Annotated in this window: 185 protein-coding genes, 6 pseudogenes, 1 CRISPR repeat array and 1 riboswitch (2 of these 193 running past the window's edge); of the genes and pseudogenes, 62 read left to right on the top strand and 129 right to left on the bottom strand. The window is 74.6% G+C overall.

Annotated features, from left to right (window positions below; genetic code table 11):
- The 7 genes from TK50_RS09840 to TK50_RS09810 form a co-directional block, all read right to left on the bottom strand.
- On the bottom strand, positions 1-1,144 hold the 5' portion of the coding sequence (locus TK50_RS09840) for a hemolysin family protein (RefSeq protein WP_043962462.1). 245 nt of this gene lie to the left of the window's left edge; 1,144 of the gene's 1,389 nt are visible here — the first part of the coding sequence; the start codon lies at positions 1,142-1,144; its stop codon lies beyond the left edge, outside the window.
- Between the two features lie 154 nt (positions 1,145-1,298).
- Complete coding sequence (gene mnhG / locus TK50_RS09835; protein ID WP_043964198.1) at positions 1,299-1,637, bottom strand: monovalent cation/H(+) antiporter subunit G; 339 nt, start codon at positions 1,635-1,637, stop codon at positions 1,299-1,301.
- A 44-nt stretch (positions 1,638-1,681) separates the two neighbouring features.
- A complete protein-coding gene (locus TK50_RS09830; protein WP_043962461.1) occupies positions 1,682-1,945 on the bottom strand; it encodes an MrpF/PhaF family protein in 264 nt (87 codons plus the stop codon).
- Positions 1,942-2,586 carry a Na+/H+ antiporter subunit E gene (locus tag TK50_RS09825; protein WP_199485992.1) on the bottom strand — a complete coding sequence of 215 codons (645 nt, stop codon included), beginning with the start codon at positions 2,584-2,586 and terminating at the stop codon, positions 1,942-1,944. Before TK50_RS09825 ends, TK50_RS09830 begins: the two co-directional genes overlap by 4 nt.
- Positions 2,587-2,629: 43 nt before the next feature.
- The gene (locus tag TK50_RS09820; RefSeq protein WP_043962460.1) at positions 2,630-4,144 is read right to left on the bottom strand and encodes a Na+/H+ antiporter subunit D; all 1,515 of its coding nucleotides are present in this window, start codon (positions 4,142-4,144) and stop codon (positions 2,630-2,632) included.
- Positions 4,141-4,614, bottom strand: coding sequence for a Na(+)/H(+) antiporter subunit C (locus TK50_RS09815; RefSeq protein WP_043962459.1), 474 nt, complete (start codon positions 4,612-4,614; stop codon positions 4,141-4,143). Before TK50_RS09815 ends, TK50_RS09820 begins: the two co-directional genes overlap by 4 nt.
- Positions 4,611-7,454, bottom strand: a complete 2,844-nt coding sequence (locus tag TK50_RS09810) for a Na+/H+ antiporter subunit A (protein WP_043962458.1) — start codon at positions 7,452-7,454, stop codon at positions 4,611-4,613. Before TK50_RS09810 ends, TK50_RS09815 begins: the two co-directional genes overlap by 4 nt.
- Positions 7,455-7,629: 175 nt before the next feature.
- Here TK50_RS09810 and TK50_RS09805 point away from each other — a divergent pair, with 175 nt between their 5' ends.
- Positions 7,630-9,228 (top strand): DUF4139 domain-containing protein, encoded by a 1,599-nt coding sequence (locus TK50_RS09805; protein ID WP_043962457.1) that lies wholly within the window; start codon positions 7,630-7,632, stop codon positions 9,226-9,228.
- A 5-nt stretch (positions 9,229-9,233) separates the two neighbouring features.
- Here TK50_RS09805 and TK50_RS09800 read toward each other — a convergent pair whose 3' ends face one another.
- A complete protein-coding gene (locus TK50_RS09800) occupies positions 9,234-9,581 on the bottom strand; it encodes a hypothetical protein (protein ID WP_043962456.1) in 348 nt (115 codons plus the stop codon).
- A gap of 182 nt (positions 9,582-9,763) precedes the next feature.
- Here TK50_RS09800 and TK50_RS09795 point away from each other — a divergent pair, with 182 nt between their 5' ends.
- Positions 9,764-14,458 carry an ATP-dependent helicase gene (locus TK50_RS09795; protein WP_374199617.1) on the top strand — a complete coding sequence of 1,565 codons (4,695 nt, stop codon included), beginning with the start codon at positions 9,764-9,766 and terminating at the stop codon, positions 14,456-14,458.
- A 146-nt stretch (positions 14,459-14,604) separates the two neighbouring features.
- Here the strand turns inward: TK50_RS09795 and TK50_RS09790 are convergent, their stop codons facing one another.
- The gene (locus TK50_RS09790; protein ID WP_043962455.1) at positions 14,605-15,972 is read right to left on the bottom strand and encodes an RICIN domain-containing protein; all 1,368 of its coding nucleotides are present in this window, start codon (positions 15,970-15,972) and stop codon (positions 14,605-14,607) included.
- 500 nt (positions 15,973-16,472) lie between these two features.
- On the opposite strand from TK50_RS09790, the gene rox reads away from it, so the two are divergent.
- Complete coding sequence (gene rox / locus TK50_RS09785; protein ID WP_043962454.1) at positions 16,473-17,900, top strand: rifampin monooxygenase; 1,428 nt, start codon at positions 16,473-16,475, stop codon at positions 17,898-17,900.
- A gap of 117 nt (positions 17,901-18,017) precedes the next feature.
- On the opposite strand, the gene TK50_RS09780 is transcribed toward rox, so the two are convergent.
- Together TK50_RS09780 and TK50_RS09775 are read right to left on the bottom strand one after the other, a co-directional pair.
- Positions 18,018-18,920 (bottom strand): aminoglycoside phosphotransferase family protein, encoded by a 903-nt coding sequence (locus TK50_RS09780; RefSeq protein WP_199485991.1) that lies wholly within the window; start codon positions 18,918-18,920, stop codon positions 18,018-18,020.
- An 84-nt stretch (positions 18,921-19,004) separates the two neighbouring features.
- Positions 19,005-20,324, bottom strand: a complete 1,320-nt coding sequence (locus TK50_RS09775; protein ID WP_063838559.1) for an MFS transporter — start codon at positions 20,322-20,324, stop codon at positions 19,005-19,007.
- A 222-nt stretch (positions 20,325-20,546) separates the two neighbouring features.
- Between TK50_RS09775 and TK50_RS09770 the strand changes: the two genes are divergently transcribed.
- Both TK50_RS09770 and TK50_RS09765 read left to right on the top strand, forming a co-directional pair.
- The gene (locus TK50_RS09770; protein ID WP_144420201.1) at positions 20,547-20,897 is read left to right on the top strand and encodes a hypothetical protein; all 351 of its coding nucleotides are present in this window, start codon (positions 20,547-20,549) and stop codon (positions 20,895-20,897) included.
- Positions 20,894-21,250, top strand: coding sequence for a hypothetical protein (locus TK50_RS09765; RefSeq protein ID WP_043962451.1), 357 nt, complete (start codon positions 20,894-20,896; stop codon positions 21,248-21,250). Before TK50_RS09770 ends, TK50_RS09765 begins: the two co-directional genes overlap by 4 nt.
- Positions 21,251-21,279: 29 nt before the next feature.
- Here the strand turns inward: TK50_RS09765 and TK50_RS09760 are convergent, their stop codons facing one another.
- The 4 genes from TK50_RS09760 to TK50_RS09750 all read right to left on the bottom strand — a co-directional run bounded on the left by TK50_RS09760 (position 21,280) and on the right by TK50_RS09750 (position 24,740).
- Positions 21,280-22,479, bottom strand: a complete 1,200-nt coding sequence (locus TK50_RS09760) for a helix-turn-helix domain-containing protein (RefSeq protein ID WP_241773965.1) — start codon at positions 22,477-22,479, stop codon at positions 21,280-21,282.
- A complete protein-coding gene (locus TK50_RS34800; RefSeq protein ID WP_241773964.1) occupies positions 22,469-22,639 on the bottom strand; it encodes a hypothetical protein in 171 nt (56 codons plus the stop codon). The genes TK50_RS09760 and TK50_RS34800 overlap by 11 nt, the downstream gene beginning before the upstream one ends.
- 163 nt (positions 22,640-22,802) lie before the next feature.
- On the bottom strand, positions 22,803-24,002 hold the full coding sequence (locus TK50_RS09755; RefSeq protein WP_043962450.1) for a helix-turn-helix domain-containing protein: 1,200 nt from the start codon (positions 24,000-24,002) through the stop codon (positions 22,803-22,805).
- Between the two features lie 207 nt (positions 24,003-24,209).
- Positions 24,210-24,740, bottom strand: a complete 531-nt coding sequence (locus TK50_RS09750) for an RBBP9/YdeN family alpha/beta hydrolase (protein ID WP_043962449.1) — start codon at positions 24,738-24,740, stop codon at positions 24,210-24,212.
- 120 nt (positions 24,741-24,860) lie between these two features.
- On the opposite strand from TK50_RS09750, the gene TK50_RS09745 reads away from it, so the two are divergent.
- The 4 genes from TK50_RS09745 to TK50_RS09730 all read left to right on the top strand — a co-directional run bounded on the left by TK50_RS09745 (position 24,861) and on the right by TK50_RS09730 (position 30,810).
- Positions 24,861-25,643, top strand: a complete 783-nt coding sequence (locus TK50_RS09745; RefSeq protein WP_043962448.1) for an SAM hydrolase/SAM-dependent halogenase family protein — start codon at positions 24,861-24,863, stop codon at positions 25,641-25,643.
- A gap of 89 nt (positions 25,644-25,732) precedes the next feature.
- Positions 25,733-25,975 carry a CPCC family cysteine-rich protein gene (locus TK50_RS09740; protein ID WP_091277528.1) on the top strand — a complete coding sequence of 81 codons (243 nt, stop codon included), beginning with the start codon at positions 25,733-25,735 and terminating at the stop codon, positions 25,973-25,975.
- 63 nt (positions 25,976-26,038) lie between these two features.
- Positions 26,039-26,935, top strand: a complete 897-nt coding sequence (locus tag TK50_RS09735) for a zinc finger domain-containing protein (protein WP_043962447.1) — start codon at positions 26,039-26,041, stop codon at positions 26,933-26,935.
- A gap of 179 nt (positions 26,936-27,114) precedes the next feature.
- Positions 27,115-30,810 carry a multicopper oxidase domain-containing protein gene (locus tag TK50_RS09730; RefSeq protein WP_043964187.1) on the top strand — a complete coding sequence of 1,232 codons (3,696 nt, stop codon included), beginning with the start codon at positions 27,115-27,117 and terminating at the stop codon, positions 30,808-30,810.
- A gap of 7 nt (positions 30,811-30,817) precedes the next feature.
- Here the strand turns inward: TK50_RS09730 and pspM are convergent, their stop codons facing one another.
- The 7 genes from pspM to TK50_RS09695 all read right to left on the bottom strand — a co-directional run bounded on the left by pspM (position 30,818) and on the right by TK50_RS09695 (position 37,241).
- The gene (gene pspM / locus TK50_RS09725) at positions 30,818-31,651 is read right to left on the bottom strand and encodes a phage shock envelope stress response protein PspM (protein WP_043962446.1); all 834 of its coding nucleotides are present in this window, start codon (positions 31,649-31,651) and stop codon (positions 30,818-30,820) included.
- A 70-nt stretch (positions 31,652-31,721) separates the two neighbouring features.
- Entirely contained in the window at positions 31,722-32,603 is an 882-nt protein-coding gene (locus TK50_RS09720; RefSeq protein ID WP_043962445.1) for a PspA/IM30 family protein, read from the bottom strand.
- 208 nt (positions 32,604-32,811) lie between these two features.
- Positions 32,812-33,270, bottom strand: coding sequence for a helix-turn-helix domain-containing protein (locus TK50_RS09715; RefSeq protein ID WP_043962444.1), 459 nt, complete (start codon positions 33,268-33,270; stop codon positions 32,812-32,814).
- 156 nt (positions 33,271-33,426) lie between these two features.
- Positions 33,427-34,002, bottom strand: coding sequence for a CinA family protein (locus tag TK50_RS09710; protein ID WP_043962443.1), 576 nt, complete (start codon positions 34,000-34,002; stop codon positions 33,427-33,429).
- 50 nt (positions 34,003-34,052) lie between these two features.
- Complete coding sequence (pgsA, locus tag TK50_RS09705) at positions 34,053-34,655, bottom strand: CDP-diacylglycerol--glycerol-3-phosphate 3-phosphatidyltransferase (protein ID WP_043962442.1); 603 nt, start codon at positions 34,653-34,655, stop codon at positions 34,053-34,055.
- 77 nt (positions 34,656-34,732) lie between these two features.
- Positions 34,733-36,232: a 30S ribosomal protein S12 methylthiotransferase RimO gene (gene rimO / locus TK50_RS09700; protein ID WP_043962441.1), complete on the bottom strand. Its 1,500-nt coding sequence runs from the start codon at positions 36,230-36,232 to the stop codon at positions 34,733-34,735.
- An 85-nt stretch (positions 36,233-36,317) separates the two neighbouring features.
- Entirely contained in the window at positions 36,318-37,241 is a 924-nt protein-coding gene (locus TK50_RS09695; protein WP_043962440.1) for an ornithine cyclodeaminase family protein, read from the bottom strand.
- 90 nt (positions 37,242-37,331) lie between these two features.
- Positions 37,332-37,396: riboswitch (guanidine-III (ykkC-III) riboswitch) on the top strand.
- A gap of 66 nt (positions 37,397-37,462) precedes the next feature.
- On the opposite strand from TK50_RS09695, the gene TK50_RS09690 reads away from it, so the two are divergent.
- Positions 37,463-37,777, top strand: a complete 315-nt coding sequence (locus TK50_RS09690; protein ID WP_043962439.1) for a DMT family transporter — start codon at positions 37,463-37,465, stop codon at positions 37,775-37,777.
- 89 nt (positions 37,778-37,866) lie between these two features.
- Positions 37,867-38,112, top strand: coding sequence for a hypothetical protein (locus TK50_RS09685; RefSeq protein ID WP_043962438.1), 246 nt, complete (start codon positions 37,867-37,869; stop codon positions 38,110-38,112).
- Between the two features lie 521 nt (positions 38,113-38,633).
- Here TK50_RS09685 and TK50_RS09680 read toward each other — a convergent pair.
- The gene (locus tag TK50_RS09680; RefSeq protein WP_043962437.1) at positions 38,634-41,102 is read right to left on the bottom strand and encodes an FtsK/SpoIIIE family DNA translocase; all 2,469 of its coding nucleotides are present in this window, start codon (positions 41,100-41,102) and stop codon (positions 38,634-38,636) included.
- Between the two features lie 113 nt (positions 41,103-41,215).
- On the opposite strand from TK50_RS09680, the gene TK50_RS09675 reads away from it, so the two are divergent.
- Together TK50_RS09675 and TK50_RS09670 are read left to right on the top strand one after the other, a co-directional pair.
- Positions 41,216-41,695: a type III secretion system chaperone family protein gene (locus tag TK50_RS09675; protein WP_043962436.1), complete on the top strand. Its 480-nt coding sequence runs from the start codon at positions 41,216-41,218 to the stop codon at positions 41,693-41,695.
- Entirely contained in the window at positions 41,692-43,398 is a 1,707-nt protein-coding gene (locus TK50_RS09670; RefSeq protein WP_043962435.1) for a type III secretion system chaperone family protein, read from the top strand. The genes TK50_RS09675 and TK50_RS09670 overlap by 4 nt, the downstream gene beginning before the upstream one ends.
- A gap of 54 nt (positions 43,399-43,452) precedes the next feature.
- On the opposite strand, the gene TK50_RS09665 is transcribed toward TK50_RS09670, so the two are convergent.
- The 6 genes from TK50_RS09665 to TK50_RS09640 form a co-directional block, all read right to left on the bottom strand.
- Positions 43,453-44,661: a S1 family peptidase gene (locus TK50_RS09665; protein ID WP_043962434.1), complete on the bottom strand. Its 1,209-nt coding sequence runs from the start codon at positions 44,659-44,661 to the stop codon at positions 43,453-43,455.
- 221 nt (positions 44,662-44,882) lie between these two features.
- Entirely contained in the window at positions 44,883-46,571 is a 1,689-nt protein-coding gene (locus TK50_RS09660; protein ID WP_043962433.1) for a ribonuclease J, read from the bottom strand.
- Between the two features lie 57 nt (positions 46,572-46,628).
- Entirely contained in the window at positions 46,629-47,552 is a 924-nt protein-coding gene (dapA, locus tag TK50_RS09655) for a 4-hydroxy-tetrahydrodipicolinate synthase (protein WP_043962432.1), read from the bottom strand.
- 46 nt (positions 47,553-47,598) lie between these two features.
- Complete coding sequence (gene thyX / locus TK50_RS09650) at positions 47,599-48,342, bottom strand: FAD-dependent thymidylate synthase (protein WP_043964186.1); 744 nt, start codon at positions 48,340-48,342, stop codon at positions 47,599-47,601.
- A gap of 331 nt (positions 48,343-48,673) precedes the next feature.
- A complete protein-coding gene (locus TK50_RS09645; RefSeq protein WP_043962431.1) occupies positions 48,674-49,240 on the bottom strand; it encodes a DUF2752 domain-containing protein in 567 nt (188 codons plus the stop codon).
- Positions 49,237-50,466 carry a winged helix-turn-helix domain-containing protein gene (locus tag TK50_RS09640; protein WP_043962430.1) on the bottom strand — a complete coding sequence of 410 codons (1,230 nt, stop codon included), beginning with the start codon at positions 50,464-50,466 and terminating at the stop codon, positions 49,237-49,239. Before TK50_RS09640 ends, TK50_RS09645 begins: the two co-directional genes overlap by 4 nt.
- A gap of 79 nt (positions 50,467-50,545) precedes the next feature.
- Here TK50_RS09640 and TK50_RS09635 point away from each other — a divergent pair, with 79 nt between their 5' ends.
- Positions 50,546-51,097, top strand: a complete 552-nt coding sequence (locus tag TK50_RS09635) for a GNAT family N-acetyltransferase (RefSeq protein WP_043962429.1) — start codon at positions 50,546-50,548, stop codon at positions 51,095-51,097.
- On the opposite strand, the gene TK50_RS09630 is transcribed toward TK50_RS09635, so the two are convergent.
- Positions 51,019-52,263 carry a glycosyltransferase 87 family protein gene (locus tag TK50_RS09630; protein ID WP_043962428.1) on the bottom strand — a complete coding sequence of 415 codons (1,245 nt, stop codon included), beginning with the start codon at positions 52,261-52,263 and terminating at the stop codon, positions 51,019-51,021. The two genes, TK50_RS09635 and TK50_RS09630, sit on opposite strands and share 79 nt — an antisense overlap.
- A 35-nt stretch (positions 52,264-52,298) precedes the next feature.
- Here TK50_RS09630 and TK50_RS09625 point away from each other — a divergent pair, with 35 nt between their 5' ends.
- Together TK50_RS09625 and TK50_RS09620 are read left to right on the top strand one after the other, a co-directional pair.
- The gene (locus TK50_RS09625; protein ID WP_043962426.1) at positions 52,299-52,895 is read left to right on the top strand and encodes a GNAT family N-acetyltransferase; all 597 of its coding nucleotides are present in this window, start codon (positions 52,299-52,301) and stop codon (positions 52,893-52,895) included.
- Positions 52,896-52,963: 68 nt separating this feature from the next.
- The gene (locus TK50_RS09620) at positions 52,964-54,025 is read left to right on the top strand and encodes a sigma-70 family RNA polymerase sigma factor (protein WP_082106237.1); all 1,062 of its coding nucleotides are present in this window, start codon (positions 52,964-52,966) and stop codon (positions 54,023-54,025) included.
- 18 nt (positions 54,026-54,043) lie between these two features.
- Here TK50_RS09620 and TK50_RS09615 read toward each other — a convergent pair whose 3' ends face one another.
- The 4 genes from TK50_RS09615 to TK50_RS09600 all read right to left on the bottom strand — a co-directional run bounded on the left by TK50_RS09615 (position 54,044) and on the right by TK50_RS09600 (position 58,395).
- The gene (locus TK50_RS09615) at positions 54,044-54,946 is read right to left on the bottom strand and encodes a carbohydrate ABC transporter permease (RefSeq protein WP_043962425.1); all 903 of its coding nucleotides are present in this window, start codon (positions 54,944-54,946) and stop codon (positions 54,044-54,046) included.
- Between the two features lies 1 nt (position 54,947).
- Positions 54,948-56,027, bottom strand: a complete 1,080-nt coding sequence (locus TK50_RS09610) for a carbohydrate ABC transporter permease (protein ID WP_043962424.1) — start codon at positions 56,025-56,027, stop codon at positions 54,948-54,950.
- 70 nt (positions 56,028-56,097) lie between these two features.
- Positions 56,098-57,342: a sugar ABC transporter substrate-binding protein gene (locus tag TK50_RS09605; protein ID WP_043962423.1), complete on the bottom strand. Its 1,245-nt coding sequence runs from the start codon at positions 57,340-57,342 to the stop codon at positions 56,098-56,100.
- A gap of 24 nt (positions 57,343-57,366) precedes the next feature.
- Complete coding sequence (locus TK50_RS09600; RefSeq protein ID WP_043962422.1) at positions 57,367-58,395, bottom strand: LacI family DNA-binding transcriptional regulator; 1,029 nt, start codon at positions 58,393-58,395, stop codon at positions 57,367-57,369.
- 121 nt (positions 58,396-58,516) lie between these two features.
- Between TK50_RS09600 and TK50_RS09595 the strand changes: the two genes are divergently transcribed.
- Positions 58,517-60,631 carry an amylo-alpha-1,6-glucosidase gene (locus tag TK50_RS09595; protein WP_144420199.1) on the top strand — a complete coding sequence of 705 codons (2,115 nt, stop codon included), beginning with the start codon at positions 58,517-58,519 and terminating at the stop codon, positions 60,629-60,631.
- Here TK50_RS09595 and TK50_RS09590 read toward each other — a convergent pair.
- The 18 genes and pseudogenes from TK50_RS09590 to rimP form a co-directional block, all read right to left on the bottom strand.
- Positions 60,612-61,094: a GNAT family N-acetyltransferase gene (locus TK50_RS09590; RefSeq protein ID WP_043962421.1), complete on the bottom strand. Its 483-nt coding sequence runs from the start codon at positions 61,092-61,094 to the stop codon at positions 60,612-60,614. The genes TK50_RS09595 and TK50_RS09590 overlap by 20 nt on opposite strands.
- A 97-nt stretch (positions 61,095-61,191) precedes the next feature.
- Positions 61,192-61,959, bottom strand: a complete 768-nt coding sequence (dapB, locus tag TK50_RS09585; protein WP_043964180.1) for a 4-hydroxy-tetrahydrodipicolinate reductase — start codon at positions 61,957-61,959, stop codon at positions 61,192-61,194.
- A 97-nt stretch (positions 61,960-62,056) separates the two neighbouring features.
- The gene (locus tag TK50_RS09580) at positions 62,057-63,427 is read right to left on the bottom strand and encodes a M16 family metallopeptidase (protein WP_043962420.1); all 1,371 of its coding nucleotides are present in this window, start codon (positions 63,425-63,427) and stop codon (positions 62,057-62,059) included.
- 129 nt (positions 63,428-63,556) lie between these two features.
- Positions 63,557-65,938: a polyribonucleotide nucleotidyltransferase gene (locus TK50_RS09575; protein ID WP_043962419.1), complete on the bottom strand. Its 2,382-nt coding sequence runs from the start codon at positions 65,936-65,938 to the stop codon at positions 63,557-63,559.
- A 411-nt stretch (positions 65,939-66,349) separates the two neighbouring features.
- Complete coding sequence (gene rpsO, locus TK50_RS09570) at positions 66,350-66,619, bottom strand: 30S ribosomal protein S15 (protein WP_043962418.1); 270 nt, start codon at positions 66,617-66,619, stop codon at positions 66,350-66,352.
- 512 nt (positions 66,620-67,131) lie between these two features.
- On the bottom strand, positions 67,132-68,067 hold the full coding sequence (locus TK50_RS09565) for a bifunctional riboflavin kinase/FAD synthetase (protein WP_043962417.1): 936 nt from the start codon (positions 68,065-68,067) through the stop codon (positions 67,132-67,134).
- A gap of 84 nt (positions 68,068-68,151) precedes the next feature.
- Entirely contained in the window at positions 68,152-69,036 is an 885-nt protein-coding gene (gene truB, locus TK50_RS09560; protein ID WP_043962416.1) for a tRNA pseudouridine(55) synthase TruB, read from the bottom strand.
- A gap of 81 nt (positions 69,037-69,117) precedes the next feature.
- Positions 69,118-69,882: pseudogene (locus tag TK50_RS35700) on the bottom strand (MATE family efflux transporter); the annotation flags it as partial.
- A 183-nt stretch (positions 69,883-70,065) separates the two neighbouring features.
- Positions 70,066-70,629, bottom strand: a pseudogene (locus tag TK50_RS35695) (MATE family efflux transporter); the annotation flags it as partial.
- Between the two features lie 815 nt (positions 70,630-71,444).
- Positions 71,445-71,654: a DUF6186 family protein gene (locus TK50_RS09550; protein WP_176734147.1), complete on the bottom strand. Its 210-nt coding sequence runs from the start codon at positions 71,652-71,654 to the stop codon at positions 71,445-71,447.
- Complete coding sequence (locus TK50_RS09545) at positions 71,654-72,061, bottom strand: hypothetical protein (RefSeq protein ID WP_043962414.1); 408 nt, start codon at positions 72,059-72,061, stop codon at positions 71,654-71,656. The genes TK50_RS09550 and TK50_RS09545 overlap by 1 nt, the downstream gene beginning before the upstream one ends.
- Positions 72,062-72,125: 64 nt before the next feature.
- On the bottom strand, positions 72,126-73,166 hold the full coding sequence (locus TK50_RS09540; RefSeq protein ID WP_043962413.1) for a DHH family phosphoesterase: 1,041 nt from the start codon (positions 73,164-73,166) through the stop codon (positions 72,126-72,128).
- Entirely contained in the window at positions 73,163-73,666 is a 504-nt protein-coding gene (gene rbfA, locus TK50_RS09535; protein ID WP_043964178.1) for a 30S ribosome-binding factor RbfA, read from the bottom strand. The genes TK50_RS09540 and rbfA overlap by 4 nt, the downstream gene beginning before the upstream one ends.
- A 135-nt stretch (positions 73,667-73,801) precedes the next feature.
- Positions 73,802-74,095 (bottom strand): DUF503 domain-containing protein, encoded by a 294-nt coding sequence (locus TK50_RS09530; RefSeq protein ID WP_043962412.1) that lies wholly within the window; start codon positions 74,093-74,095, stop codon positions 73,802-73,804.
- A gap of 90 nt (positions 74,096-74,185) precedes the next feature.
- On the bottom strand, positions 74,186-77,209 hold the full coding sequence (infB, locus tag TK50_RS09525; RefSeq protein WP_043962411.1) for a translation initiation factor IF-2: 3,024 nt from the start codon (positions 77,207-77,209) through the stop codon (positions 74,186-74,188).
- Between the two features lie 93 nt (positions 77,210-77,302).
- A complete protein-coding gene (locus TK50_RS32875) occupies positions 77,303-77,635 on the bottom strand; it encodes a YlxR family protein (RefSeq protein WP_077936697.1) in 333 nt (110 codons plus the stop codon).
- Between the two features lie 16 nt (positions 77,636-77,651).
- Positions 77,652-78,695: a transcription termination factor NusA gene (gene nusA, locus TK50_RS09520; RefSeq protein ID WP_043962410.1), complete on the bottom strand. Its 1,044-nt coding sequence runs from the start codon at positions 78,693-78,695 to the stop codon at positions 77,652-77,654.
- The gene (rimP, locus tag TK50_RS09515; RefSeq protein WP_043962409.1) at positions 78,692-79,408 is read right to left on the bottom strand and encodes a ribosome maturation factor RimP; all 717 of its coding nucleotides are present in this window, start codon (positions 79,406-79,408) and stop codon (positions 78,692-78,694) included. Before rimP ends, nusA begins: the two co-directional genes overlap by 4 nt.
- A 173-nt stretch (positions 79,409-79,581) precedes the next feature.
- On the opposite strand from rimP, the gene TK50_RS09510 reads away from it, so the two are divergent.
- From TK50_RS09510 to TK50_RS09480, 7 genes are all read left to right on the top strand, one after another.
- A complete protein-coding gene (locus TK50_RS09510; RefSeq protein ID WP_199485990.1) occupies positions 79,582-80,088 on the top strand; it encodes a hypothetical protein in 507 nt (168 codons plus the stop codon).
- A complete protein-coding gene (locus TK50_RS09505; RefSeq protein ID WP_043962408.1) occupies positions 80,085-80,534 on the top strand; it encodes a ferritin-like domain-containing protein in 450 nt (149 codons plus the stop codon). Before TK50_RS09510 ends, TK50_RS09505 begins: the two co-directional genes overlap by 4 nt.
- A 91-nt stretch (positions 80,535-80,625) precedes the next feature.
- Positions 80,626-81,219, top strand: coding sequence for a PadR family transcriptional regulator (locus TK50_RS09500; protein ID WP_043962407.1), 594 nt, complete (start codon positions 80,626-80,628; stop codon positions 81,217-81,219).
- A complete protein-coding gene (locus TK50_RS09495; protein ID WP_082106234.1) occupies positions 81,216-82,088 on the top strand; it encodes an ABC transporter ATP-binding protein in 873 nt (290 codons plus the stop codon). Before TK50_RS09500 ends, TK50_RS09495 begins: the two co-directional genes overlap by 4 nt.
- Entirely contained in the window at positions 82,085-84,817 is a 2,733-nt protein-coding gene (locus tag TK50_RS09490) for an FtsX-like permease family protein (RefSeq protein ID WP_043962406.1), read from the top strand. The genes TK50_RS09495 and TK50_RS09490 overlap by 4 nt, the downstream gene beginning before the upstream one ends.
- Positions 84,818-84,844: 27 nt before the next feature.
- Complete coding sequence (locus TK50_RS09485; RefSeq protein ID WP_043962405.1) at positions 84,845-85,309, top strand: nitroreductase/quinone reductase family protein; 465 nt, start codon at positions 84,845-84,847, stop codon at positions 85,307-85,309.
- Positions 85,310-85,373: 64 nt separating this feature from the next.
- Positions 85,374-86,084 (top strand): hypothetical protein, encoded by a 711-nt coding sequence (locus tag TK50_RS09480; protein ID WP_043962404.1) that lies wholly within the window; start codon positions 85,374-85,376, stop codon positions 86,082-86,084.
- Between the two features lie 13 nt (positions 86,085-86,097).
- Here the strand turns inward: TK50_RS09480 and TK50_RS09475 are convergent, their stop codons facing one another.
- Together TK50_RS09475 and map are read right to left on the bottom strand one after the other, a co-directional pair.
- The gene (locus TK50_RS09475; protein WP_043962403.1) at positions 86,098-86,811 is read right to left on the bottom strand and encodes a VIT1/CCC1 transporter family protein; all 714 of its coding nucleotides are present in this window, start codon (positions 86,809-86,811) and stop codon (positions 86,098-86,100) included.
- Positions 86,808-87,665 carry a type I methionyl aminopeptidase gene (gene map / locus TK50_RS09470; protein ID WP_043962402.1) on the bottom strand — a complete coding sequence of 286 codons (858 nt, stop codon included), beginning with the start codon at positions 87,663-87,665 and terminating at the stop codon, positions 86,808-86,810. The genes TK50_RS09475 and map overlap by 4 nt, the downstream gene beginning before the upstream one ends.
- Positions 87,666-87,792: 127 nt before the next feature.
- On the opposite strand from map, the gene TK50_RS09465 reads away from it, so the two are divergent.
- Positions 87,793-88,107: an STAS domain-containing protein gene (locus TK50_RS09465; RefSeq protein WP_043964172.1), complete on the top strand. Its 315-nt coding sequence runs from the start codon at positions 87,793-87,795 to the stop codon at positions 88,105-88,107.
- Between the two features lie 77 nt (positions 88,108-88,184).
- Here TK50_RS09465 and TK50_RS09460 read toward each other — a convergent pair whose 3' ends face one another.
- The 9 genes from TK50_RS09460 to TK50_RS09420 form a co-directional block, all read right to left on the bottom strand.
- Positions 88,185-91,982, bottom strand: coding sequence for a SpoIIE family protein phosphatase (locus TK50_RS09460; RefSeq protein ID WP_043962401.1), 3,798 nt, complete (start codon positions 91,980-91,982; stop codon positions 88,185-88,187).
- 150 nt (positions 91,983-92,132) lie between these two features.
- Complete coding sequence (locus TK50_RS09455; RefSeq protein WP_043962400.1) at positions 92,133-92,681, bottom strand: pyridoxamine 5'-phosphate oxidase family protein; 549 nt, start codon at positions 92,679-92,681, stop codon at positions 92,133-92,135.
- A gap of 93 nt (positions 92,682-92,774) precedes the next feature.
- Positions 92,775-93,542, bottom strand: coding sequence for a 3-oxoacyl-ACP reductase (locus tag TK50_RS09450; RefSeq protein ID WP_043962399.1), 768 nt, complete (start codon positions 93,540-93,542; stop codon positions 92,775-92,777).
- Between the two features lies 1 nt (position 93,543).
- Positions 93,544-94,890, bottom strand: a complete 1,347-nt coding sequence (locus tag TK50_RS09445; protein WP_043962398.1) for an aldehyde dehydrogenase family protein — start codon at positions 94,888-94,890, stop codon at positions 93,544-93,546.
- Positions 94,891-95,022: 132 nt separating this feature from the next.
- Positions 95,023-96,387, bottom strand: coding sequence for a glutamine synthetase family protein (locus tag TK50_RS09440; protein ID WP_043962397.1), 1,365 nt, complete (start codon positions 96,385-96,387; stop codon positions 95,023-95,025).
- Between the two features lie 23 nt (positions 96,388-96,410).
- Entirely contained in the window at positions 96,411-98,003 is a 1,593-nt protein-coding gene (locus TK50_RS09435; RefSeq protein WP_043962395.1) for an amino acid permease, read from the bottom strand.
- 67 nt (positions 98,004-98,070) lie between these two features.
- The gene (locus TK50_RS09430) at positions 98,071-98,355 is read right to left on the bottom strand and encodes a hypothetical protein (protein ID WP_043962394.1); all 285 of its coding nucleotides are present in this window, start codon (positions 98,353-98,355) and stop codon (positions 98,071-98,073) included.
- Entirely contained in the window at positions 98,348-98,620 is a 273-nt protein-coding gene (locus tag TK50_RS09425; protein WP_043962393.1) for a hypothetical protein, read from the bottom strand. The genes TK50_RS09430 and TK50_RS09425 overlap by 8 nt, the downstream gene beginning before the upstream one ends.
- Positions 98,617-98,847 (bottom strand): hypothetical protein, encoded by a 231-nt coding sequence (locus tag TK50_RS09420; RefSeq protein ID WP_144420198.1) that lies wholly within the window; start codon positions 98,845-98,847, stop codon positions 98,617-98,619. Before TK50_RS09420 ends, TK50_RS09425 begins: the two co-directional genes overlap by 4 nt.
- Positions 98,848-99,124: 277 nt before the next feature.
- Here TK50_RS09420 and TK50_RS09415 point away from each other — a divergent pair, with 277 nt between their 5' ends.
- Positions 99,125-99,922, top strand: a complete 798-nt coding sequence (locus tag TK50_RS09415) for a helix-turn-helix domain-containing protein (RefSeq protein ID WP_043962391.1) — start codon at positions 99,125-99,127, stop codon at positions 99,920-99,922.
- The gene (locus TK50_RS09410; RefSeq protein ID WP_043962390.1) at positions 99,909-100,097 is read left to right on the top strand and encodes a DUF397 domain-containing protein; all 189 of its coding nucleotides are present in this window, start codon (positions 99,909-99,911) and stop codon (positions 100,095-100,097) included. Before TK50_RS09415 ends, TK50_RS09410 begins: the two co-directional genes overlap by 14 nt.
- A gap of 606 nt (positions 100,098-100,703) precedes the next feature.
- Positions 100,704-101,341: direct repeats of the CRISPR family, unit length 28 nt; unit sequence GGATCACCCCCGCGTGCGCGGGGAGCAG.
- A gap of 786 nt (positions 101,342-102,127) precedes the next feature.
- Here TK50_RS09410 and TK50_RS09405 read toward each other — a convergent pair.
- The 4 genes from TK50_RS09405 to pcaF all read right to left on the bottom strand — a co-directional run bounded on the left by TK50_RS09405 (position 102,128) and on the right by pcaF (position 107,155).
- Positions 102,128-102,628 carry a DUF456 domain-containing protein gene (locus TK50_RS09405; protein WP_043962389.1) on the bottom strand — a complete coding sequence of 167 codons (501 nt, stop codon included), beginning with the start codon at positions 102,626-102,628 and terminating at the stop codon, positions 102,128-102,130.
- Positions 102,625-104,829: a putative bifunctional diguanylate cyclase/phosphodiesterase gene (locus TK50_RS09400; protein WP_043964170.1), complete on the bottom strand. Its 2,205-nt coding sequence runs from the start codon at positions 104,827-104,829 to the stop codon at positions 102,625-102,627. Before TK50_RS09400 ends, TK50_RS09405 begins: the two co-directional genes overlap by 4 nt.
- A gap of 126 nt (positions 104,830-104,955) precedes the next feature.
- Positions 104,956-105,768: an SAM-dependent methyltransferase gene (locus TK50_RS09395; RefSeq protein ID WP_043964169.1), complete on the bottom strand. Its 813-nt coding sequence runs from the start codon at positions 105,766-105,768 to the stop codon at positions 104,956-104,958.
- A 181-nt stretch (positions 105,769-105,949) separates the two neighbouring features.
- Positions 105,950-107,155, bottom strand: coding sequence for a 3-oxoadipyl-CoA thiolase (gene pcaF / locus TK50_RS09390; protein ID WP_043962388.1), 1,206 nt, complete (start codon positions 107,153-107,155; stop codon positions 105,950-105,952).
- 337 nt (positions 107,156-107,492) lie between these two features.
- Between pcaF and TK50_RS09385 the strand changes: the two genes are divergently transcribed.
- Both TK50_RS09385 and TK50_RS09380 read left to right on the top strand, forming a co-directional pair.
- Complete coding sequence (locus tag TK50_RS09385) at positions 107,493-108,836, top strand: dicarboxylate/amino acid:cation symporter (protein WP_043964167.1); 1,344 nt, start codon at positions 107,493-107,495, stop codon at positions 108,834-108,836.
- Between the two features lie 21 nt (positions 108,837-108,857).
- Positions 108,858-109,925: an NADH:flavin oxidoreductase/NADH oxidase gene (locus TK50_RS09380; protein WP_043962387.1), complete on the top strand. Its 1,068-nt coding sequence runs from the start codon at positions 108,858-108,860 to the stop codon at positions 109,923-109,925.
- 59 nt (positions 109,926-109,984) lie between these two features.
- Here the strand turns inward: TK50_RS09380 and TK50_RS09375 are convergent, their stop codons facing one another.
- Positions 109,985-113,518: an ATP-binding cassette domain-containing protein gene (locus tag TK50_RS09375; protein WP_043962386.1), complete on the bottom strand. Its 3,534-nt coding sequence runs from the start codon at positions 113,516-113,518 to the stop codon at positions 109,985-109,987.
- Positions 113,519-113,649: 131 nt separating this feature from the next.
- Complete coding sequence (locus TK50_RS09370; protein ID WP_043964165.1) at positions 113,650-114,489, bottom strand: GNAT family N-acetyltransferase; 840 nt, start codon at positions 114,487-114,489, stop codon at positions 113,650-113,652.
- Positions 114,490-114,662: 173 nt separating this feature from the next.
- On the opposite strand from TK50_RS09370, the gene TK50_RS09365 reads away from it, so the two are divergent.
- On the top strand, positions 114,663-115,268 hold the full coding sequence (locus TK50_RS09365) for a PadR family transcriptional regulator (protein ID WP_043962385.1): 606 nt from the start codon (positions 114,663-114,665) through the stop codon (positions 115,266-115,268).
- Between the two features lie 74 nt (positions 115,269-115,342).
- Here the strand turns inward: TK50_RS09365 and ispG are convergent, their stop codons facing one another.
- The 6 genes from ispG to TK50_RS09335 form a co-directional block, all read right to left on the bottom strand.
- Entirely contained in the window at positions 115,343-116,515 is a 1,173-nt protein-coding gene (gene ispG / locus TK50_RS09360; protein ID WP_043962384.1) for a flavodoxin-dependent (E)-4-hydroxy-3-methylbut-2-enyl-diphosphate synthase, read from the bottom strand.
- A gap of 9 nt (positions 116,516-116,524) precedes the next feature.
- The gene (locus TK50_RS09355; protein ID WP_043962383.1) at positions 116,525-117,775 is read right to left on the bottom strand and encodes a M50 family metallopeptidase; all 1,251 of its coding nucleotides are present in this window, start codon (positions 117,773-117,775) and stop codon (positions 116,525-116,527) included.
- Positions 117,775-119,034, bottom strand: a complete 1,260-nt coding sequence (dxr, locus tag TK50_RS09350) for a 1-deoxy-D-xylulose-5-phosphate reductoisomerase (RefSeq protein WP_043962382.1) — start codon at positions 119,032-119,034, stop codon at positions 117,775-117,777. Before dxr ends, TK50_RS09355 begins: the two co-directional genes overlap by 1 nt.
- A 52-nt stretch (positions 119,035-119,086) precedes the next feature.
- Positions 119,087-119,707, bottom strand: coding sequence for a Uma2 family endonuclease (locus tag TK50_RS09345; protein ID WP_043962381.1), 621 nt, complete (start codon positions 119,705-119,707; stop codon positions 119,087-119,089).
- A 124-nt stretch (positions 119,708-119,831) separates the two neighbouring features.
- Entirely contained in the window at positions 119,832-120,239 is a 408-nt protein-coding gene (locus TK50_RS09340; RefSeq protein ID WP_144420197.1) for a hypothetical protein, read from the bottom strand.
- A 227-nt stretch (positions 120,240-120,466) separates the two neighbouring features.
- Entirely contained in the window at positions 120,467-120,892 is a 426-nt protein-coding gene (locus tag TK50_RS09335) for a GNAT family N-acetyltransferase (RefSeq protein ID WP_241773963.1), read from the bottom strand.
- 51 nt (positions 120,893-120,943) lie between these two features.
- On the opposite strand from TK50_RS09335, the gene TK50_RS09330 reads away from it, so the two are divergent.
- On the top strand, positions 120,944-121,783 hold the full coding sequence (locus tag TK50_RS09330) for a YhjD/YihY/BrkB family envelope integrity protein (RefSeq protein WP_043962379.1): 840 nt from the start codon (positions 120,944-120,946) through the stop codon (positions 121,781-121,783).
- A 56-nt stretch (positions 121,784-121,839) separates the two neighbouring features.
- Here the strand turns inward: TK50_RS09330 and TK50_RS09325 are convergent, their stop codons facing one another.
- Positions 121,840-122,019, bottom strand: a complete 180-nt coding sequence (locus TK50_RS09325) for a DUF397 domain-containing protein (RefSeq protein ID WP_043962378.1) — start codon at positions 122,017-122,019, stop codon at positions 121,840-121,842.
- A 4-nt stretch (positions 122,020-122,023) separates the two neighbouring features.
- Positions 122,024-122,905, bottom strand: a complete 882-nt coding sequence (locus tag TK50_RS09320) for a helix-turn-helix domain-containing protein (RefSeq protein ID WP_043962377.1) — start codon at positions 122,903-122,905, stop codon at positions 122,024-122,026.
- A gap of 479 nt (positions 122,906-123,384) precedes the next feature.
- Between TK50_RS09320 and TK50_RS32865 the strand changes: the two genes are divergently transcribed.
- Positions 123,385-123,654: a hypothetical protein gene (locus TK50_RS32865; protein ID WP_082106232.1), complete on the top strand. Its 270-nt coding sequence runs from the start codon at positions 123,385-123,387 to the stop codon at positions 123,652-123,654.
- A 180-nt stretch (positions 123,655-123,834) separates the two neighbouring features.
- Here the strand turns inward: TK50_RS32865 and TK50_RS33590 are convergent, their stop codons facing one another.
- Positions 123,835-124,161, bottom strand: a complete 327-nt coding sequence (locus TK50_RS33590) for a hypothetical protein (protein WP_144420196.1) — start codon at positions 124,159-124,161, stop codon at positions 123,835-123,837.
- A 134-nt stretch (positions 124,162-124,295) separates the two neighbouring features.
- Entirely contained in the window at positions 124,296-132,065 is a 7,770-nt protein-coding gene (locus TK50_RS09315; RefSeq protein ID WP_082106231.1) for a ricin-type beta-trefoil lectin domain protein, read from the bottom strand.
- A gap of 520 nt (positions 132,066-132,585) precedes the next feature.
- Between TK50_RS09315 and TK50_RS35690 the strand changes: the two are divergent.
- Positions 132,586-134,121, top strand: a pseudogene (locus TK50_RS35690) (hypothetical protein); the annotation flags it as partial.
- A gap of 1,698 nt (positions 134,122-135,819) precedes the next feature.
- Here the strand turns inward: TK50_RS35690 and TK50_RS09305 are convergent.
- Both TK50_RS09305 and TK50_RS09300 read right to left on the bottom strand, forming a co-directional pair.
- Positions 135,820-137,004, bottom strand: coding sequence for an alkaline phosphatase PhoX (locus TK50_RS09305; RefSeq protein ID WP_043962375.1), 1,185 nt, complete (start codon positions 137,002-137,004; stop codon positions 135,820-135,822).
- A 66-nt stretch (positions 137,005-137,070) separates the two neighbouring features.
- A complete protein-coding gene (locus TK50_RS09300) occupies positions 137,071-139,311 on the bottom strand; it encodes an MMPL family transporter (protein ID WP_043962374.1) in 2,241 nt (746 codons plus the stop codon).
- A gap of 110 nt (positions 139,312-139,421) precedes the next feature.
- Between TK50_RS09300 and TK50_RS09295 the strand changes: the two genes are divergently transcribed.
- Both TK50_RS09295 and TK50_RS09290 read left to right on the top strand, forming a co-directional pair.
- Entirely contained in the window at positions 139,422-140,180 is a 759-nt protein-coding gene (locus TK50_RS09295; RefSeq protein WP_043962373.1) for a TetR/AcrR family transcriptional regulator, read from the top strand.
- Positions 140,181-140,191: 11 nt separating this feature from the next.
- Positions 140,192-141,817 carry a phytoene desaturase family protein gene (locus TK50_RS09290; RefSeq protein ID WP_043962371.1) on the top strand — a complete coding sequence of 542 codons (1,626 nt, stop codon included), beginning with the start codon at positions 140,192-140,194 and terminating at the stop codon, positions 141,815-141,817.
- Between the two features lie 45 nt (positions 141,818-141,862).
- On the opposite strand, the gene TK50_RS32100 is transcribed toward TK50_RS09290, so the two are convergent.
- The 3 genes from TK50_RS32100 to TK50_RS32095 are packed head-to-tail and all read right to left on the bottom strand — an operon-like array spanning position 141,863 to position 149,087.
- Entirely contained in the window at positions 141,863-145,831 is a 3,969-nt protein-coding gene (locus TK50_RS32100) for a CHAT domain-containing protein (protein WP_052503674.1), read from the bottom strand.
- Positions 145,828-147,810, bottom strand: coding sequence for a caspase family protein (locus TK50_RS09280; protein WP_043962370.1), 1,983 nt, complete (start codon positions 147,808-147,810; stop codon positions 145,828-145,830). The genes TK50_RS32100 and TK50_RS09280 overlap by 4 nt, the downstream gene beginning before the upstream one ends.
- Positions 147,807-149,087: a hypothetical protein gene (locus tag TK50_RS32095; RefSeq protein WP_052503673.1), complete on the bottom strand. Its 1,281-nt coding sequence runs from the start codon at positions 149,085-149,087 to the stop codon at positions 147,807-147,809. Before TK50_RS32095 ends, TK50_RS09280 begins: the two co-directional genes overlap by 4 nt.
- 609 nt (positions 149,088-149,696) lie before the next feature.
- Here TK50_RS32095 and TK50_RS09270 point away from each other — a divergent pair.
- The 6 genes from TK50_RS09270 to TK50_RS32090 all read left to right on the top strand — a co-directional run bounded on the left by TK50_RS09270 (position 149,697) and on the right by TK50_RS32090 (position 155,692).
- On the top strand, positions 149,697-150,350 hold the full coding sequence (locus TK50_RS09270) for a Crp/Fnr family transcriptional regulator (protein WP_158499160.1): 654 nt from the start codon (positions 149,697-149,699) through the stop codon (positions 150,348-150,350).
- A 258-nt stretch (positions 150,351-150,608) separates the two neighbouring features.
- A complete protein-coding gene (locus TK50_RS09265) occupies positions 150,609-152,384 on the top strand; it encodes a hypothetical protein (RefSeq protein WP_043962368.1) in 1,776 nt (591 codons plus the stop codon).
- 1 nt (position 152,385) lies between these two features.
- A complete protein-coding gene (locus TK50_RS34115) occupies positions 152,386-152,550 on the top strand; it encodes a hypothetical protein (protein WP_158229388.1) in 165 nt (54 codons plus the stop codon).
- A complete protein-coding gene (locus tag TK50_RS09260; protein WP_052503672.1) occupies positions 152,547-153,110 on the top strand; it encodes a hypothetical protein in 564 nt (187 codons plus the stop codon). The genes TK50_RS34115 and TK50_RS09260 overlap by 4 nt, the downstream gene beginning before the upstream one ends.
- A 10-nt stretch (positions 153,111-153,120) precedes the next feature.
- Positions 153,121-154,686, top strand: coding sequence for an AAA family ATPase (locus TK50_RS09255; RefSeq protein ID WP_043962367.1), 1,566 nt, complete (start codon positions 153,121-153,123; stop codon positions 154,684-154,686).
- A 13-nt stretch (positions 154,687-154,699) separates the two neighbouring features.
- On the top strand, positions 154,700-155,692 hold the full coding sequence (locus tag TK50_RS32090) for a hypothetical protein (RefSeq protein WP_052503671.1): 993 nt from the start codon (positions 154,700-154,702) through the stop codon (positions 155,690-155,692).
- Positions 155,693-155,775: 83 nt separating this feature from the next.
- Here the strand turns inward: TK50_RS32090 and TK50_RS09245 are convergent, their stop codons facing one another.
- Positions 155,776-156,414: a TMEM175 family protein gene (locus TK50_RS09245; RefSeq protein ID WP_043964150.1), complete on the bottom strand. Its 639-nt coding sequence runs from the start codon at positions 156,412-156,414 to the stop codon at positions 155,776-155,778.
- 171 nt (positions 156,415-156,585) lie between these two features.
- Entirely contained in the window at positions 156,586-158,148 is a 1,563-nt protein-coding gene (locus tag TK50_RS09240) for a Rieske 2Fe-2S domain-containing protein (protein ID WP_043962366.1), read from the bottom strand.
- Between the two features lie 267 nt (positions 158,149-158,415).
- Between TK50_RS09240 and TK50_RS09235 the strand changes: the two genes are divergently transcribed.
- Complete coding sequence (locus TK50_RS09235) at positions 158,416-158,637, top strand: DUF2631 domain-containing protein (RefSeq protein ID WP_096761598.1); 222 nt, start codon at positions 158,416-158,418, stop codon at positions 158,635-158,637.
- A 106-nt stretch (positions 158,638-158,743) separates the two neighbouring features.
- Here TK50_RS09235 and TK50_RS09230 read toward each other — a convergent pair whose 3' ends face one another.
- The 8 genes and pseudogenes from TK50_RS09230 to TK50_RS35685 form a co-directional block, all read right to left on the bottom strand.
- Positions 158,744-159,937: a DivIVA domain-containing protein gene (locus TK50_RS09230; protein WP_043962363.1), complete on the bottom strand. Its 1,194-nt coding sequence runs from the start codon at positions 159,935-159,937 to the stop codon at positions 158,744-158,746.
- A gap of 31 nt (positions 159,938-159,968) precedes the next feature.
- A complete protein-coding gene (rlmN, locus tag TK50_RS09225) occupies positions 159,969-161,120 on the bottom strand; it encodes a dual-specificity RNA methyltransferase RlmN (protein ID WP_043962362.1) in 1,152 nt (383 codons plus the stop codon).
- Between the two features lie 104 nt (positions 161,121-161,224).
- Complete coding sequence (locus tag TK50_RS09220) at positions 161,225-162,544, bottom strand: phosphatidate cytidylyltransferase (protein WP_043962360.1); 1,320 nt, start codon at positions 162,542-162,544, stop codon at positions 161,225-161,227.
- Positions 162,545-162,893: 349 nt separating this feature from the next.
- Positions 162,894-163,451, bottom strand: coding sequence for a ribosome recycling factor (gene frr / locus TK50_RS09215; protein WP_043962359.1), 558 nt, complete (start codon positions 163,449-163,451; stop codon positions 162,894-162,896).
- Between the two features lie 81 nt (positions 163,452-163,532).
- The gene (pyrH, locus tag TK50_RS09210; RefSeq protein WP_043962358.1) at positions 163,533-164,300 is read right to left on the bottom strand and encodes a UMP kinase; all 768 of its coding nucleotides are present in this window, start codon (positions 164,298-164,300) and stop codon (positions 163,533-163,535) included.
- Between the two features lie 194 nt (positions 164,301-164,494).
- Positions 164,495-165,322, bottom strand: coding sequence for a translation elongation factor Ts (tsf, locus tag TK50_RS09205; protein WP_043962357.1), 828 nt, complete (start codon positions 165,320-165,322; stop codon positions 164,495-164,497).
- 153 nt (positions 165,323-165,475) lie between these two features.
- On the bottom strand, positions 165,476-166,339 hold the full coding sequence (rpsB, locus tag TK50_RS09200) for a 30S ribosomal protein S2 (protein ID WP_043962356.1): 864 nt from the start codon (positions 166,337-166,339) through the stop codon (positions 165,476-165,478).
- 250 nt (positions 166,340-166,589) lie between these two features.
- A pseudogene (locus tag TK50_RS35685) lies at positions 166,590-167,177 on the bottom strand (hypothetical protein); the annotation flags it as partial.
- Between the two features lie 1,007 nt (positions 167,178-168,184).
- Between TK50_RS35685 and TK50_RS09190 the strand changes: the two are divergent.
- The 5 genes from TK50_RS09190 to TK50_RS09170 all read left to right on the top strand — a co-directional run bounded on the left by TK50_RS09190 (position 168,185) and on the right by TK50_RS09170 (position 173,723).
- Positions 168,185-168,544, top strand: a complete 360-nt coding sequence (locus TK50_RS09190; protein ID WP_043962354.1) for a YraN family protein — start codon at positions 168,185-168,187, stop codon at positions 168,542-168,544.
- Positions 168,545-168,557: 13 nt separating this feature from the next.
- The gene (locus TK50_RS09185) at positions 168,558-170,078 is read left to right on the top strand and encodes a YifB family Mg chelatase-like AAA ATPase (RefSeq protein ID WP_043962353.1); all 1,521 of its coding nucleotides are present in this window, start codon (positions 168,558-168,560) and stop codon (positions 170,076-170,078) included.
- Positions 169,988-171,265 (top strand): DNA-processing protein DprA, encoded by a 1,278-nt coding sequence (locus TK50_RS09180; RefSeq protein WP_082106228.1) that lies wholly within the window; start codon positions 169,988-169,990, stop codon positions 171,263-171,265. Before TK50_RS09185 ends, TK50_RS09180 begins: the two co-directional genes overlap by 91 nt.
- Positions 171,266-171,461: 196 nt before the next feature.
- The gene (locus TK50_RS09175; RefSeq protein WP_144420291.1) at positions 171,462-172,445 is read left to right on the top strand and encodes a tyrosine recombinase XerC; all 984 of its coding nucleotides are present in this window, start codon (positions 171,462-171,464) and stop codon (positions 172,443-172,445) included.
- Between the two features lie 96 nt (positions 172,446-172,541).
- Positions 172,542-173,723, top strand: coding sequence for an aminotransferase class V-fold PLP-dependent enzyme (locus TK50_RS09170; protein ID WP_043962350.1), 1,182 nt, complete (start codon positions 172,542-172,544; stop codon positions 173,721-173,723).
- Positions 173,724-173,902: 179 nt separating this feature from the next.
- On the opposite strand, the gene TK50_RS09165 is transcribed toward TK50_RS09170, so the two are convergent.
- The 12 genes and pseudogenes from TK50_RS09165 to TK50_RS09110 all read right to left on the bottom strand — a co-directional run bounded on the left by TK50_RS09165 (position 173,903) and on the right by TK50_RS09110 (position 181,872).
- Positions 173,903-174,538 (bottom strand): murein hydrolase activator EnvC family protein, encoded by a 636-nt coding sequence (locus tag TK50_RS09165; protein WP_422119937.1) that lies wholly within the window; start codon positions 174,536-174,538, stop codon positions 173,903-173,905.
- Positions 174,539-174,961: 423 nt separating this feature from the next.
- A complete protein-coding gene (locus tag TK50_RS09160; RefSeq protein ID WP_007075222.1) occupies positions 174,962-175,285 on the bottom strand; it encodes a DUF2469 domain-containing protein in 324 nt (107 codons plus the stop codon).
- Positions 175,282-176,094: a ribonuclease HII gene (locus TK50_RS09155; protein ID WP_043962349.1), complete on the bottom strand. Its 813-nt coding sequence runs from the start codon at positions 176,092-176,094 to the stop codon at positions 175,282-175,284. Before TK50_RS09155 ends, TK50_RS09160 begins: the two co-directional genes overlap by 4 nt.
- Positions 176,088-176,630 carry an NUDIX hydrolase gene (locus TK50_RS09150; RefSeq protein ID WP_043964146.1) on the bottom strand — a complete coding sequence of 181 codons (543 nt, stop codon included), beginning with the start codon at positions 176,628-176,630 and terminating at the stop codon, positions 176,088-176,090. Before TK50_RS09150 ends, TK50_RS09155 begins: the two co-directional genes overlap by 7 nt.
- 71 nt (positions 176,631-176,701) lie before the next feature.
- The gene (gene lepB, locus TK50_RS09145) at positions 176,702-177,337 is read right to left on the bottom strand and encodes a signal peptidase I (RefSeq protein ID WP_043962347.1); all 636 of its coding nucleotides are present in this window, start codon (positions 177,335-177,337) and stop codon (positions 176,702-176,704) included.
- A gap of 9 nt (positions 177,338-177,346) precedes the next feature.
- Positions 177,347-178,218 (bottom strand): annotated as a pseudogene (gene lepB / locus TK50_RS09140) (signal peptidase I).
- Positions 178,219-178,411: 193 nt separating this feature from the next.
- On the bottom strand, positions 178,412-178,768 hold the full coding sequence (rplS, locus tag TK50_RS09135; RefSeq protein WP_043962345.1) for a 50S ribosomal protein L19: 357 nt from the start codon (positions 178,766-178,768) through the stop codon (positions 178,412-178,414).
- A gap of 140 nt (positions 178,769-178,908) precedes the next feature.
- On the bottom strand, positions 178,909-179,697 hold the full coding sequence (gene trmD / locus TK50_RS09130; protein WP_043962344.1) for a tRNA (guanosine(37)-N1)-methyltransferase TrmD: 789 nt from the start codon (positions 179,695-179,697) through the stop codon (positions 178,909-178,911).
- 19 nt (positions 179,698-179,716) lie between these two features.
- A complete protein-coding gene (gene rimM, locus TK50_RS09125; RefSeq protein WP_043962343.1) occupies positions 179,717-180,274 on the bottom strand; it encodes a ribosome maturation factor RimM in 558 nt (185 codons plus the stop codon).
- Positions 180,274-180,507 carry an RNA-binding protein gene (locus tag TK50_RS09120; protein WP_036374728.1) on the bottom strand — a complete coding sequence of 78 codons (234 nt, stop codon included), beginning with the start codon at positions 180,505-180,507 and terminating at the stop codon, positions 180,274-180,276. Before TK50_RS09120 ends, rimM begins: the two co-directional genes overlap by 1 nt.
- 1 nt (position 180,508) lies before the next feature.
- A complete protein-coding gene (gene rpsP, locus TK50_RS09115; protein WP_043962341.1) occupies positions 180,509-180,970 on the bottom strand; it encodes a 30S ribosomal protein S16 in 462 nt (153 codons plus the stop codon).
- Between the two features lie 254 nt (positions 180,971-181,224).
- Positions 181,225-181,872, bottom strand: a complete 648-nt coding sequence (locus TK50_RS09110) for a ribonuclease FAU-1 family protein (protein WP_043962340.1) — start codon at positions 181,870-181,872, stop codon at positions 181,225-181,227.
- 262 nt (positions 181,873-182,134) lie between these two features.
- On the opposite strand from TK50_RS09110, the gene TK50_RS09105 reads away from it, so the two are divergent.
- From TK50_RS09105 to fxsT, 6 genes are all read left to right on the top strand, one after another.
- Entirely contained in the window at positions 182,135-184,054 is a 1,920-nt protein-coding gene (locus tag TK50_RS09105; protein ID WP_043962338.1) for a VMAP-C domain-containing protein, read from the top strand.
- Between the two features lie 35 nt (positions 184,055-184,089).
- Positions 184,090-185,100, top strand: a complete 1,011-nt coding sequence (locus TK50_RS09100; RefSeq protein ID WP_043962337.1) for an AAA family ATPase — start codon at positions 184,090-184,092, stop codon at positions 185,098-185,100.
- Complete coding sequence (locus TK50_RS09095) at positions 185,100-188,489, top strand: tetratricopeptide repeat protein (RefSeq protein ID WP_043962336.1); 3,390 nt, start codon at positions 185,100-185,102, stop codon at positions 188,487-188,489. Before TK50_RS09100 ends, TK50_RS09095 begins: the two co-directional genes overlap by 1 nt.
- A gap of 156 nt (positions 188,490-188,645) precedes the next feature.
- A complete protein-coding gene (locus TK50_RS09090) occupies positions 188,646-188,882 on the top strand; it encodes a hypothetical protein (protein ID WP_043962335.1) in 237 nt (78 codons plus the stop codon).
- Entirely contained in the window at positions 188,879-190,213 is a 1,335-nt protein-coding gene (locus TK50_RS09085; protein WP_063838558.1) for an FxsB family cyclophane-forming radical SAM/SPASM peptide maturase, read from the top strand. Before TK50_RS09090 ends, TK50_RS09085 begins: the two co-directional genes overlap by 4 nt.
- The gene (gene fxsT / locus TK50_RS09080; RefSeq protein ID WP_043962334.1) at positions 190,210-193,200 is read left to right on the top strand and encodes an FxSxx-COOH system tetratricopeptide repeat protein; all 2,991 of its coding nucleotides are present in this window, start codon (positions 190,210-190,212) and stop codon (positions 193,198-193,200) included. The genes TK50_RS09085 and fxsT overlap by 4 nt, the downstream gene beginning before the upstream one ends.
- A 28-nt stretch (positions 193,201-193,228) precedes the next feature.
- Here the strand turns inward: fxsT and TK50_RS09075 are convergent, their stop codons facing one another.
- Entirely contained in the window at positions 193,229-194,803 is a 1,575-nt protein-coding gene (locus TK50_RS09075) for a chloride channel protein (RefSeq protein ID WP_052503670.1), read from the bottom strand.
- A gap of 277 nt (positions 194,804-195,080) precedes the next feature.
- A complete protein-coding gene (gene proS, locus TK50_RS09070; RefSeq protein WP_043962333.1) occupies positions 195,081-196,487 on the bottom strand; it encodes a proline--tRNA ligase in 1,407 nt (468 codons plus the stop codon).
- Between the two features lie 417 nt (positions 196,488-196,904).
- On the opposite strand from proS, the gene TK50_RS09065 reads away from it, so the two are divergent.
- Positions 196,905-197,495, top strand: a complete 591-nt coding sequence (locus TK50_RS09065) for a TetR/AcrR family transcriptional regulator (protein ID WP_043962331.1) — start codon at positions 196,905-196,907, stop codon at positions 197,493-197,495.
- Positions 197,496-197,520: 25 nt separating this feature from the next.
- Here TK50_RS09065 and TK50_RS09060 read toward each other — a convergent pair whose 3' ends face one another.
- From TK50_RS09060 to ftsY, 8 genes are all read right to left on the bottom strand, one after another.
- Positions 197,521-198,600 (bottom strand): amidohydrolase family protein, encoded by a 1,080-nt coding sequence (locus TK50_RS09060; RefSeq protein ID WP_043962330.1) that lies wholly within the window; start codon positions 198,598-198,600, stop codon positions 197,521-197,523.
- Between the two features lie 18 nt (positions 198,601-198,618).
- Positions 198,619-199,200, bottom strand: a complete 582-nt coding sequence (locus TK50_RS09055; protein ID WP_043962329.1) for a Uma2 family endonuclease — start codon at positions 199,198-199,200, stop codon at positions 198,619-198,621.
- A gap of 69 nt (positions 199,201-199,269) precedes the next feature.
- Entirely contained in the window at positions 199,270-200,826 is a 1,557-nt protein-coding gene (gene ffh / locus TK50_RS09050) for a signal recognition particle protein (protein ID WP_043962327.1), read from the bottom strand.
- Positions 200,827-201,007: 181 nt separating this feature from the next.
- Positions 201,008-203,329, bottom strand: coding sequence for a [protein-PII] uridylyltransferase (locus TK50_RS09045; RefSeq protein ID WP_043962326.1), 2,322 nt, complete (start codon positions 203,327-203,329; stop codon positions 201,008-201,010).
- A gap of 14 nt (positions 203,330-203,343) precedes the next feature.
- A complete protein-coding gene (locus tag TK50_RS09040; RefSeq protein ID WP_176734061.1) occupies positions 203,344-203,682 on the bottom strand; it encodes a P-II family nitrogen regulator in 339 nt (112 codons plus the stop codon).
- Between the two features lie 25 nt (positions 203,683-203,707).
- On the bottom strand, positions 203,708-205,117 hold the full coding sequence (locus tag TK50_RS09035; protein ID WP_043962325.1) for an ammonium transporter: 1,410 nt from the start codon (positions 205,115-205,117) through the stop codon (positions 203,708-203,710).
- Between the two features lie 182 nt (positions 205,118-205,299).
- Entirely contained in the window at positions 205,300-206,163 is an 864-nt protein-coding gene (locus TK50_RS09030; protein ID WP_178063784.1) for a phosphotransferase, read from the bottom strand.
- Between the two features lie 7 nt (positions 206,164-206,170).
- Positions 206,171-207,358, bottom strand: a complete 1,188-nt coding sequence (ftsY, locus tag TK50_RS09025; RefSeq protein WP_043962323.1) for a signal recognition particle-docking protein FtsY — start codon at positions 207,356-207,358, stop codon at positions 206,171-206,173.
- A gap of 149 nt (positions 207,359-207,507) precedes the next feature.
- On the opposite strand from ftsY, the gene TK50_RS09020 reads away from it, so the two are divergent.
- The 3 genes from TK50_RS09020 to TK50_RS09010 all read left to right on the top strand — a co-directional run bounded on the left by TK50_RS09020 (position 207,508) and on the right by TK50_RS09010 (position 210,338).
- Entirely contained in the window at positions 207,508-209,226 is a 1,719-nt protein-coding gene (locus TK50_RS09020) for an alkaline phosphatase D family protein (protein WP_043962322.1), read from the top strand.
- 26 nt (positions 209,227-209,252) lie between these two features.
- Positions 209,253-209,693, top strand: a complete 441-nt coding sequence (locus tag TK50_RS09015; protein WP_052503669.1) for a MarR family winged helix-turn-helix transcriptional regulator — start codon at positions 209,253-209,255, stop codon at positions 209,691-209,693.
- A 123-nt stretch (positions 209,694-209,816) separates the two neighbouring features.
- A complete protein-coding gene (locus TK50_RS09010; protein WP_043962321.1) occupies positions 209,817-210,338 on the top strand; it encodes a DinB family protein in 522 nt (173 codons plus the stop codon).
- Positions 210,339-210,380: 42 nt separating this feature from the next.
- Here the strand turns inward: TK50_RS09010 and TK50_RS09005 are convergent, their stop codons facing one another.
- The 3 genes from TK50_RS09005 to TK50_RS08995 form a co-directional block, all read right to left on the bottom strand.
- Entirely contained in the window at positions 210,381-211,001 is a 621-nt protein-coding gene (locus tag TK50_RS09005) for an HAD family hydrolase (protein WP_043962320.1), read from the bottom strand.
- Positions 211,001-214,669 carry a chromosome segregation protein SMC gene (gene smc, locus TK50_RS09000; protein ID WP_229404040.1) on the bottom strand — a complete coding sequence of 1,223 codons (3,669 nt, stop codon included), beginning with the start codon at positions 214,667-214,669 and terminating at the stop codon, positions 211,001-211,003. The genes TK50_RS09005 and smc overlap by 1 nt, the downstream gene beginning before the upstream one ends.
- Before the next feature lie 310 nt (positions 214,670-214,979).
- Positions 214,980-215,174 (bottom strand): hypothetical protein, encoded by a 195-nt coding sequence (locus TK50_RS08995; RefSeq protein WP_036374707.1) that lies wholly within the window; start codon positions 215,172-215,174, stop codon positions 214,980-214,982.
- A 356-nt stretch (positions 215,175-215,530) separates the two neighbouring features.
- Between TK50_RS08995 and TK50_RS08990 the strand changes: the two genes are divergently transcribed.
- Both TK50_RS08990 and TK50_RS08985 read left to right on the top strand, forming a co-directional pair.
- Positions 215,531-216,868 carry a CAP domain-containing protein gene (locus tag TK50_RS08990; protein WP_052503668.1) on the top strand — a complete coding sequence of 446 codons (1,338 nt, stop codon included), beginning with the start codon at positions 215,531-215,533 and terminating at the stop codon, positions 216,866-216,868.
- A gap of 203 nt (positions 216,869-217,071) precedes the next feature.
- Positions 217,072-217,950: an endo alpha-1,4 polygalactosaminidase gene (locus TK50_RS08985; protein WP_043962317.1), complete on the top strand. Its 879-nt coding sequence runs from the start codon at positions 217,072-217,074 to the stop codon at positions 217,948-217,950.
- A gap of 6 nt (positions 217,951-217,956) precedes the next feature.
- On the opposite strand, the gene mutM is transcribed toward TK50_RS08985, so the two are convergent.
- From mutM to rsmD, 8 genes and pseudogenes are all read right to left on the bottom strand, one after another.
- Positions 217,957-218,814: a bifunctional DNA-formamidopyrimidine glycosylase/DNA-(apurinic or apyrimidinic site) lyase gene (gene mutM / locus TK50_RS08980; RefSeq protein WP_043962316.1), complete on the bottom strand. Its 858-nt coding sequence runs from the start codon at positions 218,812-218,814 to the stop codon at positions 217,957-217,959.
- Positions 218,815-218,992: 178 nt separating this feature from the next.
- Positions 218,993-219,748 (bottom strand): annotated as a pseudogene (rnc, locus tag TK50_RS08975) (ribonuclease III); the annotation flags it as partial.
- 97 nt (positions 219,749-219,845) lie between these two features.
- Positions 219,846-220,871 (bottom strand): fatty acid synthesis plsX protein, encoded by a 1,026-nt coding sequence (locus TK50_RS08970; RefSeq protein ID WP_043964139.1) that lies wholly within the window; start codon positions 220,869-220,871, stop codon positions 219,846-219,848.
- 114 nt (positions 220,872-220,985) lie between these two features.
- Positions 220,986-221,159 (bottom strand): 50S ribosomal protein L32, encoded by a 174-nt coding sequence (rpmF, locus tag TK50_RS08965; protein WP_043962315.1) that lies wholly within the window; start codon positions 221,157-221,159, stop codon positions 220,986-220,988.
- 5 nt (positions 221,160-221,164) lie between these two features.
- Positions 221,165-221,728: a YceD family protein gene (locus TK50_RS08960; protein WP_043962314.1), complete on the bottom strand. Its 564-nt coding sequence runs from the start codon at positions 221,726-221,728 to the stop codon at positions 221,165-221,167.
- 109 nt (positions 221,729-221,837) lie between these two features.
- Positions 221,838-222,335: an SPFH domain-containing protein gene (locus tag TK50_RS08955; RefSeq protein WP_043962313.1), complete on the bottom strand. Its 498-nt coding sequence runs from the start codon at positions 222,333-222,335 to the stop codon at positions 221,838-221,840.
- Positions 222,336-222,562: 227 nt separating this feature from the next.
- Positions 222,563-223,051, bottom strand: coding sequence for a pantetheine-phosphate adenylyltransferase (gene coaD / locus TK50_RS08950; RefSeq protein WP_043962312.1), 489 nt, complete (start codon positions 223,049-223,051; stop codon positions 222,563-222,565).
- Entirely contained in the window at positions 223,048-223,611 is a 564-nt protein-coding gene (rsmD, locus tag TK50_RS08945; RefSeq protein ID WP_043962311.1) for a 16S rRNA (guanine(966)-N(2))-methyltransferase RsmD, read from the bottom strand. The genes coaD and rsmD overlap by 4 nt, the downstream gene beginning before the upstream one ends.
- Before the next feature lie 311 nt (positions 223,612-223,922).
- On the opposite strand from rsmD, the gene TK50_RS32085 reads away from it, so the two are divergent.
- On the top strand, positions 223,923-225,203 hold the full coding sequence (locus TK50_RS32085) for a hypothetical protein (RefSeq protein ID WP_052503667.1): 1,281 nt from the start codon (positions 223,923-223,925) through the stop codon (positions 225,201-225,203).
- Positions 225,204-225,952: 749 nt separating this feature from the next.
- Here the strand turns inward: TK50_RS32085 and recG are convergent.
- Both recG and TK50_RS08930 read right to left on the bottom strand, forming a co-directional pair.
- Positions 225,953-228,184: an ATP-dependent DNA helicase RecG gene (recG, locus tag TK50_RS08935; RefSeq protein WP_043962310.1), complete on the bottom strand. Its 2,232-nt coding sequence runs from the start codon at positions 228,182-228,184 to the stop codon at positions 225,953-225,955.
- Complete coding sequence (locus TK50_RS08930) at positions 228,181-229,830, bottom strand: DAK2 domain-containing protein (protein WP_043962309.1); 1,650 nt, start codon at positions 229,828-229,830, stop codon at positions 228,181-228,183. The genes recG and TK50_RS08930 overlap by 4 nt, the downstream gene beginning before the upstream one ends.
- A gap of 255 nt (positions 229,831-230,085) precedes the next feature.
- Between TK50_RS08930 and rpmB the strand changes: the two genes are divergently transcribed.
- The gene (gene rpmB, locus TK50_RS08925; RefSeq protein WP_007075181.1) at positions 230,086-230,277 is read left to right on the top strand and encodes a 50S ribosomal protein L28; all 192 of its coding nucleotides are present in this window, start codon (positions 230,086-230,088) and stop codon (positions 230,275-230,277) included.
- Positions 230,278-230,369: 92 nt separating this feature from the next.
- Positions 230,370-230,686, top strand: the start of a protein-coding gene (locus tag TK50_RS08920) for an ATP-grasp domain-containing protein (protein ID WP_043962307.1). 940 nt of this gene lie beyond the right edge of the window; 317 of the gene's 1,257 nt are visible here — the first part of the coding sequence; the start codon lies at positions 230,370-230,372; the stop codon falls past the right edge of the window.

Below are 230,686 nucleotides of genomic sequence, written 5' to 3'. Positions count from 1 at the left end.
GTGCCTCGGGCAGCTCGATGCCGGTGCTGTCGGCGACCTCGTCGATCCGCCAGCGCGCCGGCACCACCCACGACCCGTCGTCCTGCCGGGCCGGCGCCCGCTCCGGCGGGTCGTCCTCGTCGCGGATCGGGCCCACCAGCTCCTCGGCCAGGTCCTCCAGCGTGATCACGCCGGCGAAGCCGCCATACTCGTCGACCACGCAGGCGAGCTGCCGGTGCCCGGACCGCAGCCGGTCCAGCACCGTCGGCAGCGGCAACGTCTCGGGCACCAGCAACGGGGGTACGGCCACCGCGCTGACCGGGGTCGTCGCGCGCTCGGCCGGGGGCACCGCCAGCACGTCGGCGATGCCGACGACGCCGGCCAGGTCGTCGACGCCCTCGGCGCCGCGTACGGGGAACCGGGAGTGCCCGGTGTCGAGCAGCTCCACCACCCGGCTCAGCGGCTCGTGCGCCCGGACGGTGTGCACGTCGACCCGGGGCACCATGGCCTCCCCGGCGGTCAGCTCCCGGAAGTCGAGCCCCCGGTCGAGCAGGTCGGACATCTCCGCGTCGAGGTGCCCCTCCTCGCGGGACTCGGCGATGATCTGCTCCAGGTCCTCCGGGGTGGCCCCGCTGGGCAGCTCCTCGATCGGCTCGATGCCGAGCCGGCGCAGCAGCCGCACGGCGGCCTTGTCGAACAGGGTGATCACCGGCCCGGCGATCTTCAGGTAGATCAGGGTGGACCGGCTCAGCGCCCGGGCCAGCGACTCGGCGCGGGCGATGGCCAGGTTCTTCGGGGCCAGCTCCCCGAGGACCATCTGCACCACGGTCGCGATGACCAGCGCCAGCGCGACCGACAGCGGCAGGGCGACGGCCGTGGAGACCCCGGCCACGCCGAGCAGCTCGGCCAGCCCCGCGCCCAGGTACGGCTCGGCGACGTAGCCGACCAGCAGCGCGGTCACGGTGATGCCGAGCTGTGCTCCGGAGAGCATGAACGACAGCCGACCGGTGACCTCCAGGGCCCGGGCGGCGGCCTGGTCGCCGTCGTCGGCGAGCTGCCGGAGGCGGCCCCGGTCGACGGCGACGTAGCCGAACTCCTGGGCCACGAAGTAGCCGGTGGCGGCGGTGAGAACGGTGATGAGGGCAAGCCCGACGACGATCAACACGGGTCGCTCAGGGCTCCCGGGGTCGTCGGGACGGGAAGATGCCGGGCACGACCCGGCTGGCTACTGCTGCCCTCCTGGGCAGAAGAGTCGATCATGCCGCCCATTTTATCGGCGTCGGCTGAGCGCCCGCTGAAGGTGCGGGGAAGGGCCCCGGTCAAGGTGCCCTTCCCCGCCCCTCGTCGGCGAGTTCGTCGGCGTCGAGGAGGGAGCGGTCGACCCGGCCCGAGCGGTACGCCGCGCGGCCGACCATCTGGGCCGCCACCGGAGCGGTGGCCAGCTGGAAGACCGCCACCAGCACGATCATGCCGACGTCGTCGGGGGTACGCAGCCGCAGCGCCACCCCGGCGAGCAGCAGCAGCACGCCGAGCACCTGAGGCTTGGTGGCCGCGTGCATCCGGTCGAGCACGTCCGGGAAGCGCAGCACGCCGATCCCGGCGGCGAGGCTGAGCAGCCCTCCGGCGACCAGGCAGCCGGCGCCCAGCCAGTCGGCCACGACACCCCCGCTCGGCCAGCCGGGGGCGGCGACGACACCCACGTTCACGACTCCTCCCGGACGGCGAAGCGGACCAGGGCCACCGCGCCGACGAAGCCGAGCAGGGAGAGCACCACGAGCACGGGCAGGGTGGTGGCGTGCCGGTTGACCGCCGCCTCCGCCCCGACCGCACCGGCCATCGTGTTGAGCAGGACGTCGGCGGCGATCACGCGGTCCAGCAGGGACGGGCCGCGGTACATCCGGGCCAGCGCCAGCAGCGCGGTGACCGACAGGAGCACGGTGAGCACGGTGGCGAGGACGACCTTCACCGGTCGGCCCCCCTCTCGGTGGGAGGAACGGGAGCGGCGGGGGCGGCGAGGAGGCGGAGTTCGGCGGCCGAGCCGATCGCGCGGACGATCCGGGCCTCGGTGGCGAGGATCCGGTCGCGGCTGCCGGTCAGGTCCTCCGGTCCGCGTACGTCGAGCACGTGCACGTAGAGCACGCCCCGTTCCCGGTCCACCTCGACGATCAGGGTGCCGGGGACCAGCGAGATCGCCTCCGCCGTGAGCGCCAGGTTCAGGTCGGTGCGCACGCGCAGCCGTACCCCGATGATCGCGCCGCGGGGCCGGTAGCCCGGCTGCACCGCGATCCGCGCCACGTGGATGCTCGCGCTGACCAGCTCGGTGACGAACCGGCCGGCCAGTTCCAGCAGCGCCCGCAGGCGCAGCCGGCCACCGAAGGTGACCGGCGGCAAGGGGAAGAAGGACAGCACCGCCCCGCCGACGAGCAGCCCGCCGAGCAGGTTGCCCCAGGAGAACCGCCCCCAGAGCAGGCACCAGATCAGCACCATCCACGCCAGTGTCAGCAGCCGGTCCCGCCAGCGGCCGAGCCGGGCGCGCACCCGGGTCACCGGGGCGTCGGGGTCGACGACCGGCCCCCGACGCCGGTCCCCGGCGGCCCGCCCGGTCACCACGCACCCCGACCGGGACCGCCGGGACGGCCGGCCCGCCCGGTCACGGCGCGCCGCCGGGGAGGACTGCGCGCACGTACGGGGTGCGGGCGCGCAGGTCGATCGCCGCGTCGGTGGTCACCCCGAACAGCGGGCCGGCGGCCACGGTGAGCACCAGGCCCAGCGCGACCAGCGCCGTGGTGGCACCGACCATCAGGGTGGGCAGTCGGGTCGGCGGGTCGGTGGCGACCAGCTGGGGTGCCCGCCAGAACGCGATGTTCCACACCCGGGACGCGACGTAGAGGGTGAGCAGGCTGGTGGCGGTGCCGGCGGCCACCAGCACCCAGGGCAGCACGCCGCCGGTGCCGACCCCCGCCTGGAGCAGGCCCAGCTTGCCGAGGAACCCGGACAGCGGCGGAATCCCGGCGAGGTTCATCGCCGGCACGAAGAAGAGGACCCCGAGCAGCGGGGCCACCCGGGCCAGGCCGCCGAGCCGGCGCAGGTCGGTGCTGCCGGCGCGCGCCTCGACCAGCCCGGCGACCAGGAACAGGGTGGTCTGGATGGTGATGTGGTGGACCACGTAGAAGATCGCCCCGGACAGGCCGGCGACGCTGCTCAGCGCCACCCCGAAGATCATGTAACCGATGTGGCTGACCAGGGTGAACGAGAAGAGCCGCTTCATGTCCGACTGGGCGACCGCGCCGAGGATGCCGACCACCATGGTCAGCGCGGCCACCACCATCAGCAGCCCGGCGACGTCGCCGCCGGGAAACAGGAGGGTCTCGGTGCGGATGACCGCGTACACGCCGACCTTGGTGAGCAGGCCCGCGAAGACCGCGGTGACGGGGGCGGGCGCGGTCGGATAGCTGTCCGGCAGCCAGGCCGACAGCGGGAACACGGCCGCCTTGATCCCGAACGCGAGCAGCAGGGTGAGCTGCAGGGCGAGCCGTACGTCGTCGGGCAGCGCGTCGAGCCGCCCGGCGAGCTGGGCCATGTTGAGGGTGCCGGTGGCGGCGTAGACGAGGCCCACCCCGGCCAGGAAGATCATCGAGGACAGGATGCTGACCACCACGTACGTCGACCCGGTCCGGATCCGGCCCTCGGTGCCGCCGAGCGTGATCAGCACGAAGCTCGCCGCCAGCAGGATCTCGAAGCCGACGAAGAGGTTGAACAGGTCACCGGCGAGGAAGGCGTTGGTGACGCCGGCGGTGAGCACCAGGTAGGTGGGGTGGTAGATGGTGACGGGGGCGGACTCGCCGATGTCCCCCCGGCCCTGCCCGATCGAGTAGAGCAGCACGCACAGCGTCACGGCGGAGGAGACCACCAGCATCAGCGCGGCGAGCTGGTCGGCGACCAGCACGATCCCCACCGACGGGGGCCAGCCGCCGATGCTCACCACGACCGGCCCGTGCCGGTACGCCTCGACGAGCAGCACCACCGCGACCACCAGGGTGGCGGCCAGCACCGCCACGCTGACGGCGCGCTGGAGCCGGGGCCGGTTGGCCAGCAGCAGGGTGAGGGCGGCGCCCAGCAGCGGCACCACCACCGGCAGCGGCACGAGCGGCCCGTACCCCGTCACGGCGTCTCCCCCCGGTGCTGCCGGCGCAGGTGCGGCTCCGGGTCGACCTGTTCCGGGTCGCCGTCGGGGCCCTCGCCGCCGAGGTCGCGCGCGGGCAGCTCGTTGCGGGCGGCCATCTCGGCGACCTGGCGGTCCTCCAGGTCGTCCTGCACCTCGTCGTTGCCGGTGAGATACCAGCTGCGGTACGCGACGGCCAGCAGGAACGCGGTGAGCCCGAAGGTGATCACGATGGCGGTGAGGACCATCGCCTGCGGCAGCGCGTCGCTCATCCGGTCGACCGGTGCGGTGCCGACGACGGGCGCGTCCCCGGACCGGCCGCCGAGCAGGATCAGCAGGTTGACCCCGTTGCCGAGCAGGACGACGCCGAGCAGGATCCTCGTCAGGCTGCGCTCCAGCAGCAGCGTGACGCCGGTGCCGGCGAGCACCCCGACGACGACGACCAGCACCAGCGTCGCTCCGCTGCCGTTCACGGTCGCCGCCCCTGCGGGTCGACGATCAGCCCGCGTTCGGTCTTGCCGGCCGCCTCGATGTGCCGGTCGACCTCGGCGCCGAGGCTGCGCAGGATGTCCAGCACCAGGCCGACCACGATCAGGTACACCCCGATGTCGAAGAAGAGCGACGTGACGACGTAGAAGTCGCCGACGCCGGGCAGCCACAGGTCGAGCTTCGCGCTCTGGAGCACGGATCCGCCGGCGAGGAGGGCGAACGCGCCGGTGCCGACGGACACCGCCAGGCCGGCCCCGAGGACCGTGCCGGCGCCGACGGGGGCCGCCTCGGCCAGCTCGTACCGGCCGCCGGCGAGGTAGCGCACGGCCAGGGCGAGGCCGGCGACCAGGCCGCCGGAGAAGCCGCCGCCGGGGGCGTTGTGGCCGGAGAAGAGCAGGAACAGGGAGAACAGCACGATGGTGTGGAAGAGCAGCCGGGTGACCACCTCGAAGACGATGGACCGGCGGCGCTCGGCGAGGGTGGGGCCGCCGCGCAGCCACACCGGCCGCTGCGGTCCCCGCTGGGCGGATCGCTCGGGGCGGCGGGGGCGGCGCGGGCGGGGGCCGGTGCGGGAGCGCTGGAAGATGAGGCTGGCCACCCCGGTCGCGGTCACCACGAGCACCGAGATCTCGCCCATGGTGTCCCAGGCCCGGATGTCGACCAGGGTCACGTTGACCACGTTGCGGCCGTGCCCCTCGCTGACGGCGAGGCCGGGGAACGCCAGCGAGACCGGCGGCGCGGTGCGGGCGCCGACCGCGACCAGGCAGAGCCCGGCGAGGACGACCCCGACGGCGGCCCCGACGGCGCGCCGCGCCCACCGGCTGCGGCGCAGCGGGCGGGCGGAGAACCGTTCGGGCAGCCGGCGCAGCACCAGCACGAAGACCGCGATGGTCGCCGTCTCCACCAGGAACTGGGTGAGCGCCAGGTCGGGCGCGCCGTGCAGGACGAACATCATCGCGGTGCCGTAGCCGGTGACCCCGACCAGCAGCATGGCGGTGAGCCGGCGACGGGCGCCGACGGCGAGCAGCGCGGCCACCGCCGAAACCACGCCGACGACCGGTTGCAGCGGGGTGTCCCACAGCGGGACCCCCTGCCGCCACGGGCCGGCGGCGAGCATCGCCCCGCCGGGCACGACGACGAGGACCAGCAGGATCGTGCCGAGGTACAGCGGCAGGGAGCCGCGCTGGGTGGCGCTGGTGACCTCGATGGCGAGCCGGTCGAAGCGGTGGGTCAGCCACTCGTACCCCTGGGCGCCGCCCACCGGCGCGCGCACCCGGGCCAGCACGGGGGCGAGCGGGCCGCGCAGCGCAAACAGGGCCGCGCCGCCGGCGAGGGCCAGGGCGGACAGGCCGAGCGCCAGGGTCGGCCCGTGCCAGAGCGCGAGGTGCTCGGGCACCGGGCCGAAGAGTTCGGCGTACGGGCGCAGCAGCGCGCCCGCCGGGCCGGCGAGCACCCCGGCGGCCAGCCCGGCGACGGCCAGCAGGGCGGGCGGCCCGAGCATGGCGGCGGGTACGGGTTGCGGCTCGGTCCGGTCGGCGTGCGGGCGCGTGCCGAACGCCCCCCAGACGAAGCGGGCCGTGTAGGCGACGGTGAGCACCGTGCCGGCGACGAGCCCGGCGAGGACCACCGGCTGGTCGGTGAACGCGGCGAGGACGGCCTCCTTGGCGACGAAGCCGACCAGCGGGGGCAGCCCGGCCATCGAGGCGGCGGCCAGCGTCCCGACGGCGGCCAGCAGCGGGGCCCGCCGCCCGAGCCCCGACAGTTCCCGCAGGTCGCGGGTGCCGGCGCTGTGGTCGATCGCGCCGACGACGAGGAACAGGGCCGCCTTGAACAGGGCGTGCGCGAACAGCATCGCCGTGCCCGCGAGGGCGGCGGACGGGGTGCCCGCGCCGAGCGCCACGGTGAGCAGGCCGAGCTGGCTGACGGTGCCGTACGCCAGCAGCAGCTTCAGGTCGCACTGGCGCAGCGCGGCCCACCCGCCGACCAGCATGGTGAGCAGGCCGGCGGTGACCGTCACGGGCCGCCACGGGCCGGCGGTGGCCAGCACGGGGGCGAGCAGGCCGAGCAGGTAGACGCCGGCCTTCACCATCGCCGCCGCGTGCAGGTACGCGCTGACCGGCGTCGGCGCGGCCATCGCCTGCGGCAGCCAGCCGCTGAACGGCAGGACCGCCGACTTGGCCAGCGCCCCGGTCAGCACCAGCAGCACGGCGGTGACCAGGTAGCCGCCGGCCGGCAGCCCGCCCCCGGCGAGTTCCGACCAGCGGTACCCGCCGGTGTGCCGGCCGAGCATCAGGAACCCGACGAGCATCGCCAGCCCGCCGAACGTGGTCACGGTGAGCGCCTGCGCCGCCGCCCACCGGCTGGCCCGCCGCGTGGTGCTGTGCCCGATCAGCAGGTAGGAGAAGATCGTGGTCAGCTCCCAGAAGACGTAGAGCAGCAGCAGGTCGTCGGCGAGGACCAGGCCGAGCATCGCGCCGGCGAAGGCGACCAGCACGGCCGCGAACCGGGCCAGCCCGGCCGACCCGGCGGCGAAGTAGCGCGCGCAGTAGACCAGCACGAGCGCGCCGACGCCGCCGACGAGCAGGGTCATCAGCCAGGACAGGGTGGTCAGCCGCAGCGCCAGGTCCAGCCGCAGTTGCGGCACCCAGGGGTACGCCTCGACGACCGCCCCTCCGTCGCGCACGGCCGGCGCGCGGGCCACGGCCCAGCCGAACGCGGCGGCCGGCGCGAGCGCGAGGGGGTAGCAGGCGCGCGGGCCCCACCACCGGACCAGCAGCGGCGCGACGAGCGCCGCCACCAGGTGGAGGATCAGCAGTACGAGCACCCGCGCTCCCGGTCGAGGTGGCAGCAGCGCGCCCGAGGGAGACGCCTATCAGCGATCAGACGCCAGTTTCCGGCCCGATGGGCGGTTTTGCCGGAATTTTCTCGGGGCGGGTGTGGGCGGAGACCCCGTGCCGGCCCACCGGGGCCACGAGCATCGCCCGGCTATCCTCGCCGCCGTGAACGCAGTGGAGATCGAAGCACCCGTCGTCGGCGTCACCGTCTATCCGGACCGGGCCCGGGTCACCCGTCGGGGCAGCGCCCGGTTGACCGCCGGCGAGCACCGGGTACGGATCGCCCCGTTGCCGCTGGGACTGCACCGGGACTCGCTGCGGGTCGGCGGCCGGGGCGCGGCGACCGTGCTCGGCGTGGACGTGACCACGTGGCGGCAGGCGCGCAGCGCCGACGGGCAGGTCCGCGAGCTGGAGGAGCGCAGCCGGGAGCTGGCCGACGAGCTGGCCGGGGTCGACGACGCGTACGCGGTCGAGGAGCAGCGGGGGCAGTTCCTCTCCGGGCTGGCCGAGCGGGCCGGCGGCACGTACGCCCGCGCGCTCGCCGCCGGCGACGCCGAGCCGGCCGACGTGGCGGCCTTCGCCGACTCGGTGGCCGGGCAGCTCGCCGACTCCCACGGGCGGCGGCGGGAGCTGGCCCGGCGGCGGACGGAGCTGACCGAGGACCTGGCGGCGGTGCGGCGGCAACTGGAGGCGGCGCACGGCAAGCGGGAGCCGGACCGGCTGGCCGCCGAGGTGACCGTGGCGGTGGACGTCGACGACGCCGAGCTGGACCTGGAGCTGACCTACCTGGTCGACGGGGCCCGCTGGCAGCCCTCCTACGACCTGCGGCTGGTCGACGACACGGTGACCGTCACCTGGTTCGGCCTGGTCAGTCAGGACACCGGCGAGGACTGGCCGGAGTGCGTACTCCAGCTCTCGACGGCCCGGCCGGCGGCGGCGGCCGGCGTACCCGAGCTGTCGCCGTGGTATCTCGACCGGGTCCGGCCGCTGCCGCGGCCGGCCATGCCGGCGGCGAGCTTCGGTGCGGTGCCGGCGCCCGCCCCGCCCGGCGGGCCCGCGTTCGAGGTCGCCGCGGCGGGCGGGGCGGCCCGCGCGGGCGCGCCGCGCCCCAAGGTGCACGAGAGCGTGGCAACGGTCGAGCAGGGGGTCAGCGCGGCCACCTACCGGCCGTCGCGGCCGGTGGCGGTGCCGGCGGACGGCAGCGCGTACCGGGCGACGATCGCCGTGCTGGAGCTGCCGGCGCGGCTGGACCACGTGACCGTGCCGGTGCGCGCGGCCGAGGCGCACCTGCGGGCGACGGTGCGCAACACCTCGGCGCACACGCTGCTGCCCGGCCCGGCGGCGGTCTTCCACGGCGCGGACTTCGTCGCGGCCACCCGGCTGCCGACGTGGGCGCCCGGCGAGGAGACGGAGCTGGCGCTTGGCGTGGACGACCGGGTGCGGGTGGAGCGGAAGCTGGGCCGGCGCGCCGACACCCGGGCCACGCTCGGCTCGACCCGACGCCGGGACGTGGAGTATCGGATCACCGTTGCCAACCACACGCCCCGGCCGGCAACCGTGGAGGTGCGCGACCAGTTGCCGGTGTCCCGCGACGAGGCGGTGGTCGTGCGGGAGGCCACGATCGCACCGGCGCCGGCCGAGCGCACCGAGCTGGGCGAGCTGACCTGGCGGCTGCGGCTCGAACCGGGCGACAGCGGCGAGATCACCATGGGCTTCCGGGTCGAGCTGGCCAAGGGGGTGGAGCTGGCCGGCTGGCGGGAGTGACGGCGTCAGACCAGCAGGTCGCGGCGGGTCTCGACGAGCAGGTCGGGGCGGTCGAGCTGGACGACGACCTTGTTGACCACGCGCTGGGCGGCGGCGAGCGAACGCACGGAGAGCAGCCGCCCCCGGCTCTCCCGGCGCAGGACGAAGAAGTGGACGGCGGCGCGGACCTGCCCCCGGTCGGCCGCGCTGGACTGGGCGGTCTGCCGGACCAGCTCGCGCAGGCAGGCCGCGAGCCGCTCGGCGAGCTCCAACTCGGGGCCGTGCAGGCCGGCGCGGAGTGCGGCAAGATGGCTGTCGACCTTCCGGATGAGCACGTCGGTGCCCGCACCGGCAACCCGCTCCTCGACGACCATGCGCACTCCTCCACGTCTCACTTCCGCGAAGTTACTTTAGGTGTCGACGCAGAAGCAAGCAGTTAAGTAAGACTTAACGGAATAATGCCCCATTCCATCCACAAACCGGCCTTGCGGCACTTCGCGCGCGTCGACCGCCGGCACCGGTCCGGCCCAGGCGGATGTCCCACCCCCGGGGCAGGATGGAGGGCGTGGCGGAGGTGACGGCCGGTTTCGGCGCGGCGGAGGCGGCCCGGGTGCTGGCGGGATTCGGCCCGGCGACCCGGGAGTGGTTCTCGGCGGCCTTCGCCACGCCCACCCCCGCCCAGATCGGGGCCTGGCGGTCGGTGGCGGCCCGCCGCAACGCCCTGGTGGTCGCGCCCACCGGCTCCGGCAAGACCCTCGCGGCGTTCCTCTGGTCACTGGACCGGCTGGCCGCCTCGCCGCCGCCGGCCGAGCCCCGCCAGCGCTGCCGGGTGCTCTACGTCAGCCCGCTCAAGGCACTCGCCGTCGACGTGGAGCGCAACCTGCGGGCGCCCCTGGCCGGCATCCGGCAGGCCGCCACCCGGCTCGGCGTCGCCCCGCCGGAGATCACCGTCGGGATGCGCACCGGCGACACCCCCGCCGACGAGCGGCGGGCCTTCGCCCGCACCCCGCCGGACGTCCTCATCACCACCCCCGAGTCGCTGTTCCTGCTGCTCACCTCCGCGGCGCGGGATTCGCTTCGCGGGGTCGAGACGGTCATCGTCGACGAGGTGCACGCGGTCGCCGGGACGAAGCGCGGCGCGCACCTGGCGCTCTCCCTGGAACGCCTCGACGAGTTGCTGCCCGCCCCCGCCCAGCGCATCGGCCTGTCCGCCACGGTCCGGCCGATCGACGCGTGCGCCCGGTTCCTCGGCGGGGCCCGCCCGGTCGACGTGGTGCAGCCGCCCAGCGCCAAGACCATCGAGGTCAGCGTCGAGGTGCCGGTGGAGGACATGACCCGCCTCGACGAGCAGGAGCCGCCGCCCGACGACCTGGGCGGCCCCGGCCCGCGCCGGGCGTCCATCTGGCCCGCCGTCGAGGAACGGGTCTACGCGCTGGTCCGGGCGCACCGGTCGACCATCGTCTTCACCAACTCGCGGCGCAGCGCCGAGCGGCTCTGCGCCCGGCTCAACGAGCTGGCCGCCGAGGAGCTGGCCGGCACGGTGCAGGCCGACGCCGGGTCGGCCGGCCCGGGGCAGGCCGGCCCGTGGCCGACCGCCGCAGGGCCGGGCCCCGGGTCCCCGGGCGGCCCGCCCGCCCGGCCGCCGGCCGAGGTGATGGCCCAGGCGGGCGCGGCGGCCGGGGCCACCCCGGTGGTCGCCCGCGCCCACCACGGCAGCGTCTCGCGGGAGGAGCGCAAGCACATCGAGGAGGCCCTCAAGTCCGGCCAGCTCCCCGCCGTGGTGGCCACGTCCAGCCTGGAGCTGGGCATCGACATGGGCACCGTCGACCTGGTGGTGCAGATCGCCGCCCCGCCCAGCGTCGCCGCCGGCCTGCAACGCGTCGGCCGGGCCGGGCACCAGGTCGGCGCGGTCTCCCGGGGCGTGGTCTTCCCCAAGCACCGGGGCGACCTGCTCTCCTGCACCGTCGTCGCCGAGCGGATGGCCGCCGGAGCGATCGAGGAGCTGCACCACCCGCGCAACCCTCTTGACGTGCTGGCCCAGCAGATCGTCGCGATGGTGGCCCTCGAACCGTGGCGGGTCGGCGACCTGGCCGTCGTCGTCCGCCGGGCCGCGCCGTTCGCCGAGCTGCCCGACTCCGCGCTGCACGCCGTGCTGGACATGCTCTCCGGGCGTTACCCGTCGACCGCGTTCGCGGAGCTGCGGCCCCGGCTGGTCTGGGACCGCGCCGCCGACGTGCTCACCGGCCGGCCCGGCGCGCAGCGGCTCGCCGTCACCAGCGGCGGCACCATCCCCGACCGGGGCCTGTTCGGCGTCTTCCTCGCCGGGGCGGAGCGGGCCGCCCGGGTCGGCGAGCTGGACGAGGAGATGGTCTACGAGTCGCGGGTCGGCGACGTGTTCCTGCTCGGCTCGTCGTCCTGGCGGATCGAGGACATCACCCCCGACCGGGTGCTGGTCTCCCCCGCCCCGGGCCAGGCCGCCCGGATGCCGTTCTGGAAGGGCGACCAGCTCGGCCGCCCGGTGGAGCTGGGCCGGGCCATCGGCGCCCGGGTGCGGACCCTGCTGCGCCAGGGCGACGAGGCGGCGGTGGCCGCGCTGCGCGCCGGCGGGCTCGACGACTGGGCCGCCGGCAACCTGCTGGCCTACCTGCGGGAGCAGCAGGCCGCGACGCGGTCCCTGCCCGACGACCGCACGGTGCTGGTCGAGCGGTTCCGCGACGAGCTGGGCGACTGGCGGCTCGCCGTGCACAGCGTGCTCGGCGCCCGCGTCAACGGCCCGTGGGCGCTGGCCATCGGCCGCCGGCTCGCCGAGCGGTACGGCGTGGACGCCCAGGTCATGCCGTCCGACGACGGGATCGTGGTGCGGCTGCCCGACACCGCCGACTCCCCGCCCGGCGCCGACGTGGTGCTCTTCGAGCCCGACGAGATCGCCCAGCTCGTCGAGGAGTCGGTGGGCACGTCGGCGCTGTTCGCGTCCCGGTTCCGGGAGTGCGCGGCCCGGTCGCTGCTGCTGCCCCGCCGCGACCCGCGCCGCCGTCAGCCGCTGTGGCAGCAGCGCCAGCGGGCCGCCCAGCTGCTCGACGTCGCCCGCGAGTACGCCGACTTCCCGGTCACCCTGGAGGCTGCCCGGGAGTGCCTCCAGGACGTCTTCGACCAGCCGGCCCTCGCCGGGCTGATGCGCGACCTGGCCACCCGCAAGGTGCGCCTGGTCGAGGTCGAGACCGAGCGGCCGTCGCCGTTCGCCCGCTCGCTGCTGTTCGGCTACGTCGGGGCGTTCCTCTACGAGGGCGACGCGCCCCTCGCCGAGCGGCGGGCCGCCGCCCTGGCGCTGGACTCGGCGCTGCTCGGCGAGCTGCTCGGCCGGGTCGACCTGCGGGAGCTGCTCGACCCGGCGGTGCTCGCCGAGACCGACCGGCAGCTGCGCTGGCTGACCGAACAGCGCCGGCCCCGCGACGCGGAGGACGCCGTCGAGCTGCTGCGCACCGTCGGCGACCTGTCGGAGGCGGAGCTGGCCGAGCGGGGCGTGCCCGTCGACTGGCTCACCGCCCTGGCCGCGGCCCGCCGGGTGCTGCGCGTGCGCGTCGCCGGCGAGGAGCGCTGGGTCGTCGTCGAGGACGCCGCCCGGCTGCGCGACGCCCTCGGCGTGGCCCTGCCGGTCGGGGTGGCCGAGGCACACCTCGCCCCGGCGGCCGACCCGCTCGGCGACCTGGTCGCCCGGTACGCCCGCACCCACGGCCCGTTCGCCGCCGCCACCTGCGCCGCCCGGTTCGGGCTCGGCGTGGCCGTCGTCGAGCAGGAGCTGCGCCGCCTCGCCGCCGCCGGGCGGGTCGTCTCCGGCGAGTTCGCTCCCGACACCGTGGGCACCCAGTGGTGCGACGCCGAGGTGCTGCGGCTGCTGCGCCGCCGCTCCCTCGCGGCGCTGCGCCGGGAGATCGAGCCGGTGCCGCCGAGGGCACTGGCCGCGTTCCTGCCCCACTGGCAGCAGGTCGGCTCGTCGGCACGGGGGGTGGACGCCGTCGCCGCCGCCGTCGAGCAGTTGCAGGGCGCGGCCGTGCCGGCGTCCGCCCTGGAACGCCTCGTGCTGCCCGGCCGGGTCGCCGACTACTCCCCCGCCCAGCTCGACGAGCTGTGCGCCGGTGGCGAGGTGCTGTGGGCCGGGTCCGGGGCGATCTCCGGCGGCGACGGCTGGGTCACCCTCGCGTACGCCGACGCCGCGCCGCTGCTGCTCCCGCCGCCGGACGACGCGCTGGCGCGTACCCCGCTGCACGACGCCGTGCTCGACGCGCTCGGCGACGGGCAGGCGCTGTTCTTCCGGTCGCTGTCCGACCGGGTGGGCTGCACCGACGACGCGGCGCTGACCGCCGCGATCTGGGACCTGGTGTGGGCGGGGCACCTCACCAACGACACCCTCGCCCCGCTGCGGGCGGCGCTCGGCGGCGGCGGGGCGCACCGGTCCCGGCCGGCCGCGCCGCGCACCCGGTTGCGCCGGCCCGGCCGGGTGGCGCTGCCCAGCCGCAGCGGCCCGCCCACCGTGGCGGGCCGCTGGTCCCGGCTGCCGGAGCGCGACCTCGACCCGACCCGGCGGGCCGCCGCGCTCGCCGACGTGCTGCTGGAGCGGCACGGCGTCGTCACCCGGGGGGCGGTCGTCGCCGAGCAGGTGACGGGTGGCTTCGCGGCCGTCTACCCGGTGCTGTCGGCGCTGGAGGAGCGCGGGGCGGCCCGGCGGGGCTACTTCGTGGAGGGGCTGGGCGCGGCCCAGTTCGCGGTGCCCGGGGCGGTCGACCGGATCCGCGCCCTCGCCGACCCGACCGCGAGCCGCGGCGGCGGGGGTCAGGAGGCCGGGGGGCGTGGCGGGGGCCGGGGCGGGGCGCTCGTCCTCGCCGCCACCGACCCGGCCAACCCGTACGGTGCGGCGCTGCCCTGGCCCGAGCGGGCGATCGACTCCGGCGACGGGGCCGCCCCGGCGAGCGGGCATCGGGCGGGCCGCAAGGCGGGCGCGCTGGTCGTGCTGGTCGGCGGCGACCTGGTGCTCTACGTCGAGCGGGGCGGCCGGACGATCCTCTCCTTCGCCGACGCCCCCGACGCCCTCGCGGCGGCCGGCAGGGCGCTCGCCGACGCGGTGCGTACGGGCGCGCTCGGCGCGATCTCGGTGGAGCGGGCCGACGGGGAGGCCGTGTCGGCGTCCCCGCTGCGCGACGCGCTGACCGCCGCCGGTTTCCGGGCCACCCCGCGCGGCCTGCGCCTGCGCGGCTGAGACCGCTGACCGACCACCCGATCAACCGGCCGATCGGCTGGCTGAGTGGCTGAGCGGCCACAACGGACGATGCCGGCCCGGCGGATCGAGACGCCGGGCCGGCATCGCTGGTCGCCCGAGGGCCACCGGTCAGGATCGGTCGCGGGTCAGCGCAGGCTCCACTGCTGGTTCTGCTGCCCGTTGCACGACCAGAGGATGAGCCTGGTGCCGTTGGCGGTGCCCGCGGCGTTGGCGTCCAGGCAGAGCCCGGACTGGGCGTTGGTGAGGGTGCCGTTGGCGTTGACGTTCCACTGCTGGTTGGTGCCGCCGTGGCAGTCCCAGATGATCACCTGGGTGCCGTTGCTGGTGCCGGCGCCGCTGGCGTCGAGGCACTTGGTGCCGTACACCTGGAGTTGCCTGCCCGCGGTGTAGGTCCAGCTCTGGGCGGCGGCGCCGGTGCAGTCCCACAGCTGGGTCTGGGTGCCGTTGGTGGTGCTGCCGTTCGGCACGTCGACGCAGCGCCCGGACTGGCCGCCGACGACCTGCTTGCCCTGCGCGGGGCTGCTGGTCGGGGTCGGGGTCGGCGAGGACGTCGGCGGGGTGGTGCCGTCGAACTGGGTGAAGAAGCTCCACACCACCGGCCGGGTCCAGGACTTCTCGCCCGGCGCGTACGGGTCGGCGGAGCCGTCGACGGCGTTGGGGGCGTGCGGGCCGTCGAACGGGGCCCACGCCACCGGGTAGCCGGCGCGGCATCCCGAGTAGTAGGTGAGGGTGTGCGTGAGGCTGCCCTGCGCCGGCTCGGGCGGGTTCTGCGCCGTGCAGCCGTTGTTCCTGACGAACCTGTCGCGCAGCGACCGGCCGGTGGAGATGGGGATGGTGCCGTCCCGGAGCCCGTGGATGCCGATGTACGCGATGGGCTGGGTGCCGCCGCTGCATCCGCTGAGCTCCGCGCCGGCGTAGACGGCGACCGCGCGGAAGAGCGTCGCCCGCGCGCAGGCGATGGCATAGGTCATGCCGCCGCCGTAGCTGAAGCCCATGGCGAAGCGCTGCGTGGTGTCGACGCAGAGACCCGCCTCGATCTGCCGCATCATGTCGTCGACGAACGTCAGGTCCCGGCCGCCGCTGTTGGCCCAGCCGTTACCGATGCCCTGGGGCGCGACGAAGATCGCCGAGTTGTTCGACAGCGCCCGGATCCCGTAGTAGGACCACGGGTATCCGCTGGTGCCGCCCGAGTCGACGTCGTTGGCGGTGCCGCCGTTCCAGTGGAACGCGAAGATCAGCCGGTAGGGGTGGTTGCGGTCGTAGTTGTCAGGGATCCGCAGGATGAACGAGCGGTTCTGGCCGCCGCTGGAGATCGTGCGGGTACCGCTGGTCAGCGTGGGCGCCTGGCCACATCCGGCGGTTGTCGCGAGGGTGCCGACGTCATTGGCGTACGCGACCGGGCCGACTCCGGCGGCGATCGCCGCGCCGCCCGCCGCGAGGACGAGCGCCGCCGCGCCCGCGACGGCACCGACGACGAGTCGATGTCTCCACATGGGCGACTCCTTCTGGGATCGGGTGCGTGGTGGATCGGCCCTCCGGCGGGCAGGCGTCGGGTACGCGGCCGGAGACGCCGCCCATCCATCGATTAACGTTAAAGTAATACGTATGACGTCTGCGGTCAACACGGGCCGGCTACGCGGGCCGCACCGCAGGTCCGGTGGTCACCACGCCCACAGGCCCGGCGAACGTCGCCGCCGCAGGTCCGGCGACGTCGCGCCGCAGCCCGGCGAAGGTCGCCGTCGGAGCACGGGGACGTCGCGCCGCAGCCCGGCGATCGCCGCTGCCGCAGCACCTGGGACAGAAGCCGGCAACAGGGCCGGAAAAGACGAAAGGCAAGGAGTCGACGACTCCCTGCCACTCTCAACATATACCGCACCCCGGGCCTTGCGGCAAGACCCGGGCGATGCCGCAGAATCGTCCGCCGGGCCCCGTAGCGGCGCATATCGGTGATCAGCGCAGCTTGGACGGGCTCGTCTAGGTATGGGGGACATTCATGTTCGACGTGATCGTGGTCGGGGGCGGACCGACCGGCCTGATGCTGGCCGGCGAGCTGCGGCTGCACGGCGTACACACGCTGCTGCTGGAGAAGGAGGCGGAGCCGACCCCGGTCGTGCGCGCGCTCGGGCTGCACGCGCGCAGCATCGAGATCATGGACCAGCGCGGCCTGCTGGAGCGCTTCCTCGCGCTCGGCCAGCAGTACCCGCTCGGCGGCTTCTTCGCCGCCATCCCCAAGCCGCCGCCGACCGGGCTGGACAGCGCGCACGCGTACGTGCTCGGCATCCCGCAGACCACCACCGACCGGCTGCTGGCCGAGCACGCCGTCGAACTCGGCGTCGAGATCCGACGCGGCGGCGAACTGGTCGGGCTCAGCCAGGACGACCACGGCGTCACCGCCGAACTGACCGACGGCACCCGGCTGCGCTCCCGCTACCTCGTCGGCTGCGACGGCGGCCGCAGCACCGTGCGCAAGCTGCTCGGCATCGGCTTCCCCGGCGAGTCCAGCAGGGTCGACACGCTGCTGGGCGAGATGCGGTTGACCGCGTCACCCGAGACCCTCGCCGCCGTGAGCGCCGAGGTCCGTAAGACCCAGCTGCGCTTCGGCGCGATGCCCCTGGGCGACGGCGTGTACCGCGTCGTCGTGCCCGCCGAGGGGGTGGCCGAGGACCGCCGGATCCCGCCGACCCTCGACGAGGTCAAGCGACAACTGCGGGCGTACGGCGGCACCGACTTCGGCGCGCACTCGCCGCGCTGGCTGTCCCGCTTCGGCGACTCCACGCGGCTGGCCGAGCGCTACCGGGTCGGCCGGGTGCTGCTGGCCGGCGACGCGGCGCACGTCCACCCGCCGACCGGCGGGCAGGGGCTCAACCTCGGCATCCAGGACGCGTTCAACCTCGGCTGGAAGCTCGCCGCCCAGGTCGACGGCTGGGCGCCGCCTGGGCTGCTGGACAGTTACGAGACCGAACGGCGTCCCGTCGCCGCCGACGTGCTGGACAACACCCGCGCGCAGATGGAGCTGATGTCCACCGAGCCGGGGGCCCAGGCCGTGCGCCGGCTGCTTTCGGAGCTGATGGACTTCGAGGACGTGAGCCGGCACCTGACCGAGAAGATCATCGCCATCAGCATCCGGTACGACTTCGGCCCGGGCCACGAACTGCTCGGCCGGCGGCTGCGCGACGTCCGGCTGGGGCGCGGACGCCTCTACGAGCTGACGCGCGGCGGCCGGGGGCTGCTGCTCGACCGGACCGGCGAGCTCTCGGTGGCGGGCTGGGCCGACCGGGTCGACCACGTCGCCGACGGCAGCGAGGAACTGGACGTGCCCGCCGTGCTGCTGCGGCCCGACGGCCACGTGGCGTGGGTCGGCGACGACCAGCAGGACCTGCACGACCACCTACCCACCTGGTTCGGCCCCGCCACCGCCTGACCCCCACCCCACCCGCCCCACCCGGGTCGGTGATCAAGAGAAAAGCGTCAGAGTTGATCTCACCGATGACGCAAACCTCTTGATCACCGAGGCGAGGCGCAGCGGGGCGGGGTGGGGTCAGGTCAGGGTGGTGATGACCGCGCGGGCCATGTGGCGGCCGTGTTCGGCCATGCGGGGGAAGGTGTGCCGGTAGTAGTCGATGCCGGTCAGCGAGGGCGCGAGCGCCCAGCCGCAGGCACGCCGCCAGGTGGCGTCGTCGTACCCGATCGCCTCCCGGTAGGTTTCCCGGGCCGCGCCGGTGAACGTCCACAGCGCCGGGGCCACGTCCGGGGCCGGATCGCCGACGCCGAGCGCGCCGAAGTCGATGGCCGCGACCAGCCGTCCGCCGTCGGTGACCAGGTTGCCCGGTTGCAGGTCACCGTGGATCCACACCGGCTCGCGGTCCCACTCGGGAGCGGCCAGGCAGACCTCCCACGCCGCCTCGGCCGCGCGCACGTCGAAGCCGTCGTCGTGCGCGGCGAGCCGGGGCAGCACCCGCCGCACGGCGTCGTCGACGTGGCGCAGGGCGGCCCCCCGGGCACCGGGCGCCTTGGCCGGGCCCCCGGCCGGATCCACCCCGTGCAGGGCCCGCACGAAGTCCGCCAGGTCGCGGGCCAGGCGCACGTCGTCGCAGCCGAGCCGGGGCGGCGTGCGTCCCGCGAACCACGGCACCACGGTCCACGGCCACGGGAACCCGGCGCCCGGCTCGCCGACGTGCACCGGGACGGGTACCCGCGCGGGCAGGTGGGGGGCGAGCGTGGGCAGCCACCGCGCGTCGGACTCGGCCTGGCCGACCGCCCAGGCGATCTTGGGCATTCGGGCGACGAGTTCGTCGCCGATCCGGAAGAGGACGTGGTCGGTGCCCTCCACTTCGTCGGGCAGGGGCGTCACGGGAAGGTCGGCCCAGCGGGGACACTGGTCCGCCACCAGACGGCGCACCTGCTCGGCGGTGGCGCGGATCTCATCGGCGTGAATGGGCACGACCGGCACGGTAGAAGACACCGCCGCCGGCATCCACCGGTTATCCGCGCCGGCCGGGGCGGGGATGCGCCGTGAGCTGCCGCGTCAGCCGACCGGGGTCCCGTCGGCGGCGGCGCCGCCCGCCCCGGCCGGCACCGGGTCGGCCGGCCGGCCGTCGGCGGCGGGTGGCTCCCCGGTGGCCCGCGCCTCCTCGGCGGCCCGGCCGGGTGGCAACGCCCGCAGCCGGCGCACGTCCCGGCTGGCCAGCATGCCCCCGACGGCGAGCACCACCAGCCCGGCGAGGGCCAGCAGCGTGTCGCGGGCCCCGATCGTCGCGGCGAGCGGCCCGACCGCCACCTGGCCGAGCGGCATGGCGATCCAGGACCCCAACATGTCGTACGAGTAGACGCGCGCCAGCCGGTCGGCCGGGATGTGCTGGGCGATCGACGTGTCCCAGGCCACCGTGAACTGTTCGACGGCGATGCCGACGGCCAACGCGGCGGCCACCAGCACGAGGATCGTGGGTGCCAGGGCCAGGCCGAACAGCAGGAGCGACTCGGCGAACATGCAGGCCACGCCGAGCAGCAGCAGCCGGCGCACCCGGATCCGCAGGGCGATCAGCCCGCCCAGCACCATCCCCACGGTCTGCGCGGCCAGCACCACGCCCCAGCCGCTGCGGCCGACCGTCGAGTCGGCGACGGCCGGGCCGAGCACGTGCACGCCGCCGGCCAGGCACGCGTTGAGGACCATGAAGCCGAGCACCACCGCCCACACCCACGTGCGCGCGGTGAACTCCGTCCAGCCCACCCGCAGGTCGGCGACGACACCCGTACGGCTGCTCCTGGCCTTCGGGGCGGCGACCCGGACCCCGGCGAAGGCCACGGCCGCGACGGCGAAGGTGGCCGCGTCGACGGCGAGCCCCCAGCCGGGCCCGACGGCGGCCACGAGGAGGCCGCCCGCCGCCGCGCCGCCGATCGAGCCCGCGTTGATGCCGAGCCGGATGAGCGCGTTGGCCTGCTGGAGCAGGTCGGGCGGCACGGTCTGCGGCGTCGCGGCGGCCGACGCCGGCTGGGCCAGGGCGCTCACCACGCCGTTGGCCGCGCCGAGCGCCAGCAGCAGCGGGATCGTCGCCGTGCCGGTGAGCACGACGGCGGCCACCGCCGCCTGCGTCGCCGCGCCCAGCGCGTTGGAGCCGATCAGCACCAGCCGGCGCGGAATCCGGTCGGCCACCACGCCGCCGAAGAGCACGAACAGCACGGTCATCAGGGATCTGACGCCGACCACCAGGCCCAGGTCACGCACCGAGCCGGTCAGGTCGAGCACGGCGAAGGCCAGGGCGATGGGCGCGACGCCGTTGCCCAGCATGTTGACCGTGCGGCCGGCGGCCAGCCAGCGGAACGCGCGATGGCGCAGCGGAGCGAGCACCGGTCCCCCACCTGAAGTCGGTTGCGGCCCGCCGGCCGCGAGATGCCCGCAATGGTCGCCGATCCGCGCGGCCCGATCGACCCATTTTGGACCGGTGTCGACCGGTGGGAGATGCACGGGCGGGTGCCCCGGCGACCGCGGACGCCCCGCCGACGGGAAGCCGCCGGGAATGAGTACGCGAGCGGATGGGCCAGACCCCGGGGGCGTGGCAGGTTCATGGGCATGGATGATGTGGACCCACCGCGCCGGGGCTCGTTCGGGTCGAGCCTCCTCGTCGCGCTCGGCTGGTACGTCACCGTGTTCGCCGCGGTCTTCGTCGGAAGCGCAGGCGTGCCGACGAACCCGAACCAGGACTGCTCGGTCATCTTCGCCTGCCTGACGCCGCAGGAGGGGTTCGTTCTGGCGGCGATCGTCGGCGCGCCGGTTCTCGCGGCCATGCTGCTCACCACGCTGGCGATCACCGCGCTGCTCGCGCGCCGGGTCCCCTCCCCCGCCCTCGCCGGCACCCTGTCGGTGTCGATCACCGTCGGGCTCGCCGTGGTGGCCGGCGGATTCTGGCAGGCCGCCCGATGAGGCGCGTCGGGCTCGGCGTGCTCTTCTTCGCCTGGCTCTACGGCGTGCCGTTCCTGTTCGTCGTCGGGTTGGTGCGACGGGTGTCCTCGCCCTATGTGCCGACCCATGCGGCGGCGCGGGCGTTCGGCGCGACCACGGAGACCCTCCTGACCACGGCGCTGGTGCTCAACCTGGCGCTTCCGCTGGTCGGGGCGCTGCTCGCTCGGCTCGCCCGCGACGCGTACTGGACGCGCCACTTCGCCTGGTCACCTGCGGGCGTGGTGCTGATCTACCTGGTGGTGGCGATGGCGGGGAGCCTCGCCACGGGGCCGTTGTTCAGCTGGACGCCGCCCGTCGGGCTCGGCGCGGGCTAGGTCGAATCCGCGCACGAGGAAACTCCCGGTCAGGTGACACCGAGGCTGAGCGCTAGCTGGACGAGGGTGGCCGGGGCGTGCGGAGCACGGGTCACCTGGGCGATCACCTGCCGGGCGGCAGGGCGGTGGCGCAGCTCGGCCGGGGCGGTGCGTTCGGCGTCGAGCAGCACCCGGCCGGCTCCGCGCGGGTCGCCGGTGCGCAGGTACGCCCGCGCGGCATCGAGCAGGTGCGCGGCGCGGTGCTCGGGCGGCAGCCACCGCCAGGCGTTCCGCCTGACCGCCTTCTCGTGCCAGGCGACCGCGTCGCGGGCCGCGCCCAACTCGACGGCTGCGGCGGCGCGGGCCACGTCGACCGCCGTGGGGCCGAACGCCGTCGCATGACGGTCGTGGCCGTCGCCCACCCGCGCCGCCAGGTCGCCGGCCTCGTCGAGCAGGTCGGCCGTCGCCCGGTGGTCACCGTCGCGGGCCGCCGCGAGGGCGGCCTGCACGAGCAGCGCCCCGCACAACGACAGCTCCGCCGGGACGCCGTCGTCGGGGTCGGGCGGGGCGATCCGGTACGCGGCGGCCAGGCTCACCGACCTCGCCGCCCGCGCCCGCCCCGACGCCCGCAGCGCCTGGCCGAGCTGCACGCAGGCGGCGGCCACCAGCACCGGATCGCCGGCTGAGGCGGCCACCGCCCGGTCGGCGGCCAGCCAGCCCAACTCGCCCTCGCCGAGCTTCACCAGCAGCGACGCGGTCACCCGGTACGCCTCCACCAGCGCCGCCCGCCCCGAGTCCGGGGCGTCGGCGTGCGCACGCTGCGCCGTTGCCAGCAGACCCGGCACCACCGCGACCACCTGCGGATACCGGGCATGCTGGAACGTGACCCACGCGTGCGCGACGTCCCGGGCCAACCGGTCCGCCGGCAACACGACGCTGCGGGCCGCCGGCGTGCCAAGAGCGATGTCGTACGTCGACAGGGCCGCCCGGATCCGCTCGACGCCCTCGACGCGTTCGGTCACCTCGGCCGGCTGCACGTCACGGCCCAGCAGCACCGAAGCGTCGATGCGCAGGACGACGGCGATGTCCCGGAAGGTGGACACCCTGTCCAGTGCGCGGACGCCCCGTTCGACCTTGTCCACCCAGCTCTTCGACCTGCCCAACCGGTCGGCCAGCATCTGCTGCGTCATCCCACGCCGGACCCGCCACTGCGCCACCCGGCGACCCGCCGGCAGCTCGTCACCGGCCACGACGCCACCGCCGATCCGGCACCGCCCGGGTCGTCTCCTCCACCGGTATCCGCTCCGCCTCGGCCTGCGCGAGGATGCGCTGCCGGGCCGCCTCCCGCTCCGCCTCCTCCATCCGCTCGCCGCTGCTGGACGTCGACTCATCGCCGCGATCAGATGCCATTGCGCTCACTCCGCCTTGGTCACAGGGGCGCGGCAGCGTGCTCGTGGGAAGCACCGACGCCGCCGCTGTTGATCAGACTGCGGAAACGCACACCGTCGACCGCGCTCCGCAAGGAGAAACATACGGAGCGCTACGAGGTGGAACGGGTAAGGTTCCTACCCGCTTAGGAGGCTAGCCCGACCTTCAGCGCGAGATCGCGTGCCCCGTTTCGTGCGGACCTGGGGCCGTCGAGCAGGTCGAGGGTGATCTGGCGGGCGTAGCCGTTGAAGCGGATCGTCTCCGGTGCCGCGTCGTACGCCTGGCGGAGAGCCTCCACGGCGGACCCGGTGTCGTTCCTGGCGAGATGTGCGCGAGCCACCTCGATCAGGTGCCGGGCACGGCGTGGCCGCGACGGGACGCCAGCCGGGTCGACGCGGTTGGCCTGCCGCAGCGCCTCACCGGGCTTCTGCAACTCGACGGCGAGGGTCACCGCGTGCGCGGCCATGATGATCCGGGAGAACGACGTTTGCTGCTGGTAGAAGCCCTGCGGCAGCCGCCGGGACACGTCGTCGGCGAGATCCCAGTACCGCCAGGCACGGCCTTCCTCCCCTGCCCTCGCGGCCACGTAGGCGGCCTCGAAGTGCAGCGCGCCCCAGAGGGCGAGCAGGTTCGGGCTCGCGGCGGCCGTTCGCGCCTCCAGCGCCGAGATCAGGTCCAGCACCACCGTCGTGGCGGTGTCCCAGTCGCCCGAGTCCCGGTGGAGTTGGCACAGGAACCAGCCCGCGCGGGCCACCGCCTCCGGATCGCCGGACTCCTGCGCCGCCATCATCGACCGGTCGGCGACGCGCCAGATCAGCTCGGCGGCAGGTTGGTAGGCAAGGTACATCTGGGCCAGCCCGAGGGTTTCAGCCAGCAGCGCGTGCGCCCGACGGCGATCGTCTCCCTCGTACGTCAGCGCGGCGAGCTGCGCGTCCCGGACCAGGTTCGGCAGCACGGTCGCCAACACCGTCCGGTGGTCCGAGGACTCGTGGCGTGCCCGCCAGGCTGCGGCAAGGCGCTCGCTGAGCTGCGCCAACGGTGGCGCGGTCGCGGCGCCGGGCAGCGCGAGGCGGTTGACGGCGTCGCGCACCGAGGCGAGCGCGGAATGCTCCGGCCCGTTGACGACGGCGGACCGGTCGCTCAGCTCCCCGACCAGGGCGGAAACGTCGACCTTGAGTGCGCGGGCGATCCGATCCAGCATGTGCACGCGCGGCGGCAGGATGCGATCGTTCTCCACGGCCTTCACCCACTCGGCGCTGCGGCCCACCAGACCGCCGACCACCGCGCGGGTCTTGCCCGCCCGTTCACGGTAGAGCTTCAACCGCTGCCCGAAGGTCAGCTCCATCCCGACCTCCCAGCGTGACGCGCCACCCACCCAGGGTCGTCTTCCCACGGTACTCATGCACGCGGCGGCCCGTAACCCTTGCATCGGTCTGCTGGGGGCGACGGCGGGCGGCGCGCACCATGATCGTCTGCTGTCATGGGAGAAGAGAGACGGCGTGTCGTCTCACTGAACGACAGACGATCATGGGAGCCCTCCCCGCGCTCCCGGTCAGTCGGTGCTCAGGTGGGCAATCAGGGTCTCCGCCAGGGGCCACGGGCCGTAGCCGTCGGTGGTCGTCAGGTGCCCCGCGTCGCCGAGGTCGACCAGCTCGGCCTCCCACCGCCGGGCCCAGTGCTCCGCCCGGTCGTACGTCATCACGGGGTCGGTGCGGCTGGCGGCCAGGATCGACGGGAACGGCAGCGGGGCGTCGGGCAGGGCCGGCAGCACCGACGTCCCGTCCGTCCACGGCTCGTCGACGTCGGGTGGGGTGACCAGCAGCGCGCCCCGCACCGGGCCCGGCCCGCAGGACGCCGCCCAGAGCGCCACGGTGAGGCAGCCGGCGCTGTGCGCCACCAGCACCGCCGGCTCGGTGACCCCGTCGAGGGCGGCGGCGAGGGCGGCGACCCGCTCGTCGGCCACGTATCGCCCGGGCGTGGCGTGCCGGACCATCCGGCGCGCGGGATCGCGGCGGGCCAGCCACTCCTGCCAGTGCTCGGGCAGGGGGTCGTTGCGGCCGGGCACCAGCAGCACGCGCGTCATGCCTCGGGAGGCTAGCGTCGAGCCGGCAGCCGCGCCGCCCCGCGCCGGTCCGGCAGGCGAAGCGACCGGCCGGCAAGCAACCGGGCAGGCGAGCACGAGCGAGCACGAAGGAGGACGCCGATGGCGTGGATCTCGTTGACCACCGACTACGGCCTGGCCGACGGTTTCGTGGCCGCCTGCCACGGGGTGATCGCCCGGCTCGCCCCGGCCGTCCGGGTGATCGACGTGACCCACCTCGTCCCGCCAGCGGACGTGCGGCGGGGCGCGGCCGTGCTCGCCCAGACGGTGCCGTACCTGCCGGAGGGGGTGCACGTCGCGGTGGTGGACCCGGGGGTGGGCACGGCCCGGCGCGGGGTGGCCCTGGCCACGCCGGGCGGGACGCTGGTCGGGCCGGACAACGGGCTGCTGCCCGACGCGGCCGAGGCGCTGGGCGGGGTGACGGCCGCCGTGGAGCTGACCAATCCCGCGTGGCTGGCACCCGAGGTGTCGCGCACCTTCCACGGCCGGGACGTCTTCGCCCCGGTGGCCGCCCGGCTGGCGTCGGGCGCGCCGCTGGCCGACGCCGGGCCGGCGGTCGACCCGGCGGGCCTGGTCCGGCTGCCCGAGCCGGTGGTGCGGGACGAGCCGGGCGGGTTCGCCGCCGAGGTGCTGACCGTGGACCACTTCGGCAACGTGCAGCTCGCCGCGCCGGGCAGGCGGCTCGCCCCGCTGCCGGCCCGGCTGCGGGTGGCCGGTCGGGCGGCGGCGCACGGGCGTACGTTCGGCGACGCCCCGTCCGGCGCGCTGGTCGCGTACGTCGACTCGGCCGGCCTGGTCGCCGCCGCCGTCAACGGCGGCCGGGCCGCCGACGTGCTGGGCGTCGCACCGGGTGACCTGGTGACCATCACCGCCGAAGAGGGCTGACCGTCACCGCCGAAGAGGATGTGGCCGGAACGTGAAATCGGCCCACCGTCGGAGTGATGCCGGATCGTCGGTTGTGGAATGCTCTCCCGGTGGGTGTTCAGTGGGTTCCTTCGGCATGTCCCTGTTGCGCCTCGCTGACCGGGGGCGGCACGTGCCCGGTCTGCTTCTGGACCGACGACGGTCAGAGCGACGCCGACGCGGACGTGGTCCGGGGCGGCCCCAACGGCGACCTGAGCCTGACCCTCGCCCGGCTCAACTTCGCCGTCTACGGCGCCAGCCACCCCCGCTACCAGGACATGGTGCGCCCGGCCCGCCCGGAGGAGCGCCCCTGACCCTCGGGGTGCCCACACCGCCCCGGCCAGGGTGAACACCGTCTTGGCGGGGACAATGGCGGCATGCCCGAAGGCGACACCGTCTGGAACACCGCCCGCGTGCTGGGGCGGGCGCTCGGCGGTGCCCGGCTGACGGCCTCCGACTTCCGGGTGCCCCGGCTGGCCGGCACCGACCTGGCCGGCTGGACGGTGCGCGAGTCGGCGAGCCGGGGCAAGCACCTGCTGCTGCGGCTCGCCGCGCCCGCGCCGGCCGGCCCGGGTGCCGGCCCCACCGGGCGGTCGACGACGCGCGGGCCGGGCGGGGTCGCCGGCTGGACGCTGCACTCGCACCTGCGGATGGACGGGGCGTGGCGGGCGTACGCGCCGGGGGAACGCTGGACGGGCCGGCCCGCGCACCTGATCCGGGCGGTGTTGCGCGCCCCCGACGCGGTCGCCGTGGGCTACCACCTGCACGAGCTGGCGCTGGTGCCGACCGCCGAGGAGGACGCCCTCGTCGGTCACCTCGGGCCGGACCTGCTCGGCGCGGACTGGGACCCGGCCGAGGCGGTCCGCCGGCTCGCCGCCGCACCCGAGGCGACGATCGGCGAGGCGTTGCTCGACCAGCGCAACCTGGCCGGGGTGGGCAACCTCTACAAGTGCGAGGTGCTGTTCCTGCGCGGGCTGTCGCCGTGGACGCCGGTCGGCGCGGTGCCCGACCTGGCCGGCACGGTGGCGCTCGCCCAGCGGCTGCTGGCGGCCAACCGGGGACGGTGGACGCAGAGCACCACCGGGTCGCTGCGCCGGGGCGAGACGAGCTACGTGTACGGCCGGCGCGCCCAGCCGTGCCGCCGCTGCGGCACCGCGATCCGCAAGGAGGAGCTGGGCGAGCGGGTCACCTACTGGTGCCCGGCCTGCCAGCCGGAGCCGAGGCTCGGGACAGGGCCCGGGGCGGGACCCGAGCCGCCCGCGTCCGCACCCTGACCTGCGGCGACACGCCGTCCCAGCGTCCGGGACGTCCGCAGATAGGGACGATTGGGTAGTTCCGCACCGGCCCTCCGACGTCGCATGCTGCGGTTGAGTGCTCACCGACCGTCAACGGGCGGGTGCGGCCGCCCCGAGGGGGTGGCGGTCGCCACGCCACGATCGATCCGGGGAGAGCCATCGTGCTGTTCCGCAGACTGCGCTCCAACTTCGTCGACCGGCCCGCGCGTACCGGCGCGGAGCCGGGGCCGACCGTGCCGGCGGCCCGGACCGCCGAGGCGACCGAGCCCGACGTGGCCAAAGCCGAGGAGGTAGCCCCGGCCAGCCTCGACCCGGCGGCCGTCCCGCGCTGCTTCGGCCCGGTGCCCAACTTCGCCGCCAGCCCGCTGCCGGTGCCGGTCCCCGCGCCCGACGAACGCGGCGGGGTCGCCCCCGGCACGGGCCTGCGCAAGTTCGTCGACGCGCTGCCCCGGCCCGGCGAGGGGGGCCGCACCGAGCTGGGCGGGTGGCTGCCGGTCGCCGTGCCGGACACCATCACCTGGCCGGGCTGCGACTACTACGAGATCGGCCTCCAGGAGTACGCGCAGCGCCTGCACCGCGACCTGCCCGCCACCCGGCTGCGCGGCTACCGGCAGCTCAACCTCGGCACCGACGGCACCGGGCACAACACGATCGTCCCGCCCGACCGGCCGTACCTGTGCGGGCCGGTGATCGTGGCCCGGCGCGGCCGGCCGGTGCGGATCAAGTTCATCAACCAGCTGCCCACCGGCCGGGCCGGGGAGCTGTTCCTGCCCGTCGACGCGACGCTGGACGGGGCCGGGCCGGGCCCGCTGGACGGTCCGGCGCCCTACCCGCAGAACCGGGCGGTACCGCACCTGTACGGCGGGCAGACCGGCTGGATCAGCGCCGGCAACCCGTGGCAGTGGGTGACGCCAGCCGGGGAGATCACCCCGTACCCGACGGGGGTGGGGTTGACCCACGTGCCGGACATGCCGCCGCCCGGCCCGGGGGCGACCACGCTCTACTACCCCAACGAGCAGAGCGGCCGGCTCATGTGGCTGCACGACAACACCCTCGGCCTGTCCCGGCTCACCGTCTGCTCCGGGCAGCTCGCCGTCTACCTGCTCACCGACGAGGCCGAGGAGGGCCTCGTCGCCGACGGGGTGCTGCCCGCCGAGCAGCTTCCGCTGGTGGTCACCGACCGCACGTTCGTGCCCGACGACACGCAGCTCGCCGGCCAGGACCCGACGTGGGACCGCGACCGCTGGGGGGCCCGGGGCAGCCTCTGGCACCCGCACGTCTACCAGCCCCGGCAGCACCCGTCCCGCCCGTCGGGGACGAACCCGACCGGCCGCTGGGACTACGGCCCGTGGACCCGCCCCGCGCCCCCGGCCGACGCGCCGCCGGGCCGGCCGGGGTCCGACGACGCGCAGCCGGCGACCGCGCCGGGGACCACGGGCGGGCCCGTGCCGAACCCGCACCACGATCCCGTCGCCGACCCCGACGAGCCGCCGCTGGCCCCGGGCGTGCCGCACCCGTCGGCGGTGCCCGAGGCGTACGGGGACACCCCGCTGGTCAACGGCGTCGCGTACCCGTACCTGACGGTCGCGCCGAAGGCGTACCGGTTGCGGATCCTCAACGCCTGCGCGGACCGCTCCCTCAACCTCCAGCTCTACCGGGCCCGCTCCGACGGGCCGATGTGGGACGCGGACGGCGGGCTGCTCGACGCCGACGCGGGCGAGGTGCCGATGGTGGAGGCCGCCCGCGCGTCCGGCCGCCCGCCGCACTGGCCCGTGGACGGCCGCGACGGCGGGGTGCCCGACCCGGCCGCCGCCGGGCCGGCGATGATCCAGGTCGGCAACGAGTGCGGCCTGCTGCCGGCCCCGGCGGTGCTGCCGAACCGGCCGGTCGGCTACCGGTACGACCGGCAGGACCCGACGGTGCTCAACGTCGACGGGCACACCCTGCTGCTCGCCCCCGGGGAGCGGGCCGACGTCGTCGTCGACTTCTCGGCCGTCCCGCCCGGGTCCACCCTGATCCTCTACAACGACTGCCCGGCCCCGCTGCCCCGCTTCGACCCCCGCAACGACCACCACACGGGCGCCCCGGACCGCACCGCCGTGGGCGGCGTCCCCGGCACCCTGCCCGGGTACGGGCCGAACACCCGCACCCTGCTCCAGTTCCGGGTGGCCGGCGAGCCGGCCGAGCCGTACGACCTCGACCGGCTGGCCGAGCGGCTGCCCGGCGCGTACGCGGCGAGCCAGCGCCCGCCGATCGTGCCGCAGCCGGCGTACGACCGCGCGTTCGGCACCCGGACGGCCCGGGAGACGGTCGGCACGGCGCACGCCATCGCGGTCAGCTTCACCCCGGTCGGCGCCGCCGCGCCGGTGACGCTGCCGCTGACGGTGAAGGCGGTGCAGCACGTCTTCGACCCCGCGTACGGGCGGGTCGCCGGCCGGCTCGGGGTGGCCCACCCGCACGCCGGGCCGCTGGGCCCGGCCACCCTGCCGCTCGGGCCGGTCGACCCGGCCACCGAGACGCTGGTGATCGCCGACCCGACAGTGCAGGTCGGCGCGCCCGCCGACGGCACCCAGCTCTGGCGGATCGTCGGCAACACCCCGCAGACCCACCCCGTGCACGTCGGCGGCTGCGACGTGCAGGTGGTCAACCGGGTCGGCTGGGACGGGGCGATCCGCCCGCCCGAGCCCAACGAGCTGGGCTGGAAGGAGACGGTGCGGGTCAACCCCCGCGAGGACGTGATCGTGGCGCTGCGGCCGGTCGCCCCCGCCCTGCCGTTCAAGATCGGCGACAGCGTACGGCTGCTCGACCCGACCCGCCCGGCCGGCGCCCGGATCGGCTCCACGGCCGTCAGCCCCGTCGACGGGCGGCCGGCGGCGGTGGTCAACCAGTTGGTCAACATGGGGTGGGAGTACCGCTGGCACAGCCAGCTCGCCGGCCACCGCGACCAGGGCATGAGCCGCCCGCTGGTGCTGCGGGTCGCCCCGCTCGCCCCGACCGGGCTGACCGCCACGCCGGTGCCCGGCTCGGCGACCGTGCTGCCGGCGATCGCGCTGACCTGGACCGGCAACGGCGGCCGGCCGCCGGCCAGCAGCCACCTGCTCCAGCGGGCCACCGACGTCGCGTTCACCGAGGGGGTCACCGCGATCACCGTGGCCGCCGCCGCGACCCGGTACACCGACTCCACGGTCACCCCCGGCGTCACCTACCACTACCGGATCCGGGCGGAGAACGAGGTGAGCTGCTCGGCCTGGTCCAACGGCGTGCCGGCGTCGGTACGCCTCGCCGCCCCCACCGGGCTGGCCGCGGTGATCCCGCCGGCCGCCCCGCTGCGGGTGGCGCTGCGCTGGGCGAACCGCTCCTTCGCCACCGGCGTCGACGTGCAGCGGGCCACCAACCCGACGTTCACCAGCGGCCCCGCCACCACGGCCATCGGGGTGCAGGAGCAGCACGTGGACGCCGTCGTGGCCCCGGAGACCACCTACTACTACCGGGTGCGCACCACGTACCTGGGGGTCGCGTCGCCGTGGTCGACGGTCGCCGCCGTCACCAGCCCGCCCCGGCCGGCCCCGCCGACCGGGCTGACCGCCGTCGCGAGCGCCCCCGCGCCGGACACCGCGACGGTGACGCTGACCTGGGCGGCGGACCCGCCGGGCGGCCCGGGGGCCGGGTTCCTGGTGCAGCGGGCGGTCGACCCGGCGTTCGAGCGGGAGGTCGCCGCGTTCACGGTGCACGGACGGACGTTCGTCAACACCGGCCTGGCCCGGGGCGTGACCTACCACTACCGGGTGCGGGCCGGCAACGTCGTCGGCAGCTCCCCGTTCACCCCGGCGGTCGCCGTGACCACGCCCGGGTGAGGCCGGGTCAGTGGGTGGGGGTGCGCAGCGGGTCGCCGACGGTGCGCAGGGGCTCGCCGACGGTGCGCAGCTCGGCCAGCGCCGACGCCACCCCGTGCAGCAGGTCCGTCGCCTCGGCGAGCCGGGACGCGGCGGCCTGCTCGCTGGCGGCCCGGCCGCCGAGGTGACCGGCGTCGGAGCGGGCGTCCTCGGCGAGGTAGCCGGCGGCGGCCACCACCAGCCGCTCGTACGCCGCCACCCCGCTCTCCAGCTGCGCGGACAGCTCGCGGTGGGCCTCGGCGAGGGGGGCGCGGGCGTCGGCGGGGGCGAGCCGCAGGGCCCGCTCGACGCTGGCCACCCGCCCCGCCAGCTCACGCAGCGACCGGTCGGCGGCGGCGGCCTCGGACACCGCCGGCTCGGCCAGGCCGGTCAGCCGGCCGGTCATCCCGCCGAGGGTGAGCGCGGCCCGGTCCAGCCGGGCCCACGGCTCGGCCACGCTGGTGCCGCGCAGGGCCAGCCGGGACCGGGCGCGGCGCACCTCCGCCACCACCCCCTGCCCGGCGGGAAGCCGCTCCACGGCGGCGACGAGCCGGGCCCGGGACCGGGCCGCGGCCTCGGCCGGGTCGAGGGCCGGGGGCGCGGGGCGCGCCGCGAGGGCCCGCAGGTCGATCCACCGCCAGGCGGCCAGGGCCACCGCGCTGCCGGCCGCGCCGGCCCACGCCGCGTCGGGCAGACCCAGCCCGGCGTACGGGGTGAGCACCGCCGCCGCCCCGGTCAGCCCGCCGCCCAGCACGCTCCACCGGCGGGCGGACCGCCGCAGCCTGCGCAGCTGGCGGAAGTATCGTGCTCGCTCGTCTGCCACCCGTGCCTCCTCGTTCCGGCCGCCGGGTCGGCGGTGCCGGGGCCGCCCGGCCGGCGGCCGTCGATGCCGCTCAGCCGGCGGTGCTGGTGTCCCCGGTGCCGCGTTCCTGGCCCATGCTGGCCCGGAGCTGGTCGAGCCGGGCCGCGGCGGCCGGGTCGACGGCCGGGGCGGCGGGCGCGGCCTGCCCCTGCTGCCCCACGGCCGGGCGGTCCTGCCGGCCGGCGAGCTGCTCGCCGGCCATGCTGGCGCGGATCTGCTCCAGCCGGGACGAGCCGGCCGAGTCCAGGGACGCCTTCTGGATCTCCAGCATCCGGCCCTCGACGGAGTTGCCGGCCAGCTCGGCGCGGCCCATCGCGGTGGCGTAGCGCTGCTCGATGCGGTCCCGCACCGCGTCCAGGGACGGGGTGCTGCCGGACGCGGTGAGCGACGACATCGACTCCAGCGACTGGGCCACGCTCTCCTGCATCTTGGCCTGTTCGAGCTGGCTGAGCAGCTTGGTGCGCTCGGCCAGCTTCTGCTGGAGGATCATCGAGTTGTTCTCCACCGCCCGGCGGGCCTGCGCGGCGGCGCCGAGCGCCTGGTCGTGCAGGGTCTTCAGGTCCTCGGTGGCCTGCTCGGCGGAGACGAGCTGGGTGGCGAGGACCTGGGCGGTCTGCTCGTATTTCCCGGCCTCCGCCTCGTCGCCCCGGGCGCGGGCCTGGTCGGCGAGGACCAGGGCCTGCCGGGCGTTGCCCTGGAGCCGCTCGACCTCGGTCATCTGGCGGGACAGCTTCATCTCCAGCTGCCGCTGGTTGCCGATCACCGCCGCCGCCTGCTGCACCAGCGCCTGGTGCTGGCGCTGCGCCTCCTCGATCGCCTGCTGGATCTGCACCTTGGGGTCGGCGTGTTCGTCGATCCGGGCACCGAAGAGCGCCATCAGGTATTTCCAGCCCTTGACGAACGGGTTCGCCATCTCCGCGGTATCCCCTCAGTAGAGTCGCGCCGCCCGGCCGGGCCGGGCGGTCCGGCCGGTGGTCGTGCGGCGGTGACCCCCATCGTCCCAGCCGGGCGCCAGCCCGGCATCCGTACGTCACCGGCGGCACGCCACCGTCTGATCAACAGTACGCGGCGCGGGAAAGCCCGACCACGTCCTCGGGCGACCTGCGGGGAGGCGGGTGGGATCAGGCGGCGCAGACGACGTCGCGGTCGCGTTCGGCGGGGCGCACGCGGGTGCGCAGGGTCGCCTTCAGCGGCGAGTCCTGGTGCACCGCCACGGCCACCGGGCCGCCGGAGGTGACCTGCCGGACGCCCCGGCCGGTCGACTTGCGCACCGAGGCGCGGGCCACGGGGGACTCGACCGGCTCGGCCGGCTCGTCCTGCACCGGCACCAGCACGCCGGGAAGCTGCTCGGCGAGCGCCACCGTGTCGCTGACCTCGCGCAGCAGCTCGGAGAGGCGGGCGCCGAGGGCGTCGCAGATGGCGGCCAGCAGCTCGCTGGAGGGCTCCTTCTGGCCGCGCTCGATCTCGGACAGGTAGCCCAGGCTGACGTTGGCCGCGGAGGAGACCTCGCGCAGGGTGCGGTGCTGCCCCTGCCGGCGCGCCCGCAGTGCGTCACCGATCACCCGGCGTAGCAGGACCATCGCACCTCCCCTGACGGGTCTCACCCTCTTCACCGACGCCGTGCCGGCGCGGCGTGCCGCCCCGGCGTCGACGCCACGCGTCGGAGCCTTCCCGCAACCGTACCCGCTGCGGGCCCCGGTGACATCCCACCCCGCCCGTCCTTCTGGCCGAGGGGCTCAGCGGCGGGCCGCCCCGGCGGGCGCGGCGTCGCCGTCACCGGCCTCCGGCGCGCCCGCCCCGGGGACCGGCCCCGCCGCGTCGATCCGCTCGGCGAGCAGCCGCAACGCCTCGATCACCGCGGCGGTCCGGATGTGGTCGCGGCCCCCGTCGAGGTCGAGCCGGCGGACCTCGGCGCCGGCCGGCCCGGCCACCGCGACGTAGACCAGCCCGACGGGCTTGCCGTCCTGCGGCTGCGGCCCGGCCACGCCGGTGGTGGCGAGCCCCCAGTCCGCGCCGCAGCGCCGCCGGCCGCCCTCGGCCAGGGCGCGGGCCACGTCCGGGTCGACCGGGCCGCGCTCGGCCAGCAGGTCCTCCGGTACGCCCGCCAGCACAGACTTCAGCTCGGTGGCGTAGACGACCAGGCCGCCTCGGTAGACGCCGCTGACCCCGGCGATCTCCACCACCGAGGCGGAGAGCAGGCCGCCGGTGAGCGACTCGACGGTGGCCAGCGTCTCGTGCCGCTCGGCGAGGCGGTGCACCACGCCGGCCGCCGGGCTGCCCACCGGCCGGTGCCCGTTCGCGTCAGTTCCCATGGAAACGTCCCTTTCCCCGCGCCGGCCGGTCTACGCGTCCCCGCGCCGGTCTACGCATCCTCGCGGGCGGGCCGGCGCAGGCGCAGCGCCTGGGCCACGTAGTCGAAGCCGGTGACCACCGTGACGCCGACGGCGGCTGCCATCAGCCAGGGGCCGACGGCGGCGAGCCCGGCCGGCATCGGCCACAGGTACCAGGTGATGGCCAGGATCTGCAGCGCCGTCTTGATCTTGCCACCCCGGCTGGCCGCGATGACGCCGTGCCGGATCACCCAGAACCGCAGCGCCGTGATGCCCAGCTCCCGCACCAGGATGACGCCGGTCACCCACCAGGGCAGCAGGTCGTACCAGGACAGCAGCAGCAGGGCCGCGCCGGTGAGCGCCTTGTCGGCGATCGGGTCGGCCACCTTGCCGACCGAGGTGACCAGGCCGAACCGGCGGGCGATCCAGCCGTCCACCAGGTCGGTGACCGAGGCGACGGCGAAGATCAGGCAGGCCGCGATCCGCCACCCGGCGTGGGTCGCGCCGGAGGCGACCACCGAGGCCGCGAAGACCGGCACCAGCACCAGCCGCAGCAGGGTCAGCCCGTTGGCCGCGTTGAGCACCGGGACCCGGGCGACCACCGGCGGCTGCGCCGGCTCCGCCGCCGGCGTCACCGACGCACCCCGCTCGGGCTGCCGCGGCGAACCTGACACCGCACCACGTGGCTCCCCCGCCTTCTCAGGGCCCGCCGTCACCGTGCCGCGCCGGGCGCAGCCGAGATCATCTCATCCGGGACGGCGACGAGGTCCACCCCTTCGGTGGCGGTCACCGTGGCGCGCACGAGGTCGCCGGGGCGCAGCGCCGCCAGGTCCACCCCGCCGTCGGCCGGGGCGACCAGGGTGGTGGAGCCGTCCACCTCGGGGGCCTGGTGCGCCGCCCGGCCCTCGACCACACCGTCGTCGACCGAGTCGACCAGCACCTCGACCGTGGAGCCGAGCCGCTCCTCGGCCCGCTGCGAGCACAGCTCGTCGGCGAGGGCGCTGAGCCGGTCGTACCGGCGCTTGATCGTCGCGGCGGAGACCTTGCCGGGCAGGCCGGCGGCCTCCGTGCCGTCCTCGTCGCTGTAGTCGAACATGCCGATCGCGTCGAGCCGGGCCGCGCTGAGGAACCGGACCAGCTCGTCGACGTCGCCCCGGGTCTCGCCGGGGAAGCCGACGATGAAGTTGCTCCGCGCGCCGGCCTCCGGGGCCAGGGCACGGGCGGCGGTCAGCAGCTCCAGGAACCGGTCGGTGGAGCCGAAGCGGCGCATCCGGCGCAGCACCGGCTCGCTGGAGTGCTGGAACGACAGGTCGAAGTACGGTGCGACGCCGGGTGTCGTGGCGATCGCCTCGACCAGGCCGGGGCGGGTCTCGGCGGGCTGGAGGTAGCTCGCCCGGACCCGGACGATCCCGTCGACCGCGGCGAGCTGCGGCAGCAGCTTCTCCAGCGCCCGGGGGTCGCCGAGGTCCTTGCCGTACGACGTCGAGTTTTCGCTGACCAGCACCAGCTCCCGCACGCCCGTCTTGGCCAGCCACTCCGCCTCGGCGAGCAGCTCGTCGGGCGTACGCGAGACGAACGCGCCGCGGAAGGCGGGGATGGCGCAGAACGCGCAGCGGCGGTCGCAACCACTGGCCAGCTTGAGCGACGCGACCGGGCCGGTGTCGAGCCGACGCCGCAGCACCTGCCGCAGGTGGGCCGGGGTGTGCTCGTCGGTGGTCACGGCGGCCCGCGGCGTGCCGTGACCGGGCAGCGAGACGGCGTTGTCGCGCCGGGCGACCGGGGTCAGCGGCAGCAGCTCCCGCCGGTCGCGCGGGGTGTGCGCGTCGAGCGCCTCGCCGGCGACGACCGCGTCGAGCCGGGCGGCGATGTCGGGGTAGTCGTCGAAGCTCAGCACCGCCTGCGCCTCGGGCAGGCTGTCGGCCAGCTCCCGGCCGTACCGCTCGGCCATGCAGCCGGCCGCGACCACCTTCGCGCCGGTGTCGGCGGCGGCGAGCAGCGTCTGGATCGAGTCCTGCTTGGCCTTCTCGACGAAGCCGCAGGTGTTGACGACCACCACGTCGGCCCCCTCGCCGTCGGTGGTGACCTGCCAACCGTCGGCGTGCAGCCGGGCGGCCAACTCCTCCGAGTCGACCTCGTTGCGGGCGCAGCCCAGGGTCAGCAGGGCGACGCGGCGGCCGGCGGATTGCGGGGAGGGGGCGGTGGCAGACACCATCCGAGGGTACCGGGCGGGCGGACGGCGGCCCGCAACGGCGGCCACCCGGATCGCCCCCGCACGTCGCCCGCCGTCCGGGGCCGGCTCAGGCCATCGCCGCGCCGAGCCGGACCAGCCGGTCGAGCAGGAAGACCTCCGTGCCGGCCAGGCCGGTCGAGCAGAAGACCGACACCTGGTCCGCGCCGGTCCGGCCTGCGGCGTCGCCGGCCAGCACCGCGCCCAGGTCACCCAACCACCCGGCGTACGCGGGCAGCGTCGCCAGCATCGGCGGGTCGTACGCCGCCGCCTGCGCCGGCGAGTCGGTGACCAGCACATCGGCGGCGTCCAGCAGGTCGGTGCCGAACTCGTGCCGGTCGACCTGCTTGAAGCCGACCGTGTTGACGTGGGTGCCGGGGGCCAGGTCGGCGGCGTCGAGCACGGGGGTGACGGCGGTGGTGGCGAGCACCACGACGTCGCGCTCCCGCACGGCGGCCCGCGCCGAGTCGACCGCCCGCGCCGGCACGTCCAGCTCGGCGCGGATGCGGGCGGCGAACGCCTCCCGCCGGGCGGCCGACCGGCTGTGCACGGTGACCTCGCGCAGCGGGCGCACCGCGGCGGCGGCCCAGACCTGGGTCCACGCCTGCGCGCCCGAGCCGACCACGCCCAGCGTGACGGCGTCCGGCCGGGCCAGGGCGTCCACGGCGACGCCGCCGAGCCCTCCGGTACGCCGGGAGCCCAGCTCGTCCCCGACCGCGACCGCCCGCACCGCCCCGGTGCGCCCGTCGTGCAGCACGACCACCTGCTCACCCTCCGGGTGCCCGAACGTGTCGTACGAGCGGAAGCCGTACCACTCGCCGGTCAGGTGTCCGGCGGTGAGCACCATCCGTCCCCCGCCCAGCGCCGCGGCGGCCCGGGGCGGGGCCACCAGGCGGCCGGCGTGCGCGGCGAGCAGGGCGTCACGCATCGCGGCCACCGTGGTGGGAGCGTCCAGCGCGGCGGCGACGTCGGGGTCGGCGAAGAGCAGCGGCATGACCGAATACTGCAACTTGAAGTCAGATTGAAGTCAATCCGTGGTGGCCGGGCTCACCCCCGGCACCGCCCGGCCGGTGCTAACGTCGTCGCGGCGGCCCCGGGGTCGCCCCGGACGAGTGGTGGGCGTACCCGGTCAGGCCAAGACGCCTCACGTGTCAGTACCCAGCCCCACTCGCCCCGACACCGCAGGTCCGGGCGTCGAAGCAGAGGTGTCGCGCCATGGCCTGGATCGTGCTGGTGATCTCCGGACTTCTCGAGACCGCGTGGGCGGTCGCCCTCGACCGCAGCGCCGGCTTCACCCGGCTCGTGCCGTCGGTCGTGTTCGCGGTCGCGCTGGTGCTCAGCATGGCCGGCCTGGCGTACGCGCTGCGCGAGATCCCCGTCGGCACCGGCTACGCGGTCTGGGTGGGCATCGGCGCGGTCGGCACCGCGCTGGTCGGCATGCTGGCGCTGCACGAGTCGGCGAGCCTGCCCCGCATCGTCTGCCTGCTGCTGGTCGTCGCCGGGGTGGTCGGCCTCAAGGTCTTCCACTGAAGGTCTTCCGCTGACCGGGATGCGTAGTTTCCGGCACCGGTGGGTAGTGATCGATCGACGGTAGAACGAGGCTCACCACGGAGGACGTCATGGCCGACACCCACGCCACCACCCGCCCGCGCACCAACGCCGCCCGGATCTGCACCATCGTCGCGTTCGTCTTCGCCGCCCTCGCGGTCTTCGTGTCGCCGGTGATCTTCGGCCTGCTCGGCGTGATCCTCGGCGTGGTCGGCGCGGTCCTCGGCGACAAGCCGCTCGGCTGGTACGCCGCCGCCGCCAGCGTGGCCGGCGCCGTGCTCGGCATGATCCTCAGCGCGGTGATCCTGAACGCCTGAGCACCCAGCCCACGCCACAGCGCCACAGCGCACCCGCCCGCGACCGAAGGGGCCCGCCGGATTCCCGGCGGGCCCCTCGTCGGCGCGGGCGGCCGGCGGCAGCGGGTGGCCGTGCTCCACCCGCCCCGGATCGTGACACGCAGCAACCGCCCCGCTCGACGCCACCACCTCCTTCGCTCCCTTTGCTCTGCACCCGGATACGCAACAGTTCACGCAGCGCGATCGTCCACTCCTTCCCGCCGCCCGCCGATTTCACAGATCTGCTGGTCAAGGGGGTGATGCGTCCCTGGGTGCAGAGCAAAGGGCGCGCGGCGAGTCCGGCGCGCCGAACTGAACATGACCCTGAGTCAGATCGACAGATCCGTCACCCACAGTGAGCGATCTCGGTCGGCCCGCGTCGGGGCCGGCAACCGGAGAAGCGGGGCTCAGGGCGGTGCCCGGCCACGCCGGTGGAGGACGAGAGCAGGGCGGCGCCGAAGTGCCGGGCCGGGGAGGGCTCGGGAAGGGGTCCGGCGGGCGGGTCAGTCGTCCGCGCCGCCGAGGCCGGCGAGGACCTCCTCCAGCTCGTCCGGCTTGACCAGCACGTCGCGGGCCTTGGAGCCCTCCGACGGGCCGACCACGCCCCGGGTCTCCATGAGGTCCATCAACCGGCCGGCCTTGGCGAAGCCCACCCGCAGCTTGCGCTGGAGCATCGACGTCGAGCCGAACTGCGAGGTGACCACCAGCTCGACCGCCTGCACCAGCAGGTCCAGGTCGTCGCCGATCTCCTCGTCGATCTTCTTCTTGTTGTCCTGCGCCGGGGCCAGCACGTCCGGGCGGAACTCCGGCTCCCGCTGGTCCTTGCAGAACTTCACCACGTCGGCGATCTCGCGCTCGGTGACCCAGGCGCCCTGGATGCGGATCGGCTTCGACGCGCCCATCGGCAGGAAGAGCCCGTCGCCGCGCCCCAGCAGCTTCTCCGCGCCCGGCTGGTCGAGGATGACCCGCGAGTCGGCCAGCGACGAGGTGGCGAACGCCAGCCGGGACGGCACGTTGGCCTTGATCAGGCCGGTGACCACGTCCACGCTCGGCCGCTGGGTGGCCAGCACCAGGTGGATGCCGGCCGCCCGGGCGAGCTGCGTGATCCGCACGACCGAGTCCTCCACGTCGCGCGGCGCGACCATCATCAGGTCCGCCAGCTCATCCACGATCACCAGCAGGTACGGGTACGGCCGCATCTCCCGCTCGCTGCCCGGCGGGGCCTTGATCTCCCCCGTGCGCACCTTGCGGTTGAAGTCGTCGATGTGCCGGACCCCGTTCGCGGCGAGGTCGTCGTAGCGCATGTCCATCTCGCGGACGACCCACTCCAGCGAGTCGGCCGCCTTCTTCGCGTTGGTCACGATCGGGGTGACCAGGTGCGGGATGCCCTCGTAGCCGGTCATCTCGACGCGCTTCGGGTCGATCAGCAGCAGCCGCACCTCGTCCGGGGTGGCCCGGGTGAGAATGGACACCAGCAGTGAGTTGAGGCAGCTCGACTTGCCGGCGCCGGTGGCCCCGGCGATCAGGATGTGCGGCATCTTCGCGAGGTTGGCCACCACGAAGCCGCCCTCGATGTCCTTGCCGAGCGCCACCACCATCGGGTGGTGGTCGCTGGTGGCGGCGCGGGAGCGCAGCACGTCGCCGAGCGCCACGTTCTCCGGGTCGGTGTTCGGGATCTCCACGCCGACCGCGCTCTTGCCCGGGATCGGGCTGAGGATGCGTACGTCCGGAGACTTCACCGCGTACGCGATGTTGCGGGAGAGCTGGGTGATCCGCTCGACCTTCACGCCCGGGCCCAGCTCCACCTCGTACCGGGTGACCGTCGGCCCCCGGGTGAAGCCGGTGACCTCGGCGTCGACGCCGAACTGGTCGAACACGCCGGTGAGGGCGGCGATGACCTCGTCGTTGGCCTTGCTGCGGGTCTTCGGGGCGGCCCCGCCGCTGAGCAGGTTGGCCGGGGGCAGCGTGTAGTCGCCGGCCAGGCCGGTGAGCGCGAGCTGCTCCGCCCGGGTGGGCGGCGGCGAGTGCTCCGGCGGCTCGACCGGCTTGCGGGTGGCGGGCACCTTCGCCGGGGGCTTGCGGGGCAGCACCACGGTCTCCTGGAGGTCGGCGCCCTCGTACGCCTCCTCGTCGAAGTCGTCCGGGTCCGGCAGCGGCGGCGCGGCGCGCTTGGCCGGGCGGCGGCGGGCCGGCTTCTTCTCGACGGGCTCCGCCTCGGCCTCCTCGGCGGCCGGCGGCGGGCCGACCACCGCGCCGGCGAGCAGCCCGAGCCGCTCCGGAATCTTGTTGATCGGCGTCGCGGTGACCACCAGCAGGCCGAAGACCAGCAGCAGGAGCAGCAGCGGCACGGCCACCCAGGCGGTCACCGCGGTCTCCAGCACGTTGCCGACGCCCGCGCCGATCAGGCCGCCCGCGTAGTCACGCTGGACCGGGTCCACCGGGTTCTGTCCGATGTGCAGCATCGCGGCGGTGGCGACCAGCATGGACCCCCAGCCGACCAGGCCCCGCCCCCGGTGCTCCGGGTCGGACGGCGTGCGCATCAGCCGCCACGCCCCGATCGACAGCAGCACCGGGACGACGATCGAGATCGCGCCGAGGAAGAGCCGCACGGTGTCGGCGAGCCGGGCACCCACCGGGCCGGCACCGGAGAACCAGAGGGCCACCGCGCTGAGCAGGGAGAGCCCGAGCAGCAGCAGGCCCGCGCCGTCGCGGCGGTGCTCCGGGTCGAGGTCGCGGGCCGAGGCGGCCTGCCGGCCGGCGGCCCGCACCGCCCAGCCGACGCCGTGCGCGAGCCCCATCCACACCGCACCGATCGCCCGGCCTACGTGGACGGCCGGCCCCGGCCGGGGGGCGGTGCGCCGCCGGGGCGCCGCCTTGGTGGTCTTCTTCGCCGGCTGACGGGCACGACTGTTCGTGGTGCCGCGCGGCGACGCGCCGCGTCGCCGGCTCGCCTGAGAGGTACGGCCCGCCATAGAGTCACCGTAACGGCGGGACCCGGCGGATCGCCGCTTTTCCGGGTCGTGTCCGCGCGTCGCAGCACGGGCGACGCCGCCTGTTGTGTTATTCGCCTCAGAAGGGATGCCCGATGGCGTCGCCCGAGATCGAGGACGGCCCGGACGGCCCCCTGGCCGGGCACCCCGGGGCGTTGCGGCCGCTGACCGACGAGCTGATCGCGGCCGTGCTGCGCCGTCGGGGGTACGCGGTGGCGGCGGATCCGGCGGGCCGGCTGCTGGGCCGCTGGGACGACGCGCTCGTCTGGTTCCTGCGGATGGGGGCGGGCGGCGAGATCCTCCAGGTGCGCACGATAGCCGCGCCGACCTTCCCGATCGAGTACGTGCCGACCCTGCACGCCTTCTGCAACTCGTGGAACCACGACCGGTACTGGCCCAAGGCTTTCGTGCACGTCGACGACGACGGGCGGGCCCTGGTCTGCGGCGAGGTGATCGCCGACCTGGAGCGCGGGGTGACCCCGCACCAGCTCGACCAGTTGCTCGACTGTGGCATCTCGACCGGCTGCCAGCTCGCCGCCGCAGTCGGGCAGCTCGCGGGCGGGGCGCGGCCATGACCGGGCAGCCGAGCCCGTGGGCCGACCGGCTGGCCGCCGCCGGGGACCTGCCCGACGGGGAGGAACGCGCCGTCGAGCTGGACCGGATCGCGTCGGCCGCCGACGCGGCCGGCGACCTGGCCACCGGGCTGGACGCCCGGTTCGCGCTGATGGACCTGTATCTGCGGCGGGGCGAGCGGTGGCGGCTGTTCGAGCCGGTCCGCCGCTGTCGGGAGCTGCTCGACGCCGCCTCCGCGGACGCCACCGCCGAGCGGGCCGCCGAGCTGCGCCGCTACCAGCGCTTCGCGGTCGAGGCCGCGTTCGGCACGCCCCGGGTCGGCCTGGGCCAGACCCGCGCGGCGCTGGACGACCTGGCCCAGCCTGCGGCGGTGACCGATGTGGTGGCCGAGCTGCGCTGCCGCCTCGCCGACCACCTCGGCGACGAGCCGGAGGCCCGCCGCTGGTACGACCGCTGGCGCACCGCCCCCGCCGACCCGGCCGCCGGCTGTCCGGCCTGCGCTCCGTCGCGCCGCGCCGACCTGCTGGCCGGCTGGGGTGACTGGGCGGCGGCGCTGGCCGAGCTGCGCCCGATCGTCGATGGCCCGACGGCGGCGGCCCCGGCCGAGATTGGCGGGGCCGGGACAGCCGGAGCTGGCGGGGCCGGGACAGCCGGGGGCGGCGGGGCGTACTGCACCGACCAGCCGGAGCGGGCGCTGGCCGGGGCGCTACTGCCGCTGCTGCGCGCCGGCGAGCCGGAACGGGCGGGCCGGGCGCACGTCACGGCGTACCGGCGGCACCGGCGGGAACGGACGGCGTTCGGGCAGCTCGCCGCGCACCTGCGGTTCTGCGCGCTGGGCGGGCACCTGGACCGAGGGCTGGACATCCTCGCCGAGCAGCTGCCCCGGCTGGACCGCCCGTCCGACGACCTGGCCGCGATGGAGTTCGCCGCCGCCGGGGCGCTGCTGTGCGCCCTCGCCGCCGAGTCGGGGCGGGGCGACCGACGGATGCCCGGACCCGCCGCCCCCGCCGGGCGGGGGGCCGGTCGGGCCGGCGACGACATCGACGTGGCCCGGCTCGGCGGGCTGCTCGCCGAACTGGCGACGGGGCTCGCCGGCAGCTTCGACGCCCGCAACGGCACCGGGCACCAGTCCGGCCGGATCGCGGCCCTGCTGGCCGAGCGGCCGGTCGCCGGTCCGGTGGTGCCGCTGCCCGCCGACGAGGCGGCCGACGACGGCGGCCCCGACGGTGGCGGCAGCGAGGGCACGGGCGGCGGCAGCGGGCCGGCGGGGCGGGAGGCCGGACGGGAGCTGGCCGGGGACGAGGTGGGGGCGTTGACCGTCGCCCTGGTCACCGAGGCCCTGGACCGGCGCGGCGACGCCTGGACGATGCGCGGCCCGGCGGTGGTCGGGCGGTGGGGTCCGGCGGTGATCGAGTTCCGGCAGGCCGGCGAGCGGGGCGAGATCCTGCACGCCCGGGTGCTGGCCGTCCGACGGCTGGCGGCGGGGCGGCGCGCGGAGGCGTACGCCTTCTGCAACGCCTGGAACCACGACCGGCTGCTGCCGAAGGCGTACGCGCACGACGACGGCAGCGGGGAGCTGGTGCTGGCCGGCGACGTGACCACGGACCTGGCCCACGGGGTGGCCCCCACCCAGCTCGACGTGCTGGTCACCGCGGCCGTGGCCACCGGCGTCGCGTACGCGGAGGCGGTCGCGGCGCTGCCCTGACCGGCCCGCGTGGTGGTGCCGGGCCGGTCAGGGCAAGGGCCCAGGGGCGGGTCCTCAGCGCCGCGCCCGGCGACCGCCCAGGGTGTTGCCGCCGTCGGCGGTGACCAGGGTCAGCCCGTTGACCTGGAGGATCTCGTTGACGGGCTGGAAGAAGGTGACCCCGCCGACGGTGCAGTCGCCCGCCCCGCCCGAGGTGACCCCCTGCGCCTGGTCACCGGAGATCCACGACCCGCCGGAGTCGCCCGGCTCGGCGCAGACGTTGGTCTGGGTCAGCCCGGTGACCGTGCCCTCCGGGTAGTTGACCGTCGCGTTCTTCGCCTGGATCACCCCGCAGAACGCCCCGGTGGTGGAGCCGGAGCGGCAGATCGAGGCACCGACGGGGGCCTCCTGCGAGCCGTTGACGGGCACCGCGCCGCCGTTGAAGTCGTTCACCACGGGCTGCGGCTGGAAGTCGCCGGTGACCCGCACGACGCCCCAGTCGTCGCGGGGGAAGGACGACGCAGCGAAGACGCCCTGCGGCGAGCCGTCGACCCCGGTGGTGCGGTCGCCGGCCTGGCCGCAGTGCCCGGCGGTGACGAAGCCGCCGACCACGGCGAAGCCGACCGAGCAGCGGGAGTTGCCGTTGATGAGGTAGGCGTCGCCGCCCTGGAGGTCCGCGAGCAGCCGGGGGGCCCGCGTCGAGCTGACCACCCGCACCGCCGACGCCGGCAGCCCGCTGGCCGCCGCGAACCGGCGACCGGCCGCCTCCTGGCCCGCCCGGGCCACCACCACGACGGAGTTGGTGGGCGCGTCGACGTACCAGCCGGTGACGGCCCGGCCGACCGCGCCGCCGGACCGGTCGAGCCGGGTCTTCATGGTGTCCAGCTCCCCCACGCCCCGGGCGACCTGCTTGGGCACCGCGCCGGCCGCGCGCACGGCGTCGGCCCGTCCGGGGTCGGCGACCGCGACGGTCAGGGTACGGCCGTCGGCGCTGAGCCAGGCGCCGCCGTAGTCCTCGCCCAGCTCGGTCCGGAGCTTCTCGACGGTGCCGGCGGCCCAGCGCTCGGTCTTCAGCCGCTGCGTCGCCTGCTCGCGGGTGAGCCGCAGGTCGCGGCTCATCGCGTCCACGACCTTCTGGTCCACCCCGGCCGGGGCGGTGGCCCGCCCGGAGTCCCCGGCCGGCGGCGCGGCACCTTCCCCGGCGAACGACGGCAGGGCCACGACCGCCGCCGCTCCCGCCGCCACCACCAGTACGCCGATGGCTGTCATCCGTCTGCGGTCCATCCGCCACGCTCCTCCCGGCCGGCGCGGGTACGCCTGCCGCGACGGAGTACGGGACAAACCGCCGGATGGTTGAACGATCGACCCGGAACAATTTTTCCCGTCGGCGTTGAACCCTGCGGCGTCGATGTCCGTACCCCAGGCCGGCGGGAGAAGCGCCGACGCCGGCCCACCGCTCGGGGGTGGGCCGGCGTCGGTACGCGCGGAACGCGGCGGTGCGGGCGTCAGACCTCGACGACCGTCGGCACGATCATGGGCCGGCGGCGGTACTTGTCGTTGACCCACCGGCCGACGGTGCGCCGGACGATCTGCTGGAGCTGGTGCGGGTCGGTGATGCCGTCGGCGGCGGCCCGGTTCAGCGCCTCGGTCACCAGCGGCACGACCGGGTTGAACGCCTCCGGGTCCTCCGAGAAGCCCTTCGCCGAGACGGTGGGGCCGCCCACGACCTTGCCGGTGACCGAGTCGACCACGACGGTGGTGGCGATGAACCCGCCGTCGCCGAGGATCCGCCGCTCCGTGAGCAGGGACTCGCTGACGTCGCCCACGGCGAGGCCGTCGACGTAGACGTACCGGCTCTTGACGTGGCCGACGAGGCTGGCGCGGCCCTCGACCAGGTCGACCACGTCGCCGTCCTCGCAGAGCACCACCCGGTCCGGGGCGACCCCGGACTCGATGCCGAGGCGGGCGTGGGCCCGCAGGTGCCGCCACTCGCCGTGCACCGGCATCAGGTTGCTCGGGCGGGTCACGTTGAGCAGGTAGAGCAGCTCACCGGCGGGGGCGTGGCCGGAGACGTGGACCTTCGCCACGTCCTTGTGCACGACCACCGCGCCGGCCCGGGCCAGCCGGTTGATCACCCGGTAGACCGAGGTCTCGTTGCCGGGCACCAGCGAGGACGCCAGCACCACCGTGTCGCCGGGGGCGATGGTGATGTGCCGGTGGTCGCCGCTGGCCATCCGGCCGAGCGCGCTCATCGGCTCGCCCTGCGAGCCGGTGGACATCAGCACGATCTGCTCCGGCGGCAGCGCCGTGGCCTCCTCGATGCTGATCACCAGGCCGGCGGGGATGTTGAGCAGGCCGAGGTCCCGGGCGATGCCCATGTTGCGGACCATCGAGCGGCCGATCAGCGCCACCTTGCGGCCGTGCTCGACGGCCGAGTCGAAGACCTGCTGCACCCGGTGCACGTGCGAGGCGAACGACGCGACGATGATCCGGCCGCGCGCCTTCGCGAAGATCGAGTCGAGGACCGGCCCGATCTCCCGTTCCGGGGTGACGAAGCCGGGGATCTCCGCGTTCGTGGAGTCCGACAGCAGCAGGTCGACGCCCTCCGCGCCCAGCCGGGCGAAGCCGGCCAGGTCGGTGATCCGGCCGTCCAGGGGGAGCTGGTCCATCTTGAAGTCGCCGGTGTGCAGCACCAGGCCGGCGGGGGTGCGGATGGCCACCGCGAGGGCGTCGGGGATCGAATGGTTGACGGCGAAGAACTCGCACTCGAACGGGCCGAGCCGCTCCCGGCCGCCCTCCCGCACGGTCAGCGTGTACGGCTGGATGCGCCGCTCGGCCAGCTTCGCCTCGACCAGGGCGAGGGTGAACTGCGAGCCGACCAGCGGGATGTCCGGCTTGTGGGCGAGCAGGTACGGCACCGCGCCGATGTGGTCCTCGTGGCCGTGGGTGAGCACGATCGCCTGCACGTCGGCGAGCCGGTCCAGGATCGGCCCGAAGTCGGGCAGGATCAGGTCCACGCCCGGTTGCTCGACGTCGGGGAAGAGCACCCCGCAGTCGACGATGAGCAGCTTGCCGTCGTACTCGAAGACGGTCATGTTCCGACCGATGGCGCCGAGCCCGCCGAGCGGGATGATCCGCAGGCCGCCCTCCGGCAGCGGCGGGGGCAGTTCGCCCTCGTTGTGCGCCTCGGTCACGCGTCCACCTCATTCTGCGACGCCGTCGCCCGGCGTCCGTCGTGTCGTTCGGTCATGTCAGGGGAGCTCCAGACCCGCCGCCGCGCAGTCCGCGCGCAGCTGGGCGATCTCGTCGGGGGTGGCGTCCACCAGCGGGGGCCGCACCGGGCCGGCCGGCAGGCCCAGGGCCGCCAGGCCCGCCTTGACCAGGATGGTGCCCTGGGTGCGGAAGACGCCGGTGAACAGGGGCAGCAGCCGCCGGTGCAGGGCGAGCGCGGTGCCGGGGTCGCCCGCGTCGTACGCCTCGATCATCCGCTGGGTGAGCGCACCGGTGAAGTGGGTCGAGGTGCCGACGACCCCGACGCAGCCGACCGCCAGCGCGGGCAGGACGAGGGAGTCCTCCCCGCTGTAGAAGGCCAGGTCGGTGCGGCTGGTCACCCACGAGGTCGCGGTGAGGTCACCCTTGGCGTCCTTGACCGCGACGATGCGGTCGTGCTCGGCGAGCCGGACCAGGGTCTCGGTCTCGATCGGCACCCCGGAGCGGTGCGGGATGTCGTAGAGCATGATCGGCAGCCCGGTGGCGTCCGCGACGGCGGTGAAGTGCCGGACCAGCCCGCTCTGCGGCGGCTTGTTGTAGTACGGGGTCACCACCAGCAGGCCGTGCGCGCCGGCCTTCTCGGCCGACGCGGCCAGCTCGATGGTGTGCCGGGTGTCGTTGGTGCCGACCCCGGCGACCACCCTCGCCCGGTCGCCGATCGCCTCCACCACGGCCCGGATCAGGCGTTCCTTCTCCGCGTCGGTGGTGGTGGGCGACTCGCCGGTGGTGCCGTTGAGCACGAGCGCGTCGTTGCCCTGCTCGTCGACGAGGTGGTTCGCGAGGCGTACGGCGCCGTCGAGGTCCAGGGAACCGTCGGAGGTGAACGGGGTCACCATGGCCGTGAGCACTCGGCCGAACGGGCGGGACACCGCCCGGTCGGCGGCAACAGGGTGGTCGTGCGTCATGCTCACAACCTAGCGGACGACCACCGGCGGGCCGGTGGGGAAGGGTTCAGGACAGCTCGGCGAGCGGGCTGGCCGCCACCTCCGTGCCGTCGGGCAGCGTGGAGATGACGAAGTCGGCGAACACGTTCGGGGCGACCCGCTGGAGCTGACGCAGGCACTCCACGGCCAGCTCGCGGATCTCCACGTCGGCGTGCTCGGTGGCCCGCATCGCGACGAAGTGCCGCCAGGCCCGGTAGTTGCCGGTGACCACGATCCGCGTCTCGGTCGCGTTGGGCAGCACCGCGCGGGCCGCCTGCCGGGCCTGCTTGCGGCGCAGCGTCGGGTTGGGCTCGTCGGAGAAGCGCTGCTCCAGGCCCTCCAGCAGCTCGGTGTACGCCCGCACGCTCGCCTCGGCGGCCTCGACGAACCGCTTGTGCAGCTCCGGGTCGTCGGCGATCACCGCCGGCTCGACCATCGCGGCGTCGCGCTCGGGGACGTACCGCTGGGAGAGCTGGGAGTAGGAGAAGTGCCGGTGCCGGATCAGCTCGTGGGTGAACGAGCGGGACACCCCGGTGAAGTAGAAGCTCACCGAGCCGTGCTCCAGCACCGACAGGTGCCCCACCTCCAGGATGTGCGCCAGGTAGCCGGCGTTGGTGGCGGTGGCCGGGTTCGGCTTGGACCAGCTCTGGTAGCAGGCCCGGCCGGCGAACTCGGCGAGCGCCTGGCCGCCCTCGGCGTCGGTCGACCACGGCACGTCGTCCGGGGCCTGGAACTGGGTCCACGCGACGAGCTTGACCTGGGGCTGCACCATCTCCGGCATGCCAGGGACTGTAGTGGTCCGGCGGTCGCCCGCCCAAGCCGGGCGCGCCCGGTGCAACGGCGGTCACCCCCGGCCCGGCGCGTCGCCCACCGGAAGGGACCGTCCCGGTTTCCCGCCTAGGGAGCTGAGTCGTTTACGACATCAGGGTCGGGTCCGTGGCCGAGGTCCGAGGCCAGGGTCGGGCCGGGTCGGGGGCGGAGTCGGGGGCGGCCCGTGGGCGGCAGTGATGTCGCAAACGACTCAGCTCGCTATGGCCCGCAGGCTCCGCACCCGATCGCGCAGGCGCGCGGCAGGCTGCCCGCCGGGCCGGACACAGGACCGGTCAGACGTAGAGGGAGGTGAAGGGGGCCCAGGGCAGGTTGCGGGCCACCGAGAAGGCCAGCCACAGGGCCAGGAAGCCGCCGATCACCTTCGAGCTGACCTGGGGCTGCGGCAGCCGCCAGCCGAACGCCTGCCGGCCCGCCCAGGCGACGAACAGGTAGGTCAGGAAGGGCAGCGCGAAGACGAAGACGAAGTGGTGCCGGGCGGCGGCCGGCAGGTCGCCGTGCAGCACGTACCACAGCGCGCGGGTGCCGCCGCAGCCCGGACAGTCCAGCCCGGTGGTGAGCTTCAGCAGGCAGCTGGGCGCGGCGTCGGGTGCGGCCCGGGTCGGGTCGCTGAGCAGCGCGTACGCCATGCCGAGGCCGACGCAGCCGAGCGCGGCCAGGGGGGCCGCCCAGCGCGGCGACCGGGCGTGCACCCGCATCACGAGGCGGGTCAGCCGGTCGGGCTCCGCCACCGGGTACGCCCCCGGCGGCCACTCCCCCGGCGCGGGCGCGGGCGCCTGCGCGTCAGGGTGCGGGTGCGGGTGCGGGGCCGCCGGGCCGTCGACGCTCGTCACGCCGCTCACGGTACACCGGCCACGCTCCTCAGCGCGGCGGCCAGCGGAACGGCCAGGTCACCGGCGGCGGGCGGGGCGACCGCGCTCAACCCCAGCCAGCCGGCCAGGCGGTGCAGCTCGGCGGCCAGGGCCACCGCCGTCTCCCCCGCGTCGACGCCCGGCTCGGCCCAGGCGGCCGGCACCAGCAGCACGCCGGCCTTGCGGTCGGCCTTGAGGTCGACCCGGGCGGTGAACCGCTCCCCCTGCAGGAACGGCAGCACGTAGTAGCCGTGGACCCGCTGCGGGGCCGGGACGTAGATCTCGATGCGGTAGGCGAAGCCGAACAGCCGCTCGGTGCGGCCCCGCTCCCACACCAGCGGGTCGAACGGGCTGACCAGGGTGTTGCCCCGCACCCAGCGGGGCAGCCGGGCGGCGGCGTGCAGGTAGGCCGGGTGCCGCCAGCCCTCGACCGTGACCGGGGTCAGCTCACCCGCCTCGACCAGCTCGGCGACCGCCCGGCGGGCCCCGGCGACGGGCAGCCGGAAGTAGTCGCGCAGCTCCGGCTCGGCGGCGACGCCGAGCGAGCGGGCGGCGATCGCGACCAAGGCGCGGTGCGCCTCGGCGTCGGTCGGGGTGGGCGCGTCCAGCGCGGCGGCCGGCAGCACCCGCTCGGGCAGGTCGTAGCGGCGGGCGAACGAGGGGGTGCGGTCGGCGGCGGTGACCTCGCCGGCCCAGAAGAGGAACTCCAGTGCCCGCTTCACGGTCGACCAGTTCCAGCCCCAGTTGCCGGTCTCCCGGGGCGCGTCGTGCTCGATCTCGGCGGCGGTGAGCGGGCCCCGGGCGGCGACCTCGTCGCGCACCCACGCCACCAGCTCGGGCTGCTCCTGCGCGATGCGGCGCATCCCGCCCCACGCCTCGTCGCGGGCCTTGGCCATCCGCCAGCGCAGCGCCGCGTGCAGCCCGACGGGGACCAGCGACGCCTCGTGCCCCCAGTATTCGAACAGCTCGCGGGGACGGCGGTAGGCGGCGGCGTCGAGCAGGGTCGTCGGGTAGGGCCCGAGCCGACTGTAGAGGGGCAGGTAGTGCGCCCGCTGCAGCACGTTGACCGAGTCCACCTGGATCAGCCCGACCCGGTCGAGCACCCGGCGCAGGTGCCGGCGGGTGGGCAGGCCGACCGGCGGCGGGTCGGCGAAGCCCTGGGCGGCCAGGGCCACCCGGCGGGCCTGGGCGAGCGAGAGCGATTCCGGTGCGGTCATCGTCGGGCACCCTAATCCAGGGGTACGACACCGGTGCGGCTGGCTGGACGTCACGGCCACCGGGGCATACAACGGACGCATGCTGATCATCCGCCCCGAGGAGCCGGACGACGCCGAGGCGGTGGCCCGGGTGCACGTGCACGGCTGGCAGGACGGCTACGCCGGGATCATGCCGGCGGAGGTGCTGGCCCGGCTCAACGTGGCGGCCTGGGCGCAGCGCCGCCGGGACCTGGGCACGGCCGACCCGGAGCACCCGTTCACCACGCTGCTCGCCGAGCGCGACGGCGCGGTGATCGGGTTCACCACGTTCGGCCCGTACCGCAACAACCAGGACCGGGCCGACCTCGACCACACGCTCGGCGAGGTGCTCACCATGTACGTCGAGCGGGCGCACTGGGGCGACGGGACGGCCGGGCGGCTGCTGGCGGCGGCGAAGCAGCGGCTGGCCGGGCGGGGCTGGACGGCGTACCGGCTGTGGGTGTTGCGGGACAACCGGCGGGCCCGGCGCTTCTACGAGCGGGCCGGGCTGTCGCCGGACGGCGAGCGGACCACCTACCCGGTGCCGCTGGCCGGCGGGGCACCCCCGCTGGGGCTGGTCGAGCTGAGGTACGCGGGGCTGCTCGACGGCTGACCCGCCGGGCGGCGTACGGGCAGGAACAGCAGCAGGGCGAGGCTGATCCAGACGTAGGTGTTGCTGCCGAGGAAGCCGTCGACGCCGGTGAAGTCCTTCTCCCAGGCCCAGACGATGCGGCTGCACAGCAGGGCGTACCCGATGATCGCGGCGGCCAGCAGGACGCGGCGCCGGCGGCTGCGCGCGGGGGCCGCGGTGCCGTTGTCGACCAGCAGGATCAGCCCCGGCAGCAGCCAGACCAGGTGGTGCACCCAGGTCACGGGGCTGACCAGGCACATCAGCGCGCCGGTCAGGGCCAGGCCGGTGGCCTCGTCGCCGGCCTTCGCGGCGGCCCGCGAGCGCCACGCCCAGACGGCGAGGGTGGCGAACACCAGCGCCAGCCAGGCCACGGTGCTGGGGTGCTCGGGGCTGAGCCGGGCGACCACGCCCTGCAGCGACTGGTTCGACACGAACGCCAGCTCGCCGACGCGGCCGGTGTTCCACAGCGCGGAGGTCCAGAACTCGCGGGACGCGTCGGGGAAGAGCGCGGCGGCGACGAGGGTCGCCCCGGCGGCCGTGCCGGCGGCGGTCAGGGCGGCCCGCCAGCGGCCGGTGACCAGCAGGTAGACGAGGAAGATCCCCGGGGTCAGCTTGATCGCGGTGGCCAGCCCGATGCCCACTCCCGCCCAGCGGTTGCCCGCCGGCAGCAGCCGCAGCAGGTCCACCGCGACGAGGAACAGCAGCAGCATGTTGACCTGGCCGAAGTTGACCGTCTCGCGCATCGGCTCGAACGCGGCGGCCAGGCAGAGCGCCACGGCGAGGGCGAACCAGCCGGTCCAGCCGCAGCGGTGGGCGACCGGGGCGATCAGCCACCAGATCAGCACGGCGCTGGTCACCACGGACGCGGTCACGCTCACCACGATCGCGGCCGGCCACGGCAGGAGGGCCATCGGCAGCATGACCAGGGCGGCAAACGGCGGGTAGGTGAAGCCGTACTGGGTGCCGGGCTTGAGGAAGTCGTAGATCTCCCCGCCGTCGTGCACCCAGAAGTGGAGCGCGCCGTAGTAGACCTTCAGGTCGAAGAAGCCGTGCCGCACGGCCGCCACGGACAGGAACGCGGTCACCGCGACGGCGAGCCCGACCACCGCGGCGACCTGCCCGATCGTCCGTTTGGCACCCTGCGCCACCGTGGCCTCCCTCGCCCTGCGTAGGCTTCCGTCCCATGGCTCTCGGGTACGTCCGCCCGGCGCGTCCGGAAGACGCCGGCGAGATCGCACGCATCCAGCTCGCGACCTGGCGGGTCGCGTATCGCCGGATCCTGCCCCGGCACGTGCTCGACAACCTGGACGAGGAGTATCTCGCCAGGCGGTGGAGCGCGGCGGTGCAGGAGCCGCCCTCGGGCGCGCACCGGGTGCTCGTCGCCGTCGAACAGGCCGAACAATCGTATCTGGTGGGATTTGCCGCGTCCGGGCCGGCCGACGCCGAGTCCCTCGCCCCGAACGAGCCGGCCGAGGCGCTCGGGTCCGGCGTGGTGGCGGTGACGGACCTGCTGGTCGAGCCGCGCTGGGGGCGGCGCGGGCACGGCAGCCGGCTGCTGGCCGCGAGCGTGGACCTGTGGCGCTCCGACGGCTTCGACCGGGCGGTGGCGTGGGCGTTCGACGCCGACGCGGCGACCCGGAAGTTCCTCACCGGCGCGGGCTGGGAGCCCGACGGCGCGGCCCGGGCCCTCGACGTGGACGACATGCTGGTCAACCAGCTCCGGCTGCACGTGGCGGTGCCCGCCGAGGGCGCGGCGGAGGGCGACACCGCCGCCGGCTGACCACGCGGTCTGCCTCCCGGCGCGTCGGGGTTGCCGGGAATGTCGGTGGTGCCGCCTACGGTGGCGGGATGAGCGTGTCGACGAGTCGTGCCCACGCGACGCCGGCCCCGGCCGGGCCGCAGGAGCACGGGCCGCAGGAGCACGGCCGGCCGGAGCACGGGCCGTCGGAGCGGCACCCGCCGTCGGAGCAGCACCTGGAGGGGCACCGGGTGGAGCTCACCGGCTACTGCTACCGGATGCTCGGCTCGGCCTTCGACGCGGAGGACGCCGTCCAGGAGACGCTGCTGCGCGCCTGGCGGGGGTTGGCCGCCTTCGACGGCCGGTCCAGCGTCCGCACCTGGGTCTACCGGATCGCCACCAACGTGTGCCTCGACCTGCTGCGCGGCCGGTCCCGCCGGGCGGTCCCGACCGACCTCGCCGGGCCGTCGGCGCCGGTGCTGTCGGCGCTGGGCGAGCCCCGGCCCGCCGGGGAGTGGATCGGGCCGGCCCCCGACGCCCGGGTGCTGCCTGCCGGCGAGGATCCGGCGGAGGTGGCGGTGACCCGGGAGTCGGTGCGGCTGGCCTTCGTCGCCACGTTGCAGCACCTGCCGCCCCGGCAGCGGGCGGTGCTGATCCTGCGCGACGTGCTGCGCTGGCGGGCCGACGAGGTCGCCGGCCTGCTCGACACCAGCGTGGCGGCGGTCAACAGCGCGTTGCAGCGGGCCCGCGCGACGCTGGCCGCCCGGGGCGTCGACGCCGACCCGCCGGCCGCCGCCCTCGACGCCGCGCACCGCGAGCTGCTCGACCGCTACGTGCGGGCCTTCGAGCGGTACGACATCGACGCGCTGGTCGCGCTGCTGCGGGCCGACGCCGTGCAGACCATGCCGCCCTACCGGCTCTGGCTGCGCGGCGCGGGTGACATCGGGCGCTGGATGACCGGCCCGGGGGCCGGCTGCGCGGGCTCCCGGCTGGTCCCGGTGGCGGTCAACGGTGGCCCGGGGTTCGCGCAGTACCGGCGGGACCCGGCGGGCGGGCACCGGCCGTTCTCGATCCAGCTGGTCGGCTGCTCCGGCGACCGGGTCGCCCGGCTCAACTACTTCCTCGACCCGGCCCTGTTTCCGCTGTTCGGGCTGCCGGACCGGCTGCCCTGAGCCGGCCCGGCGGCCCGGTCAGCCCTTGTCCGCGCCGTCGTTGGCGTCCCGCACGAAATACCGCTGGAAGATCACGAACAGCACCGCGACCGGGATGGTGGCCAGCAGCGCCGCGCCGAGCTTGAGCGGATACTGGGTGCCCTTGCCCAGCGAGCCGCTGACCAGGTCGGCCAGGCCGCGCGGCAGGGTGAACAGGTCCGGGTCCTGCACCGCGACCAGGCTGTGCGGGAACTCGTTCCAGGAGCCCTGGAACGACAGGATGGTCAGGGTGATCAGCGCCGGCTTCGCCATCGGCAGCACCACCGACCAGAACGTGCGGAAGACGCCCGCCCCGTCGATGCGGGCCGCCTCCTCCACGCTGACCGGGATCGACTCGAAGAACTGCTTCATGATGAACACGCCGGCCGCGTCGGCGAGCAGCGGCACCACCAGGCCGGCGTAGCTGTCGTACATGCCGAGCTGGTTGAGCACGAGGAACTTCGGGATCAGCAGCACCACGCCGGGCACCGCCAGCACCGCGACGACCGCGGCGAAGAGCCCGGCTCGGCCCCGGAAGCGAAGCCGGGCCAGGGCGTACCCGGCGAGCGAGTCGAAGAACACCCGGCCGAGGGTGACCAGCACGGTGACCAGCAGCGAGTTGCCGAGCCAGAGCGGGAAGGCGGTGCCAGCGAAGATCCGTTCGAAGCCGGCCAGCGACAGCGGGTCCGGGATGGGCGAGAGCGGGTTGGCCGCCGCGTCCGGCTCGGTCTTGAGCGAGTTGCCGATCTGGATGACGAACGGGTAGAGGAACACCAGCGCGAAGAAGACCAGGATCGCGTACCCGACGAGGCGGCTCGCCAGCGTGCGGGCCGTGCGGTCGCGGGCGCGGCGCGGCCGGGCGGGCGGCGCGGGTGCCGCCGGCCGGTCGGTGAGCACGGCCATCTCAACCCCCTTCCGGTACGCGTCGACGCCACCACCGGCCGCGGCGGGGCGCGGCGGGCTCCCGGTCGGCCATCAGCCGGCGCTGGAGCAGGGTGAGCGCGATGATGATCAGGAACAGCACGAAGGAGATGGCCGCGCCGGAGCCGTAGTCGAAGTCCCGGAACGCGGTGCGGTACGACAGGTACGCGGGGGTGAGCGTGGTCTTGGCCGGCTCGCCCTGGCTCATCACGTACACCTGGTCGAAGACCTGCCAGGAGCCGATCAGGCCGAGGGTGAGCACGAGGAACGTGGTCGGCTTGATCATCGGCAGGGTGACGTGCCGGAAGCGCTGCCAGCGGCCGGCCCCGTCGAGGGTGCTGGCCTCGTCGAGGGCCACCGGGACGTTCTGGAGCGCGGCGAGGAACATCAGCATGAACGTGCCGGAGGTGGTCCAGACGACCAGCGTGATGATCGAGACCATGGCGACGCTCGGCCCGGACAGCCAGTCCCACCAGCTCAGCCCGAACGGCCCGCCGGCGGCGAGCGCGGCCGGCGGCGCGTCCACGCCGACCGCGCCGAGCAGCAGGTGCAGCACGCCCCGGGAGTCAGCGAACCACTGCGGCCCCCGGATGCCGAGCATGCCGAGCAGGGCGTTGACCGCGCCGGAGTTGGCGAACAGGAACAGGAAGACCACGCTGATCGCCACCGAGCTGGTCACCGAGGGGAAGTAGAACGCGGTGCGGAAGAATCCCCGACCCCGCAGCATCCGGTTGTTGACGACGAGGGCGAGCCCGAGCGCCAGCGCCGTCTGGGTCGGCACCACGATCGCCACGTAGTAGGCGTTGTTGCGCAGGCTGGTCATGAAGTCGCGGCGGGCCAGCCCCTCCTCGGCGAACAGCCGGGTGTAGTTGTCGGCCCCGACGAACGGGACCCGACCGGTGAACGGGCTGCCCTGGCCGTTCCAGTCGGTGAGGCTCACCCAGAGCGCCATCAGGATCGGCAGCAGCAGGAACAGGCCGAGGATGACGACCACCGGGGCGACGAAGAGCCACCCGGCGAGGTTCTCGTTGCTCCGGACGCCGCGCGCGACGCGGTTGCCCATCTTCCCTCCTCCCTGGAAGGAAGGGCCCCTTGTTAACGCATACGGTTAATAGGGGGCCCTTCCTTGCACCTCAGCCGGCGAGCGCCGCCTTGGCGTTGGCGTCGAAGCGGGCGAGGACGGCCTTCGGGTCGCCGTTGGCCAGCCCCTGCAGGCCGGTGTCGAGGTCGCCGAGGACGCTGTCCATCTTCGGCGCGTTCACCGGGCCCTGGGCGTACTGCGCGCCGTCGACGAACGGCTTGTCGGCCGGGAAGGCGGCCGTGTACTGGTCGCGCACGGACTGCCGGGACGGCATCACGCCGAACGCCTTGGCGAACGTCATCTGCTGGTCGCCGGCGGTCATCGCCTCGACGAACTTGATCGCCTGCTCCTTGTACCGGCTCTTGGCGGCGACGCCCCAGCACTGGGTGAAGGAGAGCGTCCCCTTGCCCTTGGGGCCGGCGGGCAGCTCGACGACGCGGTACTTCACGTCGGGGAAGTCGTTCTGCAGGGCACCCTTGATCCAGTTGCCCTCGATGGTCATGACAGCCTTGCCCTTGCCGAACGCCTCGCCGGACCAGCCGGCGTCGAGCTGCTTCGGGTACCGGGCCAGGCCCTCGTCCAGCATCGTCCGCACGTACTGGAGGGCGGCCAGGTTCTCCGGGGTGTCGGCGGTGGCCTGCTTGCCGTCGGGGCTGACCAGCCAGCCGCCGTTCTGCACGAGGAACGCGCCGATCCGGTCCCGGGTGTCGCCGAGGGCCAGCGGCACCAGGCCCTTGGCCTTGATCTTACGGGCGGCGGCGGTGAGCTGGTCCCAGGTGGTCGGCACGTCGGCGTCGGTCAGCCCGGCCTTCGCCCACAGGTCCGTGTTGATCTGAAGCGCGAGGGTGGAGAAGTCCTTGGGCGCGCAGTAGAGCTTGCCGTCGTACGTGAACGTGGTGCGCAGGCTGGGGTAGAAGTCGTCCGGGCTGCTGATCCGGTCGCCGTAGGGCTCCAGCGCGCCGACGCTGGCGTAGTCGGCGAACCGGCTGGCGTCGACGTAGAAGACGTCGGGCGGGCTGCCGCCGGCGAGGGCCTGGCCGAGCTGCTGGGTGAGGTCCTGCGCCGGGGTGACGGTGGCGCTGTTGCCGGAGCCGGCGGCCCACGTCGCGGCGGCGGCCTGGACCGCCTTCGTCTCGGCGTCGCCGGAGGACCCGATCAGGATCTGGAGGCTGGCCGGGCCGGTGGACTGGGCGGCGTCGGTGGAGTCGTCGAAGCCGCTGCCGCAGGCGGCGGAGCCGAGCAGCGCCACGGCGGCGACGCCGGCGACTGTCGCGCGGCGCAGGGATCGGGTTGTCATCTCACTCTCCTGGGGGTGGTGGGGTCACGCGGTCTGGCGTCGCACCAGCGAGGGCTGGAGCAGCACCGGGGAGTCGACGGGCTGCCCGTCGAGCACGCCGGTGAGCAGGTCGACGCAGCGGGCGGCGGCCACGCCGAGGGGCTGGCTGACGCTGGTGAGGCCGATGGCGGCGGCGACGGGGGTGTCGTCGAAGCCGACGACGGCGACGGGACCGCCGGGCGTCGGGGGGCCGGCGGGCGGGGCGTACGCGGCGCTGCCGCGCACCGCCTGGAGGGCGCCGAGGGCGAGGGAGTCGCTGGCGCAGACGACGGCGGTCGGCGGCTCGGCTGCGGCGAGCAGCTCGCGCATCGTCCGTTCGCCCTCGGCGATGCCGTCGACGGTCTCGCGGTCCAGCCCGCCGGGGTCGACGCCGGCCTCGCGCAGCGTCTCGTGCCAGCCGGAGCGGCGCTCGCCGCCGACCGCCGAGGTGGGCAGCGGCCAGCCGATGTAGCCGATCCGCCGGTGGCCGGTGGCCAGCAGGTGGCGGGTGGCCTGGGCCGTCCCGGCGGCGTTGTCGACGTCGACCCAGGGGTGCGGGTCGGGCGCGTCCCACGGGCGGCCGAACGTCACGAACGGCACGTCCCGCCCGGCCAGCCACGCGGTACGGGGGTCGCCGCGCTCGGTGCCGGTGAGCACGAACGCGTCCAGGTCGTACGCGCCGAGCAGGTCGTCGAAGGCGTCGATCTCCTGGTGGGCGTCGGTGGCGGTGTAGAGCATGACCCGGTAGCCGGCGCTCTCGGCGGTCTCGGTGAGCCCGTGCAGGAACCGGTCGAGCACGGAGCCGTTGATCCCGTCCCGGGTCGGCTCGATGCGGACGGCGATGAGCCGGGACCGGCCGGTGCGCATCTGCCGGGCGGCCTGGTTGGCGCGGTAGCCGAGTTCGGTGATCGCCTCCTGCACCCGACGCCGGGTCTCCTCGCGGACGATGTGCGGCGCGTTGAGCACGTTGGACACCGTCTGTCGGCTCACCCGGGCATGCTCGGCCACAGTGGAGATGGTCACCTTCTGCGACATGAATCCCCCTTGCGGTCTTGAACGATCAAATGTTGATCCGGCAGGATTAGATCGTTCAAGTTGCCGGAATGTTTCGAACCTTGCACCGCCCCGGACGATCTGTCAAGACTGGAGCCCCGCCGTGACCCCACCCCGCCTGCAACCCCTGCTGCACGACCTCGTCGGGCTGGTCCACGCCCCGACCAGCGCGCTGGGCGACGCGGCCGGACAGGTCCGCCCGTCCGGCGTGCAGGGCGTCTTCCACGCCGACGCCCGCGTGCTGTCCCGGGCCGAGCTGCGCGTCGACGACCGCGAGCCCGAGGCGCTGGCCCGGGGGCCCGTCGGCCCGCACGCCGCCCGCTTCGCCGGCCTCGCCCGGTGGCTCGGCGACCCCGGGCCCGACCCGACCGTCCGGGTCGACCGGGTCCGCCGCCTCGCGCCCGCCGGCCTCGCCGAGGAGATCCACGTCGTCTCCACCGCCACCACCGGGGTACGGGCCACCGTCAGCGTCGACCTCGGCTGCGACCTCGCCCCGATCGAGCTGGTCAAGTCCGGCGACGCCGCCGACCCGCTGGCGGCACGGGCCGACGGCCCCGGCCGCCTCGCCTGGTCCGGCGGCGGCACCACCGTCACCGTCACCGGCGAGGGCGCGACCGTCGACGCCACCGGCGACCGGGCCACCACGCCCCGGCTGAGCTGGCCGGTCGAGCTGCCCCCGCGCGGCGCGGTCACGCTGCGCTGGCGGCTCGCCGTCGACGACCCCCGCGCCGTGGTGACCGCCCCGCCCGCCGCACCCACCTGGGCCCGCCCCGAGGTCACCGCCGACGACCGGCGGCTGGTGCGCCTGCTCGACCGCTCCCTGGACGACCTGCACGCCCTGCGCCTGGCCGAGCCCGCCCACCCCGGCGACGTCTTCCTCGCCGCCGGGGTGCCCTGGTTCCTCACCCTCTTCGGGCGCGACAGCCTGTGGGCGGCCCGGATGCTGCTGCCGCTGGGCACCGAGCTGGCCGCCGGCACGCTGCGGGTGCTGGCCCGGCGGCAGGGCACGCGGGTCGACCCGGCCACCGGCGAGGCCCCCGGCAAGATCCTGCACGAGCTGCGCCGGCACGAGTTCGCCGCCGGTGCGGGGCTGCGGCTGCCCCCGGCGTACTACGGCACCGTCGACGCCACCATGCTCTGGGTCGCGCTGCTGCACGACGCCTGGCGCTGGGGGCTGCCGGCCGAGCAGGTGCAGCCGCTCCTGCCGCACCTGGAGGCCGCGCTGGCCTGGCTCGGCGAGCACGCCGACGCCGACGGCGACGGCCTCGTCGAGTACGTCGACACCACCGGCCACGGCCTGGCCAACCAGGGCTGGAAGGACTCCGGCGACGCCGTCCGGTTCCGCGACGGCCGGCAGGCGCAGGCGCCGATCGTCCTGGCCGAGGTGCAGGGCTACGCGTACGAGGCGGCGGTCGCCGGTGCGGCGCTGCTGGACGCGTTCGACCGCCCCGGCGGGGACCGGTGGCGCGCACACGCGGCCCGGCTGGCCGACCGGTTCCGGGCCACCTTCTGGGTCGACGGGCCGCACGGCCCCCAGCCGGCGCTGGCGCTGGACCGGGACAAGCGCCCGGTCGACTCGCTGACCAGCAACATCGGCCACCTGCTCGGCACCGGGCTGCTCACCGCCGACGAGTCGGCGCAGGTGGCCCGGCTGCTCACCACCGAGGCCCTGGCCGGCGGCTTCGGGCTGCGCACCATGTCCACCGGCGACGCCGGGTTCAGCCCGCTGTCGTACCACTGCGGGTCGATCTGGACCCACGACACGGCGATCGTGCTCGCCGGGCTGGCCCGGGCCGGCTACCGCACGGCGGCGCTCGGCCTGGCCGACGGGCTACTCGCCGCCGCCGAGGCGTTCGACCACCGGCTGCCCGAGCTGTACGGCGGCGACGACCGGGAGCTGCTCGGGCGGCCCGTGCCGTATCCGGCGGCGTGCCGGCCGCAGGCGTGGTCCGCCGCGTCGGCGGTGCTGCTGCTCCAGGCCGGCGTCGGGCTCTACCCCGACGTGCCGGCCGGCCGGGTGCGCCTGGCCCCGCTCGCCGGCCCGGGGCTCGGCGCCCTCGCCGCGCGCAACCTGCGCGTCGCGGGCGACCGGGTCGACGTCACGGTCACCGCCGCCGGCGAGGCCACCGTCGACCGCCTCCCGTCGGCCCTGACCGCCACCCCGGTCCCCGCCCCCCGCGCCGCCGCCGAGGCGGGCGTCAGGGGGTCGGCGCGGTGACCAGCTCGGCGACCACCTCGTCGTCCTCCAGCTCGCCGGTCGGGGCGAAGCCCAGGCGGGGATAGAGGATGGCCGCGGCCGGGTTGTCGGGGTGGTACGACAGGCGCACGGCGGCGCAGCCGGGCTGGGCGCACAGCCACGTCGCCAGGGTCGCCACCGTGGCCGCCCCGACCCCCCGGCCCTGCTCGGCGGCGTCGACGACCATCCCGCCGATCCAGCGGGCGCCGTCGTCGTCGACGCCCCACATGACGTGCCCGACGACCGTGTCGTCGGCGTAGACGGCCAGGGAGGTCCACACGTCGCCGCGCAGGCTGGTCAGCAGGTAACGGGCCGCCATCGGGTAGACCCAGGCGCGCTGGTCGTCGCGGGGCGCCACGTCGGCGACGGCCCGCCAGTTGTCGTCGTCGACCGGGCGCAGGGTGACGTGCCGGCCGGCGCGGTCGCGGAGCTTCGAGTCGATCACCCGGGGCAGCCTAGGTGCGGCGCGGCCGGCCGGCGACTGCTTTCCCCGCCGGGGCCGGCCCGCCCGCGCGGTGCCGGCCCGGCGGGCGCGCCGCCCGTCAGTCGAGCAGCGGGTCCAGGCCGATGGTCAGGCCCGGGCGGGTACGCACCGCGCGCACCGCCAGCAGCACGCCCGGCATGAACGACACCCGGTCGTACGAGTCGTGCCGGATGGTCAGCGTCTCGCCGGCCGTGCCGAACAGCACCTCCTGGTGGGCGACCAGGCCGGTGGCGCGGACGGCGTGCACGCGTACCCCGTCGATGTCGGCCCCCCGCGCGCCCGGCACCTCGTCCTTCGTGGCGTCCGGGGCGGGGCCCAGACCGGCCTCGGCGCGGGCCTGCGCGATCCGGCGGGCGGTGTGGGTGGCGGTGCCGCTGGGGGCGTCCAGCTTGCGCGGGTGGTGCTGCTCGATGATCTCGACGGACTCGAAGTGGCGGGCCGCCCGCTCCGCGAACTGCATCATCAGCACCGCGCCGATGCCGAAGTTGGGGGCGATCACCGCGCCCACCTCCGGCCGGGCGGCCAGCCAGTCGCGCACCTGGTCGAGCCGCCGCCCGGTGAAACCGGTGGTGCCGACCACGGCGTGCACGCCCGCCTCGACGCACCAGCGCAGGTTGTCCATCACGACGTCGGGGGTGGTGAAGTCGACTGCCACCTCGGCCCCGGCGGCGGCGGACAGGTCGTCGCCCTGGTCGAGCGCCGCCACCAGCTCCATGTCGGCGGCCGCCTCGACGGCCCGGCACACCTCGACGCCCATCCGGCCCCGGGCACCCAGCACGGCGACCCGGATCGGCCCCTGCGGGCCCTTCCCCTGCTCGTCAGTCACGGCCACAACCTATCCCAGCCGCACCGGCCGCACCGGGCCGGTCGCCGGCCGTCCCACGGCCGGACGCCGACGCCGCCGCGACGGGCCGGGCTGCCGGTCAGGCGGAGAAGTCGCGCTCGCCGAACGGGCCGACGACGGCCAGGGACATCGGCTGGGCCAGCAGCTCGGCGGCGAGGGTGTTCACGTCGGCCACGGTCACCGCGTCGACGCGGGCCAGCAGCTCGTCCACCGGCATCAGGTCGCCGTAGAGCAGCTCGCCCTTGGCCAGCCGGCTCATCCGGGAGCCGGTGTCCTCCAAGCCCAGCACGAACGAGCCCTTGCTCATCCCCTTGCCCCGGGCCACCTCGGCCTCCGTCAGCCCGTCGGCGGCCACCCGGCGCAGCTGGGCGCGGGTCAGCTCCAGCACCTCGTCGACCTTGCCGGGGGCGCAGCCGGCGTACACGGCGAACACGCCGCTGTCGGCGTACTGGCTGGCGTAGGAGTAGACCGAGTACGCCAGGCCGCGCCGCTCCCGGATCTCCTGGAACAGGCGGCTGGACATGCCGCCGCCGAGGACGTTGTTGAGCACCCCGAGGGCGAAGCGCCGCCCGTCGACGCGGTCGATGCCGGGGCAGCCGAGGATGACGTGCGCCTGCTCGGTCTCCTTCGGCTCGACCAGGGTGGCCGCGGGCTGCACGCGTACCGCCGGGGTGGCCGACCGGTGCGGGGCCGGCGCCGCCGGGCCGGTGTCCAGCGGGGTGCCGGCGAGCGCCTCGCGGACCAGCCGGACCACGACCGCGTGGTCAAGGTTGCCGGCGGCGGCGACCACGATCTGCGGCGCGGTGTAGTGGCGGCGGTAGAAGTCCTGGATCTGCCGGCGGGTCATCGGGGTGACCGTCTCCTCCGTGCCGGAGATCAGCCGGCCGAGGGGGTGGTCGCCGTAGACGGCGCGGGTGAACAGGTCGTGCACCTCGTCGCCGGGCTCGTCGTCGTGCATGGCGATCTCTTCGAGGATGACGCCGCGCTCGGTCTCCACGTCGGCCGGCTCCAGGAGCGAGTCGGCGACCGCGTCGCACATGACGTCGATGGCCAGCGGCAGGTCCTCGTCCAGCACGCGGGCGTAGTAGCAGGTGTATTCCTTCGTGGTGAAGGCGTTCGTCTCGCCGCCCACCGCCTCGATCTCGGCGGAGATCTCCAGGGCGGTGCGCTTGTGGGTGCCCTTGAAGAGCAGGTGCTCCAGGAAGTGCGCGGCACCCGCCTGGGGGCCGGTCTCGTCACGGGAGCCGACGGACACCCAGATGCCGAACGACACGCTGCGCATCGCGGGGATCGCCTCGGTGAGCACGCGCAACCCGCTGGGCAGCACGGTACGGCGTACCGTCCCGCCCAGCGGGTCGTCACTCAGCGTGCGGGTGACCGCGCGGGCCGACCCGCCGGCCCGCCCGGGCTGCCCCCCGGCGGCGTGCCGGACGGCCCCGGACGGGGCCACCCCCCGTCGACCCGCAGGGAAAGACGCGCGCTGGGCCCGGCTCACGGAAACCTGCTCTCAGTTCGACGAGGGGTGGGTGGTGCGGTGCCGCCGGCCGCCCGGGACGGGCGGCCGGCGGTGGTGGGAACGTCAGCTGTGCCGGGTCCGGCGGCGCGGACGCTCGCCGCCCTCGCCACCCTCGCCGCCGCCCTGGCCGCGCTCGCCGCCGCCCGGACCACGACCGCCCCGGTCGCCGCGCTCGCGGTCCCCGCGGTCACGCGGGCCCCGGTCGCCGCCCCGGCCGGCCGGACGCTCGTCGCCGGCGACCTCGCCGGTGGCGGCCGGCGCCTCGGCGCCCTCCGGGCGGACCTTGTCCAGGTAGATCTTGCCGCGGGCGTCGATGTCCGCGATCTCCACCTCGACCTTGTCGCCGACGTTGAGGAAGTCCTCGACCTTGTCGACCCGCTTGCCGTCGCCCACCTTGGAGATGTGCAGCAGGCCGTCGCGGCCCGGCAGCAGCGAGATGAACGCGCCGAACGCGGCGGTCTTGACCACCGTGCCCAGGAACCGCTCCCCCGCCTTCGGCAGGGTCGGGTTGGCGATCCCGTTGATCCGGTCGACGGCGGCCTGGGCCGACGGGCCGTTGGTCGCGCCGACGTAGATGGTGCCGTCGTCCTCGATGGAGATCTCGGCGCCGGTCTCGTCCTGGATGGCGTTGATCGTCTGGCCCTTCGGGCCGATCACCATGCCGATCTTGTCGACCGGGATCTTGACGGTGGTGACCCGCGGCGCGTACTCCGACATCTCGGCCGGTGCCTCGATGGCCCGCTGCATCACCTCGAGGATGGTCTGCCGGGCCTCGTACGCCTGCTGCAGCGCGGCGGCCAGCACGTCCGACGGGATGCCGTCGAGCTTGGTGTCGAGCTGGAGGGCGGTGACGAACTCCGGCGTGCCGGCGACCTTGAAGTCCATGTCGCCGAACGCGTCCTCGGCACCGAGGATGTCGGTCAGCGTCACGTACCGCGTCTTGCCCTCGACCTCGTCGGAGATGAGGCCCATGGCGATGCCGGCCACCGGCGCCTTCAGCGGCACACCGGCCGAGAGCAGGCCCAGCGTCGAGGCGCAGACCGAGCCCATCGAGGTAGAGCCGTTGGAGCCGAGCGCCTCCGAGACCTGCCGGATGGCGTACGGGAACTCCTCGCGCGAGGGCAGCACCGGGATCAGCGCCCGCTCGGCGAGCGCGCCGTGGCCGATCTCGCGCCGCTTCGGCGAGCCGACCCGGCCGGTCTCACCGGTCGAGTACGGCGGGAAGTTGTAGTTGTGCATGTAACGCTTGCGGTTCTCCGGCGAGAGGGTGTCCACCATCTGCTCCATGCGCAGCATGTTGAGGGTGGTCACGCCCAGGATCTGGGTCTCGCCGCGCTCGAACAGCGCCGAGCCGTGCACGCGGGGCAGGACGCCGACCTCGGCGGTCAGCGGGCGGATGTCGCGCGGGCCCCGGCCGTCGATCCGGACCTGCTCGCGCAGCACCCGGTTACGGACCTCGGACTTGGTCAGCGACCGGAACGCGGCGGACAGCTCCTTCTCCCGGCCCTCGAAACGGCCGCCCAGCTCCTCGGCGACCTTGGCCTTGATCCGGTCCAGGGCCTCCTCGCGGTCGGCCTTGCCGGCGATCTTGAGGGCCTCGGCGACCTCGGCGCGGGCCACGTCGGCCACCGCGTCGTAGACGTCGGGCTGGTAGTCGAGGAAGACCGGGAACTCGGCGACCGGCTTGGCGGCCACCTCGGCCAGCTCGCTCTGCGCGCGGCACAGCTCGCGGATGGCCGGCTTGGCGGCCTCCAGGCCGCTGGCGACGACCTCCTCGGTCGGCGCGGTGGCGCCGCCCGCGATCAGGGTCACGGCGTGCGGGGTCGCCTCGGCCTCGACCATCATGATCGCGACCTCGCCGTCGGCGAGGGTGCGGCCGGCCACGACCATGTCGAAGGTGGCCCGGGCCAGCTCCTCCAGGGTCGGGAAGGCCACCCACTGGCCGTCGACGTGCGCGACCCGGGTCGCCCCGATCGGGCCGGAGAACGGCAGGCCGGAGAGCTTGGTCGACATCGACGCGGCGTTGATCGCGACCACGTCGTACGGGTGCTGCGGGTCGAGCGCGAGGACGGTCTCGACGACCTGGACCTCGTTGCGCAGGCCCTTGACGAACGACGGGCGCAGCGGCCGGTCGATCAGCCGGCAGGTGAGGATCGCGTCCTCGCTGGGCCGGCCCTCACGGCGGAAGAACGAGCCGGGGATCCGGCCCGCGGCGTACATCCGCTCCTCGACGTCGACGGTCAGCGGGAAGAAGTCGAACTGCTCCTTCGGCTGCTTGCCGGCGGTGGTGGCGGACAGGACGACCGTCTCGCCGAGCTGGGCGACGACGGAGCCGGCGGCCTGGCGGGCCAGCCGGCCGGTGGAGAAGGTGATCTCGCGGGTGCCGAAGGACCCGTTGTCGATCACGGCGGTGCGGGACTCGGTGCCGAGGTTGTGCTCGGTCATAGTGCGGTGGTGCTCCTTCGCATCGGGGGGTCCGCGACGCGGGGAGCTGCTCAGACGGCCGGTCTTCGATCGAAGCGCCCGGGGTGCCGGCAACTGCCGGGGCTCCCGGGGGCCACTACCGGAGACCGGTACGCTGACCGGCTCCCTGTCGGGTGGTCGCGCGGCCCCTGTTGTTCCTTCGTGCCCTCAGACCCTGAGGGCCGTTCTTCGTGCCCGTTGTTCTTCGTGCCCGGTTGTTCTTCAGTGCCCTCACACCGTGAGGGCCGTTCCTTCGGTCACCGGGAGGTGGCCCCTTCCGGACCTTCCCTCCGGCCCGACGGCCTGTTCCGCCCGATCCCGGACGCCGAACGGGCGTTCAGGTGGTGGACGCCGAACGGGGGAGCGACCCGCGCGGGCCGCTCCCCCGTGACGTCATCGGCGCAGGCCGAGCCGCTCGATGAGCGACCGGTAGCGGTTGATGTCCTTCTTCTGGACGTAGTTGAGCAGCCGACGGCGGCGGCCGACCAGCAGCAGCAGCCCACGGCGGCTGTGGTGGTCGTGCTTGTGCACCTTCAGGTGCTCGGTGAGCTCGGCGATCCGCTTGGTGAGGACCGCGACCTGCACCTCCGGCGAGCCGGTGTCGCCCTCGGCGGTCGCGTACTCCGCGCGGATCTTGGCCTTGGCTTCCTGGTCGAGCGCCATGTTCTCCCTGTTTCGTGGGTTGTTCGGTGATGTCCGTCGGATCGGTCAGGGGACCGGAAACGGACCGGCTCCTCGCTCCCGCGGCGTCGTGCAGGCACGCGAGGCCCCACGTCGGTCAGCCGACGTCCCCGCCAGCCTACCAGCCCCGCGCGGAACCGCCCGCCAAGGCCAGCCGGGCGGGCCCGGCGGCCGGCCTTGGCGGGCCTTGGCGGGCGGGCCTTGGCGGGCCCGGCGGGCGCTTCCGCTGGCCGGCGAGCCGCTCGCGCGCCACGTCGGCGAGTTGCCGGCGCGCCACGCCTGGCTGGCTTGCCCGCGAGCTGCCCGCACGCCATGTCGGCGACATGGGGGTATCCCGGCGGCGGGAAGCCGCCATGTCGCCGACATGGCGGCGGCTGCCCGCGCGCCGTGGCGGCACCCCGCGCGCCGTGGCGGTGCCACACCCGGAGGCATGGCGGCGGCCCGACCGATGGGGCACGCCGCCAACCGGCCGCTGGGCCGACCCGGCCTGGCGGTCAGGCGATGCCCAACATCCGGCGGATCCGCGCCACGTCCTGGTTCATCTGGGCGATCAGCGGCTCCACCCCGTCGAACCGCACCTGGCCGCGCACGTGCTCGGTGAAGTCCAGGGCCACCCGCTCGCCGTACAGGTCGCCGGAGAAGTCCAGCACGTGCGCCTCGACCCGCCGGTCCCGGCCGGAGAACGTCGGGTTGGTCCCCACCGAGATCGCGGCGGGCATCCGCTCCCGGCCGTCCTTGCGCAGGAACCAGCCGGCGTAGACGCCGTCGGCGGGCACGGCCGCGTGCGGGTGGCAGAGCAGGTTGGCCGTCGGGAAGCCCAGCTCCCGGCCGCGCTGGTCGCCCAGGACCACGACCCCCTCCAGCCGGTGCGGACGGCCGAGCGCGGCCGCCGCCGCGGCGACGTCGCCGGCGTCGATGCGGGCCCGGATGTACGTGGACGAGAAGACGGTGTCGTCCTGGGCGACCAGCGGCGCGTCCTCGACGGCGAAGCCGAACGTCCGGCCGAGCTCCTCCAGCAGCGCCACGTCGCCGGCCGCCCGGTGCCCGAACCGGAAGTTCTGCCCCACCACCACGAGGGTGGCGTGCAGGTGCTCGACCAGGATGTCGTGCACGAACGCGTCGGCGGGCAGCCGGGAGAACTCCGGCGTGAACGGCACCACGCAGAGCACGTCCACGCCCAACGCCTCGATCAGCTCGGCCTTGCGGGTCAGCTCGGTGAGCACCGCCGGATGCGAGCCGGGGCGGACCACCTCGGCCGGATGGGGGTCGAACGTCACCACCACCGACCGCACCCCCAGCTCACGGGCGCGGGCCACGGTGTGCCCGATCGTCGCCTGGTGGCCCCTGTGCACGCCGTCGAAGACGCCGATGGTGACGACCGAACTGCCCCAGCCGTCGGGCGTGGCGTCGTACCCCCGCCACCGCTGCATGACGCTCCTCCCCTGTCGTTGCCCCTGCCGGCCTCGGCCGGTCGTACCCCGCCGGCCGGGGCCGGCGGTCACCTGTCCCCGCCGTCACGCCGGGGCGAGCACGATCTCCGCGCGCGCCCGACCGTCCCGCTCGCTGACGATAGCGATCAAAGCGCCGTCGGGGCCGAAGACGGCGTACGGCCCGGCGATCCCGACCGGGTCGAGCGGGCCGCCGTGGGAGAGCACCTTCGCCTCGTCGGCGGTGGCCTCCCGGCGCGGAAAGAACCGGTCGGCCGCCGCGTCGAGGGGCAGGTTCACCACCTCGGGGGCGCGCCGCTCCAGCTCGTCGAGGGTCGCGGCCTCGCCGAGGGCGAAACCTCCGACGGCCGTACGGCGCAGCGCGGTGAGGTGGCCGCCGACCCCGAGCGCCAGGCCCGCGTCCCGGGCCAGTGCCCGGATGTACGTGCCGGACGAGCAGGTCACGTCGATGTCCACGTCCACCACGCCGGGCGTGTCCCGGCGGACGGCCAGCACGTCGAGGCGGCTGACGGTGACCCGGCGGGCGGGCAGGTCGACGCTCTCGCCGTCGCGCACCCGCTTGTACGCCCGCTCGCCGTTGATCTTGATGGCGCTCACCGCGCTCGGCACCTGGTCGATGTCGCCGGTGAGCGCGGCGAACGCCGCCCGGACCGCCTCGTCGGCGACGGCGTCGGCCGGCGTGACGGTGATCACGTCCCCCTCGGCGTCGTCGGTCACGGTGGCCTGCCCGAGCCGCACGGTGGCGGCGTAGCTCTTCCCGGCGCCGATCACGTACGTCAGCAGCCGGGTGGCCCGGCCGACCCCGATCACCAGCACGCCGGTGGCCATCGGGTCGAGGGTGCCGCCGTGCCCGACCCGCCGGGTCCGCGCCAGGCGACGGATCCGCGCCACCACGTCGTGCGACGTCATGCCGCCGGGCTTGTCGACCACGATCAGACCGTCTGCGCTCACGACCGCCAAGCCTGCCAGACGGGGTCACGCCCTCCGTCACCGCACGGCCCGATACGGCTTTCCCTGTGGTGGGAAGGGTGCCTACCGCACGGCGCCGACGACCGCCCAGCCGCCGGAGCGCAGTCGCAGCAGCAGGGCCGCCAGCCGGAGCAGCACGAACAGCGTCAGCCCGGCCCAGATGCCGCCGAGACCCAGGTCGAACGCGTACGCCAGCCAGATCGCCGGCAGGAACCCGCCGAGCGCGGCGACGATCGTGAGGTTGCGCAGGTAGCGCACGTCACCCGCGCCGATCAGCACCCCGTCGAGGGCGAACACCACGCCGCCGATCGGCTGCAACGCCACCAGCCACGGCCAGGCGACCGCGGCCTGCCCGCGTACCTGGTCGTCGGAGCTGAACAGGCCGGGCACGACGCCGGCCCCGGCGGCGATGAGCACCGCGAACGCCACGCCACAGACCGCGCCGAGCAGCGCCATCCGGCGGGCCAGGGCCCGGGCGACGGCGGCGTCGCCGGCCCCGAGGGCCGCCCCGACCAGCGCCTGCGCGGCGATCGCGAGGGCGTCGAGCACCAGGGCGGTGAAGAACCACAGTTGTACGGCGATCTGGTGCCCGCCGACGGCCGCCGCCCCGAACCGGGCGGCCACGGCGGTGGCGGACAGGAAACTCGCCTGGAAGGCGACGCCCCGCACCAGCAGGTCCCGGCTGAGCAGCAGTTGCTGGCGGATCACCCGCAGGCGGGGCCGCAGGGCCACCCGCTCGCGGGCCAGGGCGGCGGCGAACAGGCCGCCGGAGAGGGTCTGCGCCAGCGCGTTCGCCACCGCCGAGCCGGGCAGCCCCCAGCCGACCGGACACCCCAGCCCGCCTCAGAGCCCCGCGGAGAGCAGGTTGGCGCCGAGCACGAACCACAGTGGCCGGCGGGTGTCCTGCACCCCGCGCAGCCAGCCGTGGCCGGCGGCGGCGAGCAGGCCGCCGGAGAGGGTCTGCGTCAGCGCGTTCGCCACCAGCGAGCCGGTCAGCCCCCAGCCGACCGGATAGACCAGCACGACGCAGAGCACCGCGGAGAGCAGGTTGGGGCCGAGCACGAACCACAGTGGCCGGCGGGTGTCCTGCACACCGCGCAGCCAGCCGTTGCCGGCGGCGGCGAGCAGCAGGCCGGGCGCGCCGAGCGCGGCGACCCGCAGCCACCGCGCCGCCGCGTCGGCGACCTCCCCGGGACCGGCCAGCGCCTCGGCCAGCGCACCCGCGCCGAACTGCATGCCGGCGGCGACCAGCACCCCGACCGCGAGCGCGAGCCAGGACGCCTGCACCCCCTCGGCGACGGCGGCGGGGCGGTCACCGGCGCCGAAGCGGCGGGCGGCCCGTCCGGTGATCCCGTACGCCAGGACGGTGCCCAGCCAGGCGATCAGGGTCAGCACGGTGCCGGAGACGGCGAGCGCGGCCAGCGGTACCCGGCCCAGGTGGCCGATGACCGCCGTGTCGACCAGCACGTAGAGCGGCTCGGCGGCGAGCACCACGAGCGCGGGCAGGGCCAGCACGGCGATCCGGCGCGGCGAGGCGACGGCGGGCGGGGCGGAGGCAGGGGCGGGTTGAGTCATCGAGGCCGATCCTGGCATGGCCCAGGTAAGGGCTGCAAGAACAACGGCCCCTTACTCGAAGCTCACGGCCGTCTTCGGCGGAGTGGTCACCGAGGCGATCACCCTCGAACAGGGAAAGAGTGTCCTCGACGTCGAGCGGACACCACTCTTTCCGGCATCGAGCGCGATCTTCGAGGTGGCGCGGGCACGGCGCGCACGGCGCGGGCGCGGGCAGCCGGGCGACCGCACGGTCCAGGGGGCTCCTGCCGGCACCGGAGCTGCCGACGACCAGGATCGCCGCATGACCGACGAGGGCAGCCGGGGCGAGGGCTCAGGGGGCGTACCGGTCGGGCGGGACCGGTCGGGCGGTGATGCCGACGGCGCGGGGCGTCGGCGGCATCACCGCCGGTCGACGTGGGTCACTGACGGGTGTCCATCGACGTCTGGAGCGCGCGGCGGGCCTGCTCGCGCGCCTCGTCGGTGTTCTCGGGCTTGGGCTTGCTGGGCATGGTGATTCCCTCCAGGGATGCGGGTCACGGGGACACGGTGGCCCGACGGCCGGTCGTGCTGGACGCCCGTCGGCGGCCCGGGATCACCGGAGCGGCCGGTCTGGACGCGTGCGCCCGGGTCGGTCCGACCCTGGGGGGAGACGGCGTCGGGTGCGACGCCACCGCCTGCGGACCAGCGCCGCAGCCACGGCACCGATCGATTCCCAAGTTATCGTTCAGGTCCACATGCTGCCCACTGTTCCCGCCATCTGGACGCGACGAGGGCTGCCCGCGAGGTGCCGGCCGGGCACCCGCACCGGCCACCGGGGGCCCACGGTCGGCACCCGGTCAGCGGGCGAGGAAGTGCCAGCCGAGCCACCACCAGAAGCCGAACAGGCCGATCCGGCCGACGGGGACGGGGCCCACCTCGTATCGCATGACGTAGGCGCAGACGTCGGCCAGCGACGGGATGCGCGAGCCCGGGCGGCGGGCCGCCCACTCGACGGCGGCGAAGAGCGCCAGGGCGGTGAGGAAGCCGCCGATGGCGAGGGCCCGCATCATCGCCGCACCAGCCCCCAGAACGCGGCCAGCCAGGCGAACCAGGCCGCGGAGCGGACCAGCTCGTCCTCCAGCAGGGGGTCGGCCAGCCGGGAGAAGGTGGGGAACTCGTCGCCGACGGCCAGCACGAAGGTGACCCCCTCGAAGACGCCGAACACAGCCACCGGAAGCACCCACCAGACCGCCCCCGCGCCGAGCCGGCGCGGCGCCGGCCGGCGCGGCACCCGGTTGCCCAGGCCCAGCCAGATCAACGCTCCCCCGGTGCCGAGGGTGTAGAGGTTCGCCGAGGCGGAGAACGAGGGCAGTTGCCCACCGACCAGGGAGAGACAGACCAGCACCGGCACGGTGACCACGGGGCGCTCCCACGCCCGGGTCTCCGCGACGGAGAGCTCGCTCGGGTGCTCCATCCCCCGATTCTCCCCGCCATCACGCAGCGCAGGAAGGCCGACACCCCCCGGAGTCGTCCCTGATCTACGCCTCGATCAGCGCCTTGTCCAGCTCGGCGCGGATGCTGGCCACCACGTCGTCGGCGCTGCCCCGGCCGGTGAAGCCGGCCGCGAACGTGTGACCGCCGCCGCCGAGGGCGACCGCGACCCGGCTGACGTCCACCGCGCCCTTGCTGCGCATCGAGACGGCCCACTCGTCGGGGCGGACCTGCTTGACCACGCAGCTCACGTCCGCCTCGGCGGTGCACCGCACCGAGTCGATCAGGGCCTCCAGCACGTACGGTCGCTGGTCGTGCCGGGCCAGGTCGTCGAGCGTGGCGTACGTCCAGACCAGGCCGTTGCCCCCGGCCGCCGTGGGCTCCAGGCGGGCCCGGCACATCACCTCGCCGAAGAGCCGCACCGCCCCGAAGGGTCGGGTGTCGAAGACCCGGCGGGAGATGTCGCCGGGGCGGATGCCGGTGGCCAGCAGCCGCGCCGCCAGCTCGTGCACCGCCGGGGTGGTCGCCTCGAACCGGAACGACCCGGTGTCGGTGGTCAGGGCGACGTAGAGGCCCTCGGCGATCCCCGCGTCCAGCCGCACCCCGAGGCGGGCCAGCAGCTCCTCGGCCACCACGGAGGTGGCCGCGGCCCGGGGGTCGACGAGGTTGATCCCGCCGAACCGGGTGTTCGACGCGTGGTGGTCGAGCACCAGCGCCGTGCCGGCCGTGGCGAGCCGGTCGACCAGGCCGCCGAGCCGCGACTCGCTCGCCGCGTCGAAGCAGACGACCAGGTCCGGCGCGGGGTACGCGTCCTCCTCGGGGACCAGCAGGTCGAGGCCCGGCAGCGCGCGGAACGGCTCCGGCACCTCCGGCGGGCCGGGGAAGGTCGCCCGGAGCTGGCGTACGCCGAGCTGGCGCAGCCCCAGCCCGAAGCCGAGCATGCTGCCCAGCGCGTCGCCGTCGGGGTTGACGTGGCAGATCAGCTGGACCTGCGCGTCGGCCGGCAGGTCGCGTACGGCCGCCACGGCCGCCGCCCAGTCGGCCTCCCCGGGCCCGGTGCCGGCCGCGCCGGCCGCCGGGTCGGTCACGGCCGGTCCGCGCCGCGCGGTGCGTCGGAGTCGGCGGCGGAGCCAGCGACCTCGTCGGCCTCGCCGTCGGCCTCGTCGGAGTCCTCGTCGAGCCGGTACGGCTGGGCGTCGCCCGCGTACGTGGCCCGGGCGGCGAGGCGCTGCACCTCGGCGTCGGCGTGGCGGGCCGCCGCGAGCAGGTCGTCGATCTGCTTGACCTGGTCCTGCACGTCGTCGAGGACGAACGTCAGGCTCGGCGAGTGGCGCAGCCCGAGGGCCTTGCCGACCGTGCTGCGCAGCATCCCCTTGGCGCTCTCCAGCGCCGCCGCCGTGCTGGACTGGGCCGCCGCGTCACCGAGGACGGTGTAGAACACCGTGGCGTCGCGCAGATCGGCGGTGATCCGGGCGTCGGTGATGGTGATCATGCCGAGCCGCGGGTCCTTGATCTGACTCCGCACCACCGACGCGACCAGTTCGCGAATGCGCTCCGCGTGCCGGCGTACCTTGGCCGGATCCGTCATCTCGCCCACCTCCACGGCGTCGGACTCCCGGTCGGGCCGGCGGCGCGGGGCACCGCCGGATCCGACCGGCCAACAGTTCGAACATTACCTTCGCGATCGGGCCGACCGCCGGTGCAGGGCGGCACCGCCGCACGGTCAGTCGTCGTCGCCGTACAGGCGTCGGCGGACCGACAGCAGCTCGACCTCCGGGCGGCCCGCCACGAGGCGCTCGCAGGAGTCGAGCACCTCGCGCACGTGCGCGCCCTCCGCGGCCACCACGGCCACGGCTATCTCCGCCCGACCGTGCAGGTCGAGCGCCCCCACCTCGGCGGCCGACACCTCGAAGCGGCGCAGCGCCGCCACGATCGGCCGTACGTAGGATCTCTTGGTTTTGAGCGACCGGGAGTCGCCCGGCAGCAGCAGGTCGAAGACCACGGTTCCGGTGAACATCGCCCCGGACGATACCCGCGGTGACCCCCGCATGATCAAGGGGTTTACGCCGTTGCGGGCGTAAACCCCTCGATCAGTGCGTCGGACGCGTCAGGCGCGCGGCTTCTCCCGCATCTCGAAGGTCTCGATGACGTCGCCGACCTGGACGTTGTTGTAACCGCCCAGCGTCAGACCACACTCGAAGCCCTCGCGGACCTCCGTCGCGTCGTCCTTGAACCGCTTGAGGGAGCTGATCGTGAGGTTGTCCGCCACGACCGACCCGTCCCGCAGCAGCCGCGCCTTGGCGTTGCGGCGGATAATGCCCGACCGGACGATACAGCCGGAGATGTTGCCGACCTTGGACGAGCGGAACACGTCGCGGATCTCCGCGCTGCCCAGCTCGACCTCCTCGTACTCCGGCTTGAGCAGCCCCTTGAGCGCGGCGTCGATCTCCTCGATGGCCTGGTAGATGACGGTGTAGTACCGGATCTCCACGCCCTCGCGGTCGGCCATCTCGCGGACCTTGTTGGCGGCCCGCACGTTGAAGCCGATGATCGTGACCGCCTCGGACGAGGCGCTCGCGAGCATGACGTCGCTCTCGGTGATCGCGCCCACGCCCCGGTGGATGATCCGGAGCTGGACCTCCTCGGGGATGTCGAGGTTGAACAGCGCGTCCTCGAGCGCCTCCACGGAACCGGAGACGTCGCCCTTGAGCACCAGGTTGAGCGAGGTCTTCTCGCCCTCCTTGAGCTGCTCCATGAGCGTCTCGAGCGTGGCCCGGCCGCGGGAGTTGGCGAAGGACGCCGCCCGCCGTCGTGCCTGCCGCTGCTCGGCGATCTGCCGCACCGTGCGGTCGTCGGCCGCCGCGAGGAAGGTGTCGCCCGCCCCGGGGACCGCGGTGAGACCGAGCACCAGCACCGGACGGGCGGGGCCCGCCTCGGCGACCTGGTTGCCGTTCTCGTCGAGCATCGCCCGGACCCGGCCGTGCGCCCCACCGGCGACGATCGAGTCGCCCGCCCGCAGGGTGCCCTTCTGCACCAGCACCGTCGCGACCGCGCCCCGGCCCTTGTCCAGGTGTGCCTCGATGGCCACACCCTGCGCCGGCCCGTCGATCGGAGCGGTCAGCTCCAGCGACGCGTCGGCGGTGAGCAGGACGGCCTCAAGCAGGTCGTCGATGCCGATGCCCGGCTTCGCGGCCACGTTGACGAACATGGTGTCGCCGCCGTACTCCTCGGCGACCAGCCCGTACTCGGTCAGCTGCTGGCGGACCTTGTCGGGGTTGGCCTCCGGCTTGTCGACCTTGTTGACCGCCACCACGATCGGCACGTCCGCCGCCTTGGCGTGGTTGAGCGCCTCGATGGTCTGCGGCATCACGCCGTCGTCGGCCGCCACCACCAGGACCACGATGTCCGTGACCTGGGCACCACGGGCACGCATGGCGGTGAACGCCTCGTGACCCGGGGTGTCGATGAAGGTGACCGCCCGGTCCTCGCCCTCGTGCGGGACGTGGACCTGGTAGGCGCCGATGTGCTGGGTGATGCCACCGGCCTCACCAGCGACCACGTTCGCCTTGCGGATCGCGTCGAGCAGCTTGGTCTTACCGTGGTCGACGTGACCCATGACGGTCACGACCGGCGCACGGCTGACCAGGCGGTCCTCCGCGACCTCGGCGTCGAGGTCGATGTTGAACTGCGCGAGCAGCTCGCGGTCCTCGTCCTCCGGGCTGACGATCTGCACGTCGAAGCCGAGGTGCTCACCCAGCAGCAGCAGGGTCTCGTCGGAGCAGGACTGGGTCGCGGTGACCATCTCGCCCAGGTTGAACATCTCCTGGACCAGCGAACCCGGGTTGGCGTTGATCTTGTCGGCGAAGTCCGACAGCGAGGCGCCACGGGAGAGCCGGACGACCTGACCCTGACCCCGGGGGGCACCCGAGCTCATGGTCGGGGCCGACAGGTTGTCGAACTCCTGTCTGCGCTGCTTCTTGGACTTGCGACCCCGCGTCGGCTTGCCACCCGGACGCCCGAAGGCACCCGCGGCGCCACCGCCACGGCCGCGACCGCCACCACCCGGACGGCCACCGCCGCCGGCCGGGCCACCCGGCCGGAAACCGCCACCGGCGCCGGGGGCACCGCCGCCGCCACCGGGACCGCCACGGTAGCCACCGCCACCGCCGCCGCCACCGGGACCGCCACGGTAGCCACCGCCACCGCCGCCGCCACCGGGACCGCCGCGGAAGCCGCCACCGCCACCGGGACGACCGGCACCGCCGCCACCGCCGGGACGACCCGCGCCAGGGCCACCAGGGCCACCGGGGCGGCCGGGACGCTGGCTCGGCATGGACGCCGGGCTCGGCCGGGGCGGCATGGAGGCCGGGCTGGGCCGCGGCGGCATCCCCGCCGGGCTGGGCCGGGGGCCGCCGGCACCGGCGGCCGGGGGCCGCTGCTGCTGCTGACCGCCCTGGATGCCGAACGGGTTGTTACCGGCGCCGCGCGCCGGCGGACGACCGCCCGGCCGGGCGCCGGGGCCCTGGCCCTGACCCGGGCCACCGGGGCGACCGGCGGCCGGGGAACCCGGGCGGGGCGGCATCGCGCCCGGACCGGGACGCGGGCCGGGACGGGGACCGCCCTCCGCCGGAGGCTCCCGGCGAACGTTCTCACGCTGCTGCTGGCGGGCGGCCTGGGCGGCCTTGACCGCGGCCTCCTGCTCGGCCTTCAGCGCGGCGGCGCGCGCCTCGGCGGCGGCCACCTCGATGTCGTGGGCACTCGCCGGCTTGGCGACCGGGGTCGCCGTCTGCGGCGGGCCGGGGACCGGGCCCTTGGGCTTCGGTCCGGGGGTCGGCGGGCCGGGCCGCCGGGGCGGCATCGGCTTCGCCGTGACCCGGGGGGCACCCGGGGTCGGGGACGGCGTCGGAGTCGGGGTCGACGTCGGGCTCTGGGTGGCCGCCGGAGGGGCGGACGGCGCCGGCGAGCCGGCGGAGGCGACGAAGGCGTTGCGCAGCCGACGGGCGACGGGCGCCTCGACGGTGCTGGACGCGGACTTCACGAACTCGCCCATTTCCTTCAGCTTGGCGAGAACTGTCTTGCTTTCGACCCCGAGCTCCTTGGCAAGCTCGTGTACGCGGGCCTTACCTGCCACTGCACTCCTCACTCCGAGGTCGTGCGGGCAGCACCCGCAGCGACCTCACTCCTGCACTTGAAGCCTGGTCATTTCAGGGACTTCATCGTGTGCTCATGTCGGTCGTCCTACCTTGCTAGCGACCCTCGCCCGGTCGGGATGACCGGACGTAGTGGTTGGCGCATCGACGTGCTCGGCCAGCACACCGTGGTCGACGACCCCGGTGACGCGCAGCGCGCGCCCGAAGGCACGGCGGCGCACTGCCAGCGCGAAGCAGGCCGGATCCGGGTGCATGTTCGCTCCCCGACCCGGCAGCCTGCGAGCCGGATCGGGCCGGAGGCTGTGACCAGCCTCGTCGCCGACCGCGACGATCCGCAGCAATTCGCTGGCCGGCGCACGTCGCCGGCAGCCCACACAGGTGCGCTCCGGCAGCGCGCGTCGTACCACTGGAAGAAGTCTACCCCTAGCTGCCCGAGATCGCGCCGCCCGGCTCCCGGACGTGATCAGCCCCGCCCCGCGCGGCCGTCGTCGCCTGCTCCGCGTCCGAGCGGATGTCGATCCGCCAACCGGTCAATCGGGCGGCAAGCCGGGCATTCTGCCCCTCCCGGCCGATCGCGAGGGAGAGCTGGAAGTCCGGCACGGTCACCCGGGCCGTCCGGGTGGCCAGGTCGACCACCTCGACCCGCAGCGCCTTGGCCGGCGAGAGCGCGTTGCCGACGAAGGTCGCCGGATCGTCCGACCAGTCGATGATGTCGATCTTCTCGCCGTGCAGCTCGCTCATGACGGCGCGGACCCGCTGCCCCATCGGGCCGATGCAGGCGCCCTTGGCGTTGACGCCCGGCGTGGTGGAACGCACCGCGATCTTCGTGCGGTGGCCGGCCTCCCGGGCGATGGCCCCGATCTCCACGGTGCCGTCGGCGATCTCCGGCACCTCCAGGGCGAACAGCTTCTTCACCAGCGCCGGGTGGGACCGGGACAGGGTGATCTGGGGGCCGCGCATGCCCTTGGCGACGTGCACCACGACGCAGCGGATCCGCTCGCCGTGGGCGTACCGCTCGCCGGGGACCTGCTCCGACTGCGGCAGCACGCCCTCCAGCTTGCCCAGGTCGACGCTGACGATGCCCTTCTCGCTGCGCGCCTCGTGCGCCTGCACCACGCCGGTGACCAGGTCGCCGTCGCGGCCGACGTACTCGCCGAAGTGCACCTCGTCGGTGGCCTCCCGCAGCCGCTGGAGGATCACCTGCTTGGCGGTCATGGCCGCGATCCGGCCGAAGTCGTGCGGGGTGTCGTCCCACTCCCGCACCACCGTGCCGTCGTCGTCCAGCTCCTGGGCGTAGACCAGGGCCGCGCCGGTCTTGCGGTCGATCTCGACCCGGGCGTGCGGCTCGGCCCCGTCGGTGTGCCGGTAGGCGGTCAGCAGCGCGGTCTCGATCGCCGCGAGGATCGTGTCGAACGGGATCTCCCGCTCGCGCTCGAGTGCGCGCAGCGCCGCGAGGTCGATGTTCACCTCTCCTCGTCCTCCACATCATCTTCGTCGTCGATGTCGTCAATGTCTGAGCTGTCGCCGGACTCGTCGTCGGCGACCTCGTCGAGCTCGTCGTCGGCCACCTCGTCGAGGCGGTGGAACTCCACCTGCACCCGGCCGGGGCCGAGCTCGGCGTGGGCGAACTCCGCGCGGCCGGAGTCGGTCTCCAGCACCACGCGCTCGTCGTCGGCCTCGACCACCCGGCCGGTGACCTGCCGGTCGCCGGCGGGCTGCTCGGCGCGCTGCCCGGGCAGCGGGGCCCGGACCGTCACCTTCACCAGCCGGCCGACGTTGCGCCGCCAGTGCCGGGGCAGGGTGAGCGGGCGGTCCACCCCGGGGGAGCTGACCTCCAGCTGGTATTCGCCCGCCAGGATGTCGCCGCCGGACTCCTCGGCCGCGTCGAGCGCGGCGGAGACGGCCCGGGAGACGTCGGCGACGGCGTCCAGGCTGATCCCGCCGTCGGCGTCGACGATCACCCGCACCACGTGCCGGCGGCCGGCCCGGGAGACGGAGACGTCCTCCAGGTCGTACCCGGCCCCGTTGACCACCGGCTCGATCACCGCGCGCAACCGCGACCGCCGCGCGGCGAGGTCCACCCGGGGGCCGCCGACGCGGTCACCACCACGAGGGCCGTCGGTGCGCCGGGGTCTCCCCGTCGGCCCCGTCGACCTGGTGGTACGGCCCCGTTGCGTCATCTGGCGCACCCCTTCGTGAACGACGACGCCCGGTCGGGACGCCATGCCGGCACGCCACCGGGGCAGACGCGCCGGTGGCTGCGCAGAGCGTAACGCGCCTGCGGCACGGCGGGCCGGGCGGCGCACCGACGCCCCTGACCCACGTGTCCGCTCCGATGGTGTTGACTTGTCCGGTGGCAAGGCGCAGAACGACACCGCACGACCGAGCACTCGGGCATTCCCGGCGAAACCTCCTGCGCGCGGGCGCGCTCCTGGCGCTCGGCGGGGCCGTCGCGCCGCTGACCGGCTGTGACCTTCTCGACCGGGGCGACCGGCGGGACCAGGCCCCCGACCCGCTCGAACCCCTCGCCACGCAGGCCCGCGAGCTGGCCGCCCGGCACCGCGCCGCCCTGGCCGCCGACCCGGGCCTGGCCCCGCTGCTCACCCCGATCGCCGACGCCCACGAGGCGCACGCCGCCGAACTGGCGAAGCTGACGGGCCGCCCGGCGGCCTCGCCGGGGCCGTCGCCGGAGGCCACCACCGGCGGCGACCGGGCGGCGGTGCTGGCCGCGTTGCGCGAGGCCGAGCAGGGCGGGCGCGAGGCGGCCGCGAAGCTCTGTGCCGAGGCCCCGGCCGACCGGGCCGCCCTGGTGGGCTCGATCGCCGCCGCGCGGGCGACCCACGTGGAGGCGCTGAAGTGAGACACCGCCAGGCACCGTCCGGCCCGGCCGAGGCCCTGGGCGGCGCGCTCACCGCCGAGTACGCCGCGGTCTGGGCGTACGGGGTGATCGGGGTACGCCTCGCCGACGCCGCCCGCACGGCCGCCCGCCGCGCCGAGGCGGCGCACCGGTCCCGGCGGGACGCGCTGGTGCTCCAGCTCAGCGCGGCCGGCGGCACCGTCCCCGCCGACAAGGCCGGATACACGCTGCCGTTCCCCGTCACCGACACCGCGAGCGCGCTACGGCTGGCGGTGGAGGTGGAGGAACGCACCGCCGCCTTCTGGCGCGCGGCGCTGCCGCACACCACGGGCGAGGACCGCAACCGGGCCCTCGCGGCGTTGACCGACTGCGCGGTCCGGGCCACCCGGTGGCGGCGCACCGCCGGGGTGACTCCCGTCACCGTGGCCTTCCCCGGCCGCCCCACCTGACCGCGCTGACCGGGACCGCAGCGTTTGCGCTGGTCGCCCCGGTGGGATCCGCGATTGCGGGCGGCATACCAGGTATGCATACTTCGGAGCCATGTCCATCCGTCACGGCCTGCTCGCGCTCCTCGAACGCGGCCAGATGTACGGCTACCAGCTCCGGGCCGCGTTCGAGGAGTCGACGGGCTCGACCTGGCCGCTGAACATCGGGCAGGTCTACACCACCCTCTCCCGGCTGGAGCGGGACGGGCTGGTCCGGCCGCTGCCGGAGAGCGAGGCGGGACAGCGGCCGTACGAGATCACCGACGCCGGGCGGGCGGACCTGGCGCTGTGGTTCGCGACCCCGATCAGCCGCACCGACCGCCCCCGCGACGAGCTGGCGATCAAGCTCGCCCTGGCCCTGACCACCCCGGGGGTCGACGTGCGGGCGGTGGTGCAGACCCAGCGCACCGCGACCATGCGGGCGTTGCAGGAGTTCACCCGGTTGAAGTACGCCAGCGACCGTCCCGAGGACCTGCCCTGGCGGCTGGTGCTGGACGCGATGGTGTTCCAGGCCGAGGCGGAGATCCGCTGGCTGGACCACTGCGAGACGAGCCTGGTCCGGCACCGGCCCGCCCCCGGGCCCGGCGGGCGCGCCGGTCCGGGGCGGCCGGCGGAGGCGGACCGGGACGGCGAGGAGGCGCGGCGATGAGCGGGACGGGCGGCGCGCCGACGACCCGCCCCGACCCGCCCGACCCGCACCACGGCCCCGGCGGCCCGGCGGACCAAGGCAGGCCCGTCGACCGGGCCGGCCCCGGCACGGCCGCCCGCCCCGGCGACGACCCGCACGGGCCGGCGACCACGGCCGTGCTCGACGTCCGCGACGTGCACCGCACCCACGGCAGCGGCGACGCCGCCGTGCACGCCCTGCGCGGGGTGAGCCTCACCGTCGCCCCCGGCGAGCTGGTCGCGGTGATGGGCCCCTCCGGCTCCGGCAAGTCCACCCTGCTCGCCCTCGCCGGCGGCCTGGACGGCCCGACCGCGGGCGAGATCCGCGTCGAGGGGCAGGCGCTCGGCGCGCTGGATCCCCGCGCGCTGGCCCGGCTGCGCCGCCGGCGGATCGGCTACATCTTCCAGAACCTGAACCTGCTGGGCAGCCTCACCGCCGCCGAGAACGTCGCGCTCCCCCTCGAACTCGACGGCGTCGGCGTGCGCCACGGGCGGCGGGCGGCCCGGGCGGCGCTCGCCGAGGTGGGCCTCGCCGAGCTGGGCGACCGCTTCCCCGACCAGCTCTCCGGCGGGCAGCAGCAGCGGGTGGCCATCGCCCGGGCCCTCGTCGGCGAGCGGCGGCTCGTGCTGGCCGACGAGCCGACCGGCGCGCTGGACTCGCAGACCGGCGAGGCGGTGCTGCGTCTGCTGCGCCGCCGGGTCGACGCGGGGGCCGCCGCCGTCCTGGTCACCCACGAGGCCCGGCACGCGGGCTGGGCCGACCGGGTGGTGTTCCTGCGCGACGGGGTGATGGTGGACTCGACGGCCCCGCTGGGCGGCGTCGAGCAGCTGCTGGCCGGCAGCGGTCGGTGAACAGCGAGCGCCACCCCGCCCGCGTACGGCGGTTGCTGGCGGCGCTGCGCTCGTGGCGGGCCGCGCTGCGCATCGCCCGGCGGGAGGCGCGCCGGGCCCGTGGCCGGACCGCGCTGGTGCTCGCGATGATCACCCTGCCGGTGCTGGGGCTGGCCCTCTCCGCCGTCAGCTACGACATGGCCGAACTGAGCCGGGCCGAGCGGATCGACCGGCGGCTCGGGGCCGCCGACGCGGAGCTGCGCTGGGTCGCCGAGGGCCCGGTGGCGCAGGACGCCTGGGGCGACACCACCTACCAGCGCGACGGCGTGCCGGGGCGGACGCGCCCGGTCACCGCCGACGAGCTGACCGCCCTGCTGCCGGCCGGGAGCCGCGTCGCCGAGGTCCGCTGGTGGGTGCCGTTCGAGGCCCGCGCCGGGGGCCGGCGCGAGACGGTCGACGGGCGGCTGCTTAACCTGACCGACCCGGTGCTGCGGGGGCAGGGCCGGGTGCTCGCCGGCCGCGCCCCGACCGGGGTCGACGAGGTCGGGCTCAACCGCGCGGCGCTGCGCCGGCTGGGCGCGGCGCTCGGCGACCGGATCGCCCCGGCCGACGGGTCGGCCGAGCGGACCGTGGTCGGGGTGGTGGAGTTCCCCGACAACCTGCGACCCACGGTTGCGCTGCCCCCCACGGACCGACCGGGCGACCCGCGCGGCGAGTCGAGCTGGCTCGTCGACCTGCCGGCCGACGCCGGTCCCGGGCTGACCGAGCGACTCAACGCGCGCGGGATCGTGGTGGTCGCCCGCACCCCGGCGCCGCACCCCACGGCGGAGCCCGCGACCGCGGGCGTCGCGCTCAGCGCCGAGGACACCGGCACCACGCTGCTGGTGGCCGGCCTCGGCCTGCTCGAGGTGGTGCTGCTCGTGGGGCCGGCGTTCGCCGTCGGCGTGCGGCGTCGCCGCCGCGACCTCGCCCTGGTCGCGGTGGCCGGCGGCGACGCCGCGCACCTGCGCCGCATCGTGCTGGCTGACGGGGTGGTGCTGGGCTGCGCGGGGGCCGCCGCCGGGCTGGCGCTGGGTGTCGCCGGCGCGTTCGCGGCCCGGCCGCTCATCGAGGAGTACGTCTTCGGGGCGCGCTTCGGGGCGTACCGCGTCTTCCCGGCCGCGCTGGCGGCGATCGCCGCCGTCGCGGTGCTGGCCGGGGTGCTCGCGGCCCTGGCGCCGGCCTGGACCGCCGCGCGGCAGGACGTGGTGGCCGGGCTGGCCGGGCGGCGCACCGCGCCGGAGCACCGGCGTCGCTGGCCGCTGATCGGGGCGCTGCTGGCCGTCGTCGGCGTGGCGGTGGCCGCACTCGGGGCCACCCGGGGTGTCACGGTCGTGCTCTTCGCCGGGGTGGTCCTGGGCGAGCTCGGGCTGGTCTTCGTCACCCCGACGCTGGTCGGGGTGCTCGCCCGGGCCGGCCGGTGGTTGCCGCTCGCGCCCCGGATCGCGCTGCGCGACGCCAGCCGCAACCGTTCCTCGGCCGCGCCGGCGATCTCGGCGGTGATGGCCGCGGTCGCCGGCAGCGTCGCCCTCGGCGTCTACGTGGCCAGCGACAGCGCCCGCACCGACGCCAGCTACCTGCCGGCCATGCCGTACGGGCACGCCATGGTCATCGGCCCCGGCGACGGGACGGCGCTGTCGCCGGTGCCCCGGGTCGCCGAGGTGGTCGCCGCGACGCTGCCGGGCAGCACGGTGGCCCGGGTCGACGCGCCGGCCTGCCCTGCCCCGTTCGGCGACGGCGAGTGGTGCGACGTCCGGGTGGAACTGCCGGCCGGGCGGGCCTGCCCGTACCAGGTGGAGCAGTTGCGCGACGCGGCCGTGCGGGCCCGCGCCCGCAGCGACCCGCGCTGCAGCGGGTGGGTGGAGGGCGGATACCCCTCGGGCTACTCCGTGCCCGTCTCGGTCGACGACGGCGACGCGCTGGCGGCGCTGACCGGGGCCGGCCCCGAGGAGGTGGCCGCCGCGCGGCGGGTGCTGGCGGCCGGCGGCGCGGTCGTCACCGACGAGCGGTACCTGCTCGCCGGCCGGCTCACCCTCACGGCGACCCGGGTGGGGGACGCCCCAGAACCCGCGGTGATCGGGACCGCCACCGTCCCCGGGTACGCGCTGCGCGGCGGCGTCGGGGTGGACCAGCTCACGGTGTCCCGCGCCGCCGCCGCCCGGCTCGGGCTCGACACCCGCCAGATCGGGTACGCGGTGGCCACCGCCGCCGCCCCGACCTCCGCCCAGCAGGACCGCCTCGACGTCGAGCTGCGCCGGCTCGGCCGGCTCGACGTGATCGTCGAGCGGGGGACGTGGGGCAGCGACGAGCGGTCGCTGCTGCTGGTGCTGGCCATCGGCTCCGGCCTGATCACGGTGGGCGCGGCGGCGGTCGCCACCGGCCTCGCCGCCGCCGAGGGGCGGGCGGACCTGTCCACCCTCGGTGCCGTGGGCGCCAGCCCTCGGATGCGGCGGGTGCTCTCGCTGTGCCAGGCCGGGGTGATCGCCGTGCTCGGCTCGGCGCTGGGCATCGTGGTCGGGCTGGGCACGGCGGTGATCATCCTGGTCGCCCTGAACCGCCGGATCGCCACGGCCTGGCCGGTGCAGGAGCCGTACCCGATCGTGGTCCCGTGGCTCACGCTGGGCGTGCTGGTGGTGGTGCCGCTGGTGGCGATGGCCGGCGCGGCCCTGTTCACCCGCTCCCGGCTGGCCGTCGAGCGCCGCCTCGACTGACTGCCGCCCAGGCGGCACACTGGCCGCGTGTCCGCTATCGGTACCCTGACCCGCCGCCTCGGCCATCACCGCTGGTTCGGCGCCACGATCCGGCTGCTCGTCCCCGTCGACCGGGCGGTCGGCCGGCTCACCCGGGGGCGGGTGGTCGCGCTGGGCCTGGTCCCCTCGCTGGTCATCACCACCACCGGCCGCCGCTCGGGCCTGCCGCGCAGCAACCCCCTGCTGTACGTGCCGGACGGCGACGCCTTCGTGGTGGTCGGCTCCAACTGGGGGCAGCAGCACCAGCCCGCCTGGGCGCTGAACCTGCTCGCCGACCCGACCGCCGAGGTCGACGTGCGGGGGCGACGACTGGCGGTGCGGGCCGAGGTGGCCACCGGCGCGGAACGCGACCGGCTCTGGAGGCTGCTGACCACCGAGTGGCCAGCGTACGAGACGTACGTCGAGCGGGCCGGCGGGCGGGAGATCCGGGTCTTCCGCCTGGTGCCCCGCTGACCGGGCCGGCACCGGGCGCGGCGGACCGGGCGGTCCCGCCGCCGGTTGACTAGGGTGGAGCCGCGTGGAGCCTTACCAGGACGACCCCCGGTGGTCGGTGGCGGAGCGGGTCGCCGCGACGGCCCGGCGGCGCTTCCCGGCCGACGTCCTGGCCGTGGCGGTGCACGGCCCGCTGGCCCACGGCGACGACGACGGCGGCGGGGACAGCGAGGTCGGGCTGCTGATCGCCACCTACCGGCCCGGCACGGGGCCGCGACCGGCGACCCGTCGGGTGGACGGGGTGCTGGTCGACCTGACCGTCACGGCCGCCGACGACCACCTGGAGCGGGCCCGGTCGATCACAGCGCTGTGGCCGCTGGTCGCCGACCGGTACGTCACCACCCGGGCGCTGCACGACCCGACCGGATGGTTGCCGGCCCTGCGCGACGAGCACCTGGCCACGCTCGCCCGGGCCCGGCCGGCGGAGTTCACCGGCGCCGCCCGGCAGGCGTGGTACAGGGGCTGCGCCGCGCACGCCCGGGCCGCCCGGCTCGCCGGGTGGTACGAGACGGACCAGGCACTGCTGATGCTCGGCGAGGCCCGGCTCGCGGCGGCCACGGTCAACGGGCTGCTCGGCCGCACCTACTTCCGGGACCCGGGCGACGCGGTGCGCCGCACCGGCCTGGCCGGGGCGGACATGACCGAGGTCGGCGCGGTGCTGGCCCGGCAGGCCGAGGAGCTGGCCGCCCGGGGCCGCCCCGTGGACGGCACCGTCGACGACCTCCTCGCCGGCTGACCGGCGCGCCTGCCTACAGGCCGCCCTGGATGCCGATGAGCGTGCCGACCAGGTACGTCGCGGCGGCCGCCGCCGCGCCGAGGAGGAGCTGCCGCAGGCCGCTGCTCCACCAGGCGCGGTTGGTGAACCGGGCCACGATCGCCCCGGCCGCGAAGAGCCCGACCCCGCCGACGGCCAGCGCGAGCCACAGGCTGGTGGCGCCGAGCAGGTAGGTCAGCAGCGGGATCAGCGCGCCGACCGAGAAGAACAGGAACGACGAGATCGCCGCCGCCCACGGGCTGGGCTGGTCGTCCGGGTCGACGCCCAGCTCCTCCCGGACGTGCACCCGCAGCGCCTCCTCCGGGTTGGCCCGCACCGCCTCGGCGACCTGCGTGGCGAGGTCGCGGGACAGCCCCCGGGCCACCCACGCGTCGGCCAGCTCGCGGGCCTCCGCCTCCGGGTGCCGCTCCAGCTCGCGGCGTTCCTTGGCGACCTCGGCGGCGACCTGCTCGTTGGCCGACCGGACGCTCGTGTACTCGCCGAGGCCCATCGAGATCGCGCCGGCGACGAGGCCGGCGACGCCGGTGAGCACGATGCTGTGCGGCGACACCCCGCCGCCGCCGACGCCCGCGATCAGGGCGATGTTGGTGACCAGGCCGTCCATCGCGCCGAACACGGCCGGCCGCAGCCAGCCGCCGGACACGTCCGCGTGGTGCGCCTCGCGCAGCGCCGCCGGGGTGTCGCTCACGGCAGGGTCAGGATCTCGTGGCCGTCCTCGGTGACGAGGATCGTGTGCTCGAACTGGGCGGTCCACTTCCGGTCCTTCGTGACGACCGTCCAGCCGTCGTCCCACATGTCGTACTGGTGGGTGCCGAGGGTGATCATCGGCTCGATGGTGAACGTCATGCCCGGTTCCATCACGTCGGTCGGTCGGGGGCTGTCGTAGTGCGGCACGTAGAGGCCGCTGTGGAAGGCCTCCCCGATGCCGTGGCCGGTGAAGTCGCGGACCACCCCGTAGCCGAACCGCTTGGCGTACGACTCGATGACCCGGCCGATCACGTTGATCTGCCGGCCCGGGGCGACCGCCTTGATCCCCCGCATCATCGCCTCGTGGGTCCGCTCGACCAGCAGCCGGGCCTCCTCGTCGACCTCGCCGACGCAGAAGGTGGCGTCGGTGTCGCCGTGCACCCCGCCGATGTACGCGGTCACGTCGACGTTGACGATGTCGCCGTCGCACAGCACGGTGGAGTCGGGGATGCCGTGGCAGATCACCTCGTTGAGGCTGGTGCAGCAGGACTTCGGGAAGCCCTTGTAGCCCAGCGTCGACGGGTAGGCCCCGTGGTCGCAGAGGAACTCGTGCACCACGCGGTCGATCTCGTCGGTGGTCACCCCCGGCTTGCAGTGCTCGCCGGCGAGCTGCGTGGCCTGGGCGGCGAGCCGGCCGGCGACCCGCATCCGCTCGATGGTCTCCGGGGTCTGCACGTGCGAGCCGGTCCACTGCCGGGGCTGCTTCTTGCCCACGTACTCCGGTCGGACGATGTGGGGCGGCACCGGTCGCGTCGGGGTGAGCGTGCCGGGGGTCAGCGGCGCACGGACGGTCATGGCGCAAGCCTATCGCCGGCCGGGCGGCGGGCGGCGCGGCCGGGTGCCCGGCGGTGGCGGCGGCCGACCCGTGGCCTCGGCCGACCGGTTGTTGCCGAGCCACCTCCGCTGTGCCATCGTGTTCTGCGTGGATCAAGGGGGTGCCGCTCCCGTCTTCTCCGCCCGCACGGAGACCGACGGCGACCACGTCCGCGTGGTGGTCGTCGGCGAGGTGGACATGGCCACCGCCGACACGATGCTCCAGGCCGCGCTACGCGAGCCGGCCGGTCGGGTGACCCTCGACCTGCGGGAGGTCACGTTCTTCGACTCGGCGGCGATCCACGCCGTGGTCCGGCTCGCCCAGCGCTTCCCGGGCGTGCTCACCGTGCTGCCGTCGCGGCAGGTCCGCCGGGTGCTGGAGATCTCCGGCCTGGCCGGTCAGGACTGGGTCGCCCCCGCCTGAACCCCGTCCGGCGAGCTGAGCCCCGGCGAGCCGCGCCCCGGCCCGCGGCCAGCACGGCCGAGGCCCGCCGGGCGCGCTCAGTTCCGCAGCCGCCGGCGCAGCGTCACCTGCGTCCCCTCGGCGGTACGGCTGACCGTCAGGTCGCCGAGGGCCCTGATCAGCGCCAGTCCGCGCCCGCGGAAACCCGCGCCGGTCGACTCCCGCCACTGCCCGCTGTCCCGGACCGTCGCCACCACCGTGCCGTCGGCGATGGTCACCTCCACGCCGATGGTCGGCTCGGCCGGGCAGACCGGGTGCTCGATGGCGTTCGCGGCGGCCTCGGAGACCGCGACGGTGAGGTCGAACAGGTCGTTCTCGCCGACCCGGTGGGCGGTGAGGAAGTCCTCCAGCCGCCGACGCAGCACGCTCAGCCGGGTCGGGTCGGCGGGCAGCCGCAGCGCGAACCGGTTCGGTTCGGTCGCCTCCAGCGCGAGCACCGCCACGTCGTCGCGCAGCGGACGCGCGGCGACCCGCTCCACGACCGCGTCGACCAGGTCGGCGACGTGCTCGCCGCCGGCCGCGTCGGCGCGCAGTTGCGCGAGGGCCGCGTCGAGGCCGAGCTGCCGGTCCTCGATCAGCCCGTCGGTGTAGAGCAGCAGCCGGGCCCCGGGGGCCAGCGCGTCGTCCACGGTCCGGTACGACGCGCCGGGGATCGCGCCGACCGGCGGCCCGAGCGCGCGGTCGTGCAGGAACGCCACGTCGTCTCCTCGGATCAGCAGGGGGGACGGGTGCCCGGCGCTGGCGTAGCGGAGCCGGCCGGTGCGGGGCGAGAACCAGAGGCAGACCACGGTCGCGAACGACGGCTGCTCCGCCGAGCCCACCAGCCGGTTGAGCCGGGTCAGCGACTCGCCGGGGTCGTAGCCCTCCAGCACGTACGCCCGAAGCGCGTTGCGGAGCTGGCCCATCGAGGCGGCGGCCCGCACGCCCTTGCCGACGACGTCGCCGATGACCAGGACCAGCTCGTCGTCGTCGAGCCGGATCACGTCGTACCAGTCGCCGCCGACCTCGACGTCGGCGCTGCCGGGCAGGTAGCGGCTGGCCACCACCGCGCCGGGCAGCCGGGGCAGCGACCGGGGCAGCAGGCTGTGCTGGAGGGTGGTGGCGACGCGGTGCTCGGCCTCGTAGAGCTGGGCGTTCTCCAGCCGCACGCCGACCAGCCGGGCGAGCTGGGTCAGCGCGGCGTGGCCGGGGTCGGCGGCGTCCTCGGCGTGGCCCCAGACCCGCAGCTCGCCCAGCGTCTCCCCGGCGCTGCCGGTCAGCGGCAGCACGACGGACGGTTCGACGGCGGCCGTCCCGCCGCCGTCGGCCTCGTAGCGGGCCCCGCTGGAGGTGACCACCACCCGGGCGGCCTCGGCGAGGCCGAGCGCGTGCCGGGCGGCCACCTGGAGCACCTCGGCGGTGGTGCGGGCGGTGTTCACCGCGACGGCGGCGTCGGCCAGGGCCCGCAGCCGCCGGATGATCTGCCCCCGGAGCTGGCCCAGCTCGACGTTGGCCCGGACCCGGGCGATCAGCTCCTCGCCGGAGAAGGGTTTGGTCAGGTAGTCGTCCGCGCCGACGGCGAGGCCGGCGACGGCCTCCGCCGAACCGGCCCGGGCCGACAGCAGCACGATGGGCACGTGCCGGGTACGCGGGTCGGCGCGCAGCGCGGTCACCAGGCCGAAGCCGTCGAGCCGGGGCATCATCACGTCGGTGAGCACCAGGTCGAAGGGTGCCTCCACGGCCCGGCGCAGCGCCTCGACGCCGTCCGGCACGGCCACCACCTCCCACGACGGGCGCAGCAGCCGGGTGACGTGTTCGCGCAGGTCGGCGTTGTCGTCGGCGAGCAGGATGCGGCCCGCCGCGGCCCGCTCGCCGCCGGTCGACCCGGCCGCCTCCCCGGCTCCGGGCCGACCCGGCGCGCCGGTCCACAGCGCGGTCTCGGCCGCGAAGAGCCGGGCCTGCCCCAGCTCCGGCGGCGCGGCCGGCGCGTCGGCCGCGACCCGGTCGGCGGGCAGGTGGGCGGAGCCGAACGGCACGGTCACGGTGAACGTGCTGCCCCGGTCGGCGACGCTGGTGGCCTCGGCCCGGCCGCCGTGCATCTCCACCAGCTCGCGGACCAGCGCCAGCCCGATCCCGGTGCCCTCGTGGGTGCGGGAACGGACGCCGGGCACCCGGTGGAACCGCTCGAAGACGTGCGGCAACTCCTCGGGCGCGATGCCGACGCCCGTGTCGGCGACCTCCAGCCGGGCCGCGCCGTCCACCGCCCGGACGCGGACCCGCACCTCGCCGTCGAAGGTGAACTTCACCGCGTTGGCGACGAGGTTGAGCACGATCTTCTCCCACATGTCCCGGTCGACGTACACCGGCGCGGGCAGCGGCGGGCAGTCGACGACCAGGCGCAGGCCGGCGCGTTCGGTGGCCGAGCGGAAGGTGCTGGCCAGCCGGGCGGTGTAGTCGGCGAGGTCGGTGGGCTGGTAGTGGGCGGCCAGCCGGCCGGACTCCAGGCGGGAGAAGTCGAGCACGGTATTGACCAGCTTGAGCAGGCGCAGCGCGTTGCGGTGCATCATGGTGAGCCGGTCGAGGTGGGGATCGGGCAGCGTCGGGTCGGCGAGCAGTTCCTCCAGCGGGCCCAGCACGAGGGTCAGCGGGGTGCGGAACTCGTGGCTGACGTTGGCGAAGAAGTTCGTCTTGGCGCGGTCGAGCGCGGCCAGTTCGGCGGCCCGGTCCCGCTCCTGCTCGTAGGCCCGCTGCCGGCCGACGGCGCGGGAGAGCTGGGCGGCGATCAGGTCGAAGAAGGTGCGGTACTCGTCGGTGAACGGCAGCCGGGCGGAGACGCCCACGACGAGCGCCCCCACCGGCTCGTGGGTCGCGGTGACCGGCAGCACCAGCGCCTGCGCGGCGGCGCCGGCGTCGAGATGCGGCAGCAGGTCGGCCACGTCGATGGTGGTGGCGGACCCGCCGTCGGCGACCCGGCTCACCGTCGCGGTGGCCGCCTCGCCGAGCGGCAGCGGCGCGACCGCCCCGTCGGCGTCGTCGGCGCCGCCGCGCCCGGCGGGGGCGGGCAGCCCGGTGCCGCTGCGCCCGGCGGGGGCGGGCAGCCCGGTGCCGCTGCGCCCGGCGGGGGCGGGCAGCCCGGTGCCGCTGCGCCCGGCGAGGGTGAGCTTCCCGGCGTCGTCGCGCAGGTAGAGCAGGGCGAACGGCACGTCCGCCCGGTGCCGGTCGAGCACCCCGGCGGCGGCCCGGCCCAGGGCCGCGACGTTCTCCGCCTCGGCCAGGTCGGAGCCCAGCTCGGCCAGGGCGCGCAGCCGGCGCTCGCCGAGCACCCGCCCGGTGGTCTCGTTCACGAGGCAGAGGACGCCGTCGATGCCGCCGTCGGCGGCGCGGATCGGGTCGTACGAGATGTCGAAGTAGACGTCCTCCAGGAAGCCGTGCCGGTGCAGCACGAAGGGGTGGTTCTCGCCCCGGTACGGCTCGCCGGTCTTGTGCACCGAGTCCAGCAGGGGCCCGAGCACGTCCCAGGTCTCCCGCCAGTGCTCGTTGGCGGGCTGGCCGATGGCGTGGGGATGCTTGTCGCCGATGGTGGGCAGGTAGGCGTCGTTGTAGAAGGCGCGGTGCTCGGGGCCCCAGAACATGACGATCTGCGCCCGGGAGGAGAGCATCATGGCGACCGCGTGGCACAGCGCCGGCGGCCAGCCGGACGGGGCGCCGAGCGGGCTGGCCGCCCAGTCGAAGCGGAGCAGGCGTTCGCCCATCTCGCCGCCGGCGGCGCACGCGGCCGTGAGCAGCGGCGGGAACGTCTCCGCGACGGTCCCGACGGACGGATGCTGCCCGTCCTCGCCCCCCTGGGCCGAGCTCATGCATCCTCCCGCGCCGGCCGTCACCCCCGGCGACCGCATGATCGCCGCCGCCGTGCCCCGCCTTGTACCCAGACGGACCAGCAACGTAACGCATCCCCGCCGTGATGCGCTGGTTACCCGCGTCTCATCCGCACGGGACGCCGCCGGGGGTCAGAAGACCGACAGGCCGTCGATGCTCGCGGCGTTCTTCGTGGCCCGGTAGGTCACCAGGTCCTCGGCGGTGCGGCGGGAGTGCGCGCGGATCAGCAGGTCCCGGTCGCCCTCGTACCGCATCAGGGGGACGGCGTACCCGCAGGAGTCGCTGACCCGGTCGACGTCGACGGTGATCACCGCGCGGGCGGAGTGCAGGTCCGGCGGGTCGGGGAAGTCGGCGAGCCGCTCGGCGAAGCCGGCGTCCTCCACCGTCACCGCCGTGCCCCGGCCGTGCAGCCGGACGATGTTCGGCGGCCCGGCGAAGGCGCAGAACATCAGCGTGATGCGGCCGTTCTGCCGCAGGTGGGCGATCGTCTCCGCGCCGCTGCCGTGGAAGTCGATCCAGGCGACCCGGTGCGGGCCGAGGACGACGAAGGTGCCGCGCATGCCCTTCGGCGAGACGTTGACGTGCCCGTCGGCCCCGGAGGGCGCGGTGGCGACGAAGAAGACGGCCTGCTCCTCGATGAACTCGCGTAGCCGCCCGTCGATGGCCTCGTGAACCTTCATGTCGCCATCCTGGCACCGCCTACCGAAAAGTGGGACAGCACTTCCCGCATGACGGGAAGGCGGGGCCGGGACGCGTGCCGGCCCCGCCGCGCCTCACAGCGGGGTGACGTACGCGCCGGTGATCCCGCCGTCGACCACGAACTGCGCCGCCGTCATGAACGAGGAGTCGTCGCTGGCCAGGAACGCCACCGCCGCGGCGATCTCCTCCGGCTGGCCGAACCGGCCCATCGGCACGTGCACGAGGCGGCGGGCGGCCCGCTCCGGGTCGGCGGCGAACAGCTCCATCAGCAGCGGGGTGGCGATCGGCCCGGGGCACAGCGCGTTGACCCGGATGCCCTCCCGGGCGAACTGCACGCCCAGCTCCCGGGTCATCGCCAGCACCCCACCCTTGCTCGCCGTGTACGCGATCTGCGAGGTGGCCGCCCCCATCAGCGCCACGAACGACGCCGTGTTGATGATCGAGCCCTTGCCCTGCCGGCGCATGTGCGGGATGGCGTACTTGCAGCACAGGTAGACGCTCGTCGTGTTGACCCGCAGCACCCGCTCCCAGGCGTCGAGCCCGGTCTCCAGGATCGAGTCGTCGTCGGGCGGGGAGATGCCCGCGTTGTTGAACGCCACGTCCACCCGGCCGTGCCGCTGCGCCACCCCGTCGAACAGCTCCCGCACGGCCGCCTCGTCGGCCACGTCGCAGGCGACGAACTCGCCGCCCACCTCCTGCGCGGCCCGCTCGCCCGCCGCCGCGTCGACGTCGACGCAGACCACCCGCGCCCCCTCGGCGGCGAACCGCCGCGCCGTGGCCAGCCCGATCCCGCTGCCCGCACCGGTCACCACCGCGACCCGGTCCTGAAGCCGTCCCTGCATCTCACTCCTCCGTGCTGATGAACACGTTCTTGACGTCGGTGAAGGCGTGCAGCGCGTCCGGGCCCAGCTCGCGGCCCAGCCCGGAACGCTTCATCCCGCCGAACGGGGTCCAGTACCGCACGGAGGAGTGCGAGTTGACGCTGAGGTTGCCCGCCTCGACCGCCCGCGCCATCCGCAGGGCCCGGCCCACGTCCCGGGTCCAGATCGAGCCGGACAGGCCGTACTCGGTGTCGTTGGCCAGCCGGACCGCGTCCGCCTCGTCGTCGAAGGGGAGCACCGACACGACCGGGCCGAAGATCTCCTCCCGCCAGTGCCGGTCGGCCGGGGAGTCGGCGAGCAGCACCGTCGGGGCGTACCAGAAGCCGGGGCCGTCGGGGCGGGAGCCGGTGAACGCCACCCGCGCCCCGTCGACGTACCCGGCGACCCGGTCCCGCTGGGCGGCGGAGATCAGCGGGCCCATCTCGGCCGTCTCCCGCGCCGGGTCCTCCACCCGCAGCGCCCGCACGGCCGGCTCCAGCAGCTCCAGGAACCGGTCGTACGCCGGGCGCTGCACCAGGATCCGCGACCGGGCGCAGCAGTCCTGGCCGGCGTTGTCGAAGACGGCGTACGGCGCGGTGGCCGCCGCCCGCTCCAGGTCGGCGTCGGCGAAGACGACGTTCGCGCTCTTGCCGCCCAGTTCCAGGGTCACCCGCTTCACCTGGGCGGCGCAGCCGGCCATGATCCGGGTGCCGACCTCGGTGGACCCGGTGAAGCAGACCTTGCGTACGGCCGGATGGGTGACGAACCGCTCGCCGACCACGTCGCCTCGGCCCGGCAGCACGGTGAACACGTCCTCGGGCAGGCCGGCCTCGCGGCCCAGCTCGGCCAGGCGCAGCGCGGTCAGCGGGGTCAGCTCGGCCGGCTTGAGCACCACCGTGTTGCCGGCGGCGAGCGCCGGGGCGAACCCCCAGGCGGCGATGGGCATCGGGAAGTTCCACGGCACGATCACCCCGACCACGCCCAGCGGCTCGTGGAAGGTGACGTCCAGCCCGCCGGGCACGGGGATCTGCCGCCCGGTCAGCCGCTCCGGCGCGCCCGCGTAGTAGTCGAGGACGTCGCGGACGTTGCCGGCCTCCCAGCGGGCGTTGCCGATGGTGTGCCCGGAGTTGCGCACCTCCAGCAGCGCCAGCTCCTCCAGGTGCGCGTCGACCAGGGCGGCGAACCGCCGCAGCAGGCGCGCCCGCTCCCCCGGCGGCATCCCCCGCCAGCGCGGAAACGCGGCGGCGGCCCGCGCGATGGCGGCATCGACCTCGCGCTCCCCCGCAGCGACGACCTCCCCCAGCACCGTTGCGCTGGCGGGATCGACCACCCGCGTCACGTCCCCCACCCTGCCCCCTCCCTCTCCAGCTCCCGCGATCTTGCAGTTTCGGCCCCCGCAAATGCCGCCAAGCTCCCATAGCAGGGGCCCCAACTGCAAGATCGCGGGAGAGAAAAGGGTGGGTCAGAGGCGCTCGAAGCCGCGTTGGAGTTCCCAGTCCGTCACTGCGGCGTCGAAGGCGCGCAGCTCCACTCGCGCCATGTTGGCGTAGTGGGCGTGGACCTCGTCGCCGAAGACCGCGCGGGCGATCGTCGAGGACTCCCACAGGCCCAGCGCGTCGCGCAGGGTGCCGGGGACCCGCTCCGCGGCCGGATCGTCGTACGCGTTGCCGGTGCACTCCTCGCCCAGCTCCAGCTCCCGCTCGATGCCGTGCACCGCCCCCGCCACCAGGGCGGCGATCGCCAGGTACGGGTTGACGTCCGCCCCCGGCACCCGGTTCTCCACCCGCATCCCCTGGCCGTGGCCGACCAGCCGCAGCGCGCAGGTGCGGTTGTCGGTGCCCCAGCGCAGCGCCGTCGGGGCGAACGACCCCGGCTGGTAGCGCTTGTAGGAGTTGACGTTCGGGGCGAACAGCAGGCTGAACTCGCGCATCGTGTCGAGCAGCCCGGCCAGCACCCGCTGCCCGGTGACGCTCAGGTGCGCGGGCCCGTCGCCGAGCATCGCCGAGCGCCCGTCGGCGTCGCGCAGCGAGAAGTGGATGTGGCAGGAGTTGCCCTCCCGCGCGTTCGGCTTGGCCATGAAGGTGATCGACATGCCCTCCTGGGCGGCGATCTCCTTCGCCCCGTTCTTGTAGATCACGTGGTGGTCGGCGCAGGCCACCGCCTCGTCGTAGCGGAAGGCGATCTCGTGCTGGCCGAGGTTGCACTCGCCCTTCGCGCTCTCCGGGGTCAGGCCCGCGCCGGCCATCTCGGTGCGGATGCGCCGCAGCAGCGGCTCCACCCGGGAGGTGCCGAGCAGAGAATAGTCGACGTTGTACTGGTTTGCCGGGGTCAGCTCGCGGTAGCCGCGCCGCCAGGCGTCCTCGTACGAGTCGCGGTAGAGGACGAACTCCAGCTCCGTGCCCGCGTACGCGGTCAGGCCGTGCGCGGCGAGCCGGTCGAGCTGACGGCGCAGGATCTGCCGGGGCGAGGCGACCACCGGGCCCGACCCGTCCAGCCACGCCAGGTCGGCCAGGAGCATCGCCGTCCCCGGCTGCCACGGCACCCGGCGCAGCGTCTCCAGGTCGGGCACCATGGCGAAGTCGCCGTACCCGCGCTCCCAGCTCGACATCGCGTAGCCGTCGACGGTGTTCATGTCGACGTCGACGGCGAGCAGGTAGTTGCACCCCTCGCTGCCGTTCTCCACCACCTGGTCGAGGAAGAACGGCGCGTGGAACCGCTTGCCCTGCAACCGGCCCTGCATGTCGACCAGGGCCAGCACCACGGTGTCGAGCTTGCCGGCGGCGACCGCCGCCCGTAACTCTTCGAGGGACAGCGGTGCTCTGCTCATGCGCGGGCCTCCATCACCAAGGTCTACTGCCTGACCGGATCACCGTCAATGCCCGCGCCGGAGCCGTCGGCAAACCCCTCGACCGTACGGCGGGGGCCGGTGAACCACTTGCGCGCCGAGGCGTACCACCAGACGGCGACGACGAGCAGCACCCCGCCCACGGCGAGCGGCGCGTAGTTGACCGCCGACCAGCTGAAGTCGGCGTGGCCGGGCACCCCGGCGGGCACGATCGGCAGCACGAAGTAGACCGAGATGATCGCGATCTCGACCACCGCGACCCAGCCGAGCACCTTGTAGCGGCGGCCGAGCGTCCACGGGCCGGGGGTGAACCGGTCGCCCATCCGCAGCCGCAGCACGATCGGGATGACGAAGGAGAGGTAGAGCCCGATCACCGCGACCGAGACCACCGCGTAGAAGGCCACCGGGATCCCGGACGGGCTCTCGTAGAGCGCCGGCAGGGTGAGCACCAGCCCGGCCACGGTCGCGCCGACGATCGCGTTGACCGGGGTGCCGTTGCGGTCCACCTTCGACCAGAGCCGCCAGCCCGGCACCGCCCGGTCCCGGCTGAACGCGTACGCCATCCGCGACATCGACGTCACACAGCTCATGCCGCAGAAGAACTGCCCGATGGTGGAGACGATGATGACGGTCTTGAAGAAGAACGGGGTGAGCGCCGTTTCGAAGATCGCCCCGGAGAACCCGCCGGCCGCGTTGATCGCGTCCACGTCGGTGGCGGCGAACAGGAACGCGAGCAGCAGGATCCAGCCGCCCACCGCCGAATAGAAGATCGACCGCCACAGCCCCTGCGCGGCAGCTTTCGACGCGCCCCGGGTCTCCTCCGACACGTGCGCGCAGGCGTCGAAGCCGGTGATCGTGTACTGGGTGAGCAGGAAGCCCAGCGGCAGCACGTAGAACCAGAAGGTCCACCCACCGGTGCCGCCGTCACCGAAGCCGGAGTTGTCGAACCGCTCGGTGAAGACGAACTGGAAGCTCTGGTGCTCCTCCGGGACGAACACCAGGATGGCGACCACCGCCGCCGCGCCGGCCACGTGCCACCACACCGAGACGTTCTGGAGTACGTCGATGATCCGGTGCCCGAAGATGTTGATCAGCCCGTGCAGCGCCAGGATGATCACGAACAGCACGAACGCCTGCCGCAGCGTCCCCGCCCAGCCGTCGAACAGCGCCGACAGGGTGAGATTGAGGAACGTGGCGCAGCCGTAGTCGACCGACGCGGTGACCGCCACCAGGCCGATCAGGTTGAGCCAGCCGGTGAACCAGCCGTGCACCGGCCGGCCCATCTTCGCCGCCCACCAGTAGATGCCGCCCGCCGTCGGGTACGCCGACACCAGCTCGGCCAGGCAGAAGCCGATGACCAGGATGAACAGCGAGATCAGCGGCCAGCCCCAGGAGATGGCGACCGGCCCGCCGTTGTTCCACGCCTGGCCGAACGTGGTGAAGCAGCCGGCCAGGATCGAGATGATCGAGAACGAGATCGCGAAGTTGGAGAAGCCGCTCCACTTGCGGCGCAACTCCTGCTGGTAACCGAGTTCGGCGAGCCGGCGGGCGTCGTCGTCCATCGGCTGTTCGGCGGTCGGCGCGGGCGTCGTGGCCACTGCACACCTCCTGGCGAGGATTGCCGGAAACGCGTGCGCCCGAGTCTCGTCCCGCCGATCACGATGGTCAATACGCCACGGCCTGCCGCCCGGGGCGCGCCGCCGCCGGGCGCGGGACGCCGGCCAACCGGCGCAGCCCCGCCGGCTGCACGTAGATCGAGCGGCGGGCCACGGCGTCGCCCCGCGCGTCCACCTCGTAGCCGTCCAGCCACAGCCACCCGTGGTAGGTGTGCCAGTCCTCGTGGACGCGGATCACCCGGAAGAAGATCGGCCGGACGAACTGCACGCTGGCGGCCCGCGTGACGTGCAGCAGGTCCCCGCAGGCCGGCTTCCTCGACGTCGTCTCAGCCATCGCCGCCCCGCTGCTCGCCCCGCGCCGGCAGGACCATGTCGAGCCACCCGAGGTGCCGCGCCTCCAGCTCCGGGTCGAACGGCAGGCCGCGCCGCCTGCGCTCCTCGACCCCGAGCCGATACCAGTCACCCATGTACGCCACGAGCAGGTCCCCCATGCCGGCGAACTCGACGAGGCTCGCCACCTGCCGCTCGAAGCACGGCCACGGCCTGCCGCAGGTGAAGCAGGGACCGCCCGCGTACCTCGGTGGGTGCTGGCCCGTCACCGCCCCCGCACCTCCGGCCCCGGGCGGACCGGCGGGGAGTCGCGGATCGCCTGCACCCGGACCATGACGACGCGCTCCCGGCCCGGCGTGCCGTCGGGGCGCAGCTCCAGCCCCTCCAGCCGCACCCACCGCGACGCCAGGAAGTTCGCGTACCGGGGCACGTAGGTGACCTTCAGCCGCAGCACCACCTGCCCGATGCAGTAGTCACACGGCTGAAGCGTCAACACGTCACCCACCATGACCAGCGGATTCACTGTGGACACCCCGAGTGCCGCCCGCCACGATGCCTGCGCATGCGCCCTCCCTGACTCGAAGACCGGGCGGGCAACACCCTGCACACCGGCCCGCCGGGTGACAGTCTGCTGATCGCGGAACTACGCTGAGAAGCCATCGCGCCTGGTCCCGGTGCACGTCTGGAATCACCTCGCCGCGCTCGGCAGCCCTCGACGACGCCCGGCAGGACCGGGCGACGCCTGGCGATCACGACGAAGATCTGGAGAAGGCATGGAAAGCGAACAGACCGCCGATCTGATACGCACGCAACTCCGTCGCATCCGGACAGCCGCCGGCCTCAACCAGGAGGAACTCGGCCGACGTGCGAACTACTCCGCCTCGACGATCTCGGCCGTGGAGACCGGCACCCGGCCGCTCGACAAGGCGTACGTCAAGCGAATGGACGAGGTGCTCGACACGGGCGGCCTGTTCGAGTCCCTGCTGCGAATGGCCGAACGGGACGGCCAGCCCTCGTGGTTCCGCCCCTGGCTGGAGGCCGAGCGCAACGCCACGCAGCTCCGATACTTCAACCCCACGCTCGTCCCCGGCTTGCTCCAGACCGAGAACTACGCCCGCGCCGTGCTGCGCTTCGACGACACCAAGCCCGAGGCGGAAGTCGAGCGGCAGGTCGCGGCCCGCCTGGAGCGACAGGAGATCCTGGTACGCGAACACCCGCCCCAAGTGATTGCCGTGATCGACGAGGCAGCCCTACGCCGCACCGACGCCATCATGGCCGAACAACTCGCCCACCTGCTGCGAATGGCCGACCTCCCCCACGTCCACATCCACGTCATCCCCGCCGATGCTGGCTTGCATGTCGGGCTGTCCGGTCCGCTCGCGTTGGCAAGATTGGCAGACGGTAGCTGGGTGGGACATATCGACAATCAGCTTGGCGGCTCAGTGGTCAACGGGGACGAAGGAGTGGCTACCCTTCTGACAAGGTGGGAGGGCGTTCGGGGACTCGCCCTTCCGCGCAACCTCTCGGGTGCCCTGGTGAAGGAAGTAGAGAGCCAACATGGACCTCAGTAGCGCAAACTGGAAGAAGTCCACCCGAAGCAACACCGCTGGCGGCGAATGCGTTGAGGTGGCCGACAACCTGACCGGTGTGGTCGCCGTCCGCGACAGCAAGGACCCGTCGGGTCCAGTGCTCGCCTTCTCCCCGCAAACCTGGCGCGCGTTCGTCGAGCACACCAAGCACCCCTAGCCTCGCCCTGGCCCGCGCGCGAGGCCGCCCGCTGACAGCGCAGCCTCGCGTGCGCCGCCGAACGGTCGCAGCCAGGAGGCGATCTTGTGGTGCAAAGTGAAGGAAAACGAGGTAGTTGATCTTTAGCGCCCCAGGTCAGCAAGCCTGCTCCCCGCGCACGCGGGGGTGATCCGATGAAGTCATGTCATTCACCTTTGGTACACACCTGCTCCCCGCGCACGCGGGGGTGATCCGGTGGCGGAGTTCAAGGGCGTCGGGGACTTCCTCTGCTCCCCGCGCACGCGGGGGTGATCCCTACGTCGTGCAGGGCACCTCCCAGGCCGTCCCCTGCTCCCCGCGCACGCGGGGGTGATCCCTGGCCCTGGGCGTCGTAGACGGTGATGCCCAGCTGCTCCCCGCGCACGCGGGGGTGATCCCGACCGGCCGGCTGGGCAGGGCTGCATTTGGCCCCGCTCCGCGCGCAGGCGGTGGTGATTCGAGCGCCACGGCAGCCGCGCACCGCTCCACCGGCTACTCCCTGCGCCGCCGAGGTAATCCGCAAGAGTCCATGTCATCTAGCACCCACGCAGGAACAACTGGCTAGACCAGCCAGGCGGGCCGCTGGAAGATTAACCCCCGCGTGCGCGGGGAGCAGGTGTCCGTCGCCAACGGCGTGAGGGAAGTGACCGGATCACCCCCGCGTGCGCGGGGAGCAGCACTGGGCGGTTGCCACCATGGCGCCGCGTCCGGGATCACCCCCGCGTGCGCGGGGAGCAGGGCGTCCAGGCCCTCGGCCTCGGCGACCTGCCGGGATCACCCCCGCGTGCGCGGGGAGCAGTTGATCGCGCCGGTCACGACCGACACGATCCCGGGATCACCCCCGCGTGCGCGGGGAGCAGTTCTTCGCGGCCTGGGCGGCCTTGCCGGTGCCGGGATCACCCCCGCGTGCGCGGGGAGCAGCGGTCGAGAAACGCCTCCACCTTCGCCATTCGAGGATCACCCCCGCGTGCGCGGGGAGCAGGATAGCGATACCGCCTGCCGCGAGATAGGGCATGGATCACCCCCGCGTGCGCGGGGAGCAGAATGGTGCTGCGGTCGCCGCCGAGTTGAGGGCGGGATCACCCCCGCGTGCGCGGGGAGCAGGCTGCCGCGTGGAACGCCGCGTCGCCGGCCCTGGGATCACCCCCGCGTGCGCGGGGAGCAGCGCCGATAGAGGCTGTTGTACGACGCCGCCCAGGGATCACCCCCGCGTGCGCGGGGAGCAGGCTTCCTGACCTGGGGCGCTAAAGATCAACTACCTCGTTTTCCTTCACTTTGCACCACAAGATCGCCTCCTGCGAGAGTCGACTTCTGAGGCAAGTAGAGCGAAGACAGCCTAACGGGCATGTCGATGTCTGGGAGAAGCACAGCACCCGCCCTCAGACAGTAGGCAGCAGGATCGCCGCCACCAGAGACGGATCGCGTCGCTGCCGACAAGCGAGGTCCGCATAGATCTTGGAAGATTTGGGCCCTCAGAGGGGCCACCTTCTTCCAAGATCTCGCAGTTCCGGCGTCGGGCGGCATCCCGAAGCCGCCCTTGGGCGGGGCAAGCGCGCAAGATCGTGCTCGATCCACGAAAGTGTGGCTTCCCACCGGCAGTATGGGGACTCTTTCCCTGATCGAGCACGATCTTGCTCCCCGGCTGCCAAGCCCGCCGCCAGAGAGTGCTCGTACGGACCGTTAGCACGTCAGGGGTTCGCCGGGGCCCGCCCGCGCAGGGATCAAGCCTGACCGCCCGGAGCGGGCGGGCCCCGGCGAACCCCCACCACGACGCACCGCAACGAACACACCCCACCACGACGCACCGCAACGAGCTCGCCCCACCCCCGTACCCAAGTAATCGCCTTGCCCCGAGCGGGCCGTCACGCGCATCCTTGAGCCCGTGACCAGGCCCGATCCGGACGGGCCCCACCGGGCGCTCGGCAACGCCCGGCCGCGGCGGCGCGGGGCGTTCACCTCTCTCTCACACGCGGCGCACCGCCCCGCGCCGCCGCACCGGCCACCCCCGACGTTCACGCGAGGATCAGGCCACCCACCCAGAGCGCGGCGATCACCAGCCCGGCGAGGAACTCCACCAGCATCGACAGGCCGGCGGCCTTGAGCGCGTGCACCGTCGATGGCCAGGCGAGCTGGTTGCTGCCCAGCCGCAGCCGCTCGGCTCCCCAGATCCCGCCGACGAAGCCGACGACCAGGCCGACGACCGGGATCACGAAGAAGCCGACCAGCCCCAGCACCCCGCCGGCCAGCAGCGACGACGTCGGCACGCCGGCGTTCTTCAGGTTGCGCCCCGGCCACAGGTACTTGACGACGGCACCGCCGACGGCGACGACCGTGGCGGCGGCCAGCACCAGCCAGCGGCCCGCCCCGGCGGTGCCGAAGATCGCCCAGACCAGCACCCCGCCCCAGCACAGCGGCAGCGCGGGCAGGCCCGGCACGATCACCCCGGCGAGCCCGGCCAGGATGGCCAGCGCGGCCACGATCGACACCACCGCCTGCGAATCGGTGAGACTCACGGTGCCCCCTCCGCATCGTCGCGCAGCCGAGCGGTGATCTCGGCCGCCGGCACGGGCGGGCCGAACCAGCGCCCCTGCCCGGTGTCGCAGCGCAGCGACCGCAGCCGTTCCGCCTGCGCCTCCGTCTCCACCGCCTCGGCGGTCACCCACAGCTCCAACGCGTGCGCCAGCCGCACCAGCGCGTCCACGATCCGCTCGTCGCGGTGGTCGGTGGAAGCAGCGGAGACGGAGGCGGCAGCGGCGGCAGCGTCCGTGGCCAGGCCCGCGTCGCCGGGCCGGATGCCCTCCACGAACGGCCCCGCCAGCTTGAGGCAGTGGATGGGCATCCGCCGCAGGTACGCAAGGTTCGAGTATCCGGTGCCGAAGTCGTCGATCGCCAGCCGTACGCCCAGGTCGGCGAGCTGGTGCAGCGCGCGCAGCGGCTCGCCGGCGGTGCCCATCACGGCGCTCTCGGTCAGTTCGAGCTGGAGCAGCGCGGCCGGGAGGCCCGTGCGGCCCAGCGCGCCCGCCACCGTCTCGACGATGGCCGGGTCGTTGGCCTGCCGGGCGGCCAGGTTGACGCTGACCACCAGCTTCGCCTCGGGGAACGCGCGACGCCACGCCTCGGCGTCGCGGCACGCCTGCCCGAGCACCCACTCGCCGAGGCGGACGATCAGCCCGGTCTCCTCGGCCAGCCCGATGAACTGGTCCGGCCCGACCAGGCCCAGCTCCGGGTGTTGCCAGCGGACCAGCGCCTCCACGGCCACCATCGACGAGTCGAGCAGCGACACGATCGGCTGGTAGTGGACCACGAACTCGCCCCGGTCCAGCGCGGCGGGCAGGCCGGCGACCAGCGCGGAGCGGGCGATGTCGCGGGCGCTGCGCTCGGGGTCGTAGACGGCCCACCGGCCCCGGCCCTCGGCCTTCGCCCAGTAGAGGGTGGTGTCGGCGGCCTTCATCAGCTCCGACGCGCTGGTCTCCCCGGCCGGGCACTCGACGATGCCGATGCTGGCGGAGACGGCCAGCTGCTGGTCGCCGATGTGCACGGGGGCGGAGACCGCGGCGAGGGCCATCTCGGCGACGCCCACCGCGTCGTCGATGTCCTCGCCGCCGTCGACGAGGATGACGAACTCGTCGCCGCCCATCCGGGCGACGAGGTGCCCGTGCCCGGAGACGCACTCGGCCAGCCGCCGGGCGATCACCACCAGCAGCCGGTCGCCGAGGTCGTGCCCGAGGCTGTCGTTGACCGCCTTGAAACCGTCGAGGTCGAGGAAGCAGACCCCGATCCGGTGGTCGGGGCCCGCGTCGGCGAGGACCTGGCCGAGGGTCTCGAAGAACAGCGTACGGTTGGGCAGGCCGGTCAGCGGGTCGTGCAGCGCCTGGAAGCGCAGCCGCTGTTGCAGCTCGTACCGCTCGGTGATGTCCTCGATCATCGCCACGGTGAAGCGCGGCCGGCCGTCGTCGTGCCGGATCAGCGAGACGGCCAGGTCCGTCCAGACGATGCTGCCGTCCTTGCGGTAGTAGCGCTTCTCCACCCGGGCCGCGTCGTGCTTGCCCTCGATGAGCGCCTGGTAGAGCTCCCACATGCCGGCGGCGTCGTCGGGGTGGAACAACGACGCCACGTTCGTGCGGCGCAGCTCGCCGACGCTGTAGCCCAGCATGTCGGCGAACGCCTGGTTCACCTCGATGATCTGCCCGTCGACCCCGGCGATGCCGATGCCGATGGCCGCCCCGACGAAGACGGCCCGGAACCGCGCCTCGCTGTCGCGCAGCGCCTGCTCGACGAGGTCCCGGGCCTGCCAGGCGCTGCGGGCGATGCGTTCCTGCTGGGTGAAGGTGCGGTCGCGCAGCGCCCGGGCGAACCCGGCGGCGAGCCCACCCTGGAGGGCGGCGACCCGCTGGGCCGTGCCGGGGCGGCCCGCCCGGTCGGGCAGCACCTGGGCGACGAGCCGGTCCCCGAGCGCCGCGACCGACCAGTCGAGCAGGCCCGGCTCGGCCAGGTGCGCCTCGACCAGCGCCCGGCCGACGCTCTCGGCCGGCCGGGCGGTGAACGCCTCGGCCAGCAGCGCCCCGGCCAGTTGCTCCGTGTGGTCGAGGAGCAGCCGCTCGGCCTCGGCCGCGCTGAGCGGCACGAAGCCGAGCCGGCGGGCCGCGCGGGCCCACGCGGCGGCGTACGACTGGGCGCCGGCCCGGCTGAAGCCCTCGCCGCCGGTCGCCGGCACGCCCGTGGTGGTCGTGTCGCGGGCTGTGGCGTCGTCGCCGGTCGCCGGCGCGGCGGTCGCGTCGCCTCCGGGCTCCGGCAGGGCTGTGGCGTCACCGCCGGGTTCCGGCACGGCTGTCACGTCGGCCTAGCCGGCGGGCTGGTCGTACCGGGCGACGCCGCCGAACGCGCCGAACCGCTCGGGGTGTGCGTCCACGTCGGACGGCGAGTCGGGACGCCACAGCGGCATGTGCACCACGCCCGGCTCCAGGATCGTCCAGTCGCCGAAGAAGCCGGTGATCTCGGCGCGGGAGCGCAGCGTGATCTCGGTGGCGGTGCGCGCCGAGAGCCGCTGGGCGTCCAGCATCTCCTGCGGCTGGTCCTCGAACGTGGAGTGCGAGACGACGAGGAAGCTGCCCGGGGCGGCTGCCGCCCGCAGGGTGGCGAGGAGGTCGGCGGGACGGTCGGCGTCCGGTACGAAGTGGACCACCCCGGCGAGCAGGATGCCGACCGGGCGGTCGAGGTCGAGCAGGCCCATGGCCCGGCTCGCGGCGAGGATCGCCTCGGGCTGCCGCAGGTCGGCGTGGATCACCCCTGTCAGGTCGTTGCCGGCCAGCAGCTCTCGGCTGTGCGCCACCGCCACCGGGTCGATGTCGACGTAGACCACCCGGGCCTTCGGGTTCGCCGCCTGCGCCACCTCGTGGACGTTGCCGACGGTGGGAATTCCCGAGCCGATGTCGAGGAACTGGTCGATGCCGGCGTCCAGCAGCGCCCGGACCGCCCGGCGCAGGAACTCCCGGCCCGCCCGCATGGTCGCGGCCAGGTTCGGCGTCATGCTGGCGATCTGCTCGGCCAACTGCCGGTCGATCTCGAAGTTGTGCGCGCCGCCGAGGAAGTAGTCGTAGACCCGGGCCGCGCTCGGTCGACTCAGGTCGATCTCGGTGGGAAGTCCGTCCGTCATCCTGTGTCGCTCCCGCCAGTGGTCGCCGCGCCACAGGCCGTGCCGGTCGTCGGACACGGCACGGGGACAGCCGGGCACGCCGACCGGCAGACCCGCAGGTCTGTGGTGTTCCACACTCTAAGCCGCAGGTTCCACCATTCGCGAGGTCTGTTTCCCGACCGGGCCGTGGCCGGGCGGCCGGTCAGCCGGCTGACTCCAGCATGAGCGCGATGCCCTGCCCCACCCCGACGCACATCGTCGCCAGCGCCCGCCGGGCGTCGCGGCGGCGCAGCTCCAGGGCGGCGGTCAGGGCCAGCCGGGCCCCGCTGGCCCCCAGCGGGTGGCCCAGGGCGATCGCCCCACCGTTGGGGTTGACGTGCTCGGCGTCCTCGGGCAGGCCCCACTCGCGCAGCACCGCCACCGACTGGGCGGCGAACGCCTCGTTCAGCTCGATCACGTCGACGGCGTCGAGGCCGACGCCGAGCCGGTCGAGCAGCCTACGGGTCGCCGGCACCGGCCCGATCCCCATGATCCTTGGCGGCACGCCGGCCGCCGCCGCCCCGGTGACACGGGCCAGCGGGGTGAGACCGTACCGGGCCACCGCCGCCTCGCCGGCCACCAGCAACGCCACCGCGCCGTCGTTGACCCCGGAGGAGTTGCCGGCGGTCACCGTGCCGCCGTCGCGGAACGGGGTGGGCAGCGCGGCGAGCTTCGGAAGCGTCGTCTCCCGGGGGTGCTCGTCCACGTCGACCAGCTTCGTCTCGCGCCGGCCCGCCGGCACGGTCACCGGCACGATCTCCTCGGCGAACCGGCCGTCGGCCTGCGCCTTCGCGGCCCGCTGCTGCGACCGGTACGCGAACGCGTCCTGGGCGGCGCGGTCCACGCCGAATTCGGCGGCCACGTTCTCCGCCGTCTCCGGCATCGAGTCGATGCCCCAGCCCCGCTCCATCAGCGGGTTGACCAGCCGCCAGCCGATCGTGGTGTCGTACACCTCGGCGGCGCGGGAGAACGCGGCGGTGGCCTTCGGCATGACGAACGGCGCGCGGCTCATGCTCTCCACGCCGCCGGCCACGACCAGCTCCGCCTCGCCGGCCACGACCTGCCGGGCTGCGGTGGCCAGGGCGTCCAGGCCCGAGCCGCAGAGCCGGTTGACGGTGCTGCCGGGCACCTCGCCGGGCAGCCCGGCCAGCAGGGCCGCCATCCGGGCGACGTTGCGGTTGTCCTCGCCGGCCTGGTTGGCGCAGCCGAGGACCACGTCGTCGACGCGGGCCCAGTCCACCGACGGGTGGCGGGCCACCAGCTCCCGGATCACGTGCGCGGCGAGGTCGTCGGGGCGCACCCCGGCGAGCGCGCCGGCGTACCGGCCGATGGGGGTGCGGACACCGGCCACGAGATATGCCACGGTCATCGACGTAGTCCTTCGGGGTGGGAAGGCCGACACTCAACGGGCCTGCCGGGTCGCGGCGGGCGGCCCCAGGATATCCGCGCCGCGACCCCCCCGCCGCCGCCCCGCCCGCCGCATCGACGGTTGACTGTGTAAGGAGCCTCACGCAGGGCGGTCCTTCCACCCGGCGAGCGGGTGGGCGTATCGTCGGCGGGCGATGACCAACGTCTGGGACCTCACCGTCCGCCTGTACGTCGACCTCCGACGGCAGGCCAGCGGCGTCTGTCCGGCGCGGCCCGTCTCCTCCTGACGCCCGCCCGACCGCCGTTCTCTCCGCTTGGACGTTCCCATGGCTTCCGCCCTGCGCAAGTTTCCCTTCTCCCTCCAGATCCTGCTCGGCCTCGTGCTCGGCGTGGCGCTGGGCTTCGTCGCCCGCGCCAACGACCTGAGCTGGCTGGCCAGCACCCTCGACACCGTCGGCGGCCTCTTCGTCCAGCTGCTGAAGCTGGCCGTGCCGCCCCTGGTCTTCACCGCCATCGTGGTCAGCGTGGTCAGCCTGCGCGGCGTGGCCAACGCCGCCCGGCTGGCGCTGAAGACGCTGCTCTGGTTCGGCGCGACCGCGCTGATCGCGGTGAGCATCGGCATCGGCATCGGCCTGCTCACCGACCCCGGCCGGGGCGTCACCCTCGACGTGGGCGCCGCCGCCCCGCCGAAGACCACCGGCTCCTGGACCGACTTCCTCACCGGCATCGTCCCGACCAACCCGGTCGGCGCGTTCGTCGAGGGCAACGTGCTCCAGATCGTCTTCCTCGCCCTCGTGGTGGGCGCGGCGGCGCTGCTGGTCGGCGACGCCGCCGAGCCGTTCGTGGCGCTCAACCGGTCGCTGCTGAGCATCGTGCAGAAGGCGCTGTGGTGGGTGATCCGGCTCGCCCCGGTCGGCACCCTCGGCCTCATCGGCAACGCCGTCGCGTCGTACGGCTGGGACCTGCTGGCCCCGCTCGCGAAGTTCACCACCGCCGTGTACGTCGGCTGCGCGATCGTGCTGTTCGTGGTCTACCCGCTGCTGCTGCTCGCCGCCGGCCGCCTCAACCCGCTGCGCTTCTTCGCCGGGGCGTGGCCGGCCATCGAGCTGGCGTTCGTCTCCCGCTCCTCGGTCGGCACCATGCCGGTGACCCAGCGTTCCGTCGAGCGCCTCGGCGTCCCCCGCGAGTACGCCTCGTTCGCGGTGCCGTTCGGGGCGACCACGAAGATGGACGGCTGCGCCGCGATCTACCCGGCCCTCGCGGCGATCTTCGTCGCGCAGGTCTTCGGGGTGGACCTGGGCGTCGGCGACTACCTGCTCATCGCGTTCGTGTCGGTGGTCGGCTCGGCGGCCACCGCCGGCCTGACCGGCGCGATCGTGATGCTCACCCTGACCCTGAGCACGCTGGGCCTGCCGCTGGCCGGCGCCGGCCTGCTGCTGGCCATCGACCCGATCCTGGACATGATCCGCACCGCCACCAACGTGGCCGGCCAGGCCGTCGTGCCGACCATCGTGGCCGCCCGCGAGGGCACCCTCGACCGGGCCGCCTACGACTCGGCCGGTCGCCGCGACCTCACCGACCCCGAGCCGGGCGACGCCGGCCGAGGCGGCCCCGCCGACCCCGGGACGGGCGACGCCGGGCGGCCCGCCCGCGCCGGGGAACCGGCTCCCGTCCCCGCCTGACAGCCTCCGGAGGATCACGAGATGAGCAGCCTGTTCACGCCCCTGGCGCTGCGCGCCGTCACCCTGCCCAACCGGGTCGCCCTGGCCCCGATGTGCCAGTACAGCGCGGGCCCCGACGGCCTGCCGACCGACTGGCACCGCGTACACCTTGGTTCCCGCGCGGTGGGTGGTGCGGGCCTGGTGCTCACCGAGGCGACCGCCGTGGTGCCGGAGGGCCGGATCAGCCCGCAGGACGTCGGGCTCTGGTCCGACGCGCACGTCGACGCGTGGCGGCCGGTCACCGCGTTCGTCGCGGCGCAGGGCGCGGTGCCGGCGGTGCAGCTCGCGCACGCCGGGTTCAAGGCGTCGACGTACCGGCCGTGGGCGCCCCGGCGCGGCGGGGTGCCCGACGCCGAGGGCGGCTGGACGCCGGTCGGCCCCGGCGCGGAGCCGTTCGTGCCGGACTACCGGGTGCCGACCGCGCTCGACGAGGCGGGGATCGCGGGGGTGGTGGAGGCGTTCGCCACCGCCGCCGGCCGCGCGGTGGACGCCGGTTTCGCCGCCGTGGAGATCCACGCCGCGCACGGCTACCTGCTGCACGAGTTCCTCTCGCCGCTGACCAACCACCGCACCGACGGCTGGGGCGGGGACCGGGCGGGCCGGATGCGGCTGGCCCTGGAGGTGGCCCGCGCGGTGCGCGCGACGGTCGGCGAGAGCGTGCCCGTGCTCACCCGGATCTCCGCCACCGACTGGACCGAGGGCGGCTGGACGGTCGAGGACAGCGTGGTGCTCGCCGGGGAGCTGGCGGCGGCCGGCGTCGACCTGGTGGACGCCTCGTCCGGGGGCGCGGCTCCCCGGGCCACCATCCCGGTCGGCCCCGGCTACCAGGTGCCGCTCGCGGCCCGGATCCGCCGGGAGGCGGGCGTCGCGACGGGCGCGGTCGGCCTGATCGTCGAGCCGGAGCAGGCCGAGCAGATCGTGGCCGGCGGGGAGGCGGACCTGGTCCTGCTGGGTCGGGAGCTGCTGCGCGACCCGTACTGGCCCCGCCGGGCGGCGGCGAAGCTCGGCGCGACGCCCGACTGGCCCGCCCAGTACGAGCGCGCCTTCTGACCCCACCCGCCGCGCGCCCCGGGCCCGGGGCGCGCGGCGGGCCCGTAGGCGCGGGCGGGTCAGCCGGCCAGGTGGCCCCAGTCCCGTTCCAGGTCCCGCCAGGGGCCGTGGGCCGCGACCGTGCCGTCGACGAGCACCACCACCTGGTCGGCGCGGACCAGCGCCGCCCGCTTCGACGTCGAGCCCACCACCGTCACCCCGTGCTCGCGCAGCGCCGCCCACAGCTCCAGCTCCGTGGTGACGTCCAGCGCCGAGGACACGTCGTCGGCGACCAGCAGCTCCGTACGCGGGGCCAGCGCCCGGGCCAGCGCCAGCCGCTGGAGCTGCCCGCCGGACAGTCGGGTGCCCTTGTGCCCGATGAGCAGCCCCAACCCGCCCTCACCGACACCACCGGCCGCCGCCAGGTCGTGTTCGAGCTGGGCTGTCGACACCGCCGCGGCGGCGTCCACGTCGTGCCCGAGCGCCACGTTGTCGGCGACGGTGCCGGAGAGCACCCGGGGCAGCTGGCCGACGTAGCCGACCTGCTGGGGACGCAGGAACACCTCCGGCTCGGTGACCGGTTCGCCGTTCCAGCGCAGGGTGCCGGTGTGGTGCACGATCCCGGCGAGGGCGCGCAGCAGCGACGACTTGCCCGACCCGACCGGCCCGACGACGAGCACGAGCTGCCCGCGCTCGACGGTCAGGTCGACGTCGTGGACGGCGAGCGTCCCGTCGGTGTGCAGCGCGCCGAAGCCGGCCAGCTCCAGCCGGCGCAGCGGACGCCGGGGCGGGGGCTCCGGCGCGGGCGCGGTGCCGGCGGTCAGGTCGACCCCGGGCACCGACGCCGAGTAGGCACCGACCCCGGCCATCGCGACCGTCCGGCGCGTCCACACCCGGGCGGACGGCAGCTGGGACACCAGCGACGCCGTCGTCCAGGCGAACCAGCGGGCCGCGCCGAGCGTGGAGACCGCGACCAGCGTCGCCCCGGCGGACAGCCCGCCGCCGAGGTAGAGCGCCCAGGCGCCGATCGGCAGCAGGCCGCTGGCCAGGGCGGGCGTCGACCGGGCCCAGACCTGCACGGAGATCTCCCGCCGCTGCCGCTCGCTGCGGGCGGTGTCGAGGTCGGCGAGGTGGCCCAGCACCGGCCGGGTCGCGCCGGCCAGCTTCACCGTGCGGGCCGCCGACAGCGACGACACCAGCGCGGTGGCGAACGCCGCCCGCGCCGCCACGGTGGCCCGCGCCGAGCGTTCCAGGCGCGGCCCGAACAGCGTCGCGGCCAGCCCGGAGACGACCATCGTCCCGGCGAAGAACAGGGCCGGGACCCAACTGCCGGAGACCAGCGTCATGGTCACCACGATGAGCACGGAGATGGCCTGGTCGAGCATGTTGTCGGCGAGGATCACCACCCGTTCGGTGTCGCCGCCCTGGGCGACCACCTCCGCCGGGGTGTGCCCGCTGATCCGGCGCGGGCCGGTCTGCCCGTGCACCAGCCGCAGGCTGATCCGCAGCATCTGCCGCACCCACCAGTTGGGGAACATGGTGCTGGTGAGGTAGGGCACCGGGGTCGTCACCAGCAGCGCGGCGACGATGCCGACCGCCGGCCACCACGGGCCGCCCACCCCGTCGACCAGGTCGGCCCAGAGCCAGGGCAGGACCGAGCCGTCGAGGCCGAGCAGGCCCCCGAGCCCGAACAGCGTGATCGCCGCGAGGCCGTACCGCGGGTTGTTGGTGGTGAGGCGGAGGATCTCCCGCATCGTGCGGGTGCGCGGGGCCGGCGGCAGCTCGGGCGGCTCGACCTTCACCCGCGCGGCCCCGACGGGCGCGGCGGACCTTGCGGGGCCGCCGGGCGCGTCCGACGGCGGCGGGTCGGTTAGCACGGCGGCGCCGCCGGCCCGCCCGCCGACGCCCGCGCCGGCCCCGACACCCGCTCCGGCGTACGCGGAGGCGTGGCTGACGGCCAGCAGCTCGGCGAACCGTTCCGAGGCGTGCAGCGGCCCCGCCTCGACGACCGCGCCGTCGGCCAGCACCACCACCTCGTCGCAGCGGCGCACCGAGGAGAGCCGGTGGGCGATGACGATGCCGATCCGGTCGGCGAGCAGCCGGTCGGTGGCCCGCTGCACCAGCGTCTCCGTGACCGGGTCCAGCCGCGCGGTGGCCTCGTCGAGGATCACCACGTGCGGGTCGCGGACCAGGATCCGGGCGAACGCGACGAGCTGCTCCTGCCCGGCGGACAGCACGTGCCCGCCCTCGCCCAGCCGGGTGTCCAGGCCGTCGGGCAGCCCGGCGATCCAGCCGGTCAGCCCCAGCTCGTCCAGCGCCCGGGCGGCGTCGGCGAGCAGGTCGGGGTCGAACAGCGCGACGTTCTCGGCGAGGGTGCCGGCCAGGATCTCGGTGCGCTGCGGCACCACGGCGATCCACCGGCGCAGCAGCTCGACGTCGAGGTCGAGCAGGTCGGTGTCGCCGAGCAGGACGGTGCCGCGCGGCAGGTCCACGGCCCGGGTGAGCACCTTGGCCAGGGTCGACTTGCCGGATCCGGTGCGGCCGACGAGGGCGTACGACCGGCCCCGGGCGAACGTCAGCGAGACGTCGCGCAGCGCCGGCGCGCGGTCGCCGTCGGAGCCGCCGGCCGGGTAGCGGTAGGTGAGATGGCGCACGACCAGGTCGCCGTCGACGGGCTCCCGGCCGCCGGCCGGCTCCTGCGGGGCGTCCTGGAGCAGCTGCACCCGCCCCCAGGCGCCGAGCGCGTACTGCAGCTCGGGCACCATCCGGCTGACGTGCTCGACGGTCGCGCCGAACGCGAGCACGAGCAGCCACACGGCGGTCAGCCGGGCCGCGTCGATCCGGCCGGCGGCCAGCGCCCACGCCCCGCCGAGGACCACCCCGACGATGCCGACGCGGATGACGCCGGCACCGGTCGCGGTCACCCACGCCGACATCCGCCACACCAGGTTGCCCCGGACCAGCACCGTCGCCGCGCGGCGGGCGAAGAGCCGCAGCACGTACGGCCGGGCGAGGCTGGTGCGCACGTCGTCCTGGCCGTGGACGGCCTCCTCCATCACGGCGGCGAGGTCGGTCCAGGCCTCCTCCTCGGCCATCCGGGCCGGGGCGATCCGCCGCGTCGGGCGGCGCAGGACGAGGGCGAGCAGCGCGGTCAGGGCGAGCATGCTCACCCCGGCCGGCCACCAGACGAACATGGCGACGACCGTGGAGAGCAGGCCGGTGGCGCTCATCTGGGCGATGCGTACGCCGTGCCCGCGCACCTCGGAGGCCACCTGGTAGACGTCGCCGTCGATGCGGTCCAGCAGCTCGCCGACCGGGGTGCCCTCCAGGGTGGGCAGGTCCTGCCCGAGCGCCACCCGGCACAGCCGCCGCCGCACGTCTGCCGACCAGTCGGCGGTGACCCCGGCCATCACGAGCCCGATGGTGAGGTCGGTGACGACGGCCGCGCACAGCGCCACGGCCAGGACCGCGAACAGGAGGCCCGAGCGGTGCACCAGCACCGGGCCGGCGAGCGCCGCGGCGGCGGCCTGGCCGGCGGCGCCGAGCACGATCAGCGTCGCCACCAGCGTCATCCGGCGCGCCGAGGTGGCCCACAGGTCACGGAAAAGGCGCATGTCGGTCCCTCCGGACACTCGGGTGGCGGTGTTTCCACCCTCCGTGATCCGGCCGACGCCTTCAACGCATTTACCGTCCGCGCCACCCGCCCGGGTGTCGGGGCCTCGGGCTCTCCGCGCTCCCGCGCACGTCAGAAGAGGACGGTGGCGAGGGTGCCGACCGGGCGGAACCCGCAGCGTTCGTAGACGCGGCGGGCCGGCAGGTTGAAGTCGTTGACGTACAGGCTGACGGTCGGGGCGACCCGCAGCAGCGCGTCCCGGGTGACCGCCGCCATCGCCGCCGTGGCGATCCCCCGGCCGCGCCACTCCGGGGCGACCCAGACCCCCTGGACCTGCGCGGTGTGCCGGGTCACCACCGCCAGCTCGGCCTTGAAGACGACCTGGCCGTCGACGAACCGCGCGTACGCCCGCCCGGCCCGGACCAGGTCGGCGACCCGCCGCCGGTAGCCGCGCCCGCCGTCCTCGATTAGCGGCGAGACGCCGACCTCCTCGGTGTACATGGCCACGGCGGCGGGGAAGAGGCGGTCCACCTCGTTGCCGCGTACCAGCCGCACGTCGGGGTCGATGACGACCGACGGGAGCGCGTCGGTGGCCAGCAGCGGCTGGTTGGGCCGGACGTCCCGGGCCGGCCCCCAGTGCCCGCAGAGCCGGTCCCAGAGGCCGAGCACCGCGTCGGCCCGCCCGACGATCGACGAGCAGAGCCGTTCCTCGGCGGCGAGCAGCTCGGCGTAGGCGGCGACGGCCGACTCCGAGGCGAGCACGGGGGTGAGGTTGCCGCCGAGCCAGCAGATCGACTCGAGGTGGCGGCGCGCGCCGTAGCCCAGGATGCGCGCCTCGGCCCGCCACCAGGCCAGCCCGCGCGCGGTGACCCGCTCGGCGACCTGCGCCCCCGCGAACGGGTCGAGGTCGAGCAGCCGCTCGACCGCACGCCGCTCCGACTCCCCGAGTTGCCGCACCGGCGCCGTCAGCACGCCTCCAGCCTGCCAGATCGGCCGCCCGCCCCGCCGGCCGAGTACGGAGTCCGCCGCGGGCTGGGCCGGGGTCGCGCCGGCCCGGCGGCCGGCGGCGCACAAACGAGTTGTTGCCGATCCGTTGGCGATATATCGTTGATGCATCAGCGACAGAACTTCGAGGGGAGAGAACCATGGGGTTCCACCGACGGACGCACATGCACGAGGCGCGGATGCGGGGCTTCGGCTTCCCGCCGTTCCCACCCGGTCCCCCCGGCCCGCCCTTCCCGCCGGTCCCGCCCGGGCACGGGGGCCCGCACGGCGGCGGGCGGGGTGGCCACCGGGGGCGAGGCCGGGGGCGGCGACCCAACGTCCGCGCCGCCGTGCTGGCCCTGCTCACCGAGCGGCCGATGCACGGCTACGAGATGATCCAGGAGATCGACTCCCGCACCGGCGGGGCCTGGCGGCCCAGCCCCGGGTCGATCTACCCGACCCTCCAGCTCCTGGAGGACGAGGGCGTCGTCGCCGCCACCACAGAGGAGGCCGGCGGCGGGCGCAAGCGGTTCACCGTCACCGAGGCGGGCCGGGCCGAGGCCGACGAGGCGGCGCAGGCCCCGCCGTGGGGCGAGTTCGCCGAGGACACCGTCGCGAGCTGGCACGACATCCGCGACGCCGGCACGCAGGCGATGCACGCGCTGCGGCAGGTGATGATGACCGGCACGGACGACCAGCGGGAGCGGGCCGCGCAGGTGCTCGCCGAGACCCGGCGCAAGCTCTACGCCATCCTCGCCGAGGGGTGAGAGGGCACACGACAGGGGGCCGTTCCCGGCGGAACGGCCCCCTGTCGGCGCGTGGTGCGGCGTGGTGCGGCGGGTCAGTGCACCGTGACGGTGGCCCCCGGGAGCAGGTCCCGCAGCTCCTCGGGCAGCTCCGCGCCCATCTCGTCGGCGATCCGCAGCGCCTCTTCGATCAGCGTCTCCACGATCTGCCCCTCGGGGACGGTCTTGACGACCTTGCCCTTGACGAAGATCTGCCCCTTGCCGTTGCCCGAGGCGACGCCCAGGTCGGCCTCGCGGGCCTCCCCCGGACCGTTGACGACGCAGCCCATGACGGCCACCCGCAGCGGCACCGGCAGCCCCTCCAGGCCGGCGGTGACCTCCTCGGCCAGCTTGTAGACGTCGACCTGGGCCCGCCCGCAGGACGGGCAGGAGACGATCTCCAGGCCCCGCTCGCGCAGCCCCAGCGACTCCAGGATCTGGTTGCCGACCTTGATCTCCTCCACCGGCGGGGCGGACAGCGACACCCGGATCGTGTCGCCGATCCCCTCGGCCAGCAGCGCGCCGAAGGCGACCGCCGACTTGATGGTGCCCTGGAACGCCGGCCCGGCCTCGGTGACGCCGAGGTGCAGCGGGTAGTCGCAGCGCTCGGCGAGCTGCCGGTACGCCCGGATCATGACCACCGGGTCGTTGTGCTTCACCGAGATCTTGATGTCGCGGAAGCCGTGCTCCTCGAACAGCGAGCACTCCCACAGCGCCGACTCGACCAGCGCCTCGGCGGTGGCCTTGCCGTACTTGGCGAGCAGTCGCTTGTCCAGCGAGCCGGCGTTGACGCCGATGCGGATCGGCACCCCGGCGTCGCCGGCCGCCTTCGCGATCTCCTTGACCTTGTCGTCGAACTGCCGGATGTTGCCCGGGTTCACCCGCACGGCGGCGCAGCCGGCGTCGATCGCGGCGAAGACGTACCTGGGCTGGAAGTGGATGTCGGCGATCACCGGGATCTGCGACTTGCGGGCGATGGCCGGCAGCGCCTCCACGTCGTCCTGCGAGGGCACGGCGACCCGGACGATCTGGCAGCCGGACGCGGTCAGCTCGGCGATCTGCTGGAGGGTGGCGTTGACGTCGGAGGTGAGGGTGGTGGTCATCGACTGCACCGACACCGGCGCGCCCCCACCGACCGGCACCGAGCCGACCATGATCTGGCGGCTGGCCCGGCGCGGGGCGAGCGCGGGGGGCGGCGCGACGGGCATACCGAGACTGACTGCGGTCACTTCAGGCACTCACCTTGAGAAGAGCGTGATCGGGTTGACGACGTCCGCGGTGACGGTCAGCAGCGTGAACACGCCGCCGATCAGGATCACCACGTACGTGATGGGCATGAGCTTGAGATAGTCGACGCGGCCCGGGTCCGGGCGGCCGAACCGGGCGAAGACCCAGGACCGGACCCGCTCGAACCAGGCGATGGCGATGTGCCCGCCGTCGAGCGGCAGCAACGGCAGCAGGTTGAACACGCCGATGAAGAAGTTCAGCGACACGAACAGCATGAAGAACACCAGCCAGGCGTTGTTCTCCACGGCCTCACCGCCGAGCCGGCTCGCGCCGACCACGCTGATCGGGGTGTCCACGTCCCGCTCGCCGCCGCTGATGGCCGTCCAGAGGGCGGGCACCTTCTGCGGGATGCGCTTCATCGCCTCGTACGTGCCGACGGCCATGTCGCCGGTGAACCGGGCGGTCCCGCCGAGGGCGGCGACCGGGCCGTACTGGACCCGGGTGGGGGTGCTGAACTGGAGGCCGATGCCGAGCGCGGCGACCGGGCCGACCGCGCCCTTCGGGTCGTCCAGGGGCGGGCGCTGGGTCTGCGCGAGCACGGTGCTCGTGGTGCCGGGCTGGCCGTCGCGGACGTACCCGATCTGGGCGGTGTCGCCCGGCTTGGTGGCCCGCAGCGCGGTCAGCAGCTCGCCGTAGTTGTTGATCGGGGTGCCGTTGAACGAGGTGATCCGGTCGCCGTCGCGCAGGTTGGCCGTCGCGGCCGGGCTGGCCGGGTCGCTCGTCGCGCACTCGCGCACGGCGTTCTCCGGCACCACGCACCTGGCCAGGGCGATGACCGCCGGCTCCTGGCGGGCCTCGGCGTCGGTGGTCGGGAAGTCCGGGTTGGGCAGGCCGGCGGAGACGGCGATGATCCAGGTCGCGACGAGGGCCAGCGCGAAGTGGGTGACCGACCCGGCGGACATCACGATCGTCCGCTTCCAGACCGGGTAGCGCCACATCGCCCGGTGCTCGTCGCCCGGCTCGACGTCGTCGTCCTGCGGCGTCATTCCGACGATCTTGCAGAAGCCGCCGAGCGGGATGCCCTTGAGGCCGTACTCGGTCTCGCCCCGCTTGAAGCTCCAGATGGTGGGGCCGAAGCCGACGAAGTAGCGGGTGACCTTCATCCCGAACGCCTTGGCGGTGAGCATGTGCCCCGCCTCGTGCAGGCTGACCGAGACGAGGATGGCCAGGGCGAACAGGACCACCCCGAGCAGGTACGCCATCAAGCTCCTTCCACCGATGCCGATGCCGACGACGCCGCCGAGACCGACGACGACGCCGATGGTGACGCCACGATGATCTCCTGCGCGTGCGCGCGCGCCCACGACTCGGCGGCGAGCACGTCCTCGACGGTACCTGGTTCGGCGAAATCGGGAGCGTCGTCCAGCACCCGCCGGAGGGTGTCCACGATGCCGAGGAACGGCAGCCGGCCGGCGACGAACGCCGCGACGCACTCCTCGTTGGCCGCGTTGTAGATCGCCGGGCGGCAGCGCCCGGCCTCCCCGGCCGCCTTGGCCAGCGCCACCGCCGGGAACGCCTCGTCGTCGAGCGGGGCGAACTCCCAGGTGTGCGCGGTGGTCCAGTCGACGGCGGCGGCGGCGTCCGGCACCCGGTCGGGCCAGCCGATGCCCAGCGCGATGGGCAGCCGCATATCGGGCGGGCTGGCCTGGGCCAGCGTCGACCCGTCGGCGAACTCGACCATCGAGTGGATCACCGACTGCGGGTGCACCATGACGGTGATGTCGGCGTAGGGCACGTCGAACAGCTCGTGCGCCTCGATCACCTCCAGCGCCTTGTTGACCATCGTCGCGGAGTTGATCGTGACGACCGGCCCCATGTTCCAGGTCGGGTGCGCCAGGGCCTGCTCGGGCGTGACCTGCGTCAACTCGTCGCGCCGCCGTCCCCGGAACGGCCCGCCGCTGGCGGTGACCACCAGCCGGCGCACCTCGCCCCGGGCGCCGCCGCGCAGGCACTGGGCCAGCGCCGAGTGCTCGGAGTCGACGGGCACGATCTGCCCCGGCCGCGTCACCGCGGCCTTCACGAGCGGGCCGCCGGCCACGAGCGACTCCTTGTTGGCCAGGGCGAGGGTACGCCCGGCGCGCAGCGCCGCGAGCGTCGGCGCGAGCCCCAGCGAGCCGACCACCCCGTTGAGTACGACGTCGCAGGGCCACTGCGCCAGCTCGGTCATCGCGTCCGGCCCCGCCACGATCTTGGGCAGCTTGAAGTCGCCGCTGGACCAGCCCCGCCGGCTCGCCTCGGCGTAGAAGGCGAGCTGGAGGTCCTGCGCGGCCGACGCCTTCGCCACCCCGACCGCCTCGACGCCCAGTTCGAGGGCCTGCGCGGCGAGCAGCTCGACGTTGCCGCCCCCGGCGCCGAGCGCCACCACCCGGAACCGGTCGGGGTTGCGCCGGACGATGTCGATGGCCTGGGTGCCGATCGAGCCGGTCGAGCCGAGCAGCACAAGATCGCGGGGAGTTGTCACCCGTCCATTCTTCCCCAGCCGGGCTGTGCGCCCGCCGGGAGCCTCACCGCCGTCAGGGCGCCTCGTCGTCGAGCAGGTCGGCCGGGTCGACCGTGAATTCGAACGGGCGGCTCATCGTGAACGTGCTGCCGGCCGCGGCGGCGGCGAGCGGGCGGTACTCGCCGTCGACCAGCTCGTACAGGGCCAGCGTCGGCACCCGGTTGCGCAGGTCGACGCGGAGGAAGAACGGCACTGCGGCGGCGGCGTACTCGCGGGGGCGGTCGATCACGTCCTTGCGCCGGTTGCCCGGTGAGACGACCTCCCCGAGCAGCACGGCGTCGCTGATCTTCATCGTCGTCCGGCCGCCGCCCGAGGCACGCAACACGGCGATGTCGGGGATGAACAGGTCGTCGCCCGAGACGATGTTGACCTCGTGGTAGAGCCAGAGCCCCGCCCGCCGGGCCGCCTGCTTGAGCAGGTAAGCCAGGTCGAGTTCGACGTTCTGGTGGTCGAAGCCGGCATGTGGTGTCACGATCACGCTTCCGCTCAGGACCTCGACCTTGGGGCCGTTGGTCTCCGGCAAGAGGTCGAGGGCGAGCCGCGCCGTCCACGGCTCGTCGTGCCACCGGAGCACGTCGAACGACGGCTCGGGCCGCTGCGACGCCGGCTCGGGCGCAAACGCTGCCTGGGCCATCGGGCTCACCCCCTCAGCGCGACATTCTGCTCAGGTCAGCCTAGCCGTCGCAGCCCTCGGCACAGCGCATCGCACAGCCTGTCCGACGGGAGTCGGGCCTGGGTGAGCGTGCGGCCGGATCACGTCACCAGCCGCTGAAGGCCACCAGGAAGCCGAGCCCGAGCCCGCCGAGGACGAACAGGTAGCCCAAGCCGATGAAGACCAACCGGCGGTGCCGCAACGGCAACGGCAGGAACCCGGCGAGAGCGAGCAGCACCCCGAGCACGGCACCGCCGGTCGGTGCGAGCACCACCAACTCACCGGCTGACCCGCAGATCATCAGCCCCTCGGTGCCTTCGGTGCCGCAGGCGTCTGCGGCCATCGGCAGCAACATCCCGACCAGTGCCACGACCAGGGCGAGCACGACCAGCAGCACGACCGCGACCACGGCGGCGGCGGTGGCCGCCACACTCCCCGGGCGGGCCCCCGTTGCACCCGGGCGGGTGCCCGCCGACAGCGGGGCATAGCCCTGGGGACCGCCCGGCACCACCATGTTCGTCCTCCTGCTTGTCGCAAACCCCGGCCTGCCGACGTTGCCTGGGAGCTCCCCGGGGTGGCTGGCGCGGGCACGAGCGTAGGCCGCCGGCAACGGCCCGGCAACGGCTGACCAGGCGAAGTGTCGGCACCGACCAGCGGGGTGCGTTCCCGGGGTCCGCGCGACGGTGTCGCCAGCGTTGTCGGCTGCGGTGACGCGCCGCCGGCCGGTGTCGCCAGGCGCTGTCAGGCGTCGGCGCGCAGGACGAAGGCGTCCAGTTCCTCGCCGCCGTACCAGTCGGTGCGCCGGCCCACGTACGCCATGCCGAGCCGCCGGGCGACCGCCGCCGACGCCGAGTTGCCCGGCGCGACCACCGCCCACACCTGCGGGGTGCCCGTCGCCAACTCCCGGGCCACCAGGGCGCGGGCCGCCTCGGTGGCGTACCCGTGGCCCCACGAGTCGGGGTGCAGGTGCCAGCCGACCTCGATGTCGGTGGTCGGCACGCGCTCGTCGCGGCCCGGCAGCGGCTTGAGCAGCACCGTCCCGACGACCCGCCCGTCGGCGAGCGTCTCGATCGCCCAGGTGCCGTACCGGTCGCCGTGGGCGGCGTGCCGCTCCCGCCACCAAGCGAGCCGGTCGGCGCTGAGGCGTTCCGTGGTGAGCACGGTCATGACGCGGGATCGTAATGCGTACCGGGGAGCGGGGCGGGGAAGAAGGTCGCGGTGGCAGACGGATGGCAGCGGACGAAGCGGATCATCAGCGCCGCGTTCCGGCCGGTACGCGGGCGGGACCTGTCGCTGCACGCCGCCGCCATCACGTTCTACGGGTCGATCGCCGTGGTGCCCGTGGCGCTGCTGGCCATCTGGACGACGGGGCTGGTCGCCGGGGCGGACCGGGTGCGCCGGCTCACCTCGTACGCCATCGAGACGCTGCCCACCGACATCGGCGCGCACCGGGCGGTGGCCGCGCTGCTGGAGGCCGGGCTCGGCCTGACCCCGGCGCTGGCCCTGGCCTCGCTGCTGCCGGCGTCGCTGTACGGCGAGGGGCTGCGCCGGGCGTTCGTGTCGGTGGCCGCCCCGCGCGAGCCGGGCGGGTCGCTGGTCGGCTGGCGGGGCCGGCTGCTGCTGCTCCCGCTGCTCGCGCCCGCCCCCGCGCTGCTGCTGTCGATCCTGCTGGCGCTGCCGGTGACGACCCACCTGGTGCGCCAGGGCGGCTGGCGGGGCGCGCTCGGCGTGGTGCTGTCGTTCCTCGGCGTCTGGCTGGTGCTCACCCCGGTGCTGATGTGGGTGTTCCGGGTGGTGGGGCCGGCGTCGCCGGACTTCCTGTCGACGCTGGCGATCGGGTCGTTCACGGCGGCGAACCTGTCCGGCTTCCTGCACGGCTTCGTGCTGTTCGCCTCGCTGCCGCTCGACCTCGGGGTGCCGTTCGGCGGTTTCGACGCGATCGGCGGCGGGGTGGCGGTGCTGCTGTGGCTCTATTTCTTCCACGTGATCGTGCTGGCCGGCTATTCGGCGACGCTCGCCCTATCGGACTGGCGGTCCCGCCGCGCCGCCACACGATGAGCACGCGCGGGGGCGCGGCGGGCCTCCCGCCCGGGTGTCGCTGGGCCAGGGTGTCGCTAGGGGCGGTCGAGCACGCCCGCCCGGGTCGCCCCGACGAAGCCCGCCCAGGCCGCCGGGACGAAGCTCAGCGCCGGGCCCTGCCGGTCCTTGCTGTCGCGCACGCCCACCGCGTCGGCGAACGCCGCCACCTCGACGCAGTTGCCCTCCCCGCCGGAGCGGGTGGACGTGCGCCACACACCGTCACGCTGCACTGGACATCTCCTTCGCCATCGATGCGATCAGCTCGCGGGACTCGGCCCCGCTCAGCGCCCGCTCGGCGAGCGAGCGCCAGGCCTCCTCGTACGTCTCGATCTCGTGCGGCCTGTCCAGGTAGACCGCGCCGCACGGCCCGTCGGAGTAGATGGTGGTCGGCTCGGGCTCCCGCACCTGCTGCGGGAAGTCGAGCATGGTGAAGGTGCCCGCCTGCGACCAGCGGAACAGCCCGGCGTCCAGCGGCAACACCCGGACGCTGACGTTGTGCTGCTCGCCCGTCACCGTCAGGGCGTCGAGCTGGCGGGCCATCGCCGCCCGGTCGCGCAGCGGCCGGCGCAGCACCGCCTCGCTGAGGATCACGTCGAGCTGCGGCGCCCGGGGGATCGCCCGGACGAGCAGCCGCTGCCGGCGCAGCCGCACGTCCGCCTTCGCCCGGCGCTCCGCCTCGCTCAACTGCGGGCAGTCGGTGGCGATCACCTCGGTCATGTACTCGACGGTCTGCAACAGCCCCGGCACCAGGTTGACCTCATGGTGCCGGATCCGCGTCGCGGCGGACTCCAGGCCGACGTACAGCTTGAACCAGTCCTTGATCGCCTCCCCGTAGCTGTGCCACCAGCCGTGCGCCTTGGTCTCCCGGGCCAGGGCGCGCATGGTGTCGATGGTCTCGCGGGACGCGCCGTAGACCCGGCACATGGCTTCCACGTCGTTCGGGTGCATCGAGACCTGACCCGTCTCGTAGCGCCAGATCCGGGGTGCCGACCATTCGAGTTGCTTGGCCGCCGCCGCGACCGTCACGTATGCGTTCTCGCGAAGCTCCCTCAGATATCTGCCGAGCTGCCTACGCGGGACGGTGCTGCCCGAGTCGTCCACGTCATCCCCTTATCTGTCGTCGCGTAAGGCACCTCATCCCTTGGTCCGCATTCTTCTCTGAAGCATTGCTCACCGCCAGCAACGAAACGAGCATCATCAGTGACCACCGCTTCGCGGCGTGGTCCCCCCGAGGGGGCAGGAGCCTCCCCCGACCTCATCCCGGCTCCTGCCCCCACCCCCATGAACCGACCCGACCCGGAGGCGCACGTGGGCATCCCCGGAAGACGCCGCACCGACCGGCCCGTGCCGCTGGGCCCGACGCACCGCCGCGACTGGTCCCGCTGGGGGCGGCACTGCGTGTGCGGCCTGCGCTGGCCCTGCCCCGACCGCATGCTGTGCCGGCCCGGCCCTGAGCGGCAGGCGGGCAGGCGGTGCACCGGCCGCGCCGCCCCGACCGTGCCGGCGACCGCGCTGTTGGCGGCCCCGGCGACCGCGCCGCACCGGGCCGCCGGGCCCCTGCGACGGGGCGGGCGACGGCCATGAGCAGCGGGTACGGGGTTTCGCTGGCCGAACTGCGTCGGCACGTGGCGGCCCGCCCGACGTGGCGGTGTCGGGTGTGTGCTGCGCCGTGGCCCTGCCAGCCTGCGAAGCTCTGCCTACGCGCCGAGTACGCGCGCGACCGGGTCAGGCTGGCGATCTACCTGTGCGTGCTGATGCACGACGCGATCGCCGACCGGCTGCGCACCCATCCGAAGGAGGTGGATCCGGCGGACTACTTCGCCCGCTTCATCGGCTGGACCCGCCACTGACCGCCCAAGAAGCGGAACACAGCAAGGTCCAGGGTCTGCAACAAGTTGTCGCCGAGCCACACGTTGCGATCACCCCGCACGTTACCTGGCCACGCTAAGCGCATGACGTGTCCACCCAGACCGCCACCGACGTCGACCTCAAGCCGCATTGCTTGCTCACCACCGGCTCAACTCACCGACTCAGACACCACCCTTTTCACCAACACTTTTAGCCGCATCCCAGAGAACCCAATGAAGCAGTCGATCGCGATCGACTGCGGCAGCGTTACGCAAGCTTTGGAACTCATCTATCGCCACGTCAAGGCGGGAGTAATGCAGCTCGACCCGCTCAACGCCGGATGCTTTCGTGGGATTCTTGACCGCCGCCACAACGCACATCCAACACGGCACAGGAGACGACTCTTGAAGGTAGGGCAGGAGATAGTAGCACCAGCCCTCTTGGACCACGAGACCGCTGCCCTTACGACTTAATCCAGAGCTTTTGGCGGCATCGACAAGCGTGGACATCTCACGTGACGAGACCTCCTTGGCAACCCGGGGAACAGGCCATCCGAAGCGCGACCTGATCACACCTTCACGCCACAGCCTCCTCATCACGATCACCCCTCCGACACGGCCACATACTCAAGGAACATCAAATATCACCGAACAACCAGAAATTCAGTGTCGGGCGTGATCTCCTTGAAGAATGGATCATTCATTCTCCGCAGAGCTTCCCCAATTCTGTGGTTTCCATTAACAACCGTACGACCATCAAGCACCACACTTCCTCCCAACTCATCTGGGTTGTTGATCGAATCAATCAACTGCCGATCAGACATTCCTCGCACTTGCGAGACCTTCACCTGATCCCCATAGTCAGGAAGCTCAACTCCCTCCAGGTCACGAAGCCTAACTGGAGTACGACTCGCCCGCATAGCCTCGTCGGCCGCTTCTGCAGCAGAAGGCTTCTTACTGAAGAACTTGCTGAAGAATCCACCCCCTCCCGGGGGGCAGTTGTGCACGAGGACAGACTCGCTACCCGCCACCACATAGTACGTGTGGGTGTTGGCGATGGTCAGGTTGTGGACGGTGGCCCAGGTGGTGAGATGTCGTTGAACCGCGGTGATCTGGACGCGGGTGCCGGCGCTGGTCTGGAGCCACTGGCCAACCTGGAGGTCGGTGGCGTCGATCCACTGCCGTAGTTCGGGCACCCAGAAGGGGTGTCCATCGGTCGCGGTGATCTTGCTGGCGCCGTCGCCACCGCCCCCGTCGCTGGTACTCGGGGCGTCGCTGGTGGTGATGGTGACGAGGTGTTTGGCACCGGTGCCGGTGATGGTGGCGGTGACCGTCTCGACCTCGGTCTCGCCGGTGTCGGCGTTGGTGGCGAGGACCTTGTCGCCGGGTTCGATGTCCTCGATGGGCTTGGTGGTGCCGTCGGCCATCAGGACCTTGGTGCCGGGGATAAAGCTGTTGCCGTCGGTGGGGCAGCCACCGCCGTCGGCTTTGCCGGAGCCGCCGCCACCGCTGGAGCCACCGCTGGACCGGTTGGAACCGCCCGAGCTGCCGCCGGGTTTGGAGCCCGTTGACTTTCCGCCGCCACTGTTCCTGGTGGTGGCTGCGGTGGAGCCCTTGGGATTGGCGCGGGCCTGAGCCTGCTTCTGGACGGGGTTGCCGGTCTTCTTGGCCTGTTCGGTGGCGCGATTGCTGACCGTGTTGACCTTGTCCTGAACCTTCTTCTTCGCAGCTTGGGCCGCCTGCTTGGCGCGTTCGATGGCAAGTTTCTTGGCGTTGAGGGCGGCCGTTTCGGCGGCCTTGGCAGCGCGCAGGACGTTCTCGGCGGCGCGTTTGGCGTTCTGGAGGGCACGGATGGCGCTGAAGGTGCGTTTCACCGCGCTGGCGATCTTCAGCGCGCTCCTGGCGGCCTTCCAGCCGGGGTTCAGGCTGGTGACAAGGTCGATGCAGGACCAGACGCTGCCGCCGAAGCAGCCGAGGGCGGCGTTGATGCCGAGGAAGTCCTTCAGGACGTCCCAGGCGACGGACAGGATGACCGAGGTGACGGACTTGCCCATGATGGCCTGGGCGTCGGCGACCTGGGCCGCGGACAGGCCCGCGCCGGCGAGGGCGGCGGCGGTCTCCGAGGGGGTCAGGGAGATGGACAACCCGGAGGGGTCGGTGTGGGTGGCCGGGTTGTTGTGGGCGTACGTGTAGCCGTTGGACTGCAACGGGTCGGCGGTGTCCAGCACCGGGTCGGCGGAGAGGAACCGGCCCACGCTGGGGTCGTAGAGGCGGGCACCCAACGGCACGTACCCGGAGGGGTCGTCACGGTTGGCCCCGAGGAACCCGGTCGGGGTCTGCATGTTGGCGGCCAGGGCGGCGGTGCCGCGCTGGTTGCCGAACGGGTCCTGCTTGCGGATCCGGGTGGTCATGTTGCCGTCGAGGGTCACCTCGGCGTACGGGGTGCCCTGGTGGTCGCCGACGACGGCGGCGAGGGCGGACGGGTTGGTGCCGTGGGCGTAGCGCAGCACCGACCCGCCCGGGGCCGCATAGGAGCGCTGGCTGCTCACCAGCGCGCCGCCCTGCTGCGTGGTCACCTGTGACTCGCCCAGGTGCAGGGTGGCCTGCCGGCCCTGCACGGTCAGCAGCCGTGAGCCGCCCGGCCCGTAGATGTGCCGCGTCTCGTTCTGCGCCTGCCACTGCTGCGCCGCCGCCCCGCCCGCGCACGCGGCCAGGACGATCGGGGTGCCGTCGGCGGTGGCCGCAACGTGCACCGCCAGGCACAGCCCCGACGAGGTGTGCCGGAGCTGCCCGGTGGACAGACGCTCCACCCGCTGGTCGGTGCCACCGTCACAGGCGCGGATCTGCGCCGCCGACCCGGCCGTCGTGCCGGTGGGCTGCACGCACCACGTGTCGTAGATGGACAGGGTGCCCAGGTTGGGGTCGGGCTGCCCGCCGGCCGGGGTGAACGCCCACTTCTGCGCCACCGTGTCGTTGCAGGCGAACAACTGCACCGGCTGACCGGCCGCCGCGCGACCGGCGTTCAGGTCCAGACACTTGCCGCCCAGGCCCACGTACGGGGTCCGCCCCTTGCTGCCCTGCCCGGTGATCCGCTCCACCTGACCGTCGTACGTCCAGGTCAGGGTCTGCTCGTCGCCGTTCTGCACCGAGGTGACCGACTTCGTCTCGCCGGTCAGCTCGTACAGCCGCTGGGCGGCGGCGGTGATCGCGGCGCCGGCCGGAGTGACGTAGTTCTTCGTGACCGTGGTGAGGGTGCGCGGCTGGCTGCCGTCGGCCTTGCCGTAGGCGTAGGTGGTGGTGGCGTCCTTGGCGGTGTCGCCGGTGAGGTCCTTCTCCACCAGCTTCGTGCGGTTGCCGAGCAGGTCGTAGTCGTACTCCTGCCAGTAGCCGGAGCCGTCCGCGCCGGCCGCCACGTTGAGCACGCCGCCGGTGCCCGCCGGGCCGGGCGCGCAGGATGCCTGGTCGGCGGCGGTCCACGCCCGCTTGAGCTGGCCGAGCGCGTCGTACTGGAAGCACTGCCGTTCCTGGATGCCGCCGGCCTGCTCGCGGATGGCGAGGACGTTGCCGGCGTTGTCGTACCAGTAGTGGCGGTTCGACACCAGGTTGCCGCCCACGACGCCGGTGTCGCCGGCCTTCTCGCGGTAGACCTGCTGGCTGGTCAGGGCGCCGCTGGCGTCGTCGTAGGAGGCCAGCGCCCAGACCCGGTGCGGCTGCGCGCCGAGCGTCGAGCGCAACACCTGGCCGTACGGCGAGTAGACCGTCTCCGCGCCGTACCAGTCCTTGCCGGAGACCGACAGGGGCAGGCCGTCCTTGGTGTAGCGGACCAGCACCTTCTCGCTGGGCAGCGCCCCGACGCCGGGCAGCACGGTCGACTCGGGCATTCCCGTGTCGGTGTAGGTGTAGCCGTACGTGTAGGAGGTTTGCAGCCCCCAGGTGCTGGCGATGGTCGCGGGCAGCGTCAGCGTCGTCGACGTCGGCTGGTAGTCGTCGGTGTAGCCGCCGATGCTCTGGGTGTACGGCAGCCCGTCGGTGTAGCGGGTGGCCGTCGCCGGCAGGCCCTTCCCGCCGGGCACCGTGTCGTAGGTGTACTCGCCGAGCAGGGTGCCGCCGCTGCCGCCGAGCCGCTGCTGGACGGGGCGGGACAGCTCGTCGTAGCCGTTCCACACCGTCACGCCCCGGGCGTTGGTGCTGGTGACCTGCCGGTCCCGGTGGTCGTAGGTGAGGGTGGTGACGCCGGTGTCCGGGTCGGTGGCGCTGACCGGCCTGCCCCGGTGGTCGTAGCTCCAGGTCCACTCCTTCGGGTTCTCGGAGTGGGTGGCCCGCGTCAGTTGGCCCTGCGGGTCGTACTGGTAGCGCATGGAGACGAAGGCGCTGCGGTCGCCCTTGGTGTAGGTGTCGACCCGCGCGGTGCGGCCCAGGGCGTCGGTGAACAGCCGGTACGAGGCCGCGCCCGCCGGGTTGAGCACGGTGGAGTGGTCGGCGCCGTACTCGTAACGGGTGGACCGCAGCGGCACCTCGACGCCGTTGTGGACGGGCATCTCCTCGACGACCCGCCCGAGCCCGTCGTACGTGTAACGGGTGGCGTTGGGCACGGCGGTGTCGGCGGCCGGGGTGAACAGGGTGCCGCTCGGGTTGCCGTCGGCGTAGTAGGCGTTGCGGGTCTGCCCCACCTCGCCGGCCCGGTTGTAGAGGGTGTCGGTGATCAGCCGTCCGCCGCCGACGGCCTCCTGCTGGCTCTGCCGTTCCCGGCCCAGGCCGTCGTAGATGGTGACCGCGGTCTCCACCCGGTTCTCGTGGCTGCGGGCCTTCGTGGTGACGTACGGGGGCTTGCCGGCCTCGATGGTGTACTCGGCCCGGAAGTCGGGGATCGCCCCGGCCGACGGGGTACGGCCGGCGGCCCACGCCTCGACGAGGCGGCCCAGGGCGTCGAACTTCGACTCGCTGACCCGGTCGTTGAGGTCGGTGCTGCGCACCACGACCCCGCGACCGGGATCGAACTCCTGGATCTGCCGGTGGTTGAGGGAGTTCTTCTCCTCGATCTGGAAGGGCTGGCCCGTGGTCGGGGTGTAGGTGGTCGTGGAGGTCTTCAGGTCGGGGTCGGTGCGTGAGACGACCCGGCCGAGGGCGTCGAAGCCGACGGTGCCGTCGGACTGGAAGCCGGAGCCGTCGCCCTTGAGCGACCAGGTCTGGGTGACCAGGGCGCGGGTGTTCGCCGTTAGGGCGGTCCCGTATGCCGCGCCGTCGTACGCGATGCGGCTGGCGGAACTCAGCGACGCCAGGTTCGTCCAGGTGGCGGCGGCGCAGGTGGTGGGGCTGGTCAGCATCTGCTGCGTCAGGCCGACCAGGTTCCGGTCGAGCCGGTGCAGGTAGGTGAGCTGGGTGCACGTCTCGTCGCCGGTCTTGCCGGTGTCACCCAGCGACTCGATCTGCGTCGGCAGGCCATGCGTGGCGTCGTAGCTGGTCTTCGTCTCGACCTTCCGGCTGGTGCGGGTGTCGTCGCCGGTGCCGGAGGAGCGGCTGTGCGCGACCACCCGGGATTCGGTGACCCGCCAGGCGCGCAGCGGGCTGAGCCCGTCGTCCCGGTTGCGCCGGCCGAGTTCCTCGGCCTCCGGGTAGGTGACGCTGCGGGTGAGCCAGTCGCCGGCCGCGGCGTCGGCGGTGGAATAGGTGAGTTCCTCGGCGATGCGGCCGGCGAACGGCTCGCGGTCCTTGGCGATCTCCTGGCCGGCGGCGTCCTCGACGGACACGTCGTCGCCCATGCCCCGGAAGTAGCGGGTGACGGACTTGGTCGCCACGCTGCCATCGCCGTGGTCCGCGTCGGTCTCGCCGGTGCGGACGGTGACCTGCGCGAAGCCGGCAAACTGCGAGTACGTCCGGGCCGACTTCTTGGTGAATTCCTGCTCGGCGAGCTTCCATCCCGGGTCGGCGTAGGTGTAGCGGGTGAGGGTGCTGACCGCCGGGCCGTCGATGGCGGGGAGTTCCTCGACGCTGTCCACCACGTACTTGTGGAACCAGTCGATCTCTTCGGCGCTGGGGTCGGGGTGCCAGAAGGACGGGTAGCAGAGCCGGTTGTTGTTCTTCAGCGCGGTGGTGTCCGTCTTGCCGGGCAGTCCGGTGCCGGTGGCGCAGTCGCCCGTCGGCTGCTTGTAGCTGACGACGGTCTCGCCACCGTACTCGTTGATGATGCGGGCGATGCGCAGCCGGGAGAAACCGGGGCGGTCGTCGTTGCGCACCCGGTTCGGCATGTCCTCGGGGTTGGCCTCGAAGCGCACCGGGTTCAGGGTGATCTTGTCGGTGCCGCCGGTGGGCCCGTACCCGGTCCGGGTGATCGACTCCAGCCAGAGCGCGGTGTTCGGCCCGGTCCGGGTGGTGGGGAACGCCTGCGCGAGCTGGTACTCGTCGACCACCTGACGCGCGGTGTTGCCGGGCTGCCGCTGCGCCGAGGTGGTGATCTTGTCGAGCCGCTTGCGGGTGAAGAAGGACGGGGAGGCGTTCCAGCACTTCTTGTCGTCGCCGCAGCGCAGGTCGGCCGGGGTGTCGTACCAGATGCGGTACTTGGCGGGGTCGCTGCTGGTGAAGTTGGCCTCGGTGCAGGTGACGGTGCCCTCGGCGAAGCACCGTTCCGCCACCGTGAAGGTGATCTGGGCGGCCGGGGCGGCGGAGAAGATGGTGTTGGCGCGCTGCCCGTAGTCGATCCGGGTGAGATAGCCGCCCCGGTCGTACGGGACGGGGGACTTGAAGTTGAAGTTGCGGGCGTAGTGGTTGGTCTCCTTGGCCCACCACAGGCTCATCGCGTTGCCGTGGACGTCCTCGACGTAGTCCAGCGACCAGCGCCAGGCCTGGGTGCAGACCGAGCCGGCCCAGTTGCCCGACTGGTAGCAGTCCTCGCCCGCGTGGTTGCCGTAGACCGGGACGGTCAGCACCGAGTTGGTGACCGGGTCCCCGGTGGACCAGCCGGGGAGGCGGTGCAGCCCGAAGTGGTGACGGGTGCCGTCGCGGGTGGTGACGATCCAGTACTCACCGTCGGCGTCACCGTTCGCCTTGCCGGTGTCCTTGACCAGCTCCACCCGGGAGCCGTCGCCGTTGGCGGTGAACCAGGTGTTCTCGTCCGCGTCCCAGACCAGTTCGGTGGTCATGCCACCGAGGGAGAGGGTGGCGTTGTCGGAGCCCCAGCAGAGGTCGCCGGTGCGGTGCGTGGCATTGTTCGCACCGGACTTCTTCGAGTCCTGGGTGCAGTTGGCGTAGCTACGGGTGATGGACCCGGCGCTGTAGTCCCAGCCGTCGCCGATCCAGGATGCCTGGTTGTTGGTGGCCGAGGTCCGGCCGTCGACCGACTGCGAGGAGTAGCCCAGGTTCACCCGGGGCATCAGGCCGCCGGCGGTCTCCGGCACCTGCACCTGGTAGCCGTAGGTAAACGCGCCGGAGGAGGCACCGGCCGCCCACGAACCGGAGGACAGCAGCGGGGTGGCCGTGAAGTCGCCGCCGGCTGAGGCCCCGGTGTCGAGCACGCCGACGACCCCGGCGCCGGCGGCGCTCGCCGCGCTGCGCGCGCTGGCGGAACCGGTCGGCCCGGCGAGCAGCGACCCGATCGAGACGCTGCCGTTGACGATCCGGCGGGTGCCGTCGTCGTCGGTCGCGGTCGGTGCCTCGTCGGCCGGCACCAGCTCCGTCTCGCTGGAGACGGCCGCCCCGGCGTCCGGGCCGGGTGCCTGGTAGGGGGCGAACGACGGGGGCGGCGCGGCACCCGTGTCGGGGGCGCAATCCCCGCCGTCCGGGTCGTCGTAGACGCAGCTGGGCAGGAGCACCAGGCCGAACCGGTCGGCGGCCTGCGGGCCGTACAGGTCGGCGAAGGGCGTGTAGTCGACGGTGAGGGCCACCTCCGCGTCCGGGTCGGCGGTCACCGGCGGGGTGATCTTCATGATCAGGCCGGGGGCCCCGACGGCCTGGGACGCCTCCGGGCCGGAAAGGTCGACCTTCCAGGTGCCGGCCAGGTCGGCCGGGTCGCCGCCCTCGGGTACGCCGAGGGCGACCGGCAGGTCCTCGACCGGCAGCGGAGTGCCGGGGGTGGCGGCCGTCAGGTCCACCTCGCCGCTGTCCTGCTGCCACGGGGTGACCGCCTGCGGCTCGTACGGGTCCACCGGCACCTCGTCGGCGGTGGTCAGCTCCGTCTCCGCGTCCGCGTCGTGGTCGACGTGCTTAATGGTGGGGATGTCGGGCAGCTCGACCGGCATCCCGGTTCGGCTCATCCCGGCACCCGGCACCGCCCACGCCTGCGCGGGCGCGAGCGCCACCAGCAGGTTCACCGAGAGTGCCAGCGCCAGGGCCCGACGGGTGGGCGACCACCGCCGGCGGCCCGTGACCGGTCGGGCGGGTCGGCCGGGACGCCGTCGGGACAGCAATCCGGTACCAGGCATACGTCGGCTCCCACCCAGGCGCGAAGACGGAAGAGATCGCGGTACGACCGCGACGGCACGGCACGCGCCGGGCGTGGCACGCCTGAGCACTGTGGATCAACTCGCGCCCTCACTCAAGGTGACTAGACGTAATCAGAGCGGCGCAGCAGTGATCTCCATCACCGGTCATTCACTCACGAAGGCTGGCAAATGATCCAAGCCCGCCTTGATCGACTGATCGGCACATGCCCTTTACGTTCGGCCAACAAAAGCCACATAGGTCAGATCTCGGTCGTAACTTGTGAGGGCCAGAGAGGCCAGGTCACGGATTCATAACGGCGATGGTGTGACGGGATGCCCACTCACTGTGCGATCGTGTGCCCGCGCTTGCTGCCCCGTGGCCCTCCGCCGGACGGGATCGCTCGTCGTTGCCGCCGCCCTGTCCGCCCGGCCCCCACGGGAGTAGACCGCCGTGACCGTGCCTCGCCTGCTCAGCCCCTTCGTGCGTACGCGTACCCGGCAGCTCTGCACCCTGGGCTTCATGCTGGTCGCGCTCCTCGTGGCCGGGCTGCCGTACTGGCTACGCGCCGACGACAGCCGGCCCTCCCGACCGCAGCGGGCCACCGAGGCCGCGCCGGTTGACACCGCCGGCCGGGACTACGCGGCCGCGATGGCCGAAGCCCGGCGCACCGGTCAGGAGGTGCCGGTCGACACCGCCACCACCGCCACCTCGCTCACCTGGGCGCGCCCGGACAGCAAGCTCCGCACCACCTTCCACGCCGTGCCCCAGCGCGCGAAGACCGCCTCCGGGCAGTGGGCCCCGATCGACACCACCCTCGCCCGGGCCGGCAACACCCCCGCCGGGCTCGATGTCACGCCGGCCAACGCGCCGGTGCCGGTCCGCTTCTCCGCCGGTAGCCCCCCGGCGGCGAAGCGCGGCGGGCAGTCGAGCGGGAGCGGCACCAACTCCCTGCGGCTCGCCCCGGCCGCCCAGCCCGGAAGTCCCGCCGAGACCGCCCTCGCCGAGGTGCAGATCGACGGCCACACGATCACGTACCTGTGGCCCGGCCTCCTGCCGGAACCGGTGCTGGACGGGCCCCGCGCGCTCTACCCCGAGGTGTTGCCCGGCGTCGACCTGCTCGTCGTCGCCCGCGAAGAGGGCGGGTTCGGGCAACTGCTGATCGTCAAGAACCGCAACGCCGCCACCCTCGACGCCGTCGACACCCTGACCTACGGGCTGCGGTCCGCGACGGCCGTCTTCCGCCACCAGCAGCCCACCAACGGGGTACAGATCCTCGACCCCGTCAGCGGTGCGGAGATCGGCTCCATCCCCAGCCCGTTCGCCTGGGACTCCGCCGGCCGGGAACCCACCTCCCCCGAGACGCCGCTGCGCACGGCAGTGGACACCAGCGCCGACGTGCTACAGCTCTCCGGCCTCAGCGGCGCCGAGCCCGGTTCCCGTCAGGGCCCGATGCCCACCCGACTCGACGGTGAGGACACCGGCGAGGCCCGGTTGCACCTGGACGCCGCCGCCACTGGCCTGCTCACCGATCCCGAGGCGCTCTTCCCGCTCTTCCTCGATCCGACCCTCAAGACGGGGCTGCAGTCCTGGGCCACCGTCTACAAGCAGAGCCCGAACACCAACACCTACCACAGCACCAACTTCAACAGCGGCACCTCCGACGCCCGGGTCGGCTATGACGAGGACACTCCCCTGACGACGCGTTCCTTCTGGCGGATGGGCTTCGACAGCAAGATCAAGGGAACGGTGGTCAGCGAGGCCGGCTTCCGGGTGCTGAACAACCACTCCTGGTCCTGCACGGCCCGGGAGATGCAGCTCTGGCTCACCGGCGCCATCTCCTCCAGCAGCACCTGGCAGAAGCAACCGGCCTGGGAGTCCCTGCAGCAGAAGCGGTCCTTCGCCCACGGCTACGGCAGCAGCTGCGACGACGAGTACGTCCGGTTCGACGTGCTGGGCGCGGCCCAGGAGGCCGCCACCAAGGGCTGGGGAAGCATCACCCTCGGCATGCGCGCCACCAGCGAGTCCGACACGCTGACCTGGCGCAAGTTCAAGGCCAACACGGCCGAGCTGGAGGTCGTCCACAACCGTCCCCCGGGTGAGCCGACGGACGGCCGAACCTCGCCCGGCGGCGCTTGCGTGCCCGGCCCCGGCGGCGGCGCCACCATCGCCCGGACCACGATCTCCCTGTCGGCGAAGGCCATCGACCCGGACGGCAACCTCAAGGGGCTGCGCTTCCGCTTCTGGCGGACCGGCACGACGGTGCCCACCGGCACCCTCGTCACCAACTCCAGTGACGGCAAGGCCAGCCTGACGATCCAGGTCAGCAGCCTGGAGGACGGGGTCACCTACTCCTGGGACGTCCGCGCCGAGGACCACTCGAACGCCTCGTCCTCGTACTATCCGCCGGGCACCGAACCGTGCCGCTTCACCATCGACGCCTCCGCGCCGCCGGCACCCGACGTCGCCAGCGACGTGTGGCTGGAGGCGACCCCGGACGGCACCACCTGGTCCACGGTCAAGTTCGGGCAGACCGGCCCGGTCGAGTTCAGCGCGGCCGGTGCCGCCCAGTTCAGCTACTCGTTCGAGAGCATCAACCCGATCACGGTGCCGGCCGTGGGGGGCAAGGCCACCGTGACCGCTCTGGCACCCCGGCACGCGGGACCGAACACCCTGCACGTGTACGCCTTCGACGCGGTCGGCAACCGCAGCGTCCGCACCGACTACACCTTCTACGTGCCGCCCAGCGAGACTGCCGACAAGCCCGGCGACGTCACCGGCGACGACCTGCCCGACCTGCTCCTCGTCGATGCCACGGGCAACCTGCGCACCTACGCGGGCGACGAGGGCGGCGAGTTGTACTCGTGGCTCGCCGCCTCCTACACCACCGGCAACGAGCTGAACCCGCCGGGACACTGGTGGGACGCGGGTGCCGCCAAGGCGGCCCTGATCGCCAAGTACGACGACGCCTACCCGGGCGACGGCATCACCGACCTGTTCGCCCGCACCCCCGACGGCCGATTCTGGCTCTACCCCGGCGACGGATACGGCAGTTTCGACGTCAACCGCCGGCTGCGGGTCCTGCTGCCGCCCGGCGCGCCGGATCCGGGCACCTGGACCCAGATCAAGGCCGTCGGTGACGTCACCGGCGATCAACGGCCGGACCTGGTGGTGCGGGCCGGGACGGCGTTCTGGATGCTCGGTGGCTACACCGGGGCGAGCTTCCAGGAGGCGACCCTGATGGAGGGGTCCGCCTGGGGGCGCCGGGACATCGTCAACGTGGCGGACGTCGACGTCGACGGCACCCCCGACCTGCTCTGGCGCAACCTGGACAACGGCAACATGTACGTCCGCCACGGCCTGCCCGGGGCGGCAGCGGGCAGCGTCGACCTGCACTCGCTCAAGCAGGCCGCCAACTCGCGCGACGGCGACGTCTCCTATGGCACCGGCTGGACGGAGGCGGCGATGAGCTCGGTGATCGCGATCCCGGACGTCAGCGGCGACCAGGTGCCCGACCTCTGGGTCCGGTACGGCTCTGACGGCCAGATCCGGGTCTACCACCCCTCCGCCACGAGTGCCGGCTCCCCGGTGAAGGTCGTGCTGGGCGCGGACTGGAGCACGATGAAGTCCTTCGGCTGATCCACCTGCGGGCGGGCCGGGTCACGTCAGCGACCTCCGGGTATCCGGTGGCGCAGCCGTTCGGAGGGCAATCGTCGGCGGCCCGGCGGCCCGGCGGTCAGAGTCAGGGGGCAGGGGTCAGCGGCGGAAGGGGCCGGCGATCTCGTACGTGATGCCGTCGGAGCCGGTGACCGCCCCGCTGACGCCCCGCTGCGACGAGAAGTAGAGGCGGCTGCCGTCCGGGGAGAAGGCCGGGCCGGTCAGCTCCGAGCCGGACTGCCCGAGCAGGCGCAGGAACGGGGTGACCACGCCGGTCGGGGTGATCATGTTGATCTCCATGTTGCCGCCGTCCTCGGCCACGTACAGGTCGCCGGAGCGGGTGCCGGTGATGTTGTCGACGCCGGTGAGCGGGGCCGCCCCGGCGGGCACCAGCGAGTCGTCGTACGCGAGGTCGAGGCGCTGGTTCGCGGCGTCGTACGCCCAGACCCGGTTGTCGCCCTTGGTGGTGAACCAGCAGGTGCCCCGGTCGTACCAGCAGCCCTCGCCGCCGTCGAAGTGCTGGGCCGCGCCGACCTGGCGGCGGGTGGGCACGGGGAAGCCGTCGCGGTCGGGCACGTCGGCCCAGGTCACCGGGCCGGTCACCTGGCCGGTCGGCGCGCAGAGCACCTGGAGCCGGCCGGTGCGCAGGTCGCCCCAGGTGTCGGGGACGAACCGGTAGAAGCAGCCGTCCTCCTCGTCCTCGGTGAGGTAGACGACGCCCCGGTCGGGGTCGCAGGCGGCGGCCTCGTGGGTGAACCGGCCCATCCGGGTGCGCTCCTCGGCGGCGCGGCTGCCGTCGGGCCAGGTTTCCATGACCCGGCCGAGCGGCGCCTCCTCGCAGGAGAGCCAGGTGCCCCACGGGGTGGCCCCGCCGGCGCAGTTGAGGTTGGTCCCGCCGAGGATCCGGTACGCCGAGGCGATGCTGCCGTCGGCGCGGAACCGCACGGCCGACGTGCCCCCGGCGAGCGGGATCTCGGAGTTGGAGACGTAGATCCAGCCGTCGGGGGCGGGGAAGCACGCGCCGCCGTCGGGGGCCCAGTGCCACAGGTAGGAGGTGCCGGCGACCCGCTGCCCGGAGCGGGCGACCACCCGGCTGGTGAAGCCGGCGGGCAGTTGGATGCCGTTGGCGTCGGCGGCGAGCAGGTCCCCGTACGGGCCGGGGCCGGGCTGGGCTGGCCCGGCGGCGAGGGCCGGCGCGGAGAGGGCGGCGGAGGCCCAGAGGCTGCCACAGAAGGCGGCGGCCCCGCCGGCGACGGTGGCGCGCAGGACGGTACGACGGTCCATCGGTTACCTCCCGGTAGGGTCGATGCCCCACCGACGGTAGAGCCGGCGAGGCATCGACACCAGTGACTACCCGATGAACGCGGGGTGACGGCTCTCCGGCCCGGCGGGCTCCGGTTCGACCGCGTCCGGCGCGGCCTGTTCCGGCGCGCCGCCGGCCCCGGGTCCGGCCGGGTCGTCCGACTCGCGGATGCCGAAGCGGCGGTAGACCGCGCCGAGCGGGCCCGGGGCCCACCAGTTCCAGCGGCCGAGCAGGCGCATGGTGGCCGGCACCAGCAGCGCCCGGACCAGGGTCGCGTCGACCACGATCGCCACGATCATGCCGATCCCGATCAGCTTGATGTACGCCATCGCGCCGGTGGCGAAGCCGGCGACCACGATGACCAGCAGCAGGGCGGCGGCGGTGATGATCCGGCCGGTGCGTTGCAGCCCGGCGGCCACCGACGCGGTGTTGTCGCCGGTGCGGTCCCACTCCTCGCGGACCCGGGAGAGCAGGAACACCTCGTAGTCGGTGGCCAGCCCGAACAGCACGGCGAGCATGAGAATCACGTTGCTCGGCTCGATGAACCCGGTCGAGGTGAAGCCGAGCAGCCCGGACAGGTGCCCGTCCTGGAAGATCCAGACCACCACGCCGAACGACGCGCCGATGGAGAGCAGGTTCATCAGCACCGCCTTGACCGGCAGCACCACCGAGCCGAACGCGAGGAAGAGCAGCAGCAGGGTCGCGCCGGCCATCAGCAGGGCCATCCAGGGCAGCCGGTCGCCGAGGCTGTCCAGCAGGTCCCGGTCGACTCCGGGCCGGCCGCCGACGAGCACCCGCGCGCCGTCCGGGGCGGGCAGGGCGCGCAGGTCGCCGACGAGGTCCCGGGCGGCGTCGCCGGTCGGCTCGCCCGGGTAGGCGACGGCGAGCAGCGTCGAGGCCCCCCGGGTCGCGGCGACCCGCACGCCGGTCACCCCGGGCACCGCCGCGATCCGGTCGGCGAACGGCCCGACCGCGTCGGCCGGCACGCCGGTGACCAGCACGTCGATCGGGGCGATGGTGCCGCCGGGGAACTGCGCGGCGATCCGCTCGGAGACCACCCGGGGGCCGGCGTCGGCCGGGAGCACCCGCTCGTCGACGCCGCCGAACTCGGCGCGCAGGAACGGGGTGGCCAGCAGCCCCAGGATCAGGGCCACCCCGGCCAGGTAGGGCACCGGGCGGCGCATCACGCTCCGCGCGATCCGGGCCCAGGCGCCGCTGGTGTCGGCGTGCGCCGGCCGCCCACGGCCCGCCCCACGCCGCCACGGCACGGGTACGCGCACCGCGTCGACCCGGCGGCCGAGCACCGCCAGCAGGGCCGGCAGCACGGTGAGCGCCGCGAGCATGGCGACCAGCACGGCGGCCATCCCGCCGAGGCCCATCGAGCGCAGGAACGGCTGTGGGAAGACCAGCAGGCTGGCCATGGCGAGGGCCACGGTGAGCCCGGAGACGAGCACGGTGCGGCCGGCGGTGGCCATGGTGCGGCGTACCGCCTCGGCGGTGTCGCGGCCGGCGGCGAGTTCCTCGCGGAACCGGCTGACCACGAACAGGGCGTAGTCGACGGCCATGCCGAGGCCGATCAGGGTGATCACGTTGATCGCGAAGATCGACATGTCGGTGACCATGTTGAGCAGCCGGACGGCGACGAACGCGCCGAGGATGGCGAGCCCGCCGACGAGCAGCGGGGTGGTGGCGGCGACCAGCCCGCCGAAGATCAGCACGAGCAGGACCAGCAGCACCGGCATGGAGAGCAGCTCGGCGCGGGTGATGTCCTCGGTGGTCTGCTCGTTGGCGTACCGCTGGAAGGCCACCGCGCCGCCGAGCTCGGTGCGCAGGCCGGGGGCGTCGAACGCGGGCCGCACCGCGTCGAACGCCTCGGCGCGGGCGTCCTCATCGACGCCGTCGAGCTGGACGAGGGCGTAGGTGGCCCGGCGGTCGGTGGACACCAGGTGGGGCGCCGGGGCGTCGTAGAAGGTGGTCACGCTGTCGATCTCGGGGCGCTGGCGCAGCGCCGCGACGGTGGCGGCGACCGGGTCGCGGAACGCCGGCTGGTCGACGGTGGCGGTGTCGCTGGACCAGAGCACGATCACGTCGGCGCCCTGCCGGCCCAACTCGGCGGTGATCCGCTCGGCCGTGCGGCTGGACTCGCTGGCCGGGTCGGCGAACCCGCCGCCGCTGAGCTGGCCGAAGACGCCGGTCCCCCAGGTAGCGCCGAGCGCCATGAGCGCCACGGCGGCGGCCAGCACGGCCCAGCGGGCCCGCACCACCGCCCGCCCCCACCAGTCGAACATCGCATTCCCCCTCACCGACCGTTTAAGGTCGTGGTCAGTAACCATGGCTCTCAGAAGTGAACGCCGTTTACTATGACTACGGTGTTCGCTCCAGTCAAGGGGGTTCACGCATGTCCGCACCGACCCGCCGGGAACGGCTACGCGCGACCACCCTGTCCGAGATCAAGGACGGGGCGCGCCGGCTGCTCGTGACCGGCGGGGTCGAGGCGATCTCCCTGCGCGCCATCGCCCGCGACATGGGGATGACCGCGCCCGCCATCTACCGCTACTTCCCCAACCTGGAGGCCCTCGTCGGCGCGCTGGCCGGCGACCTCTACGACGAGCTGCGCGGCATCGTCGAGGCGGCCCGGGACGCCGCCGGCGGGGAACCGGTCGACCAGCTCACGGCCATGTGCCGGGCGATGCGCCACTGGGCCGTCGCCCATCCCGCCGAGTTCAGCCTGATCTTCGGCAACCCCGTCCCCGGGCTCGCCGCGTTCACCGACGCCTGCGCCGACGCGGAGCGCCCGGGCGCGCGGTTCGGGGCGGTCTTCCTCGCCCCGTTCCTCACGCTGACCCGGGGCGCGGCGCTGCCCGGCCCCCCGGCCGACGTGCTGCAACAGCAGCTCGGCTGCCACCTCGCCCCGCTCACCGCCAAGCACGGCGAGCTGCCCGTCGAGGTCGCGTACGCGTTCCTGTCGGCCTGGACCCGGCTCTACGGCCTGGTCGCCATGGAGGTCTTCGGCCACCTCACCTGGGCCGTGGACTCCCCCGAGGCGCTGTTCGAGACCGAACTCGCCGCGCTGCTCGGCCAGCTGCGCGGGGCACCCGACGGCGGCCCGCCGACCGGGAACGGCGACGGCCCCCCGGCCGGGTCCGCGCGGCACTAGGCTGCCCCAGCATGAGCGAGCACAGCGGCACGACCGCGACGAGCAACGCGAGTGACCTGCCGACCCGCGCCGACGTGGTGATCGTCGGCTCCGGGCACAACGGGCTGGTCTCGGCGATCCTGCTGGCCCGCGCCGGCCTCGACGTGCTGGTGCTGGAGGCCGCCGGGGTGATCGGCGGGGCCACCCGCACCGAGAACCCGTTCCCGAAGGTGCCCGGGCTGCGCCACTCCACCGGGTCGTACCTGCTCGGGCTCATGCCCCCGGAGCTGCTCGCCACGCTCGACGTGCGCATCCCCGTGCTGCGCCGCGACCCGCACTACTTCCTGCCCACCCCGGGCGGCCCCGGGTCGCCGTACCTGCTGATGGGCAGCGACACGGCCGCCACCCGGCGGCAGCTCGCGGAGTTCTTCTCCCCCGCCGACGTGGCCGCCGACGACGCCATGCAGGCCGAGCTGGCCCAGCTGCGCGACGACCTGGCCCCCGCCTGGCTGGCCGAGCCGCTGCCGGCCGAGGAGATCGCGCAGCGGCACGTCCGGCCCGCCCTGCGGCAGGTCTTCGTCGACCTCGTGCGCGGCTCCGTCGCCGACTACCTGGCCCGCTTCGACTTCCGCTCCGAGCTGCTGGTCAGCATGTACGCGGTCACCGACGGCCTCTCCGGGCTCAACGCCGGCCCCGACGACCCCGGCACCGGCCACAACTTCCTCGTCCACAACATGTGCAGACTTCCCGGATCCGACGGCACCTGGATGATCGCCGAGGGCGGGATGGGCACCGTCTCGCGCACCTTCGCCGACGCGGCCCGCGCCGCCGGGGCCACCATCCTGACCGACGCCCCGGTCACCGCGATCACCCTCGACGGCGGCGCGGCCAGCGGCGTCACCCTCGCCGACGGCCGGCACGTGGCCGCCCGGGTGGTGCTCGGGGCGTGCGACCCGTACCGGCTGATGGACCTGCTGCCCGACGGCGCGCTCCCGGCGGAGTTGGGCGCGCGGATGGCGGCCGTCCGCCGGCCCGGCACCACCCTCAAGGTCAACCTGGCGCTGACCGGGCTGCCCCGCTTCTCCTGCCTGCCCCCCGGCGCGCCCAGCCCGTTCGGCTCCACCATCCACCTGCTGCCCGGCTCGGCGTCGCTGGTCGGCGGCGGGGGCGAGCCGCCGATGGCGGCGCTGCGCGCCATGTGGGCCGACGTGCAGGCCGGGCGGCTGCCCGCCGAGCCCACCATCGAGTGGTATTTGCACACCACCGTCGACCCGTCGTTGCAGGACGAGGCCGGGCACCACTCGTCGGCGCTGTTCGTGCAGTCGGTGCCCTACGCGCTCGCCGACGGCACCTGGGACGCGGCCCTGCCCGGCTACGTCGACCGGCTGATCGGCATCTGCGAGCGGTACGCGCCCGGCACCGGTGACCTGATCGCCGACGCCGTGCCACTGCCCCCGCCCGGCATCGAGGCGCACTTCGGCATCACCGGCGGGCACATCCACCACGTCGACAACACCGTCTCCTTCACCGACCGGATGCCGTACGCCACCGGCGTCGACGGCGTCTACGCGGGCAGCGCCGGCTGCCACCCGGCGGGCAGCGTCATCGGGGCGGCCGGCCACAACGCGGCCCGCCGCATCCTCGCCGATCTGGGGTAAGGAGGGACCCCCTGTTGACGCATCCGGTGGAGAGAGGTTCCCCTCTCACCACCCGAGGTGCGTGAACGCGGCCCAGGACACCGGTTGCGCCAACGACGCCTCGCCGCACGCCGCGGCCAACTCGGGGGGCATGCCGACCGGTGGCCGCCGGTCCGGGTCGAGCATCCACAGCTGGGCCCGGTGCAGGGCGTCGGCCGGCGCGTGGCCCTGGCGCAGCAGGTGGTGCACCACGTACATGAGCAACGACGTGCCGTCGTCCGGCACCCGCCACAGCGACCCGAAGACCGTGTGCGCGCCGGCGGCCAGGAAGGCGGTGGCCAGGCTGAACGCCTCGTCGTGATCGCCACCGGCGACATTCGTGGTGCAGGCTGCCAGGAACACCCGGCCGAGGTCGAGCGCGGCCCGGCGGGACACCTCCAGCAGCTCCCGGGCCGGCAGCGGCCCGTCGGCCAACACCAGGTGGGCGTCCGCCGGCAGGGCCGGCTCCACCCGGCCGTGACAGGCGAAGTGCAGCATCGAGGGACCCACCCCGGCGGTACGCAGCCACGACAGCACGTTCTCCCGGGTGGCCCGCCGCCCCGGGTCGGGATGCGCCGCCCCCAGGTAGTCGCCGTCGGGGTAGAACCGCTCGAACACGGCGTGGGCCTCGACACCGGCGTACCGCAGGTCGCCGAGGGGATCCCCGACGACGAGGGCGGACCGGACGGGACGGGACGGTCGCGCCGCCGTGGCACAGAGCATCCGGGCCGACGGCGTGTACGAGACCACCAGGTCGCGCATGGCGTACCGCCGGCCGGTCGCGGTCTGCTCGTACGCGGCGTGCCAGGGGACCAGCCCGAGCAGTCCCATCGGCACCAGCGCCACCCGGGCGGGCCGGCCGGGCCGCAGCGCCCGCAGGTCGTCGACGAGCCGGCCGAGCACCGCCCGCCACGCCCACCGGCACAGGTCGTCGATCCGGGTGGCGGCCACGTCGGCCCCGGCGTCGCCCACGTCGCCGCCGACCGGTCCCGCCACCCGTGGTCCGGTGCCGGTCGGTCCCAGGGCCGCCGACAGCAGCCGGCGCACCGGCGCGCCGGGTGCCACGGTCAGGGCGGGGAACTCCTGCGGGAGGATCTCACCGGTGGCGGGCACCAGGACCGCGAGCCCCGGCACCCCCGGGGCGGCCGGCACCAGATAGACCAGGGCGTCGAGGTCCAGGGCGCGGAGCGCGGCCCGCACGTCGTCGGGCCTCAGTGGAGGCAGCAGGTCGTCGAGGTAACCGGCGTCCTCCAGCGCGCGCAGCACCCGGGGACGCAGATCGTCCGGGACCTCGCTGGCGGCGACCACCGCGCCGAGCAGGTCCCCGGTGACCTGGTCGCGGCCCAGGCCGCCGGACTGTTCCCACTCCGCCGCCAGGTCGGTGCGGCCGGCCCGACCCAACAGCTCCGGGACCGTGCGGCCGGCGGCGGATGCCTGCAGGGTCAGGCTCCGGCCCGCGTCGAGGGCGGCGAGCAGGTCGTCGTCGGCCTCGTCCTGCAGGCACCACCGGATCACCCGGGTCGCGGCGTCGGCGGCCGACCGGGCCGCCTCCAGGGCCTGATCGGTGCCGGACTGGAGCAGGACGTCCCGGGCCCGGGCCCGCAGCCCGGCCAGCCCGAGCCGCCGCGCCGCCGCCCGGTCCGGATCCCCGGACCGGCGCAGCGCCTCGGCGTGGTCGCCGACCAGCTCGGCCCAGAGCGATCCCGCGGAATCGGGGCCGGCGGCACGGGCCCGGGCGAGGTACCGGGCGGCCCGGGCCGCGGCGGCCCGCTCCCGCAGCGCGGCGGCCCGCCAGAGCTCGGCCTTGGCGGCGAGGGACAGCAGCACGAGCGACATCCGGTCCGCCGGCTCCAGCCGGTCGGCGGCCCCCGCCAGGTGGTCGGCCCAGCGCCGGAGCAGCTCGTGGTCCGCCCACCGACGGGCCACGGCGAGCTGGACCGCCGCGTTCATGGCCATCGTCGCCACGGTCCGGATGGAAAGCCGCCCGGCCGGCAGTGGCACCGGCGCCCCGGCGGGCGGCAGCGGGCCATGGGTGTTCATGGCGTAGAGGCTCCGGCCGGCGTCGAGCATCGGGTCGACGATCTGGCGGACCACGCGCGACGGACCGATCCGGTCGCGCAGCCCGTCGGCCCTGCGGATCGTCTCCCGCATGGCCACGAAATCCCGCCGGGCGCCGTGCCGAATGACGTGGAAGGCGACCTCGACGAGTTCGGACTCGGCGTCGGTACGTCCGGCTTCCCCCTCCACGGCGTCGGACGCCCCGTCCAGCCGGGCGGCACCGGCGCGGAAGCTGCGCACGTCGCCGAGCCGGGCGCCCCGGGAGAGCAGCGCCAGCCTGGTCAGCCCTCGAAGGGCGGCGGGCTCGTCGAGGTGACGGTCGTTGAGCGCGGCGGCGAACCTGGTGACCCCGAAGTCGGAGGCGGACTCGGCGCTGCTGCTCGCGGCGGCGTCGTCCAGAACGCCCTCGATGAGGTCCATCGCCCCGGTGAATCCCGGCGGCGGGTCGGCGGCGGCGGTCCTGGCGATCGCGAGCAACGACCGCAGGTGGGGCAGGTCGGCGTCGTCGAGCATGATGCCGATCACAGTGCACTCCGCGTAGAGGATCAGACCGGCCAGGGTGGCCCGCTCGGTCGGCGTGGCATCGGTCGCGGCGTGCAGCGCGTCGGTGGCCTCCTGCACGACTCGGCGCAGCCGGCCCAGGCCCGGCGGCACCGAGCCCGGTTCGGCCGTCTCCTGGTGGCTCGTCGTCTCCCAGGCGACCACGAGCCGGGTCCGGTGCACGGCGAACACGGCCTCCGCCGGCAGGCCGCCGCGCAGCGCCCGGTCCAGGCAGTCGCCCGCAGCCGCCAGACTGCCGGGTTCCCGGCCCCGCTGCCAGCGCAGCAGGTGGATCTCGCCCAGCCGCTGCCAGACCGGCCCGGCCTCGGCCGCCTCCGGCAGCGCGCCGACGAGCAGCTCGACGGCCTCCGCGAGACCGTCGGACTCCTCGGTCAGCTCCGCGCGGCTGTGCAACAGCTCGGCCAGGGCCACCGCCGAGGCGGGGTCCGGGTCCTCCGCCCGCACCGTACGCCAGCAGTGGATCGCCGCCGCGACGTCCGCCGGGTCCCGGTCGAGGTCCCATCGGGTCGCGTACCCGGACGCCTGGCTGCGGTGCAGGCTGAGCCAGCCGGGTTGGCCCGGCCGCGCGGCCCGGATCGCCCGGTCGCCCACGGCGATGGCCAGGTCCAGGCAGTTGCGGTCCTCGTCGAGGCCGGTGAGTTCCAGGTATCCGGCGACCAGTTCGTCGGAGGCGACCGCGTAGCGGGGGGTCTCCGGAGGCAGGGCGGCCAGGGCGGCCGTGAGCTGCGCGACGCCCTCGTCCAGGTCCGGACGCCGCCCACCGGCGTAGTCGTAGCGGGCCAGCCGGGCCAGGCCGCCGAGCATCCGGGCGTACCGGGCCCGGTGCGGGTCGGTGTCGCCGACGACGACCTCGGCCATGGCCCGCACCATGCGGTGCACCTCGGCGTGGGCGGCCGGCGAGTCCGGTTCGAGGTCTAGGACGTGCCACTGGAACCGGTCCCAGACCTCGTCGAGCAGCTCCACGGCCACGGCGTCCCGCTCGGGGTCGTCGGACGGCCAGCCCCGGTAGGCGGCGGTCAGGTGAACCACCGCCCGGTCCTGGCTCACGGCTGGCCCCTCGGGCCGCTCGGTGGAGCCGGCGAGCACCGCTGCCACCGCCCGCCGGGCGCGCTCACCGTGGGCCAGCCCCAGCCCGTAGTGCCAGCCGGCCGCGTCGGCGTGGTGCGGAGAGCCGTGCAGGGCCCGGGTCAGCTGCTCGATCGCGGTGGCCAGGTGCGCGTCGTCCGGCTCGTCGGCGTACCGCTGCAGGAACGCCTCGCCGATCAGCCCCGCCAGCCCGGCCGGATCCGCGTCCGGCGGTGGGTTCTCCTGGTGCCGCAGCAGCAGGTCGATCCACTCGTCCGGCGGCGGCTGGTCGGGGTCGTGCGGGCCGGTCACGTCGCCACGGCCTGCCCGTCGTCGACACCGCCGGCGGGCACCGTGGCGCTGCCGGGGACCTCGGTCACGATCGGCAGGGTCAGGGTGAACCAGTCGCTCGCGGGGCCGTCGACGGCCCCGGCGTCGCGGTGCGCCGCCGCCAGGCCCAGTCGACCGAGCAGCCCGGTCACCCCGCGCGGCACCCGGCCCCGGCCCGACCCCGCCCCGGACAGGGCCGGCAGCTCGAACGCCGCCGAGCTGAACTCCTCCTCGGCGGCGAGCAGGATCAGCCAGTCGCGGGTGCGGGCACCCGGGGTGACCGGCTGGTCGTCGGGGAGCCGCAGCTCCACCGGGCGACCGTGCAGGGCGGCGGCGGCCCACCGCGGCGCGACGTGGTCGCCGGGGAAGAGGCCGGTGTGCACCCGATGGCCCTCGGTGACGTTCAGCAGGACGAAGTAGAGCTGCCGGGAGCTGTGGTTGTGCAGCCGGACGAAGACCGTCGGCGCGACCCACCGGCCCCGGTCGCGGCGGTAGCGCAGGTGGATCGCGCCGTCCGGGCCGGGCAGCAGCGCCGGCCGGTGCGCCGGAGCGGTCACCTCCGTCGCGCGGGCCTCGACGAGTTGCAGGGACACCGCCCCGGCCAGCCCGGACACCGGGTTCGTCAGCGCCCGGACCCGGCGCACCCGGGCCAGGTGTTCCACCGTGGCGACCAACCGCCGGGCTCCGTCGCCGGACACGTCGGTGGCGTCGGGACAGATCGGGGCGTCGTCCCGGTCCCGGATGCCGACCCGGCCCGGCTGGTCGGCTCGCAGCCGCAGCTGGGGCCCCTCTGCGGAGGCCGCACCGGGGACCGGTCGGACGTACGGCGACGGACCGCCGGTGGGACCGGCCGTGCCCAGCGCCGTCAGCACCAGCTCGACCGTGGGGTGATGGTCACCCTCGACGGCGACGGTGACCTGCGGGATCGGCACCCGGCTGAGCACCACCGGGTACTGCGTGTCCTCGTCCGGCTCCCAACCGATCGGGGCCACGACGCTGTGATTCGCCCCCACCCGCAGGATCCGCGCCTCGTTCTTTGTGCCGGCGACGGCCACGCGGGTGTCGTCGCCGTCGGCACCGGTCGACAGGCCGTGGCACGAGCCTGCGTCGATCCGCCACTCGTGGCGGGACCGGCGCAGCCACATCCCCGTGGCCGGTGGACGGACCCGGCCGCCGAGGAACGGCTGGTCGGCGATGCCCGGCGTCACCGGATCCAACTGCGGCACCTGCCGGGACGAGTACTGTTCCACCTCGCACCGGGCGGCGGTGAGCAACTCCCGGTAGGTCGCCGCCGGGCCGAGCCGGCGCATCGCAGCGAGCAGCCCCCAGCTGAACAGTCCGTGCCACCGGCCGTCGAGCCAGTCCTCGGTCGCCGTCTCGAACGACCGGCAGGCGGCGAGCGAGACGTACTCGACCGGTGGGCGGGCGGCGGCCTGCCGCAGCTGCGGCAGGAGCGCCTCCACCGCGGGCGCGGTGGGCAGGTCCGCGACGGACCGCTGCGGGTTGCGGGTGGCCCCGTGCGAGTGGCAACTGTCCACCACCGCCACCACGTGGCAGCCTGTGGCGGCGACCGCGCCGAGCAGGAGCAGGAGTTCCTTGTCGTACAGGTCGGGGACGCCGCCGTGGCGGCTGTCGTGGCAGAGCAGCGTCTGCAGCTTCTCGCCCGGCTCGAGGTGCCACAGCTGGGGCGGTACCGCCGCCCGGGAGCCGTGCCCACTGAACCAGAACAGCGCGGTGTCGCCCGGCCCGGCCTGGCCGAGATGCGTACGCAGCCCGTCGACCACCGCCTCGCGGGTGGCCTGCTCGTGCAGCAGCACCTCGATCGCCGGGCCCCGCTGCGCCGGGACGCGGCCCCGGAGGAACTCCGCCGCCTGCGCCACGTCGTTGCCGCAGCCCTGCAACGGGGTGACCGCCCGGTACCGGTCGATGCCGACCAACAGCGCGAAGAGCCGCCCGTTCACCCGCCCTCCCCGTGGGGCACGTGCAGCCAGCCGTGCTCGACGAACCGCTTCTCCGGCAGGTCGATGGTGACCGGCGTGAACCGGTCCGGCAGTGGGGGCACCCGCGAGTGCCGGATGACGTCCTGGTAGAGCACGTCCGGCACGCCCAGGACGAAGTCGACCTGCGGATTGTCGGTCAGGGCGGCCCGCAGGGGCGGGCTGTCCAGGATGCGGTGCACCGCGATCGCCGCGTCACCGACCCACCCGCCGTCCGCCGGCTTCATCAGGCCACGGTGCAACGCGACCCGCAGGCGCATCCGCTCCGCCTGGCGCAGGCCGTCGTTGGTGCGCCGCAGCGCCGCCGCGAGACCGCCGACGAGCCGGGGGATGACGGTCGACTCGTCGACGCCGACCGGCAACACGCAGAACTCACCGTCGCCCTGCGGTTGCACGGCCACCGCCGCCTCGTCGACGCCGGCCGCGCGGCGCGCGTCGGCCAACGCCCGGACCAGCCAGGACTGGGTGCGTTCGGCCAGATGGTGGCGACGCCGGCTGTAGCCCGCCACGTCGGCGGCAAGGCAGAGCCGGACCGCTGCGGCGGTGGGTTCGGCCCGGTCGGGCAGCTCCTCGTGGAACGGCACCGCTTCGCGCACGGTGGCCAGGCGAACGCCGCCGGGGTGTCGCCGGCCCGGCCGGACCTGGACCCGTACGCCGAGCCGGCCGGTGAGCACGGTGGTGGCGGCGGGCACCTCGATCAGGGCATGCATGCCGTAGGCCAGGGGCAGCCCGGTGCCCTCGTAGTTCCACCCGAAGCGGTGGCGCTGGGCACCGAACGACCAGGCGCGGGGCCTTCCCGCCCGGGGGGCCAGCCGGGTGAGCCAGCCGGGACGGGCACCGGCGGCGGTGGCCGCCCGGTCGGCGGCGACGGTGGCCGCCCGGGGCGGGTCGGCGTCGAAGGTCAACCCGAGGGCGCCGCCGTCGGCGTCGAGCCGAACGGCACGGGCGGCCTCGTCGGTGAGGGTGACCTCGAACCGGACCGAGGTGTGCCGGCCCCCGTCCGGCAGCGGGTCCAGGTCGAAGGCGAAGAGCACACCGTAGTACCGCTGCTCGGTGGCCCGCGCCCGGAGCCGCAGGGGAGCGGGCAGCTCGTCGGCCGGCACCGGGAAGACCAGGGGGCGGCCCAGGCTGACCGCACCCGGATCGACGCCGACGTCGGGTACGCCGTCGCGGGACCCGCCGGGGCACAGCGGCGCCCGTGCCAGTACGTCGGCCGGGCGCAGCGGCGGGTCGATCAACACCGGGAGGCCCCCGTCCGGCGTCGCCCGCGCGGCCGCGCCCCAGCGTTCTCCAGTGCAGTGTGCAAGCGATTCGCCCCCGTCTTCCCGCAGTTCTCGCCCCAACGGCAACATCGGTTGCCGCACCCGGGCGCGCGCATTCGGTCGACCCGCCGACGGATACGCAAATGTTCGGTTCCCGCGCGGTGCCCGATCATCGCCGACGTTCCGGCCGTCGCGACCGCAGTGTCCGTCAATTGACACACCGGCACGTCGCAGTCGCATCGAATCACCCATCCCCGGCCACCCGTTGCCATGGTCGACCCGAACACCCGAGGGAATCTCGGAATTATCCGGGATCCCGCGGCCCGACCCGTGCGACGCTCCACCACAGAGCGCGCGGTTAGGAGTGACATGAGGGTCCGGTCGACAGCGGCGACCGCGTCCGTCCGGTGGACACCGGCCGGGCGCCCCACCACCGACGCATTGCGGCCGGGTCACCGGTACCGCAGACTTGCCGGGTCAGTCGGCGTCGAGGGTGCCCGCGAGGTGGGAGTGGACGGTGCCAGGTCGCGCCCGCGCACATGGCCGTCGAACGGCTTCCTCGGGCGGCTACCCGAGGAGACCCGGCAGGTGCTGCTCGGTCGGGGCAGCCCCGTCCGGTTCGAGCCGGGCGAACGGCTCCTCGCCGAGGGGGCCACGAGCAGTCACGTGGTGCTGCTGACCGGCGGCCTGGTCAAGGTCACCAGCCTGGCGGAGACCTTCGAGGCGCTCCTGGCCGTCCGCACGGCCGGTGACATCGTGGGCGAGACGGCGGCCCTGGCCGAGCATCCCCGCCGCATGGCCACCGTCACCGCCTGCGGTGTGGTCACCGGCAGGCTGCTCACCGCCGAGGCGTTCCGGCACGTCCTCGCCCGGCACCCCGAGGCGGCCCGCCTGGTCACCACCATCGTCGCCGAGCGGCTGCGCTGGGCCAACCGGCGGCGCACCGACTTCCTCGCGTACCCGGCGGAGGTGCGACTGGCCCGGGCACTGATCGAGATCGCCGATCGGTACGGCACGCGGGCCGGCGACGACGGCGTCGACATAGTGGTCTCGCTCAGCCAGCCGGAACTCGCCACCCTGGTCGGTGTCGCACCGGCGACGGTCCACAAGGCACTGCGGGCACTGCGCGAGGCGGGGGTGCTCCGCTGGGGATACCGCCAGATCACGATCGCCGATCCGACAGCCCTGGCCCGGGTGGCTCAGCACGCCGGGCCCACGACCGGGGACGAGCCCGCCACCTGACGGTCCGCCGACAGGAAACGAGTCGGCGGCCGGTATCCGATCGGCCGACTCTTCGACACATTCGGTCGACGCGACGTCCGGCCCCTGCCGGCAACCATCCACAGCAGCGGAATATCACCGCGCCAAATACCTCTGCGCCACGGGGCGCGAATTCACGTCACGCACACGGGACTCGGGTCGGCTCCTCACCATCGACGATTCCGGGCTCGCGGATCAATACCGATGGGCATTCACCAGCACATCGAAACCGGGGGAGCCATGTCCGAACTGAGAGCGGTAGAGAACATTCTGCGGCAGCAACGGCGCGACCTCGTCGCCATCAGCAACGCCGTCGGCGAGGTCGGCCTGCAGGTCAACGACATCGGGATCAAGCAGCGGATCACCCAGGACCAACTGGCGACGCTCCACGGGGCTGTGCTTCGCCTCGAACAGCAGGCACAGCGCACCAAGAACCTGCACAGCGCCGAGGCCAGGGTCGGTCAGCTCAAGAACGACATCGAGCAGCAGTTCGGCCACCACAAGGTGGTCCGCCGCACGGCGGTCGGCATGCTCCGCGCCTTCGACCAGGGGCTGGTCCGGGAGGAGACCGTTCGGGCGGTCAGCGAGGAGTTGCTGGTGCAGAACTCCCGCTACTGGCTGGCGCCCGTGCTGGTGACGCTGGCCGCCTGGGCCGGCGACGACCCGCAACTGTGCGTCCGCGCGGTGGAGGAGGCCTACCAGCACTCCCCCGAGCGGACCGCGTTGTTCATGGCGCTGGTGTTGCGCCGGCAGGATCGCGGGCCGGCCGCCGTACGGTGGCTGCGGCACTACCTCGACGCCCAGGACCCGGCAGCCCTGGGCCGGGAGTTCCCGGTCATCCTGGAGGCCACCGCCCAGGGTGCGTTCGGCCCCGCCGGGCTGGCCCTGGTCCAGGAGCGGCTCGACGGGTGGCGTCGGCTCCTGCTCGACGACGAGGCGGTGATCTCCGCCCAGGTGCGGCGTTGGCGGGTCGAGTTGACCAGCCACGTCCGCGTCGACGGGCTGGACGAGGACTTCCCCAGGCTGGCCGAGGCGTCGCCGCAGTGGCCGCAGCTGCGGTTGATGCTGTCGCACGCCCAGGCGCACGGGTCGATCCTCGACCGGTACACCCCGGTGCTGGCCGCGGAGGCCACCCCGAGCAGCCGGATCGAGGATGCCGTGGACGAGCTGCTCGACCAACTGGTCACCGAGTACGACCGGGAGGAGCTGCCGTTGCGCCGGCAGCTGGCCGAGCAGGAGGCCATCGTCCAGGCCGACGGCGACCTGGCCGCGGCGGAGCAGGTCGCCCGCGCCCAGGTCGACGTCCTCGACGACACCCGCGACTACCTCAGCCTGCAGACCGACTGTGCCCTCGCCCCGCACACCCTGGCCGTCTCCGCACAGACCCAGCGGCTGGCGATGGCGGCCTGCCACGACTGGATCGGCGAGGCCCACGCGGGGTTCACCAACGACTATCGGATCGCCGCGCCGACTACCGTCGAGGTGGCCGTCGACCCGGGTGCGCTCAGCGGAGTGGCCGCGTTCCGGCCGCCCTCCTGGACGGGCTCCTTCGACCGGCCGATGGGCACCCTGGAACGCTCGCTCGACGCCCACTGGAACCGCTACGGTCGGCCCTTCGTCGACGGTCTCGCCTTCGACTGGGGCAAGAGCCTGATCGGGCCGCTGGTGGTGCTCTTCGTCGTGCTGCTGATCGGGCTTGCCGTCGGTGGCGCGGGGATCGGCCTGCTCGCCACCGCCCTGACCGGCGGCGTCTGGGCGGTGGTCCTCAAGGGTCGGGCGGAGGCCGCCGCCGCCGAGCAGGAGCGGGTCCGGAGGCTCATCGACGACGCCCGGGACGAGGCACTGCGCGGGCTGCGGGCCGCCGGCATGGAACTCGAAGCCTGGCGGGACCGGTTCACCGCCGCCGACAGCGACGCGAGCCGGGTCACCGCCCTGATCGCCGACCTGGCCACGGCGGGTGGGCCGGGAGCACCGCACGAACGTCGCGCGGTGGGCCGGACCGACAAGGGGGAGTGAAATGATCGACCGTGACGACGTTCCGGAGCCCCGACCCTGGGCCCGGCCAGCGTCCCCGCCGCCCGCCACCGACCGCCGGCGGCAGGTCGTCGAAGAGCTGCCCGACTGGGAGCCGCTGCCGCCCGGCGAGATCCTCGTGCGCCGGCCGCACCGGGCCGACCCGTGAACAGCCACGGCGACGACCTGCAGACCTGGGTGACGTTCCTGCGCCGCTGGCGCACCGAGCAGTCGGCCGCCCCCGGCGGGCTGCCGAAGCTGGTCGAGGCGGCCCTGCCCGCCGACGGTTGGGCCCGCTTCGTGGCCATGCTCATCGGCGCGCTGGACCAGCGGCTGAAACTCTGGGCGGACGGACTGCTGGCAGCCATGGCGGCCGCCGGGGACGAGTTCGAGTGGGCGCGAGCCCTGGTGCAGGGCCGCCGGGGACTGGCGTCGATCCGGGCGGTGGCCGGCAGCCCCGGGCTGCCCGAGCCGCTCGCCCGACACCTGCTCGGCCTCGTCGACGCCCAGATCGAGCTGGTCCAGCGGGCGCTGGAGGACGGTGTCGAGCAGCTGCGTCGGCAGGGCGGTGACGGCCCGCTGGTGCACGCAAGGATGCGCACGGTGCGGGAGAACCCGCTGACCGCGTCCACCGCCCCGGGTTCCGGCCCGGTCGACGAGTGGGCCACCGACCCCGCCGGACCGGCTCGCCGCCGGATCATCGTCGCCGGCCCGGCGACCCCCGACTGAGGAAGCGATCATGTCCCGTTACCTGGAGGCCCGCAGGGACCTCGACAGTTACGTCGCCGCCCGGGTGCCGCTCATCAGCGTGCGGACCGTCGAGCCGCTGCGCGCCGTCCGGCTGCTGCGGGAGGTCGCCGGCAGCGCACGCCGCGCCGGCCTGCCGTTCTGGCTGCACACCAGGGCGGCCGGGCTGCGGGACCTACGCACCAACGCCCAGGTGCAGGAGGAGCGTTCGCTGGTGGCCGCGATGGACTTCGCCGCCGCCCAACTGTCCCGGCGGGCCCAGGCGACGATCGTCTTCGTCGAACCCGACGATCTGACGGCCGACTCCCCGGCCACCCGGCACATCGCGGAACTCGCGCGGCTCGCCGACGCCCGCTCCGGCAGCATCGTCCTGGTCACCGACACGCCGCTGTGGAGTGGCCTGCAACGTCTCGGGATGAGCATCGTCCTGGACCTGCCCGACGCCCCTGAGATGTACGGCATCGTCACCGACTTCCTCAGGGAGCAGCAGGGCGCGGTCACCATCGACTGGACCGACGCCGACGCCCGGCGTGCCGCCGAGTTCCTGGTCGGGGTTCCCGAGGGCACCGCGATCAACGTGCTGGCCACGATGGCCGCCAGCGGACACCTGCGCCGCGACGACGTGGCCCGGATGGCGGAGTTCAAGGACAAGCACTTCGGCGATCTCGCCGGCCTGGAACGGGTGCACGTCGACTCGGCTGACAGTGAACTCGGTGGGCTGACCAGCCTGCGGGCCTGGCTGCGTCGCAAGCACCAGGTGATGCTCGCCGACCTGAGCGAGACCCGGCTGCGTCCGCCGCGCGGGGTGCTGCTGGTCGGCGTGCCCGGCTGCGGGAAGTCCCGTTGCGCCAAGGCCGTCGCGGCCCAGTGGCGGATGCCGCTGTACCGGCTCGACTTCGCGACCATCCTCGGCATGTACGTCGGACAGTCCGAGACCCGGCTGCGGGAGGCGCTGGAGATGGCCGACCGGACGGCTCCCTGCGTGCTCTGGATCGACGAGATCGAGAAGGGGCTCGCCGGTCAGTACGACTCCACCGGGGTGAGCCGGCGTCTGGTCGGGCAGTTCCTGTATTGGTTGCAGGAATCCCGGTCCCGGGTCTTCGTCGTGGCCACCTCCAACGACGTGCGCTCGTTGCCGCCGGAGCTGCTCCGCAAGGGCCGCTTCGACGAGCTCTTCTTCGTCGACCTGCCCGACGACACCGACCGGGCGGAGATCATCCGGCTCTACTACCGGCGCTACCTCGACACCGAACCGGACGGCGACCTGCTCCCCCGGCTGGTCGTCCTCTCCGACGGGTTCGCCGGCTCCGACATCGAGTCGGCCATGAACGAGGTGGGCACCGAGATGCTGCTGCGGGGCGACCGGTCCTGCCCACCGACCGAGTTCGTCGTCGACACCTTCGTCAACACCATCCCGCTGAGCCGCACCCAGCCGGAACAGATCGCGGAGATCCGCAGCTGGGGTCGGGACCGGGCGGTGCCGGCCGGCGCCCCGGTCACGGCCGCCACGTCCGACGGCGAGCCCCGCCGGCGGGTACTGGTGCCGGGCGACGCGTGATCGGGAGGCGAGGATGAGCGACGAGCGGCAGGGCGCGGAGAGGCCGATCTGGAACCTGCGGGAGCTGGTCGGCGACCTGGCCGACCAGATCCCGCAGCCGCCGCCCGGCCGCACCCGCCCCGAAGCACCGGCCCCCGCCTCCGCAGCCGCCGGCGCGGCGATCCGGGCCACGAGCGCCGAAGCGCCCGCCCGCACCGCTCCCGCCGAGCGGGACGAGCCCTCGGATCGGGACGAGCCGCTGGACCCGGCGGCCTTCGGGGGTCTGCCGGTGGTGCCGGTCGACCCGGCCACCGCACCGGAGCCTGTTCCCTGGCGTCCCCTCGAACCGCCGACCGGCGACCCGCAGCGGCCGGCAGGTGCCGCACTCCGGAAGGCGGCCGGGCTGGTCCTGGTCGTCCTGCTGCTCCTCGTCGGTACGGCCTACGGGGCGTACCGGATGGATCCGGGTGCCGCCGACGGAAGCACCTACGACGGGCCGGGGTCGTCTCCCGACCCGTACAGCGCGCCCAGCGCCCCGGGCGGCGACCCGCTCCCGTCGGCCGAAGGCTCCCTCGACACCGGCACCCCGACCACGACCCCGGCTCCCGAGGACCCCGAGGCGGCGGCCCTGACGGAGCTGAGCCGGCTCCACGAGCAGGATCTGCCCACCATCAGCCTCGATGGCCGGTACGTCGCCCAGCTCGCCTCGAAGAGCGTGGGCATCGTCGACCCCGAGCAGTGGGCGGCGAACGGCTCGCACACCTTCTACGCCACCGACATCCTCGCCGAGCACCAGCAGCTCCGCACGGAACTCGGCGGTGAGGCCCGGGTGATCCTCCTGCTCAGCACCGACTACGGTCGGCAACAACTGTACGAGGGGAAGCCCCTCTGGCTCACCTTCGCCGTCGTGCCGGCCGAGTCGAAGGACGGGGTCGACGCCTGGTGCCGGGCACAGTTCCCTCAGCTGGACGGGGCGGAGTTGCCGAACCGCTGCGTGCCCCGGCGGCTGCGCCCGCCGGGCACCTGATCGCCGCTGGCGGGGAGCGGACCCTTGGTGACGCGTCCGGTATCTCGCGCCGCCCGGCGGGGGCCGCAGCGTCCGGCGGGGCCTCAGCGTCCGGCGGGTGCGCGCTCCTTCGACGGGGGCAGGTCGCCGGGGCCGCGGACCAGGTACAGGCCCACGAGCAGGAGGTAGGCGACCAGGCTGAGCACCGGGTCGACGAAGACCACCGCGAAGGCGACCAGGTAGAGCAGCGGCCCGAGCAGGAACCGGCGGGCCACCGCCCGGGCCAGCCGGGGGTCCAGGTCCGGGTGCAGCAGGTTGCGCCGCCGCGCCCACCACCAGCTCAGGTTGAAGAAGAGCGCCTCGCCGAGCACCGTGCCCACGTAGAGGGCGGCGGTGAGCCGCTGGTCGCCGACCGGGCCGCGCAGGTTGTCCGAGAGCAGGTTCGCGGCGAACGGGATGGCCGCGACGAAGAGCAGCAGGAGCAGGTTCAGCACCAGCAGCAACTGGTCGACGCGGACCACGTACCGCCACATGTTGTGGTGGGTGAGCCACACCTGGCCGACGATCGCGAAGGTGATCACGTACGCCAGGTACGACGGCCACTCGTGGAACAGCGCGCCCGCCAGGTCCGGCCCGGTGGGGTTCTGCGGGGCGAACTGGAGCAGCTCGACCGCCATCAGGGTCAGCACGATGGCGATCACGGCGTCGCTGAACGCCTCCACCCGGGAGGCGTCGCGGGCCATCTCGCTGCGCCGCCCGTACCGGTAGCCGGCCGCCTCGTCCGCACCACCGGTCACGACGCCAACCCGCCGGTCACGACTCCGCCCCGCCCGTCACGACTCCATGGTCACCTGCAGGCGGGGCGGAACGGGAAGGAACGGGGCAGAAGGGGCGGAATGGGGCGGAACGCCGGGTCAGGGCGTCGGGGCGGACGCGTCCGCGCGGTGCGCCCGGACCTTGTGCCCGACGCTGGTCAGGCAGCGCCCGCTGGGCAGGTCGAACTTCCAGCCGTGCAGCTGGCAGGTGAGCTGGTCGCCCTCGACGATGCCGAACCGGGTCAGGTCCGCCTTCAGGTGCGGGCAGCGGCGCTGCACCACCCAGTCGCCGAGGGTGATGTCCTCGGCGTCGCTGGTGCGCTCGTGCTCGTCGTACCAGCCCTCGGCGTACTGGAGGCGCTCGGTGGACAGGCACTTGAAGAAGGCGTACACGAACTCGTTGTACTGGCCGATCCGGGCCGCCGAGAACCGGCAGGACAGGAAGAGCGAGTTGACCCAGTCGACCTCGCCGATGTGCAGCAGGTGCTCCACGAGGGCCCGCTCGGTGCGGAACCGGTAGCGGACCTTCTCGTCGGCGTACGGCCGCACCTCCTTGCCGGGGAAGTCCACCACGATCGACTCGACGCTCTCGCCGTCGTAGTCGACCAGGTCGAAGCGGACCGGGCCGCCGACGCCCTTGGCCAGGTAGATCGACTCCTCCAGCAGCGGCTCGATGCGGCGCTTCATCCCGGCCAGCACGTCGACCTCGGGGTGCCGCCAGGACGCCTTCTCCGCCTCGATGACGCCGCGCTTGCGCTCCCGCATCTCCTCCAAGTGGGCGGCCTTGTTCGCGAAGAACTCCTCGACCGGCTGCGGGTGGGTGGTGGTCGCCCCCGAGGTGGTCACCTCGGCGACGCTGCCCGGCAGCAGCACGATGCCGTTGGTGCCGCCGACCTTCGCGTACTCGGCGAGGAAGACCGACTGGTCGGGGAAGATGTTGCCCTCGTCGCCGTGGATGTCGTTGAACTGCCACAGGTCGTCGTCGAGGAAGCACGGCGGGCCGGCGATCGGGAAGACGTGGTCGGCCTTCAGGTCGGCGATGTAGCGCCAGGTGCGGTCGAACTGCCGCTCCCGCTTCTGCTTGCCGAACGCAGTCTTCGCCGACTGCGGCAGCTCGTAGACCATCGGATACCAGATCGCCCCGGAGAACTGGAGCAGGTGCGCGTGCACGTGACCCAGCTCGGCGAAGACGCTCAGGTCGGTCGGCCGGGCGTCGTTCTGGTTGAGCAGCCGCACCCCGTCGTACTCCACCCACAGCGAGGAGTCGCCGATCGGGCCGTCGGTCGGGCTGGTGAGCGCCTGGATCATGATCCGCAGGCCGCCGTCGAGCTCCACCACCTGCTCGTTCGGGGCCCGCAGGAACTTCGTGAAGCCCAGCGCCCGCAGCTCGTCCTCCATTTCCGAGGTGGGGAACTCGGGCAGCAGGACGGTGGCGTCCTTGGAGACGAAGTCGCGCAGGTGCGCGGCGTCGAAGTGGTCCCGGTGCAGGTGCGACACGTACAGGTAGTCGACGTCGCCGAGGGTCTCCCAGTCGAGCTGGGAGTTGTCGGGAAACGGGAACCACGAGGCGAAGTAGGCGGGATTGACCCACGGGTCGCACAGGATGCTGCCCGCGGCCGTGTCGATCCGCATGCTGGCGTGTCCCGTACCGGTCACTCGCACCGCAGTCCCCCTCAAAAAGACAATCAAGGTGTACGTCCCGACGCTACCGGAGGCAGTCTGGTCGCCGGCCCGCGACGCCGGTAGTGCCCTCCGGCCCGGGTCCTCCGGCCTCCGGCCGGTCCACTGGGCGCCGGTGGCCGGCACGGGGGCACCGGCGGTGGGTGCGGGCCGGCGGGTGCGGGGCCGGCGGGAAACCCCCACCGCACGAGGTCAGCCACGGGGCGTGCCAGACTAACCGGAGATCCGATCGCGAGGGAAGGACCGACAGTGGCAGGAAGCGAGCCGGTGACGTCGCCAGATCAGCACAAGCCCGGGCACCGCAAGGCCGGGCGGATCGGCGCGGTGGTCTCCGCGCTGGCGCTGCTGGCCATGCTGTGCGGCAACCACGAGGGCAGGGTCGAGGACATCTGGCTGGTGGGCCTGGCCGTGCTGCTGCTGGCCATCGTCGTCGGCGACACGGTGCTGCGCCGCAACGGCCTGCGGTCCTGACCCCGGCCGGACCGGCATCGCACGAAGGGCCCACCCCGGTCGGGGCGGGCCCTTCGTCGTGTACGTGTGCTGCGGCGCGGGCAGGTCTCCCGCGCCCACCGGGCGGTCAGCGGCCGAAGAGGATGTCCTGGACGTCCTTGAGCGCGGCGTCGACCTCGGCCTCGAAGTAGCCGCCCGGCACCAGGCCGAAGCGCAGGGTGTCCAGGTCCTTCGGGTTGACCGGCATCGGGCCCCGGCCGGCCATGCCGCCGAGGATGCCCTCGAAGAGCCGGTCGACCTGGTCCGGGTCGTACCCGCTGCCGAACCGGCGCACCTGGAAGCTGCGGCGGATCTGGTCCACCCGGTGCAGGTCGCTGCCGGGCGGACCGGCCATCGGCGGGCCACCGGCCGGGGGGCCACCGACGGGCGGGCCACCGGCCGGGGGGCCACCGACGGGCGGGCCGGCCATCGGCGGCGGGCCCCCGATCGGCTGCGGCGGCATGGGCGGAGGGCCGGCGGGGCCACGGCCGCGCAGCTCGCGAAGGTCCCGCTCGGGCATCCGGATCTCGGCGGTCATGTCGGCCCGCCCGTGCCGCCCCGCTTCGAAGCCGTCGAAGCGCTGCTCGTCCGGACCGTAGCCGCCGGGGCCGGGGGGCAGGCCCCGGGGCGGCGGGCCGCCGTGCCCCATGCCGGGGCCGGGGCCGGGACCCATCGGGCCACCCGGACCCATCGGGCCACCACCCGGGCCACCCGGGCCGCGAGGTGCGTCGTAGCCGCCGCGCGGCCCGTCGTACCCGCCGGAGAAGCCGCCGGTCGGCTCGTCGTACCGGCCGTAGCGGTCGCCGGGCGGACCGGCCTGCGCCGGCATCGGCCGGGGCGGCATGGGCTGCGGCATCGGCGCGGGCCCCCGGTCGTCACGCATGGTGAGCGGTCCCCGGTCGTCGCGCAGCGGGACGGGGCCCCGGTCGTCACGCAGCGGGACGGGCCCCCGGTCGTCGCGCAGCGGCGGGCCCATCCGGTCCGACGGACCCATCCGGTCGGGCATCCGGGGGTCTGCGCCGCGACCGGGCGAGCCGCCGCGCTCCTCCAACTCGGCCAGCTGCCGCTCGACGCGGTCGAGGTGCAGGTCGACCTGCCACTCGTCGTAGCCGTTGAAGCGGACCCGGAAGACGACGTCGTGGACCTCCTGGGAGGCCACGGGCGCGCCGACGGGCCGGCCGTCGAGCGTCGCCTCGACCCGGTCCAGGAAGGCGTCCACCTCGTCGACCTTGTATCCCCGGCGGAGCGCCTTACGCCGGAAACGCTGACCCTGACTCGCCACTATGTCTCCTGGTCTCGTTCGGTACGCCCCGTCACGCCGTTGCCTCCTGCGGCGTCTCGGTGTCCCTGTCCCCGGCGGCGGCGAGCTGCCCGCACGCGCCGTCGATCTCGCGCCCCCGGGTGTCCCGCACCGTCGTCGAGACCCCGGCGGCGCGCAGACGCCGGACGAACTCCCGCTCGACGGGCTTCGGGCTCGCGTCCCACCGACTGCCCGGGGTCGGGTTGAGCGGGATGAGGTTGACGTGCGCCAACCTGCCGGCCAGCAGCTGGCCGAGGAGGTCGGCCCGCCACGGCTGGTCGTTCACGTTTTTGATCATCGCGTATTCGATCGACACCCGACGCCCCGTGCGGGCCGCGTAGTCCCACGCCGTGTCCAGCACCTCGGCGACCTTCCACCGCTGGTTGACCGGCACGAGTTCGTCGCGCAGCTCATCATCGGGCGCATGCAGGGACAACGCAAGGGTCACCGACAGGTCTTCGCTGGCCAGCCGGCGGATCGCCGGGACCAGGCCGACCGTGGAGACGGTGATGTGCCGCTGGGACAGGCCGAGGCCCTCGGGGGCGGGGGCGACCAGCCGGCGGATCGCCGCGACGACGCGCGAGTAGTTGGCCAGCGGCTCGCCCATGCCCATGAACACGACGTGGGAAAGCCGGGGCGGGGAGCCGGCGACCGCGCCGGAGGCGGCCACGCCGGCCAGGTAGACCGCCTGGTCGACGATCTCGGCCGTCGACAGGTTGCGGGTCAGCCCGGCCTGGCCGGTGGCGCAGAACGGGCAGGCCATACCGCAGCCCGCCTGGCTGGAGATGCAGACGGTGACGCGGTCCGGATATCCCATCAGCACGCTCTCCACCAGCGAGCCGTCGTGCAGCCGCCAGAGCGCCTTGCGGGTGGCGCCGTCGTCGCAGGCGAGCTCGCGGACCGGGGTGAGCAGGGTGGGCAGCAGCTCGGCGGCCAGCCTGTCCCGGGTGGCCGCGGGCAGGTCGGTCATCGACGTGGGGTCGCGGACCAGACGGCCGAAGTAGTGGGTGGACATCTGCTTCGCGCGGAACGCCGGCTCGCCCAGCTCGGCCACCAGGGCCTGCCGGGCCGGCAGGTCGAGGTCGGCGAGGTGACGGGGCGGCATGGCCGCGCGGCGTGCGGCGGGGGCGTCCGAGGTGACAGGGATCAGGGGAAGGCTCGTCATGACCCGTCCAGTCTCCCACGCCGTTCGCCCGACGCACCTGGCCGGAGGTGCCGAATCGGACCCGACCACGCGGCCGGAACGGGCTGACCGGCGTGATTCATGCCTCAGCCCACCACCGGGACGAAAACCGCCAGCAACAGGTACGCGGTGGGCACCGCGAACAGGATCGAGTCGAGGCGGTCCATGAGGCCGCCGTGGCCGGGCAGCAGGTTGCTCATGTCCTTCACGCCGAGATCCCGCTTGATCATGGACTCGGCCAGGTCGCCGAGGACCGCCGCGCAGGACACGGCCACGCCGAACAGGGCGCCCCACCAGGGGGCCACGTCGAACAGCAGCCAGATCAGCAGGGCACTGCCCGCCGCCGCCGCGGTGACCGAGCCGGCGAAGCCCTCCCAGGACTTCTTCGGGCTGATCGAGGGGGCCATCGGGTGCTTGCCGAGGTTGGCCCCCGCCGCGTACCCGCCGGTGTCGGAGAGCACCACCGCGACCAGGGTGACCAGCACGCGCAGGTGCCCGTCGCCGGGCGCGGCGGCGAGCATCGCCGCGAAGCCGCCGAGGAACGGCACGTACACGGCGATGAGGGTGGCCGCCGTCAGGTCGCGCTGGTAGTCGCCCGGCCCGTCGCCCAGCCGCCAGATCATCGTGCCGAGAACGGTGACCAGCAGGCCGAGGCAGAGCGCGTCGGGGCCGGCGAACCAGGCCAGGCCGACCGTGAGCACGCCGCCGGCGACCAGCGGCACCAGCGGCGGGTGGGCCCCGCTGCGGCGGACCGCCCGGGCCATCTCCCAGATGCCGATCGCGATCGCGGCGGCGAGCACGAGGAGGAAGGCGGGCAGGTAGAAGAAGAGCGGCAGCAGGACGGCCGCGCCGAGGCCGACGCCCACCCCGATCGCCGCCGGCAGGTTGCGGCCGGCGCGGCCGGGCGAGGGCTGCTGGGTGGGCGGTCGCTCGGCGCTCGCCCGTCGCCGGCCGGGCCCGCGCCGCCCCCGGGGCGGCTCCGGCTCGGCACCGCCGCCGGGCGGGTACGCCGGGCCGGTCGACTCGTCGGGCGGGTACGCCGCACCGGCCGGCGGCCCGCCGGGGAGGGGCCCGCCGGGGCGCTCGGGAGAGGGCCTTCCGCCCGCCCCCGGGGCACCGGGCCAGCCCGGTCGGTCGACGGGGTCACCGGGCCGCGGCGGCTCGTCGGGCACCGGGCGGGCGCCGTACGGGTCGGTGGCGTCCGCGTCGAACGGCTCCGGTCGCCCCGCCGGGCGGCGCGTCTCGGGCCGGCCGCCCGGGACGGCGGGGGCGTACGCGTCGGTGGTGGCGCTGCGGGCCCACTGCCCCGGCTCCAGATCACGGTCGGGCCAGGGGAGCGCGGCCGGGGCGTCCGGCCGGTCCCAGCTGCGGGACTCGGGGCTGCGGTAGGGGTCGAGGTGGGACATCACGCACCGAACGGACGCGGTACGGGGCTCACCACATGACGTACGACCAAGACCATCCCCTACGACGACTGTTCCGTCCGATTGACCGGCGCGACGGCCGGGCGATCCCGCCCGTTCACCGCGTGGTGGCCGGAATCGTGCCGAGCCTACTGCACGGGTCGCCCCGGCAGGGTGGACGAGCCCTCCGTGCCGCCACCGGCGGTGCGCCCCGGGTTCGCCCGGTTTCGGCCCGTGACGACGAGGGGCGATTCGGCCCGTGACGACGCAGGCACCGGCGCCGCCGCCCGACGACGGCGGCACACCGGTGCCACGGCAGGTCACGCGCGACGGCCCCGGGGGCCGTCGCGGCTCAGACCTCGAGCAGCTCGCTCTCCTTGTGCTTGACCAGCTCGTCGACGGTGGCGACGAACTTCTGGGTCAGGTCGTCGAGGTCCTTCTCGGCGCGCCGGCCCTCGTCCTCGCCGACCTCGCCGTCCTTGACCAGCCGGTCCAGCTCCTCCTTGCCCTTGCGGCGGATGTTGCGCACCGCCACCTTGGCTTCCTCGCCCTTGTGCCGGGCCACCTTGATCATCTCGCGGCGGCGCTCCTCGGTCATCTGCGGGAGCAGGATGCGCAGCTGGTTGCCCTCGTTGTTCGGGTTCACGCCGAGGTCCGAGTCGCGGATCGCCCGCTCCATGGCGCCGATCTGCGAGTTGTCGTACGGCTTGATGATGACCATGCGCGGCTCGGGGACCCCGATGGACGCCATCTGGGGCAGCGGCGTGGGGGTGCCGTAGTAGTCGATGATGACCTTGGAGAACATGGCGGCGTTGGCGCGACCGGTGCGGATGGCGCCGAACTCCTCCTTGGCGTGCTCGATGGCCCGCTCCATCTTCTCCTCGGCCTCGAGGAGGGTGTCGTCGATCACCGGTCTCCTCGCCTCCTTCTTTGTGCTCGTCGTGGGCTGTGCTGTGGTGTCGCGGGGCCGTCTCGCGCGGCCCGCGGCCGCTCAGGCGGTGATCAGGGTGCCGATCTTGTCGCCACCCACCGCACGGATGATCGTGTCGTCGCCCTGGGCGCCGAAGACCAGCATCGGCAGGCCGTTCTCCATGCAGAGGCTGAACGCGGCCGCGTCGGCGACCCGCAGGTTGCGGCGGAGCACCTCGGAGAAGGTGATCGAGTCGAGCTTGCTGGCGGTCGGGTCGATCCGGGGGTCGGCGGTGTAGACGCCGTCCACGCCGTTCTTGCTCATCAGCACCACGTCGGCCCGGATCTCCAGGGCCCGCTGGGCGGCCACCGTGTCGGTGGAGAAGTACGGCATGCCCGCGCCCGCCCCGAAGATGACCACCCGGCCCTTCTCGAGGTGCCGGATCGCGCGCAGCGGGATGTAGGGCTCGGCGACCTGGGCCATCGTGATGGCGCTCTGCACCCGGGTCTCGATGCCCTCCTTCTCCAGGAAGTCCTGCAGGGCCAGGCAGTTCATCACGGTGCCCAGCATGCCCATGTAGTCGGCGCGGGCACGGTCCATGCCCCGCTTCTGCAGCTCCGCGCCGCGGAAGAAGTTGCCGCCGCCGACCACCACGGAGACCTGCACGCCGCGGCGGACCACGGTGGCGATCTGCCGCGCGATGGCCTGGACGACGTCGGGGTCGACGCCGATCGCGCCGCCGCCGAAGACCTCGCCGGACAGCTTCAGCACCACCCGGCGGGCCCGGCCGGGCGGTGGGGCGGTCGGATCATCCGCCGCCAGGCTCCGGTCACTCACAACCTGCGTCATCCGCCCCGCCCTTCCCCGGCCGCACCCCACGTGCCCCGGTTACCGCGTACCTGCCGTCGCTGACCCTACGCCGCCGGTTCGGCGACACGGGCCAGGCATGGGACGAGGAGGCCGCGGTGCCTGTCACGTACACCAGCGGCCTCCTCGTCGATGTTCCCTGCCCCCGGGCGCGCGTCACGCGCCCGACCGGCGGCTCAGGCCTGGCCGACCTCGAACCGCAGGAAGCGGGTCACCTCGATGCCGGCCTCGGCCAGCACCTGCTTCACGGTCTTCTTGTTGTCGGCGACCGACGCCTGCTCGATCAGGACGTAGTCCTTGAAGAAGGCGTTGACCCGGCCCTCGACGATCTTCGGCAGCGCCGCCGCGGGCTTGTTCTCCTCGAGGGCGGTCTGCTCGGCGATGCGCCGCTCGGACTCGACGACGTCGGCCGGCACCTCGTCACGGGTGAGGTACTTCGGCCGCATCGCGGCGATCTGCATGGCGACACCGCGGGCGTCGGCGTCCCCGGCCTCGTCGGTCTTGCCGGCGTACTCCACCAGCACGCCGACCGCCGGCGGCAGGTCCTGGCTCTTGCGGTGCAGGTAGACCGCGACGGTGCCGTCCAGCTTGGCGAAGCGGTTGAGCACCAGCTTCTCGCCGATCTTGGCGGACTGCTCCTGGATCAGGTCGGCGACCGGCTTGCCGTCGATGCTGCTGGCGAGCAGCTCCTCGGCGGAGGTCGCGCCGCTGGCCTCGCCGTGCTCGACGAGCTGCTGGGCCAGCGCGATGAAGGCGTCGTTCTTGGCGACGAAGTCGGTCTCGCAGTTGAGCTCCAGCAGCGCCTTGCCCGAGTGGGCGACGAGGCCGTTGGCGGCCGTGCGGCCGGCCCGCTTGCCGACGTCCTTCGCGCCCTTGACGCGCAGGATCTCGATGGCCTTGTCGAAGTCGCCCTCGGCCTCGGTCAGCGCCTTCTTGGAGTCCATCATGCCGGCGCCGGTGAGGTCGCGGAGCTTCTTGACGTCCGCGGCGGTGAAGTTGGACATGACTCTCTCTTCGGTGTTGGGACTCGGTGGGTTGGTCTGGGGGCCGGGTGGGTCGAGCCGGGGCCGGTCACCCGGATCCGGGCCGGGCGTGCCCGGCGTACCCGCCACGCCCCGCCGCCCGGGGAAACGGGCGGCGGGGGCGCGGCGGCGCGGTCACTCCGCGGCGGCGGCCGCCGGCTGCTCGGCCGGCTGCTCGGCGGCGGGCTGCGCCGGCTGCTCGTCGGCCTTCTTCGGCTCCTCGAGCAGCTCGCGCTCCCACTCGGCCAGCGGCTCGTCGGCGCCGACCTGGCCCGGCTCCGGCTTCTCGTCGCCGCCCCGGCGACGGCCGGAGCGGGCGATGAGGCCGTCGGCGACGGCGGCGGCCACGACCCGGGTCAGCAGCTCGGCCGAGCGGATCGCGTCGTCGTTGCCCGGGATCGGGAAGTCGACCTCGTCGGGGTCGCAGTTGGTGTCGAGCACCGCGATCACCGGGATGCCCAGCTTGCGGGCCTCGTCGACGGCGATGTGCTCCTTCTTGGTGTCGACGATCCAGACCGCGGCCGGGAGCTTCTGCATGTCCCGCAGACCGCCGAGGGTCTTGGTGAGCTTGATCTTCTCGCGGGAGAGCTGGAGGGTCTCCTTCTTGGTGTAACCGGCGGCGGTGCCGCTCAGGTCACCCAGCGCCTCCAGCTCCTTCATCCGCTGGAGCCGCTTGTACACCGTCTGGAAGTTGGTCAGCATGCCGCCGAGCCAGCGGTGGTTGACGTACGGCTGGCCGACCCGGGTCGCCTGCTCGGCGATGGCCTCCTGGGCCTGCTTCTTGGTGCCCACGAAGAGGATGCTGCCGCCCTCGGCCACCGTGTTGCGCACGAAGTCGTACGCCTTCTCGATGTAGTCGAGGGTCTGGCGCAGGTCGATGATGTAGATACCGTTGCGCTCGGTGAAGATGAAGCGCTTCATCTTCGGGTTCCAGCGACGGGTCTGGTGCCCGAAGTGGACACCGCTCTCCAGCAGCTGACGCATGGTCACGACGGCCATGGTGGGGTACTCCTTGTGATCCCTGGTTGCGCCGCCCGGCCGGCGGCCGGGCGTCCTGGCGCCCGGTCGCCGGCCGTGGTGGGCCCGATCATGATCGGGACCAGGGAGGCCGCCGCCCCACGAGACGTGGAGAGGGCGCGCGAGGTCGACCGCGCGAGGCGGTCGCCAAGCGCCCAGTGTACGCCCCTGCCCGGCCCGCCGGTCAGCGGGCGGCGAGCGCGGCGGCTCAGCGGGCGGCGAGCGCGGCGGCTCAGCGGGCGGCGAGGGCGGCGGCGAGGAACAGCACCAGACCCACCGTCAGGTACGCCGTCGGCGGGCGGAGCCAGCCCCGGCCGCCGTCGGTGAGCGCGAGACCGCCCGTGCGCAGCCCGTAGAGCCCGATGCCGAAGATCGGCAGCCCGCCGACCAGGAAGGTGCCCACCACGACGTCGGCCGCCGACAGCGGGTCACCGAGCAGGCCGTGGCGCAGCACCCGCAGGGCCGGGACCTCGAAGACCACCACCAGCACCGCGATCAGCACGGCGAGCGCCGGGCGACGGGTGCGGTAGACGCCGTCGGAGGGCGCCGGGCCGGAGCGCCGCAGCCCGTCCGGGGCGTACGCCGGGTCCAGGCCGGGCGGCGGCAGGTCCGGACGGGGCGCCACCGGGGGCATGGGCCCGGTCGGCAGGTCCAGCGGATGCGGCGGCTCGGCGGGGCGGCCCGGGTCGGTGGCGCGCGCCGGCTCCGCCGCAGTGGCGGCGACCTCGGCCCGGTCGAGCGGGGCCCACTCCCCCGCGCCCCGGTCCGCCGGCCCGTCCGGGCGGCCGGGCTCGGCGTAGCGGCCCGACTCGCCGGTGCGGCCCGGCTCGATGATCGGGTATCCGCCGAGCGGCGCGGGGCGCGGCGGCTCCGGCCCGCGCCCCACCGGGTCGACGCCGAGCGGGTCCGCGTCGAGCGGGGCGTCCCGGGGACCCGCCTCGCGCGGCGGACCGGACAGCAGAGCACCCTCGCGCGCCAGGCCGGGCAGCGCCCGGTCCTCGCGCGCCGGAGCGGACAGCGCCCGGTCGTCGCGCGCCGGAGCGGACAGCGCCCGGTCCTCGGGCGCCAGGCCGGGCAGCGACCGGTCCTCGCGCGCCGGGCCGGACGGGGAGCGGTCGTCGTGCCCCGGGGCGGAGACCGGCGTGGGGCGCTGGCCGATGGTCAGCGGGAACTCCACGGCCCGCTGGGCGGGCGGCAGCGGGAACTCGACGGAGTGCTGACCGGCCGGCAGCGCCGCGTCGGCGGACGGGGCCGGTTCGGCGGCCCGCGCCGCCCGACGCGCCTCCCGCTCGGCGGCGAGTTCGTCCATCGACACCCCGAACGAGCCCGTGTCGGACCGGCGGGACCGCGCGGGGCGGTAACTGTCCGTGTCGGGTTCGGTGGCCCCGAACGCGTCGTCCGCGCCGTGCCGCCCGGTCTCGCCGTACCGGCCCACGGGCGGGTCGGTCAGCTCGTCGTAACGCCGCTCGCCCGTGTCGCCGCGCTGGTCAGAGACGCGGAACTCGTCCGCTCGATAGCGGTCGTCGCCCGCCGGACGCCAGTCCGACTCGCCGTACCCGCGCTCGCCGGGGTACCAACGCGACTCCTGATCTTCGGGAAAGCTCCGTCGTGCGTTCACGATCGGCACCGTATGTGACAGGCGCACCCCCGCGCCATCCGGACGGACGGCGCACCGGCGGCGACAAACCGCAGGAGTACGCGGAAACGGACACCGCCCGGCCGTCCGCACATAGCACAGCAAGGGCATGATCGTCCGTTCGTCCACAACCGCCTCCGTCGTCCACAGGCGTACGGCGGAGGCGACCACAACTCGGCATGGTGCGCCCCATGACGAAGCGGAACCAGGCCGTCGGCGCGTACGGGGAACGATGCGCCGTCCGGCACCTGATCGGAGCCGGGCTGCGCCCGGTCGCCCGCAACTGGCGCTGCCCCGCAGGTGAGATCGACATCATCGCCTGGGACGGCCCCGTGCTCGCCTTCTGCGAGGTGAAGACCCGGCGCACCACCCACTACGGGACGCCGGCCGAGGCGGTCGTGCCGGCGAAGGCTCGCCGCCTGCGGGGGCTGGCGGCCCGCTGGCTCGCTGAGACGGGCACCACGGCCGGCGAGGTGCGCTTCGACGTCCTCTCCGTCGAGCTGCCCGACGCCGGCGCGGCCCGGGTCGAGCACCTCAAGGGCGCGTTCTGATGGGCGGCCGGGCGTGAGCTACGCGAAGGTGCTCTGCGTCGGCCTGGTCGGGGTGACCGGGCACGTGGTGGAGGTGGAGGCGGACCTCGCCCCGGGGCTGCCGGCCGTGGCGATCTCCGGGCTGCCGGACACCGCCCTGCACGAGGCCCGCGACCGGGTCCGCGCCGCGATCGTCAACTCCGGCCAGCGCTGGCCCAACCGGCGGATCACCCTCAACCTGCTGCCGGCCACGCTGCCGAAGTTCGGTTCGGCCTTCGACCTGGCCATCGCGGTGGCGCTGCTCGGCGGCTCCGGCGAGCTGCCGCTGCTGCCGCTGGAACGGGTGGTCGTCCTCGGGGAGCTGGGGCTCGACGGCACCGTCCGGCCGGTGCGCGGGGTGCTGCCCATGGTGGCCGCCGCCGCGCGGGCCGGGCTGCACCGGGTGGTCGTCCCGGTGGGCAACGCCGCCGAGGCGGCGGTCGTCCCGGGCGTCCGGGTGCGCGCCGTGGACACGCTGCACCGGATGGTCGACTTCGTCCGGGACGGCACGCCGCTGATCGAGCCGCCCGGCCCCGCACCGGCGGAGGGGCCGGACGGGCCGGACCTGTCGGAGGTGGCCGGGCAGGCGCTGGGCCGGCGGGCCCTGGAGGTGGCCGCCGCCGGCGGGCACCACCTGGCGCTGTTCGGGCCGCCCGGCGCGGGCAAGACCATGCTCGCCGAGCGCCTGCCGTCGATCCTGCCCGCGCTGGACGACGACGCGGCGCTGGAGGTCACCGCGCTGCACTCGATCGCCGGGCTGCTGCCGGCTGGCGGTCGCCTGCTGCGCCGCCCGCCGTTCCAGGCCCCGCACCACACCGCCACGGTGGCCTCGCTGGTCGGCGGCGGGTCCGGGCTGGCCCGCCCCGGCGCGGTGTCGCTCGCCCACCGTGGGGTGCTGTTCCTCGACGAGGCGCCGGAGTTCGGCAAGGGTGCCCTGGAGGCGCTGCGGCAGCCATTGGAGCACGGCCGGGTGCAGCTCGCCCGCAGCCGGGGCGGCACCGAATACCCGGCCCGGACGCAGCTCGTGCTGGCGGCCAATCCGTGCCCCTGCGCGCGGCCGGCCGGCGACGCGTACTGCGAGTGCGCGCCGCTGGTGCGTCGGCGCTACCTCGGCCGGCTCTCGGGCCCACTGCTGGACCGCATCGACGTGCAGGTGACCCTCCCGCCGCTGCGGGCGGCGGAGCTGATGGAGGCGGGGGCGACCGGCGAGTCGTCGGCCACGGTCGCGGCCCGGGTGGCGGCCGCCCGCCGGGCGGCGGCCGACCGCTGGGCGGGCAGCGGCTGGCGGGTCAACGCGGAGGTGCCCGGCCCCTGGCTGCGCCGGCCGCCGTGGCGGCTGCCCGGGCGGGACACCCGGGAGCTGCGCGGGCGGCTCGACTCCGGGTCGCTGTCGGCGCGCGGCTTCGACCGGGTCGTCCGGATGGCATGGACGATCGCCGACCTCGACGGGCGGGACCGCCCGCACGCCGACGACGTCCGGGAGGCGATGCAACTGAGGATGGGGGACGGGGCGTGAACGGCGACGACGACCGGCTGGCCCGGGTGGCGTTGACCTGGTTGGCCGAGCCGGGCACCCGGTCGGTACACCGGCTGGTCGACGAGCTCGGCGCGGCCGGCGCACTGGACCTGCTGCTGCGCGGCGGGGCACCGGACGACCGGCTCCGCGCGGCCGTGGCCGCCCGCTGCCGGGACGGGGACGCGCGGGCGGTGGCGGCCGACGCCCTGGCCCGCGCGCAACGGCTGGGCGCCCGGCTCGTCACCCCCGGCGACGGGGAGTGGCCCGCCACCGTCGAGCACCTGCGCCGGCTGGCCCTACCCGGCGCCACCCGCCGGGTGGACGTCGAGACCGCGCCCCCGCTCTGCTTCTGGGTGCGCGGCGGGTGGCCGCTCGGCGACGCGCTGGACCGGGCGGTCTCGGTGGTCGGCGCGCGGGCCGCCACCCCGTACGGGGTGCACGTCGCCACCGAGCTGGGCTACGGGCTGGCCGACCGGGACTGGACGGTGGTCTCCGGCGGCGCGTTCGGCATCGACGCGGCGGCGCACCGGGGCGCCCTCAACGCGGGCGGGCTGACGGTGGCGGTGCTCGCCTGCGGGATCGACCGGCCGTACCCGATGGGCAACACCGCGCTGTTCGACCGCATCGGCGAGACCGGGCTGCTGGTCAGCGAGTGGCTGCCCGGGTCGGAGCCGCTGCGGCCCCGGTTCCTCATCCGCAACCGGGTGATCGCGGCGGCGACCCGGGGCACGGTGCTGGTGGAGGCGTCGGCCCGCAGCGGCGCGACGCAGACCGTCAACCGGGCCCTCGCCGCCGGCCGGCACGCCATGGTGGTGCCGGGGCCGGTCACCTCCGCCATGTCGGTCGGCGCCCACGAGCTGCTGCGCGAGCACCCGTCGGCCCGGCTGGTCACCGGCGTGGCGCACGTGCTGGAGGAGGTCGGCCGGATCGGCGCCGACCTCGCCCCGCCCGCACGCGCCCCGCAGCGTCCCCGGGACCTGCTCGACGACGAGGCGACGCAGGTGCTGGAGTCGATGCCCCGCCGCGGGGCGGTCGGCGTCGACCGGTTGGCCGCCCGCGCCGGCGTGGACGTCCGGACCGCCCTGCGCAAGCTCTCCCTGCTGGAGGAGCTGGGCCTGGTGCGCCGGCGCGACGACGGGTACGCGCTGGCCACCGGCCCCGCCCGCGCCCCGGCGAGGCCCCGGTGAGCCGCCGGTGCCCCGTACCGCCCGCCGCACCGGCCCGGCCGCGTCGGTGCCCGGCCGGGCTCGCCGTGCGCTCGTAAGCTGAGCCGGTGCGAGGCTACGGACGGGCGCGGCGGCGGGCGGCGGGCGCGCGGGGCGGTCCCCGGTGAGCCGGGCCGGTCCCGACAGCAGGGCGACGCACGCGGCCCTGCCGACGCCGATGCGGGAGGCGGTCGACGACTTCGCCGACCACCTGGCCCGGGTGCGCAACCGCTCGGCGCACACCGTCCGCGCGTACGTCGGCGACCTGGTCTCCCTGTTCGACCACGCCGCCCGGATGGGCTGCGCCGAGGTGGCGGACCTCGACCTGGGCGTGGTGCGCAGCTGGCTGGCGAAACAGCGCACGACCGGGGCGGCCCGCACCACGATGGCGCGCCGGGCCGCCGCGGCGCGCGCCTTCAGCGCGTGGGCCCACCGCGCCGGGCTGATGCCGACCGACGCGGCCGCGCCGCTGGCGAGCCCCCGCGCCCACCGGGAGCTGCCGACCGTGCTCCGCGCCGACCAGGCGGCCGCCCTGATGCGGGCACCGGCCCGCCCCGGGGACCCGGGAGGCGGAGTGCCCCCGCAGGGGCCCGGTTCCGCCGACGTCCGCCCGGCCGACCCGGCCGGCGGCGGGGATCGGGAGGCGGCGCTGGCGCGCGGGGTGCTGCTGCGCGACCGGGTCCTGCTCGAACTGCTCTACGCCACCGGCGTGCGGATCAGCGAGGCGTGCGGCCTGGACACCGCCGACGTGGACCAAGGCCGCCGCGTGGTGCGGGTGCTCGGCAAGGGCTCCCGGGAGCGGTCCGTGCCGTACGGGGTCCCGGCGCAACGCGCCCTCGACGAGTGGCTGCGGGCCGGGCGGCCAGCCCTGGCCGGCCCGGGTTCCGGGGACGCGCTGCTGCTGGGGGCGCGGGGCGGGCGGCTGCACCCGACGACGGCGCGGCGGGTCGTCGCCGGGTACGCCGAGGCCACCGGCCTGCCCCGGACCACCCCGCACGGCCTGCGCCACTCGGCCGCCACCCATCTGCTGGAGGGCGGCGCGGACCTGCGGGCGGTGCAGGAGCTGCTGGGGCACTCGTCGCTGGGCAGCACGCAGATCTACACCCACGTGTCGGTCGAGCGGCTGCGGGCCGCGTACCGGCAGGCCCACCCGCGCGCCTGAGCGGGCCGGTCCCACCCCGGCCGACGGGGGCCGACCCCGCTGCGGTCCGGTCCTCGTCGCAGGGCGCGGCCCACCGTGCCGGGCTACGATCATGCGATGAGCGCGCCGCAGCCGCCCGAGCCCATCCCCGGCGCCCGGCTGCTCTTCTCGCTGGACCCGGCGGTGAGCCACCTCAACCACGGCTCGTTCGGCGCGGTGCCGGTCAACGTGCAGCGCGTCCAGCAGCGGCTGCGCGACGAGATGGAGGCGAACCCGCTGCGCTTCTTCGGGCTCAGCCTGGTGGACCGGATCACCCACACCCGCCGGCACCTGGCCGCCTTCCTCGGCGCCGACCCGGACGGCACCGCCCTGGTCGGCAACGCCACCACCGGCGTCGCCGTGGTGCTGCAGTCGCTGGGCCTGCGCCCCGGTGACGAGGTGCTCACCACCGACCACGGCTACGGCGCGGTCGGCTTCTCCGTCGACCGCGAGTGCCGGCGCACCGGGGCGACCAGGCGGATCCTGCCGGTGCCGTTGACCGCGACCGACGAGCAGGTCGTCGAGATCGTCCGCGCCGGGCTGCGCCCCGGCCGCACCAAGCTGCTCGTCGTCGACCAGCTCACCTCCGCCACCGCCCGCCTGTTCCCGGTCGCGGCGATCGTCGCGGCGGCCCGCGCCCACGGGGTGCCGGTGCTCGTCGACGCCGCCCACGCGCCGGGCATGCTGGCGACCCCCGTGGCGAGCGTCGGCGCGGACTTCTGGGTGGGCAACCTGCACAAGTGGGGGTACGCCCCGCGCGGCACCGCCGCGCTGGTGGTGGCGCCGCCGTGGCGGGACCGGATGGAGCCGCTGGTGGTCTCCTGGGAGCAGGATGCCGGCTTCCCGGGCAACGTCGAGTGGCAGGCGACCCTGGACTACACGTCGTGGCTCGCCGCGCCGGCCGGCGTCTGGACCCTGCGCAGCCTCGGCGTCGAGCGGGTACGCGCGCACAACGCCGCGCTGGCCGCGTACGGGCAGCGGGTGCTGGGGGACGCGCTGGGGGTGGCACCGGCCGACCTGCCGGAGCCCGGCGGGCCGACGGTGGCCATGCGGATCGTCCCGCTGCCGGCCGGGCTGGCCACCACGATCGAGGCCGCCCGCGCGCTGCGCGAGCGGATCGCCGAGGAGCTGTCGGCCGAGGTGGCGGTGATGTCCTGGGACGGTCGCGGCTGGCTGCGGCTGTGCGGCCAGGTCTACAACGCCCCGCACGAGTACGAACGCCTCGCCGCCCGGCTGCCGGCGCTGCTCGCCCAGCGCTGACCACCGGCCCTTGCTGCCCCCTGCCCCGCCATGCCGGCGACATGGGGGCATCGGTGAGGCCGGGATGCCGCCATGTCGCCGCCATGACGCCGACCGGGCGAGCGCGCCCGGTGCAGCCGAGCGACCCGGGCCGGGCGAGCGCGCCCGGGACAGCCGAGCGCCCCGGGCCGGGGCGACGGTCAGAGCGGCAGCAGCCGGACGGGGCCGAGGCCGAGCAGGGCCGTCGGGTCCAGGTATTCCTCGCCCCGGCGCAGGCCCCAGTGCAGGCAGGCCCGGTCCGGGCAGCCCACGTGCCCGGGGTGCAGCCGGCCCAGCGGCGCCCCCACCGCCACCGGGTCACCGGACCGTACGCCGGGTGCCACCGGCTCGTAGGTGGTCCGCAGCCCGGCGCTGTGCCCGACGGTGATCACGGGACGGCCGGCGACCTGCCCGGCGAAGAGCACCACCCCGGGCCCGGCGGCGCGGACCACGGCCCCCGGGTCGGCGCTCAGGTCGACGCCCCGGTGACCGGGCAGCCATGGCTGCGGCGGCGGCTCGAAGCGGCGGGTGAGGCGCGGCACCCCGTCGAGCGGCCACCTGAAGGCAGGGGATCCGGAACCGGAGCCGGCACCGACCGGGCCAGGACCGACCGAGTCGGAAGCGACCGGGCCGGGACCGAGCAGGCCGGGACCGAGCGGGCCAGAAACAACCGGGCCAGGACCGGCCGGGCCAGGACCGGAGGTGGCGGAAGCGACCGACACGAAGCTGGAGGTGGCCGCGAGGAGGAACCCGCACAGGACGGTCCCGGCCACCGCCGCCGAACGTGACCGGCTCAGGATCGGCGCGCCACCGCTCCGGTGCGCGCCCCCGCCCGCGCCGGGGCCACCCGCGCCGGTGCTCCTGCCCAGGCCGGTGTCGCCCGGCGCGTGCCTCGTCCACATGCCAGGCAGCGTGCCGGAATCCCGGGGTGCCGGCCACCGCCCGCGGCTCGCCTGTGGACGACCGACGTCGTTGTGGACAACCCCCGCCCGGCCCGATGATCTGCTATGCGCCGGTGGGCGCGAACCGCCTGCCACGCGGTACCGGTGGGGGTGATCACCGTCGGTGGGCGACGTGGGCGCCGACGGTGGTGGATCCGCCGGCCGGCGGTGCGCGGGGCGGGGCGGCGATGGCGCTTCGCGGGGCTGGCGCAGCCGGGAGGACACGTGCTGGGCGAGCCCGGGTGCCGGGCGGTGCGGTGCGGTGCCGGTGCGGGGCCGTCAGCCGCCGAAGCCGGAGTCGGCCGGCAGGGAGATGTCGGGCTTCTCCAGCTCCTCGACGTTGACGTCCTTGAACGTCATCACCCGGACATTCTTGACGAACCGGGCCGGACGGTACATGTCCCACACCCAGGCGTCGTGCATCTCGACCTCGAAGTAGACCTCGCCGTCGGAGTTGCGCACGTGCAGGTCCACCTGGTTGGCCAGGTAGAAGCGGCGCTCCGTCTCCACCACGTACGAGAACTGACGGACGATGTCGCGGTACTCCCGGTAGAGCTGGAGCTCCATCTCGGTCTCGTACTTCTCGAGATCTTCCGCGCTCATCGCACTCCGCCTTCCATGACCACATCCTCCCCCACCGGCGCGGGAGGTCGGGGCTGCTCGCCCAACGCCACGCCGACGGTACCCCCTGACGCCTCGAAACGCTCCATCGGCTCGACCGGCCGCGCACCCACCGGTCGGCGGGATCTGGGTGGCCGCCCGTCCAGGCCGGAAACGGTGGCCACATTGACGTACGAGAACCTGTGCTCCCGGCACGGGCCGAGCTCCCGCAGGGCCGCCGTGTGCTCCGCGGTGATGTAGCCCTTGTGCTCGGCGAAGCCGTAGCCGGGGAACGCCGCGTCCAGCTCGACCATCATCCGGTCCCGGGTGACCTTGGCGAGCACGCTGGCCGCCGCGACGCAGGCCGCCACCCGGTCGCCCTTCCACACCGCCAGCCCCGGCACGTCCAGGCCGTCGACGCCGAAGCCGTCGGTCAGCACGTAGTCGGGGCGGGTGGCCAGCGAAGCGAGGGCCCGGCGCATCGCGGCGAGGTTGCACACGTGCAGGCCACGGGCGTCGACCTCATCGGCCGGGATCACCACCACCGCGTACGCGAGGGCGCGGGCGACCACCTGTTCGTAGACGCGCTCCCGGCTGGCCGGGGTGAGCAGCTTCGAGTCGGCCAGCCCGTCGATCTCGCCGCGTCGCCCCTCCGGCAGCACCGCCGCCGCGGCCACGAGCGGGCCCGCGCAGGCGCCCCGCCCGGCCTCGTCGGCGCCGGCCACGTGCCGGAAGCCCCGGCGTTGCAGGGCGCGCTCCAGCGCGTACAGCCCGGCCTCGCGACGCACGACGGTGCGCGGTGGGGTCAGCACGGCGTACCCCCGGTGGTGGACCCGACGCCGGCGGACCCGGCGGGTGCGTCGGCCGGGGCCGGCGGGCCGGACACCTCGGGGCGCGCGGCGAGCGCCCGGCGCAGCAGCGCCGGCAGGTCGGCCGGGTAGTAGCGCTCGGTCGTGGCCGCCAGCTCGTCGAGCGGCCACCAGCGGTGCCCGGTGATGCTGGCCCGCTCGACGGCGTCGAAGCCCGCCGTGTCGACCTCCCACCCGGGGACCCGGACCAGGAAGAACTGCTGCTCCTGCTCGTAGTGGACGGCGCCGAACGGGAACCGGATCCGCTCCTGCGCCACGGGCTCGCCCAGCTCGGCCGGGGTCAGCCGCAGGCCCGTCTCCTCGGCCAGCTCCCGGGCGGCGGCGGCCGCCGGGGACTCGCCCGGCTCAAGCCCGCCGCCGGGGGTCAGCCAGTATCGGTGGTCGGGCCGCGCCGGGTCGTGCCCGGCGAGGAGCAGCACCCGGCCGGCGGCGTCGACGAGCAGCACGCGCGCCGCGCGTCGGGGGGTGTAGACCGTCACCGTCCCAGCCTGCCAGACGCGGCCCCCGACGCCCACGCCCACCCGGGAGCCGCTGGGGTCGCGCGGGCGGGTCAGGGGTTCGGCACGTCGTCGAACGACTTCGGCACGGTGAGCCACGTGGCCCGGTCGACCGGCCAGAAGACGGTGAACGCCCGCCCGACCACCTGGTCCTCGGGGATGGTGGCGCTGTCGATGTTCTGGCCCGACTGCTGCCAGTGCTCCAGCGAGTCGCCGGACGCCGAGCGGTGGTCGCCCATCACCCACAGCCGCCCCTGCGGCACGGTGATGTCGAACTCCTGGTCGGCCGCCTTGTCCTGCTGGCCGTTGGCGGAGTAGATGTACGGCTCGTCGATCGGCTTGCCGTTGATCATGATCCGCTCCTGCGGGTCGCAGCAGACCACGTGGTCGCCGCCGACGCCGATCACCCGCTTGATGAAGTCCTCGCCGTCGGGGTTGCCGCTCCACTCGGTCGGTGCCTTGAACACCACGACCTCGCCCCGGTGCGGTGACCGGAAGTCGTAGACCAGCTTGTTGACCAGCACCCGATCGTTGATCTGAAGGGTGTTCTCCATGGACGGCGACGGGATGTAGAAGGTCTGGAGCACGAAGGCCCGCACCAGCACCGCTACCAGGATCGCCACGCCCAGGAGGATGGGCAGCTCCTTCCAGAAGGAGCCGCTCTTCTTGTCGGTCTGCTCGTCAATCACGGGTGGAGCCTACGTCGCCGCGGGCGGACCGGCCGCCCGGAACGCGCGAGAACGGACAGCGCAGCCGACACCGGGACGAGCAGCAGCACACCACCCGTGCCGCTGGGCCGCACCGGAGCCAGGGGCTGCCCGGCCGCCGGGGTGGGCCCGGTGACCGTGGCGAAGGTCTCCGGCACCGGCAGCGACGCCCACCGCGACGACGGCCAGACCACCGCGAACGCCCGGCCGACGACGTTGTCGATCGGCACCGGGCCCTGGCAGCGGGCGTCCTGGGAGACGAGCCGGTGGTCGCCCATGACGAAGATCTGGCCGGGCGGGACGACCACCTCGTCGAAGCGCCGCGACCGGCACTCGGCGGGGTTGGGCGGCAGGTCCAGCGGCGAGTCGCGGACCACGTACGGCTCGTCGAGCGGGATGTCGTTGACGGTGACCCGGCCCTGGGCGTCGCAGCAGCGCACCCGGTCCCCGGGCAGGCCGATCACCCGCTTGATGAAGTCCTTCTCGCCGGGGCGGCTCACCCCGACCAGGTCGCCGACGGTGCGGCCGAACTTGCCGACGATCCCGGGCTCGGGCTCCTGGACCTCCTGGGCGACCCACTTGTCGGTGCCCCGGAAGACCACCACCTCGCCGCGTTGCGGGTCGCGGACGTCGTAGACGACCTTGTTGACCAGCACCCGGTCGTTGATGAGCAGCGTGTCCTCCATGGAGCCGGAGGGGATGAAGAACGCCTGGAGCAGGAAGGTGCGGATCAGCACCGCCAGGCAGAAGGCGACGATCAGCAGCAGCGGCAGCTCCTGCCACAGCGGCATCTGCCGGCGGGAACGTCGTTCCCGCCGACGCCACGGATCGACCGCGTCGCCCTCGTCAAGCGTGCGCACCATGCCACTCCCCGGTTCGCAGAAACGCCACTACCGCCCGGGAGCCTCGACGAGGCCCCACGGGCGGTAGTGGGACGATCCGCGACCGCGGCTCACGCCGCGACGCATCGATGCCCGCCTGCGCCCGTGCGACCAGCGTAACCGGGCCGGGCCCGTACGACATCCGCGCAGCTCAGGCGGCGTGGCGAGCGGGAAGTCAGCTCGGCTGCTTCTCGCGGCGCTCCTTGATCTTGGCCTTCTTGCCCCGCAGCTCGCGCAGGTAGTAGAGCTTGGCGCGGCGCACGGCACCACGGGTCACGATCTCGATCCGGTCGATCGCCGGGCTGTTCACCGGGTAGGTCCGCTCGACACCCACGCCGAAGCTCATCTTGCGGACCGAGAAGGTCTCGCGCAGGCCGTCACCCTGGCGGCGGATGACGACGCCCTGGAAGATCTGGACCCGGGACCGGCTGCCCTCGACGACCCGCGCGTGCACCTTGACGGTGTCACCGGCGCGGAACTGGGGGATGTCGACCCGCTTCGACTGGGCGTCAAGGGCGTCCAGGATGTTCATCGCTGCGTCCTCGTGAGGCTCACGGCGCACCGTCAGTCGGTGCGCGGATGGGTGATTCTGATCCCCGGGTGGCGACCGCGGACGGCCCCGGTCGAGGATCCTCGCAGCCGCCCGCGGCGCGGGCGGTCACGGCAACCTCCCTACTTTGCCACATCCCCCGCCGGCAGCGGAAATCCGGCCCGGTCCAGGGCCGCCCGGTCCCGTTTGTCCAGGCTCGCCGGGTCGAGCGCGGCGAGCAGGTCGGGCCGGCGGGCGGCGGTGCGGGTCAGCGCCTCGTCGCGCCGCCAGCGGGCGATCCGGCCGTGGTCGCCGGAGCGCAGCACCTCCGGCACCTCGTGCCCGCGCCAGGTCGCCGGCTTGGTGTACATCGGCGCCTCCAGCAGCCCGTGGGCGTGCGACTCCTCGTCCAGCGAGCCGGCGTTGCCGAGCACCCCGGGCAGCAGCCGGGTCACGGCCTCCAGGATCACCAGCACGGCCACCTCGCCGCCGAAGAGCACGTAGTCGCCGAGGGAGACCTCGGTCACCCGCATCCGGGTCGCGGCGTGGTCGAGCACCCGCTGGTCGATGCCCTCGTACCGGCCGCAGGCGAAGAGCAGGTGCGACTCGGCGGCCAGCTCGTGCGCCATGGCCTGGGTGAACGGCTCGCCGGCCGGCGACGGCACCAGCAGCCGAGGCAGGGTGACGCCGTCCGGGGCCAGCTCGGCCGGGGCGAGGGCGTCGAGCGCCTCGCCCCACGGCTCGGGCCGCATCACCATGCCGGGCCCGCCCCCGTAGGGGGTGTCGTCGACCGTGCGGTGCACGTCGTGGGTCCAGCTCCGCAGGTCGTGTACGGCCAGCCGCAGCGTCCCGGCGGCCCGGGCCCTGCCGATCAGCGACAGGTCGAGCGGGGCGAGGTACTCGGGGAAGATCGACACGACGTCGACGCGCATGCGCGGGTGCTCCAGGGGCCTAGAGGTCGAGCAGGCCGCCGGGCGGGTCGACGACGACGCGACCGCCGGCGAGGTCGACCTCGGGCACGATCGCCCTGACGAACGGGATCAGCGCCGTGCGCCCCTCGGGGCGGCGCAGCACCAGCAGGTCGGACGCGGGCGCATGGTCGATCTTGACCACCTCGCCGAGGTGTTCGCCGGCGGGGGTGACCGCCGCCAGCCCGACGAGCTGGTGGTCGTGGAACTCCTCCGGGTCCTCCGGCGGGGCGACGTCGGCGCTGTCCACCCCCAGCAGGGTGCCGCGCAGCGCCTCGGCGACGTCGCGCTCTCCGATGCCCTCGAAGGCGACCAGCATCCGCCCCTGGTGCCAGCGGGCGGACTCCACGGTCAGCGCGGCCGGGACCCGGAACGGCACGCCGGGGCCGGGAGCGGGGTTGGCCGGCGGCGCCGCGCCCGGCTCGGTAGCGAGTACCGAACCGGGCGCGAAGCGTGCCTCGGGCTCGTCGGTGCGCACCTCGACGGTGACCTCACCGCGGATGCCGTGCGGCTTGCCGATCCGGCCGACGATGAGCCGCATCAGTACGAGTCGACGATGTCGACGCGCACGCCGCGCCCACCGATGGAGCCGATCACCTGGCGCAGCGCCTTGGCGGTCCGGCCGGACCGCCCGATCACCGTGCCGAGGTCCTCCGGGTGCACGCGGACTTCCAGCCGCTTGCCCCGACGGTTGTCGACCAGCCGGACCCGGACGTCGTCCGGGTGGTCGACGATGCCCTTGACCAGGTGCTCAAGCGCCGGACGCAGTGCCATGTCAGGCCTGCTCGCCGGCGGCGTCCGCGGCGGGCTGCTCCTCGGCCTTCGGCGCCTGCTCGGCGGCCGGGGCCTCGGCCTTGGCGGCCTTCTTGGCCGGCTTCGCCGGGGCGTCGGCCAGGCCGGCGGCGGCCTTCGCCTCGGCCTCGTACGCCGCCTTGCGGTCGGCGCGCTCGGCGGCGACCTTCAGCGGCGGCGGGGCCGGCAGGCCCTTGAACTTCTGCCAGTCACCGGTCAGCTCCAGCAGGCGCTGCACGGCGTCGCTCGGCTGCGCGCCGACGGACAGCCAGTACTGGACCCGCTCCGACTTGACCTCGATCACCGAAGGGTCCTCCTTCGGCTGGTACACACCGACGAACTCGATCGCGCGACCGTCACGCTTGGAGCGCGAGTCGGCGACGACGATGCGGTACTGCGGGTTGCGGATCTTGCCCATCCGCAGGAGCCGGATCTTTACGGCCACAGTTGTTTCGCTCCTGTTGCGATCTCACCGGCCCGGTCCGGGCGGTGCACGGGTGAGTGTCGACCGGCACAGTGGGGTTGGGCCGGAGACTGCTCGGTGGACTGGCGACGCGCCCGGGGTAGAGGGCGCCGGACGCGCGCCGGATACCAGCGACCCATTCTGCCAGATCGGGCCGGGATTCCTCACATCGGCCGGCCGGGCCGCCGCCCGACGGCACCAAAAAGAGCACTTCGCGCCGTTTGCGGTGATTCGTGTCAGCGGGCGGGCGGGCGGTCCCAGCCGGGCGGCAGCGCCCCGGGCACGTCCCACCCGGGCGGCGGGACGAAGTCGCACCAGGTGCCGTCGAACGGGAACTCGCCGGCCTCGGCGCGGGCGATCACTCGCTTCCCCTCGGCCCGGACCGCGGCCTCGTCGGCCACCCAGTAGTCGGCGGGGAAGGCCAGCCGCTCGGCGAACTCCTCCTCGTCCTTCCACTCCCAGGTGCGGTCGGGCCGGATCACCACGTCGAGGTCCTGGTCGACCATGTCCACCCCGGCCAGGTCACCGTCGTCCCAGCGCACGCCGGGCTCCTCCAGGTTGACGTACCAGTGGCTGAACCGGCCGGCGGCGTCGGAGAACCACCAGACGGAGTGCGCCTCGCCCACGGGCAGGAACTTCAGCAGCGCCGGCCCGTTCCACCGCCCGAGGGCCAGCCGGTACGACGAGGTGGCCCACTCGGCGAACGGCACCGCCCGCAGGCCGAGCCCCGCCGCGGTCACCTCGTTGGCCACCGGCGAGTCGCGGGCGACGTAGAGCAGCAGGCCGCGCTCGTCGTCGCTGACCACCCGCCCCGTCCGGGCCCAGCCGATCCGGCCGCGCCGGACGTTGCGGTGCACGATCAACCGGCCGGGCGCGAACCTCATGGCACCGACCCTATCGGGCGACGCTCCCGGCCCGCGGCGGCACCGGCGGCGGACGACGGGCCGGGAGCCCATGTTCCGACACCCGATCGGCCGTTGCGGGCTGTCGATCCCCGTCGCTGAATCGCTACCGTGTGATGGACGCGCGTCGTCGAGGGAAGGACGGGCCTGTGTCGGAGGACGTGCGGGTCCCGCAGCCGGGCCGGCGCGGGGGCGGGGCCGTCCGCCCCGTGTCCGCCGGGGCGCACGACTGAGGGGCGACACCATGGGAGCTCCACTGGTCACCGACGGCTTCGACGATCTCGGCCGGGTCCTGCGCTCCACCGTGCTCGAGGTGCTTCCCGGCGCCGACATCCCCGGCGGCACCGCCTTCTTCGTCGCCCCCGGCTTCGCGCTGACCTGCGCACACGTGGTGGGCGGCCGGCAGGGTGACGTGCTGCCGGTGCGCTGGGACGGGCGGGCGCTGACCGCGCGGGTGGTGCACGCCGCCCCGTCCTCGCCCGGCGGCCAGCCGGTCTGGTCCCCACCCGACCTCGCCGTGCTGCGGGTCGCCGACGCGCCCGCCGGGCACCCGTGCGTCTGGCTCGGCGAGCAGCCGCCGCCGGAGGGCACGCCGCTGCACACCGTGGGCTTCGCCGGGGAGCACGCCACGGCGGAGGCCACCCCCGCCTGGCCCCGGTCGGCGGGCCCGCAGGGCGTCCGGGGGGCCGCCGCGCTGCGGTTGCGCGGCGACGAACTCGCCAAGGGCAGCCCCGGCAGCCCGGTGCTGGACCTCACCACCGGTGAGGTGTGCGCGATGGTGCAGACCCCCCACCGACCGGGTGACGCGTACGGCGGGCTGGCCATCCCCCTGGCCGAGCTGCGCGGGCTGCCCATCGCCCTGCTGCGCGAGCTGTGGCGCGGGCACGACCGGCACCACGGGGCCGACGGCAGTTGGGCGTACGCCATCGACCGGCTGCGGGACCGGCGGACCGAGACGGTCCGGCCCGAGGTCGCGGAGTTGCTCGACCCGGCGGCCCGGCTGCCGGTGCTGCGCGCCACCGAGGAGGCGCGGCTGCGGGGGCTGCTGGCCCTGCTGCCGGCGGCCGAGGACGCGTACCAGCTCTACGAGCGGGCGTGCGGCGGGCCCGCCGCGCCGATGCCGGCGCAGCCGCTGCTGGACCGGCGCGACGTCATCGGCGCCCTCGACGACGTGGCCCGGGCCCGGCGCGGGGAGCTGCACCCGCTGCTGGTGCTCGCCACCGAGCTGATCCCCCGCTACCTGGCCGCCGAGCGGGCCGTGCTCCGGGCCTGGATCGACGACCTGGCCGTGCGCCTCGGCCAGCGGGCGCAGCTCGCGAGGCACACCACCGCGTGGACGCCGACACCGGCGGAGCTGTCGTCCGTGCTGCTGGAGGTCACCCCGGCGGGCCACGACCAGCAGCGGTACCTGCTGTCGATGTCGGTCTACCGCAGCCGCGACGACGTCCGCTGCCTCGCCCAGCAGGACGAGCCGATCCCCGTGCCGGAGCTGGAGGCGGCGCTGCGGCGGCTGCTGCGCCTCGGGCTGGGCCACCTCGGCTGGGGCCGCCGGGTGATGGTCGAGCTGACCCTGCCGCCGGAACTGCTGGACCTGCCGGTCGACGAGTGGGTCCTCGACCACGACCCCGTCCCGCTCGGGTTGGTCCGGCCCGTGCTGGTGCGGCTCTCCGACGAGGAGGAGTCGGGCTCCCGGCCGGAGGCCGAGGAACGCTGGGACGCGCTGTCGGCGGACGGCGACGGCATGTCGTTCGCCACCGTCGGCTGCGGGGTCGACGTCGGGCCGACCTGGTTCTACGCCCACCTCACCCGCACCAACCCGGCGGGCGCGCTGCTGCCCGGCCCGACCACGGACCGGGCCCGGCGCACCCTGCTGGAGGTGGCGTTGCGGGCCGGGACGCCGGTGGCGCTGTGGAGCCGGGTCGGCTGCGAGCGGCACGGCGGCCCGGACGGCGCGGGCACCTGCCGGGGCGAGGCGTTCCTCGCGGACCTGGAGCCCCGGCTGCGGCACCGGCCGATCGGGGCGCTGCCCCTGGACGTGCGGCAGCTGCGGGCGGCGGCGGTGGAGGCCCGCGACGAGAACCACTGCGGGCACCGGCTGGTCCTGCTCTGGGACAACCCGTTCCGGCGTTTCCGGGGCACCTCGACGCTCGACGCGCAGTGGTGAGACCGGCGCGGGCCGGCCGACAGGAGGGAAGAGACGTGCAGGACTGGTGGATCTACCGGGGCACGGGTCGGCCCCACTCCGGGATACTCCGGCTCCCGCCTCCCCCGCCCTGGCGGGTGTTCGACGGCACCCCCCTGGTGCCGCCGCCGTCGAGCCTGGACGGTGGCGTCGGGCGACGGCTCGGCGAGCAGCACCGGGCGGTGAGCTACCGGCCCCGCCCGGACGAGCTGGAGCTGATCAACGCCGCGCTCTACCTGCGCCGACCGTTGTTGATCACCGGCAAGCCCGGCGTGGGCAAGTCGACCCTCGCGTACGCGGTGGCGCACGAGCTGGCCCTGGGCCCGGTGCTGCGGTGGCCGGTCACCAGCCGGTCCACCCTGGCCGACGGGCTCTACAGCTACGACGCGATCGGCCGGCTCCAGGAGGCCAGCCTGCACCACCAGCTCGGCACGACGGGCGACCTGCAGATCGGCCGCTACCTGCGGCTGGGGCCGCTGGGCACGGCCCTGCTGCCGTACGAGCACCCGAGGGTGCTGCTGATCGACGAGATCGACAAGAGCGACGTCGACCTGCCGAACGACCTGCTCAACATCTTCGAGGAGGGCGAGTACCCGATCCCGGAGCTGCAACGGATCGCCGCCAGCCAGCCCCGGGTGGAGCTGCCGGTCGAGGGCAGCGACGACCTGGTCGGGGTGCACCGGGGCGTGGTGCGGTGCAACGCGTTCCCGCTGGTGCTGATGACCAGCAACGGTGAGCGGGAGTTCTCCCCCGCGTTCCACCGGCGGTGCCTGCGGCTCGATCTGGGGCAGCCGGACGCCGAACAGCTCGGCGCCATCGTGGCCGCCCACTTCGGCACCGAGCCGACGGCGGACACCGCCGAGCTGGTGGAGCTCTTCCTGGCCCGGCGCGAGCGCGGCACCCTCGCCACGGACCAGCTCCTCAACGCCATCTACCTCACCGTCCAGGCGCCCGACGGCGGGCCGCCCGACCGGGAGCGGCTGGCGGACCTGGTGCTGCGGCAACTCGACGCGGGACCTGATTCCTGATGCGCACGGCCCGACTGGTGGAGGCGCTTCGCGGCGGCGGCCTCGACGCCCTGCCGAGGGAGGTCGCGGAGGCGCTGTGGCTGGCCCGGTTCCTCCCCGGGGACGGCGCGTCGCCGTCGCGGGGGGAACCGTCGGCGCATCCCCCGCCGGGCTCCTCCCCGGGGTCGGCCGCGCCCGGGGAGGCCGACCCGCCGGAGGCGGCCGACCCGACGGCAGGGCCGGGGCCAGGCTCCCGGGTCCACCCGGCCGGGGGCGGGGTCGACCCGCCGCCGGGGCCCGGGGCGGCCGACCCGCGGCGCTGGGTCGAGCTGCACCTGCCGGCCCCGGCGGCCCCCGGCGCGGGCGCAGGCCACGGGGGCGGCGGAGGGCTGCCGGTGCGCGCCCCCGAGCCGCCCGCCCTGGACGCCCGCGCGCTGACCCGCAGCCTGCGGCCGCTGCGGCGGCGGGTGCCGGACCCGCGCGCCGTGGTCGTCGACGAGGAGGCGACCGCGACGAGGATCGTCGAGGAGGGCCTGTGGCTGCCCGTCCTGCGGCAGGTACGCCGACCGTGGTTCGACCTGACCCTGGCCGTGGACGCCGGGGCGTCGATGGCCGTGTGGCACCCGCTGGTCGACGACCTGGCGGCGGTGCTGGCCCGGCTGGGGGCGTTCCGGCGCGTGGAGCGGGTACGGCTGCCGTCCGGGCCGGGGCAGCGGTTCGAGGTGGGGGCGGCCGGCGGCCCGGGCGTTCCCGGGCACTCGATGCGGGAGCTGCTCGACCCGAGGGGACGCCGGCTGATCCTCGTCGTCAGCGACTGCGCCGGGCCGCAGTGGCACGACGGCTCGATGTTCCGCACCCTGCAGGACTGGGCCCGGCGGGAGACGGTGGCCATCCTGCAACCGCTGCCGCAACGGATGTGGCGGCGCAGCGGCCTGGTCCCCGTGCGCGGCCGGCTGACGGCGACGGACGGCGGTGCCGCGAACCGGCAGCTCCGGTTCGCGCCCCGGCAGTGGCGGCCCGGCCGCGACCTGACCGGGATCGTGCCGGTGCCGGTGCTGCAGATCCAGCCGGACTGGCTGGCCGGGTGGGCCCGGCTGACCGGGACGGGAGCGGGTTCGATCGACGCCGTGATCACCCTGCCGCCGCAGCCCGGTCCGCCGGCCGCCGCCGAGCCGCCGGCCGGAGGCGGCCCGGAGGAGGCCACCCATCGGCTGCGCCGGTTCCGGGCCACCGCCAGCCCGGAGGCGCTCCGGCTCGCCACCCAGCTCGCCGAGCTGCCGGTCACCCTGCCGGTCATGCGCCTGGTGCAGCAGGCCTCGGCGACGCCGACCCACCCGGCGCACCTGGCGGAGGTGCTGCTCGGCGGGCTGCTCGTGCGCCAGCCCGGCCCGGCGGGCGACCTGCGGTTCGACTTCCACGCAGGCGTCCGGCCGATGCTTCGGGAGCTGCTGCTGCACACCGACCTGGTGCGGCTGCGGCACGAGATCGCCCGGTTCCTGGCCGGGCAGATGGGCATCAGCATGCGGGAGTTCGCCGCGGCGCTGAGCGGGCCGCCGGGGACGACCGGCCACGCGGCCCTCGGCGCGCCCATCGGCCGCCTCCCGGCCACCGTGCTGACCCGGCTGGGCGGCCGGCACCGGGAGCTGATCGCGTTCGTCGAGGACGGGACCCCGGAGCCGCAGCACAAGGTCAACGGGAAGCCCCCGACCGTCCCGCCCGCGTCCGGCGCGGCCGGGCAGGACCCACCCGTGCAGGAGCGGGACCTCGCCGGCCTGGACGCGGCCATCGGGTCGCTGCGGCGGGCGACGGCCCGGGACCCGGCCCATGCGGACCTGCCGGAGCTGGCCCGCGCGTTACGGGCCCGGTTCCGGCTGACCGGGGCCTCCGCCGACCTGCTGGAGGCGGCGTCCATCCTGGAGCAGGTGGTGCGCGGCGGCCGGGAGGTGGGCGACCCCGAGCTGGTGCTCGACCTCGCCGAGGTCCGGTTGGCACTGTTCGCCGAGCGCGGCACGGCGGGCGACCTGACCTCGGCGGTCGGCCTGTTCCGCGGCGTCGTCGCCGCCGGCGGGCCCGGGTCGGGGGCCTCGCGGGCCGCCGTCGGGTTGGCCCGCGCGCTGGTGGTGCGGGCCGACCGGCTCGGCGCGGCGGCCGACCTCGACGAGGCGGTGCAGCTCTATCTCGCGGCGGCCGGGACGGCCACCGGCGCGGACCGGGACGACCTGCGGCTGCGGGCGGTCGACGCGCTGCTGCGCCGCTTCGTGCTGACCGGCGACCGGGCCGCGCTGCACCGGGCGGACGCGGTGGCCGGTGCCGCCGCGGACACCCCGGCGCGGCTCAGCCGCCAGGTGCGCCTGGCCGAACTGCTGCGCCGGGCCGCCGACGGCGAGCCGGGCGTCCTGCACCGCGCGGCGCAGCTCTACGCGGAGGCCGCCGGCCGCGACGGCGACGCCCGGGTGCTGCGGGGCCTCGCCGAGACGCACAGCGAGCTGTTCGCCGCGACCGGCGACCCGGCCGAGCTGGACGCGGCGCTGGCGGCCGCGCGGTCCGCCGTGGCGGCCAGCGACGGGGACGACCTGGCGTACGCCGAGTGCCTGGCCACCCTCACCCGGGTGCTGCGGCCCCGCGCCGCCCTGGACCACCGCGGCGCCGACCTGGACGAGCTGGTCGACGCCGCCCGCCGGTTGCTCGACGCGGTGCCCGGCTCCCACCCGGACCGGCACCACCACCTCGCCACGCTGGGCGACGCCCTCCGCCTGAGGTACGGCGCGGAAGGCGACGCCGGCGACATCCAGGAGGCGTGCGCCCGGTTCGAGGAGGCGGTGCGGGTCTCGCCGCCGACCGGCCCGGGGCTCGCGGGGCTGCTCACCGACCTGAGTGACGCGCTGCGGGCGCGGGCCGAGCGGTTCGGCTCCCGCGCCGACCTGGACGCCGCGCGTCTTGCCTTGGTTCGCGCGGTCGACGTGACGCCCGCCGCCGACCCCCGCTCGGCCGACCGGGTCCGGCTGCTGGCGGAGGTGCTGGTCGCGCTGCGAGAACGCGCGGCGGCGGTCGCGTGCTACCGGCGCGCGGTCGAGCTGTACGGCCGCCGGCACGGCCCCGACGGCGACCGGACCGTGGAGGTGCGGGCCGCGTTCGGCGGGGCGCTGATCGACGCGGACCGGTTCACCGAGGCGCGGGACGAGCTGCGGGCGGTGGTCGACGTCCTGACCCAGCGGCTCGGGCCGGAGCACCGCCGTACCCTCGCCGCCCGGCACGCGGCGGCGCGGGCGCTGGTCGGGCTCGGTGACCTCGACGGCGCCCGCCGTGAGCTGCGGGAGGTGCTCGCCGGGCAGGCTCGCGGCGGGGGCGAGGACGACCCGGACGCGGTGGCGACCCGGGAGCTGCTGGACCGGCTGGCCGGGGACGACTGACCGCACCGGCCAGGGCGGGCGGGGCCGGGTGCCCGGCCCGCTCGGGCGCTTCGGCGGGCGCACAGGAGATATCCTCGGCTTCTGGCATCGAAGTTCATATCTTGGTCGCCCGTCGGAGCGCGGCCTGCGGCACTTGGCGGAAGGATGGCCGAGCGCATGAGGGAAGCCGAAGTCGGGCCCGCACCGACGATCCTGCCGGACGAACTCCTCGACGAGTTGGAACGCACCGGCCCCGACGTGCTCCGACACGCGATCCGGCGGGTGCGGGCCGAGGCGGTGGCCGGGGCCCTGGTCGTCGCCCGGTTCAACAACCAGAACGGCGGGGTGCCCACGGTTGCGCACACGGCGGGCCGGGGCGACCCGACCGCCGGGCCCGACGAGCACCGGCGGTGAGGGCCGACGGCCCGCAGGACGCGCCGGTGCCGTTCCAGGAGTTCGTGCTGAAGGTGCACAGCCGGTGCAACCTGGCCTGCGACTACTGCTACGTCTACGAGATGGCCGACCAGAGCTGGGCCCGCCGGCCCCGGGTGATGAGCACCGCGGTGGTGCGGCGCACCGGGGAGCGGATCGCCGAGCATCTGCGCGGGCACGGGCTCACCGCGGCCAGCGTGGTGCTGCACGGCGGGGAGCCGCTGCTGGCCGGGGCGCACCGGCTGGAGCAGCTGGTGACGGAGCTACGCCGGCTGGCCGGGCCACGGATCACGCTCTCCTTCGTGGTGCAGACCAACGGCACCCTGCTGGACCGGCGGATGCTGGAGCTGTTCCGGCGGCACGACGTCCGCGTCGGGGTGAGCCTCGACGGCGACCGGGCCGCGACGGACCGGCACCGCCGCCGGCCGGACGGCGGCAGCAGCCACCCGGCGACGGTCCGGGCCCTGGAGCTGCTGACGGGGCCGCGTTACCGGCCGCTCTTCGCCGGTCTGCTGGCCACCGTGGACCTGGCCACCGACCCGGTACGCGCCTACGAGTCGCTGCTGGAGTTCGCCCCGCCGACTGTCGACTTCCTGCTGCCCCACGGCACCTGGTCCACCCCGCCGCCGGGCCGACCCGCCGATCCGGCCCGCACGCCGTACGCCGACTGGCTGATCGCGGTCTTCGAGCGCTGGTATGCCGCGCCGCGCCGGGAGACCGGGGTGCGGATGCTGGAGGAGATCCTGGTGCTGCTGCTGGGCGGAGCGAGCCGGATCGAGTCCGTGGGGCTCTCCCCGGCGGCGTACGTGGTGGTGGAGACCGACGGCGAGATCGAGCTGGTCGACACGCTCAAGGCGGCCTATCCGGGCGCTGCCGCGACCGGGCTGACCGTGCACGCCGACCGGTTCGACGCGGCCCTGGCGCACCCGGCGGTGCGGGCGGGCCAGCGCGGCGCGGCCAGGCTGCCCACGGCGTGCCGGGTCTGCCCCGCGCAGCGGGTCTGCGGCGGCGGCCTGTACCCGCACCGGTTCCGCGCCGGGCGGGGCTTCGACAACCCGTCGGTCTACTGCCCGGACCTCTACCGGCTGATCGACCACCTGGCCCGGCGGGTCGCGGGCGCCGCCGCCCCGGGTGCCACCCGTCGTCCGGCCCGGCCCGGCGGGTCCCGGGCGACGCCCGACCGGCCCGCTGTCGGGTTCCCGATAGGACGGACGGGCGCTGCGGTGGGGACGGCGGAAACTATCCTCGGAGCTCCGGACCGCGCCAACCGGGCCGCGGTGCGCCCGACGGCCGGCACGGGGGAGGCTCGATGACCGCTCAGCGCAGCGCCGCCGAAGGCCGGCGACGGATCGTCGTGGCGCACGTCGGCACGGACCGCCTGTGGGCGGAGTGGCTCGGCGAGCAGCTCGAACGCGGCGGGGCCGACGCCGTCGCGCGGCGGATCGAGCCCCGGGCCACCGACGATCCCGCCGCGCTGCTGCGCGACGCCGCGGGCGACGACGCCGGCCTGCTGCTGGTGCTCAGCGACGCGCTGCTGCGCGGGGGCGCGGGGCCGGCGCCCGGGTGGGCGGAGGCGGTGACCGCGCTGCGGGCGGAACGGGGCGACGCGTTCCGCCCGGTCTCGGTCGGCTCCCGCCGGCCGGCGTTCCTCACCCCGGCGCAGTGCCCGGTGCTCGGCACGATGGACGAGGCCGATGCCCGGGGCGAGGTCCTCGCCCTGTTCGGGCTGGCCGCCCCGGAGCAGCAGCGGCCCTCCGGCACGCCCTGGCCGCCCGACCAGCCCCGGCACTGGAGCCAGCCCTTCCCGTCCCGCAACCCGCACTTCACGGGGCGGGAGGAGCCCCTGACGGAGCTGCGGGACCGGCTCACCGAGGGGGTGACGTCGGTGGTGCCGACCGCCGTGCTGGGCACGGCCGGGGTCGGCAAGACCCAGCTCGTGATCGAGTACGCCTACCGCTTCGCCGCCTGCTACGACCTGATCTGGTACGTGCGCAGCGAGCAGCTCGCCACCGTGCGGGCCGACCTCGCCGGGCTGGCCGCCTCGCTGGGCCTGCGGATCAGCGACGACCTCGGGGTGACCGCCGACACCGTGCTGGACGCGTTGCGCCGCGGCGAGCCGGTACGCGACTGGCTGCTGATCTTCGACAACGCGCCGACCCCGCAGGAGCTGACCCGGCTGCTGCCCACCGGCCGCGCGCCCCGGGGGCGGTGCCACGTGCTGGTGACCTCGCGGGACGAGGGCTGGCGGTCCAGCGCCGACGTGCTGGAGCTGGACGTCTACCGGCGGGCCGAGAGCGTCGAGTTCCTGCGCCGGCGCGCGCCCCGGCTGACCGAGCCGGACGCGGTGGAGCTGGCCGACCGCTTCGGGGACCTGCCGCTCGCCCTGGACGCCACCGCCGGCTACCTGTCGACCTCGCACCTGCCCGTGCGCGACTACCTCGCCGAGAGCGAGCAGCGGATGACGGCGCTGCTGAGCCAGGCCCGGGTCGCGGCGTACGAGCGGCAGGTGGTGATGGCCTGGGTGCTGCCGATGAACCGGCTGCGGGAGCGCCGCCGGTCGGCCGCCCAGCTGCTGCGGCTGTGCGCCTTCCTCGGCCCGGAGCCGGTGCCGCTGACCCTGCTGCTGGGCCCGCCGGGCGGCAGCCGGCCGGCCGTCGAGCTGCCCGCCCCGCTCGACGAGGAGATCGGGGACGTGATGTCCCGGGGCGACATCTTCCGGGAGATCAGCGCCTGCGGGCTGGCCCGCATCGGCGAGCGCGACGGCCGGGAGACGGTGCAGCTGCACCGGGTCTTCCAGCAGTTCCTGCGCGAGCAGCTCACCGAGGCCGAGCGCCGGATGTATGCCCGGGCGGCCCGCCGGCTGCTCGCCGCCGCCGATCCGGGCGAGCCGGACCAGATCGCCCACCGCCCCCGGTACGCCGACCTGCTGGTGCACGCCGAGGCCGCCGACGTGGCCGCCGCCGCGGACGACCCGGCCGTACGCGCCCTGGTGATCAACCTGTGCCGCTACCTCTTCTCCCGGGGCGAGTACACCGCCTGCCAGCGCCTGGGCAGCCGGGCGCGGGTGGCCTGGGTGGAGGTGATCGAGCGCAGCCACCCCGACGTGGTGGCGCTGAGCGTCACGCTGGCCAACGCACTGCGCAGCCGGGGCGAATACCGGGCCGCCCGGGCGCTGGACGAGGCGAACCTGACCCGCGCCCGCGCGGAGCTCGGCGAGGGGCACCCGGAGACGCTCGGCGCGGCGAACGGCCTGGCGGCCAGCCTGCGCCGGCTCGGCGACTGGCGGACCGCGTACGAGCTGGATCGGCAGGCCCACGGGCAGGCGCTGCGCGCGCTCGGCCCGGACCACCCACGGGCGCTGCTCACCGCGCACAACCTCGCGGTGTCGCACCGGATGATGGGCGAGTTCCCCCAGGCGCTGGAGCTGGACCAGGAGGCGCTGCGCCGCTACCGGATCCGGTTCGGCGGCGAGGAGAACCGGTCGACCCTGTTCTCCGCCAACAACGTCGCCCGGGACCTGCGCGAGTGCGGCGAGTACGCGCGGGCGTGGGAGATGCAGGAGGGCGTCTACCAGCGGTACGGCGTGTTCTTCGGCCCCGACCACCCGGACTCGCTGCGGGCGATGAAGAACCTCGCGGTCACCCGACGCAAGGCGGGACAATACCTCGACGCGTACCGGCTGGCCAGCAGCTGCCTGGCGCGGCACCGGCACCGGTTCGGGCCGGACTACGCCGAGACGCTGGCGGCGGCCACGAACCTCGCCAACGACCTGCGCTGCCTGGGCGAGGTGCCGGGGGCGCGGGCCCGCGCCGAGGAGGCCGTGCACCGGCTGCGCGCCACCGCCGGGGACGAGCACCCGTACACCCTGTGCGCGGCGGTGGACCTGGCGATCTGCCTGCGGCTGGCCGGCGAGCCCGAGGAGGCCCGCCGGCTCGACGAGCGCACCCGGGCGGGGCTGGCGGAGGTGCTCGCCCCGGACCACCCGTACACCCTGGCCTGCGCCACCAACCTGGCCAGCGACCTGCGGGCGCTGGGCGAGGTGCGCGCGGCGCGGCGACTCGGCGAGGAGCTGCTGGAGCGCCTACGCCGGGTGCGGGGCGCGACGCACCCGTACACCCTGGCCTGCGCGTCCAACCTGGCCGACGACCGGCGGGCCGACGACGACCACGAGGGGGCCCGCGAGCTGCTGCGGGAGACCATGGCCGGCTACGAGCGGACGCTGGGGGTCGGCCACCCCGAGGCGGAGGCGGCGGCGGCCCGCACGCGGCTGGACTGCGACGTGGAGCCGCCGCCGACCTGAGCCGGGCGCGCCGGTCCGGCCCGGCCGGTCAGCCCTCGCGGCCGGTCAGCTCGCCGGCCCGGTCGGCGGGGTCGGGCGGCGGGTAGCGCCGGGCCGTCCAGCGGCGCGGCACGCGCGCCGTCCCGGCGGGCTGGCGCTCGCGGGGCCGGCCGGCCGCGCGGCGCGGCGGACGTCGCCCGGACGGTGCCGGGGCCCGGCCGGCGGGTGGCCCGGAGGCAGGCGCCCGCGGCCCGACCACGGCGGGTCCGCGCAGCGCGCTGCCGGGGGCGGGCGGGTCCTCCGAGCGGTCCCGCAGCTGGCTGCGGTAGAGGGTCCGGTCGCCGACGACCAGGCAGGCGATGCCGGTGGCCAGCATGGCCGGGAAGAGCAGGCTCAGGTTGCCGGTGGTCTCGGCCGCCATCACGACCAGCGCGAGCGGCGCGTGGGCGATGGAGCCGAGGCACGCCGCCATCCCGATGATCACGTACGGGGCCGGGGAGCCGGGGGCGAGCCCCAGCGGTTCCAGCAGCCGCCACACCGCCGCCCCGGCGGTCGCGCCGATCACCAGCCCCGGGCCGAAGATGCCGCCGGAGCCGCCGGAGCCGACCGACAGCGAGGTGGACACGATCTTGACGAGCGGGATCGCCAGCAGCACCCACACGGAGGTCGACAGCATCGCCTCGGCGTCGAAGGCGCGCTGGGCGGTGCCGTAGCCGGTGCCCAGGACGCCCGGCACGGCCAGCCCGATCGCCCCGACCACCAGCCCCGCGAGGGTGGGCCGCAGCACGCGGGGCAGCCGCCGCATCCGGGCCGAGGAGAAGAAGCCCGCCGTCGCGTAGAACGCCCAGGCGTAGAGCCGGCCGAGCAGGCCGGCGAGCAGGCCCAGCAGCGGGACGACCAGCCACTGGGCCGGATGGTCCCACCCCGTGCCGGCGACCGTGCCGAAGATCGGCTCGAAGCCGTGGAACAGGCCGAACACCAGGAAGGACACCGCCGAGGCGAGCAGCGCCGGCACGACCACGCCGGCCGCGACGTCGGCCCGGTAGAGCAGCTCCGCCCCGAGCAGCGCCCCGCCCAGCGGGGACCGGAAGATGGCGCCCACCCCGGCCGCGAGGCCCATCGCCACCGTGATGCGGGCCTGCTCGTAGGTCAGCCGGGACCGCCGGGCCACGACCGACGCCAGGGCGGCGGTGATCTGCGCGGTGGGCCCCTCGCTGCCGCCCGAGCCGCCGGAGCCGATCAGCACCGCGGAGGCGAGCATCTTGACCGCCGGCACCCGGGCCCGCATGCCCGTCGGGTCGTGGTGGGCGGCGTGGATCGCCGCGTCCGTGCCGTGCCCGCTGGTCTCGGGCGCGACCCAGACGACGAGGGCGGTGGCGACGAACGCGCCGGCGGCGACGAGCAGGGGGATGAGCAGCGGGGTCGGGAAACCGCCCGCCTCGGCCGGGCCGCCCTCGCCGGCCAGGCCCGGCACCTCGTGCCCGCCGATGCCGCGCAGCAGCAGCTCGTTGCCGAGGTGCAGCAGCTCGGCGAACGCGGCGGCGGCCAGGCCGGAGAGCGCGCCGGTGAGCGTGGCCAGGGGAAGCCACCGGCGCAGGGCCCCCGGCCCGCGGCTACCGCTCATCGGCAAAACTCCATCACCAGCGTGCCTCGGAGCACGAGGCGGTGCGTCGCCCGCCTCGTCGAGCAGCTGGCAACCGAACCTGTGCCGGGGTGACCGTCCATCGTCGACCGCCACTCGCGTGCCCGATGATAGCGACCGATCCGTCGCCTCGTGGCCCGCTCGACGAGTCGGCAACCCGACCGGACCAACGCGCGCCCCCGCGCCCGGGTGACGCCGGCCCGGGACGCGCCGAGGGGCGGCCGGCGGGTGCCGGCCGCCCCTCGGCGGAAGCGGTGGGTCAGTAGGCGCGGGCCAGGATCGCGACCAGGTCCGGCTCGTCCTCCGAGTCCGGGACGGACCCGTCGGCGCGCAGCAGGCAGCGCACCGTCACACCCTGGCCGTTCGCCTCGGCCTCGCCGGCCACGCCGACCGCCGACCACGGCACGCGGGCCCAGCCGGTGGCGGCCGCCTCGATCGCCTCGGCGAGCGTGGCCACCTCCACGGTGCGGGACTGGCGGTGGGCCAGGGCCTGGTCGTGCAGGGCGCGCTGGTCGGCCTCCAGGGCGGCCAGCACCGCGCCGACCACGTCGGCGACCGGGGTCGGGGACTTCGAGCCGTCCGTGCGCCGGACCACGACCGCGTTGCCGGCGGCCAGGTCGCGGGGGCCGACCTCGACGCGTACCGGATAGCCGCGCAGCTCGGCGTCGACGGCCCGGCGGCCGAACGCGGTGTCGGTGCGGTCGTCGAGCGCGACCCGGACCCCGGCGTCGCGCAGCGCGTCGCGCAGCTTCGCCGCCGCCTCGCCGACGCCCTCGCCGTCCTTGACGATCATCACGTACGCCTGCACGGGCGCCAGCTTCGGCGGGACCCGCAGGCCGTTGTCGTCGCCGTGGGCCATGATCAGGCCGCCGAGCATCCGGGTGGAGGTGCCCCAGGACGTCGTCCACGCGTGCTCCCGGCCGCCCTCGGCCGAGGAGTAGCTGATGTCGAACGCCTTGGCGAAGTTCTGCCCCAGCTCGTGGCTCGTGCCGAGCTGGAGGGCCTTGCCGTCGCCCATCATGCCCTCGCACGTGTACGTGGCGGTGGCCCCGGCGAAGCGCTCCCGGGCGGTCTTGAGGCCCACCACGACCGGGATGCCGAGCACGTTGACCATCAGGTCCTCGTACGCCTCGTGCAGGATCTTGCGGGCGTACGCGCGGGCGTCTTCCCGGGTGGCGTGGGCGGTGTGCCCCTCCTGCCAGAGGAACTCGCTGGTGCGCAGGAAGATGCGCGGGCGAAGCTCCCAGCGGACCACGTTCGCCCATTGGTTGAGCAGCAGCGGCAGGTCCCGGTAGGAGTCGATCCACTTGGCCATGAACTCGCCGATCACCGTCTCGCTGGTGGGGCGCACCACCACCGGCTCGGCGAGCTGCTTGCCGCCGCCGTGGGTGACCACCGCCAGCTCCGGCGAGAAGCCCTCGACGTGCTCGGCCTCGCGCTTGAGGTAGCTCTCCGGGATGAACAGCGGGAAGTACGCGTTCTCCGCGCCGGCCGCCTTGATCCGGGCGTCCATCTCGGCCTGCATCCGCTCCCAGATGGCGTAGCCGGCCGGTCGGATGACCATGGTCCCCCGGACCGGGCCGTTGTCGGCCAGCTTCGCCTTGGCGATCAGGTCCTGGTACCAGCGGGGAAAGTCCTCCGCACGGGGAGTGAGCACGCGTGCCATGACCGCACATCCTATGCGCCCCGCCCCGCGACGCCGTCATCGGGCGCGCTACCGCCCCGCGCCGTCCCGCTGGGACTGGATCGTCACCCGGCACGACAGGGCTCGTTCGTGGCCCGTGACGCGGCACAGTCCCACCCAGCGGCAGCACCGCCTCGTCGTACGCCCCGGTGTCCACCACCGATCAGTGCACCCTTTGCTCTGCACCCACATACGCAACGGTCTACGCAGCGCAGGACGACCTCGCGCACCTCCCCCGCCGCATTCTGCTTTCAGCCTGTCGGGACAGGGTGTTGCGTCGGTGGGTGCAGAGCAAAGGGCGCAGGACGTCATGTGCGGCCAGGAGAGCGTGACGGACGGTAGGGACGGTCGGCCGCGCGGGCCACGACACCACCAAGCCGGCCGTAGACTTCGACCACCATGGGTGAAGTGAGGGACGCCGCCCGGCAGCGGCTGCGGGACAGCATCGTCGACGCCGCCCGGACGCAGACGATCGCCGGGGGCTGGGACGGCGTGCGGATGGGCGGGGTCGCCGCGGCGGCCGGGGTGAGCCGGCAGACGGTCTACAACGAGTTCGGCACCAAGGCGGGGCTGGCCGAGGCGCTGGCCCGGCGCGAGGTGGACCGGTTCGTCACCGACGTGCGGGCCCGCCTCGACGAGCACGGCGACGACCTGCGGGCGGCGGCGTACGCGGCGATCGCGCACACCCTCGCGGCGGCGGCCGACAACCCGCTGATCAAGGCGATCCTGACCAGCGCCCGGGGCGGGTCGGACGAGCTGCTGCCCTACCTGACGACGCGCGCCGAGCTGGTGCTCACCGAGTCGACCGCCGTGCTGCTGGAGTGGGCCGCCGGCCACCTGCCCGCCGCCGACCCGGCCGCGCTGGCGTTCGCCGCCGACACCGTCGTCCGGCTGGTGGTCAGCCACATCGTGCTGCCCCGCTCCCCCGTCGAGCAGACCGCCGACGCCCTCGCCACGCTGGCCACCCGCCTCTTCGCCCCGCTCCCCTGACCAACGCCGCGCGGCGCGGCGACGGTCAGCGCAGCACCCGGCCGCGCAGGACGATGCGACTCGGGGTGCGCACCACGCTCAGGTCGCGGCGGGGGTCGGTCGGGTAGACCGTGAGGTCGGCGAGGCCGCCCTCGACCAGGCCGGGGAAGCCGAGCCACTCCCGAGCCCGCCAGGAGGCGGCGGCGAGGACGTCCACCGCCGGCATGCCGGCCTGCGAGTGCAGCAGCAGCATCTCCTCGGCGGCCAGCCCGTGGTCGATGCCGCCGCCCGCATCCGTGCCGACGTAGATCGGCACCCCCGCCTCGTACGCCGACCGGACCACCTCGGGGAAGCGGTCGCGCAGGGCGAGCATGTGGTCGGCGTACCCGGGGAACTTCGCGCGGGCCTGCTCGGCGATCCCGCCGAAGGTCCGGATGTTGATCATCGTGGGGACCAGGGCGGTGCCCTGCCGGGCCATCAGGTCGATGAGGTCGAGGCTCAGCCCGGTGCCGTGCTCGACGGAGTCCACCCCGGCCCGCACCATGATCTCGACGCCCGCCTCGGAGAACGTGTGCACCGCCGCCCGGGCCCCGGCGGCGTGCGCGGCGGCGACGGCGGCGGTCATCGTGTCGGCGTCCCAGGCCGGCGCGAGGTCGCCGGTGCCCCGGTCGATCCAGTCGCCGACCAGCTTGACCCAGCCGTTGCCGGCGGCGGCCTGCGCGGCGACGGTGGCGGCCACCTGCGGCGCGTCGACCTCGACCCCGATGTCGCGCAGGTAGCGGCGCGGCGGGGCGACGTGCCGGCCCGCGCGGGCCAGTCGCGGCAGCCCCGGGTCGTCGTCGAGCTCGGGGTACGGGTACGGCGAGCCCGCGTCCCGGATGGCGAGGACCCCGGCGTCGACGTCGACGTGGGCCGCCGCGCGGGCCTGGTCGAGGGAGGTGATCGGGGCGCCGCCCCGGGCGATGCCGAGGTGACAGTGGGCGTCGGTCAGCCCGGGGAGCACGAAACCGCCGTCGACGACCGTCTCCGCGCCGGGCACCGGGTCGAAGGTGACCCGGTCGCCGACCAGCCACAGGTCCCGGACCTCGTCGTCGGGCAGGAGCACACCGCGCACATGCAGAGCCATGCGCACAGTCCTACCGGATCACTCCCCGTCCGTGGCGAGCAGCCCGTCCCGACGGACGGTCAGGGCCGGCAGGTCGACGGAGACCTTCCACGGCAGCTCCGTGACGAAGAGGTCCTCGGTGTGGGTGACCTGCTCGTACTCGCGGCCACCGGCGGCGAGCGTGTACTCGGTCAGCGTGACGCGCTCCTGGAGCGGGTCCACCACCCAGTACGACCGGACCCCGGCGTGCGCGTAGACCTTCGCCTTGTCGTACATGTCGCGGAAGGTGGAGGTCGGCGAGACGACCTCCACGGCGAGCAGCGCGTCCTCGACGGGGACGGGCGAGCGGTCGGCGTGCCGGCGGCGGATGACGACGACGTCGGGGTGCGGCTCGTTGCGGCGGTCGACCCGCATCGACAGGTCGAAGCTCACCAGGTACTCCGGCGGGCAGTTGACTCGAAGCGTGAGCAGCAGCTCCACGCACAGCTCTTGGTGCAGGGCAGTCGGTGACGGCACGATCAACCTTCCGTTGATCAGTTCGTACGGAAGGTCCTTCGGCAGGTCGCCGAGGTCGTCGACCGTCCACTCGTGCCGTTCGGGCAGGATGGGCGCTGCGGTCATGACATCTCCTCCCAGGGGGCGACGACCACCCTAAGCGTCGAAGCCGTCGCCCACCGTCACCGACACGCGTCAGCGGGGCCGGTTGTCGCCCTTGCCGAGCTTGTTGAAGTCGATCTTCGGGAGCTTGAAGCCCGGGGGCAGGCCCTGGCCGCCGGCCAGGTCGCCCGGGTCCAGGCCCGGCGGGAGCTGCGGCATGCCGCCCGGGAACCCGCCCGGCATCCCCGCGCCCGCCCCGGTACGCGGCCGGTTGCCGCCCTTGGTGCCCTTGCGCTTGTTCTTCGGCGACTTGGTCGCCTTGCGCCGGCCGCCGCCGGGCAGGCCCATCATGCCGCCCATCTGCTTCATCATCTTCTGCGCGTCGGCGAAGCGGTTGAGCAGCTGGTTGACGTCCATCACGGTGACGCCGGAGCCGTTGGCGATGCGGGCCCGACGCGAGCCGTTGATGATCTTCGGGTTGGTCCGCTCGGCCGGGGTCATCGACCGGATGATCGCGGTGACCCGGTCGAAGTGCTTGTCGTCCAGCTCGGCGAGCTGGTCCTTCATCTGCCCCATGCCGGGCATCATGGCCAGCACGTTGGCGATCGGGCCCATCCGGCGCACCGCGATGAGCTGGTCGAGGAAGTCCTCCAGGGTGAACTGCTCGCCGCCCATCAGCTTGGCGGTCATCTTCTCCTTCTGATCGGAGTCGAAGGCCGCCTCGGCCTGCTCGATCAGAGTGAGGACGTCGCCCATGCCGAGGATCCGGCTGGCCATCCGGTCGGGGTGGAAGACGTCGAAGTCCTCCAGCTTCTCGCCGGTGGAGGCGAACAGGATCGGCTGCCCGGTCACCTCGCGCACCGACAGCGCGGCGCCGCCCCGGGCGTCGCCGTCGAGCTTCGACAGCACCACGCCGGTGATGCCGACGCCGTCGCGGAACGCCTCGGCGGTGCGGACGGCGTCCTGACCGACCATCGCGTCGATGACGAAGATGACCTCGTCGGGGTCGACCGCGTCGCGGATGTCGGCGGCCTGCCGCATCATCTCGGCGTCGATGCCGAGCCGGCCGGCGGTGTCGACGATGACGATGTCCCGGGCGGCCCGCTTCGCGTGCTCGATCGAGGCGCGGGCCACCTGCACGGGGTCGCCGGTGCCGTTGCCGGGCTCCGGGGCGTACACCTCGACGCCGGCCCGGCCGCCGAGCACCTGGAGCTGCCCGACGGCGTTGGGGCGCTGGAGGTCGGCGGCGACCAGCAGCGGCTGGTGGCCCTGGGCCTTGAGCCAGCGGGCCAGCTTGCCGGCCAGGGTGGTCTTGCCGGAGCCCTGGAGGCCGGCGAGCATGATCACCGTCGGCGGCTGCTTGGCGAACTGGAGCCGCCGCCCCTCGCCGCCGAGGACGTTGATCAGCTCCTCGTTGACGATCTTGACGATCTGCTGGGCCGGGTTGAGCGCCTGGGAGACCTCCGCGCCGCGCGCCCGCTCCTTGACGTTCGCGATGAAGCCCTTGACCACCGGCAGGGCGACGTCGGCCTCCAGCAGCGCCAGGCGGATCTCGCGCGCCGTGGCGTCGATGTCGGCGTCCGTGAGCCGGCCCTTGCCGCGGAGCTTGGTGAAGATCCCGGAGAGGCGGTCACTCAAGGTGTCAAACACGCGAACATCCCGTTTGTCAGTGTTTCGGCGGGCACAACGCGACCGGGCGCAGGTGTCCGGCCATGGCTAGGGTAGCCCGCCGGCCGCACCCGCGCTCCGGCCCGCCCGGCACCCGTGCTCCCGGCGGCGGTGGTCAACAGGGGCCCTTCCAATACCGAAAGCGTCAACAAGGGGCCCCTCCTCACACGGCGGCGAGGACCGCGGCCTCCAGACGGGCCCGCTCGTCGTCCGCCGGCCAGCCGCCCACCAGGTAGAACGCGTCCACCACGTCCCCACCGAGGGTGGAGATCCGGGCCGCGCGCACCTGCGCGCCGGCCTCGTCGAGGGCGCAGGTCACCCGGTAGAGCAGGCCGGCCGCGTCGGCGGCGCGCAGCTCCAGCAGCACCGCGTCGGTGGCCGCGTCCCGGTGCCACACGACCCGGGGGGCCGCGCCGGAGCCGCGCGCGGCGAGCGCCCGGCCGCGCAGCCGCTGGGTGACCGAGACGTCCCCGGCGACCGCCCGGCGCAGGTCGCCGCCGAGGGCGATCGGGTCGGGCGGCAGGCCGTAGCGGGGCTGCACCCGGCACTCCACCAGGGCCCGGCCGTCGACGGTGGAGGCGTCGGCGGAGAGCACCTCCAGCCGGTGCAGGGCCAGGCAGCCGGCCACCGTCGCGAGCAGGCCGCGCCGGTCCGCCGCGGCCACCGCCACCCGGTCCCCCGTCAGGTGTACGACCGGCAGCGGCCCGTCGAGCAGCGCCGGGTCGGGGGCGGGCGGGGCAGGCAGCACGCCGGTGTCCAGCGCGGTGCGGACCCGGGCGACGAGTTCGGCGACGAGGCGGCCCTTCCAGTCCGACCAGGCGGCCGGGCCGGTGGCCGTCGCGTCGGCGCGGACCAGGGCGTGCAGCAGGTCGAGGGTGGTGCCGTCGCCGACGGCCTCGGCGACCCGGGCGATGGTCACCGGGTCGGACAGGTCGCGGCGGGTGGCCACGTCGGGCAGGAGCAGGTGCAGCCGGACCAGCGTGCCGATGAGCGCCACCTCCGGCTCGGGCAGGCCGATCCGGGCCGCCACGGCCTCGGCCAGCGGCGCGCCGGCGGTGCTGTGGTCCCCGGGCAGCCCCTTGCCGATGTCGTGCAGGAACGCGCCGAGCAGCAGCAGGTCCGGCCGGTCCACGTCGCGGGTGTGCCGGCTCGCCTCGTACGCGGTCTGCACCAGGTGCCGGTCGAGGGTGTAGCGGTGCACGGGGTTGTGCTGGGGCAGGCTGCGCAGCCGGGTCCACTCGGGCAGCCAGCCGTCGATCAGCCCGTACCGGTCGCAGGTCTCCCAGGCGGGGACGAGGCCGGGCCCCGCGCCGAGCAGGGTGATGAGGGCGGCGCGGGCGTCCGGCGGCCAGGGCGACGGCAGCGGCGGGCAGTAGGCGGCCAGCCACTCGCAGGTGGCGCGGGCGATGGGCAGCCGCGTGGTGGCCGCGGCGGCGGCCATCCGCAGGGACAGGCTCGGGTCGGGGCGCGCGCCGATGGCGGTGCGGGCCAGCACCAGTTCGCCGTCGTGCTCGACGACGTCCCGGGCGACCGGGCGGCGCACCGGGCGGGGGTCGGACCCCCGGCGGCGGGAACGCAGCCGGTCGGCGGCCCGCCAGGCGTCGTCGAGGGCGTGGCTGACGGTGCGGGCGTCCCCGGCGACGCGGCGCAGCAGCACGTCGCCGTCGTGCGGGGCCACGGCCCCGGAGGCGGCGTCGCCCGCCGGCTGGCGCAGGCCCAGCCGGGCGGCGACGCCGTCGCGTTCCTGGGCGACCAGCCGGTCGACGCGGCGGCCGGCCTGCTCGTGCAGGGCGTCGCGGGTGTCGAGCAGGCGCAGGTGGGCGGCCCGGACGGCGGGGCGCAGCGCATCGGTGATGCCGGCGGTGGCGATGGCGCGCAGGATGCCCACGTCGCGCAGCCCGCCGGCCGCCTCCTTGAGGTCGCCTTCGAGCAGGAAGGCCAGCTCGCCGTGGGCCTGCCAGCGGGCCTCGGTGATCTCCCGCAGGGCGGGGAGCTGCCGGACGGCGGTGCGCCGCCAGTGGTCGGCGGCGGTGCGGGCCAGGGTGTCGGCGAGTTCCCGGTCGCCGGCGACGTACCGGGCGTCGAGCAGGCCGAGGGCGACCTTCACGTCGTCCTGGGCCACGGACAGGGCCTCGGCCAGGGTCCGCACCGAGTGGTCGAGCCGCAGGCCGGCGTCCCAGATCGGATACCACAGCTGGGGGGCCAGCTCGTCCATGCCGGGCACCCCGGCGTGCACGAGCACCAGGTCGAGGTCGCCGTACGGGGCGCACTGCCGCCGCCCGAGCCCGCCCACGGCGACCAGCGCGACGCCGGGCCGGTCCGGCAGCAGCGGCACCAGCCACCGCTCGAACGCGGCGGCCCGCGCCCTGCGCGCCGCCTCCCCGATCCCCCCGGGTACGCCGACGACCTCGTTGATCAAGAGGTTCGCGTCGCCGTCGCCGTCGCCGGCGTTGCCCGACGCGTTCCCCTTGATCAACGAGGTCATCTGGTCGTGCCGGCCTAGAGGGCGTCCAGGCCGCGTTCGCCGGTGCGGACCCGCACGACGTCCTCGACGCCGGTCACCCACACCTTGCCGTCGCCGATCTTGCCGGTCCGGGCGGCGCCCACGATCGCGTCGACGATCTTCTCGACGTCGATCTCGTCGGTGAGCACCTCGACCCGGATCTTCGGCAGGAACTCGACCGTGTACTCGGCACCCCGGTAGACCTCGGTGTGCCCCTTCTGCCGGCCGTAGCCCTGGACCTCGCTGACGGTCAGCCCGGCCACGCCGAGGGCGTGCAGGGCCTCCTTCACCGCGTCCAGCTGGTACGGCTTGATGACCGCGGTCACCAGCTTCATGTCCAACCCCTCCATCCCAGGAACGTTAACCGGCGACCTTCTCGCTGACCGGCTCGGACTCGTCCGAGGCCGGCTTGGTGCCGGCGGCGCCCGCCGGCGTCCCGATCCCGGCGAGCGCGAACGCGCTGCCGCCGCCGCTGCCACCGGCCACGGAGAGGTCGTAACCGCTCTCGGCGTGCTCGGCGAGGTCGATGCCCTCGACCTCGGCCTCGGGCTTGAGGCGGAAGCCGATCGTCTTCTCGATCGCGAAGGCGAGCAGCCAGGCGATCCCGAAGGACCAGACCGTCACGATCAGGCCGGCGATGGCCTGGCGGCCGAGCTGGGTGACCCCGCCGCCGTAGAACAGGCCGTCGGAGGCGCCGACCACGTCGGTGATCGCGGAGTTGACCGAGTTGGTGGCGAACAGGCCGAGCCAGAGCGAGCCGATCCAGCCACCGACGAAGTGCACGCCGACCACGTCGAGGGAGTCGTCGTAGCCGAGCTTGTACTTCAGGGCGATGGCGAGCGCGCAGACCGCACCGGCGACGATGCCGAGCAGGACCGCGGCCCACGGGGCGATGAAGCCACAGGCCGGGGTGATGGCGACCAGACCGGCGACCGCGCCGGAGGACGCACCGACCATGGTCGGCTTCTTGTCCTTGATCCACTCCACCGCGAGCCAGCCGAGCACCGCCGCGGCGGTGGCGAGCTGGGTGTTGATGAAGGCGAGGCCGGCGACCGAGTCGACGGTCAGCTCCGAGCCGGCGTTGAACCCGAACCAGCCGAACCAGAGCAGGCCCGCGCCGAGCGCGACCAGCGGGATGTTGTGCGGCTTCATGCCCTCGCGGGGCCAGCCGAGCCGCTTGCCGAGCACCAGCGCCACGGCCAGGGCCGCCGCACCGGCGTTGATGTGCACGGCGGTGCCACCGGCGAAGTCCAGCGCGTGGATGTCACCGCCGATGATGCCGCCGCCCCACACCCAGTGGGCGACCGGGAAGTAGACCAGCGTGGCCCACCCGAAGGCGAACAGCAGCCAGCCGCCGAACTTGGCCCGGTCGGAGATCGCGCCGCTGATCAGCGCGACGGTGATCACCGCGAAGACCATCTGGAACGCCATGAACACGTAGAGCGGGACCCCGATGCCGCTGGGGTTCTCCGCCGTGGCGCCCCACAGGTCGGTCTCGGCCAGGAAGGTCTTGGTGCCGAGGTACGCCCCCGGGTCGCCCCAGAAGCCGTTCACGTCGGTCCCGAAGGCGACGCTGAAACCGTAGAACCACCACAGAACAGAGATGAGCCCAATGGCGGAGAAGCTCATCATCATCATGTTGAGCACGCCCTTGGCCCGGTTGAGCCCGCCGTAGAACAGCGCCAGTCCGGGCGTCATGAGCAGCACGAGCGCGGTCGAAACCAGCAGCCAAACGGTGTTGCCGCCGTCGATCGTCGGTGCTTCAGGCACGCTGGCCTCCTAAAGGTGAAGTTCCCTCCTTCGCGGCTTCCGGGGCAGCGTCGCCCGTACGCCGGTTGCGCGGAAGCTTGGTCGCCTCCTGTTTCCTTCAGCGTCACCACGCGATTTCCAGCCCGTGACGCTGTGTTTCGGACGTGTGAAGAAAACCTCACCACCGCCGGACGGGGCGGGGCTCACCGCAGCGCGTACTCCAACGCGTGCCGTTCGTAGTCCAACAGGCGCAGGTCGCGCATCGGGCGACGGAGGTGACCCTTGTGCACGATCCGGACGAACGCCGGCTCACCCGCGGCGGCCATCCGGCGGATCCCCTCCACGTGGTCCACGACGCGCTTGCGGATCGTGCGCACCAGCCGGTGCCGGTCGCGCGGGATCAGCCCGTACGCGTCGGCGAACAGCCGCAGCCGGCGCGGCCGGTCCGGGTGCCGCCAGCCGAGGGTGATCGAGTCCCGGTCGGAGAAGATCGGCACCCAGGTCCACGCCGCGTACGCCACGTCGTAGATCCGCGCGCCCGGCGAGGCGAGGTCGAAGTCGATCAGCCCGAGGGTGCCGTCCGGCCGCCAGATCACGTTGTGCGGGGCGGCGTCGTGGTGGCAGATCACCTCGGTGTCCGGCGGCGGCGGGCCGAACGAGCGCCACACCGCCCCGGGCGGCGGGGCGAAACCGTACTGGGCGTCGTGGAACATCCGCAGCATGGTGGCGACCGTCACCAGCGCCTCGTCGGTGACCCAGTGCGGGGCCAGCGGGTATTCCCCGCACTCCCCCTCCAGGTACGACAGGACCTCCCGGTTGCGCTCGTCCATGCCGAGCGCCCGGGGCGCGCCGGTGAACCCGACGTACTCCAGGTGGCGCAGCAGGGCGTGCACGGACGGCGTCCACGGGCCGGCGTTGCGCCGGACGGTGTCGCCGACCCGGACGACGGTGCTGACGTTCCCGCCGTGCAGCGGGATCTCCTGCGAAGTCACGTACGGTCTCCCGAGGCCCGGCGCGGGGTGGCGGTCCTCGCGCCACCCGACGTAGGCGCGATCGTCACTGGTCACTGCGAGGTTACGCGTCGCGGGCGAGCGGCTCGGTGCCGAGCAGCGCGTCGACGAACTGCGCCGGGTCGAACGGGGCGAGGTCGTCCTTGCCCTCGCCGAGCCCGACCAGCTTGACGGGGATGCCGAGCTTGCGCTGCACGGCGATCACGATGCCGCCCTTGGCGGTGCCGTCGAGCTTGGTCAGCACCACACCGGTCACGTTGACCACCTCGGTGAAGACCCGGGCCTGCTCCAGGCCGTTCTGGCCGGTGGTGGCGTCGAGCACCAGCAGGGTCTCGTCGATCGGCCCGTGCTTCTCCACGACCCGCTTGACCTTGCCCAACTCGTCCATGAGGCCGACCTTGTTCTGCAACCGGCCGGCGGTGTCGATCAGCACCGTGTCGACGCCGGTGTCGATGCCGCGCTTCACCGCGTCGAACGCCACGCTGGCCGGGTCGGCGGCCTCCGGGCCGCGGACGGTCTCCGCGCCGACCCGGCCGCCCCACGTCTCCAGCTGGTCGGCGGCGGCGGCGCGGAACGTGTCGGCCGCGCCGAGCAGCACGCTGCGGCCGTCGGCGACCAGCACCCGGGCGATCTTGCCGCAGGTGGTGGTCTTGCCGGCCCCGTTGACGCCGACCACCAGCACCACCGCCGGCACCCCGTCGGACGGCGCGGTGCGCAGCGACCGGTCCAGGGCCGGGTCGAGGGCGTTGACCAGCTCGGCGGCGAGCAGGGCGCGCAGCTCGTCGACGGTGCGGGTGCCCAGCACCCGGGTCCGCTCCCGCAGCCGGTCGACGATCTCCCGGGTCGAGTCGATGCCGACGTCGGCGGTGATCAGGCTGTCCTCGATCTCCTCCCAGGTGTCCTCGTCGAGCCGGTCCCGGCTGAGCAGGCCGAGCAGGCCCTTGCCGAAGGCGTTCTGCGAGCGGGACAGCCGGGACCGCAGCCGGACCAGCCGGCCGGCGGTCGGCTCGGGCACCTCGACGGCGGGCGGCGCCTCCACCACGGGCGGGGGCTCGACCAGGATCCCCGTGGCGAGGTCCGCCTCCGGCGCCTCGACGGGCGGCCCGGCGAGGTCCTGCCCGGCCCGGGTGTCCACCTCCGTCTCCGGCAGCGGCGGTTGCGGGCGCCGGCGCAGCCGCGGCACCACCAGCCCGAGGCCGCCGAGGATCAGCACGCCGAGCAGGGCGAGCGCGATGAGGAGGTATTCCGTCATGCCGAAATCCTGTCAGATGCCGGCGACGACGTCCCAGCCACCGCTACCGACGGGGGTGCGAGCTGCGGGTACGCTCGCGGCGGCCAGGGGTGGCGCGACGGCCGACCGGGTAGAAATGATGAGATCGTCTCGTCCCCTGGAGGTTCCCCATGCCGGCTCCCCGCCTGCTCATCGGCCCGCTGCTGCGCCGGGTCGTCGGCACGCGGGCCACCGTCTGGGTGGAGACCAGCGCGCCCGCGACGGTCCGGGTCCGCACGGCCGACGGCGCCGAGGGGACCGCGACCACCTTCTCCGCGTACGACCACCACTACGCGCTCGTCGTCGTCGAGGGGCTCACCCCGGACAGCGCCACGACGTACGAGGTGCTGGTCGACGACGAGCTCGCCTGGCCGGAGCCCCGGTCCGCCTTCCCGCCCAGCGTGATCCGCACCCGCGCCGCCGACGACCGGGACCAGCCGGTGCGCCTGGTCTTCGGCTCCTGCCGGGAGACCACCCAGCACTCGACCGCCCGCAAGCTGCCCCCGGACGCGCTCGACGCGTACGCCCGGCGGTTGATGGCCGACCCGGGCCGGGCCGATGCCCAGCCCGACCTGCTGGTGCTGCTCGGCGACCAGGTCTACGCCGACGAGACCTCGCCGACGGTGCGGCGGCTGCTCAAGCGGCGGCGCAGGCGGCCGGAGGGCGCCCCGGCGACGCAGGTGGTCAGCTTCGACGAATACACCAAGCTCTACCTGGAGTCGTGGCGCGACCCGGAGATCCGCTGGCTGTTCTCGACCGTGCCCAGCGTGATGATCTTCGACGACCACGAGGTGATCGACGACTGGAACACCTCCGCGTCGTGGCGCGACGACATGCGCGCCCAGCCCTGGTGGGCCGAGCGGATCGGCAGCGGCCTGGCCTCCTACTGGGTCTACCAGCACCTGGGCAACCTCGACCCCGACGAGATCGCCGCCGACCCCGTCTACCGGAAGGTCACCGCCGCCGCGTCGGACGCCACCGAGGTGCTGCGCGAGTTCGGCGCCCGGGTCGACAGGGAGGCCGACGAGGCGCACGACACCGAACGCTGGCGCGCGGTGCAGTACCAGTGGAGCTACGCCCTGGACCTGGGGCGCACGCGGCTGGTGATGCTCGACAACCGGTGCAGCCGGGTGCTGGAGCGGGGCAACCGGGCGATGCTGCCGCCCGGCGAGTGGTCCTGGTTCCTCGACCGGGCGCACGGCGTCTACGACCACCTCGTCGTCGGCGCGTCACTGCCCTGGCTGCTGCCGCCGGGCATCCACCACGTGGAGGCGTGGAACGAGAAGCTCGCCGACTCCCGGCACCGCTGGGTGGCCGGGTTCGCCGAGCGGCTGCGCCGGGCGCTCGACCTGGAGCACTGGGCGGCGTTCCGCCGCTCCTTCGACGCCCTCGGCGCGCTCTTCGCCCGGCTGGGCAGCGGCCCGGCCGGGCACACCGGCGACCGGGTCGGCGCGGGGCCGGCGTACCCGCCGCCGGCGTCGATCAGCGTGCTGTCGGGCGACGTGCACCACTCGTACGTGGCCCGGGCCCGTTTCCCCGACCCGGCGGTGCACACCCCCGTGCACCAGCTCACCTGCTCGCCGATCCACAACCAGGTGCCGGCGGCGATGCGCCCGCTGATGCGGCTGGGCTGGTCGCCGGGGCCGGCCGGGGCCACCCGCGCGCTGGCCCGCTGCGCCGGGGTACGCCGCCCGAGCGTGCGCTGGCGCAAGCTGGCCGGCCCGTACTTCGGCAACGCGGTGGCCACCCTCGCCCACACCGGGCGCACCGCCGACGTGACCATCGAGGGCACCACCGGCGACGGGCACCTGCGAACGGTGTTCCGAAGGCGGCTCGCCTCCGAGGGCTGAGCCCGGCGCGCCCGTACCCTTGCGGCGTGGACGATCATTCCCCGGAGATCCTGCGGTTCGTCGAGCACGAGTTGACCGCGCTGCTGCGCCGGGGCCGCTCGCTCTCCTTCGAGGTCGCCCGCGAGGTGCACCCCGACCTGGACCAGAACGCGTACGGGCTGCTGCTGTGGCTGCGCCGGTCGGACGCGACCCGGCTGACCGACCTGTCGGCCCGGCTCGGGATCAGCAAGGGGACGCTCAGCCGGCAGATCAACGGCCTGGAGGCGCTCGGGCTGGTGCGCCGGGAGCCCGAGCCGGAGGACCGCCGGGCGTGGCGGCTCACCCTGACCGAGGAGGGGCAGCGCCGGTTCGACGCCGCCCGGGCGACCCGGCTGGCCATGTTCCGGCGCATAGTGGAGAGCTGGTCGAGACGGGACGTGGAGGACTTCGGCCGCCTGCTGCGCCGCTTCAACGACGCCCTCGACTGAGGGGCAAGGAAGGGCCCCTGTCAACGCTTTCTGTATAGGAAGGGCCCCTTCCTGACACCCGCGGCAGGCGGCGGGCGCGCAATGCGGTGGCCCACTGTCGGGGGCACCCGCCAGGATGGGCGGATGACCTGGAGAGCACCGCAGATCACCCGCAGCGACGCCCCGTTCGTCGGCGACGAGCGCACCATGCTCGACGGCTGGCTGGACTACCACCGGCAGACCCTGCTGCTCAAGTGCGCCGGGCTGACCGCCGAGCAGTTGCGCACGCCCAGCGTCGAGCCGTCCGGGCTGAGCCTGCTCGGCCTGGTGCGGCACCTGGCCGAGGTGGAGGCGTGGTGGTTCCGGGAGTGCTTCGCCGGGCAGCGCGTCGACTACCCGTACTTCACGCCGGAGAACCCCGACGCCGACCACGACGTCAGCACCGCCGACGCCGAGGCCGACCTCGCCGTCTACCACCGGGAGGTCGGCCTCGCCCGCGCCGCCGCGGCGGGCCGCTCCCTCGACGAGACGTTCACCGAGGTCGGCCCCAAGCAGCGCACGTTCAGCCTGCGCTGGGTCTACCTGCACATGATCGAGGAGTACGCCCGGCACAACGGCCACGCCGACCTGATCCGGGAGCGCATCGACGGCGTCACCGGCGAGTGACGGTCCCGGGGCCGGCGGGCCGGCCGGCCCCGGGACGACCGCTCAGTACGCCAGGGCCGCCCGCAGGTAGCGCAGCCCCGACGGCCCGTCCCACCGGTACGCCGACAGCCCGGCCGCCCGCGCGCCCCGGATCGCCCAGTCCTCGTCGTCGACGAACAGCACCCGGGCCGGCGGGGTGTCCAGCGCCGCGCAGGCGGCCTGGAAGTATTCCTTCGCCGGCTTGTGCACCCCGACGACGGAGGAGTTGACCACCACATCCAGCTCGTCGGTCAGGCCCAGCGCGGCGAGATCGGTGTCGAGCAGGTCGGTGCCGTTGGTGCCGAGCCCGACCCGTACGCCGGCCGCCCGCACCTCGCGCACGAACGCCAGCACGTCGGGGTCGACCTCGCCCCGGTAGCGCTGCCACTGCTCCACGGCGGCGCGGGCGCGCTGCTCGCCACCGGCCGAGTCGGCCAGCGCGTCGGCGACGCTGGCGACCCAGTCGGCGTGGCTGACCTGGCCGGTGAGCACCGGCTGGAGGCGTCCCCAGTGCATGGCGATCTCGGTGAGCACCCCCTCGGCGAGGCCGTAGTCCCGTTCCACGCCGGCGGCGACCGCCGGGTCCCAGCGCCGCAGCACCCCGTCGAGATCCACCAGGAGCGCCGTCGCGCGTTCCCGAGCCACTACTGTTTCTCCTCGCCGCGGCCGTGCCGCTCGTCGTCGCCGTCCCGGCCGACGCCGCCGTCGACGGCGGCGCGGGCGGGCGGCCCCTGCTCACCCTCGGCCCGGTTGAGCCGCTGGCTGATCACCTGGGTGACCCCGCTGCGCATGGTCACCCCGTAGAGGGCGTCGGCGATCTCCATCGTCCGCTTCTGGTGCGTGATGACGATCAGCTGACTCTTCTCCCGCAACTGTGCCAGCAGCGTGATCAACCTGCCCAGGTTGACGTCGTCGAGGGCCGCCTCGACCTCGTCCATGATGTAGAACGGGCTGGGCCGGGCCCGGAAGATCGCCACCAGCATCGCCACGGCGGTCAGCGACCGCTCGCCGCCGGAGAGCAGCGACAGCCGCTTGATCTTCTTGCCGGGCGGCCGGGCCTCCACCTCCACGCCGGTGGTGAGCAGGTCCTCGGGGTCGGTGAGGATCAGCCGCCCCTCGCCGCCGGGGAAGAGCACCGTGAAGACCTGCTCGAACTCCCGCGCGGTGTCGGCGAACGCGCTGGCGAAGACCTCCAGGATGCGCTCGTCGACGTCCTTGACCACGGTCAGCAGGTCCCGGCGGGTGGCCTTGAGGTCCTCCAACTGCTCGGAAAGGAACTTGTAGCGCTCCTCCAGCGCGGCGAACTCCTCTAGCGCCAGGGGGTTGACCTTGCCGAGCAGGGCCAGCTCGCGTTCCGCCTTCGCGGCCCGCTTCTCCTGCACCGGCCGCTCGTAGCGGACCGGCTCGGGCACGGGCAGCCCGTCCCGTTCGGCCGCCGCCACGTCGGCCTGGGTCGGGGGTACGGGCTGCGTCGGGCCGTACTCGGCGAGCAGCGTCTCCACGTCGAGGCCGAAGTCCTCGGCGGCCTTGGCCTCCAGCTGCTCGATGCGCAGCCGCTGCTCGGCGCGGGCCACCTCGTCCCGGTGCACCTGGCTGGTCAGCCGCTCCAGCTCCGCGCCGAGGCGCTTCGCCGCGCCGCGTACCTCGGACAGCTCGGCCTCGCGGGCGGCCCGCTCGCGCGCCACGGCGTCGCGGTGCTCCTCGGCCCGCGCGATCGACACGGCGAGCCGGGCCAGCGCCTCGCGGGCGCCGCCGGCCACCGCGCGGGCGATGTTCGCGCCCCGGGCGCGCGCCGCGCGCCGGGCCGCCGCGCGTTCCCGCGCGGCCCGCTCGGCGGCGGCCTGCCGGCGCAGCGAGTCGGCCCGGCCGGCGATCGAGGAGACGCGCTCCTCGGCGGTACGCACGGCGAGCCGGACCTCCATCTCGTTCTGCCGGGCCTGCGGCACCATCGCGGCGAGCTGGTCGCGTTCGTCCGTGGACGGCTCGGCGTCGATCGGGGTGGCCTCGGCCAGCCGCAGCCGCTCCTCCAGCTCGGCCAGGGCGACGAGGTCCCGTTCCCGGGCCGCCTCGGCGCGGGCGCGGGACTCGCCGAGCCGGTCGGTCTCCGCCTTTGCCGACCGGGCGGCGGCGCCCAGCTCCGCCAGGCGGCGGGCGGCGGCGTTGCGGTGGCTCTCGGCCTCCCGCTTCGCGGCGGCGGCGTGCTGCACGGCCTCCTTGGCGGCGGCGACCTCGGCGCGCGCCTCGACGAGTTGCTCGCGCAGCTCGGCGGCGGTGCGCTCGGCGGCGAGCCGGTTGCCCCGGGCCTCCTCGACGGCGGCCTGCACCTCGATGAAGCTGGGCGCCTTCGCCGACCCGCCGGCCGCCGCGTACGCCCCGACGACGTCGCCGTCGGGGGTGACCGCGCGCAGCTCCGGGTTGTCGGCGACCAGTTCGGCGGCGGCGGCGAGGTCGTCGACGACGGCCACGTCGCGCAGCGCCCGGTGCACGGCGGGGCGCAGCTCGGCGGAGCACTCGACCAGGTCGGGGGCCCAGCGGGCGTGCGCGGGCAGCTTCGGGCGCAGGGCGTCGGCGCCGCCGGTCATGCCCGGCCCGGCGGGGCTGCCGACGAGCAGGCCGGCCCGCCCGGCGTCGGAGATCTTGAGCAGCCGCATCGCCTCGACGGCCTCGTCGACGCCGGTGACCGCGACCGCGTCGGCGAGCCCGCCCAGCGCGGCGGCGAGCGCGGCGGAGTGGCCGGGGGCGACGGTGAGCAGCCCGGCGAGGCTGCCGAGCAGGCCGGGCACCTCGCCGGCGCGGGCCAGCAGCGCCCCCGCGCCGTCCTTGCGGCGCAGGCCGATGGCGAGCGCCTCCTCGCGGGCCTTCTGCGTGGCGGCTTCCTTCTCGGCGGCCCGTTCCGCGTCGGCGAGCGACCGGGCGGCGGCCTGCGCCCGCTCCTGGGCGGCGACGGCTTCGGCGTGCCGGTCGTCGAGGTCGGCGTTGTCCCGGTCGGCCTCGGTGGACTGCTCGGCGACGGCGTCCAGGTCGGCCTGCGCCTGCTCGGCGCGGGCGAGGGCGTCGGCGTGCGCGGCGGCGAGCCGCTCGATCTCCTCCCCCGCGCTGGTGGTGCGGGCGCGGGCGGAGTTGACCTGGCCGGTGAGCCGGGCCAGCCCCTCGCGCCGGTCGGCGATCGCCTTCGCGGCGGCGACCAGCTCCCGTTCGGCGGCGGCGAGCTGCCGTTCCAGCTCCTGCCGCTGCTCGACGGCCTCGGCGAGGCGGATCTGGTCGTCGGTGAGCGCGCCGCGCAGCTCCTCCTCCTGCTCGCGGACCCGCTCCGCCTCGGCCTCCAGCTGGTCGGGGTCGCGGCCGGGGCGCTCGTCGTCGGGCGTGGCGGTGAGGTGGCGCAGCCGCTCGCGGGCGAGCTGCTCGACGGAGCGGAACCGCTCGGAGAGCGCGGAGAGCTTGTACCAGGTGTCCTGGGCGGCGGCGAGCAGCGGCGCGTCCTCGGCGAGGGCGGCCTCCAGCTCGCCGAGCCGGCCCTGCACCTCGGTGTGCTCCGCCTCGACCTCCTGGCGTCGCTCCCGCGCGGCGCTCTCGTCGGCGATCTCCCGGTCCAGGGTGGCGCGCAGGGTGTGCAGGTCGTCGGCGAGCAGCCGCAGCCGGGCGTCGCGCAGGTTGGCCTGGATCGCGGCGGCCCGGCGGGCCACCTCGGCCTGCCGGCCCAGCGGCTTGAGCTGGCGGCGCAGCTCGGCGGTGAGGTCGGTCAGGCGGTTGAGATTGGTCTGCATCGCGTCGAGCTTCCGCAGCGCCTTCTCCTTGCGCTTGCGGTGCTTGAGGACGCCGGCCGCCTCCTCGATGAACGCCCGCCGGTCCTCCGGCTTGGCGTGCAGCATCCCGTCGAGGCGGCCCTGGCCGACGATGATGTGCATCTCCCGGCCGATGCCGGAGTCCGACAGCAGCTCCTGGATGTCGAGCAGGCGGCAGGAGTCGCCGTTGATCTCGTACTCGCTCTCGCCGGAGCGGAACATCCGGCGGGTGATGGAGACCTCGGTGTACTCGATGGGCAGCGCGCCGTCGGTGTTGTCGATGGTGAGGGTGACCTCGGCCCGGCCCAGCGGGGCCCGCCCGGCGGTGCCGGCGAAGATGACGTCCTCCATCTTGCCGCCGCGCAGCGCCTTGGCGCCCTGCTCGCCGAGCACCCAGGCGATGGCGTCGACGACGTTGGACTTGCCGGAGCCGTTCGGGCCGACCACGCAGGTGATCCCCGGCTCCAGCTTCAGCGTCGTCGCGGAGGCGAAGGACTTGAACCCCTTCACCGTCAGGCTCTTGAGATACACCTTCTCGATCCTCGTCCGGTGGCCGCCGAGCGTCGTGGGCTGCGCGGACCTGGTGAACCCGCAGACTAACCCGGTCTCGCCGGCACTCGGGCACGCGACCCGCCCCGGGCCGGCGTCGACGGCCGGCCGGCAGGCCGTGTACCGGGTTTCCCGGCACGGATCGGACGGCTCACCCGATGCGGAGCTTGATCAATTATCCAAGATCGGAAAATGGTACGGGGAAATTGCCCGGACATGGCTGCGCGCCGGCACATAAGTGTCGGCGCGCGATTTCTGCGTGGTGCGATTCAGTTGTCGGACCTACTGGAGATCAGGTCAGCGCCGGCTCGGCCAGACGGAGGAGGTCGTCCGCCTCCGCCGCAGCCGCCGCAAGCCGATCGTTCTCGGCGCGCAGGCGCGTGATCTCGAACTCCAGAGCCTGAACCCTGGACCGCAGTCGGGTGACCTCGTCGAGCAGACGCCGATCGGGCGCTGCACCTACGTGGCCGTAGAGGGCCTTCGCCATGCTGACTCCTTGATATGCGCTGCCGGAAAGGCCGGACCAACGCGCGCCCACTCGTTCGCGGCTGTCATTCCCAGCGATTCTGGGCACGACCGGGCGCGACTGGCGACACCTACATATTGAGCCGACAACCCCTCATTCGTCAAGTTACCGCAGGCCGTAGATCATCTTCACGTCGGCCGGGCCGCTTGTCGGTGGCTGCCACAAGGCGCGGACACGCTCTGTCCGGACGCGTTAACTGTACGCCCGGGAACAACGGAACTCACCCCACGCGAACCGCTTTCGTCTTAACTCTTTCTTAGCCACGTTGCCGCAGCTTGCGGCGCGCCCGTACGGTCACCCCGGCCCGCAACCGACCCATGGAGGCGACAGGCGTGTACGGCTGGACCGACCCGAACGACCCGGAGGGCGCGCGATGGCGCCAGGAGCCCCCGGCCGACGAGCCGGCCTGGCTGACCGACCGCCCGGCGCCCCGGTCGACCTACCTGTTCGGGGACGAACCGGACCAGCCGAGTGACCAACGGCACACCGACCAGCCCCCTGCGCCGCCGGCCGACCGGCCGTGGGCGGGCGAGCCCACCGCCCGGTGGCACTCCCCGGAACCCCCGAACGGCCAACGGCACGCGCCGGAACGGCCGAGCGGTCAGTGGCACTTTCCGGAACAGCCGAACGGTCAGTGGCACTCCCCGGAACAGCCGAGCGGACAGTGGCAGTCGCCGGAACAGCCGAGCGGACAGTGGCAGTCGCCGGAACCACCGGGCGATCGGTGGCACGCGCCGGAACGGGCCTCCGACCAGTGGTATCCGGCCGACCAGCCGGCCCCGGCGGCCGAGCACACCCGGGCGCTCCCGGTCGTCGCCGGCCCGGCCGTCGGCGCGGCCACGCCGGCCGCCGCGCAGCCGGCCGACCTCGCCGCCCGCCGCGCCGACACCGCCGCGGGCAGCGGCGAGGGGCGGCACCGGCCCGCCCGGCGGCTCCCGCGCCCGCTGCTGATCGGTGGCGCCGCCGCGGCGGCCACCCTGGTGGTGAGCCTCGGGGTCGGCGCCCTCGTGCTGCCCGGCGGGGACGCCCCACGGACCGACCCGGCCGCGGCCGACGCGCCGGTCGCCGCGCCCGCCGACCCGGCCGACCCGACCTCGGCCGGCCCGTCGCCGTCGCCCTCGCCGAGCGCCTCGCCGACCAGCGCCAGCCCGTCGCCGTCGCCGAGCCGCACCGCCAAGCCGACCCCGAAGCCCAGCCGGACCACCGCCGCGTCGCGGAGCAACCAGCGCAGCAGCGCCCCCGCCACGCCCCGCGTCGCCGCCGCGCCGGGCGTGAGCGCGCAGGCGCAGGAGGTCGTCGACCTGGTCAACGCGGAGCGGGCCAAGGCCGGGTGCGGCGCCCTGAAGATCGACGACAAGCTCATGGCGGCGGCCCAGGCGCACAGCCAGGACCAGGCCGACCACCGGAAGATGACGCACGACGGCAGCGACGGCAGCGACGTCGGCGAGCGGCTCGACCGGGCCGGCTACGCCTGGCGCGCGTACGGCGAGAACGTCGCGTGGAACCAGCAGACCCCGGCCGCGGTGATGGACGCCTGGATGAACAGCCCGGGGCACCGCGCCAACATCCTGAACTGCTCCTTCACCGAGATCGGCGTCGGCATCGCCAACAGCAACGGGCCGTACTGGACGCAGGACTTCGGCACGCCGCGCTGACCCGGGCCGGGCGTGGCCCCCGGGACGGGGAGAGGCGAGTCGTCCCGGGGGCCACGCTCGTTTGACCCGGTGAGGCGCGCCGGGGCGGTGCCCTGGGCGGCGGGTCCGCCTCGGGGCGACCGGCGGCCGGTCCGCTGCGGGCGGCCGGTGGGCGCACCCGCCTCCGGGCGGTTCGACGCCGCCCGCGACCTGCGGAGCTGCCGATGCGGATCGGGCCGCCGTCGCCCCGCGTCGGGCGCGCGTCGCGCCGACTGCTGCGCCTGCTCGTCGCGCTGACGCTGCTGACGACGGCGTACGGCTGCCGGGCCGTGGTGACGCCGCCGGGCGCGCCCACCCCGTGGCCGCCCGGCCAGGCCCGGCACTGGCGCTGGCAGTGGCAGCTCACCGGCCCGCTCGACACCATGGTCGAGGCGGACGTGTTCCTGCTCGACCCGGTGCGTACCACGAGCACCGAGACCACGGCGCTGCGCGGCCGGGACCGCCGGCTGGTCTGCCAGGTCGGCGTCGGCGCGTACGCGCGGACCGACCCGGACGCCGACCGGTACCCGCCGGAGGTCGGCGGCGCGGCCGGCCGGTCGCCCGGCACCCGGTGGGTGGACGTGCGGCGGTGGGACGTGCTGGAGCCGATCCTGGCCGACCGGCTACGGCTGTGCCGGGGCAAGGGCTTCGGGGCGGTGGCCCTCGCCGACGCCGACGGCTACGCCCACCCCACCGGCTTCGACCTGGACTTCGACGACCAGCTGCGGTTCAACCGGCGGGCCGCCGCCCTGGCCCGCTCACTGGAGTTGTCCCCCGGCCTGCTCGGGGACGTGCCGCAGGTGACCGCCCTCGCGCCGGACTTCGACTTCGCCGTCAACGAGGAGTGCGTCCGGCTGCGCCAGTGCGCGAAGCTGCTGCCGTTCGCGGACGCCGGCAAGCCGGTGTTCCACGTCGAATACACGGGCGACCCCGACGAGTTCTGCGTGACCACCCTCGGCTACGGCTTCGCCTCCATCCAGAAGCGGCGCGAGCTGGACGCGTGGCGGGACGCCTGCCCGGACGCCCCGCCGGCCCCGGAGCGGGGCGGGACCGCCGGCCCCTGAGCCGGGTCAGCCCCGCAGCGCGGCCCGGGGCCGGGGCTGGCAGCGGGGGCAGCTGTACGAGGACCGGTTCATGAACGCCTCCCGGCGCAGCGGTGCGCCGCACCGCCGGCACGGCTCGCCCTCCCGCCCGTACGCGTTGAGCGCCCGGTCGAAGTAGCCGCTCTCGCCGTTGACGTTGACGTAGAGGGCGTCGAAGCTGGTGCCGCCCTCCTTGATCGCCTCGCCGAGGACGTCCCGGACGTGGCCGAGCAGCCGCTGCGCGACGGGCGCGGTCAGCTGGTCGGTGGGCCGGGCCCCGTGCAGCTTCGCCCGCCACAGCGCCTCGTCGGCGTAGATGTTGCCGACCCCGGAGACGAGGGTCTGGTCGAGCAGCGCCCGCTTCACCTCCGTGCGCCGCCGGCGCAGGGCGGCGACGAAGGCGCTGTCGGAGAACTCCGGGTCCATCGGGTCCCGGGCGATGTGCGCGATCTCGGGCGGCAGCTCGGCACCGCCGGAGGAGACCGCCAGCCCGCCGAACGTGCGCTGGTCCACGAAGCGCAGCTCGGGGCCGTCGTCGGCGAACCGGAACCGGACCCGCAGGTGCAGCTCGTCGGCCGCCGTCGCCGGCTGGAGCAGGAGCTGGCCGGACATGCCGAGGTGGCCGACGATCGCGTCGCCGCTGTCCAGCGGCAGCCACAGATACTTGCCGCGCCGCCGTACGTCGAGCACCGTCCGCCCGGCGAGCACGTCGGCGAAGTGCGCCGGCCCGGCCAGGTGCCGGCGCACCGCCCGGGGATGGCGCACCTCGACGCCGACGATCCGGCGGCCGGTGACCCACTGGGCCAGGCCCTGCCGGACGGTCTCGACCTCGGGCAGCTCAGGCACGGTTCGCCTCGCCGGCCGCCGGGGCGTCGGCGGGCCCGCCGGTCGGGGCGTCCGCGGGCTCACCGTCGGCGGCGACCAGCGCCGACGCGCCCACGGCGCCCGCCGCGTCGACCTCGACGACGCCCACGACGTCCGTGCCGTTGACCGCGCCCGGCTCGACGGGCCCGTCCGACGCCTCGGCGGCGGCCCGCTCCCGTTGGGCCGCCTCGGCCTGCTCCCGCTCGGCCTGGGCGGTCAACTCCCGCCAGGCCGACTCGGCGGCCCGCTGCTCGGCCTCCTTCTTGCTGCGCCCCTCCGCCCCGCCGTACCGGTTGCCGGCGACCACCACCCAGGCGGTGAACGTCTTGAGGTGGTCCGGCCCGGTGCCCTCGATGCGGTATTCGGGCACGCCCAGCCCGAGGGCGGCCGTCAGCTCCTGGAGGCTCGTCTTCCAGTCCAGCGCGGCACCCCGCCCGGCCGACTCGGCCATCAGCGGGTCGAACAGCCGGTGGATCACGATCGCGGCGGTGTCCAGGCCGTACTGGAGGTAGATCGCGCCGAGCAGGGCCTCCAGGGTGTCGGCGAGGATGCTCGCCTTGTCCCGGCCGCCGGTGCTCTCCTCGCCCTTGCCCAGCAGCAGGTACGCGCCGAGCCCGTCCGGGCCCAGGCCCCGTGCCACGTCCGCGAGCGCCCGCATGTTGACCACACTCGCCCGCAGCTTGGCCAGCTGGCCCTCCGGCAGGTCGGGATGGTTGTGGAACAACGCGGTCGTGATCACCACGCCGAGGACCGAGTCACCGAGGAACTCCAGCCGCTCGTTGGTGGGCAGGCCGCCGTTCTCGTACGCGTACGAGCGGTGGGTCAGCGCCCGCTCCAGCAGCTCCGCGTCCAGCGAGACCCCGAAGGCGGCCTCCAGGTGACCGATGGGCGCACGCCGCCGCTTGTCGATGGTCATGATGCGGTTACCTCTCGGTTCACGACCGGGCGGCGCGCGCCGGGCGCACCCGCCGGTGCCGGCGCGCCGACGCGGCCGGTCGGGACGGTACGGGCGGTCACAGGCTCACCTCGGTGTCGGTGGTGCGCTCGGTGTGGTCACCGGGCTGTGCGGAGGTCTCCGGGGCCACCCCGGCCGGGCCGGCGCCGCCGGGGACGCCGAGCAGCACGGAGACGGTGTCGGTGGCCCGCCGACGCCACAGGTGGGCGGCCAGGGCGATGCCGGAGGCGACGTCCTGGCCACGGGCCGCGCCGTGGCAGACCACCACCGTGCCGGCCACCCCGAGCAGGGCGGCGGCCCGGGGGGCACCGCCGCCGGGCGGGGGCCCGCCGGCCATCGCGTACGCGCCCTCGATCGCCTTCAGCAGCACGTTGCCGGTGAACCCGTCGGTGACCACCACGTCGGCGCGCAGGCCGGAGGCGATGTCGTACCCCTCGACGAGGCCGACGTAGCGCGCGGCGCAGGGCAGCGCCGCGGCGGCGAGCACCGGGTCGGCGCTGCGGCGCAGCCGGTCCCCCTTGCCCGCCTCGGTGCCCACCGACAGCAGCCCGACGCGCGGCTCGACCACGCCGTGCGCGACGGCCGCGTAGGCCGCGCCGAGCACGGCGTGCCGCGCGAGGGTGGCGGGGCCCGGCTCCAGGGAGCCGCCGACGTCGAGCAGCACCACCGGTCCGGCGACCGCCGGCAGGGTCGCGACCAGGGCCGGCCGGCGCACGTGCGGCCACCGGCCGAGGCCGAGCGCCGCCGCGGTGACGGTCGCGCCGGTGGAGCCGGCGGAGACCATCGCGTCGGCGAGGCCGTCGCGGACGGCGGTGGCGGCCGTGCGTACGGTGCTGTCGGCGCGGGCGGCGACCGGGTTCTCGGCCATGCCGACGGCGGCGCGCACCGGCCGGACCGTGACCCGGGCGCGTTGCGCCGGATCGAGGGCACCGATCAGCTCGTCGGCCACCTCGGCGGGGCCGACGAGCAGAAGGTGCAGGTCCGGGTCGGCGCGCATGGCCCGCAGAGCGCCGTCAACCACGACGGCGGGAGCATCGTCCCCGCCGAGGAGGTCAACGGCGATCCGCGCGGTGCCCGGCTCCAGCGGGACACCGGCCGGAACGGGCCGGCCGGCGACGGCGGGAGCCGGGGCACCGGGCGATCGCCAGGATGCGCGCGCCACCCGACCGGGGGTCGGGGGCGTCACTCGGCGTCCAGGTCAGACCTCGAGAACCTGGCGGCCGTTGTACGTGCCACAGACGGAGCACGCGGCGTGCGGCAGCTTCGGGGACTTGCACTGCGGGCAGGCGGTGGTCGCCACCACGGTCGCCTTCCAGTTCGCCCGGCGGGACCGGGTGTTGCTGCGCGACATCTTGCGCTTCGGGACGGCCACGGTTCCTACTCCTCTGTACGGTTCAGTTGCGACAGGCCCGCCCAACGCGGGTCGATCTGCTCGTGACTGTGGTCGGCCGGCAGATCGTCCCAGTGCACCCCGCACTCGGGGCACAACCCTGGGCAGTCCTCCCGGCAGAGCGGGTTGGTCGGCAGCATGAGCACCACCGCGTCCCGCAGCGCCGGCTCCAGGTCGATCAGATCGTCCTGCATCCGGCCCACCTCGTCCTCGTCGGTCGTGGCGTCCGTGGTGCTGTTCTCGTACGCGTACAGCTCCTGGACGGGCACGGCCACCGAGTCGTCGATCTCACGCAGGCAACGCCCGCACTCGCCCTTGACGCGACCGCTCACGGTCCCGGAGACGAGCACCCCCTCGGACACCGACTCCAGCCTCAGGTCGAGGTCGAGGTCCGCGCCCTCCGGCACGCCGATCAACTCCACGCCGAGGTCCTTCGGTGCCGGGACGACCCGCCGGAGCGTACGCAACGCGCCAGGGCGACGCGGCAGGTCCCTCGTGTCGAGGACCAGCGGCGCCTTGGGGTTGAGTGATGAAGGCGAGTGTTTGGGCATAGTCAGACTCCGGCCGGTGAGAGGCCGACAAAAAAGGTTACCTGGACGACCGCCGGACCGTCGAACCGGGGGCGACGCCCGCCCCGCCTGTCGGCTGCTGAGGTGCCGCTCAGAAGGGTAACGGGCGCTCCGCCTCGTCCCCACCGAAGGTGCCGATCTCGCGCAGCGCGTGCATCTTGTCCCGCCCGCGCTCGATGGAGGCCAGCGCCCGGGTGAGGAACTGCTCGAAGTTGGCCAACGCGGTGTCGACGTAGTCGTCGACCTCCTCGCGCAGCCGCTGCGCCTCGGCGCGGGCCTCGGCGATGATCCGGGCGCCCTCGTGCTCGGCCGAGACCGTGATCTCGTTCACCGACACCAGGCGGGCGTGTTCCGCCTCACCCTCGCTGATGATCCTGTCGGCCTCCCGCTTGCCGGCCTCCATGATCTTGTCCCGCTCCCCCAGCAGGGCCGCCGCCCGGCGCAGATCGGCGGGGAGGTCAGCGCGCAGCTCGTCGAGCGCGGCGATCATCTCGCCCCGGTCGACCATGCAGTTGTTCCGCGACATCGGGACGGAGCGGGCCTGCTCCACCATGGCGATCAGTTCGTCGATGCGGTCGAGCGGGTCCACCGGTACCTCACTCCTGTCGTCGTCGGCCGACCTACATGATGCGGGCTACGGCCGGGTTCCCGCTCGAACCATCATGTCGCGCCCCGGCCACCGCCCGCCGATCCACCCCGCCCGGCGCGTCGTGTCGCGGCCGGTCAGGGCACCGTGTCGCGGCCGGGCCGGGTCGTCACGCCCCGCCGGTCAGGTCGTCGGCCGCCGGCCGGGCCGGGGTCGTCACGCCCCGCCGGTCAGGGGCGCGGTGGCGGGCCGAGCCGGACCTGGAGGGCCTCGCGGACCAGGTCGGGGACGTGGGCGGAGACGTCGCCGCCCCACTTCGCCACGTCCTTGACCAGGCTGGAGGAGAGGAAGGAGTAGAGCGGGTTGGTCGGCATGAACAGCGTCTCGACGCCGGCCAGGCCGATGTTCATCTGGGCCATCTGCAGCTCGTAGTCGAAGTCGCTGACCGCCCGCAGACCCTTGATCAGGACGCTGGCCCGCTGGGCCCGGCAGAAGTCGACCAGCAGGCCCCGGAAGGACGCGACCCGCACGTTGTCGTACGAGGAGGTGACCTCGCGGAGCATCTCGATCCGCTCCTCGACGGTGAACAGGCCACTCTTGGACTGGTTGACCAGCACGCCGACGATCACCTCGTCGAAGAGCCGGGCGGCCCGCCCGATGATGTCGAGGTGTCCATTGGTGACCGGGTCGAAAGAGCCGGGACACACCGCACGTCTCATGATCGGCGACCGTACCAAAGGGTGGTCTCGCCGTAACGGCGGCTGCGCTCGGCAGTGACGCCCTCCACCCAGTCGACCGGGCCGCTCCGGCTGGAGCGCTCCACCACCACGAGGGCGTCCGCCGCCAGCCAGCCGCCGTCGACCAGCGCGGCCAGCATCGCGGTGACGTCGGCATCGGGTACGGCGTACGGGGGGTCGGCGAAGACCACGTCGTACGGCCCGCCGTCCGGGCCGGCCGCCAGCACCGTGGCGACCTTGCCGGTGACCAGCCGCGCCGCCGGGGCGGCCCGCAGCGCGGCGATGTTCTCCCGCACCACGCGGGCGGCGCGCGGGTCGGACTCCACCAGCAGCACGTGCGCCGCCCCCCGGGACAGCGCCTCCAGGCCGACGGCGCCCGATCCGGCATACAGGTCCGCGAAGCGCGCCCCGGCCAGGTCGACGTCGGCCTGCACGGCGCTGAACAGCGCCTCCCGGACCCGGTCGGAGGTGGGCCGGGTGCCGGCGCCGGGCGGCGCGGCGATGCGCCGGCCGCCGAGCGTCCCGGCCACGATCCGGGTCACCGACTGCTCCTGCTCATGCCCCGACGCTACGCGACGCCGGCGCGCAGGCGGGCGGCACCGTGCGTACCTCTGGAGTCCCGACATGATCACTTTACGTATATCAATGATCTCAAATTGATAACATCACTCTTAGGGCTATCTGAGCGCTGTAACGGTCGGCGCGTTCTCGCTAGGGTCTGCCGGGTGCCGGCTGCGCTCCGCCGGCCCACCCGGCGCCGGGAGGCGTCGTCGCGGGCGCGCCTCACCGGCCGCGACCGCTGACCGCCGTTGCCCGCGCCGCGCCCTGACGTTTCTTCACCCCGGGAGTACGCGTGATCCGTCCCAAGCTGTCGCCACGGCGGCCGCTCGTCGTGGCCGCCGCCGCCCTGGCGGGCCTCGCCACGGCGTTCGCGGCCTCGTCGCCGGCCCTGGCGACCAGCCCTTCGCCGTCGGCGTCGGCGACCGCCACGGCGTCGCCCAGTCCGACCGTCACGCCGACCTCGCCCGCCCCGGAGGGGCCGGCCTGCGTCAGCGCGGCCGACGCCCGCTACACGCACACCTTCAAGGGCAAGCGCGGCGAGGCCAGCATCACGCTGGTCAACGGCCCGCTCTGCGAGGGCCAGGAGCAGTCCTTCGCGCTGGTCTCCTACGTCGCCCCGTCGGCGAAGGTCGCCTTCCCCCAGTACGTGCTGGACAAGTCGGTCAAGAAGTTCACCGGCGTCGGCGCGGGCGAGCTGGGCGTGGCCACCCTCGACTTCAAGGTCGAGGTTCCGCAGTGCTACACCCAGGTCGACTTCGTCTTCGGTGACGAGATCATCGACCCGCTCACCGACAACGGCTCGCGGTACGGCCACCGCAAGGTCGGCAGCCCCAAGGCCCCCGGCTCCCAGTCGACGGGCAAGCCCCAGCAGGCCTGGTACAACGGCGGTTCGGAGACCTGCAGCCCCGCCCCTGAGGTCATCGCCGAGTCCGACTGCGAGGGCAACGTCGAGCTGACCCTGGTCAACCGCAGCGGCAACGCGGCGGCAGCGTTCACCATCACCGGCAGCGGCGGCTACACCGAGACCGTCTCCGTGCCGATGCGCAAGATCGAGACCCGCAAGCTGAACCCCGGCCAGGCGCAGGAGATCAAGGTCGCCGCCCCCGGCATGGAGGACTTCACCGGCGGTTGGGCCAAGCCCGAGGACTGCCAGGAGCCCGAGGTCGGCGAGCCCGACGGCGGCTACGAGTCGACCTGCGACGAGCTGATCTTCCGGATCGCCAACCCGGAGAACGGCGCGACCCTCACCTCGACCTTCACCCCGAGCACCGGCGAGCCGAAGACCGTCACGGTCGAGGCCGGCCGCGACGTCACCGTCACCTTCCCGGCGAGCCCGGGCCTGACCGTGACCGTCACCGGTGACCTCGCCTCCGGCGAGGCGATCAAGTGGGAGCAGCCGAAGGACTGCGAGGACGGCGAGGAGGGCGGCTCCGGCGGCGGCGACCAGGAGGGTGGCCTCCCCGTGACCGGCGCGGCGGCCGGCGGCATCGCCGCCGGCGCGGTGGCCCTGCTCGCGGTCGGCGCGGTGCTCTTCGTGATGGCCCGTCGTCGGCGGATCCGCTTCACCGCCTGATCGGGCTACGGCCTGAACTGATCTGACGCACCTGCGAGGGCGCGTCGACCACCCGGTCGGCGCGCCCTCGCCGTGTGTCTGGTGTCTGGTGCCTCGCGGCGGGGGCGGGTGCCTCGCCCCGTACGCCCAGCGCCCAACGGGTAGATCGCGCTCGATCGCGGATCGAGTGGCATCGCGCCCCGCTCGGAAGCCACTCGATCCATGTTTAGGCACGATCTTGGCGCGGACGTACGCGCAGGCGCGGTCCGCCCCGGCGGGCCCCGCACCGGACCCGGCGTGGCCTGAGCCCGCCGCCGGGGACCGAGCTGTCATGTCGGCGACATGGCGGTATCCGGGCCCCGCTGATACCGCCATGTCGCCGACATGGAGTCGATCATCGGCCTGGCACGAACGCGAAGACGACCGTCTCCAGGCCCAGGCTCAGCAGCCAGAGCTGCCGCAGGACCAGGCCCAGCCCGGCGAGCGCGGCGGCCAGCGCCACCCGCGCCAGTCGGGTAACCGGGCCAGGCAGGAACCCGGGCTGGGCGGGGAGGCACGCCAGGCAGGGAGCCGGCTCCAGACAGGGAGCCGGCCCAGGCAGGGAGCCGGCCCAGGCAGGGAGCCGGCCCAGGCAGGGAGCCGGCTCCAGACAGGGAGCCGGCCCAGACAGGGAGCCGGCCCAGACAGGGAGCCGGCCCAGACAGGGAGCCGGCCCAGACAGGGAGCCGGCCCAGACAGGGAGCCACGGCCAGGAGGGAAGCCTGGGCCGGTCAGCCCTTCTCCAGGTATTCCGCGCGTTCGGCGTCGACCAGGGCGGCCACCGAGGCGGCCAGCGCCGGATGGCGGGCCAGCTCCGGGTCGTCCTCCACCAGCGCGATCGCCTCGGCGCGGGCGTCGCGGATCAGGTCGGTGTCGCGCAGCAGGGACAGCAGCCGCAGGTGCGAGCGCCGGCCGGACTGGGTCGCCCCGAGCACGTCGCCCTCGCGGCGCTGCTCCAGGTCGAGCTCGGCGAGCTTGAAGCCGTCCGTGGTGGACGCCACCGCGTCGAGGCGTTCCCGGGCCGACGAGCCCTCGGCCGCCTCGGTGACCAGCAGGCAGAGCCCCGCCGCCGAACCCCGGCCCACCCGGCCGCGCAGCTGGTGCAGCTGGGAGACGCCGAACCGGTCGGCGTCCAGCACGATCATCACGGTGGCGTTGGGGACGTTGACGCCGACCTCGATGACGGTCGTGGCGACCAGCACGTCCAGCTCGCCGTCGGCGAAGGCGCGCATCACGGCGTCCTTCTCGTCGGCGGGCAGCCGCCCGTGCAGGATCCCGATCCGTAGCCCGTGCAGCGGCCCCTCGGCGAGCAGCGGGGCGACCTCGGTCACCGCGAGCGGGGGCCGCCGGCCGTTGTCGTCCTCCCGGGGCGGCTCCTCCTCCGACCCGGACCCCGGGCCACCCGACCCGGACCCCGCATCCCCGATCCGGGGGCACACCACGTACGCCTGGTGGCCGGCGGCGACCTCCTCGCGCAGCCGGCGCCAGGCCCGGTCGAGGAACGCCGGCTTCTCGGCGGCCGGCACCACGTGCGAGGCGATCGGCGAGCGCCCCTGCGGAAGCTGGGTGAGCGCGGAGACCTCCAGGTCGCCGTAGACGGTCATCGCCACGGTGCGCGGGATCGGCGTCGCGGTCATCACCAGCACGTGCGGCGGCTGATCCGCCTTGGCGCGCAGCGCGTCGCGCTGCTCCACGCCGAACCGGTGCTGCTCGTCGACCACGACGAGGCCCAGGTCGGCGAAGTCGACGCCCTCGTAGAGCAGGGCGTGGGTGCCGAGCACGATGCCGGCCCGGCCGGCGGCGACCTCGGCGAGGGCCCGGCGGCGGGCCGCCGCGCCCAGCGAGCCGGTGACCAGCTCCACCGAGGTGGCCCCGTCGGCGGCGCCCAGCTCCCCCGCCCTGGCCAGCGGGCCGAGCAGGTCGAGGATGCCCCGGTGGTGCTGGGCGGCGAGCACCTCGGTCGGGGCGAGCAGGGCGGCCTGGCCCCCGGCGTCGACCACCTGGAGCATCGCCCGCAGCGCCACCACCGTCTTGCCGGAGCCGACCTCGCCCTGCAACAGCCGGTGCATCGGGTGGGCGGTGGACAGGTCGGCGGCGATCTCCGCGCCGACGGCCCGCTGGCCGCCTGTCAGCTCGTACGGCAGCCGGGCGTCGAACGCGTCGAGCAGCCCGCCGGGGCGCGGCGGCCGGGACCGGGCCGGCCAGGCCGCGGCCCGGTGCTTGCGCTGCACGAGGGTGAGCTGCACGGCGAACGCCTCGTCCCACTTGAGCCGGCGGCGGGCCCGGTAGAGGGCCTCCTTGCTCGACGGCCGGTGGATCTCGCGCAGGGCGGTGCCGAGGTCGATCAGGTTGCGGGTGGCCCGGACGGTGGCAGGCTGCGGGTCCTCCGGCGGGGTGAAGGTGTCCAGCACCACGCGCACGCAGCGGGCGATCACCCAGGTCGGCACGGCCGCGGCGGCCGGGTAGACCGGGATCAGGGCCCCGGCGAACTCCTCGACCTCCTCGTTGGCGGCGGCCTCGCCGTCGCCGCCCTCGCCGAGCAGCACGTATTCCGGGCCGTTGAGCTGGCGCTTGCCCCGGAACTCGGTGACCTTGCCGGCGAACAGCCCCCACCGGCCGGGGCGCAGCTCGCGCTCCCGCCACGCCTGGTTGCCGAAGAAGGTGCAGGTGAGCACCCCGCCGGAGTCGTCGCCGACGGTGACCTCCAGCAGCTTGCCCCGGCGCTGGCGCATCGGCCGCACGTCGGTGCGCCGCACCTGGGCCAGCACGGTGACCTGCTCGCCGACGTCGAGCGACCGGATGTCGGTGTGTTCGCCGCGCTCGTCGTAGCGGCGGGGGAAGTGGTGGACCAGGTCGCCGGCGGTGTGCAGGTCGAGGTGGGCGGCCAGGGCCTTGGCCGTCTTCTCCCCGACCAGCTTCTTCAGCGGCGTGTCGACCGTGGCCGGCTCGGACGTCGTCGTCATTCGACCCCCACCAGGAGCGGATAGTGCGGCTGGCCCCCCGCGTAGGCCTGGACCTCCACGAACGGCCAGCGCCGCGCGACGTGTTCGGCGACGGCGTCGGCCAGCCCCTCGGGGGCGTCCGCACCGGAGAGCAGGGTGACCAGCTCCCCGCCGCCGCCGAGCATGCGGTCGACCACGGCGGTGCAGGTGTCGGCGAGGTCGGCCCCGATCAGGTGCACCTCGCCCTCGACGAGGGCCAGCACGTCGCCGGGGCGGCACGGGCCGGCGACGGTGAGCGCCTCGCGGCTGGCCCAGCAGACCTCGGCGTAGCGGCACGCCCCCGCCGCCTCGGCCATCGCGATCACGTCGTCGGCGAAGCGGCGCTGCGGGTCGCGCACGGCGAGCGCGGCCAGCGCCTGCACCGGCGACCGGGTCGGCACCACGCTGACCCGCACCCCCAGCGCGTGTGCCTCCCGCGCGGCGGCGTTGGCGACGGCCTGGGTGTTCGGGTCGTTGGGCAGCACCACCACCCGGGCCGCGGCCGTGGCGCGGATCGCGTCGAGCAGCTCACCGGTGGACGGGTTGCCCGGCACCACCGTCGCCCCCTCGCCCGTGAACAGCTCGGCGATGCCCGCCCCGGAGGCGACCACCACTGCCGCCCGGCCGTCGCCCGCCGGTGCCGCCGTGCCGTGGGCCGCGACGGCGTCGGCCGAAGCGGCGGGCGGCTGGTCGGCGAAGCGGGTCACCGAGATCCGGTGCGGCCGGCCGGCCTCCACCCCCGCCTCGACCGCCGCGCCGACGTCGTTGACGTGCACGTGCACGTTCCAGGTGGCCGACGCCGCGTCGGTGGCCCCGTCGCCGACCACGACCAGCGAGTCGCCGAGCCCGGCGAGGGTCTGCCGCATCCGGGCCACCGCGTCGGCGTCGGCGTCGAGCAGGAACTGCACCTCGTACGCGTAGTCCGTCGAACCGGTCTCGCGGGCGGCCGTGGCCGGCGGGCGGACCGGGCGGGGCGCGGGGGCGGGCCGGCGCGGGCTCTCGCCCGTGACCACCTCGACCAGCGCGTCGAGCAGCAGGCAGAGCCCCCGGCCGCCGGCGTCGACCACGCCCGCGCGGGCGAGCGCCGGCAACTGCTCTGGCGTGCGGGCCAGCGCCTCGGCCGCCGCGCCGGCCGCCGCCCGGGCGACGGTGGGCAGGTCGTCGCTGTCGGCCGAGCCGGCCGCGCGGGCCGCCGCCGCGACCACGCTGAGCACGGTGCCCTCGACGGGCTGGGCGACGGCGGAGTAGGCGGCGGCGGTGGCGTCGCCCAGCGCGGCGGCGAGCTGCCGGCCCCGCACCGCCGGGGCGGCGGCCAGGGTGTCGGCGAGGCCGCGCAGGATCTGCGACAGGATGACCCCGGAGTTGCCCCGGGCGCCCAGCAGCGCGCCGCGCGCCATCAGCCGCAGCGCGTGCCCGTGCGCGGTGGACCCGCCGTCGGGCAGGGTGGCCAGGTCCATCGCGAGCGCCTGCTGGGCCGAGGTGAGGGTGAGCACCAGGTTGGTGCCGGTGTCGCCGTCGGGGACCGGGTAGACGTTGAGGTCGTCGATCTCGCCCTGGTGCCGGCGCAGCGCGGCCAGCCCGCCCGCGCACCAGCGGCGCACCGCGGCGGCGTCGAGGGTGTCCAGCACGTCGGGAAGCCTACTGGCGCGCACCGACACCCGCCGGGGGCGACGCCACGATGTCGGCGACATGGCGGGCGATGTCGTGGCGGCGGCGCGGCAGTGGCGCAGCGGCATCGCGGCGACCGGCGCCGGAAATGCCCCCTGCCCCGGCGTCACCAGGGGCCCGGTTGGGCGGCGACGGGGGGATCGGGTAACCTGGCCAGGTTGCCCGGGCTGCGCCTGGCGGCGACCTCATGAACGTATCAATCCCAGGAGTATCCCGTGGCTAGCGTGTGCGACGTCTGTGGCAAGGGGCCGGGCTTCGGCCACAACGTGTCCCACTCGCACCGGCGGACCAACCGCCGCTGGAACCCGAACATCCAGTCGGTGCGCACCCCGGCCGGTGGCGGCACCACCAAGAAGTTGAAGGTCTGCACCTCCTGCATCAAGGCAGGCAAGGTCACCCGCGCCTGACGCGGTAGCGCCGACCCACCCATCGTCGACAAGCCGGCGGGCCTGAGGGCCCGCCGGCTTGTGGCGTCCGCGTACGCAGCACGGAGGCACCGTTGGACCTGGACCTGGGCCCCGCCGAGATGATCGTCGTCGGGGCCTCGCTGGGCACCCTGCGCTGGTTCGACGAGGAGCTGCCGGCGGGCAGCGTGGTCGTCGTCGAGGAGCCCGACGTGATCAGCCGGCGTGGCATCGGCGAGCTGGTCGGGCGGCTGTCCGTCCTGGCCCGGGTCGTGCCGGCCGAATACCAGACGGGCTTCGACGCGGACGCGCTGCTCGCCCGCGAGCCCGATCTGGCCGGGGCCCGCCTCGTCATGCCGGGCCTGGAGTACGCCGTGGGCGCCGCCGCCCGCCTCGCCGCCCGCCTCGGCCT

Source organism: Micromonospora haikouensis, from assembly GCF_000876225.1.
GTDB lineage: Bacteria > Actinomycetota > Actinomycetes > Mycobacteriales > Micromonosporaceae > Micromonospora > Micromonospora haikouensis.
This window is presented reverse-complemented; position numbering and strand designations above follow the sequence as displayed.

What these genes read in the sequence shown, in the direction of transcription:
- TK50_RS09790 (WP_043962455.1), bottom strand. Translation starts at nt 15,972, where the DNA reads ATGTGGAGACATCGACTCGTCGTCGGTGCCGTCGCGGGCGCGGCGGCG.
- TK50_RS09615 (WP_043962425.1), bottom strand. Translation starts at nt 54,946, where the DNA reads ATGGCCGTGCTCACCGACCGGCCGGCGGCACCCGCGCCGCCCGCCCGG.
- TK50_RS09190 (WP_043962354.1), top strand. Translation starts at nt 168,185, where the DNA reads ATGACGAAGCGGAACCAGGCCGTCGGCGCGTACGGGGAACGATGCGCC.
- TK50_RS09575 (WP_043962419.1), bottom strand. Translation starts at nt 65,938, where the DNA reads ATGACCGAGCACAACCTCGGCACCGAGTCCCGCACCGCCGTGATCGAC.
- TK50_RS09365 (WP_043962385.1), top strand. Translation starts at nt 114,663, where the DNA reads ATGGGGTTCCACCGACGGACGCACATGCACGAGGCGCGGATGCGGGGC.
- thyX (WP_043964186.1), bottom strand. Translation starts at nt 48,342, where the DNA reads ATGGTGCAGCCCCAGGTCAAGCTCGTCGCGTGGACCCAGTTCCAGGCC.
- rplS (WP_043962345.1), bottom strand. Translation starts at nt 178,768, where the DNA reads ATGAACATCCTGGACGCCCTTGACGCCCAGTCGAAGCGGGTCGACATC.
- TK50_RS09040 (WP_176734061.1), bottom strand. Translation starts at nt 203,682, where the DNA reads ATGAAGCTGGTGACCGCGGTCATCAAGCCGTACCAGCTGGACGCGGTG.
- rlmN (WP_043962362.1), bottom strand. Translation starts at nt 161,120, where the DNA reads ATGACGAGCCTTCCCCTGATCCCTGTCACCTCGGACGCCCCCGCCGCA.
- fxsT (WP_043962334.1), top strand. Translation starts at nt 190,210, where the DNA reads ATGACCGCTCAGCGCAGCGCCGCCGAAGGCCGGCGACGGATCGTCGTG.
- TK50_RS09795 (WP_374199617.1), top strand. Translation starts at nt 9,764, where the DNA reads ATGGAGGGCGTGGCGGAGGTGACGGCCGGTTTCGGCGCGGCGGAGGCG.
- TK50_RS09460 (WP_043962401.1), bottom strand. Translation starts at nt 91,982, where the DNA reads ATGAGCTCGGCCCAGGGGGGCGAGGACGGGCAGCATCCGTCCGTCGGG.
- TK50_RS09380 (WP_043962387.1), top strand. Translation starts at nt 108,858, where the DNA reads ATGAGCAGCCTGTTCACGCCCCTGGCGCTGCGCGCCGTCACCCTGCCC.
- rpsO (WP_043962418.1), bottom strand. Translation starts at nt 66,619, where the DNA reads ATGGCGCTCGACCAGGAAGCCAAGGCCAAGATCCGCGCGGAGTACGCG.
- TK50_RS09685 (WP_043962438.1), top strand. Translation starts at nt 37,867, where the DNA reads ATGGCCGACACCCACGCCACCACCCGCCCGCGCACCAACGCCGCCCGG.
- TK50_RS09715 (WP_043962444.1), bottom strand. Translation starts at nt 33,270, where the DNA reads ATGGTCCTGCTACGCCGGGTGATCGGTGACGCACTGCGGGCGCGCCGG.
- TK50_RS32090 (WP_052503671.1), top strand. Translation starts at nt 154,700, where the DNA reads ATGAGCGACGAGCGGCAGGGCGCGGAGAGGCCGATCTGGAACCTGCGG.
- TK50_RS08960 (WP_043962314.1), bottom strand. Translation starts at nt 221,728, where the DNA reads ATGCCCAAACACTCGCCTTCATCACTCAACCCCAAGGCGCCGCTGGTC.
- pcaF (WP_043962388.1), bottom strand. Translation starts at nt 107,155, where the DNA reads ATGACCGTGGCATATCTCGTGGCCGGTGTCCGCACCCCCATCGGCCGG.
- TK50_RS09045 (WP_043962326.1), bottom strand. Translation starts at nt 203,329, where the DNA reads ATGACCTCGTTGATCAAGGGGAACGCGTCGGGCAACGCCGGCGACGGC.
- TK50_RS09640 (WP_043962430.1), bottom strand. Translation starts at nt 50,466, where the DNA reads ATGACCGCACCGGAATCGCTCTCGCTCGCCCAGGCCCGCCGGGTGGCC.
- TK50_RS09060 (WP_043962330.1), bottom strand. Translation starts at nt 198,600, where the DNA reads ATGGCTCTGCATGTGCGCGGTGTGCTCCTGCCCGACGACGAGGTCCGG.
- TK50_RS09295 (WP_043962373.1), top strand. Translation starts at nt 139,422, where the DNA reads ATGTCCGCACCGACCCGCCGGGAACGGCTACGCGCGACCACCCTGTCC.
- TK50_RS09075 (WP_052503670.1), bottom strand. Translation starts at nt 194,803, where the DNA reads ATGAGCGGTAGCCGCGGGCCGGGGGCCCTGCGCCGGTGGCTTCCCCTG.
- TK50_RS09620 (WP_082106237.1), top strand. Translation starts at nt 52,964, where the DNA reads ATGAGCGTGTCGACGAGTCGTGCCCACGCGACGCCGGCCCCGGCCGGG.
- TK50_RS09170 (WP_043962350.1), top strand. Translation starts at nt 172,542, where the DNA reads ATGAGCGCGCCGCAGCCGCCCGAGCCCATCCCCGGCGCCCGGCTGCTC.
- TK50_RS09415 (WP_043962391.1), top strand. Translation starts at nt 99,125, where the DNA reads ATGGAAAGCGAACAGACCGCCGATCTGATACGCACGCAACTCCGTCGC.
- TK50_RS09345 (WP_043962381.1), bottom strand. Translation starts at nt 119,707, where the DNA reads ATGGCCCAGGCAGCGTTTGCGCCCGAGCCGGCGTCGCAGCGGCCCGAG.
- TK50_RS09175 (WP_144420291.1), top strand. Translation starts at nt 171,462, where the DNA reads ATGCGGGAGGCGGTCGACGACTTCGCCGACCACCTGGCCCGGGTGCGC.
- TK50_RS09710 (WP_043962443.1), bottom strand. Translation starts at nt 34,002, where the DNA reads ATGGGAACTGACGCGAACGGGCACCGGCCGGTGGGCAGCCCGGCGGCC.
- TK50_RS09670 (WP_043962435.1), top strand. Translation starts at nt 41,692, where the DNA reads ATGACCGGGCAGCCGAGCCCGTGGGCCGACCGGCTGGCCGCCGCCGGG.
- pyrH (WP_043962358.1), bottom strand. Translation starts at nt 164,300, where the DNA reads ATGACGCAGGTTGTGAGTGACCGGAGCCTGGCGGCGGATGATCCGACC.
- TK50_RS09300 (WP_043962374.1), bottom strand. Translation starts at nt 139,311, where the DNA reads ATGTTCGACTGGTGGGGGCGGGCGGTGGTGCGGGCCCGCTGGGCCGTG.
- TK50_RS09120 (WP_036374728.1), bottom strand. Translation starts at nt 180,507, where the DNA reads ATGGCACTGCGTCCGGCGCTTGAGCACCTGGTCAAGGGCATCGTCGAC.
- dapA (WP_043962432.1), bottom strand. Translation starts at nt 47,552, where the DNA reads ATGACGCACGACCACCCTGTTGCCGCCGACCGGGCGGTGTCCCGCCCG.
- TK50_RS08995 (WP_036374707.1), bottom strand. Translation starts at nt 215,174, where the DNA reads ATGGCGAAGGCCCTCTACGGCCACGTAGGTGCAGCGCCCGATCGGCGT.
- TK50_RS09495 (WP_082106234.1), top strand. Translation starts at nt 81,216, where the DNA reads ATGAGCGGGACGGGCGGCGCGCCGACGACCCGCCCCGACCCGCCCGAC.
- TK50_RS09800 (WP_043962456.1), bottom strand. Translation starts at nt 9,581, where the DNA reads ATGGTCGTCGAGGAGCGGGTTGCCGGTGCGGGCACCGACGTGCTCATC.
- TK50_RS34115 (WP_158229388.1), top strand. Translation starts at nt 152,386, where the DNA reads ATGATCGACCGTGACGACGTTCCGGAGCCCCGACCCTGGGCCCGGCCA.
- TK50_RS09055 (WP_043962329.1), bottom strand. Translation starts at nt 199,200, where the DNA reads ATGACCGCAGCGCCCATCCTGCCCGAACGGCACGAGTGGACGGTCGAC.
- TK50_RS32865 (WP_082106232.1), top strand. Translation starts at nt 123,385, where the DNA reads ATGAGCAGCGGGTACGGGGTTTCGCTGGCCGAACTGCGTCGGCACGTG.
- TK50_RS08985 (WP_043962317.1), top strand. Translation starts at nt 217,072, where the DNA reads ATGCGGATCGGGCCGCCGTCGCCCCGCGTCGGGCGCGCGTCGCGCCGA.
- TK50_RS09680 (WP_043962437.1), bottom strand. Translation starts at nt 41,102, where the DNA reads ATGGCGGGCCGTACCTCTCAGGCGAGCCGGCGACGCGGCGCGTCGCCG.
- TK50_RS09255 (WP_043962367.1), top strand. Translation starts at nt 153,121, where the DNA reads ATGTCCCGTTACCTGGAGGCCCGCAGGGACCTCGACAGTTACGTCGCC.
- recG (WP_043962310.1), bottom strand. Translation starts at nt 228,184, where the DNA reads ATGACGACGACGTCCGAGCCGGCCACGGTCGACACGCCGCTGAAGAAG.
- tsf (WP_043962357.1), bottom strand. Translation starts at nt 165,322, where the DNA reads ATGTCCAACTTCACCGCCGCGGACGTCAAGAAGCTCCGCGACCTCACC.
- TK50_RS09765 (WP_043962451.1), top strand. Translation starts at nt 20,894, where the DNA reads ATGAGGCGCGTCGGGCTCGGCGTGCTCTTCTTCGCCTGGCTCTACGGC.
- TK50_RS33590 (WP_144420196.1), bottom strand. Translation starts at nt 124,161, where the DNA reads ATGTCCACGCTTGTCGATGCCGCCAAAAGCTCTGGATTAAGTCGTAAG.
- TK50_RS09530 (WP_043962412.1), bottom strand. Translation starts at nt 74,095, where the DNA reads ATGTTCACCGGAACCGTGGTCTTCGACCTGCTGCTGCCGGGCGACTCC.
- TK50_RS09755 (WP_043962450.1), bottom strand. Translation starts at nt 24,002, where the DNA reads ATGGAGCTGACCTTCGGGCAGCGGTTGAAGCTCTACCGTGAACGGGCG.
- coaD (WP_043962312.1), bottom strand. Translation starts at nt 223,051, where the DNA reads ATGAGACGTGCGGTGTGTCCCGGCTCTTTCGACCCGGTCACCAATGGA.
- TK50_RS09095 (WP_043962336.1), top strand. Translation starts at nt 185,100, where the DNA reads ATGCGCACGGCCCGACTGGTGGAGGCGCTTCGCGGCGGCGGCCTCGAC.
- TK50_RS09340 (WP_144420197.1), bottom strand. Translation starts at nt 120,239, where the DNA reads ATGGTGGTGCCGGGCGGTCCCCAGGGCTATGCCCCGCTGTCGGCGGGC.
- TK50_RS09105 (WP_043962338.1), top strand. Translation starts at nt 182,135, where the DNA reads ATGGGAGCTCCACTGGTCACCGACGGCTTCGACGATCTCGGCCGGGTC.
- TK50_RS09160 (WP_007075222.1), bottom strand. Translation starts at nt 175,285, where the DNA reads ATGAGCGCGGAAGATCTCGAGAAGTACGAGACCGAGATGGAGCTCCAG.
- TK50_RS09750 (WP_043962449.1), bottom strand. Translation starts at nt 24,740, where the DNA reads ATGACGCGCGTGCTGCTGGTGCCCGGCCGCAACGACCCCCTGCCCGAG.
- TK50_RS09180 (WP_082106228.1), top strand. Translation starts at nt 169,988, where the DNA reads ATGGACGATCGCCGACCTCGACGGGCGGGACCGCCCGCACGCCGACGA.
- TK50_RS09605 (WP_043962423.1), bottom strand. Translation starts at nt 57,342, where the DNA reads ATGACAACCCGATCCCTGCGCCGCGCGACAGTCGCCGGCGTCGCCGCC.
- TK50_RS09395 (WP_043964169.1), bottom strand. Translation starts at nt 105,768, where the DNA reads ATGACGGACGGACTTCCCACCGAGATCGACCTGAGTCGACCGAGCGCG.
- TK50_RS09110 (WP_043962340.1), bottom strand. Translation starts at nt 181,872, where the DNA reads ATGAGGTTCGCGCCCGGCCGGTTGATCGTGCACCGCAACGTCCGGCGC.
- TK50_RS09675 (WP_043962436.1), top strand. Translation starts at nt 41,216, where the DNA reads ATGGCGTCGCCCGAGATCGAGGACGGCCCGGACGGCCCCCTGGCCGGG.
- TK50_RS09020 (WP_043962322.1), top strand. Translation starts at nt 207,508, where the DNA reads ATGCCGGCTCCCCGCCTGCTCATCGGCCCGCTGCTGCGCCGGGTCGTC.
- TK50_RS09265 (WP_043962368.1), top strand. Translation starts at nt 150,609, where the DNA reads ATGTCCGAACTGAGAGCGGTAGAGAACATTCTGCGGCAGCAACGGCGC.
- TK50_RS09335 (WP_241773963.1), bottom strand. Translation starts at nt 120,892, where the DNA reads ATGACCGTGCTCACCACGGAACGCCTCAGCGCCGACCGGCTCGCTTGG.
- TK50_RS09625 (WP_043962426.1), top strand. Translation starts at nt 52,299, where the DNA reads ATGGCTCTCGGGTACGTCCGCCCGGCGCGTCCGGAAGACGCCGGCGAG.
- TK50_RS09315 (WP_082106231.1), bottom strand. Translation starts at nt 132,065, where the DNA reads ATGCCTGGTACCGGATTGCTGTCCCGACGGCGTCCCGGCCGACCCGCC.
- TK50_RS09290 (WP_043962371.1), top strand. Translation starts at nt 140,192, where the DNA reads ATGAGCGAGCACAGCGGCACGACCGCGACGAGCAACGCGAGTGACCTG.
- proS (WP_043962333.1), bottom strand. Translation starts at nt 196,487, where the DNA reads ATGGCACGCGTGCTCACTCCCCGTGCGGAGGACTTTCCCCGCTGGTAC.
- TK50_RS08990 (WP_052503668.1), top strand. Translation starts at nt 215,531, where the DNA reads ATGGAGGCGACAGGCGTGTACGGCTGGACCGACCCGAACGACCCGGAG.
- TK50_RS09770 (WP_144420201.1), top strand. Translation starts at nt 20,547, where the DNA reads ATGGATGATGTGGACCCACCGCGCCGGGGCTCGTTCGGGTCGAGCCTC.
- rox (WP_043962454.1), top strand. Translation starts at nt 16,473, where the DNA reads ATGTTCGACGTGATCGTGGTCGGGGGCGGACCGACCGGCCTGATGCTG.
- TK50_RS09220 (WP_043962360.1), bottom strand. Translation starts at nt 162,544, where the DNA reads ATGTCCCACCTCGACCCCTACCGCAGCCCCGAGTCCCGCAGCTGGGAC.
- TK50_RS09610 (WP_043962424.1), bottom strand. Translation starts at nt 56,027, where the DNA reads ATGGGCAACCGCGTCGCGCGCGGCGTCCGGAGCAACGAGAACCTCGCC.
- TK50_RS09665 (WP_043962434.1), bottom strand. Translation starts at nt 44,661, where the DNA reads ATGGACCGCAGACGGATGACAGCCATCGGCGTACTGGTGGTGGCGGCG.
- ftsY (WP_043962323.1), bottom strand. Translation starts at nt 207,358, where the DNA reads ATGACGGAATACCTCCTCATCGCGCTCGCCCTGCTCGGCGTGCTGATC.
- TK50_RS09455 (WP_043962400.1), bottom strand. Translation starts at nt 92,681, where the DNA reads ATGAAGGTTCACGAGGCCATCGACGGGCGGCTACGCGAGTTCATCGAG.
- TK50_RS09735 (WP_043962447.1), top strand. Translation starts at nt 26,039, where the DNA reads ATGCCCGAAGGCGACACCGTCTGGAACACCGCCCGCGTGCTGGGGCGG.
- TK50_RS09695 (WP_043962440.1), bottom strand. Translation starts at nt 37,241, where the DNA reads ATGCCGCTGCTCTTCGCCGACCCCGACGTCGCCGCCGCGCTGGACGCT.
- trmD (WP_043962344.1), bottom strand. Translation starts at nt 179,697, where the DNA reads ATGCGCGTCGACGTCGTGTCGATCTTCCCCGAGTACCTCGCCCCGCTC.
- TK50_RS09010 (WP_043962321.1), top strand. Translation starts at nt 209,817, where the DNA reads ATGACCTGGAGAGCACCGCAGATCACCCGCAGCGACGCCCCGTTCGTC.
- TK50_RS09090 (WP_043962335.1), top strand. Translation starts at nt 188,646, where the DNA reads ATGAGGGAAGCCGAAGTCGGGCCCGCACCGACGATCCTGCCGGACGAA.
- rbfA (WP_043964178.1), bottom strand. Translation starts at nt 73,666, where the DNA reads ATGACGGATCCGGCCAAGGTACGCCGGCACGCGGAGCGCATTCGCGAA.
- TK50_RS09600 (WP_043962422.1), bottom strand. Translation starts at nt 58,395, where the DNA reads ATGTCGCAGAAGGTGACCATCTCCACTGTGGCCGAGCATGCCCGGGTG.
- TK50_RS34800 (WP_241773964.1), bottom strand. Translation starts at nt 22,639, where the DNA reads ATGGCATCTGATCGCGGCGATGAGTCGACGTCCAGCAGCGGCGAGCGG.
- TK50_RS09745 (WP_043962448.1), top strand. Translation starts at nt 24,861, where the DNA reads ATGGCGTGGATCTCGTTGACCACCGACTACGGCCTGGCCGACGGTTTC.
- TK50_RS09550 (WP_176734147.1), bottom strand. Translation starts at nt 71,654, where the DNA reads ATGCGGGCCCTCGCCATCGGCGGCTTCCTCACCGCCCTGGCGCTCTTC.
- TK50_RS09430 (WP_043962394.1), bottom strand. Translation starts at nt 98,355, where the DNA reads ATGGCTGAGACGACGTCGAGGAAGCCGGCCTGCGGGGACCTGCTGCAC.
- TK50_RS09245 (WP_043964150.1), bottom strand. Translation starts at nt 156,414, where the DNA reads ATGGCCCGCGACGCCTCCCGGGTGGAGGCGTTCAGCGACGCCGTGATC.
- TK50_RS09565 (WP_043962417.1), bottom strand. Translation starts at nt 68,067, where the DNA reads ATGCAGCGGTGGCGGGGGTACGACGCCACGCCCGACGGCTGGGGCAGT.
- TK50_RS09065 (WP_043962331.1), top strand. Translation starts at nt 196,905, where the DNA reads ATGGGTGAAGTGAGGGACGCCGCCCGGCAGCGGCTGCGGGACAGCATC.
- TK50_RS09720 (WP_043962445.1), bottom strand. Translation starts at nt 32,603, where the DNA reads ATGGCGAACCCGTTCGTCAAGGGCTGGAAATACCTGATGGCGCTCTTC.
- TK50_RS09545 (WP_043962414.1), bottom strand. Translation starts at nt 72,061, where the DNA reads ATGGAGCACCCGAGCGAGCTCTCCGTCGCGGAGACCCGGGCGTGGGAG.
- TK50_RS09690 (WP_043962439.1), top strand. Translation starts at nt 37,463, where the DNA reads ATGGCCTGGATCGTGCTGGTGATCTCCGGACTTCTCGAGACCGCGTGG.
- TK50_RS09410 (WP_043962390.1), top strand. Translation starts at nt 99,909, where the DNA reads ATGGACCTCAGTAGCGCAAACTGGAAGAAGTCCACCCGAAGCAACACC.
- TK50_RS09305 (WP_043962375.1), bottom strand. Translation starts at nt 137,004, where the DNA reads ATGGACCGTCGTACCGTCCTGCGCGCCACCGTCGCCGGCGGGGCCGCC.
- rimO (WP_043962441.1), bottom strand. Translation starts at nt 36,232, where the DNA reads ATGGTGTCTGCCACCGCCCCCTCCCCGCAATCCGCCGGCCGCCGCGTC.
- TK50_RS09375 (WP_043962386.1), bottom strand. Translation starts at nt 113,518, where the DNA reads ATGCGCCTTTTCCGTGACCTGTGGGCCACCTCGGCGCGCCGGATGACG.
- map (WP_043962402.1), bottom strand. Translation starts at nt 87,665, where the DNA reads ATGACCGTCCGTGCGCCGCTGACCCCCGGCACGCTCACCCCGACGCGA.
- TK50_RS09635 (WP_043962429.1), top strand. Translation starts at nt 50,546, where the DNA reads ATGCTGATCATCCGCCCCGAGGAGCCGGACGACGCCGAGGCGGTGGCC.
- TK50_RS09500 (WP_043962407.1), top strand. Translation starts at nt 80,626, where the DNA reads ATGTCCATCCGTCACGGCCTGCTCGCGCTCCTCGAACGCGGCCAGATG.
- TK50_RS09450 (WP_043962399.1), bottom strand. Translation starts at nt 93,542, where the DNA reads ATGCAGGGACGGCTTCAGGACCGGGTCGCGGTGGTGACCGGTGCGGGC.
- rimP (WP_043962409.1), bottom strand. Translation starts at nt 79,408, where the DNA reads ATGACGCAACGGGGCCGTACCACCAGGTCGACGGGGCCGACGGGGAGA.
- rpsB (WP_043962356.1), bottom strand. Translation starts at nt 166,339, where the DNA reads ATGGCCGTCGTGACCATGCGTCAGCTGCTGGAGAGCGGTGTCCACTTC.
- TK50_RS09355 (WP_043962383.1), bottom strand. Translation starts at nt 117,775, where the DNA reads ATGGCGTACCTGCTCGGGGTGGTCCTGTTCGCCCTGGCCATCCTCGTC.
- TK50_RS09440 (WP_043962397.1), bottom strand. Translation starts at nt 96,387, where the DNA reads ATGAGCAGAGCACCGCTGTCCCTCGAAGAGTTACGGGCGGCGGTCGCC.
- rimM (WP_043962343.1), bottom strand. Translation starts at nt 180,274, where the DNA reads ATGCGGCTCATCGTCGGCCGGATCGGCAAGCCGCACGGCATCCGCGGT.